Here is a 224,805-nt window from a genome sequence, read left to right as displayed (position 1 = left end):
CGACCGCCGCGAGCCCCGCCACCAGCCAGGTCCAGCCGGCCCTGCGCCGCCCCTCCAGGACGTGGACCGCGCCGATCGCACAAGCCACGACGCACGGGGCGACCAGGGTGTCGGCGAGGTGCCGGGCCCCCCAGTAGCCGAGCCCTCCCATCAGGGCCACGACCTGCCCGGCCAGGGCCGCGTACCGGGGTGTGCCCGCGATCCGCAGCAGCCGGTACACCAGCACCCCGAGCGTCGTCGTCAGCGCGAGCGACAGCAGCCACAGCCCCTTGAGCACGCCGAACGCGGCGATGAACGGGGCGGCCAGGAGCGGGTATCCGGGCCGGGTGTCGAAGATGCGCTCGTAGCGGGGGTGGTCGGGGAGCAGGCCGTGCGGGTTGGCCTTGAGACAGGCCGCGCGGTTCGGCGCGGGCTGGGCGTCGCAGTACGCGTCACGGGCCGCGAGCTGCGCCTCGGCCCGTTCCATGCCGAGCAGCTGCAGACTGGCGCGGGTGTAGCGGTAGCTGTCGTTGGAGAAGCCCCCACCGCCTTGCGTGACGCTGTGGAAGCCCGTCAGGACGAGGGCGATCAGGACCGGTGCGGCCCAGCGCCGCAGGAAGTTCGGCTGGTGCATGGGCCCTGTCTAGGGTCCGCCCGGGCCCCGGCGGACGAGCCGCGCCGCCGCTACCCGCGTATGGCGCATGCGCGACGGCCGGTGCCACGGTCACCCGTGACACCGGCCGTTGTCGGCTGCGTACGGCCGAAGTCGGCTGCGTACGACCGAGAAGCCCTACTTCACCGGCTCCGGCTCCGGAGCGTCCTCGGACTCCTCCGAACCCGCCGGGTCCACCGGAGTCTTCACGGAGTCGAGCAGCAGCTGCGCCACGTCGACGACCTGCAGCGACTCCTTCGCGGCCCCGTCGTTCTTCTTGCCGTTGACCGAGTCCGTCAGCATCACCAGACAGAACGGGCAGGCGGTCGACACGATGTCCGGGTTGAGGGACAGCGCCTCGTCCACGCGCTCGGTGTTGATGCGCTTGCCGATCCGCTCCTCCATCCACATCCTGGCGCCACCGGCGCCACAGCAGAAGCCGCGCTCCTTGTGGCGGTGCATCTCCTGCTGACGCAGGCCCGGGACGGCGTCCATGATCTGGCGCGGGGGCGTGTAGATCTTGTTGTGACGGCCCAGGTAGCAGGGGTCGTGGTAGGTGATCAGACCCTCGACCGGGGTGACCGGGATCAGCTTGCCCTCGTCGATGAGGTGCTGGAGCAGCTGGGTGTGGTGGATGACCTCGTAGTCGCCGCCGAGCTGCGGGTACTCGTTGCCGAGGGTGTTGAGGCAGTGCGGGCAGGTCGCGACGATCTTCTTCGCGGACTTGGGCTTCTTGGTCGCCTCGTCCTCGTCGTCCTCACCGAACGCCGCGTTCAGCGTGGCGACGTTCTCCATGCCGAGCTCCTGGAACAGCGGCTCGTTGCCGAGGCGCCGTGCCGAGTCACCGGTGCACTTCTCGTCGCCGCCCATGATCGCGAACTTGACGCCCGCCATGTGCAGGAGCTCCGCGAAGGCCTTGGTGGTCTTCTTGGCCCGGTCCTCCAGGGCGCCCGCGCAGCCGACCCAGTAGAGGTACTCGACCTCGGTGAGGTCTTCGATGTCCTTGCCGACGACCGGGATCTCGAAGTCGACTTCCTTCGTCCACTCCAGGCGCTGCTTCTTGGCGAGCCCCCAGGGGTTGCCCTTCTTCTCCAGGTTCTTGAGCATCGTGCCGGCCTCGCTGGGGAAGCTGGACTCGATCATCACCTGGTAGCGGCGCATGTCGACGATGTGGTCGACGTGCTCGATGTCGACCGGGCACTGCTCGACACAGGCGCCGCAGGTGGTGCAGGACCACAGGACGTCCGGGTCGATGACGCCGTTCTCTTCGAGGGTGCCGATCAACGGGCGCTCGGCTTCCGCGAGAGCGGCGGCCGGTACGTCGGCCAGCTGCTCGGCGCTCGCCTTCTCCTCGCCCTCCATGGACTTGCCGCCACCCGCGAGCAGGTACGGCGCCTTGGCGTGCGCGTGGTCCCGAAGGGACATGATCAGCAGCTTGGGGGAGAGCGGCTTTCCGGTGTTCCAGGCGGGGCACTGCGACTGGCAACGCCCGCACTCGGTGCAGGTGGAGAAGTCGAGGATGCCCTTCCAGGAGAACTGCTCGACCTGGGAGACGCCGAAGACGTCGTCTTCGCCCGGGTCCTCGAAGTCGATCTCCTTGCCGCCGGACGTCATCGGAAGCAGCGCGCCCAGCGAGGTCCCGCCGTCCGCGTTCCGCTTGAACCAGATGTTCGGGAAGGCGAGGAAGCGGTGCCAGGCGACACCCATGTCGGTCTTCAGCGCGACCGTGATCATCCAGATGAAGGAGGTCGCGATCTTCAGCCCGGCGAAGAAGTAGACGAGGTTCTGGAGCGTGGACAGGTCCATGCCCGAGAACCACGAGACGAACGGGTACGAGATGAAGAACGAGGCCTCGTAGCCGTCCACGTGGTGCAGGGCGCCTTCAAGGGCGTGCAGCGTGAAGATGCAGACGCCGACGATCAGGATGACCGTCTCGACGAAGTACGCCTGGCCGGTGTTGGAGCCGGCGAAGCGGGACTTGCGGCCCGCGCCGCCGGGCCGGTTCAGCTGCCGGATGACGATCAGGGTCAGGATGCCGAGCACCGTCATCGTGCCGATGAACTCGACGAACATGTTGTACGGCGCCCAGCTGCCGATGATCGGCAGTTCCCAGTCGGCCTTGAAGAGCTGGCCGGTGGCGTTGACGATCGTCAGGAGCAGCGAGAAGAAGCCCACGGCCACGAACCAGTGCGCCACACCGACGATGCCCCAGCGGTTCATCCTGGTGTGGCCCAGGAACTCCCTGGCCACGGTGACAGTGCGCTGTACGGGTTCGTCGGTGCGCGTCCCCGCGGGGACGTTCTGTCCGAGCCGCACGAAGCGGTAGATCTGCGCGATGGCTCGGGCGAACAGCGCGACGCCGACCACGATCAGGACCATCGAGACGATGATCGCGGCGAGTTGCATTGGGGGCTCCTCGGGCCTGCGAGGTGGGGCTTCCAGCGGGATTACTAAGCGGTAACTTATGCAGTCCGTCTGAGACTACCCACTACCGGCTCCGCAATGTAGCCGGGGGCGCGGTGATCTGTGTCGCTGAGGCTGGCCTCAGTCAGGCGTCCTTGACCCTGGCAACCATGCTGATCTCGGCGAAGAAGCCGGGCCGCCACCTGGACAGGGCCGTGCCGAGCCGGTCGCCGAAGTAGCGCGGCGCCTCGTAGTAGGGGTGGAACTCGGTGGACGCGTACCCGCAGCGCTCGGTCAGCATCAGCGAGAGCGACCGGTACGTGAAGTAGTGCAGATGCCCCTCGTCGTGCAGGTCGGCGGGCACCCCGTCGCCGCGCGTCAGGCCCTCGTCGACCGAGGCCGTCGAGGGGAAGCGGCCCCCGGCCAGCCGCAGCCGCCGCGTCCACTTGGCGATGTTCGGGGTGTCTACGTACACGAACCCGCCCGGCTTGAGCAGCGAGGCGATGTCCCGCATCGCGCCCATCGGGTCGATGAGGTGCTCGATCAGGGCGAGCATCACCACGGCGTCGTACTTGCCGCTCAGCTTCTCGGAGGGGCGCTCCGCGTCCGCGTACGCGACCTCGAAGCGCGGGTCGGTGAAGGCGCGGCGCAGTCCGGCGAGGCGGGGCGGGGAGATCTCGCTCAGCGTGTAGCTGCCGAACGGTACGCCGCCGGCCCTGAGGCTCTCCCCGATCTGCCCGTTGCCCGCGGCGAGCTCCAGGACGTCGGCGCCGGGCGGCAGCAGCCGGGCGAGGTTGGCGACCGCGTTGCCCGCACGGTGGCGGGGCCGGCGGACGTCGAGGGGGTACGCGGGCGGCGCGGGGGCGACCTCCTCGGCGGCGTACTTGTCCTCGTAGTGCTCCAGCAGTCGGTTGGGGATCATGGCCGCTCCTTCGGTGAAGGTGGGTGGATTGCCGGGTTCGGCAGGAATGTGGCAGCTGCTCAGAGCCGGTCGACGCCCCCGCCGCACCGGTTGCGCGTGTCGAGCACGTACGGCGCCTCGCGCGCGACGAGCTCGTAGTCGAAGACGTCGTGGTCCGTCGTGAGCACCACCGCGTCGGCCTCGCGCAGCTCCGCCGCCGTCAGCTCGACGCAGAGCACCTCGGCCGGCAGCTCGCGCGGGTCGGCGTACGGCTCGACGGCGCGCACCCGGGCGCCGCGCTCGCGCAGCACCTCGCAGACGGCGACGGCGGGGGATTCGCGTACGTCCCCGGTGTTCTTCTTGTACGCGAGCCCGAGGACGAGCACCCGCGCCCCGTCCAGCGGCCGGCGAAGGCCCGCCTCGACGCGGCGTACGACGTGCTCCGGCATGTGCTCGTTGATCTCCTGGGCCAGCGACACGAACCGCACGTCGTGCTGCAGCTGCCGGCGTACCTGCCAGGACAGATAGGAGGGGTCGACGGGCAGACAGTGCCCGCCGACGCCGGGGCCCGGATAGAAGGGCATGAAGCCGAACGGCTTCGTCGCCGCCGCCTCGACCGCCTCCCAGATGTCGACGCCGAGCGGCCGCGCGCACATCGCGAGCTCGTTGACGAGGGCGATGTTGACCTGCCGGAAGGTGTTCTCCAGGAGCTTGGTCAGCTCCGCGGTGCGCGGCGAGGAGACCGGCACGGTGCGCTGCACGATCCGGTCGTAGAACGCCTCGACCGCTTCGAGCGAGTCGTCGTCGATGCCGGAGACGACCTTCGGGGTGTTCTCCAGCTGCCAGCGCGGATTGCCCGGGTCGATGCGCTCCGGGCTGTAGCCGACGTGGAAGTCGGCCCCGGCGCGCAGCCCGCTGCCCCGCTCCAGGAGCGGCAGCAGGACGTCCTGGGTGGTGCCGGGATAGCTGGTCGACTCCAGGACGACCGTGGCGCCGGGGCGAAGCAGCGGGGCGATCGAGGTGCCGGCGCTCTCGATGTACGAGAGGTCCGGGGCCCCGTCGCGCAGCGGGGTCGGCACGGTGATCACGCAGACGTCGAACCCGGCGGCGTCCACGGCGTCCACGGTGAACCCGAGCCGGCCGGTGTCCAGCGCGGCGAGCAGCCGGTCGGCGGTGATGTCCTCGACGTACGAGTCCCCGGCGGTCAGCCGCTTGACCCGCTGTTCGTCGATGTCGAGCCCGACGACCGCGAACCCGGCCTCCACGGCGCGCACGGCGAGCGGCAGCCCGACGTATCCGAGGCCGACGACCACCACAGTGCGTACGGCACCTGCTGTTTCCATGCGCTGTCCTCAATTCGCGGCGATCCGACGAAGTGAATCGTGTTATTCGCCACATATTGGGACATAGCGAACTAGCTTATTGGTGGCTCGAGCCTGGTGCGCCCTATCCGCATCACCCCGATACCGCAACCGCAGCACCGCAACAGCAGCGAGAGAACGGGCAGCTCATGGATACGTACCTGGTCACCGGCGGTGCCGGATTCATCGGCTCGCACCTCACCGAGGCGCTGCTCGCCCAGGGCCACACCGTCGTCGTGCTCGACGACCTCTCCACCGGCGACAAGGCGAACCTCGCGGCCGTCTGGGCGCACCCGCGGCTGCGCTTCGTGCGCGGCTCGGTCCTCGACGACCGCCTCGTGGACGAACTGATGGGCCGCGTCGACGCGGTGGTCCATCTGGCGGCGGCCGTCGGGGTAAGGCTCATCGTCGAGCAGCCGCTCAAGTCCTTCACCACGAACGTCCGCGGCACCGAACACGTCATCGCGTCCGCCCACCGCCACGGCCGCCGCCTGCTGCTCGCCTCCACCTCGGAGATCTACGGCAAGAACACCGGACCGCTCACCGAGACCTCCGACCGCGTCCTCGGCGCGACCAGCGTGGCCCGCTGGTCGTACTCCACGGCCAAGGCGGTCGACGAGATCCTCGCCCTCGCGCACCACCGGGAACTGGGGCTCCCGGTGACGGTCGTACGCCTCTTCAACACGGTCGGCCCCCGGCAGAGCCCCGCCTACGGCATGGTCATCCCGCGCCTGGTCCGCCAGGCCGTCGCAGGCGAACCGCTCACCGTGCACGGCGACGGCAAGCAGCGCCGCTGCTTCGCACACGTCGCCGACGTCGTGGACGCGCTCCTGCGCCTCCTCGCCCACCCGGCGGCCAACGGCCAGATCTTCAACGTCGGCACCGCCGAGGAGACTTCGATCGCCGAACTCGCCGCCCGCGTGGTGGCGCGGGCGGGCAGCCGGTCGCCGGTCGTGCTCGTGCCGTACGACCAGGTCTACGGGACCGGCTTCGAGGACATGGAACGCCGGCTCCCGGACACGACGCGGCTGCGCGAGCTCACGGGGTGGGTGCCGCGCCGGAGTCTCGACGACATCCTCGACGCGACGATCGCGGAAGCCTCGCACGCGCTGCGCCCCGTCGAGCCGCTCGGCGTGCCCGGCCCGGCCACCGAAGTCCCGACTACCCCTTCAAGACTCCTCGGCTGACAGGACACCCCAGCCATGCTGTACGGAACCATCGCGGCCCTCTCCGCCCTCCTCCTCACCGCCGTACTCACCCGCTTCGTGCGGGCGTTCGCCCTGCGGACCGGCATGGTCGACCGGCCCGGCGGCCGCAAGGCGCACGCCCGGCCGACCCCGCACCTCGGCGGGGTCGCGGTCGCCGCGGGCACGCTGACCGTGGCCTGCACCGGGTACGCGCCGCTCGGCCCCGGCATCGCGACGCTGCTCGGCGCCGCGGGCGCGGTGGCGCTGCTCGGCCTGGTCGACGACCTGCGGCCGCTGGCGGCGGGGCCGCGGCTCCTGGTGGAGACGGTCGCGGCCGGCGTGGTGGTGTACGGCACGGACATCTCCCCTGCCGCCGGTGTCCTCGCGGTGGCGTGGATCGTCTTCATCACCAACGCCTTCAACCTGCTGGACAATTCGGATGGCGCGATGGGCACGGTCGCCGTCGTCACGGCCCTCGGCCTCGCCCTGTGCGCGGCCGCGGAGGGCCTGCCCGGTCTGGCCCTGCTCCTGACGGTCCTGGCCGCGTCCCTCGCCGGGTTCCTCACCCTCAACTGGCATCCGGCCCGCATCTTCCTCGGCGACTGCGGCTCCCTCTTCACGGGCTTCCTGCTCGCGTCGTCGGCCGTCCTGGTCCACACCGGCCATGACGCACTGCCCAGCGCGGTGGGCCTGTTCGCCCTCACGGTCGCCGCGACGGCCGACACCCTCCTGGTCCTCCTCTCCCGCCGCCGCGCGGGCCGCCCCGTCCTGCTCGGCGGCACCGACCACATCGCCCACCGCCTCCGCCGCCTGGGCTTCACGGTCCCGGGCGCGGCGGTGGTCCTTGGGGCGCTGGCACTGGTGGGGGCGCTGACCGGGGTGCTGGTGCACCGGGGGGCCGTCGGACCGCACGGTGGAACTCCCTTGGCGGGGGCGGTGGTTGTGGTGGTTTGGGCTCTGCTCAAGGTGCCGGTGTACAAGCGCTCCGGCGCTACTGCGGTGGTCAAGCGCCCGCTGACCGCCTCTCCCACCCTCACGGCCGGCCGTGCACGTACCTCTTCCGCTCTCCCTGCGGGCAGTCGTGCCGCAGGGCGGCACGGGTGGGCGCAGGCGAAGGTGCCGAGTGCGCTGAACGGCAACCCCCGCCCCACCCCGTTGCAGGGCGCCGCAAAGGCGGCAGCAAGGGTGGCGGGCCCCCGCAAGACCCGGGTAGCCATGCCCAAACTCGCCCTGCCCGGCGTACGCCGACGTACCCAGCCCACTTCACCCGCCCAGGCAAGGGGCTGACACATGACCACGACCACACCCGACCGACGCCCCCAACTCCCGCCGACAGGCGCAGGCGTGGCAGCCGCCACAGTCCTCTGCACAGGCGTGCCGATCGCCGCGGTGAGCCCCGAGGAAGCCGCCGCCGCAGTCATCCGCCTCGCCGCCGGCGGGCAACCCGCGGACGTCCACCTCTGCAACGCCTACACCTTGGCCCTGGCCGACAAGGACCGCGTCCTGAAAGCCAGACTCAGCCGCGCCACCCTCAACCTCCCGGACGGGCAAGGCGTGGTGTGGGCCAACCGCCTGGTCCACCGCGACCGCACCCTCCCCCGCGACCGCGTCTACGGCCCCGACCTGCTCCTCGACGTGTTCCGCACCGGCCAGGCGGTGGGCCTGCGCCACTACCTCCTCGGCTCCACGCGGGACGTACTGGACGGCCTCACCGCGGAACTCAAGGCCCGCTACCCCCGGGCGCAGATCGTCGGCACCGAAGCCCCGCCCTTCCGTGAACTCACCGCAGAGGAACGGCAGTCCCAGGCCCGGCGCATCGCGGCCAGCGGCGCCCAGATCGTCTGGGTCGGCCTCGGCACCCCCAAGCAGGACCACGAGGCGGCCCTCCTCGCCCGCGAGCACCCCGCCGTGTACGTGGCGGTAGGCGCGGCCTTCGACTTCATCTCCGGCAACAAGCCGCAGGCCCCGCTCTGGATGCAGCACAACGGTCTGGAATGGCTCTTCCGCATGTGCAGCGAGCCCCGCCGGATCGGGCGCCGGGTGCTGTGGGGCCATCCCCGCTTCGTACGCGCCGTACTGAGCAGCCAGGCCACCCCCACGAAAGGCAGCGCCGCATGACGCACCCGACCCTCCTGCACCGGGCCCGGGTCCTGGCCCAGCGCTTCGGCATCGACATCACGCGCCACCCCTCGGACCGCACCGGTGACCACCTCGTGCGGCTCCTCGACCGCTTCGAGATCGACACGGTTCTCGACGCGGGCGCGCACACCGGCGGCTACGGCACGCTCCTTCGCGGCAGCGGATTCACCGGCCGCATCGTCTCGTTCGAGCCGCTCACGGCGGCGCGCGCCCAGCTCCACCGCGCCGCCGAAGAGGACCCGTACTGGACCGTCCTGCCCTACGCCCTCGGTGACACCAGCGGCACCATCGAGCTGAACGTCGCGGGCAACGCGGGCGCCAGCAGCTCGGCGCTGCCCATGCTGCCCCGGCACCGGGCCGCGGCACCCGGGTCCGCGTACACCGGTCGCCAGAAGGCCGAGGTGCGGCGCCTCGACGAGCTGTGGGAGGAGATCACCGCCCCCGGCGAGCGGGTCTTCCTCAAGCTCGACGTACAGGGCTACGAGGGCCATGTGCTGCGCGGCGCGGGCGACTACCTGGACGAGGTAGTGGGCCTGCAGACCGAGACGTCCTTCGTGCCGCTCTACGAGGGCGGTCCGCTCTTCGACGAGGCGCTGGGCCACGCCCAGCGGGAGCTCGGGATGAGCGTGATGTCGATGGTGCCCGGCTTCACCGACCCGGACTCGGGCCAGATGCTCCAGTGCGACCTGGTGCTCTTCAAGCAGTCCGACGCGAGGGAAGCGGCCCTCGTATGAGGATCGCGGTGGTGCACAGCCGCTACGGCTCGGGCGCGCCCAGCGGGGAGAACCTGGTGGTCGCCGCCCAGGCCGAGGCGCTGCGCCGAGCGGGCCACGAGGTGCATGAGGTCACCGCCGCCACCGACGAACTCGCCGGGCAGCCCCTATACGCCCTGCGCAGTGCGGCCACGGTCGCCACCGGGCGCGGCCGTTCGCCGGGGCCCCGGCTGCGGGAGCTCGCGCCGGACGTCGTGCACGTGCACAACCTCTTCCCCAACTTCGGCCGCTCCTGGGTGCGTTCCTGGGCCGGACCGCTGGTCACGACCCTGCACAACTACCGCCCCCTGTGCGCGAACGCGCTCCTCTACCGCGACGGCGCCGTCTGCACCCGCTGCCCCGACGGCGACCGCTGGGCCGGTCTGCGCCACGGCTGCTACCGGGACTCGCGCGCCGCCACCCTGCCGCTCGCCCTGGCCGGCCGGGCGGGCCCGCCCGGCGACCCGCTGCTCGCCCGCGCCGACAAGGCAATCGTCCTGTCGGAGCTCAGCCGCACCACGTACGAACGGGCCGGCATCCCGGCCGCGCGCCTTCAGCTCATCCCCAACTTCGTACGCGCTGCCGCAAGTTCACCGGCGCCTCCCGGCCGGCGGTGGGTGTACGTCGGCAGGCTCAGCGCGGAGAAGGGCGTCCTGGAACTCCTGCGCCGCTGGCCGTCCGACCAGCCGCTCGACGTCATCGGCGGCGGCCCGCTGGCGGAGGCCTGCCGGGCCGAGGCTCCCGGGTCCGTACGTTTCCTCGGCGTGCTGTCGCCCGAGGACGTGGCCCAACTCCTGCCGCGTTACGCCGGGTTGGTCTTCCCGGGCCGCTGCTACGAGGGCATGCCCACGGTGTACGGCGAGGCGCTCGCGGCCGGGGTGCCGGTGCTGGCGTTCGAGGGCTCCTCGGTGCCGCTCGCGGTGCGGGCCGAGGGGACGGGCCTGGTCGTGCGCGAGGGCGAACCCCTCGGTCCGGTCCTTGCCGAGGCCACCGCCCGCTTCCCCGGCCTGCGGGGCCGCTGCCGCGAGGTGTACGCGCGGGCCTACGCCGAGAGCGTCTGGCTCGCCAGGATCGAACGGCTCTACACGGACCTGTGCGCCCGCCCGCTGACGGACCAGTCCACCCGCCCCGTGCCCGCGACACGACGGGCCGCCCGGCGGGAGGCGCGGGCATGAGCGCGGCCCGTCGCGTCGCGGTCGTCCTGCCCTACCTCACCGCGTACCGGCTGCCCTTCCTCGACCGGCTCCGCGCCGAACTCGCCGCACACTCAGTCGAGTTGACCGTCGCGCACGGCAACCCCACCGGGCTCTCCGCCGCCCGCCAGTCCGCGCTGTCGATGCCGGGCGCCGTCCCGCTCGGCCAGCGTGCCTTCCGGGTCGCGGGGCGTGAGCTGATCTGGCACGGCGGCCTCGGCGAGCTCGCCCGCCGCAGCGACGCCCTGGTGCTGCCGCAGTCCCTGCACCATCTGCGCCTGTACCCCCTGCTCGCCACGCGGCCGGAGCGGATCGGCCTGTGGGGCCACGGCAGGACCCATGTCTCCACCCACGGCCGGCCCGAGCAGTGGGCCAAGGCCGCGCTCACCCGCCGGGCCGGCTGGTTCTTCGCCTACACCGACGCGGGCCGCGCCTACGCGGAGGCGGCCGGACTGCCCCGGCAGCGCATCACCGTCGTGCGGAACTCGCTCGACACCGCCGCCCTGACCGCCGCCCGCGACGCCGTCACCGAGGACGAGGCGGCGCGGCTGCGGCGCCGGTACGGGCTCACCCAGGGGCGTACCGGGCTGTACGTCGGCGGGCTCGACGAGCTCAAGCGCATCCCGTTCCTGCTCGACGCGGCGGCCCGCATCGCCGCGCGCGTACCGGGCTTCAAACTGCTCGTCGCGGGTGATGGCGAGCAGCGCGGCCTTGTGGAGGCCTCGCCGTTCGCCGCGTACGCGGGCCACGTGGGCGTCGCGGAGAAGGCGCGGCTCGGCGCGGTGTCCGACGTGATGCTGGTCCCCGGCGCCGTGGGCCTGTGCGCGGTCGACTCCTTCGCCCTGCGCACCCCGCTCGTCACCACCGAATGGCCTTACCACGGGCCCGAGTTCGGCTACCTCACGCACGGCCGCAACGCCCTGGTCGCGCGGGACGAGACGTACGCCGACCAGGTCGCCGAACTCCTCACCCGGCCCCGTCTCCTTTCCGGTCTGCGCCGCGCCTGCCGGTGCGACGCGGGCCATTACACCGTCGAAGGCATGGCCACCAGATTCGCCGAAGGCATCGAAGGGCTGCTCACCCATGGCACTTGAGGAACGTACGAAGAAGATCCTGCGCAGGACCGGCATCGGAGCCGGAGCATTCCTGCTCGCGCTCGTCGGGGTCGGCTGGCTCCTTTACGCCAAGCTCGACAGCAACATCCGCACCGACGAGGCCACCGCCCGTGCCCTCGCCGCCGATCAGGGTTCGAGGCCGAATCCGGGCCCGCACGGGGGCAAGGCCAAGAACATCCTGCTGCTCGGCACGGACAGCCAGGCCGGCTGGGGCTCCACCCGCGCCGACACCGCGATCCTGCTGCACCTGTCCGGGGACCGCCGCAGCGCCTCGATGACGAGCATCCCGCGCGACTTGATGGTCAACATCCCCAGCTGTCTCCGTCCGGAGGACGAGTCCCGTACGAAGGCCGAGTTCGCCCAGTTCAACTGGGCGTACGAGCGCGCCGGGGCGGGCTGCACCATCCGTACCTTCGAAAAGCTCAGCGGCATCCGCGTCGACCACCACCTGGTCGTCGACTTCTCCGGCTTCGAGAGGATCGTGAACGCGGTCGGCGGGGTCGAGGTCGACGTCCCCGAGCCGATCAGCGAGCCCGAGTACCACATCACCCTCAAGCCGGGCCGTCAGCTCGTGAAGGGCAAGGATGCCCTGACGTTCGTCCGCACCCGGCAGGGCGTCAGTGACGAGAGCGACCTCCAACGCATCGAGCGCCAGAAGGACTTCATGCGCAACCTGGTCGCCAAGGTCACGGACACCGGCACCCTGACGAGCCCGACCCGCGTGTACCCCCTCCTGGACGCGGCGACTTCGTCCCTCACGGCCGACTCCGGGATGGACTCGCCCGCCGAGCTGTACTCGCTCCTCAAGAGCGCCCGGGCGATCCCGCCGAGCGCCATGAAGATCGTCACGCTGCCGTGCACCGAGCACCCCGACTACATCGGCCGCTACGAGATGGTCCCGAAGGAGGGCCTGGCGCTCTTCAAGGCGCTGCGCGAGGACACGCCACTTCCGGCACATCTGTACAACGCGTACGACAAGGACGGCCATCGGGAACGTCCGTATTTCGACAAGTCCTGAGCCCTCACTCCCGCAGCTGCCGCCCACGCCTGGAGCCCTTGTGTCACTGAGCCGTCGCCAATTCGTCGTCGCCACGGCCGTCACCGTTCCCGGTCTCGCCGCCGTGGGCGCGGCTCCGGCCGTCGACGGGCGGCCGGAGCCCGGCATCCGCATCCCGGTCACCGCCACGGACGACGGGGCCGCCCTGACCGCCAAGGCCGCGCGGGTCAGGCCGACGGAACGGCAGATCGCCTGGCAGCGCCTGGAGCGGACGGCCTTCGTGCACTTCGGCATGAACACCTTCACCGGGCTCGAACACGGCACGGGCGAGGAGGAGCCCGAGGCGTTCCTGCCCACGGCCCTCGACACGGACCAGTGGGCCCGCGCACTGCGCGACGGCGGGTTCAAGCTCGCGATCCTCACCGTCAAGCACCACGACGGGTTTCTGCTCTACCCGTCCCGCTACTCGCGGCACAGTGTCGCGTCGAGTCCCTGGCAGGACGGGCGCGGCAATGTGCTGCGGTCCTTCGCGGACTCCATGCGGCGGCACGGCATCAAGGTCGGGGTCTATCTCTCCCCGGCCGACGAGAACCAGCTCCTGACCGGGGTGTACGCCAACGGCAGTGCCAGAAGCGCCCGTACGATTCCCGGCCTCGTCGAGGACGACGACCGCACGCCCGCCCCCTCGCGCACCTTCACCATGGAGGCCACCGACTACGGGGAGGTGATGCTCAACCAGCTCTACGAAGTCCTCACCGAGTACGGCCCCATCCACGAGGTCTGGTTCGACGGAGCCGAGGCGCACCTGCCGCCGGACCGGACCGAGCGGTACGACTGGGACAGCTGGTTCGCCCTGATCCGCGCACTGGCCCCACAGGCCGTGATCGCCAGTACCGGTCCTGATGTGCGCTGGGTCGGCAACGAGAACGGCTTCGCCCGCGAGGACGAGTGGAGCGTCGTGCCCGCGAAGGACTCCGGGCAGGGACTCGCCGAAGTGACACCCACCCACCAGGTCCCCGACATGGGCAGCCGCAGTGCCCTGACGAAGGCCCGCGCGACGACCGCGCATCTTCAGTGGTGGCCGGCCGAGTGCGATGTCTCTCTGCGGAACGGCTGGTTCCATCGTGAGGGCCAAACCCTCAAGCCCGTGGACGAGTTGACCGACTGCTACTTCCGCTCCGTCGGCCGCAACGGGGTCCTGCTCGTCAATGTGCCGCCCGACCGGCGGGGCCTGTTCGCGGACACGGACGTGGCCCGGCTGCGCGAGTTCCAGGAGCGCCTGGCCCGGGAGATGCCCGTCGACCTGGCCCGGGGCGCCCGGGTCCGGGACGCCGGTACCCGCCTGGATCTGGCCCGCCCCGTCGAGGTCGACCGCATCCGCCTCGCCGAGGACATCCGGCACGGCCAGCAGATCGAGGCGGCCGTGGTGGAGGCGCGCACCTCGCGGGGCTGGACCGAGGTGGCCCGGACCGGCACCGTCGGGGCGAGCCGCATCCTGCTCCTGCCCAAGCCGGTGCGGGCGCGTTCGTGGCGCGTACGCGTGCTGCGCTCGCGGTCGCGGGTGCGGCTGTCCCGGTTCGGGCTGTACCGGTCCCGGGTCTAGGCCTGGGCGGCGGCGTAGCCGACGAAGGCCTGCCAGGCGCTTGGGTCCACCTGGAAGCTGGGGATCGTCGTGTCCTTGGAGTCGCGGACGTGGATGGTGGTGGGGCAGGTGGCGATCTCTATGCAGCTGTCGCCGTCGCCGCCGCTGTACGTCGACTTCCGCCAGTCGAGGGCGACTTCGACGCAGTCGTCGCCGGAGCCGCCGCTGTAGCTGCTCTTGAACCAGACCAGTTCGGTGGTGCTCATAGCGCTCCTCGGATGCTCTGCAGCAGGCCCTGCGAGTCTTCTGGGGTGAGAGCCTGTGTGCGCATCCTGGCATATCGCATCTGGAGCGTGCTGACGACTTTGGGTTCCGCGATGAACTGGCCGCTCTCCTGTCCCTCGCAGTACGCGAACCACTTGTTCTCGGGGGTCTCCAGCAGCCGAATGGGCCCGTCCCGGCCCGCATGATGCTCCTGCACCAGCGGCATCACCTGCAGCTCCACATTCCGCAGCTCGCCCAGCTCCAGCACGTGATCGATGAGCTCCAGCGTCACCTCCGTCCCGCCCGTACGGCGTCGGAACAGATGCTCTTCGAGGATGAAGCTGTACGCGGTGTTCTGCCGTTCCCGCAGCAGCTCCTGCCGCTCGGCACGGGCTGCCAGTTGCGCCTCGACCTGGTTGTCGTTGAGCGGCGGCAGCTGCTCGGTGAAGAGCGTGGTCGCGTACGCGGGGGTCTGAAGCAGCCCGGGTACCATCCGGCACTCGTACGTGCACAGGCTGATCGCCCGGGGCTCAAGTCCCGCCCACTTCTTGAACCATGAGGCCAGCCCCCGCTCCCGCGTCACGTTCCGGAACGCCTCACGGATGGCCCCCGTACCGCCGAGCGCCGCGTCCGCCGCGTCCGCGAACGCCTGGTCGGCGAGGCGCCGCCCGCGCTCGATGGACTCGACCGAGTGCTTGGACAGGTGGACTATGGCCCCGAGCTCCTCCCGGGTCATGCCGTGATGTTCGCGCATCGCCCTGACGACCGCGCCGAACGTGCGCATGCTGTCCGAGGACTCGGGTTCGTTCTCCCAGGCCACGGGCCACCTCCCGGAGTGCGGTGATCTCACTCAGGGTTACGGGACGGTCGCTGTACTGTCCAGGGCGCGCGTCCGTACTCCGCCCGGGAGTACGGACGTTGAACCTGGCGCGCCCCGCGCCGCGCTCGCCACCGTTGAGGCATGAACGCACGCACCGCCCAACTCGCCTTCGTACAACGCCTGTCGGCAACCCCGCGCGGCGCCCGCCTGGCCCGGCTGCTTGCCGTGGCGCAGTTCCACGACTGGGGCGTGCCCAGCGAAGACGCGGAGCTCGTCGTCGCCGAGCTCGCCGCGAACGCCGTGTTCCACGGTCGCGTACCGGGCCGTGACTTCGAGTTGGGCCTGTTCCTCGACGGCGACGTACTCCGGATCGAGGTCACCGACACCCGCCACGACCGGCGACCGCCCGCGAGCACATCCCCACGCCCGGCCCCGGACGGGGAGTCCGGGCGGGGCCTGCTCATCGTCGACGCCCTCGCCGAGCGGTGGGGTGTGTCGGACGGGCAGGTCCCGCGCAAGACGATCTGGGCCGAGCTGCGAGCTGCGCCACGGTCCCAGGGGCCGTATTTCGACAAGTCCTAGGCCTGATTCCGAGTCGTCCCAGGTGGCCGGGGCTGATCGTGTGAAGTTCCGGACGGCCGTTGAATACGGCCGATAACGATCAATGTCGTACTCATACTGTTCCGCTATGACCGACACGACAGTGGCCCGCACGATGGGCGATCTCCAGGAACTCGCCCACGGCACGGACCACGACTACGCCAAGGGCTCTCCGCACATCCGTCATCAAGGGCTCCGTGATCGGATCATCGATCAGCTGCAGGCCGTGGTCAGCGAGACCATCGACCGCAACGGGCAGTGCCGGCTGCTCGAACTGGGCGCGGGGCACGGCACGTTCACCGACCACCTGGTGGCGGCCGGCGCCCAGGTGACCGTGACCGAGATGAGCGAGCCGAGCGCGCGGGTCCTGCGCCAGCGCTTCCGGCACAACCCGGGCGTCACGGTGGTGCACGACCCGGACGGGACGAGCGTCAGCAAGGTCGGTGAGCTGGACGCCGCCGTCTGCATCTCCGTCCTGCACCACATTCCCGACTACCTGGCGACCGTGTCCGGTCTCGTCGAGCGCATCGTGCCCGGCGGATCGTTCCTGAGCGTCCAGGACCCGCTCTGGTACCCGCGCCGGACCCGCACGTCGATGCGGCTCGACAAGGGGGCGTACTACCTCTGGCGTCTCGGGCAGGGCAGTTTCCGGCGGGGTCTGGACACCCAACTGCGGCGGTTCCGCGGGGTGTTCGACGAGACGAAGGAAGCCGACATGGTCGAGTACCACGTCGTGCGTGACGGCGTGGACGAGGAGGCGCTGCGGACGCTCCTCGCCGCTTCCTTCGAGGACGTACGGGTGCAGCGCTACTGGTCCACCCAGAACGGCGGGCTGCAGGCCGTCGGCGAGCGGTTCTTCCCGTCGTCGACGTTCGGGATCGTCGCGAGGAAGCGGGGCTGACGGCTCGGTCCGGGTAGTCAGTCCTTCAGGGCGCGGGGCCAGCCCGGACTGCGGCCGATCCTGTTGATCAGGGGCTGGTACCGGGCCCAGGTCCTGGCCGGCCGGGGCGAGCCCCAGACCTGCTGGGCGAGCATCCGCAGCGGCTCGCGCAGGCCGGCCGCGACCTGCTGTTCGGTCTGGAGTTCCGGCATGTCGCACCACACGTGGAGCTTGGCGCCGAGGTTCCTGGACCGGGAGGCGGGCCGGAGGGTGCCGCCGTCCTGGAAGAGGTTCGGGTGCCACTTCTCGTACCCGAAGACCGTGTCGGGCTTGTTGCCGCCGAGGATGTAATACGTGGGCACCCAGCTCGCGTTGAGGATGCGGTGCCCGTTGTCGACGTGCTGCTGCGGTGTGAGCCCGTGGGTGTACCAGTACTCCAGGATCACGTTCGGGTCCACCTTGACCGCGCTGCCGCCGCCGACGCCGTCGCTCCACGCGCGCGTGGTCTTGCCCGCGGCCCGCACGAGGCGGTTCGCCCAGTTGATGAAGCCGAGGTAGGTGTCCTTGGCGTTGGCCTTGGGGCCGTAGTGCTTGCGGGCGTACGCGAGGATCTGGGGGTGGGCGTCGGCGTCGGCCCGGTATTCGTCGGCGCCGATGTGGAAGTAGGGGCCGGGGAACAGCTTCAGGTACTCGGTGTAGATCTCCCTGATCAGCTTGTACGCACCGGGCTTGCTGAGGTCGATCCGGTCCTGGTGCACCTCGCCGGTCCGGCTGACGAGCCGGAGGTCCGTGTGCTGGCCCAGGACGGCCCGCATGTGGCCCGGCGCCTCGAACTCCGGCACCACCGTGATCTTGTGGCGGGCGGCGAGTGCGATCAGGTCCTTCACCTGCCGCTTGGTGAGCTTGTCCGCGGCCACGAACTCCGGGTGCGAGGTGCTCTCGACGCGGAAGCCCTCGTTGTCGGACAGGTGCAGATGGAGGTAGTTGAGCTTGAGGTAGGACAGCTCCTTGATGTGGGCGGCCAGCCAGCGCGGGGCGAAGAACTTGCGGCCGTTGTCGACCATGAGGCCGCGCTCGGGGAACTTCGGCCAGTCGCGGGCCGTGCCCCGGGGTACGGCCCGCGACTGGTGGAGCAGTTGGAGGAGGGTGCGGGTGCCGTAGAACGCCCCGGTGTCGGTGCGTGCGCCGACGGTCGCGTGGCCGGTGACGCGGAGGGTGTAGCCCTCCCGGCCTAGCGTGCGGTCGCGGGAGCCCAGGGTCAGGAGGATGTCGCCTCTCCTCAAGTCCCTTGCGGTACCCATGAGTTGGGCGGGCTTGCGGCCGGTCAGGGCCGCCAGGTCCGCGGCGAACGTGCGCGATGTCCCGGCGAGCGCGGCGGCGTGCGCCCGGCTGCGGATGATGCGTGACCCGTTCCCGTACCGGAACGTGCCCTGCCCGCCCCGCCACTCCCGCAGCGCGGGGATGACGCGCGGTGCGGCGTTCCCGCGCGCGGCGGCCGGGCCCGCGGCGGCCGGGCCCGCGGCGGCCGGGCCCGCGGCGGCCGGCACCCGTGCGGCGCCGCTCCTGGCGGCGTCGTCGAGCGGCGCCTCGACCGGCCGGCAGGACGGGAGGCAGGCCACCAGGCACAGGGCGGACACGGCCAGGACGATGCGCCGGGGGAACGCGGAGTTCGAGGTCATGGGCTAGTCCTGGGTGAGGAGGAAGTTGGCGTACCGGGGCAGCGGGGTCGTGCCGGGTACGGCCGGTACGGGGCCGGTGCTGCTCAGGTGGGTCACCCGCCGGTAGCCGAAGTCGTGGGCCGTCGACCGGACCGCTTCGAGGGCCGCCGCGTCCAGGCACTCGACGACGAGCGCGGGGTGATGGGCGCGCAGCACGCGCTCCATGCCGCGCAGGACCTGGGCCTCCAGGCCCTCCACGTCGATCTTCACCAGGTCCACGGGCTCCGTGCCGAGCAGTCCGTCGCCGGTGACGACCTCCACGTCCACGCTGCGGTGGGCGCCCCTCGGGGGCAGCAGGGAGGCGGCGGTGACATCGGCGGGGATGGCGAGCCGGGTGCGGCCCGAGGTGTCCGAGAGGGCCTTGTCGCAGACCCGGACCCGTCTCTCCAGGCCGTTCACCTCGACATTGCGCACCAGCAGCCGGCGGGCGGCCGGATTGGGCTCGACGGCGACCGCGGTCAGGTCCGGGTTGGCCCGGCAGGCGAGCAGCGTGTAGATGCCGGAGTATGCGCCGATGTCCACGAAGCGCCTTGCCTTGCGGGCCAGTTCGAAGAAGACCGGGCAGGTGGTCTCCTCCCAGTGCCGCATATGGGTCCACACCACGCTGCGGGCCAGCGCGTCGTCCTCGCCGCACGCGTACCGGAAGGTGCTGCCGTCCGGGGCCCGGACCGGCCACACCCCCGACGGCTGGAGCCGGGCCCACACCGACGGGGGCAGCCAGTCCCGGTCGGCCGCGGCGCGCACCGCGCGCTGAGCGCCCGGGGTGCGCAGGATCAGATCGCGCAGGGCCGTGGTGGCACTCGGAGCGGTGCCGGTTCCGGTGGCGGTGACGGCGGCGGGGGTCATCGGGGTCCTTCCGGGGCGCGGGCGCCGGTGAGGGGGCGGGGTGCCGCGAAACCCGTCCACGGCCCGGCGGGTGGCGCGGCGGGCAGGAACGGGGCGAGCATGTGGCGCAGGGCGTGGGTCTCGGTCAGGTGGTCCAGGACCCAGCGGCGCATCCGTGCGGCCCGGTCGAGCAGCAGCCGTGGATCCTCGGTGAGCAACGCCCTTACGCAGTCGGCCGCTTCGGCCGGACTGTCCAGGAGATGGAGCCCGTCGTCGGGTCCCGGCAGCCAGTCGAGGTCCGGGTGCCGGGACGAGACGTGGACGCGTCCCGAGGCCATCGCGATGGGCAGCCGGTCGGAGAAGAAGCCGGGGTAGCCGCGGTAGCGGTTCCAGCCGACGGTGACGAGGGCGCGGCGCATCGCGGCCTGCTGCTCGAAGTAGGGGACGGGGCCACGGGCGTACGGGCCGCGCCAGCGCTTTCCGTACACCGAGAAGCCGGGCACCGTGGCCGCCAACCGCCGTACCAGCTCGGTGCGTTCGCGGTCGTCGCGGATGAGCTCGATGCCGCAGTACGTCATACGGGCGCCGAGCAGGGCGACCCCCTCGGGCCGGACCGGCTGGGCCTCGGGGGCAGCGAAGGCGAGCGGCACGGTGTTGGGGACGTAGTGCACGGGCCGGCCCGAGGCCTTGCGCAGCAGCTCGGCCTGCGGCCCGTGCGCGACGCTGAACACCGCCTCGGCCGACCGCATCCACGCCACGTTGCGCTCCCGCAGCGGCTTCCCGCGCCCGCCCCAGGCGTCGCCCTCCCACACCACGAGCGGTGGTGAGCCGAGGTTCCGCAGCAGTGGGGCGACCTCGTGTGCGGTCCACGGCAGGGGCTGCGGTGTGTGGACCAGGACGAGATCGGGGCGCAGGTGCGAGGAGAGGTGCGCGAGGCGGCCGGGTTCCGCGGCCGGTAGGACGCCGACGTGGCGCAGGACGCCTTCGCGGGCGAGCTCGGTGAAGCCGCGTACGAAAGCGTTGTCTTCCCCGTAGTCGCGGTCCTCGTTGCTGATCTGGAGGACGAGGGGCGGATCGGCCACGGGGGGCTCCTAGCGGGAAGGGGTGAGACCGCGGCGCCTGGCCACGGCGTAGAGCGGAAGCCGGGTGCGCAGCAGGAAGGCGCAGCCGGCCAGCGGGAGGGCCGTGACCAGGCCGGTGAGCAGCCCGGTGAGGGGGAGGTGGCCGGCCGATGCCCAGCGGCAGCCGACGAGGAGCGAGCCGCCGGCCAGGGCGTGCACGGCGTGCGCGTGCAGGACGTCCCGGACCGGGACGGTGTCGTGCCGCCGCCAGCGCAGCAGTTGGGCGGCGTGGGCGCACAGCGGCGCGGTGACCGCGGCGGCGGCGGCCAGGAGCAGGCTGCCCTGCAGGGCGGCGACGCCCAGGGTGACGGCGGCCGCGGCGGTCGCGCACAGCTGGGAGCGCAGCAGCGCCCGCCGGTCGTCGCGCGCCTGGTCGACGCTGTCGCCGACCGCCGCGAGCAGCGAGCAGGCGGCGCCGACGGCGAGGACCGGGACGAGCAGCGCGGCCTCGGTCCAGCCGGGGCCGAGCAGCAGGTTGAGGGCCGCCGGGCCGAGGCCCGCCGCCGCGCCGAAGCCGACCAGGCCGACGGCGGAGGCCGCGCACACCACGTCGTACACAGCCTGTGGAGAAGATCCGCGGTTCTCGGCGAGCATCGGGGTGGTGGTGCGGTTGATGCCCGTGGCGAGGAAGGTCAGGGGCAGCCCGGTGAACATGGAGGCCCGCGAGTAGTGGCCCGCGGCGGTGGGGCCGAGGCGGGCGCCGGTGACCCAGAGCGGGGCCGATGAGCTCATGTACTGGAAGAGGCTGTGGCCGCTGAAGAAGCCGGAGGAGCCGAGGAGTTCACGGACCGTGGGCCGTGGTCCGTCCGGCAGCCGCTGCCGGTGCAGCAGCCAGAGCGAGCCCGCAAGGACGGTCCCGGAGGCGAGGGGTGAGGCCACCGCGAGGCCGTAGGGACCGGATCCGGAGATCAGGAGCGTCGCCGAGACCGCGATTCCGGTGAACTGGCCGGTGATTTCGAGCAGGACCACGGCGACGACCAGGCCGCAGCGGCGCAGCGCGGCGGTCGCGGCTGCGGCGAGCGGTGCGCAGAGGAACTGCAGGGCGAGCAGCCGGAGCAGGGGTTCGGCCTCCGGCATGGCGTCGACCAGGCCGAGCGCGGATGCGGCGCCCTGTCCCGCGAGGAAGCACAGGACGCCGCTGACCAGGCCGATGCGCAGGGCGAGCGAGGTGAGCGGGCGGGTGAGCCGCTCGGCGGCGAGGAGCGTGGTGCCGATGCCGCTGTTGGACAGATAGCTGAGCACGCCGGCGACGGTGAGGGCCGTGGCGTACGCGCCGAAGGCGGCCGGGGTGACGAGGCGGCTGGTCAGGGCGGTGTAGCCGAGCTGGAGGACCACGGCGGCCACGGATCCGCCGTAGTTCCAGGCGACGCTGCGTACGGCGGAGCGGGCACGGGTCATGACCGAAGGTCTCTTGTACGTCGCCTCATACGCCGACCGGATCCCGGTCGAAGGCCCGCCACGGGTCGGCGGGCGGGGCGGGCAGGGGCACCAGGAAGCCGAGCATGTGGAGCAGGGCCTCGTGGTCGGTGAGGCGCTCGCGCACCCAGGCCCGGCCGCGCAAGGCGGCGGCGTGCAGCGCCTCCGGATCGGCGGTGAGCAGGTCCCGCACGGCGTGCACGGCCTCGGTGGGGGTGGCCGCGAGATGCAGACCGTGGTCGGGGCCGGGCAGCCAATCGAGGTCCGGCTGGCGGGAGTTGACCAGTGGGCGCCCTGCATGGAACGAGATGGGCATGCGGTCCGAGTAGAAGCCGGCGTAGTGGTGGAAGTGGTCCCAGCCGACGGCGATCCGGCCGTGGCGCAGGAACTCGGGCTGCCGCTCGTACGGCACCGGGCCGAGCGCGCCGCGGCCGCGCCAGCCGGTGCCGTGCACGGCGAGCCGGCAGCCCGGCAGGGAGCGCAGGCCGCGCACCACGCGGGCCCGGTCGAGGTTGCCGTCGACGCGCTCCAGGAAGCCGAGGCGCACATAGCGGTTGCCCATCAGCACGGCGTCGGCGCGCGCCGCGGCGGGCGGTGGTACCGGGGTGTCGTCGCACGGCAGGGGCAGCACGTTGGGCACGTACCGCACGGGCGCGTCCGTGTGCTGTCCGAGCAGCGCCCGCTGCGGGCCGAGGGCGACGCTGAACACCGTCGTGGCCTCGCCGAGCCAGGCCGCGGTGGGGGCCGGCAGCCGCTTGCGGCCGCCCCACGCGTCGCCCTCCCAGCACACCACGGGCGGATTGCCGAGCGAGGCCAGCAACTCCCGTACCAGCGCGGGCGTCCAGGGGAAGGCGCCGGGCGACTGCACGAACACCGCATCGGGCCGCAGGCCCCGCAGTGCGGCCCGGGTGCCTTCGAGGGCCGCCGGGAATCCGGCCGGGAGGAGGGAGACCGGCGAGAGCGCGGTGTGGCTGATCAGGCCTTCGGCGGCGAGCGTGCCGAAGGCCCGGACGAACCGTGAACTGTCGCTCAGGACCGGCTCGTTGGCGATCTGCAGGACCAGGGGCGCGGTCATCGCGGCAGCAGTGCCTGGGCGTCGCCGCGGGCGGGCGCGGGCACCGGGGCGGGTGCGTCGAGCTCGGCGGCGGTCATGATGCGGGCCAGCTCCGGCGTGCGCACGGTCGGCCGCCAGTCCAGCTCGCGGTCGGCCTTGGACGCGTCGCCGATCAGGTCGGGCACCTCGGACGGCCTCAAGTACCGCTCGTCGAAGCGGACATGGCGCTCCCAGTCGAGACCGACGTGCTCGAAGCAGAAGGTGAGGAAGTCGCGGACGCTGTAGCTGGTGCCGGTGGCCACCACGTAGTCGTCGGGGGTGTCGGTCTGCAGCATGCGCCACATCGCGTCCACGTACTCCGGCGCATAGCCCCAGTCGCGGCGCGCCTCCAGGTTGCCCAGGTGCAGGAACTCCTGCTCGCCGCGCGCGATCCGGGCCGCCGCGCGGGCGATCTTGCGGGTCACGAAGGTCTCGCCGCGGCGCGGGGACTCGTGGTTGAAGAGGATGCCGTTGACGGCGTGGATGCCGTACGCCTCACGGTAGTTGCGGGTGATCCAGTACGCGTAGACCTTGGCGGCGGCGTACGGGGAGCGCGGGTGGAACGGCGTCGACTCGGCCTGCGGGGGCGGGGTCGCGCCGAACATCTCGGAGCTGGACGCCTGGTAGAAGCGGCAGGGCAGGCCCGTCATCCGGATCGCCTCGAGGAGGCGGGTGGTGCCGAGGCCCGTCGTCGTACCCGTGAACTCGGGTTCGTCGAAGGAGACCCGGACATGGGACTGGGCGGCCAGGTGGTAGACCTCGTCGGGCTGGATCTGCTCCAGGAGCGTGGTGATGCGGGAGCCGTCGGCGAGGTCTCCGTAGTGGAGCTTGAGGCGGGCGTCCGGCTCGTGCGGGTCCTGGTAGAGGTGGTCGATGCGGGCCGTGGAGAAGGTGGAGGAGCGGCGCATCAGGCCGTGCACCGTGTAGCCCTTCTCCAGGAGGAGTTCGGCGAGATACGAGCCGTCCTGGCCGGTGATGCCGGTGATCAGCGCGGTACGGCGGGGCATGGCGTCTCCAGAATGGGGCGGGCGGGCAGGGGCAGGGACACGACGGGGGGATCGGGGCGGCGACCGGCGAAGACGGCCAACAGGCCGAGGAGCAGGGCCTGTTCGGGCCGGAGCGGATAGGTGATCGAGAAGGTGACCAGGCCGAGCACGAGGGCCCTCAGGAGCGTGCCGTCGGGGACGCGCGAGGCCCGGCGCCACACGCACCCGTAGAGGGCCACGAGGGCCGCCACGCCGAGCAGGCCCTGGTGCACCAGGACGTCCAGGAAGTGGTTGTGCATGGACACCTCGGTGAGGCCGCCGGGTACGAGACGCCGGGTGTCCCCGCCGAGGGGCACCCCGAGCATCCAGTCCCCGGGGCTGTGCAGCACGGGAAGCGCCGACAGCCAGTTGTCCACGCGCCAGGTGAAGGTCGTGGTGTCCTGGCTCGATGTGAGCAGGCTGTCCGCCACCGTGCTGGACTGGTTGAGCAGTCCTGCGAGCACCAGGAACGAGACGACGCCGGCGGCCTGGGCGAGGGTCGCGAGCCGGGAAGCGCCGGCGCGCCCGCGCCGGACGAGGAGGCAGGCGCACATCGCCGCGCAGGCGATCCAGCCCGAGCGGCTCTGCATCAGGATGACGATCACCACCATGGAGACCGCGAGCACCCGGGCGCGCATCGAGGCGCCGTACCGGTAGAGGAGCAGCACCGCGGCCTGGCCGATGACCAGTGACTCCATGGCGCTCAGCGGCCGGGCCTCGGTGAGCACTCCGTCGACGGCCACGTTCTGTCCGGCGCCGCCGATCCCCGTGTCCAGCCACCACAGCAGGACGGCCCCGCACAGCACGATGGCGTAGCAGGCCCAGAGGCGTACGAAGAAGGTGAGGGTCGCCCGGGTCGCGGGCAAGGTGGCCGCGAACAGTGCCACCGCGCAGAGCTGGAAGACCGGGCGGGCGTCGAGCCCGGTGCGCTGCAGCCCGACGACGGCGATCCCGCGGGCGGCCGAGACAACCAGCGTGCCGCCGAGGACGCACAGCGCCACGAGCGCGACCGGCGCGGGCAGCCGTAGCCGCCCCCCGCTGAGGAGTCGCGGGGCGGCGGCGCACAACAGGACCAGGGCGACCGCGTCCGCGGCCATCAGGTCGACACCGGTGGCGGACAGGCCCGCCGTGTCGGTGCTCAGGGACTCCCACAGGCGGGCCCCCGCGAACAGCACGATGCCCCACAACGGCCGCCTGCAGCAGCCCCACACCAGGAAGCCGAACGCGAGCAGGACCGTCGAGGCGAGGAGGAGGGCGGAGGGGGTCAGTTCCATCTGCCGACCCCCGCCCGCACCACGGTCCGCACATAGGGCGACACCATGTGCACCGGCGCCCACGGCCAGCCGTGCCGCAGGCAGTACGCCCACCAGGCCCGCGTGGGCAGTTCGCGCACCGAGGTGACCCGGCGCAGGGCCTCGCGCACGCCGATGCCGGGCTCGTGCGAACCGGTCAGGGGCGGATTGGTGTCGCAGGCCCCGACATGACGGGGCGCCACATAGGCGGGCACGCCCGCCTTGCGGGCCCGGAAGCCGTGGTCGTAGTCGCCCATGCCGTGCCGGAAGCGCCGGTCGATGTCGCCGACGCGCTCGCGCACCGCGCGGGGGATGAGGACGACGTTGCCGTTGTACGTGTCGCAGGGTTCGGGCCGGCCGGTGGGCTCGACCAGGTGCAGGGCGCGGCCGCGGCGGCCCGAGTAGGTGGTGTGTCCGTGGTCGCCCCGCGCGTGCACGGCGCCGACCACCACGGCGTCCTCGCCGACCTGTTCGGCGGTGACCAGGAGGTGGGCGAGCGCGTCGGTGGCGAGCTCCACGTCGTCGTTGAGCCACAGCTGGTGGGTGAAGTGCGGGCTGCCCGCGCCCCGGCTGTTGCGGCTGGCGATGCGCATGCCCTGGCCCCAGAAGACATCGGATCCGACGCTCATCAGGTGGACGCCCGGGTGGAGACGGCGTACCGCGTCCGGGGTGCCGTCGCTGCTGCCCGCGTCGACCAGGTAGATGTCCACGGCCGTCCCTTCGGGCAGCCCGGACTGCCGGTCGAGGGCTTCGATCGCCGACAGGGTTGTCTCGCACCGGTTGTGACTGGTCATCAGAACGGCAAGGCGCGATGGCTGCTGCGGTTGCACCACATGAGCTCCTCGGGTAGGGCGCTACCGGAAGAGTGCCGCATAAGTGGCTAATCTCATGGTTCGGACATACCGGGACGATCCGATGGGATGCACAGCGTGGAACTCCGGACCCTGAGCCCTGCCGAGCTGAGCCGCACCGCACGCGTGCACATCGCCGGACACCGCGGCCTCGTCGGCTCCGCGCTGGTGCGCCACTTCACCGAGCAGGGCTTCGGCGACCTGCTGCTGCGCTCCTCGGACGTCACCGATCTGCGGGAGAGGGACGCGGTACGCAGGCTGTACGCCGCCGAGCGCCCCCGGGTCGTCGTCCTCGCGGCGGCCCGGGTCGGCGGCATCGCCGCGAACGCCGCGCGCCCCGTCGACTTCCTCTCCGACAACCTCCGCATCCAGCTCAACGTCCTGGACGCGGCCCACGAGTTCGGCGTAGAGCGCCTGCTCTTCCTCGGCTCCAGCTGCATCTATCCCAAGCACGCCCCGCAGCCCATCCCCGAGTCGGCGCTGCTCACGGGTCCGCTGGAGCCCACCAACGACGCGTACGCCATCGCCAAGATCTCCGGGATCCTGCACATCCAGGCGCTGCGCAGGCAGTACGGACTGCCCTACATCTCCGCGATGCCGACCAACCTCTACGGCCCCGGCGACAACCTCGACCCGCGCACCTCGCACGTCGTCCCCGCGATGCTGCAGCGCACCCACGAGGCCCACAGCCGGCGCGCCTCCCGCATCACCCACTGGGGCAGCGGCACGCCACGCCGCGAATTCCTGCACGTCGACGACCTGGCCCGGGCCTGCCTGTTCCTCCTGGAGAACTACGACGGCGACGCCCCCGTCAACGTAGGCACCGGCTCGGACCTGGAGCTGCGCGAGCTCGCCGCGCTCATCGCCCGCACCGTCGGCTACCAGGGGAGCGTCGAGTGGGACGCCTCCCGTCCCGACGGCACCCCGCAGAAGCTCCTCGACACCGGCCTGATCAACGGCCTCGGCTGGAAGCCGGAGATCGCGCTGCCCGACGGCCTCGCGGAGACCTACGCCTGGCTGCGCAGCCAGTCCCGCCCCTGATCCACCGTCCCCACCTGTCGCATACGTCGCACATCTCGCAAGGAGCACGCACGTGGATCTCCACGGATTCCTGAAGGTGATCGCCAGACGCTGGCCGGTCGCGCTCGTCTGTCTGCTGCTCGGTGCCGCGGCAGGCTGGACGGCAACCGCACTGTCCACACCCGAGTACGAGGCCCGTGCCCAGCTCTTCGTCGCGGCCCGTTCGGGCGGCGACACCGTCCAGCTGAACCAGGGCCAGAGCTTCTTGCAGTCACGCGTCCAGTCGTACGTGGCGATCGTCGCCACCCGTCAGGTCACGGACCACGTCGCCCGCGAGCTGAAGCCGGGCCTGACCTCCGGCGAACTGGCCGGGCGCATCAAGGCCGAGGCCCCGCTGAACACCGTGCTCATCAACATCGTCGTGACCGACACCAAGCCCGGCCGGGCCGCCCGCGTGGCCAACGCCGTGGCGCTGCGCTTCTCGGACGTCGTCGAGCAGTTGGAGACCCCGCAGGGCTCGTCCCTCGCGCCGGTCTCGCTCGGCATCACCCAGCAGGCGGCCGTGCCCGGTGCGCCCGTCTCGCCCAAGCCGCTGCTCAACATGGCGGCGGGCATCCTCGGCGGGCTGCTCCTGGGCGCCGGCCTCGTCGTCCTCCTGGAGACCCTCGACACGACGCTCAAGAGCGCCGAGGCCCTCAGCGAGCTGACCGCGCTGCCCGTCCTGTGCTCCATCCCCTACGACAAGGCGGCCCCCGACCACCCGCTGACCACGGGCGACAGCGGACACTCGGCGCGCGCCGAGGCCTTCCGCCGACTGCGCACCAACCTTCAGTTCGCGCAGGTCGACGACCGCCCCAGGGTGATGGTCGTGACCAGCTCACTGCCCGGCGAGGGCAAGACCAACACCGCGGCCAACCTGGCGGTTTCGCTCGCCGAGGCCGGCGTCACCACCTGCCTCGTCGACGCGGACCTGCGCCGCCCGTGCGTCGCCCGCACCTTCGGGCTCGTCCAGGACGCGGGCCTGACCACCGTCCTGATCGGCCGGGCCTCGATCGCCGAGGTGATGCAGCAGGGCCCCAGCGGCCTCGCGGTCCTCACCAGCGGCGCGATCCCGCCCAACCCGACCGAGCTGCTCGCCTCCGACCGCATGGGCGACTTCCTGCGCGAACTCGCCTCCGCCTACGAGGCCGTGATCGTCGACACCGCGCCGCTCCTGCCGGTCGCGGACACGGTCGGCCTCGCCCCGCTCGCCCAGGGCGCGCTGCTCGTGGTACGCGCGTCGAGCACGTCGCGGGAGCAGGTGCGGACCGCTGCGAGCGCGCTGAGCACGGTGGGCGTACGCACCCTCGGCACGGTCTTCAGCATGGCGCCCGCGCCCAAGTCCAAGGGGTACGGGGCCTACGGCGGATACGGCGACCCGCGCCCCGAGGACGCCTCGGACGACACGTCCTCGCGCCGGATGCCGCCGCCGCGGCCGTCCCGGAGCCGGCCGCGTGACGGAGTCGCGCTGTCGTATCTGGCGGGGGAGAAGTGAGCGCGTCCGATGCGGTGTGGGCACGATGAGTTCCCCTTCCGATTTCCCTTCCGATTCCCGTTCTGATTCCCGTTCTGATTCCGGGTTCTCGGTGCTGTTCGTCTGCACGGGCAACGTCCACCGCTCCGTGCTCGCCGAGCGCCTGCTGGCCCTGCACGCCCCGTCGCTGACCGTGTCCAGCGCGGGCACCGAGGCGGGGTCCGTGCCCGGCATGGACACGGCCACCCGCTCGGTCCTCGCCGAACTGGGCGGCCAGGGCCGGGACTTCACCTCCCGGCGGCTGACGGCCGAGCTGGTGTCGCGGGCCGACCTGGTGCTCGGGCTCGCGCGGGAGCACCGGGAGGCGGCGGTGCGGCTGTGGCCCGCGGGGTTGCGGCGCAGCTTCACGCTCCGCGAGTTCGTACGGCTCTCCGGGGACCTCACGCCCGGGGGCGTGGCACGTGCTGCCTCGGCCCGGGGCACCCTTCCGGTGCCGCCCGCTGCCGCGGATGACGTCGCGGATCCGTGGGGGGCGGGGTATGACGCGTTGCGGGCTTGCGGGGCTTCGATCGACGGGGTGTTGAGGCAACTGATTCTTTCCCCTACCCGCCCCTTCCCGTAAGGCTGCCGCCGGCTTCAAAGATTGTCCTCAAACGCCGGACGGGCTGAATATTCAGCCCGTCCGGCGTTTGAGGACACCGCCCGAAGGGCGGAAGGCGTCGCAGACTTTCGGGAAGGGGTGGGGTGGGGACGAAAGAATGCCTCAACGCCCCACGGCCCGCACCCGACGCAGCGCCGAAACCGCTCCCCGCCCCGTACGGAACACCGCAGGCTGCAACCCCGAAAGCACAGTCTCGAACCGCGCCGGAGTCGTAAGCGTCGACACCCGGAGCCGACTCAGCCGCAGCGCATGCTGCAACCCGGGCGCGGTAAGCCGGTGATCGCACAGAAACCCCGTCCGGTACCCGAGCGAGGCAAGCCGCCGATCCGCGCGCGGATCGAAGTTCCCGTTCGGATAGGCGAACGAGGTCGGCGCCACCCCGAGGAACCCCGTCAGCAACCGGTGCGCGTCCTCGATCTCCCGCTCCACGGCCGCCCCCTCGCACCGGTCGAGGCACGGATGAGTCAACGTATGACTCCCGACGGCCACCCCACCGTCCACCAGCTCCCGCAACTCCTCGGCCGACAGCTGCTGCCGCCGGGGCCGGACCGGCAACTCGGCCAGCATGCGCCGCCGTTCCGCGTCCGGCACCTGCTTCACCGCATGCCCCAGCTCGTCGCTCAGCCCCTCCCACCAGAACGGCTCGTCCGTCCCGATCAGCCCCGCGACGACATACGCGACGGCAGGCACCCCGTACGCCCGCAGCAGCGGAAGCCCGTCCACGTACAGCGACCGGTCCCCGTCGTCGAAGGTGAGCAGCACACTGCGCGGCGGCAGCGGGCGCCCCTCGTGCACGGCCGCCTCGACCTGCCGCAGGGACACCGGCGAGGCGATCCGGGTGAGCCGTTCCAGCTGGGCCTCGAAGGCGCTCGCGTCCTCGATGCCGTGGTAGCAGAGCACCGCGAGCCGGGTGGCCGCGCGGGACCGGAACCAGGCCTGGGCGGGGGAGTGCTGCAGCGCCCGGTCGAGGCCCTGCCACTGCTCGTAGCGCTGGTACCAGGTGGCGAGGCTCATCGGGTGATCCCCTGCCCGGGGAAGGACGCGCCGTAGCCCTCGCCGGGGTGCCAGTGCCCGGCCGGGTCCTCGCGGAAGTGCAGGTAGGACCGCCCGTGCCGCTCCGACCACTCGCCGAGCGAGGTCAGCCAGTGGCTCGCGGTGGACATGACCACGGCCTGCTCGTTCAACGCCGGTACGACGGCGTCGAGTTCGGCGGTCTCATGCGCATGCCCCACATACGTGTCGAGCATCAGCAGGCCTACGCTGCCGGGTGCGAGCCGGCCCAGCTCCGTCACGGAATCCCCGACGACGCGATCGGTGACGTCCGCGTACGGACCTCGTACCAGCTCCCCGTACTGCGGATCGATGTCCACGGTGGTCAGCCGCCCGCTGCCGTTGCGCAGGAGCGCGGCGGCGAGCAGGCAGCTGGTGATCCCGCGATGCACCCCGGCCTCCACGACCCGCTCGGGCCGCAGGGCCCGCACCACGGCGTACGCGGCGGCCCGGCGCGCATAGCGGACCAGGTGGTCGCAGGTACGGCGACGGGGGCTCGCGGCGAGGGTGCGCCGCAGGTGTTCCCTGAGGTCGTGGTCGGCCTCGACCTCGTCGAGGTAACCGCGGAGCTCGCTCACCGGGTGGCCGGTGACGGTGGCGGCGAACCAGGCGAGCTGCTCCCGGTTCACGTCCTTCAGGTCGTACGTGAAGCAGGCGTTCTCGCGTGAACGCACCAGCCAACTGCCGGACTGCTTCAGCACCTTCGCGTTGTGCCGGGCGACGGTGGCGAGCCGCACGGGGAAGTTGGCCACGGGGGCGAGGGGGCTGGCCGCGATGCGCCGGGTCAGGGGGGTGGGTTGCATGCCTGGCAGGCTAGGAGACGGGGTGCGAATTGCGAGCAAACCGGGCATTCTGGGCATGGCTGTGTCGAGATTTCCTCCCCCGCCCCGCCCCTTCCCGAAAGTCCTCAAACGCCGGACGGGCTGATAAATCAGCCCGTCCGGCGTTTGAGGATAGAGGCCGCAGGCCGATCCGGGGTCCGGGGCGGAGCCCCCGAAGCCGTCCGCGGGGACTTCGCGTCCCCACCCACCCCGCGTCCCCACCCACCCCCAGCCGTCCGCAGGACTTTCGGGAAGGGGCGGGGTGGGGGAAATCAAAAGCCGCTGTGACGCATGGGACGCAAGGGGCCCACGGGGAAACCCCGAGCCCCACCACCCCCACCCCTGCCCGTAAGGCCAGAATAAAAGTTGAGTCGGGTCGACTCAGCTCTGTTGACCCGCGGCGAGCGGCATGGCACTCTTGAGCCAGTTCCACTCAAGTTCTCTGGAGGATCCAAAATGGCACGTGCGGTCGGCATCGACCTGGGCACGACTAACTCCGTCGTCAGCGTTCTCGAAGGCGGCGAGCCCACCGTCATCACCAACGCCGAAGGCGCCAGGACCACGCCGTCCGTCGTCGCCTTCGCCAAGAACGGCGAGGTGCTCGTCGGCGAGGTCGCCAAGCGCCAGGCAGTCACCAACGTCGACAGGACCATCCGCTCGGTCAAGCGCCACATGGGCACTGACTGGAAGGTGGCCATCGACGGCAAGGACTTCAACCCGCAGCAGATGAGCGCCTTCATCCTGCAGAAGCTGAAGCGTGACGCCGAGGCCTACCTGGGTGAGAAGGTCGTGGACGCGGTCATCACCGTGCCCGCCTACTTCAACGACTCCGAGCGCCAGGCGACGAAGGAGGCCGGCGAGATCGCGGGCCTGAACGTCCTGCGCATCGTCAACGAGCCCACCGCGGCCGCTCTCGCCTACGGGCTCGAGAAGGACGACCAGACGATCCTCGTCTTCGACCTCGGCGGCGGCACCTTCGACGTGTCCCTGCTGGAGATCGGCGACGGCGTCGTCGAGGTGAAGGCCACCAACGGCGACAACCACCTCGGTGGTGACGACTGGGACCAGCGCGTCGTCGACTACCTGGTCAAGCAGTTCAACAACGGCCACGGCGTGGACCTGTCCAAGGACAAGATGGCGCTCCAGCGCCTCCGTGAGGCCGCCGAGAAGGCCAAGATCGAGCTGTCCTCGTCCACCGAGACCTCGATCAACCTGCCCTACATCACGGCGTCCGCCGAGGGCCCGCTGCACCTGGACGAGAAGCTCACGCGCGCCCAGTTCCAGCAGCTGACGTCCGACCTTCTGGAGCGCTGCAAGACGCCGTTCCACAACGTCATCAAGGACGCGGGCATCGCGCTCTCCGAGATCGACCACGTCGTTCTCGTCGGTGGCTCGACCCGTATGCCGGCCGTCGCCGAGCTCGTCAAGGAGCTGACCGGTGGCCAGGACGCCAACAAGGGCGTGAACCCGGACGAGGTCGTCGCCATCGGCGCCGCCCTGCAGGCCGGTGTCCTCAAGGGCGAGGTCAAGGACGTCCTGCTCCTCGACGTCACCCCGCTGTCCCTCGGCATTGAGACCAAGGGCGGCATCATGACCAAGCTCATCGAGCGGAACACGACGATCCCGACCAAGCGGTCCGAGATCTTCACCACCGCCGAGGACAACCAGCCGTCCGTCCAGATCCAGGTCTACCAGGGCGAGCGCGAGATCGCGGCGTACAACAAGAAGCTCGGAATGTTCGAGCTCACCGGTCTGCCGCCGGCCCCGCGCGGTGTCCCGCAGATCGAGGTCGCCTTCGACATCGACGCCAACGGCATCATGCACGTGACGGCCAAGGACCTCGGCACCGGCAAGGAGCAGAAGATGACCGTCACCGGCGGCTCCTCGCTGCCGAAGGACGAGGTCGACCGCATGCGCCAGGAGGCCGAGCAGTACGCGGACGAGGACCAGCGCCGCAAGGAGGCGGCCGAGTCCCGCAACCAGGGCGAGCAGCTCGTCTACCAGACGGAGAAGTTCCTCACGGACAACGAGGACAAGGTCCCCGGCGACGTGAAGACCGAGGTCGAGGAAGCCATCGTCGAGCTGAAGGAAAAGCTCAAGGGCGAGGACTCCGCGGAGATCCGTACGGCCACCGAGAAGGTCCAGGCCGTCGCGCAGAAGCTCGGCCAGGCCATGTACGCCGACGCCCAGGCCGCGCAGGCCGCGGGCGGCGACGCCCCGCCGGCCGGTGACGCGGGCGCCGAGGCCAAGGCTGACGACGACGTGGTGGACGCCGAGATCGTCGACGACGAGAAGCCGAACTTCGACAAGGACAAGGGCGGCGCCGCATGACGGAGGAGACCCCGGGCTTCGAAGAGCAGCCCGACGTCCCCTCCGGCGACACCCCCGAGGCCGCTGAGCCGAAGGCCGCTTCCCCCTCCGACGAGGAGGGGGCGGCGGCCCCGGCCGGGGACGCAACAGCACAGGCAGCAGGTCTGACGGCCCAGCTGGACCAGGTCCGCACCGCGCTCAACGAGCGCACGGGCGACCTCCAGCGGCTGCAGGCCGAGTACCAGAACTACCGCCGCCGGGTGGAGCGGGACCGGATCACGGTCAAGGAGATCGCCGTCGCGAACCTCCTGACCGAACTCCTCCCGACCCTCGACGACATCGGCCGCGCGCGGGAACATGGCGAGCTGGTCGGCGGGTTCAAGTCGGTGGCGGAGTCGCTCGAGACGGTCGCCGCCAAGATGGGCCTGCAGCAGTTCGGCAAGGAGGGCGAGCCCTTCGACCCGACGATCCACGAGGCCCTGATGCACTCGTACGCGCCGGACGTCACCGAGACGACCTGCGTGGCGATCCTGCAGCCGGGGTACCGGATCGGCGAGCGCACCATCCGCCCCGCGCGGGTGGCCGTGGCCGAGCCGCAGCCCGGCGCGCAGACCGTCGCGGAGGGCAAGGAAGCCGCCGAGGCCGACGAGGCTTCGACGGATGACAAGGACAACGGTGGCCCCGACCAGGGCTGACGTATCCGGCACTCGGAAGGAGGGACGCCGGGGATGAGCACCAAGGACTTCATCGAGAAGGACTACTACAAGGTCCTCGGCGTCCCGAAGGACGCCACCGAGGCCGAGATCAAGAAGGCGTACAGGAAGCTCGCGCGCGAGTTCCACCCGGACGCCAACAAGGGGAACGCCAAGGCCGAGGAGCGGTTCAAGGAGATCTCCGAGGCGAATGACGTCCTCGGCGACCCGAAGAAGCGCAAGGAGTACGACGAGGCGCGTGCTCTGTTCGGCAACGGCGGCTTCCGGGCCGGTCCCGGCGGCGCCGGCGGCGGCACCTTCAACTTCGACCTGGGCGACCTCTTCGGAGGCGGCACCCAGGGCGGCGGCGCCGGCCAAGGCGGCCAGGGTGGCGCCGGCGGCTTCGGCGGCGGGCTCGGGGACGTCTTCGGCGGTCTGTTCAACCGGGGCGGTGCGGGCGCGGGCACGCGTACGCAGCCGCGTCGGGGCCAGGACATCGAGTCCGAGGTGACGCTCAGCTTCACCGAGGCAGTGGACGGCGCGACGGTTCCTCTGCGCATGTCCTCCCAGCAGCCCTGCAAGGCCTGCTCCGGCACCGGCGACAAGAACGGCACACCGCGCGTGTGCCCGACCTGCGTCGGCACGGGCCAGGTGTCGAGGGGCGGCGGCGGAGGGTTCTCCCTCACCGACCCGTGTGTGGACTGCAAGGGCCGGGGCCTCATCGCCCAGGACCCCTGCGAGGTCTGCAAGGGCTCGGGCCGCGCGAAGTCCTCGCGGACCATGCAGGTACGCATCCCGGCCGGGGTCTCGGACGGGCAGCGCATCCGGCTCCGCGGCAAGGGCGCACCAGGTGAACGGGGCGGTCCGGCAGGCGACTTGTACGTGGTCGTGCACGTCGACACCCACCCGGTCTTCGGCCGCAAGGGCGACAACCTCACGGTCACCGTCCCGGTGTCCTTCACCGAAGCCGCCCTCGGCGGCGAGGTGCGGGTCCCCACCCTGGGCGGCCCGCCGGTCACCCTGAAGCTGCCGCCCGGCACGCCGAACGGCCGCACCATGCGGGCCCGCGGCAAGGGCGCGGTCCGCAAGGACGGCACCCGCGGCGATCTGCTCGTGACGGTGGAGGTGGCGGTTCCGACTTCCCTCTCCGACTCGGCGAAGGAAGCACTGGAGTCCTACCGCAAGGCGACTGAGGACCACGATCCTCGGGAAGAACTGTTCCAGGCCGCGAAGGGAGCTTGAGATGGACGGCCGTCGACGAAATCCGTACCAACTGACCGATGAGACCCCGGTGTACGTGATCTCGATCGCGGCCCAGCTCTCCGGCCTGCACCCGCAGACGCTGCGCCAGTACGACCGCCTCGGCCTGGTCTCCCCGGACCGCACGGCCGGGCGCGGCCGCCGCTACTCGGCCCGCGACATCGAACTGCTCCGCCAGGTGCAGCAGTTGTCGCAGGACGAGGGCATCAACCTCGCCGGCATCAAGCGCATCATCGAGCTGGAGAACCAGGTCGCCGCGCTGCAGTCCCGCGTGGCGGAGCTCTCCTCCGCAGTGGAGGGGGCCGCCGCCGCCATGCAGCAACGTGAGGCCCAGGTCCACGCCTCGTACCGACGTGATCTGGTGCCGTACCAGGAAATGCAGCAGACGAGTGCGTTGGTGGTGTGGCGGCCCAAGCGGTCGTCGGACTAATCGGAGCAGCACACCGAGCGCTCAACTGTCCGAAGGGGCCGGGAGGTTACAGACCTCCCGGCCCCTTCTGCGATCACGTTGCCCTCACGTACCGGTGTAGGCGGGGTTGGACTCCTTGCCCCAGTCGTCGACGGTGACGACGTAGTACCTGGCATGGAACCAGCCCGGATCGTCGTATCCGTCGCTCCAGGCCGAGGTCTCACCGGCCAGGGTCCAGGTGTCGTCGTTCGGGCCGAGGCGGTAGACCCGGATGCTGCTCGCATTCGGATATCCGCCGCCGTCCCACGACAGGTGGTTCACGCCGTCGGTGTACCAGGCCGTGACGCCCGAGGGCGTCGGCGACTGGCCCGGATCCGGACGGGTGGCCGTCACGGTCTCCGAGTACGGAGAGACGCGTCCCTGTGCGTCCACGGCCCGCACCCGGTAGCTGACGGGGACGCCCTGCCGGGCTCCCGCATCGGTATAGGCCGGGCTCTCGGAGATACGGGGGTCGTCCGGGTCCTGCGGCCCGTCGGACACCTTCCAGATCTCGTAGTGGTCGACCGGGCCCGAAGAGGGCTGCCAGCGAAGGGTGTTGCCCCCGGTCGTGCCCGTCGCGGTGAGGCCGGTCGGAGTGCCCGGCCCGCTGTTGAGGCTGACGACCTGCTGCTCGGCGCTGTTCGGGGAGCCGTTGCCCGCCTGGTCGAAGGCACGGATCCGGTAGTGGTACGTCTCGCCGGTGGCCGGCGGGGCGTCCGTGAAGGTGGTGCCGGTGAAGGGGTCCGAGCCGCTGATCGTCGTCCAGTCGGCCGCATCACCGGTCCGGCGGTACACCTGGTAGCCGCCGAGATCCATCTCCTTGTTCGGGTCCCAGGCCAGGTGCGCCTTGCGTGAGTCGTTGTCGTACGTCGCCGTGAATCCGGTCGGTGCCAGTGGCGCGGTCGTGTCATCGGAGCCCGAAGTGCGGGGCACATAGCCGAACTTGACGTTCGCCGCCCCCGTCCAGTTGACGAAGTCGATGCGAAGAGAGTGCTTCCCGGCAGGGATGTCGAGGTCGACGGTCTTCGCCTGTGTCGCCGACACGTTCTTCCAGAGGTCGACCTTGCGGACGCCGTCCAGGTAGACGCGCAGGCCGTCCTGGGCCGCCACGGGGAACGAGAACGGGCCGCCGGAACCGAAGTCCCGGGTCACCGTCCAGCGCACGCCGAAGTAGTTGCTCGGCAGGCCGGCGGCCGGGGCGCCGGTGCCCCAGTCGTGGTCGACGGCCGCGTCACAGTCCGTCTGCTTCGGCGTACCGGAGAAGGTGGTGTTGGCGAAGAACTGCCGCTTGTAGACGGGCGAGGCGCAGTCCACCGCGGCGGCGGAGGTCGGAGCCGCGACGGTGAGGAGGCTGCCTGCGGTGGCTGCCACGACGGCGGTTGCGGCGAGGGCCCGGGCGGCGCTTCTGCCGCGGGCTGCGGGTCTGGCTGAAGTCATGGTCAGCCAGACCCGCGAGGGCCCCGGTTGGTTGTATCGATCACCCCAAGTAGGCGTGAATCACGCCCTGTTGGCGCATCCGCTAGCGGCTCGTCGCCTGCCAAAGCGTCACGATCAGTGCCGTGCAGGAGCTGAGCGCCGCCAGGGACGGCAGGGGCCAGCGGCTGCGTTCGAGGGCGTCGAGGCGTTCCTCGTGTTCGGCAAGGGCCTTGTCCGTCTGGTCGGCGCGTTGCAGGAGCAGGGCCAGGTCGCCGCGGGTGGTGGCGAAGCCGACGTCGACGGAGCGGCGCAGGCGTTCCAGTTCGAGGGCCACGCCCTCGGTCTGGGCGGGGCTCATCCACCTGCCCCCTTCCGCAGCCAGGACGGCAGCAGTCGCTCCACCTCGGGGAGCGCCATGGCCCGGCTGAGCGCGGCGGCCACCGCCACCACGCCCGCGAGGGCGGGGATCGAGTCGGCCGTGGCGTCGCCCGCGAGGAGCGGGATCAGGGCGAGCAGGGTCTGGACAGTCGTACGCACAGTGCGGCGCGTGGCATCGGTCATCGGCCGGCCCTCCTCAATCGGCTTGCGGGACGCGGAGCTTGTCCCAGCTGATCCGGCCGGGTATCCCGTCTGCCGCCGCCCCGACGTAGCCGAGCTTGCGCTGCCAGGCGGCGTACGAGGTCCGGTCGGCCTCGCCCCACTCGGGGCCGGGACCGACCGCGTACCGCCCGCAGCCCTCGGCGACCAGGCGGCGGCCGAGTGCCGTGATCAGTGCGCTGCGGCGGCTGGACGTGAAGAACTCGGTGCCGGGGAAGGGCGCGTAACGGGGCCTGGGGGAAGTGGTCCCGATGCGGGCGCCGATGCGCGTGCGCATCGTCGGCATCGAGAAGGACGGGTCGATCTTCCGGCGGGTCCACTCCTTGTGGCCGATGACGCGTGCGCCCGGCCAGCCATGGGATCGGCAGATGGCTGCCGACAACCGCTCCACCGCGTCGAGTTGAGCGGCCGGATACGGATCGTGCCCGTCCCCCAGGTTCTCGATCTCGAAGCCGTAGAAACGGGCGTTGCCGTCCACGGCGTCGGGGCCGGGGCGGGACGGGAGGGCGCGTGAGGTGCGTACCGCGTCGAGGACGGCGGTCGAGCCGCTGCCCGCGTGATTCGTACGGCCGTACCCGACCAGATGGACCGTGCCGTCCTTGGAGATCAGGCCGATGCACAGCGGACCGGGGAGGTCGGGAGTGCCGGTGCGGCACAGGGACAGGCTTTTCCGGCCCGCCGTGTGGTGCAGCATGACGCCGTGGACCGGGCCCCAACTCCCCTTGTGATTGCGGTTGTACGTCTTCCAGTTGCCGTGTTCCCTCATGCGGACGCCCTCGTCGCGCAGGGCGCGGGCGAGGGCGTCGGGGGTCAGGGGTGAGGACATGGTGCTCCTCCTCAAGGGGTGGTCAGCCCATGGGTGCGACGGTGACGAAGCGGTTGACGAAGGTGGCGGTGTTGGTGGCGGCGGCGGAGCGGTAGGCGCCGGTGACCGTGTAGGTGAGACCGGGGGTGAGGCCGGAGACCGGGTACTGGATGCTCGCCGAGACCAGGTTGGTGCCCTGGACCACCGCGGCCCGCGCATCATCGGCGGCGCTGACCACGGTGCTGCTCTGCTTCACGGCGGCCGACAGATAGGCCGTGCTCGCCGCGCTGTTGCTCATGCGGGCGCCGAGGGTGATGAGGACGGTGCCGGACGGCGGGGCGAGGAAGCCGACCGACAGGGGCTCGGTGGGGATCTCGACGTAGGTGGCCGAAGCGGTCGTGTTGGGCCGGTAGTTGTACCAGTGAGAGGGGTTGGGGAAGACGGGTGCCCACACCTTCGCGTTCGGGTGGTAGTAGAAGAGGCGTCCCGGGTTGTTCAGCCAGGCGACCATCCCGCCGACCGGGTCCTTCACCTTCGCCTCGCGGTCGGCGGCGTCGGTGAAGCGCAGGACGGTGCGGCCGTCGACGGCTTCGGCGAGGGACTGCAGGTGCAGCGGGACATTCGCGGCATCGGTGGGCTGGGGGTAGGGGAGATTGCCCATCGGGGTGAGCGCGACCATGGTGAACTCCTAGTCTTGAGAGGCGGGTTGGGACTTCAGCCCCAGAGCGGGGGCGGCAGGATCTCGCCGGGGATCATGCCGGTGTCGTCGGCGCTCGCCAGGGGGTTGTCGATCGGGGTCGGACCTTCCGGCAGCGCGTACTCGGGGACGTCCCCGTCCAGGTGCTCCGCCGGCTCGCTCATGCCGCCGCTCCCGTCGTCTCCAGAAGCGTGCGATAGCTGACCGCGCTCGTCGTGAGCGCTTCGAGCGTCGCGTATCCCGCAGTGACCGACAGGTAGGTGCGCTGCTTGCCGTACAGCGGATCGACCGGCCCGTCCGGGGTGAGTCCGGCATCGGCGGGCGCGCCGTTGTACGCGGTGCCGCGCAGGGTGAGGACCTGCTGCGGGGCGGCGCCGGCGGTGTGCGTGATGCGCAGGCCGACCACCCAGGCGAGGGTGTCCAGCTCGGCACCCGCAGAGTCCACCACCCTTACCACATCGCCGAGTTGGATCCGTGGATCGTGCAGCACGTCCACCTCGCCGAGGACCGGCACCGGATAGCGCCCGGCATTGAGCATCGCCTGGGACAGGGTGGACGACGCGGCCTGCGTCTGCACCCAGTCGGACGCGGGCGCCACGTACTGCTGCTTGCCGTAGAACTGCTGGCTGCTCGGGCTCAGCCACGCCCAGCGCCGCTGCTTCGGGTCGGCCGTGCGCTTCTGCGGGACGATCCGCACGGACGGCTTCCCGTCCTTGGTCACCGTCCACACGCTGGACGTACCGCGATTGGTGAACCGTACGACGTACAGCGGCCCCTCACGCCAGCAGCTGACCGTGACCGTCCCCTTCACGGAGCTGCCCCCGGTCGCCGCCGTGCCGAACCGCACCCGGTGCCCCTCGCTCGGCGCGGAGTCGTCGACGACGAGCAGTGGCCCGATGTCGTTCTCCTCCTCCGCGAGGGCGTACTTCACATCGACCGGGACATTGGGCTTGAGCTCCCGCACCGCGGTGTCGTCCACCGGATCGCCGGTGGCGGAGCGGATGCCGGTCCAGTCCTGGTACGGCTGCTCGCAGTAGTTGCGGCAGGCGTCGATCTCCTCGGTGACCGTGAGGGAGGCGATGTCTCTGCTGGTCGTGACGGTGAGATCGGGATCGGCCGGCACCTTGGCGAACCGCCCCGGACCGCGCCAGCGGAAGATGCCCTGCTCGTCGAATTCCGCCGTGGACATCGACGCCCGCGCGATCTCGGTGATCGCGTCCCACTGCGAGCCGCTGACCTTGGGGATGTCGTACAGCGGCAGTTCGGGGGTGTCGAGCACGGCACCCTTGGCCCACTCGCCCTGCTGCTCCCAGGCTTCTCGGGTGTAGGACTCCGAGTCCGCCCACACCCGGTCGGTGACCTGCAGGCACTCGACGGCCATGTCGGTCGTCAGGTCGATCCGGAACAGCTCGGCGCGCGGCTGCGCCGAGGCCGGCGCGCTGAAGGTGTACACACCGCCCCGGTGGTACGAGCCGTCCGGGCTGGTGAGCCGGGGCTGCACGGTCGGGTACACGGTGCCGCCGCTCGACGCGGTCTGCACCGTCATGCCCAGGTGCCAATTGCCCTTCAGCGACTGCAACTTGGGGAAGCCCCAGGTGACGGTGGTCGACGTGCCGTCCTTGGTGCCCGAACTGATGGCCACGACCCCGGTGGAGGTGTCGAAGCTCGCCTTGATCGAGCCGTACGCACCGCCGCTGCGGTCGAACAGCGCGGTCAGTTCGACCGTATTGCCGCGCGCGAGCGCGGTGTTGGCCCAGCATTCGACCTGGAAGGTCTTGCCCGGCAGCACGAAGCGCGAACGCGGCATCCAGCTCGCGGTGAGTCCCGCGGCCTTCGGCATCAGGGCGATCTCGAAGGGCGCACCGTCCCGGATCCAGTCGTACGTCGCCGGGTGCGGCAGCACTTCCGGCTGGCCGTACGTCGAGTTGAAGCCGCCGTGCAGGGAGGCGTACAGCACCGTGAACGGCGCCTCGTCCAGTTTGTCCGCCTCGGGTGCGCGCGGCGGCGGGCAGGTGTGGATGCCGCCCTGGCGGAGCAGCTCGTCCACGCACCAGGTGGCGGTGGCGACCGGGTACCCCCAGTAATAGCCGTGGTACGGCCGGGGCAGCGAGGCCGGGCCGCGCAGGCGTTCCGCGCCGTCCAGGGCCTGCACGGTCACGGTGTCGCTGCCGGAGGCGGCGGAGCGCGAGCGGACCGTGCCGCGGAACGCGGGGAGCGTCCGGGAGCCCGCGCCCGCCGTGTGGACGACCGACTGGCCGGGACGTACGACATCACCGGTCGTGCGGTCGGCCCAGGCGGAGTACAGGCGAGGGGCGTTCACCCCTGCTGCACCGCCGAGTTGGAGCTCCAGCTGGGCGGACGCGCTGCCCGAGAACGCCCGCATCGCCTCCGGCAGATCGGTCGCGTACGCCCGCTCGACCTTCCAGGACTGGACCTGCGGGCCCAACTCCTTGCCGCCGAGCCGGGTGGAGTGCGCGGGGACGCGCTCCGGGGAGGCGAGGGCTTCGTCGAGCGCGTCGTCAGAGGGCTGCACGGCGCACCTCCACCAGATCGATGCTGACATTGCGGTACGGGAGCCGGGTCGCCGGGACGTCGCCGTACGCGGTGACGGACATGGCCGGGCAGCCGTCGCCCAGCGCGTTCGCGACCGGGGTCTCGCCGATGGTGAAGCAGGCGCCCGCGAGCCCGAACTGCCCGGTGGCGCCCGGCTTCCCGACCGGGGTGGCGAAGGCGGCGCCCGCCGGGGCGGTGCCGGTGACCTGGGTGCCGACGGCCTGGCTAGTACTGAGGTACCCGCCCGACGCGTCCTTCCAGTCCAGCTGGGCTGTGGCGACGGCGGGGTCCCAGCCGGCCGGGAGCAGCCAGGACACCTTCATGCCGGGCGCGACGGGCCAGCCGGCCCAGGTGCCGTGGATCCAGCCGACGGCGGCGGCCACGTCCTGGCAGTCGGCGACCGTGTTGCCCTCGGCGGACGGGGCGAGGGTGATGGCGCCGTTCATGGTGAACCAGTGGTCGCCGCCACCGGGAGCCTGGGACTGGCCCGCCGCCTGATAGGGGTCGAGCAGGTTCACCGACGCCGGGTCGAGCACGGCGAGCGGGCCCCGGCCGGTGCCGATGCGGCGGGCGAGCTGGACGAGGTGCTGGGCGTCGGCGGGCTCCAGCCAGTCGAAGGCGAGCTTCATGCGACGGGTGGTGCGGGCGGGGGCGAAGGTGGTGATCCGCCCTTCAAGTGCCTTGAATTCACTGACGTTCAGCTCGGCGGTACGGTCCCAGCTCTTGGCTGCCTGCCGTATTTCGCGGAGCCGGCCGGGGGTGCCGATCCAGAGGTTCCTGGCCATGAACTCCTCCTGTTCTGTTGTCTGTTGGGCTCGGTGGCCGTGCGCGGAGAGTTGAGGCTCAGCGTCGGGCGAGGGCGCGCTGCCCCGCGAACACGGCGCGGGCGATGGTCTGCGAGTCGACGTCCACGTGGACGGGGCGCTCGGCGAGGCGCTCCATGGCCTCGGCGAGGCGGCGCAGGGTGGCCGCCTGGCTGCCGCCGCCCTTGCTGAGCATGCGCTCCAGCCTGGACAGCGGGATGACGGCCTCGTCCTCGCCGCCTTCGCCGATGAGCGCGAGCCGGCCGCCGCTGCGGGCCGTGACGACGCCGCCCTGTGCGAGGTGCGGCACGGGCACGTGCAGGCGGGGGAAGCCGAAGGACTTGCCGCCCCACCGGGGGACCCAGCTGGGGATCGAGATCTTCACCCCGGCCAGGACGTTGAACACCCCGTTGAGAGCCGTCGCGAGCCCCGTGATGGGCGCGAGGATGAGATTTCCGAGCCCCTTGACCAGCGGCTTGATGAAGTCGACCGCCCCACGGGTGCTGGACTGGATCGCCTTCCAGGCGACGGCCATGCCACGCCGCAGGGCTGCGGTGACCTTGTCCATGTTCACGAACTGGGCGATGAGGGGCGCCGCCAGGGTCATGAGCAGCCCGAACGGACTCGCCGACATGGCGAGGTTGAGTCCCTTCTGCGCGAGGGAGGCCCCCTTGAGCCCCTTCCCGAGTCCCTTCATGGACTTCCCGCCCTTGTCGGCGTTCTTACTGGCCTTGCCGACGGACTTCTCCACGGCGTCGGCCTGGCGCTTCACGTCGCGGAGGGCGTTCTTGGCCTTGTCGGCGGAGCCTCGGAGTTTGTCGAGGGAGCCTTTGAATTTGTCGGTGCTGCCGCGTGACTTGCCGAGTGCGGACTCAGCACCTTGAAGTTTGCCGCGCAGTTGTCCGACAGCTGACTCGGTGTGCCCCAGCTTGGTGCGGAGGCCGCCGACCGCGTTCCCGGTGGAACTGGTGCTTGAGCGGAACCGGTTGACCGCTCCGGATGCGCGGGTCAGTGCGGGAATGAGTGACACGAGATCTCCCCTTCGTTGGTGACGCGTCAGCCGATGGCGCTGACCAACCTGTTGATTCGCTGTTCCAGCCGGTTGATGTGGGTTGCGGCATCCGAGAAGCTCCCGAGGTTCGACGTACTCGCGCTGCGGGCCGCCGGCACGTTGTTGCTGACCCGGTTGCGCATGGCGCGCAGGGAGGACTCCACGTCCCGCACTCTGGGCTGGAGCAGACTGATGCGCTCATGGGCCCTGCCCGCCAACTCTCTGACCTGCGGGACCTGCAGGGATCGGAGACGGAAGACGTGGGGGGCGAGTTCGTCGAGCCTCAGCTTCAGCTGTTCCGGCGACCGCCTCTTGTACTTGTCGTACATTTCCTGGGCGTCGAAGAAGGTGTGTTCGGCATTGAAGAGTTTCAACCCGAAGGAAGCGCCGGTTACTTCACCGGAGGCCCCGGTGGCGACACCGGCGGCACCTACGACCTCGCCCTTCGCCCGGCCATGCTCGAATTTCTCCTGGAACTTCTGAATGGAACGCTGTGAGTCTTTGACCTCTTCCTTGAGTTCGGCGACGTCCTCTTGAATCTTCTTCAAGTCGATTGCCATGAGTTCTCACCTGCTTCTGGATCTATGCCTCGGGGTGTGTCATTCTTCCCTTGTCCCGAAAGCGCATGGAAGGGTGGGATTGCCCGTGGTGATTCAGGAGACGGTTTCTGGGCGCGGAAAAGCGGAATTCGACATTCCGGATATTCTCGCCGGCCAGGTGCTCTGTGCCGAGGTGTGGGGGCGCTGGCGGCTCAGCCACGGGTTTCACGTGCACGGAGAACTGAAAACCGCGGACTCGGAAAAGAGTGTGCCGATCGGCAGTCTCGCGACCGGAAAAGATAGAGCCCACATGCTCATTCCTGCCGACTATCGGCGGTTGAGCATTAGGGGCTGGTCGGGGCACGGGGCGGGATTCTGGAATTTTTCATTCTCGGACCCGTCGAAACTTCCTGAAATTCCTGCCCAAAGCGAAGGGCGAACTTCTCGAATATTTTCCCATCACGGTGGAGAGCTCTCCGTGGACCTTGAATTCACCGCGGGTGGCGGCGTGGTGCTCTTCGGCTTCGACGGAAAAGGTGAGGGCCAACGGCTGATGGACCACACCGATCGGTTCCGCGGCAAGGTGACCATTCCGCGGGCGGGGCTGGTTGCCGTCATGGGTGCCTATACGGACTTGTGGGGCAGCATGCCGCCGTGGCGGATGGTGCGTGGTGCAGGCTGAGCGCCTGTCTGCTCCCACTTCCGCGAGGTGGGCTTCGCGAGTTTCCGCTCAGGAAAAGAAAACGGCAAGTTCCTGTGCGTTGGGATTCGCGATTTCCACTGCGGACTCGCTCGCGGGCTGGTCCGATGCAGTCGAACTCGGTCGCGGAACGGGCTTCGGGAACTCCAGTGGGTCCGAATCCTCGTCCTGGTTGACCGTCGCGAACATCCAGTTCGCTTCTGCCAGTTGATCCACCGCATGCGCCAGCAGATAGTCGGTCACCGACCAGTCCGCGGCTTCTCCCTCGGCCTCCCGCGCCACCGCACCGTCCCGCGGCAGATGCCGGATCAGCACCGCCAGGCGGCGCGAGGTGAGCCGGCCGCGGTGCCAGTCCAGGAGGTCGACCCCGTAGTGGCGGAGCAGATCAGCCTCAAGTGCCTCAGCGTGTTCCTCCACGAACTCGCCGAGGCTCAGTCTTCCCCCAGGCCCAGCCCCGTCTCCTTGCCGTACGCCTCAAGGATCGCCGCGATGTCCTGCATCGTGACGTCGTACTGCTCGAAGCGCGCGAACTGCCTTTCCCCGAGCAGGAGTCGGAGGAGCCCGTCCACGTCGTTGTCGTCCAGGTCGCGCAGCTTGCGCGCGGTCGTGCGGGTCAGCTCGGTCGGCAGCTCGAAGCTGTCGGAGTCGAGCTCGAAGGTCCAGGCCTTGCCGAGCGCTTCGAGGCGCTGGGCGCGGGCGGCGTTCACGTTGAAGCCGGACATGCTTACCCCTTCGGGGAGTTGAGGCAGAAGGTGGGTCCGGCGAAGCCCGGCCGTGCTGGGGGCACGACCGGGCTTCGCGGGGATCGTATCCACTCGCGCGCAAGCGCAACCAGGGCTTGCGGGCGAGCAACATGCTTTCGAGCCAGCCGGCTTACGCGCCGGCCGACTTACGTGTACGAGGTCGCCAGGTCCTTGATCCGGAAGCTGGCCAGCGGAGCCGCGTCGTCCACCGCCAGCGCGGTGAAGGTGACACCCAGCTTGACCGCGCCGGCCCGGGTCAGCGAGATCTCCTCGGTCTCGGTGACCTGACCGCGCGGCACGACGAAGCGGTACTTGGCCGCACCGTCGGTGAACTCGATGCCGAGCGCCTTCTCGTCCGATACCGGGGTGTTGGCCAGGTCGTACTTGAATTCGCCGGCCGACGCACCCGCGGTCACCGCGCCACCGCCCATGAAGAAGGCCAGGGTCGCCTTGTTCATCTGCAGCATCTGGAACTTAACGGTGAGATCGCGGTCGGAGTAGATGAACCGCGCCGGGCTCACCGACTGCCAGGTGTCGACCGGGTCGATCTTGTCCTTCTTGTTGAACTTGATGCCGTCGGTGGTCGTGTAACCGAGGTCCGTCCACTTGGCCGGGTCCCACGCGACGGTCGCGTCGGCCGGGGCGGGGGTGCCGGGGGCGGCGATGAGGATGCGCCCGGTACCGGCGACGCGGATCTCCTGGCCGTTGTTGCCTGCCATGCGTACTCCTAAGGGGTGTGGGGTTCTGCGGTGTCGGTGCTGCGGAAATGACGAAGGCCCCGCCGGGACCGGCAGGGCCTGCAACTGCTTTGGTGGCTGCGTTGGTTCACGCGGGGCGGATCGAGATCCGTACGGTCGACAGATAGCGACTGCCGGCCGGACGGTTGTAGTCGGGCAGCCAGCGCGACCCGTCCACCTCGGCGACGTCATGGACGACCGCCCCGCCGTACGAGGTGCCGACCAGTTCGAGCACACACGCACGGGCGGCGAGGGAGATGCCGTGCGCGGTGCTCTTGTCGGGTCCGTACACCTCGAGGTCGAGCAGCGGATGGTCGAGACGCTGATCGTCGACCCACGCACCGCCGACGCGGGAGACGAGGACGGCCTTCTGCGTGCCGTCGAACCCGGCGGGCGGCCGGTTGTCGACTACCGAACCGGCAAGCTCTGCCCGGTTCTTGAGGAAGTCGACGACGAGCCGTTCGGCATCGGGAAAGGTCAGGATGGACACATGGACACTCCTAGCTCCTTGAGGGGTCTTGAGAGACCTTGAGGGGAATGCGGGCAACACAAAGCGGCAGGTCCGCCGCCCGCCGGAAGCTCTCCGTGGGCGCAGCTCTGCCGCTGCTCCAAGTGTGATCCAGGGGTCCGGATCTCGCAACTGAGTCTGTGGGGGCGGGCGTTGGGCCATGTCGCCGGGCATGTGAAGAGGGCCTCGCACCCGGTGCGAGGCCCTCTGCCGGCGCGTTCTCTACGCGGACGTACGTCGATGAACGGTGCGCTCGGCCGCGAACACGTCCTCAAGGCGGTACATCGCCCGCCGCCCCTGACGCCCGGCCGCCATGAGGTGGCCCAGCTGAACCCATTTCCTGATGGTGGCCGGCGAGACCTCCACCTCGGCGGCGGCGAGATCTCCGGTGATTAGCGGCGACGTACTCATGACGCGTCCTCCTCGCCATCCAGCACATGACGGCAGACCGGATTCACACACATCGCGAGCCCCCGCTCGGGAAAGGCCCGCAGCGAGACGGAGTCGCAGGCGGGGCAGCGCCCCGCGAGCCGCACAAGCTGCTCGGGCTCACCCAGCGCCCGCGCGGCCCGCCGGTCCATGCGACGGAGCTCGTCCTCCACATGGGCGGCCAGGTCTGGCAACTTGCCGACGCGGTCCAGGAGTTCCGCGATCCGCCGCAACCTGACGGGGACCGGCGCGGCGGCGATGCGACGGAGCCCGAGCCGGTCGCGCACTGCCTCCTCCAGCTCGATCACCCCGTCGGTGATGTCGCGCAGTGCGTCGGAAACGTAGACCCGCATCGGCGCGGACGACGAACCGCCGGAGCCGGAACCGGGACCGGAGCCGCGCACCTCGCGCAGGGTGCGGCCGGTGCTGGGCGCCAACTCGTCGAGGAGCTGGGGGAAGCGGCGGCACAGGGAGTCGAGCCAGACGGCAGCGGCAGTGCTCATCACGCGGCCTGCTTCCGGGAGTCGGGTGCCTTGCGTGCCTTGACCTCGCGGCCATTGCGCCACAGCCGTCCCCCGCTCACCCCGTCGAACCAGGTGTGCGAGGGGTCGACGATCGCCTCGCACTCCCGCCGGATCGGGCACTGATTGCAGGCGCGCAATACCTGCTCCGCCTCGGCGAGGTCTCGAGTGAAGACGTACTGCTGTGGGATCTCGGCGCAGGCGGCGTCCCGGCGCCAGTCGAGGCGCTCGTCGGCGGCGCCCGGCATGAGGCCGGATATGAGCGAGAACCCACTGTTCAGGGCGGATGTGGAGGTCAACGTTCGTTTGGGCATGTGCAACCCCTCCCCAGGTGTGCGAACATAAGTTCGAAGATTGCGGATGCGTGATGAGAGTCGCACTATGCGTGCGCGTGCGCAACTAAGAACGGAGTTGAGAGGGGTCGGAGGGTGGCCGGATCCAGTCGTTCCGGGTCGTTCCGGTTGTCGCATACGGGAGTTGGTGTGCGCGTCCGCAAGATCTTCACAACAACGTGCGAGCGCGCACACATTTGGGTGCGCGCGCGATCGGTACGCTGTCCCCGCGACGAGGGGAGACCGACGACATGGCGTCCAGTTCGCGGGCGAGCGCCCGCATCGAGCATGGCTACCGGGGCGAAAGTGGCCGGAATCGATCGGAGCGAACGGAACGGGCCGAAGGGCTTGAGGAGTTCGCGGACTGGATCGAGGGCCTGATGCGCGAGCGCGGCTACGACATCGACAGCCCGCGAGGCGGCGGAAAGTCGAAGCTCGCCGACGACGCCGGGGTGCACCGGGCCGCGGTGAGCCGTCTTATTCAGCGGCAGAGCATGCCCGATCTGGAGACAATGCGTCGCCTGGCATCGGTGCTCGGGGTCCCGCTGCGGGACATGCTGATCCGCTCGGGCCGGCTGTCCGAGGACGACCTGCCGATCGCGGTGACCCGTGGCGGCGCGGCCGCGGGCGCACCCCAGCTGCTCAGCCCCGAGGAGGCGGCCCGGAGAATGGGCGTTCCCCCTGAACTCCAGGCGGTCTTCGTGAAGGTCACGCGGGCCTTCCTGCCGGAGCGCGGATAGCGGACGGGGGCGTACGCAGCCCGGGGGGAGGGGCTCGTGAAGGGGTGCGGGGTATGGCGAAGGAAGAGTCGGAGGGCGAGTCCGGGGATACGTGCCGCGGCGCGGGCCACCCGGACGTCGAGTCGGACGAACTCGCTTATGTAGTGGGCGAGTTGCTGATCGAACTCGGTACGAAGATCCAGCGCGCCGGCGTGACCGGCGTACGCATAGTCACCGAGGACGAGGCCCAGGAGACCCAGCTGCGCTGGTTCCGGGAGGGCTGGGACGAACACGCACGCGCCGCCGACCCCGAACGTTCCGGCCCGCCTGGGCATCCGGACGTGGAATCCCCGGCGCCCCCTGAGCCCCCGGAGTCCCCTGCGGGACGGCTGCTGCAGTTCCGGACGCCGGGCACGCACCCGCTCCCCCTCGTGGGCACGGACAACGCGCGTGCCCGGGAGAGGGACCGCGACCTGATGCCGCACCGGCCACGGAGGCGGCGGGATGACGAGCCGGGTGCTGAGCGGTGACGTTTCCGCACACTCGTACGCGTGAACCGGCTCCGGGAAGGGAGCTGCGATACGGCCTACTCTGGGACTGTCGCGCTGAGCGAAGGAGGTCGTATGGCCATGGCACTACCGGTCCCGGGGCATGACAGCCCCCACGAGGTGCCCGACCGCTGGGGCGCGAGCACCGAGGAGACCTTCGAGCTGCTGAGTGCGGCGGCCCCCAAGGGCTGGCGCGTGGAGCTGATCGAAGGGGAGATCTTCGTGACACCACCGGCCAATGGCGAGCACGAGGAGATCGTGTCCGAGGTGAGCGGGCAGGTCCGAGACCACGACAAGGGGTATGGGCGCTACACGGGCGTCGGCCTCACTCTCCCGGGCGCCCCCGACGCAGGTCACGTAATCCCGGACCTGGTGATCGCCCCCAAAGGCAGCTTCCACGACCGGCAGGAGTGGCACGACCCGGCACCGGTCCTGCTGGTCGTCGAAGTCACCTCGGACTCGACCGCGAGCCGCGACCGTGTGCAGAAGCTCAGGGGATACGCCCGCGCCGGCATCCCGGTCTATCTGCTCATCGACCGCGAGGCCTGCGAGGCCGTCGTCTGCTGCGACCCTTTGGGCGACGACTACCAGCGCAAGACCATCCACAAGCTGGGGACCCCGGTGGAGCTGCCCGAGCCGCTCGGCTTCGACCTGGACACCGCGGAATTCTGAGTTCCTGGATCAAACTCCTGGTCAGACCTGGCAACCGCTTCGCTCCGTCGTACGTCTCGTTTCCTGGTACGAGTCGCAGCACAGCGACGCATGCACGGGTGCGCCAATGCGCGGAAGTACGGATGGGGGAGACGGCCTTGACCATGGTCGGCTTGTTCTGGATCACGGACCACGAGGTCTATGTGGGCTCACCGCCCGGCGCGGACGGCACCGGCCTGCGCCTGACCGACGACGCCGTACAGACCCTTGGCACCACTGCGCCGCGTACGTTCGCGTGGTGGGAGCTGCGCGCCATTGAGTTGAGCGATGTGCCGGTACGTACGACGAGCCGTCGCCTGTCCGTCGCGGTGGAGGGGGCGTTGTCAGTGGCCTTCGGCGGGATGGACGATCCGCCCCCGATGACGGTCCAGGTCGAATCCGCGTCTGGTGCCGAGGAGTTCACCCTGTACGCCGTCTCCGCGAGCGGCCACAGCGAGACCGAGCGGGACCTGTCCCAGGCCCTCCTGAACGCGTTCTTGGCTGGTGACTCAAGCCCCGGCCTGCTGATGGCCTGGCGGCGACGGCACGGCGAGGGCAACCCTCGCAGCGCCCAGCGGGAGGCGTTGCTGCGGGAGTGGATCGGCTAGCGCGATCCGCTAGCGCTTGAGGTGGGCGAGGAGTGCGGCGAGGCCCTGCGGGGTGCTGGTGAGGATGGTGTGGGGCTCGTCGCTCTCGCGGAGGTGGATCGTTTTGTCGGGGGTGGTGGCGACGTAGACGCATTCGCCCTGCGGGCCGCCGCTGAATGACGACTTCTGCCAGTCGAGTTCGGACATCGGGGCCTCCCTAGACGGTGTAGAGGAGGTGCTGGATCAGGGCCAGCGAGTCCTTCTCCGAATGCGCTTCCGGGGGCAACGATACGTCGATGGGGTGCAGAGCGCTCTCGGCGAGGTGCTCGAACAGTGCGCTGTATTGGGCAAGCTGCGCCTGGTCACTCAAGTACCGGGGCCCTGACGGCTGTTCGAGGACCACCGTGCTCAGTTGCGGAGTGCTGGGGACGAGGTGGACGAAGTTTCCGCTGAGTGCCGCGTGCGCCAGAGCGGTGAACGGATAGATCTGGATCGTCACGTTCGGCAGGCCGCCCAGTTCCAGCAGGCGCAGCAACTGTCCGCGCGCTACCTGCGCACCGCCGAACCGCATGTGCAGTGCGGCCTCGTGAATCACGGCGTGCACAGAGGGCGGGTTGTCGCGGGTGAGGACGTGCTGCCGTTCCATGCGGAACTTCAGGGCTTCCTCGATGTTCTCGAAGCCCAGCCTGGGGCTGGTGAACAGGGCGCGGGCGTAGTCATCGGTCTGGAAGAGCCCCGGGATGAGCAGTGCTTGGTGCATCCGCACTGCGACAGCGTCCGCCTCCAGCTCCGCCAGGCTGAGCGCGTCAGACTCCATGGGCTTCTTGTAGGCGCTCCACCAGCCCTTGCCGGTCGACTCGGACATGGCGACGAGCGCTTCAACGTAGGGCTTTTCTGTACATCCATAGATGCGGCAAAGCTCCAGAAGCCGTTCCGTCAGGATCGTCGTCTTCGCCGTCTCGATCTGGCTGAGCTGGACCCGCCCCATGCCGATGGCCTCTGCCGCCTGACCTGCCGTCAGTCCGGCTTGCTCACGCAGATTCCGCAGCTCGAAGCCGAGTCGACGCTGACGCTCGCTGATGGTTGTCCGCAGTCCCACTGTTCACTCCTGACCGGTTCGGTCAAAGTCTGCCCTGCTTAAGGGAGTTGGTCCATTGAATCCCAAGAAGAGGTTGTACACGTAAAACCTCATGCCCTACGGTGAGTGTGACTTCAGTAACGTACTGAAGTCGCCCAACTCCCCATGCCCATAAGCCGAAAGGCACCCGCGGCCCCCGCCAGGAGCACGCAGGCAGAGCCATCGCCGCCGGTGTGGATCCCCCCACCTCCTGACGGGAGCAGACCCCATGGACACGGACGACGACCCACCACGAATCGCACTCCGCCCGGCCCAACTCACGTACGACTACAGCCTCTTCGCGCCCGCAGACGCGACTGCCCCCAAGGTCTGCCGGGACTTCGTCCGAGCCGCACTCCTCACCCTCGGTCGCGACGCCCTCGTCATGCCCGCAACCCTCTGCACCTCGGAGCTCGTCACGAACGTCCACCTGCACACCAAGGGTGCGGCCATGCTCCGACTCCAGGTCAGACCCGTCCGCGTACGAGTCAGCGTCTTCGACGAGAGCCCGGATCCGCCGGATGCGCGTAAGGCGTCCGAAACCGACTGCTGGGGCCGGGGCCTCGCCCTGGTCGCCGCGATTGCCGACGGCTGGGGTGTCGCGGGGGAGCGGGCGGGGCGGTTCGCGAAGGGGGTGTGGTTCGAGTTGGGAGGGGCCGAACGATGAACGGCCCCGGTCGGCAGGGGAATGTCGACGGGGCCGCTCACGAACCCGGGGCCGGTCCCAGGGGGCGATGGCGCTCCGGGGAGACGGAGGGCCCATCGAACTGCGGAACGGTGACTCGGGCTGCCTTCACCCTGTGGCACACGAAGGCCCACCGCCAGCCTCATCTTTAGGCAGTGCGTCAACGAGGGGTGGGAGCAAAGGTGGGGGAGCGGGGCATGGGGGATGTTGCGGGCATCGGAATGCGCGATTGCTTCGGTGCTTGCGAGTCGGCTTCGGCGCGCTGTGTCGTCCCTGGTGACCCTTATGCCCGACTAGCTGGATTTGCTACGTCCTCCTGTCTGCCCTGCGCAGCAAGATGACGCTGGCGGTCGCCGCGTGAGCGCTGCATCGTGGCCAGTGACGTCGTTCGCACGTTTGCGGACGCTTCCTTGACCAGGAGCTGTTGACTTGACCAATCAACAATCAGATCCAGGGCCGTTAGCAACAGACGAGCATGGCCGCCCAATTGTGAAGCTGCTGGCTGCGGGGTGGAATGACGAACGCGTATCGCGAGAACTTTCCCTCAGCAAGCGCACCGTGCAGCGGCGCATCCAGCGGTTCATGGCCGAGCACGGCTGTTCCAGCCGCTTTGCGCTGGGCTACGTCCTCGGCATGCAGGCGGGGAGGGGATTGGTGCCGGAGGGTAGTGACCAGCAGGCCAGTGCTCGGGGGCTGCCGCTCACGGGCCGCTGATCGTCTCTGCCGGGGCCTTCGGAGCACCTGCCGCCCGGCGTCGGGCGCGAGGCCGCTCCTGTTTCCGCAGAGTGCTCCAACTGCTGATTCCCGCCACGGTGATCACCGCACCCATGCCGGCCAAGGCTGCCACCGCGTAGGGCACGGTCGTGTCCAGGGGTTCATCGCCGATGCGCAGGTAGGTGGCCGTCACGAAGGCGCTGGCCAGTGAAGCGAGCCCGATGGTGATCGCCGAGGTGTAGAGCGCTTCCGTGAGTTGTACGGCGACGAGGCGGCCCCGGCCGACCCCGATGGCGCGCAGGGGGAACCACTCACGTCTGCGGGCGTTGTCGTCCACCACGGTGAAGAGCGCTCCGAGCGCGGTGAGGGCCGCAGCGGCGGCGAGGCCGAGGAGGACCCAGGCGCCGGTGCCGTCGGCGATCTCGGAACCTTCATAGGCGTTCTCCAGGCGGTACGCGGGGGAGGAGGCCACTGTCCAGGCCTGGGCCTCGTCCCAGGCTTCCAGAGTCGGCTTCGTCCGTACGTACGCGGCGGAGATGAACGGACCGCTGTGGCCGAGGGACTGGAGGATCGGGTCGTCGGGTGGCAGCACCAGGAATGCGTCGACGGGGGTGTCCGTGTCCGAGAAGGGCCAGGAGACCGTGGCCTTGGGCAAGTTCAGCTGATGCTGAGTCGTACGGTCGGTGGAGCGTACGACGATGGTCTTTGCCGGGGGAGCTTCGTCGGGCATGCCGTCGCTGCGGTCGATGTGCACGGTCATGCGACCACCGGGGCATGACGACAGTTTGCTGCCGATCAAGTCGGCGAGCTGGGGGCAGGTGGCGATCAGGGCGGCACCCGCGGGGGCGTCTGCGGCCTGTTGCTTCGTACCCCACAGGCCGATCGCGGATACCGAGATGCCGATGCTCTTCGGGGTGGGGCGTGGGTTCAACGGTCCCGCCTCCAGGGTCGTCGCCCTGCTCAGGACGGTGTCCTGGCCGTCGCTTCTGGCCTCCTGGATCCAGGTGCTGTTGGGCAGCGCGATGATCTGGGACACCGGCTGCGAGGCTCCGACGACGAAGACCGCCACCCCGACCATGGCCGCGACACGGAAGAGGGTGGGGGCATCGGCGGCCAGGCGGCGCACGGCGAACAGCCGGACCAGGCCGGGTTCGCCCAGGCCCAGCAGGCGCGTCAGCCGTTGGCCCACCCAGGTGGCGGCGCCCGGCAGGCCGCAGTCGAGGAGCACGATCGCCACCCACAGGAAGGGATCCCGGGCCTGGTGCCGTGTCCAGGCGACCGCCAACAGGGCCAGGCCCAGCACGAACAGCGAGCCGACGAGAGGTCCGGAGGTCCTGGCCCGTGAGGCCAGTCGCAGCGGCGCCACGGTTCGCTTGCGCTGTCTGGTGGATGCGAGGGCAAGCCCTGCCGCGAGCAGGGTCACGAACAGCACCGCGGCTGCTGAGCCGGGCAAGGAGACGCGGGCATCGGCTCCGAACAACCACCGTCCGGTGATGGGCAGTTGAAGGCGGTACGGCTGGATGAACGGCCAGAGGACGGCCGCGCCGAGGGCGCCGACCGCGACCGGTAGCGCCACATCGCAGGCGGCGCTCAGGCGGGCCTGCGCGGGGGGCATGCCGATGAGTCGCAGGGCCGCATGACGGCGGCTGCGGATCTGCCGGCCGAACCGGCCGCCGGTGAGGATCAGCGCCATCCCTGGCAGGACGAGGAAGGCCGCACAGCCCATCGTCGGATACCAGCCGAAGCCGGACTCGGCGCCCGCGCCGTCCTCGAAGCCGATCACCGGCCGTGGATCGTTGCTGAGCAGTTCCTCGGGGGAGACCCCGACGTAGGCGAGGAGCTCCCCGGCTCCACCGACCGCCGCGCGCGGCAAGGTGTCGCCCCGGCCTCCGGGGAACCACTTGCGTACGGCGGAGGACCGGTCCATCAGGTCCGCGAGTGCGGGGCTCACGAGTACCTGGCCGGGCTCGGGCAGCGCACGCAGACCCGGTGGCAGGGGCGTGCGTTCACCGCTCGCACTGCCCTCGGAGGCCAGCCGGACGATGCGGACACGGCTGCCGCGTACGTGCTCCTCGACTTCGGTGTAGCCGAGGCCAGGATCCCCCGGTGCACCGAACACGGGCTGCTGCGCGGCGGTCCGTCGCGCTTCGTGCTGCTTGATCGAGGCGGCGGCGAAACTGCCGAGCAGACAGAGCGCGCTGAGCACGCCCACGCCGATCAGGAGCAGCCCTCTGCGCCGACCGCCACGGGAGAGGGAAGCCCGGATGGATACGGACAGCGCCGCCCTCATGCGGGCTCCTTCATGTGCCCGCCGACGAGGCGGATCGTGCGGTCGGTACGTGCCGCCAGATCCACGTCATGGGTGACCACCACCACGGACGCTCCTTGCTCCTTGGCCTGAGCGATCAACAAGTCGAATACGACCGCGGAGTTGTCCTCATCCAGCGCTCCGGTCGGCTCATCCGCGAAGACGACAGCGGGCTTGTGCACGACACTGCGGGCGATCGCCGCTCGCTGAAGCTCCCCGCCCGACACTTCTCCCACCGAGCGCCGGCTCAAGTGCCCGATGCCCAGTGCGGTGAGCTGATCGGTGGCCCGGCGTCTAGCCTCCTTCGCCGGGACGCCATTGAGACGAAGGGGCAGGGAGACGTTCTCGCACAGCGTCAACTCAGGTACGAGATCCCCGAATTGAAAGACGAATCCGAAATGCTCACGCCGTAACGAGTCACGTTCCTTCACGGAGAGCTCTTCCATGGTCCGACCGCGAAACAACACACTTCCGGAATCGGGAAGAAGAAGTCCGGACAGGCAGTGCAGCAGCGTCGTCTTCCCGGATCCGGAAGGGCCGACGATGCCGATGACTTCACCGGGGTGCAGCGCGAGATGCGCATCTGCCACGGCGACAGTTTCGCCGTGGCAGATGCGCAGGGCACGCGCCTGGAGAACAGGCGGCACAGGTATTCCTAACTGCTCAATCGGGCGGCGTCAGGTGAGATCGGAACGCCATTCGCTGCAGATGTCAGGATCGTCCTGGCGTTCCTTGCACACGTGCCAGTAGATGGTCCGGCCCTCGATGGTGACGGGCCGCTTGTGGTACTTGGTGTCCAAGTCCTGCGGGACCGACTTGCGGTGCTTGTCCGAGTGACTACTCGACCACGAGTAGTCGACGTAGCACCAGTCGCTGTCGTGGTTGTCCTTGTCAGCGATGTAGAAGGCGTTCTCGCTTCGATCCCAGTACGCCTTGCACTGCCCGCCTGACGCGCTGATGATCGGCGAGTCGGCCTGTGCCGTTCCGGTGGTCAGGCTGACTCCCAGCACTGCGACTCCCAGGCCGACTGCTATGCGGCCGGCCATACGTCTGCCTAACTGAATGCTTCGCGACATGCGATTCCTCTCTGTCTCTGATGGTGATCTACCAGGCGCAAGGCCAAGAACTGGTCACCTGACAACCGGTGCCTGCTCCGACGCGGCTCGGGGGGTCGTATCGGGGGAGATTCCGATCCGCGCCGGAGCTGCCTGCGAGACGGAACGTAATCAGTCCTGATGCGAATTCGGCAGGGCTGTATGGATAGTTGGCGTCTTGTCGCCATCAACGAGGGTCAAGTCACGTTGCTTTGAGTGACTAGTCTTGATTGCTATGCCCTCCGCTTGATGCAATGCCGCGAGATACGAATGGAGAGGGTGGCAGAGGTGTCGCGGATTGTGGCGTTCCCCTATCGCGGAGAACCTGGCCAGGGAAGATGCTCGGTGGCGGGGGAAGTGAGCTGGGGGTTGGAATGTGACTGGTGACCACGAACTGCATCAGCACGGCGTTGAGCGGCTGTGCGCAGCCGGGGAGCGGGTGTACGCCGAGGCGTTGAGGCTCGGGCGGTTGCCGCGGGTGGCTGCCGAGGGGGCGTCCTGCCTGGTTGATCTGGGGCTGTTGCATCCGGATGTGGACGACATGGAGTGGCTGGTGCCGACCGATGCGGGGTCGGTGGTGGCGGAGTTGCTCGGGGATGTGCAGGCGGATCTTGCGAGGGCCCAGCAAGGGGCGGTTGCGGTGGCTGCGGCTTTGGGGCGGTTCTCGGAAGTTGGGGGGAAGGGGGCGGTCGGGAATGCGATTCGGATTCTTGAGGGGCTGCCGCGCATCCGAGCGGTCTTGAGTGATGCCGCGGCTGACTGCAAGACGGAGCTGCTGACCGTGCAGCCCGAGGGCATCCGGCCTGAGGAGTCACTCAAGGATGCTCTGACCAGGGATCCGGACATGGCGCGGCGCGGTGTGCGGATGCGCAGTCTCTATACGCACTCGGCTCGACATGGCTTGGGACTGCAGGCATATCTGGGGCGGATGGGAGATGTTGCGGAGGCTCGTACGCTTGAGGAAGTGCCTGAGCGGATGGTGATGTTCGACCGGACGGTCGTGTTCATTCCCGCCAGCGTCGACCGCAGCGTGGCCCTGGAAATTCGGCACCCCGCACTGATCGAGTATCTGGCAACTGCCTTTGAGCGCTTCTGGCGGCTCGCTACTCCTATGGCGACAGCTCTGTCGCAGCAGACCAAAGTTGAGGGCATCAGCTTCCGGGACCACTCCATCGCGGCGCTGCTCGCGGAGGGCAACACGGACGCGGAGATCGCGGGTCGGCTCGGGATCAGTGTGCGTACGTGTCGGCACCATGTGAGCAAGTTGGCCGAGGCGTTGGGGAGTTCGACGCGAGCTCAGCTGGGGGTGCGGATCGTGCAGGCCGGGCTTGATGCTCCGCCTCGGCCGGTGGGGGCGTAAGTGGGGAGTTCGGTCGGTGAGTGAGTCGGTCGACCCCGCGGAGTTGTTGCGGCGGGTGCTCGGGGACCTTGACGCGGCGAGGTGTCGGGCCATGGAGTCGATGGACATGCTGGATCGGCTTGCGGTCGACGGGGTCCCGGTGTCGCGGACAAGCGATGTCGTGCGGGTCATCGAGGGGAAGGTCCGGATCAGAGAGGCCCTTCAAGCGGCGTCCGTCTCCTGCACGGGCGAGTTGGTGACCGTGCAACCGGACGGGATCCGCCCCGCGGACGTACTCCAGGAGGGGCTGGCCCGGGACCGTGAGATGGCCGGCCGTGGCGTGCGGATCCGTACCTTGTACACACATGTGGTTCGGCATGGGCTGGGAGTGCAGGCGTACTTCGAGCAGGTGGGCGGGGGAGCGGAGGCGCGGACGCTTGAGGAAGTTCCCGAGCGTCTGGTGATGTTCGACCGGACGGTTGCGTTCATTCCTGCCAGTGCGGATCGTTCGGCGGCCTTGGAGTTGAGGCACCCTGCGTTGATCGCGTACATCGGCCTTGTCTTCGAGCGGCTGTGGCGAACGGCAGTTCCGCTGGGGGAGACCTTGTCGCACCGGACCGCCGTCGAGGGGGTCAGTATGCGGGAGCACTCCGTCGCGTCGCTCCTGGCCGAGGGGCACACGGATGCCGAGATCGCGAAGCGGCTGGGCATCAGCGTCCGGACTTGTCGGCATCACGTCAGCAAACTGGCCGAGGCGCTGGGCAGCACGACGCGGACTCAGCTAGGGGTCCGAATCGCTCAGACGGGGCTCGGCAGACCGCCCGGGATCACTGCTCCTGGTCCAGAATCCCCGACTGGGCGATGAGGTAGCCGAGTTGGGCCCGGCTGCCGCTGCCCAGGGCGGCGGCGAGTTTGGCGATGTGGGCGCGGCAGGTGCGTACGTTCATGCCGAGGCGGCGGGCGATGGCCTCGTCGACGTGGCCCTCCACCAAGAGGTGGGCGATGGACCTTTGGACGCCGGTGATGCCCTCCGGCGTCGGTTCGTCGGGGATCGCGTCCTGCAAGGGGATCCCGCGTCGCCACAGCACCTCGAAGACCCTGGTGAGGTACTTGACCATGCCGGGGTGCCGCAGCTCCAGGGCGACGTCGTCGCGGTCGCCGGCCGGAATGAAGGCGACCTCGCCGTCGAAGATGAGCAGTCGGTCGATCAACTCCTCCACGGTGCGAATCTCGACATGGCCTTCGCCCAGCTGGTCCGCGTAGGCAAGGGTGCCGAAGCTGTGCCGGACCGTGTGTTGATAGAGCGTACGGAGGCTGACGCCCCGCTTGATGATGGGCTGACTCCGGGTGAGTGCCTCATGCAGACGGTGCTCGTTCCGGCCACCGCCGGGTTGAAGAGTGAGCACTTCGGTCTGGGTGGCGGCCGTCGCCTGGTCCAAGGCCGCATTTATTCGTTCGATGCCTTCGAGGACGGTGATCGCGTGAGTGGGAGCCGGGTCATGGGCTTTGATGGCCATGAAGGGTTCGAACGAATCCGTCAGGGCGATCGAGTTGCGGCGGTGCTCCTGGATTTCGCGTTCCAGTGGGTGAAGGTGTTGCGCAAGTGCCACGGCGGGCGGGACGGGGCGCAGCCATTCGCCGTCGTCCGGGTCAGGACGCAGGAGGGCGAAATCGACCAGGCAGGGGGCACAGTCGGCCTCGCTACGGGCGATGCGCCCGGCACGCAAGGCACTGCTGTACACGCGCTTGCCTTCTGCACACAGCGCCGTGATTTCGTGAGTATGCGCCGTCATTGGATCAATTGTGGCCATTTGTCCACCCCCCAGGGTCTTGAACATGCAGGAACATGATGCCCTGTGGCTGTGGCTTTGGCTGTGCTGAGTAAGCCATCGTCATTGTCGCGGGGGTGAGACTCTCAAGTGAGGACGACGCTGACTATGCGCAGGAGAATGCTTCGTACGGTACTCACTGCTGGTATTGCTGCAGCCACAGCCGTCGTTGCACTTGCCACTGGTGCTGTTGCCGCGGGCGGGGGCGACATTGCTTGGCCCAGCCCTCCTGTTGGAACGCAGGCTGTCGCTGATGATGACATCAGCTGGGTCAGCCCGGCCAGGGGTACGCGTGCCGTGGCCGAAGGTGACATCAGTTGGGTCAGCCCTGCGACGGGGGCGCGGGTCACGGCAGCGGATGCCGCCTCGTCCGGTGACATCAGCTGGGGCTGGGGCAGCTCGGCCGCGGACCGGGTGTGAAGCGATGAGCATCCCTGAAGACCCGAGATTCCGCCGCGAAATGGCCACAGCCTTCCGCTCAGGCTGGCACTTCATCGACCTCACGACCGCCATCCCCGCACCCGGCGACTCCCTGATGGTCACCCTCTTCGGCGAGCCCATCGTCGTGGCCCGCGACGACGAGGACGACGACATCCGGGCCTACCGGTGCCTGCGCCGGCCCCGGGGCGCCCCGCAGCCCGTTCGTTGTGCCGTGCGGTACGGAATGATCTTTGTGAATCTTGACCAACGCGACCACGAGCTGGTCGAGCCACTGGAAGCAGTGGCACCAGAAGCTATCTCCGCCACCCCCCGCAGTGCCTGACGCGATTCCCCCGTCGTTACAAATCGCTCAGGCGCTTCCCCCCGCAGCGGCGTCACCGTGCACCTGAACACGGTGGCGCCGCTGTGCGTTTCCCTCCGGGGGTGCGGCGGGATTCATGGGTGCCGCGATGTGTGGTTGCTGCCCGTTGTCGTCTGTGGCGCCGTCGTGGCTGGTCGCGCAGTTCCCCGCGCCCCTGGAGGGCGCCACCTTCGGGGCGGTCCCTCAAGGCGCCGACTTCAGCCCTTTCCACCCCAGCGCCCCGCTCACCACGATCTCGATCAGCACCCGGTCCGGGTTCGGTGACGGGACCCGTGCGTACCGCTCCGTGTAGCGGAGGCAGGCGTCCGCTATCAGGTCGGGCTCCGTGCGGACTCGTGCCCGGCCCTCCAGCGTCGCCCACCGCCGCCCGTCCACCTGGCAGACCGCCACCCGAGCCTCCCCGGCCGACACCAGGATGTTGCTGACCTTCCGGCTCGCCTTGTTCGTGATGATGCGGGCCAGCCCGGCCGAAGGGTCGTACGTCACCGCCACCGGGGCCACGTGCGGCGTGCCGTCCGGTCGCAGCGTCGTCAAGGTGCAGACGTGCCGCTCGCGCCAGAAGCTGAGATAGGCGGGATCGGGGTACTGGGGATCGAAGGCCATGCCCTGGAAGCTATCCCTCCACCCTCGCAGCGACTGCCTTGAGTGGAATAGACTCAACTTTGTGTACGTTGACTGAGTCAGGATCTACTCAGATCCAGCGCCGAACCGCGCCCTGACCTGGACAGGAGGAGAGAAAGCACGTGGATGCCGAGCTGACGAACCGGAGCCGTGACGCCATCAACGCGGCCACCAGCCGCGCCGTATCCGGAGGGCACCCGGATCTGACCCCCGCCCATCTGCTGCTCGCCCTGCTCGAAGGGCAGGACAACGAGAACATCACCGACCTGCTCGCGGCGGTCGACGCCGACCAGGTCGCCGTCCGGGCCGGCGCCGACCGCGTCCTCGCGGGCCTGCCCAGCGTGACCGGGTCCACCGTGGCGCCCCCGCAGCCCAACCGCGAGATGCTGGCCGTCATCGCGGATGCGGCGAAGCGCGCCAAGGAGCTGGGGGACGACTACCTTTCCACCGAGCATCTGCTCATCGGCATCGCCGCCAAGGGCGGCCAGGCCGGGGACGTACTGAAGCAGCAGGGCGCGAGTGAGAAGAAGCTGCAGGATGCCTTCGAGAAGAGCAGGGGAGGGCGACGCGTGACCACTCCGGACCCCGAGGGGTCGTACAAGGCCCTGGAGAAGTTCGGGACCGACTTCACGGCGGCGGCCAGGGAGGGCAAGCTCGACCCGGTCATCGGACGGGATCAGGAGATCCGCAGGGTCGTGCAGGTGCTGTCGCGGCGCACCAAGAACAACCCCGTGCTCATCGGTGAGCCGGGCGTCGGCAAGACCGCCGTCGTCGAAGGGCTCGCCCAGCGCATCGTCAAGGGCGACGTGCCCGAGAGCCTGCGCAACAAGCGGCTCGTCTCGCTCGACCTCGGGGCCATGGTCGCGGGTGCGAAGTACCGCGGTGAGTTCGAGGAGCGGCTGAAGACTGTTCTCTCCGAAATCAAGGAGAGTGACGGTCAAGTCATCACCTTCATCGACGAGTTGCACACCGTCGTAGGCGCGGGCGCGGGCGGCGACTCCGCCATGGACGCCGGCAACATGCTCAAGCCCATGCTCGCGCGCGGTGAGCTGCGCATGGTCGGCGCGACGACGCTCGACGAGTACCGGGAGCGGATCGAGAAGGACCCGGCCCTGGAGCGGCGCTTCCAGCAGGTGCTCGTCGCCGAGCCGAGCGTCGAGGACACCATCGCCATCCTGCGCGGGCTCAAGGGGCGCTACGAAGCCCATCACAAGGTGCAGATCGCGGACAGTGCGCTGGTGGCGGCGGCCTCCCTCTCCGATCGGTACATCACCTCGCGCTTCCTTCCCGACAAGGCCATCGACCTCGTGGACGAGGCCGCGTCCCGGCTGCGTATGGAGATCGATTCGTCGCCCGTCGAGATCGATGAACTCCAGCGGTCCGTCGACCGGTTGAAGATGGAAGAGCTCGCGCTCAGCAAGGAGACCGACCCGGCGAGCAAGCAGCGGCTCGAGAAGCTGCGGCGCGATCTCGCCGACAAGGAAGAGGAGTTGCGCGGGCTGACCGCGCGCTGGGAGAAGGAGAAGACCTCCCTCAACCGCGTCGGCGAGCTGAAGGAGAAGCTCGACGAGCTGCGTGGCACTGCCGAACGCGCCCAGCGGGACGGCGACTTCGACACCGCGTCCAAGCTGCTTTACGGCGAGATCCCCGGCCTGGAGCGCGAGCTCCAGGAGGCGACCGAGGCCGAGCAGGAAGTCGCCAAGGACACCATGGTCAAGGAGGAGGTCGGGCCCGACGACATCGCGGACGTGGTCGGCTCCTGGACCGGCATCCCCGCCGGGCGGCTCCTCGAAGGCGAGACACAGAAGCTGCTCAGGATGGAAGACGAGCTCGGGAAGCGACTCATCGGGCAGAGCGAGGCCGTACGGGCCGTGTCCGACGCCGTGCGTCGTACGCGCGCCGGGATCGCCGACCCCGACCGGCCCACCGGATCCTTCCTGTTCCTCGGCCCGACCGGCGTCGGCAAGACCGAACTGGCCAAGGCCCTCGCGGACTTCCTCTTCGACGACGAGCGCGCGATGGTGCGGATCGACATGAGTGAGTACGGCGAGAAGCACTCCGTGGCGAGGCTGGTCGGGGCGCCGCCCGGCTACGTCGGCTACGAGGAGGGCGGCCAGCTGACCGAAGCCGTACGGCGCCGTCCGTACAGCGTCGTGCTCCTTGATGAAGTGGAGAAGGCCCATCCCGAGGTCTTCGACGTCCTGCTGCAGGTCCTCGACGACGGGCGGCTGACGGACGGGCAGGGCCGGACGGTGGACTTCCGCAACGCCATCCTCATCCTGACCTCGAACCTCGGCAGCCAGTACCTGGTCGAGCCGACGACGAGCGAAGAGGTCAAGAAGCAGCAGGTGTTGGAGGTCGTACGCGCCTCCTTCAAGCCGGAATTCCTCAACCGGCTCGACGACCTCGTCGTCTTCTCCGCGCTGAACGAGGAGGAGCTGAGCCGGATCGCCAAGCTCCAGATCGGCCGCCTCGCCAAGCGCCTCGCCGAACGCCGCCTCACCCTCGACGTCACCCCGGCCGCCCTGGCCTGGCTGGCGCGGGAGGGCAACGATCCGGCCTATGGCGCGCGCCCGCTGCGCCGCCTGGTGCAGACCGCGATCGGCGACCGGCTCGCGAAGGAGATCCTCGCGGGCGAGGTCACGGACGGGGACACGGTGCGGGTCGATGTGGTCGGGCAGGACGGCGAGGACGGGCTGATCGTGGGGCCCGTCCGGTAGTTCCGGGCCCGGCCCCGCCTCCCGCCGGGGCTCACATGCTGGAGGCCGTGAGGTCTACGAGGGCGGTCCTGCCGTCCTCGTAGCTCACCTCGATGTCCACCATGTCCGCCCCTTCGGCCGACGGCTTCTCAGGGCCCTTCCCGTCTTCCTGCAGGTAGTCGATGTTCAGGCAGAGGTCGACCGCGTCGTCGTAGCACTTCCCGCCGCTCTGGAGCGGCTGACCGGGATAGCTCCGCTCCAGCCAGTCCCGTACGTCCTTGCGCGGCATCCGGAAGGTGCCGGCGGCCTGGTCGTCCATCCAGTCGGTGAACGTGCAGCGCCGGTCCGTGGCCTTCGCCGGCAGGGTCCCGTGGGCGTACTCCATGGCCTGGGAGCAGCTGATGGTGGACGTGGCGCGGAAGGGGTCGTCCTCCGCCACGTCTTCCGTCAGGTACGCGAACACGGCCCACGCCACCCACCCGACGAACCAGACGGCCACCACCAGGCACACGCCCCAGAGCCCCCACAGCACCCGCCGTCCCGCCTTGCCCGCCATGCCGCCACCCCCGTGTCGTCGCGTACGCCGTCGCCCGCGTCCTCGCGTACGGCCAGATCTTGTCAGCCCGCAGCGGATAGGCGGGCCGGGGGTTGCGGCTACCCGCCCGGCATGGTGGAGGATGGCGGAATCCGTACGAAGGGAAATACACGGTGAGCATCGACCCGTCCTCGATTCCGAACTTCGGGGGCCAGCCCGAACCGCAGCAGGCGGGACCGGCGGGCCCCGTCATCCCGGACCAGGACCTCGTGGTCCAGCTTCTGGACAAGATGGAGGTCAAGCACGTCGTCGACGACGAGGGTGACCTCGCGGCGCCGTGGGAGCACTTCCGCACGTACTTCATGTTCCGCGGCGAGGGGGAGCAGCAGGTCTTCTCGGTCCGTACGTTCTACGACCGGCCGCACGCCATCGAGTCCAAGCCGCAGATCCTGGACGCGATCGACGACTGGAACCGCCGCACCCTGTGGCCCAAGGTCTACACCCACACCCACGAGGAGGAGGGTGCCCCGACCACCGTCCGTCTCATCGGTGAGGCGCAGATGCTGATCGGCACCGGCGTCAGCCTCGACCACTTCGTGCAGTCGACGGCCAGCTGGGTGCAGGCCGCGGTCGAGTTCGACCGTTGGCTGGTCGAGCACCTCGGCCTGGTCGAGGACGTCGACTCGGCGGAGAAGCCCGCGGACGACGAGTAGGAACGCGGGTAACAACGCGTAACGCTCAGAGCGGCATACGGGCGACGACCAGCAGGTACGTCCCGTAGCCCACCGAAAGCCCGGCCAGCGCGCCCACCACCACGGTGGCGTGCCACGGCCGGGCTTTCGACGTCCTGGCCAGCGCCCGCGCGAGGGGGATCAGGAGCGGGAACGCGGGCAGCAGGAAGCGCGGCTTCGACTCGAAGAAGCCGGAGCCGCCGAGCGCGATCAGGAGCAGCAGGCCCGTGTAGACGACCAGGCCGAGCGGCGCCCGGTCCGCGAGAAGGAGGGCGAAGAGCAGCACCGCCACCCCGACGATGACCATCGTCATGGGGAAGACCACGCGGTCCCCGTCGAGCAGCACGTGCTTGGCGAACTTCAGCGAGCCGACCCCGAAGTCGAAGTGCGAGCCCCAGCCGTCCTGCACGGCGAAGTACCCGCCGAGCGGATCGCCCTTGCGGATCCCGACCCAGAGCACATAGCCGCCCCAGCCGAGCGGCGCGAGCAGCGCCCCCGCGACCAGTCGCCGTCGGCCCCGGCCGCGTACCAGCTGATACGCCGCCACCGTGCCCACCGCCGCGGCCACCGCGAAGCCGTTGGGCCGGGCCAGGCCCGCGAGCGCGGCCAGGGTGCCCGCCCACAGCCAGCGCTCGGTGAGCAGCGCGTACAGCGCCCACGCGGCGAACGCCGTGAGCACCGGCTCGGTGTACGCCATGGACAGCACGACCGAGTGCGGCAGCAGGCCCCAGAGCAGGACGAGGAGGGCTGCCGTGCGCGGGCCGTACAGGCGGGCGCCGATGAGATAGATCGCGTACGCGGCCGCCAACGCGGCGGTCCACGCCACGAGCAGTCCCGCGCCGGGCGCGGTCACCGGGAGCAGCGCGGACACCGTGCGCACCAGGCCCGGATAGAGCGGGAAGAAGGCCAGGTCGCTGTGGACGACGCCGGGTTCGAAGTACAGGGTCCGGCCGTAGCCGTGGGCGGCGATGCCCGTGTACCAGCGCGAGTCCCAGGACGTGCCGAGCAGCGCGAAGGTGTCCTGCCCGGTGCGGTGGGCGACCAGCGTGGCGGCGGCCAGACCGGTCAGCCGGGCCGCCGCGAACAGGCCGAGGGCGACCAGCGCGGTGGGCACGCGGGCCGCGAGGGCCAGGGGCGCGGTGAGGGTGCTCGGGTGGGTCACAACCGCACCATGCGGCCCCGGCGCCCGGTGTGCGAGCGCTGCGGGTCCGTGCGGGTACGGATCACCGGGCCCCGGCGCGCCGCCGTGACATGAGGGGGTGCGACCCCCTGCGTCAGCGCAGTCGGCGCAGGCGGGTGGCCGCCTCGCGCAGGACCTCCTCGCGCTTGCAGAAGGCGAAGCGGACCAGGCCCGCGCCGGCCTCCTGGTCGTCGTAGAACACGGAGTTGGGGATCGCGACGACGCCGACGCGCTCCGGCAGGGCGCGGCAGAAGGCGAGGGCGTCCTTCTCGCCGAGCGGGGTGATGTCGGTGGTGATGAAGTACGTGCCCTGCGGGCGGAACACCTCGAAGCCGGCGTCCGCGAGCCCGTCGGCGAGCAGGTCGCGCTTGGCGCGCAGGTCTTCGCGCAGGCCGGTGAAGTACGACTCGGGGAGGGCCAGGGCCTCGGCGATCGCGTACTGGAACGGTCCGGAGGAGACGTACGTCAGGAACTGCTTCGCCGAACGGACGGCCGTCACCAGCTCGGGTGTGGACGTGATCCAGCCGACCTTCCAGCCGGTGAACGAGAAGGTCTTGCCGGCCGAGGAGATGGTGACCGTGCGCTCGCGCATGCCGGGGAAGGAGGCGAGCGGGATGTGCTCGCCGTCGAAGACGAGGTGTTCGTAGACCTCGTCGGTGAGGACGAGCAGGTCGCGCTCGACGGCGAGGGCGGCGATCGCGGCGAGTTCGTCGCGGCTGAGGACCGTGCCGGTGGGGTTGTGCGGGGTGTTCAGGAGGAGCAGGCGGGCGCGGTCCGTGACGGCGTCGCGCAGCTCGTCCAGGTCGAGCCTGAAGCGGCCCTCGCGGGGGCGCAGGGTGACCGGTACGCGGGTGCCGCCCGCCATCGCGATGCTCGCCGCGTACGAGTCGTAGTAGGGCTCCAGGGCGACCACCTCGTCGCCCGGCTCCACGAGGGCGAGCAGGGACGCGGCGATCGCCTCGGTGGCGCCCGCGGTGACCAGGACCTCGCGGTCGGGGTCGTACGTCAGGCCGTAGCGGTCCTGTTGGTGCTGGGCGATGGCGGTACGCAGCTCGGGGATGCCGGGGCCCGGCGGGTACTGGTTGCCGCGCCCGTCCCGCAGGGCGCGCACCGCGGCCTCCCTGACCTCCTCGGGGCCGTCCGTGTCGGGGAAGCCCTGGCCGAGGTTGATCGCGCCGGTGCGGACGGCGAGCGCGGACATCTCCGCGAAGATCGTGGTGCCGAACTCGGCGAGGCGGCGGTTCAGGAGCGGGCGCGAGCGCGGCGTGGAGGTCATGGCGGCCATCCTGCGCCCAAGCTCTGGACTTGCTCAACTCCTGGTTGGCCTCCTGAGGGGTCGGGGATCACCCCTCTCAACAAGGTCATCAAGAGAACGAAGAGAACGAAGAGAACGAAGAGAACGGGGACTCTCATGACTTTCGCGATAGTTGTGGGGATTGTGCTGGTGGTAGTGATCGTGGGCTGGGCCCTCGCCGGCAGGTCCGCGGGGAGCGGGAGCTCCTACCACCACTCGCACCACCACCGGGGGACGAGCGGCGGCTGGGTCAGTGGTGGCGGCTGGGGCGACGGTGGCGGATCGTCCTGCGGCGGCGGCTCGTCCTGTGGGGGCGGCGGCGGCTGCGGTGGCGGTGGCGGCGGGGGCAGCTGAGCCTGGACCGAACTGCCGCGCCCGACCGGGCCGTTGAGCCCGAACCTCTGGACTTGCTCAACTCAGCTTTGGTTTACGACAGGTGAGGGCATCCCCCTCACACGCAAGAAGCGGGGGTCCGCTTCGGGGGAACGGAAGAAGGGAGATGGGCCATGGGAACCATTGGCATCGTCTTCGCCCTGATCGTGCTTTTCATCGTGGGGCTTCTGGTGGCGGGTGTACGGGCTACGTCCTTGCGCGGCAAGGGTCGTAACCGCGGCAGGGCGCGAGCCAGGTCGGGCAGCTGGTGGGCCGGTGGGGGCGGGGGATCCTCCACGTCCTGCGGCGGCGGCTCGTCCTGCGGGGGCGGCTCGTCCTGCGGCGGTGGATCCTCGTGCGGGGGCGGCGGCGGATGCGGCGGAGGCAGCTGACACGGGGCAGCTGGTCCGCGCCAGAAACACCGCCTGATGCGCCCGGCGGGAGGCAACTCCCGCCGGGCGCTTCGCCATTGCGGCAAGTGCTCCGGGCGTACGCCATGGTTGAAGTGTTGAGAACAGTTGAACTGTGGGGCCCTCGGGGGGATGGAAACCCCACGAAGTTGGGTAAAAACGCTGTGGCAGTGCTCCCGTTCATGATTCCCTCGTAGACGTCAACGCAGCCCTCGGACACCGACTCGTGGGCAGTAAGCCGGAGATCCCGCGATCCGATGCCCGATGCACCTTGCAGTGTTTTCCTTCCGGTGCTTCTCTCTCGGTGCGGACCGGCCCACCCCTCACTGCGTGCTTGCGGAGCCGACCCATGCTCACCACCCTCAAGACCACCTATACCGACACGCGTGCGTCCGATCTCGCCTGGGCGCTGGGGCGCGAGCCGTTGCCCGCCCTGGCTGTCCTCGATCTGGCACTCGCCGATGCAAAAGTGCAGCTCAGACTCCTCGGTGCCTCGCATCAGGTGCTCCTCGAACAGGAGCAGGGCACCTGCTCGGAGACCGTCGCCTGCATCCCGGGCAGCAGTACGCCCTTGCCATTGGGCGTTGCCAAACGCCTGGGCGACTGGGAGTACGAGTTCGCGGCCCGCGTCGAGACCCTCTCGGCGGGCTCCTTCGCGGGGCGGGCCCAGGAGTTGCTCGCGCTCGTCTCCGACCATCCGAACGGTCTGGCGGGGGTCTTCCCCGGCAGCCCGCACGCCTTCACCGCGATGCTGGCGCAGCGGCACGAAGGTCAAGTCCACTGGCGTACCTGGCATGCGTACCCCCAGGAGGGGCAACTCGTCGCCACCCGCACGCGGGTGGGCGCGAAGATGCCCGCGCCCCTATGAGCACCGATTTCTTACCCCTGCGCTCCCCCGGGGGAGCGGCAGTTGCACACGTGTGGGTGACAGGCTGCCGTCGGGCGGTGACGTAGCGTTCCCACCGTGATCGAGCCGTCCGCGCCCCTGTCTCCCGGTGTCCCCGCACCCCGGGAGCGGCGGGGCGCGGTCCGGCTGCCCGTCTCGCCGCGCGCCGGCCGGTTCTGCGTGCTCGCCGGCGTCTTCATCTGCGCCGCTTGCGGACTGGTGTACGAACTCGAACTGGTCGCCCTGGCCTCGTACTTGATCGGTGACTCCGTCACCCAGGCCTCGGTCGTGCTCTCCGTGATGGTCTTCGCGATGGGCATCGGCTCCCTCCTCGCCAAACGCCTGCGGCCCCGCGCCGCCGCCGGATTCGGGGCGGTCGAGGCGGCGCTCGCGCTGGTCGGCGGGTGCAGTGCGATGGCGCTGTACGCGGGTTTCGTGTGGGCGGGCGAGACACGGGCCCTGCTCGTCACGTTCTCGCTGGCCATCGGGGTGCTCATCGGGGCCGAGGTGCCCCTGTTGATGACCATGATCCAGCGCATCCGGCGCCAGGACGCGGGCGGCGCGGTGGCCGACCTGTTCGCCGCGGACTACGTGGGCGCGCTGGTCGGGGGCCTCGCCTTCCCGTTCCTTCTGCTGCCCCTGTTCGGGCAGTTGACGGGCGCGCTGCTCACCGGGGCCGTGAACGCCGTGGCGGGCGGCGCCCTCGTCCTGTGGCTGTTCCGGCACGACCTGAGCACGCGGGCGCGCTGGGTGCTGCTCGCCGCCAACCTCGCGGTGCTCGCGCTCCTCGCGACGGCGGCGGTCGCGGTCGACGACTTCGAGCGGGCCGCCCGGCACGCGGTGTACGGCAGGGACGTACGGGTCGCCGTGCAGACCGACGTCCAGGAAGTCGTCCTCACCGGTGCGCCCGGCGAGCCCCTGAACCTCTACCTCGACGGCCGGCTGCGGGTCTCCGGCCAGGACGAGCACCGCTACCACGAGGCGCTGGTCCACCCCGCGATGAACGGCCCGCACACCCGCGTCCTCATCCTCGGCGGCGGCGACGGGCTCGCGGCCCGCGAGGTGCTCCGGCACAAGGCGGTACGCCGCCTCGACATCGTCGAACTCGACGCCGGGGTCGTCCGCCTCGCCCGCGAGGACGCTGCACTCAGCGCGCTCAACCGGCACGCCTACCGTGACCCCCGGCTGCACGTCACCACGGCGGACGCCTTCGGCTGGCTGCGCGGCGCGCCCGCGGCGACGTACGACGTGGTCATCTCCGATCTGCCCGATCCGGGCATCACGGCCTCCACCAAGCTCTACTCCCAGGAGTTCTTCGGCCTGGCCGCCCGCGCGCTGCGGTCCGACGGACGTCTCGCGGTGCACGCCGGGGCGGTGAGCGGCCGCTCCCGCGTCTTCTGGACGGTCGACGCGAGCGTGCGGGCGGCGGGGCTGCGGACCGCGCCCTACAGCGCCCTTGGCCGCCTGGCCGGTTTCGCGGCCGGACCCGACCGCAGCTCCGCCGCCGTGCGGGCGCCGCGGGACTGGGGGTTCCTGCTGGCGGGGCGTACGCGGCCGGGGCTTGCGCTGGATTCCCATCCGGGGCGGCGGTCCTTGACCGGGGCGGCCCTGCAGGCCGGGGCGCGGGCGGTGGAGCGGACCCGGGTGACGGGGCTGCCTCCTTCGACGCTGGTGCATCCCAGGTACGCGGGGTAGGCGTCGCGGGGCAGAAATCAGCCCCTCCGGCGTCTGAGGAGCGGGGTCCGGGGCGGCCCCGTGGCGACGCGGTGGAGCGGCAAGCGGGATCCGGCCATCGAAGGGAGGGCAATCCCTGGGTACGCCGGTGCGGCAGCCACTACTCTCGGGAGGCATGGAGCTTGAGGTGTTCGTTCCCGTTGAGCCCGACTCGCTGCGGCAGGTCCTGGCGGACCCCGCCCGCGCGGCCCGTGCCGTCCCCGGGCTCCAGCGCGAGGTCGGCGAAGGGGCCGAGCCTCTCTCCGGTCGCCTGAAGGCGCGGATCGCGGGGCACACCATCACCTATCGCGGGGCCCTGCGGATCACCGAACGCCCCGGCGGGGAGTTCGCGGTGGAGGGCGATGCGACGGAGGTGCGGGGTGCCGGCGCCGTCAAACTCGCCCTGACCCTGCGGGTGTTGTCCGCCGAGGGTGGCAGCATGCTCACCTTTGCCGGTACGGCCACGGCGGACGGGCGGGTGGCGGAGCTGCCCTCGTCGGCGGTGGATTCGTCCGTGCGGCGGTTGCTGGGGCGGGTGGGGGAGGGGCTGGGGAAGGTCGCGGCTTCCGGTGCCGCTGCCGCTTCGGGTTCGGGTTCGGGTTCGGTGGAGCCCGAGGTGGTTGCCGAGCCGGCTCCCGAGCCGGAGCCGGTGGCCGACCCCGAGCCGGTCGCGCCTTCTGTCTTCGATACGGAGATTCCGCCTTCCGCGCTCGATGCCTTCGGGGAGGACGGGCCCGAGGTCGTCTTCGGGGAGCCGCCCGTGGAGGCTGCGCATGCGCGGCGGACGATGATCGGGCGGAGCGCGGAGGAGGTCGATCATGCGCCGCCGCGCGGGCGGTACGCGCCGGTGCCGGCGCCTTCGGCTCTCACCACGCAGGACACCTTGCGGTGGGCCGCGCCTGCTGCGGCTCTCGTTCTTGCCTCGGCGATCGTGGTGGGGCGGGTCTTGCGGCGTCGTAAGTGATTTCTTCCCCTCCCCGCCCCTTCCCGAAATCCTGCGGAGCTGTGTCCTCAAACGCCGGACGGGCTGATTTATCAGCCCGTCCGGCGTTTGAGGGGTGGGGGAATAGGGTCGGACGTGTGACCACACACGACCTCACCACGCTCACCGCCGGCAACGCCGAGCTCACCATCGACGGCGGCAATGGATGCCGCATCGCCGGACTGAGAATCGGCGGCAAAGAGGTGCTGCGGCAAGGGGATCACTTCGGCAGCTTCCCCATGGTCCCCTGGTGCGGGCGCACCGAGAACGGGCGGTTCCGGAACGGGGCCGTGGAGCATCAGCTCCCGGTCAACAACCCCCCGCACGCCATCCACGGCACCGTCCGCGACCAGCCCTGGCGCCGCGCGACCCTCGGCGCGGGCGAGGCGACGTTCACGTACGACCTGAAGGAGCCCTGGCCGTACGAGGCCCGGGTCACGCAGGTCTTCGAGCTGGCCGAGGACCGCCTCACCGTCCGGATCGGGATCGAGACGTACGCCGACTCCTTCCCGGCGCAGGCAGGCTGGCACCCCTGGTTCCTGCGCACCCTCAGCGAGGGCGGCGAGGAAGTGCGGATCGCCTTCGACGCGGAGTGGCAGGAGGAGCGGGGCAGCAATCACCTGCCGACCGGCAAGCGCATCGCCCCGAAGGAAGGCCCCTGGGACGACTGCTTCGGCATGCCCGACGGCGTGGACGTGACGCTGACCTGGCCCGGCGAGCTGGAGCTGAAGGTCACCTCCCGCGAACCCTGGGTCGTGATCTACGACGAGCAGCCCGAGGCGGTCTGCGTGGAGCCCCAGTCCGGCCCGCCGAACGGCCTGAACACCCTGCCGCGCCTGGTCACCCCCATCGAACCTCTGGAAGCCGCGATGACCTGGACGTGGCGAACCCCGTGACCGCCCGCAATTGAGAGCCAGTTTCCGAACCCCCGCCTGCGCCCCGACGCCCGATGCCGCACACCGATCGCACGCACCGAACGCCGCTGCGCCCGCGCTCCGCGCGGACGACGGGGGTTCGGAAACTGGCTCTAAGCTGGCGGGCATGAGCGACGACGTACGCAGCCGGCTGCTGCAGCAGATCAAGGACAAGGCCGTGGTCCACGGCAAGGTGACCCTCTCCTCCGGTCTGGAGGCCGACTACTACGTCGACCTGCGCCGCGTCACCCTGGACGGAGAGGCCGCACCGCTCGTCGGGCAGGTGCTCCTCGACCTGACCGCGGACCTCGACTTCGACGCCGTGGGCGGGCTGACCATGGGTGCCGACCCCGTCGCCGCCTCGATGCTGCACGCCTCCGCCGCCCGCGGAAAGCGCCTGGACGCCTTCGTCGTGCGCAAGGAGGCCAAGGCGCACGGCATGCAGCGCCGGGTGGAGGGGCCCGACATCAAGGGCCGCCGTGTCCTGGTCGTCGAGGACACCTCCACCACGGGTGGCTCCCCGCTGACCGCCGTCGAGGCCGTCCGGGAGGCCGGCGCCGAGGTCGTGGGCGTCGCCACGATCGTGGACCGTGCCACCGGTGCCGCCGAGAAGATCACTGAGGGTGCCGGGGTGCCGTACGTCTTCGCGTTCTCCAAGGACGAGCTGGGCCTCGACTGACGGTCGCCCCTCGTTGAGCGCGGTGCCGTTATCACGCACGGTGACCGGTAGGCGGACCCTCGGGACCTACGTCCCGAGATGTCCGCTGCCTGCCGACTGGAGCACTGGCCCAAGTCTGGAAGGATGGGGGCGACGATGTCGTCGCCCCCTCAGTGAGGCGGCCCTCAGGTCAGGGCCAAGCCACCCACACCGCGCACATCAAGGAGCGGACAGATGCCCATCGCAACCCCCGAGGTCTACAACGAGATGCTCGACCGGGCGAAGGCAGGCAAGTTTGCCTACCCGGCGATCAACGTGACCTCCTCGCAGACGCTGCACGCCGCCCTGCGCGGCCTCGCGGAGGCCGAGAGCGACGGCATCATCCAGATGTCCACCGGTGGCGCCGAGTTCCTGGGCGGCCAGCACTCCAAGGACATGGTGACCGGCGCCGTAGCCCTCGCCGAGTTCGCGCACATCGTGGCCAAGAAGTACGACATCACCGTCGCGCTGCACACGGACCACTGCCCCAAGGGCAAGCTGGACACCTACGTCCGCCCGCTCCTGGACATCTCCGCCGAGCGCGTCGCCAAGGGCGAGAACCCGCTCTTCCAGTCGCACATGTGGGACGGCTCCGCCGAGACCCTCGCCGACAACCTGGCCATCGGCCAGGAGCTGCTCGCCAAGGCCGCCGCCGCGAAGATCATCCTCGAGATCGAGATCACCCCGACCGGCGGTGAGGAGGACGGCGTCTCGCACGAGATCAACGACAACCTCTACACCACCGTCGACGACGCGATCCGCACCGCCGAGGCCATGGGCCTGGGCGAGAAGGGCCGCTACCTGCTCGCCGCCTCCTTCGGCAACGTGCACGGCGTCTACAAGCCGGGCAACGTCGTCCTCAAGCCCGAGCTGCTCAAGGAGCTGCAGGAGGGCGTCGGCGCGAAGTTCGGCAAGACCTCGCCGTTCGACTTCGTCTTCCACGGCGGCTCCGGCTCCACCCTCGAGGAGATCCACACCGCCCTCGAGTACGGCGTCGTGAAGCAGAACCTCGACACCGACATGCAGTACGCCTTCACGCGTCCGGTCGTGGACCACATGTTCAAGAACTACGACGGCGTTCTGAAGGTCGACGGCGAGGTCGGCACCAAGTCCCTGTACGACCCCCGCACCTGGGGCAAGGCCGCCGAGGCCGGCATGGCCGCGCGTGTGGTCGAGGCCTGTGGCGCGCTGCGTTCGACGGGCACGAAGATCAAGTAACCCCGCGTGCAGGGTTGTTGACCTGCACTGAGGGTTTGCACTGAGGTTTTTGAAGGGCCCGGGTTCTCCGCACGAGAACTCGGGCCCTTCGGCCTGTGCTGCGCTCCAAGCCTGGCCGGGGAGGGTGGGTTCAGTCCGACAGGTCGAGTGAAAGCCGGACGGCGCGAGAGACGGCTTCCATCTCCGCGTCAGGGATGATCCCGAGGTACTTGCCCGAGGTGAGGAACGAAACCGTCATCGTGTGGAGCTGCGTGCCGATGACGGTTGCGGCGACCGGTGCGGTGATCGGGGCGGAGAGCAACGTGTCCGGCGCGGTTCCGGACGTGTCGCAGACCGCCGTGACCACGGTGAGCGGGTATGCGGCCATGGCCGCATCCGCCTGCAGGACCAGAAAGGTGTGCGTGCGGCCGCGGGGTGTGACGGCGCTCCAGATCTGTCCTCGCCGCGGTGGAGGGGCTGAGCTCATTGCTCACCGCCGGGCAGTTCATCGAGCGCGTCGAACGCGAGGGCCTGCAGGTCCTCGACCATGCCTGTCTGGCGGGCCTGCCACTTCGCGAGCCGGTTGGCCGCGTCCCTGACGGCCTGGGCCTGGAGCGCCTTGGCCGTGTACGCGGAGACGTTCCCGCCGGCCTCCGCCTTGATCGCGGCCAGTATGTCGGTGGGCAACGATACGGTGATCCTCGTCGTAGCGGTCATACCTGTAAGCGTACTGATCTGCATACTCCGGTGCATACTCTTTCGGAGCACTGGACCGCATCGCCACCGCCCCCACCCCATGCCGCAGACTTGACCCCATGGCCATTCACAAGGATCTGCTCGGGGGACCGCCCCCGACCCACCTGCCCGACGACCCCGAGCCCCGCGAGCTCCTCGCGAACGGCACGGCGTCCGCCGATGTCGCCGCGAAGTACCCCGCGTCCTCGCTCGCCTGGGCCCAGCTCGCCGACGAGGCCTTCGAGCGCGGCAGCGTCGTCGAGTCGTACGCGTACGCCCGCACCGGCTACCACCGCGGCCTGGACTCCCTGCGCCGCTCCGGCTGGAAGGGCCACGGCCCCGTGCCGTGGGAGCACGAGCCGAACCGCGGCTTCCTGCGGGCCCTGCACGCCCTCGCCCGCGCCGCGCAGTCGATCGGCGAGCAGGAGGAGTACGAGCGCTGCGCCGGCTTCCTGCGGGACTCCTCCGAGACTGCGGCCCAGACCCTGGGCTAGGCCTCCCGGCTGACGTACGGGCTGACGTACGACAGGACCTGCCTCGTCACTGTGACCAGGCAGGTCTTGCCGTATCGGGGGACGATTGCGGAGGATGCCGGTGGGGACCGGGGCCCCCGTGCCGGCATCGGCAGGGGCGGACCGCTACCCGTAGCAGGACCAAGGAGACAGCGATGTCCCACGAGGCGGAGATCCACGATCAGGAGACCCCTGACAGCCCGCATCTCGACTTCGCAGGCACCACGCCGTACGAGGACTACGTACAGGCCGATGTCCTCACCCACCTTCAGCACCTCCGCTCGGACGACCCGGGCGAGATGGTCTTCCTGGTGACGACCCAGGTGATGGAGCTGTGGTTCACGGTGATCGTCCACGAGTGGGAGACCGCCTCGCGCGCGCTGCGCGAGGACGACATCCCGGTCGCGGTCGCCGCGCTCAAGCGGAGCGTCCGTGAGCTGGAGGCGCTGAACGCCTCCTGGAAGCCGCTCGGCCAGCTCACCCCCGGCCAGTTCAACTCCTACCGCGCGGCCCTCGGTGACGGCTCCGGATTCCAGTCCGCGATGTACCGCCGGATGGAGTTCCTGCTCGGCGACAAGTCCGCGTCCATGCTGGTTCCCCACCGGGGCGCGCCGCGCGTGTACGCCGAGTTGGAGAAGGCCCTTGCCGAGCCGAGCCTCTACGACGAGGTGCTCGCACTGCTCGCACGACGCGGGCACGAGGTGCCGGCGGCCGTCCTGGAGCGGGACCGCTCCCTGCGGTACGAGCCGTCGCCGGAGGTCGAGGCGGTGTGGACCTCGCTGTACGCGGCCGAGGATGCAGAGGGACCGGCCGCCGAACTCCTGCGCCTGGGCGAGGCGTTGACGGACGTCGGCGAGCTCGTGTGGCGATGGCGCAACGACCACCTGGTCGCCACCCGGCGCGCGATGGGCAGCAAGGCCGGGACCGGTGGTTCGGCCGGCGTCGCCTGGCTGGAGAAGCGGGCCCGCAAGAACGTCTTCCCCGAGCTGTGGACGGCGCGCAGCCATGTCTGAGTCGCTTGCCGCGCGGGCCGCGGCGCTGGACGCCGCCGATGAACTGGGCAAGCTGCGCGAGCAGTTCGTGCTCGACGAGGGTGTGGTGTACCTCGACGGGAACTCGCTGGGCGCGCTGCCGCGTGCCGTTCCCGGCCGGGTCGCGGAGGTCGTCGCCCACGAGTGGGGCGAGCTGCTGATCCGCTCCTGGACGGAGTCCGGCTGGTGGGAGGCGCCCGAGCGGATCGGGGACCGCATCGCGCCGCTGGTCGGGGCCGCGCCCGGGCAGATCGTGGTCGGGGACTCGACCAGCGTGAACGTCTTCAAGGCGGTCGTGGGCGCGGTACGGCTCGCGGGGGCCGGCCCGGGGGGTGCGGTCAGGGACGAGATTCTTGTCGACGCTTCTACGTTCCCGACGGACGGCTATATCGCGGAGTCGGCGGCGCGGATGACGGGCTGCCGGTTGCGGCCCGTCGACCCCGCGTCCGTGCCGGACGAGGTCGGGCCGCGGACCGCGGCGGTCCTGGTCAACCACGTCGACTACCGCAGCGGGCGGCTGCAGGACCTGCCGGGAATCACGGCTGCCGTGCGCGGCGCGGGTGCGCTGGCGGTGTGGGACCTGTGCCACAGCGCGGGGGCCCTGTCGGTGGGGCTCGACGCCCATGAGGTCGACCTCGCGGTCGGCTGCACGTACAAGTACCTGAACGGGGGGCCCGGTTCACCCGCGTACCTGTACGTGGCGGCGCGCCATCAGGCCGCCTTCGACTCGCCGCTGCCCGGGTGGAACTCGCATGCGGAGCCCTTCGGGATGCGGCCCGGCTTCGAGCCTGCTCAGGGGGCGCTGCGGGGGCGGGTCGGTACGCCGGACATCCTGTCCATGCTTGCCCTCGAGGCCTCGCTCGGGGTGTGGTCCGATGTGTCCGTGGACGCGGTCCGGGCGAAGTCCCTGGCGTTGACGGACTTCTTCCTGGAGTGCGTGCGGGCCCATGTCCCGGCCGGGCAGGTCGAGTTGCTGACCCCTTCGGATCATGCCGCTCGGGGCAGCCAGATCGCGCTGCGGTGCGCCGGGGCGTCGTCAGTCATGGCTTCGCTGATATCCCGTGGCGTGATCGGGGACTACCGGGCCCCCGACGTCCTCCGCTTCGGCTTCACGCCGCTGTATGTGGGCTTTGCGGAGGTTGAGCGGGCGGCTCGGGTGCTGGGGGATGTGCTGGGCTAGGTTTTTTGCTCTCAAGCGCCGGACGGGCTGATTCATCAGCCCGTCCGGCGCTTGAGGACACCGCCCGGAGGGCGGAAGGCTCCGCAGGATTTCGGGAAGGGGCGGGTAGGGGACAATTTCTGACCGCAACGACCCGCCCACAGAAAGGCACACCAGAACCATGCCGGACGAGGACGCCGCCGCCGAGGAAGCCTCGGCCTTCGGGCACCCCGCCGTCGAGCCCGACGCCACCGCCGCGTACGGCGAACACCCCGACCAGGTGGTCGACTTCTACCGGCCCCGCGCCACCGAGGGCCCCGCACCCCTGGTGATCCTCCTGCACGGCGGTGCATGGCGGTCCCCCTACGACCGCCACCACATCACCCCCTTCGCCGACTTCCTCGCCCGCCAGAACCTCGCCGTGGCCAACGTCGAGTACCGCAGGGGCAGTTCACTCCCGCACCAGGGCGCCGAGGGTCCCGTCGCCGGCCGCTGGCCCGAGACCTTCGACGACATCGCGGCAGCGATGGACGCGCTCCCGGACCTCGTACGCGAAGCCCTGCCGCAGGCGGACCCCACCCGGACCGTCGTCACCGGACACTCCGCCGGCGGCCACCTCGCCCTCTGGGCCGCCGCCCGCCACGTGCTCCCCGAGGACTCGCCCTGGCACCTGCCGCGCGCCCCCCGGCTCAGGGGCGTCGTCGCGCTCGCCCCCATCGCCGACTTCGCGACGGCGGACGAGCTGGAGGTCTGCTCCGGGGCGAGTGTCCAACTCCTCGGCGGGCGGGCGAAGTTCGAGGAGCGCCGGGCCTACGCCGACCCCTCCGCGCTGCTCCCCACCGGCATCGCCACGACCGTCGTCCACGGTCGCACCGACCTCGTCGTGCCCGCGGCCGTCGCCGAGGCCTACGCCGACGCGGCCGCGAAGGCCGGCGAGGTGGTGGGCCTGACCCTCCTCGAGAATGTCGGGCACTTCCCGCTCATCGACCCGGCCGCCGACGCCTGCGCCGTGGTGGCGGAGGAGATCGCCCAACTGGCCTGGTGAACGCCCGGGGTTGAGGACAGAAGTTGTCCTCAAGGGCTTCTACGTTGGTCTCATCAAGCCGGACGACCAGAGGACGGGACGACCGGACGATGCCTGCGAACAGGAGCCCCAAGCCATGACCTTCCTAGTCACCGGAGCCACCGGAACCGTCGGCCGTCAGATCGTCGAGCAGCTGCTGAGCAAGGGCGAGCGGGTGCGCGCCCTGACCCGCGACCCGGAGCGGGCGTCCTTCCCCGAGGGCGTCGAGGTCGTACGCGGCGACCTTGCCGACCCGGGCGGTCTGGCCCCCGCCTTCGAGGGGGTCACCGGGGTCCACCTGATCACCTTCGGCGGGGAGTTGTTCGCTCCGCTGACCACCGGCCCGCAGCTCGTCGAGCTCGCCGAGAAGGCGGGGGTGCGGCGGATCACCGTGCTGCACGGGGGCGGCCCCTCGCCGCTTGAGGACGCGGTCAAGGCGTCCGGGATCGACTGGACGGTCGTGATGCCGGTCGAGTTCATGTCCAACGCACTGGAGTGGGCGCCCGGCATCCGCGCCTCGGACGAGGTCCGCGAGCCCTTCGTGGACCGCCTCAGCGCGATGGTCCACGAGGCGGACATCGGGGCGGTGGCGGCGACCGCGCTCACGTCCTCCGGACACGGCGGGCAGGCGTACGTCGTCACGGGCCCCGAGGTGCTGTCCCTCCAGGACAAGGTGTCGGCGCTGGCGGCCGCGCGCGGGCGTGCCATCGACCTGGTCGAGCTGAGTGAGGCTCAGGCGCGGGAGCAGTGGGCTGCGCAGGGGGTGCCTGCGGACACGATCGAGTTCCTGGTGATGGTTTTCCGGGACACTCCTGCGGAGGGGCGGACGGTGAACTCCGTGGTGCAGCAGGTCACGGGTCGTCCTGCGCGGACGTTCGCGGAGTGGGCGGTTGCGCATGCGGATGGGTTCCGGGCGTAGGAGATTTTCCCTCCCCTCCCCGCCCCTTCCCGTAAGGCTGCCGCCAGCTTCAAAGATTGTCCTCAAACGCCGGACGGGCTGATGAATCAGCCCGTCCGGCGTTTGAAAGTCTCAAACCTCAACCACCAACGACCGCAACCCCCGAATCACGAACCCACCCTTCCAAGCCGGCTCGGCAGCAAGCCGGAGTCCCGGTGCCTGGTGCAGCAATTCGGAGAAGGACGCGGCGAGTTCGAGCCGGGCCAGGGGCGCCCCCAGGCAGTAATGGATGCCCGCGCCCAGCGACACATGCGGATTGTCCCGCCGCGACAGATCCAGCGACGACGCCCGGTCGAAGACCGCAGGATCCCGGTTCGCGGAACCGAAGAGCAGCGCCACCTCCGCCCCGCGCGGGATAGGCACCCCACCCACCTCGACATCCTCGAGCACCCACCGCTCGAACAGCTGCAAGGGTGTGTCGTACCGCAGCAACTCCTCCACAGCTGTGGACAACAGCGAGGGATCGGCCCGCAGGGCAGCCAACTGGTGCGGGTTCCGGAAGAGCGCCCACCACGCATTGCCCGTCGTGTTCACCGTCGCCTCGTGCCCCGCGTTGAGCAGCAGCACACAGGTCGAGATCATCTCCTGCTCGGAGAGCCGGTCCCCTTCGTCGTACGCGGCGATGAGCGCCGAGATCAGATCCCCGCCCGGCTCCTTGCGGCGGGCCGCGATCAACTCCCGTAGGTAGGAGGAGAATTCGAGCGAAGCCGTCACCGCCCGCCGAGCCGTATCCTCGCCCGGATTCAGCTCGTACATCCCGCAGATGTCGGCCGACCAGGGCCGCAGCAGCCCCCGGTCGCTCTCGGGAATCCCCAGCATCTGCGCGATCACGGCGACGGGCAGCGGCTCGGCGACGCGCGCGACCAGGTCCCCGCCCCCGTCCGCGACGAGCTCGCCGACCAGACGTGCCGCCAACTCGGATACGTACGGCCGAAGTTCCTCGACGGTCCGGGGCGTGAAGGCCTTCGAGACGAGGCGGCGAATACGGGTGTGCCGGGGCGCTTCGAGGTCCAGCAGGCCGTTGTCGTTGAGGACGTGGAAGGGCTCGTGGCCGGGCGGGGGCGGGGTGCGGCCGAATTCCTCGTGGGTGAAGCGGTGCAGATAGGTGCGGCCGAGCCGACGGTCCCGCAGCAGGGCCGACACATCGGCGTGGTGCGGGATCAGCCACTGCCCGCTGGGCTCGAACCAGATCGCCCGTCCCGTGGCGCGGAGTCGGGCGTAGGCGGGGTAGGGGTCGGCGGCGAAGTCCGGGTCTGTGGGGGCGAAGGCGGGGTGGGGCATGGGCGGGACGCTAGTCGGGGGTCCCGCCCGGGGCCAGGGTCAGCGGACGAACTGACCGAGCGCTTCGGCGTCGAGCACGATGCCGACCGGCTGGGGCAGGTGCGCCGTCTCACCGAACGGGTGGCCTCACCCCGGCGTCACCAACCGGGCCTCGTACGCGAACACCGCCGCCTGCGTCCGGTCCCGCAGTCCCAGCTTCACCAGGATCCGCGAGACATGCGTCTTGATCGTCGACTCGGCCACCACCAGGTGGGAGGCGATCTCCGCGTTGGACCGCCCCTGTGCGATCAGCACGAGCACCTCCGTCTCGCGCTCCGTGAGGTCGCCGATCTGGGCCTGGGCCGGTGCCTTCGTGACCGATGCCAGCTTGGAGAACTCGGCGATCAGGCGCTTGGTGACCGTGGGTGCGAGAAGGGCCTCGCCGCTCGCCACCACCCGTACGCCGTCCGCGAGTTGGCGGGCCGAGGCGTCCTTGAGCAGGAAGCCGGAGGCGCCGGCCCGCAGCGCCTCGTACACGTACTCGTCGAGGTCGAAGGTCGTCAGGACGAGCACCTTCGACGGGGCGTCCGAGGCCACGATCTCCCGGGTCGCCTCGATGCCGTTCAGCTCGGGCATGCGGATGTCCATCAGGACGACGTCCGGGCGCAGGGCCGCGACCTGGGCGATGGCCTCGCGGCCGTTGACCGCCTCGCCGCACACCTCGATCCCGGGCATCGCCCCGAGCAGCACCGAGAAGCCCTCGCGGACCATCATCTGGTCGTCGGCGATCAGTACGCGGATGGGGCTCGCGGGAGCGTCGGAAGAGGAAGAGGGAGAGGAAGGCGCGCTCATGCCTGGTCCCCCTGAGTCGTCGCGGACACGGGCAGGAACACCGCGACTTCGTAGCCGCCGTCGTCCAGCGGCTCGGCCGTCATCTCGCCGTTCAGCATCGTCACGCGCTCGCGCATGCCGGTGACGCCGTGACCCGCGCCTGGGGATGGCTTGACGAGGCCGGTGGGCGGGCCGTTGACGATCCGCAGGCCGAGCCCCCCGAGCACGTACGAGATCTCGACCTTCGCCGATGCCCCGGGCGCGTGCCGCAGCGTATTGCTGAGGGCTTCCTGCACGATCCGGTACGCCGACAGCTCGACGCCGGGCGGCAGTTCACGCACCGCCCCGGTCACGGTCTTGGTGACGCCGAGACCGGTGTCGCGGACATTGGCGAGCAGCCCGTCGAGGTCGGCGAGGGTGGGCTGCGGGGCGTCCGGCGCCTCGTAGTCCTCCGCCCGTACGACGCCGAGCACGCGGCGCAGTTCGGTGAGCGCGGCCACCGCGTTCTCGCGGATCGTGGCGAAGGCCTGGGCGAGCTCGGGGGGCGGGTTCTCGACGCGGTAGGGCGCGGCCTCGGCCTGGATGGCGACGACCGACATGTGGTGCGCGACGACGTCGTGCAGCTCGCGGGCGATGTTCGTACGTTCTTCGAGGAGGGTGCGCTTGGAGCGCTCGACGAGGGTGACTTCTTCCTTGGCGACGACTTCGCGCTGCGCGGAGGTCCAGCCCCGGACGGACACGGCGGCGAAGAGGGAGAGGGCGCCGAGGACGGCCATGGCGAGCGTCGGGCCCGGGTCCTCGGCCCGGCCCCAGGACAGCGCGACGGCGTACCCGATCGTCAGCACCCACATGTCGAGGGCCACCCGGGCCCGCGACCTGAGCGCCACCATGGTCATCACGACCAGGTGCGAGACGAACCCGCCGACCGCCCAGGGGTAGACCTGGTCGCCCGTGCCGCCCATGGCCACCAGGGTCATCAGGATCATCGACAGCCAGAAGGCGGCCACCGGCCGGAACATCGTGAGGATCACCGGCACGGCGAAGAAGAGGCCGAGGGCCATCGCAGTGCTGTCCGCCCCGTCACTGGCCGTGCCGAGCAGCCAGACGAACGCGGCGGCCAGGACCACCGCGACCTGCGGCGCCCAGCGGGCCCGCGAGCGCAGGGGGGCGGGTATGTGCCGCAGCACCCTGGAGTCGTCGGCCAGCGGCGGCAGCGGCCGGAACGCGAAGGCCCCGGTGAAGAGGTCCTCGCGCAGGGCGCGGAAGGTGCCACGGAGCAGACGGGCCTCGCTGCGGAGGCCCTCCGGGTCGGTCGGGGGCTGAGCTGTCTCGGTCACACATCGAAGGTAAGCGGACGGCGGTGCGGGGTCGTCACCTTCGTTGCTGATCCTTCGGGGTCCGTCGCAGGTACTACGCGCCGCTCACCTGGTCCTACGCGTCGACCACCTGGTCCTACGCGTCGACCGCCCGGACCTACGAGCTTCCTGCCCGGTGCTGCGCGCCGGCCCTACGCGTTCCCCGCCCGGTCGCCGAACAGTTCTTCCCGCCGGGTCCGCCACCGGTCCATCAGCCCGCTCAGCTCCGCCTCCAAGAAAGCGAAGAACTCCAGCGTCTCCGTCATCCTGAGCCCCGCGGCCGTGTCCGGACCGAGGCTCGCGACGCCCTCCTTGAGGGTGGCCTCCCAGCGCTTGAGGATCTGGTCGCGGTTGGTCAGCGCCTCGTACCAGGTGCTGGCGTGCACCCGGTAGCGGTCACGCCGGGAGCCCGGCTCGCGCTCGCGCGTGACCATGTGGACCTGCGCGAGATAGCGCACCGCGCCGGAGATCGCGGCCGGGCTGACCTGCAGCTGCTCGCTCAGTTCGGCCGAGGTCATGGCGCCGGTCTCCGAGGAGAGGAGGGCGCCGAAGACCCGGGAGGGCATCCGCTGCATGCCGGCCTCGGTGAGCTGTGCCGCGAAGCTCTCCACGAACCGGTCGACGCGCTCGTCCCGTTCACTGCCCCGCTTGTTGCTGCCGCCGGCCGTGCTGCCGGTCGTGCTGCCGGTCGTTCTGTCGGTCGTCATCTCCGGATCCTCTCCCCTTGCCCCCGTGCTGCCCCCGTGGCCCTGCCTTGCCGACGAGTTTATAGGCTTCCTTAACTTCACAAGTTTATGAAAGTAGCGTACGTTCTGAACCATGACGAAGGCAATCAGCGTGGCCGGACTGCACAAGGCGTTCGGCAAGACGCACGCACTGGACGGCCTCGACCTCACCGTGGAGACCGGCGAGGTCCACGGCTTCCTCGGCCCCAACGGCGCCGGGAAGTCCACCACCATCCGGGTCCTCCTCGGCCTCCTGCGCGCCGACTCCGGCGCCGCCCAGCTGCTCGGCAAGGACCCCTGGAACGACGCGGTCGAGCTGCACCGCAAGATCGCGTACGTCCCCGGTGATGTGACCCTGTGGCGCAACCTCAGCGGCGGCGAGGTCATCGACCTCTACGGCCGCCTTCGCGGGGGCCTGGACAAGGCGCGCCGCGCCGACCTCATCGACCGCTTCGAGCTCGACCCCACCAAGAAGGGGCGCACGTACTCCAAGGGCAACCGCCAGAAGGTCGCCCTCGTCGCCGCCTTCGCCTCGGACGTCGACCTGCTCATCCTCGACGAGCCCACCAGCGGCCTGGACCCCCTGATGGAGGAGGTCTTCCAGAGCTGCGTGGCCGAGGAGGTCGCGCGCGGCCGCACCGTGCTCCTGTCCAGCCACATCCTCAGCGAGGTGGAGGAGCTGTGCGACCGCGTCTCCATCATCCGCAAGGGCCGCACGGTCGAGACGGGCTCGCTCGCCGACCTGCGCCATCTGACCCGCACCAGCGTCACCGCCGAACTGGCGGGCGCGCCCAACGGGTTGCAGGGCCTGCCCGGCGTGCACGACCTCGACGTGCAGGGCCACCGGGTCAAGCTCCAGGTCGACAGCGACAAGCTCGACGCCGTCCTGCGCTCGCTCACCCAGTCCGGCGTACGGTCCCTGACCAGCACGCCGCCCACCCTGGAAGAGCTCTTCATGCGCCACTACCAGGACGACGTACGCACCGGCAGCGCAAGCAATTCAGGCAGTGAAGAGGCGATGGCGCGATGACCGCCGTACTCGACACCCCGAGGCGTCATGTCCCCTCCAGGGGCAACGCCCGCCCCCTCGCCGGTACCGGCGCCCTCCTCCGCCTCGCCCTGCGCCGCGACCGCGTGCTGCTCCCCCTGTGGGTGCTCCTCATCGGCGGCACCACCGCAAGCGCGGGCAGCTCGCTCGGCAAGATGTACGACACCGCGGCCAAGCGCGAGGACGTACTGCACTCGATGGCCACGAACGGCTCGCTCCGCGCCCTCTACGGACCGGCCTTCGACAGCTCCCTCGGTGGCATCGTCGCCTGGCGCTACCTCGTCTTCATGGCCGCGTTCGCCGCGATCCTCAGCCTGATCATCGTGGTCCGGCACACCCGCGAGGAGGAGGAGACCGGCCGCCAGGAGATGCTCTCGGCCGCCATGGTCGGCCGCCGCGCGCCCCTCACCGCGGCCCTCCTGGTCGCCCTGATCGCCAACACCGGGATCGCCCTGCTCACCACCATGGGCCTCGCCAAGGAAGGCGCGGGCGGCGCCCTCGCGATGGGCCTCGGCATCGGCGGCGTGGGCATGGTCTTCGCGACCATGGCGGCGATGGTCGCCCAGCTCACCGAGACCGCACGCCTGGCCAAGGGCCTCACCGCGGGCGCCGTCGGCGCGGCCTTCGCGCTGCGGGCCGCGGGCGACTCGGCGACCGCCGACGGCTCCCACCCGCTGACCTGGCTCTCGCCCATCGGCTGGGCGGAGAACCTGAAGCCCTTCGCGGGCGAGCGCTGGTGGGTGGTGCTCCTGTTCCTCGCCGCGATCGGCGTCCAGGCGGTCGTCGCGTACGTCCTCGCCGGCCGCCGCGACATCGGCATGAGCTTCCTGCCGGCCCGCCCCGGGCCCGCCGAGGGACGCCTGAAGACCGCGGGCGGCCTGGCCTGGCGGCTGCAGCGCGGCAGCCTGCTCGGCTGGAGCCTCGGCTTCCTGCTCTGCGGCGTGATGTTCGGCGCGATGACGGACGGAGCGGTCGACCTGGTCGGCGACAACGCGTCGACCAAGGAGATCCTCGCGCGCATGGGCGGCCAGGCCGGGGTCACCGACTCCTTCCTCGCCGCGATGGTCGGCATGCTCGCGATGGTCGCCGCGCTGTACGTCGTCCAGTCCGTGCTCCGCCTGGGCGGCGAGGAGACCGCCCAGCGCGCCGAGCCGATGCTCGCGAACGCGGTCGGCCGCATCCGCTGGGCCGCCGGTCACCTGGTCGTCGCCTTCGGCGGCGGCGCCCTGATCATGCTGATCGGCGGGCTCGGACTGGGCCTCGGCTACGGCAAGCAGGTCGGCTCCATCCTGGGCGCCTGTGCCGTCCCGATCGCGGCGATCTGGCTGCTCGGCTCGTTCGCGGTGCTGGTCTACGGCCTGTTCCCGAAGGCGGCGGTCGCGGGCTGGGCGTACGCGGGCTTGTCCCTGGGCCTCGGCTGGGTGGGCGCGGCGCTCAACCTGCCCACCCGCGTCCTCCAGCTCTCCCCGTTCGAGCACCTGCCGAAGATGCCGGGCAACGCGATGAACTGGACCCCGGTCCTGATCATGCTCGCGCTCGCTGTGGTGTTCGTCGCGGCCGGGCTCGCGGGCCTGCGCCGCAGGGACATCCAGACGGGCTGATTCTTCGAGCTCGGCCTCGATGAATCAGCCCGTCCGGCGCTTGAGGACATCAGTGACAGCTGTTGAAGCCGGCGGCAGCCTTACGGGAAGGGGCGGGGAGGGGAAAAAGAAAGCCCGTCCGGCCAGGACCGGGGGCCCGGGGGCAGCGCCCCCGCGACCTCGACCCGCCTAGCCCCGAGGCAACGTGAGCGCCCAAGCCCCGGACCGCACGGTCCAGGTCCGAGTCCGCACCGGCCCCCCGGTCACCGCATCCGCCCGATACCGAAAGTCCGGCCCCGACACCGTCACGGTCCGCGCCCGCGCCTGCAGAGGCGCCACATCCGCTCCCACCGACGAAGGCCGCACCTCCACCCGAGCGAACCCACCCCGCACCGCCGTCACCGACACCGCCTCGACCACCTGGTCCAGATCGACGAGCGTCACCCCGTCCGCCTCCACCCGCAGCCGCGCCGGCCGCGGCCCGGGAGCGGCATCGGAGACAGCGGGCCGTACGAGGGTGCGTACCAGCGACTGACAGGTGCGCAGCGGCGCGCCCCACCACGCCTCGCCCGAGGGCCGCTCGGCCGCCACGGGCGCCGCTTGCGGCAACGCCGGAATCCGCAGCCCGCCGAGCACCACCCCGTCGCTGTCGTCGACCAGCAGATCGAGCCTGCGCGGCGCCCCGTCAAGGACCGTCCGCGCGGCCGCCACCGCCCCCGCCGGAACCCCGAACCGCTGCGCGAGGGCCGACGAAGGGCCGACCGGCACGAAAGACAGGACGGAGGTCCCGAGATCGCGCTCGCGGTGCAGCGCGGACACCGCCCGCAGCAGGGCCCGGTCGTCACCCACCACCACCGGCCGCCGCGACCCCCTGCGGGCCAGTGCCCGCGCGAATTCCTCGGGCCCCTCGGGCAGACAGACCCGGACCGCGGCCCCGGCGCACAGCACGTCCTTGGCGATCCTCACGGACTCCCCGTCACTGCGGCGGGCGGATGGGTCGATCACCATCAGCAGCGCCTCTGCAGAGAGGGCGGCGGGCTCTGGAGCCGACACCTCGGTCCTTCCTCGGGTAGCATCTTTGTGCAAGAGCCCCTTGCGCTATTGCGCCAGGGGCTTCGTCTATGCCGGGGCACCGGTCCGACAGGGGCGGTCGACGAGGACCGCCGGGTGTACGTATCCGCGTACGCCCCTGACCTTGGACATGCCCCACCCGGAAGGGGTGTACGCCTGTGCCCGCACTTGTGCTGCTCGGTGCTCAGTGGGGTGACGAAGGCAAGGGAAAGGCCACCGACCTGCTCGGTGGCTCCGTTGACTATGTAGTGCGCTATCAGGGCGGCAACAACGCCGGCCACACGGTTGTCGTAGGCGACCAGAAGTACGCACTGCACCTTCTCCCCTCCGGAATTCTTTCCCCGGGGTGTACCCCGGTCATCGGGAACGGTGTCGTTGTCGACCCGGCGGTCCTGCTCTCCGAGCTGAGCGGGCTGAACGAGCGCGGCGTCGACACGTCGAAGCTCCTGATCAGCGGAAACGCTCACCTCATCACGCCGTACAACGTCACGCTCGACAAGGTGACGGAACGCTTCCTCGGGAAGCGCAAGATCGGGACGACGGGCCGTGGCATCGGCCCGACGTACGCCGACAAGATCAACCGGACCGGCATCCGCGTCCAGGACCTCTACGACGAGTCGATCCTGGAGCAGAAGGTCGAGGCGGCCCTGGAGGGCAAGAACCAGCTGCTCGCCAAGGTCTTCAACCGCCGCGCCATCGAGTCGGGCCCGATCATCGAGGAGATGCTCCAGCACGCGGAGGCGATCCGTCCCTTCGTCGCCGACACGACGCTGATCCTGAACAACGCCATCGACGAGGGCAAGGTCGTCCTCTTCGAGGGCGGCCAGGGCACGCTGCTCGACGTCGACCACGGCACGTACCCCTTCGTCACCTCGTCGAACCCGACCGCGGGCGGCGCCTGCACGGGCGCCGGCGTCGGCCCGACGAAGATCACGCGCGTGATCGGCATCCTGAAGGCCTACACGACGCGTGTGGGCGCGGGCCCGTTCCCGACGGAGCTCTTCGACGAGGACGGCGAGGCGCTGCGCCGCATCGGTGGCGAGCGCGGTGTCACCACCGGCCGTGACCGCCGCTGTGGTTGGTTCGACGCCGTGATCGCCCGCTACGCGACCCGCGTGAACGGCCTGACGGACTTCTTCCTCACCAAGCTCGACGTGCTCACCGGCTGGGAGCAGATCCCGGTCTGCGTCGCGTACGAGATCGACGGCAAGCGCGTCGAGGAACTCCCGTACTCCCAGAGCGACTTCCACCACGCGAAGCCGATCTACGAGTACCTGCCGGGCTGGTCCGAGGACATCACCAAGGCTCAGACCTTCGCGGACCTGCCGAAGAACGCGCAGGCGTACGTGAAGGCCCTGGAGGAGATGTCGGGCGCGCCGATCTCGGCGATCGGCGTCGGCCCCGGCCGGACCGAGACGATCGAGATCAACTCGTTCATCTAGGGCGCCGGTTAGCGTTCTTGCAGGTCAGCAGCTCGTACGTTGACGGGGTCCGCCCCGGTCGCCGGTGATCCGGTGGCCGGGGCGGACCCCGTTCGCGGTGGTGGGGGATCAGTCGCTCACCCGATGATGGCTCGCAGTACGAGGATCACGACGGCGGTGACCACGAACATGACGACCAGGCGGGCGTTGCCTCGGAGTGCGCGCCGGGATCTGGTGGCCGGGTTGGCGGGCGTCCGGCGCGGGGCGGGCGGCGGCGAAGCCGGCTGTGTGGGCGCCTGCCAGGCGCGAACCGGCGCGGGGGCCGGTGCCGGGTCGGCGACCGTCGGCGGGTGCGGCTGTGGTGCCGCGACCGGGGCGAAGTCCAGCAACTGCGCGGACTTGCGCCCCAGTTGACTGAGCACTTTGCCGGGCAGCCACGGTTCGTCGGGGTCCGTGCCGGTGCGGGCGACGACGTCCTGCAGGGCGGGCCGGTGTGCCGGATCCTTCCGCAGACACTGTTGTACGAGCCCGAGGAGGGACTCCGGGACGCCGACGAGGTCGGGCTCCTCCTCCGCCACCCGGAACATCAGCGCGTGCAGCCCGCTGTCCACGGTCCCGAAGGGGGAGCGTCCGGTGGCGGCGTACGCGAGGACCGAGCCCAGGCAGAAGATGTCGGAGGCAGGGGTGAGCCGCTGCCCCCGCACCTGCTCCGGCGACATGAAGCCGGGCGACCCGATCACCGCGCCCGTGCGCGTCAACGCGCCCTCGGCCAGGGTCTCCAGGGCCCGCGCGATGCCGAAGTCGATGACGCGCGGCCCGTCCACCGTCACCAGGACGTTCTGCGGCTTGAGGTCGCGGTGGATCAGTCGCGCCGCATGGATGTCGCTCAACGCCCGCGCCAGACCGCCCGCGAGGGAACGTACCGAATCCTCCGGCAGCGGCCCGAAGTCCCGCGCCACCACGTCATACAGCGAAGGTCCGGCGACGTACTGCGTCGCGACCCAGGGCACCCGCGCCTCGGTGTCGGCGTCGAGCACGGCCGCCGTCCACGCCCCGCCCACCCGCCGCGCGGCCGCGACCTCGTGCGCGAACCGCCGCCGGAACTCGGGGTCCTTGGCGTACTCGGCCTGCACGACCTTGACCGCGACGGTCCGGCCGACATCCGAACGGCCCAGATAGACCAGGCCCATGCCGCCCGCGCCGAGGCGGGCGATGAGGCGGTAGGGGCCTATGTGCGTCGGGTCTTCGGCGATCAGCTGGTCCACGGGAAGAAGCTAGTCCAAATTCGCCTTCCAGTGCAGGGCGTCCATCGTGGGCGCGGTCTCGCCGGCGACGGGCCGGAACGAGAGCTCCCGCCCGTCGTCGCCCTCGACTGCCTGGAAGCTCAGTGTGGGCGCGTACTGCGCGCAGCCCGTCGGCGACTTGCTGTCGACGAGTTCGGCGGGCGGGGTGCGCAGCAGGGACCACTCCTGGGAGAACGCCTGGGCCGTGTAGACGCATTTGCGCACGGTGCCGGCACCGTCCTTGCCGGTGGTCACGAAACGCACGCCGCGCTTGGTGGCCCCTTCGCCGAGTGTGAACTCGAAGCGGTACGTGCCGTCCTCGCCTCGGCCGTTCCAGGAGCCCCGATAGGCCTTGGCCAGCGGGCTCCTCGCGGCCGCCGACGCCTTGTCGAACATGACAGGGCCGTATGTCGAGCCCGGGGCCGATTCCGGGTCCGCCGCGTCCGACCACGCGAGCGCTCCACCCGTGCCGGAGGTGAGTGTGCCCGTGCTCTCCTCGCAGCGCCCCGACTCGGACTTGGGGCTCGCACTCTTCAGCTTGCTGTTGCCGAGTGTGATCGAGTCGGCCTGCACCGCAGTGATGGTGCTGTCCCAGACACACAGCCGTTCCTCGTTCAGCACGGCGTACTCGACGTTCCTCTTGTTGATCACCAGTCGCGCGGTCACCCCCTGGAGCGTGAGCCCGTCCTTGCGGTCGACGACCGCCTCCCAGGACCCGTGGAACGCACGCGGAGCGCTCAGCGCGGGGGTGTTGTCCCCTGAGCCCTTGTTGTCGTCCTGCCACGGACTGAGCGCGAGCAGTCCCGCTCCGGCGGCGATGAGGGCGGCGACGACGGCTGCCCCGGCCATGTCGGCCCGGCGACGGAGTCGGTTCGGCGCCGGACTTGGTGTGGGTGCGGGTGTGCGCGTGGGCGTGCGCGTCGGCCCGTCGTATCCGGGCCCGACGGTAGGCGCAGAGGCAAGCGCGACCTGCGGAGGCGTGGCGGGCGCTTGAGCGGGTGAGGGTAGGGGCGCGGTCCGGGTCGGCGGTGGGGTCGGTTCCGGGGTCGGTTCCGGGGTTGGTTCCGGTTCCGGTTTCGGGGTGGAGGCCGGGGCGGGCACGACGGCCGTGTGCGGTCGTAGTGGGTCGAAGTCCAGCAACTGGGCAGCGTGTCGCCCCAGTTGGCCGAGCAGCCTGCCCGGCAGCCATTCGCCGGCGCCTTCCGTGGTGGTGCGGGCGGCGATCTGTTCGGGCGTGGGGCGCCGGGCCGGGTCCTTCTCCAGGCATGCGCGTACGAGCCCGAGCAGCGCCTCCGGCACCCCGTCCAGGTCCGGTTCCTCCTCGGCGACCCGGAACAGCTGCGCGTGCAGCCCGTTGCCGGTCGCCCCGAAGGGCTGGCGCCCGGTGGCCGCGTACGCGAGGACCGAGCCCAGGCAGAACACGTCGGACGCGGCGGTGACTTCGAGGCCGCGCACCTGCTCCGGCGACATGAAGCCGGGGGAGCCGATCAGCATGCCGGTGCGGGTCAGGAGGCTGTCCCCGGTGATGCTGTCCAGGGCGCGTGCGATGCCGAAGTCGATGACGCGCGGGCCGTCGACGGTGACGAGGACGTTGGACGGCTTGAGGTCGCGGTGGACCAGGCCCACCTGGTGAATGGCCTCCAGGGCGAGCGCGAGGCGGTTGGCGAGGACCCGGACCGAGTGCTCGGGCAGCGGCCCGTGCTGCTCGGCGACGACGGTGTGCAGGTCCGGCCCGGGAACGTACTGCGTGACGACCCAGGGCGTCGCCGCGTCCGTGTCCGCGTCGAGCACACCCGCCGTCCAGGCCCCGCCCACCCGCCGCGCCGCGCCCACCTCGCGGGCGAACCGGGCGCGGAACTCGGGGTGTTGGGCGAAGTCGGCCTGGATGACCTTGACCGCGACGGTCCGCCCGCCTTCGGAGCGGGCCAGGTAGACACGGCCCATGCCGCCCTCGCCCAGGCGGGCGATCAGGCGGTAGGGACCTATGCGCGTCGGGTCTTCGGTGATCAGCTGGTCCACAGAAATCTCGCTATCCGAACGCCCGGGAATACAGGGTGAGTTGGTGGAGCACGATCATCCCCCCGGCTCAGGGCGAACGGAAGGTCGGGCCGCCGGGGCTACCGCCCTGCATCGTGCGAGTGGCCGCGGACCAGTCGGGAGCGCCCGGCGCAAGACCGCCCGCCGAGCCCTGCCCGCGGATCAGCAGCCCTCCGACCAGCGCCGCGACCAGCAGGCCGCCGGCCGACTGGTACAGGAACGCGGGGTCGTCGGCCCTCAGCTCGACCCACCCGCCCGCCGTGCCGAACAAGGCCAGACCGAGTGAAGCGCCCACCGCCTGGTGCGCGACGACCAGGCCGGCCCGGCCGCCGGAGTCGTGCGGGGCGGTGCCGTCGGTGGCGGTCGAGTAGAGGACCGTGCCGGCCATGCCCAGGCCGAGGCTGAGGCAGATCATGCTGGGGAAGGCGCCGGAGGCGGACTCCATGGCCAGCTGGATCAGCAGCACACCGACGGCCGCGACCAGCAGCCCCGGCACCAGCATGGCGCCGGGCCCGACGCGGGGCAGCAGCCGGGCGGTGACCAGGGAGCCGAGGAGGAAGAAGCCGGTCATCGCCACGAAGGCCGCGAGCGCGAGGCCGCCCCCGACGGACATCAGGAACTCGCCGAGCAGCGGCACCACGATCGCCAGGGCGAGCCCGGTGAAGAGCAGGGCGAGCATCGCGCCCAGACGGTTCCGGTTCCCGGTCTCGTACGGTGGCAGGATGCTGTCCGCTGACCTCGACTGGCGCCAGAAGAAGACCGTCATCATGATGATGCCGCAGGCGAGGGGGAAGAGCACTGCAGGAGTTCCCCAGTCGGGCATCAAGTCCCCGTCGATGGTGTGAGTTGCCGAGCCGACTATCCGGTGGAGGCCGTAGACGAGGGCCCCGACCCCGAGTGTGCCCAGCAGCGCGCCCAGTGCGTCGAAGCGGGCCGGCGTGCGGCCCGGCTGGTCGCGGACCAGGGCGGCCGTGCCGATGATGGCGATGAGGGCGAGCGCGACGGTGACGTACATGACGGCGCGCCACGTCATGGCCTGGGCGAGCGGCACCGCGAGGAACAGGCTGAGCGCGGAACCCCCGACACCGACCAGGGCGTAGATCCCGTAGGCCTTCCGGCGTTCGCCGGGCTCGGTGACGTTGGCGCCCACCAGGGCCAGGGACGCCGATGCCACCAGGGCCGCGAAGACGCCCTGCAGGATGTGGCCCCAGATCATCGGCTCGGCACTGCCGGCCGCGGCGCGGACCGCTGTGGCCACCGCGAAACCGCTCAGGCCGATGAGCAGCGTCGTCTTGCGGCCGACTAGGTCCGCGAGATGCCCGCCGACGAGCAACAGCGCGCCGAAGGCGAGGGCATGGCCGGTGAGCAGCCACCGCACGCCGAGGCTGTCGAACTGCGTGTCGGCGAGGATGTCGTGCAGCAGTACGGACGAGCTCGACGCGTCGAGCAGCACCACCAGTTGCGCGAGCGTCGCCATCGCCAGCGCCCACCAGCGCCTGCCGTGCGGGCTGCCGTCGGAGGGCCTGGGCACGGGAGGCCAGACGCCGGGCATCGGGACGCCCGGCGGCCCGTATCCCGGTGCGGGACTGAAGCCCGCCGGCGTCGTCGGCGCGTACGGGTTCTGGGCGTACGGGTTCCCGGCGGCGTACGCGGGTGGGGGAGTGGACGGTGCCAAGGGGTACGAGGTCGGCTCGGGCGGGGCGACCGGCTGCCCGGTCCGAGCTCGCGGGTCCGGCTGCGGGCCCCGCTGCTCCGGCGCGAAGTCCAGCAACTCCGCCGCCTTGCGGCCGAGTTGGGCAAGGACGGACCCCGGCAGCCACTCCTCCGCCCGGTCCGTCACCGTGCGCTCGATCACCTCGGCCGGAGTGGGCCGCTGCGTCGGATCTTTGCTGAGGCAGGCGCGTACGAGATCGAGGAGCGATTCCGGTACGCCGGTGAGGTCGGGCTCCTCCTCGGCGATGCGGAACAGGTGCGCGTTGAGGCCCGTGTCCGTGGCGCCGAAGAGGAGGCGGCCGGTGGCGGCGTAGACGAGGACGGCGCCCAGGCAGAACATGTCGTTCGCCGGGGTGAGTTCATGGCCGCGGACCTGCTCCGGCGACATGAAGCCGGGGGAGCCGATCAGCATGCCGGTGCGGGTCAGGAGGCTGTCGGCGCCGATGCTGTCCAGGGCGCGGGCGATGCCGAAGTCGATGACGCGCGGGCCGTCGACCGTCACCAGGACGTTCGAGGGCTTGAGGTCGCGGTGGATCAGGCCCGCCTCGTGCACCGCTCGGAGCGCTATGGCCAGGCGGTTGGCGAGGACGTGGACCGAGTCCTCGGGGAGCGGGCCGAAGTCCTTGCCGACCACGGTGGTGAGGTCGGGGCCGGGGATGTACTGGGTCGCCACCCAGGGCACGGCAGCCTCGGTGTCCGCGTCGAGGACGGCGGCCGTCCAGTCGCCGCCCACCCGCCGGGCGGCGGCGACCTCGCGGGTGAACCGCCTGCGGAATTCGGGGTGTTGGGCGTGCTCGGCCTGGACGACCTTCACCGCGACCGTACGTCCGAGATCGGACCGGCCCAGATAGACCAGTCCCATGCCGCCCTCGCCGAGGCGGGCGATCAGGCGGTAGGGGCCGATGTGTGTGGGGTCCTGCCCCGTCAGCTGTTCCACGGTGGCTGGGTCAGCCCTTCACGTTGGGGCTCAGGTGGTGGCAGAGCTTCACGAAGAGGTCGAGGTTGGGTATCACGTACGCTTTCGCCATCTCCGGGGCCGTCGACCTCCGCTGGTGGCCGTTGAACATGAAGGTGCCGGATTGGAAGCCGATTTCGATGATCTCCGGCCAGGTGGACGAGTACTTCTTGTCCGCGACGCCGCCCCGGTTGACCGTGTAGGGGCCGAAGTTCACCGACTCGCCCTGCTGGATGCGCGTGAGCGTCGACGCCAGCTGGGCCTGGGTGATGCGCTCCTGGATGTGGTCGCCCCACATGTACGGGTAGAGGAACCCGGGGCCGTTCACCACCGAGGTGATGCCGAGAGCCGTCTTTTCCGCCTTGAACAGGGGAGGCCTGCCGAACCCTATGGTCAGGGCGTTCCCCGCCGGGTCGATCAGAGTCGAGCAGGCCTCCGCGGCACCGCCGTTGATGGTGCGGCGGTACTGCAGGGCGCGCACGGTCCCCCAGTCGTACGCGCCCATGTAGCCGTCCCGCCCGGCCACGACCAGGCCGCCCGTGAAGAAGTACAGCCTGCAGTCCCGCGACTTCTTCCACCCGAAGCCCTGCTTCGTCGCGAGCGTGTCCCCCCAGGCGCCCAGGCCGCGTTGGGCGGCGAGTGCGGCGGCCGCTGCGGACGGCTGCTCCTTGCGGATGTGCTCGATCTCGTCCTTGGCCATGTGGTCATCCCCCGGATTAGGCAACGTCGACTCTAAGGTAGGACAACTATCCAAGAGTGGCGAGGGGTTCCGGTTACTTCCAGGGGCTGAGGGGAGTGAGCCCTAGGCGATCTTCGTGTCCCGCCCGACCTTCTCCCAGGTCGCCAAGTCGCCCCGGACCTGCTCCAGATGGGCCCCGATCGCGTCGATCGAGTCGTCGCCGAGGGCCAGTCGCAGCGGGGTCTCCGCCGCGTCCAGCGCCGCAAGGACCGCGGCCGCGGCCTTCGCAGGGTCGCCCGCCTGGGTGCCGTCGCCGGACTCGACCATCGTGCGGGTCGCGCCCACCGTGTCCGCGTAGTCGGCGATCTCGCTCGTGCTGGCGCTGTGGTTGCCGAACAGGCTCGTACGGAACGCGCCCGGCTCGACGATCAGCACCTTGATGCCCAGCGGCCGGACCTCGTCGGCCAGCGCCTCCGACAGGCCCTCCAGCGCGAACTTCGTGGCGCTGTAGCCCCCGAACCCGGCGAACGACAACTGCCCGCCCACACTGCTCAGCTGCACGATCGCGCCCGAGCGGCGGGCCCGCATGTGCGGCAGGACGGCGCGGGTCAGCGCGGCGGGGCCGAAGACGTGCACGTCGAAGAGCGAGCGCAGTTCGTCGTCCCCGGTCTCCTCGACCGAACCGACGTGCGTACGGCCCGCGTTGTTCACCAGTACGTCGATACGGCCGTGCCGCTCGGCGACGTCCGCGACCACGCGGTCGATCGCGGCGGTGTCCGTCACGTCGAGGGCGACGGCCTCGACCTGGCCGGGATGGGCGGCGACCAGATCGTCGAGAGAGCCCGTGCGGCGGGCCGCCGCGACGACCACGTCGCCCGCGCCGACCGCCGCCTCGGCGAAGGCCCGGCCGAAGCCGCTGTTCGCGCCGGTGATCAGCCATACCTTGTTCATTGCCAACTCCCGTTTTGCCTATGGACCGTTGAGACGTACTCGTCTGTGACTCATTCACTCGTTCGTCTCGGTGCTTGTGGCATCAGCCTGCCCGCGGTTGCCTCTGGCCGTCCAAGACCTGGCGTGATAACCAGAGGTTATGGACGTACACGGGCGGGACCTCCGCTACTTCACGACGGTCGCCGACGAGCTCCACTTCACGCGGGCGGCAGAGCGGCTGTATGTGTCCCAGCCCGCCCTGAGCAAGCAGATCCGCTCCCTGGAACGGCAGTTGGGCGCACCCCTCTTCGAGCGCGACCGGCAAGGAGTGCGGCTCACGCCGGCCGGGGAGGCACTGCTGCCGCACGCGCGGCGGGTGCTTGATGAGTGGGAGGCGGCCGAAGGCGCCCTGGAGCGCGCGAAGGCAGGGCAGCGGGCCACGCTGACCGTGGGGATGAGCACGAGTCCGGGGCGGGGCGGGCTGCTGCCCGCGATCCGGTCCCGTTTCACGGCGGAACACCCGGACGCGGAGGTGCGCCTGCGCCAGTTCGGCTGGCAGGACGCGACCGCGGGCCTCGCGGAGGGGGCCTGCGATGTGGCCTTCATGTGGCTGCCGGTACCGGACGCCTCGCGGTACCGGTGGGTGGTGGTCGCGACGGAGCCCAGGATGGTCGCGCTGCCGTCCTCGCATGCGCTGGCGGGGCGGGAGGTGGTGGAGTTCGCCGACCTCCTCGACGAGCCGTTCCTCGCGCTGCCGCGCAGTGCGGGCTCGCTGCGCGACTACTGGCTGGCGCTCGACGCCCGCGACGGCAGGCTTCCGCGTATCGGGGCGGAGATCGCCAACATCGACGAGACGTACGAGGCGCTGATCGACGGCCGGGGGGTGTGCCTGCTCGCCTCGGGCAACGCGCCGCTGCTCGCACGCGATGGTGTGGTGACGGTCCCCGTCAGCGGGGTCTCTCCGAGCCAACTCGCCCTGGCCTGGCGGGCTGAGGACCGTCGCGGGCTGGTGGCTGGGTATGTGCGGGCCGCGCAGGCCGTGTCGGGCTGATGTCTCTCTATGCCCCTCCCCGCCCCGTCCCCTTAAGGCTGCCGCCGGCATGAATCAGCCCGTCCGGCGTTTGAGGACACCGCCCGAAGGGCGGAAGGCTTCGCAGAATTACGGGAAGGGGTGGGGTGGGGTGAAATCTGGTAGCCGAAGCCCCGCCAACCGATCCGGATCCGCCAGGATGTTGATCTCCACGATCACCCCGTCCCGGATCGTGAACTCCGTGAGGGAGAAGGCCTTCCCGTCCGGCGCGGTGACCAGGCCCGCAGCCCCGTTGATCAGCACCACCTGCCCGAACTGCGCATAGCGCGCGAACAGAAGAGCCTGCTCGACCACCGCCTGCGCACCCCGAATCAGCTTGGACACCCCCGCAAGCCCCACTCCGCCGTCGGCCCGCAGCACCACATCCGGATCGAGCATCGAGACCAGCGCCTCGAAGTCCCCGTTCTGCGACGCCGCCAGCCAGGCATCGACGATGGCCCGCTTGCGGACGAGGTCCGTGTCGGGGGCGGGGGCAGCGCCCTGGACACGCGAGCGCGCCCGGCTCGCGAGCTTCCGTGCGGCCGCCGGATTGCGGTCGACGATCACCGCGACGTCTTCGAAGGAGACACCGAACATGTCGTGCAGCACGAAGGTCAGCCGCTCGGCCGGCGCGAGGGTTTCGAGGACGACCAGCAGCGCGAGGCCCACCGAGTCCGCGAGCATCACCTCGTGCTCGGGATCGATCACCTCGACCCGGCCGACGATCGGGTCGGGCACGTGGACCTGCCCGTCCGGACCTTCGAGCGGGGCCTCGCGGCGCGTCTTGCGGGTGCGCAGCATGTCGAGGCAGACCCGGCCCACGATCGTGGTGAACCAGCCGCCCAGGTTGGCGACTTGGGACGAGTCGGCCCGGTCGACCTTGAACCAGGCCTCCTGGATCGCGTCGTCCGCCTCGCTCAGCGAGCCGAGCATGCGATAGGCCACCGAGCGCAGATGGCTCCGGTGCTCCTGGAAGGCGCGGGCGAGGGCTTCGTCGTCCCGCTCGTCCCGCTCGTCCCGCTCGTCCCGCTCGTCCCGCTCATCCTGGTCGTGCGCCACGGGGTCGGCCATTGCTCGATGATCTATTCCTCGCCGCACAGCCGCAAGCCTTTAGGGGTGGCGCACGGTATGTGCCCATGCGTGAGCATCACGTCCTGCCCGCTGCCCCGGCTCATGTAGTCGAGGAAGCTGGACACGAGCGAGTCGGCGGGCGGATGGCCGAAGGTGTACGCGTACTCGATCTCCTGGAAGGGGTACGCGGCCGCGCCCGCCCCCTGCAGCGACGGGACGTGCCCGTCCAGGCGCAGGTGGTGCAGCCCCTTGGTGGGCGACCCGGTGCGCAGCTCGCTGTAGCCGAGGGCGCCGGGGAGGCGGGCCACGGTCGCAAGGACCTGGTCCGTGCTGTCGAGCTCGCAGCGGATCACCGGCGCGGACGGGTCGTCCTTGTGCGCGCAGTCGCGCGAGGAGTTGGCGGGCTCGTTGCGGCCGAGCACCTGGCGCTGGAAGACCTCGCGGGTACCGGAGTTGGCGTCGCGGCTGACCAGGGTGATGGGCAGCACGGGGCCGCCCAGCTCGCGCCAGTTGCGGATCTTGCCGCGGTAGATGCCGCGTACCTGGGCCAGGGAGAGGTTCTTCACCGGCACCCGGTCGTTCACGACGAGCGCGAACGCGGAGACGGCCGTGGCGGTCTCGCGCAGTTGCGGGTAGCCGCCCGGCTTGGGCCCGTCGGACAGGGCGATCAGCGCGGGCGAGCCGCCCTCGGCCTGCTTCCCCGCGTCGTCGAGGGCGCGCACGCCCGCCGTGCTGCCGTGCGCCTCGACCTGCACGGTGGAGCCGGGGCAGTCGTCCTGGTACTTGGCTGCCAGCTCCTCGGCGACCGGCGCGAAGGAGGTGGACCCGGTGACCGTGAGGGTGCCGGTGGCGCAGCCGATGGGCGGGGGATCGTCACCGCGTACGACGATGAGGGAGGCGAGGGTGACCACGCACGCGGTGAGCAGCACGGTGAGCAGCCGGGCCTGCCGGCTGAACAGCGGCGGCTTGTCGTCGATGGTCACGCTCTGCGTGACGTCGACGCCGCCCTCCTCCAGATCGCCGGACACCTGGATGGCGCTGCCCGCGCGGCCGCCGCCGAGGAGCACCAGGAGCTTGAAGTAGCGGCCGCGGTTGAGGGGGACCCGGGGCAGGTGGATGACGCCGTCGGCGTAGCGGACCGTGCCGGACCGGAAGTGGCTGAGGAGGTTGGCGCTGTCCGGCCGGGGCTGCGGGGCGTCGGGGGCCGGCGGCTGCTCGGCCGCGCCGGGCACGGTGACCGCGATGCCGCGCACGGTGCGGCCCGCGAACTCGACCTTCAGGCCGATGGGCCGGCCGTCCTCGTCCACGGTCGTGTAGGAGCCCGTGGCGATGGCTTCCCGGCCGTCGTTCTCGATGCGCAGGAGGACCAGGGTGGCATCGGCCATGTCGACCTCGTCGAACCGGCCGAAGCGTTTGGTGCCCGGCCCGACCTGGGGCGCGCTCCCGACGGCCGCGTCCAACTGGACGCGATAGCCGATCGATTTGCGCTGCGGCACCCGGCGCTCGTACCAGAGAACGGCAACGGTGGCGGCCACACCGAGCAGGGCGGTGACGATCGCGATGACGTTGTCGGCGCTGAACCATTCCAAGGCTGCCTCGCACGGATGACCGACTGATGGAGCGTCACCGTAGGCGGCGCGGAGCCGGTGCGAGGCCCGAGTCGGCTGATGTTCGCGCAGCGTTCAACACCTGGTCCGCCGCGCACGTCAACCACCGCGCCGTGCTCAGGACTTGGTGTAGTGCAGCGGCTCTCCCTTGGTGCCGATCAGCTCCCGCACGAGCGTGCCGTCGTCCGCCATCGTCACCCGGCTCACCGGCCCGGGCTTGCAGCTCTCCGTGGAGCCCTGGATGACGGTCGAGGGCCCGAGAACCAGGTCGGACGAGCCGGCCGACCTGAGGGGAGCCGTCCACTCGCAGTCGTAGGTGGGGCTCGCGCCAAACAGCGTCATCACGGTCTGGCCCTCCTCGCCCTGCACGAGCGTCATCACGCGCGTATTGGTGTCGCCGTCCGTCTCGAAGCTGGCGCTCCAGGTCCCCAGGAACTGCTCCGGTATCGCGTCCTCGTCGGCCGGGGGAGTGGTGGGCGGCTCCGAACTGGTCGGCGGCTCCGAGGTGGTGGGGCCGGAGGTCGGCGGATCGACCGGCGCGCTGGAGGTCGCCGCGGGCTTGTCGCCGCGGTTGTTCTTCTGGTTCGGGTCGTCGCCCTTCATCACGGCGTACACCGAGCCGCCCGCGCCGATCGCGACCAGCACGGCGACGACGAGCAGCAGGGCGGTGGCCCGGCCGCTGCGCCGGGGCTGCGGCGGCGGGCCGTACGGGGGTGTGTGCTGCTGGTCGTGCCAGCCGCCGGTGGTGAAGGCGGGGCCCGGGGGCTGCTGGGCGCCGGCGGGGCCGTGCCCGGGGTCGCCGCCCTGCGGGTGCCCGTATCCGCCGCTCTGGCCCTGCGGATAGCCGTAGGCGCTGCCGGGCTGGGCGTGCGGGTAGCCGTAGCCGGGGCCCGGTTGGGCATGCGGATAGCCGTACGCGGGTGGGTTCTGCGGCGCCGGAGCCGGAGTCGGCGGTGGGGTCGAGCCCGGGCCCGCGGCCATCGTGGGCAGGCGGTCGAGGGCGGGCGGGGTGTCGCTCGGGGTGCCGGGCGGCGGCGGGGTTCCGGTCCCGGCCCCGCTTCCGCCCTCGCGCTTGCCCTCGGCCTCGCCCGGAGTCGGGTCCGGTCCGGCCTCGGGGTCCTCCGAGTCAAGCAACTGCACGGCGTGCCGCCCCAGTTGGGCCACCAGCATGCCGGGCAGCCACGGCTCCAGGGCCCGCCCGTCCAGCACGGTCTCCCCGGCCCCGACCCGGCGCAGCAGCTCGTCGAGGGAGGGCCGTTCCGCCGGGTCCTTGGCCAGGCAGGCGCGCACCAAGTCCTGCAGGCTCTCCGGGAGTTCGTCGAGGTCGGGCTCCTCCTGGGCGATCCGGAACATCAGGGCGTGCACCCCGCTGCCGGCCGCGCCGAACGGCAGGGCGCCGGTGGCCGCGTACGAGAGCACCGAGCCCAGACAGAAGATGTCGCACGCCGGGGTGATGGCATCACCCCGCACCTGCTCGGGTGCCATGAAGCCGGGCGAGCCGACGAGTGCGCCGGTGCGGGTGAGGCCGCCGTCGGTCACGGTCTCCAGGGCGCGCGCGATGCCGAAGTCGATGACGCGCGGTCCGTCGATGGTCACCAGGACGTTCGACGGCTTGAGGTCGCGGTGGATCAGGCCCGCCGCGTGGATGTCCTTGAGCGCGTGGGTGAGTCCGGCGGCGAGGATGCGCACCGAACGCTCGGGCAGCGGGCCGTGCTCGTGCCCCACCACGGTCTGCAGCGAGGGCCCGGCCACATAACCCGTGGCCACCCACGGGATCGCCGCCTCCGTGTCGGCGTCGAGCACGGGCGCCGTCCACAGCCCGCCGACCCGCCGCGCCGCCTCGACCTCGCGCCTGAACCGGCCCCGGAACTCCTCCTGTTCGGCAAGTTCCTCGCGCACCAGCTTGACCGCGACGGTCCGCCCGCGGTCGGAGCGGGCCAGATACACCTGCCCCATCCCGCCCGCACCGAGCCGCCCGAGCAGGCGGTACACCCCGATCTGCTTCGGGTCCGTAGGCCCCAGCTTCTCCATCGGCCCCCGCCTTCCCCCCGTACAAGCACCAACAGAGCGAGGATAGTGCCGGGAATGCCCGGTCAGGCGTTAAGTCCTCTACGGTTCCGTAACGGCGGAGTGGCTCAGCCTGTCCACAGCCTGTGAAAGGCGCTCAAGTACCCGCACGGTCTCGGCGAATTGCTCCGCCCCGAGTTCTTCGGCCAGCCTGCGTGCGAGATCCGCGTGCCCGGGATCGATCTTCCGGATCGCGGCCCGCCCCTCGTCGGTGGGCGTGAGCAGCTTCGCCCGGCGGTGGGCCGGGTTGGGAACGTAGACCGCAAGTCCCTTGCCCACGAGCAGATCGGCGATGCGCTGCACGCTCTGCCGGGTGATCCCCATCGCGCGCGCGATCCCCGCGACGGGCAGCGGCTCGCGCAGTACGGCGCCGAGCACCTGCCACCAGGCGGCCGTGAGCCCTGACGGCCTCGCCAACTCCTCGGCGACCGCGAGGAATTGGCCGTTCAGCCGGAAGGCGCCGAGCGCCGTCCGGCTGAGCAGTTCCTGCTCGCGCTCCTGCTCCTTCTCCGTACGGCTCATCCCATGCCCGCCGCTTGAAGGGTCTCGTACGCCGCCGGGTCCGAGTCGTGGAACAGCCGGTACCAGGCGTCGAGCACCTCGCCCTGGAATGCGCCGAGCTCCCCGAGGACTTCCCGGGCGAACGCGACCGGCTCGGTCGGGCCGGCGGTGATCAGACCGCGGTCGTTCACCGCGTCCTCGTCCCTGTAGTGCTCGCCGCCCTTGTAGCCGGTGGCCGCCAGATAGAAGGAGATGGCGCTGGTGTGGCCGCGGTCGTCGAGCAGTCCTTCGCGGGCGAGCCCGGCGGTCGCGCCGCAGATCGCGGCGACCGGGACGTCCGCGTCGAGGAAGGCTCGGGCGGTGTGCGCGAAGGGTGCGAGCTCGTCGCCGGCGTCCCAGAGGTCGGCGCCGGTGAGGATCAGCATCGAGCTGTCCTCGGGGCGTACGTCGCTGAGCGCGAGGTCGGGCTGGATGCGCATGCCGCCGATGGTGGTGACGGGCTCCAGGGTCGGGCCGACGTACCGGATGTCGCATCCCGTGCGGGCCAGCCAGGCCGTGGTGTGGCCGGTCTCCCAGTCGGCGTAGGTGTTGTAGACGGCGACGTACACGGGCTTGTGCTCTGTCTTTGTCATGTAAGCATGCTGTCATGACGACAGCATGCTGTCAATGCCTGCATCCTCTCCTGCCGGGCCCGACAGAGTGTCGTGCGCCGACCCCGACAACCGAACAGGGCGCCGATGGCTTGTCCGCATCGCGGACATTTACCCTCGCCCCATGACCCCTCACGCAGATCCCGCGCAGGGCGCCGCAGTCAAGGCGGCCGACCGCGCCCATGTGTTCCATTCCTGGTCGGCGCAGGACCTGATCGACCCGCTCGCCGTCGCAGGCGCCGAGGGGTCGTACTTCTGGGACTACGAGGGCACCCGCTACCTGGACTTCACCAGCGGCCTGGTCTTCGCCAACATCGGCTACCAGCACCCGAAGGTGGTCGCCGCGATCCAGGAGGCGGCCGGCCGGATGACGGCCTTCGCCCCCGCGTACGCGGTGGAGGCGCGCTCCGAGGCCGCCCGGCTGATCGCCGAGCGGACGCCCGGGGACCTGGACAAGATCTTCTTCACCAACGGCGGCGCCGAGGCCATCGAGAACGCCGCCCGGATGGCCAGGCTGCACACGGGCCGCCCCAAGGTGATGAGCGCGTACCGCTCGTACCACGGCGGCACGGTCCAGGCGATCAACATCACCGGCGACCCGCGCCGCTGGGGCTCGGACACCGCCTCCGCGGGCGTCGTCCACTTCTGGGGGCCGTTCCTCTACCGCTCGCCGTTCTACGCGACGACCGAGGCGGAGGAGTGCGCGCGGGCCTTGCAGCACCTTGAGGACACGATCGCGTTCGAGGGGCCCTCGACGATCGCCGCGATCATCCTGGAGACGATTCCGGGTACGGCGGGTGTCATGGTCCCGCCGGCCGGTTACCTCGCCGGGGTCCGCGAGATCTGCGACCGGCACGGGATCGTCATGGTCGCGGACGAGGTCATGGTCGGCTTCGGCCGTACCGGCTCGTGGTTCGCCCTCGACCACTTCGACGTCGTGCCCGACCTGCTGACCTTCGCGAAGGGGGTCAACTCGGGTTACGTGCCGCTCGGCGGTGTCGCGATCTCGTCGGAGATCGCCGAGACCTTCGCCCGCAAGCCCTACCCCGGTGGTCTGACGTACTCCGGCCACCCGCTGGCCTGCGCGGCCGCGGTCGCCACGATCACGACCATGGCCGAGGAGGGCATCGTCGAGCACGCGGCCCACATCGGCGCGACCGTGCTCGGCCCGGGCCTGCGGGAACTGGCCTCCCGGCACCCCTCGGTGGGCGAGGTCCGCGGTCTGGGCGCGTTCTGGGCACTGGACCTGGTCCGCGACCCGTCGACCCGGGAGCCGCTGGTGCCGTACGCGGCTTCGGGGGCCGCGAACGCCCCCATGAACGAGTTCGCCGCGGCGTGCAAGAAGGGCGGGCTCTGGCCGCTGATCGCGATGAACCGCACGCATGTGGCTCCGCCGTGCACCGTCTCCGAGGCGGAGGCGAAGGAGGGCTTGTCCGTGCTGGACGAGGCTTTGTCCGTGGCGGACGGGTTCGTGGTTTAGGCCCTTTTCCTCCCCTCCCCGCCCCTTCCCGAAAGTCCTCAAGCGCCGGACGGGCTGACTTTGTCAGCCCGTCCGGCGCTTGAGGACACCGCCCGGAGGGCGGAAGGCTTCGCAGAATTTCGGGAAGGGGCGGGGTGGGGAAAAGAAATCACCCGGCGTGACGCCAAGCCGCCGAGTACACGGACGGATCCATCGACAACCGGCCGACCGCCTTCTCGACGGACTCCGTACTCGTGCCCTCGGCAGTAACCTCCGCACGAATCCGCACCCGCTCCCCCTCGAACTCGGAGAGATCCTCGGACTCGACCGACCGAAGCGTGCCCTCGGACGCCGCAAGCGACTGCACCAGCAATGCCCTTATCTGCGCCTCCCGGTCGGACGACACCACCGCCTCCACCCGGTAGGGCGTGGAAACCTCTTCCCCCGACCCGGGCGACCGGTCGATCCGATGCGACACCGAGCGCAGCACGGTATTCACCGCCACCACCATCACGGCCCCGGCCAGCGCGTACCAAAAGAGCCCCGCCCCCGCCAACGACCCACACGCGGCCGAACACCACAGCGTCGCCGCCGTGTTGATCCCCGACACATTGAGCCCGTCCCGCATGATCACCCCGGCGCCCAGGAAGCCGATCCCGGACACCACCTGGGCCGCGACCCGGCTGGGGTCACCGGACCCGAAGGCCGTGGAGAGCAGGACGAAGAGCGCGGCCCCGGCCGCGACCAAGGTGTTGGTCCGCAGCCCGGCCATCCGCTGCCGCCACTGCCGCTCCATCCCGATCATCGCGCCCGCGAGCATCCCCGAGGCCAGCGCCCCCGCGAAGTGCCCCGGCACGGCGTTGGAGAAGACGGCCGCGGCCAGATCAAACTTCAACTCCCCCATCACACGCCCCCGTTCGCGCCCGTGTCCACCCGCAGCCGCGCGTCCTCGTCGAGCCGGTACTCCTCGTTGTCGGCGTTGTAGGAGTAGAGCTCGGCGTACCGGCCCCAGTCCGTCGCCGTCTCCAGCTGCTGGTCGATCTGCTCGCTCGTGTAGTGGTGCGCGAGCAGGTCGCGGAAGAACCCGGCCCGCTGCTCCCCGCCGTCCGAGCGCAGCAGGGTGCTCGTGATCAGGTGGACCAGCGGCGCACGGTCGAGCGCCGCCTCGGCGAAGAGCTTCTTCGAGTCCTGTACGTCGGCCCCGGCGTAGGCCGTCCCGCGCTCGGTCAACGCCAGGTCGCCGCCCGCCACTTCGGCGAGCCCGAGCAGCTCCAGGCCGTCGACCTGCGACAGCAGATCGTCGACCTCAAGGCCCAAGTCGTCGGCCAGATCGGCCAGATCGAACCGCCCGCCCTCGTGCTGGGCCAGGATCTCCGCGAGTCCGGAGAGCCCGTCGACCGAGGCCTCGGGTAGCGGCGTGTTCGCCGGGGTCCGGCGTACCGGCGTCGGTTCGGAGAGCTTCGGACTGTCCTTCGTACGCCCGGTCATCACCTGGTAGATCGAGTCGACGATCCGCTCGAAGTCGGCGGACTGCCGGTCCCGCGGCCGGGCGAGCGAGACGTCGAAGGTCTCGCGGATGGTCCCGTACGGCCGCGAACCGAGCACCACCACCCGGTCGGCCATCAAGACGGCTTCCTCGATGTTGTGGGTGACGAGGACGATCGCCTTCGTCGGGAACTGCCCCGACTCCCACAGCTCCATCAGCTCACCGCGCAGGTTCTCGGCGGTCAGTACGTCGAGCGCCGAGAACGGCTCGTCCATCATCAGCACGTCCGGTTCGACGACCAGCGCCCGGGCGAAGCCCACGCGCTGCCGCATGCCGCCCGACAGCTCCTTCGGGTACGCCGACTCGAAGCCGTCGAGCCCGATCAGGTCGATGGCCTGCACGGCGGCCTCGGCCCGCTCCTTCGGCCCGACTCCCTTCGCTTCCAGGCCGAGTTCGACGTTCTGCTGCACGGTCAGCCACGGCAGCAGCGCGAAGGTCTGGAAGACCATCGAGGTGCCGGGGTTGGCGCCCTTGAGCTCCTCTCCCCGGTACGTCACCGAGCCCGAGCTCGCCGGAATCAGGCCGGCCAGACAGCGCAGGAGCGTCGACTTGCCGGAGCCCGACTTGCCGAGCAGGGCGACGATCTCGCCCTCGTGGATGGTGAGGTCGATGCCGCCGAGTACGGGCAGCTCGCCGTCGGCGCCCGCGTACGTCTTGGTGACGTTCTCGGCGGAGAGAAGCGCGTTGGTGTGCGTTGCGGTGCTCATGGGTCGGTCCCCTCCTCGGGGCGTACGCGGGTGAGTCGGGGAAGGTCAGAGGGTGTAGCGGGCTTCGGCGACCTTGTAGAGGCGGCGCCAGAACAGCCGGTTGAGGGTGACGACGTAGAGGCTCATCACCGCGACGCCCGCGATGAGCTTGGGGAAGTCGCCGTCGCCGGTGGCGTTCGCGATGTACGCGCCGAGGCCGGTCGCGGTGAGGGTGGAGCCGCCGAAGGTGACGACCTCGGCGACGATCGAGGCGTTCCAGGCGCCGCCCGAGGCGGTGATCCCGCCGGTGACGTACGACGGGAAGATGCCCGGGATGATCAGCCGCTTCCAGCGCTGCCAGCCGTGCACGCCCAGGTCGTCCATGGCCTCCTTGAGGTCGGAGGGGATGGCCATGGCGCCGGCGATGGTGTTGAAGAGGATGTACCACTGGGCGCCGAGCGCCATCAGCAGGACACAGCCGATGTTGATGTCGAGGCCGGTCTTCAGGAAGAACCACATGGCCAGCGGGAAGAGGAAGTTGGCCGGGAACGAGGCCAGGACCTGCACCACCGGCTGGGCGATCTTCGCGAGCTTCGGCGAGAAGCCGATCTTCACGCCGATCGGCACCCAGATGACGGTGGCGACGGCGCACAGCACGATCACCCTGATCAGGGTGATGAGGCCGAGCCACAGCGGCTCCAGGAAGATGCCGAACCCTTCCGCGCGCTGCAGATAGCGGAGCAGGTCGTACAGGCCCCAGGCGATGAGCGCGCCCGCGACGACGTTGAAGACGATGTCGCCGTTGCGGCGCCGCACGGGGTCGATGCTGAGCGGCTTGTCGTCCCGGCCGAGGACCCGGGCGGCCCGGCCGAGGGCTTCGCGCGGCGGGCGGGTCAACTTGCCCAGGAAGGCCGCCCAGTTGGAGCGGCGCAGAAAGTCCAGGACGAAGGATCGCTGCACGTCCGTCGACTCGGACTGCTCGTTCTTGAACTTCTCCGACCAGGCGGTCAGCGGTCGCCAGAACAAGAAGTTCACGCCGATCACCATCACGGCCATGGTGAGGATGGCCCAGCCGACCTTGCCGAGGTCTCCCTCGCCGATCGCGGTACCGGCGTACGAGCCGACGCCCGGCAGCACGTACTTCTCGTTGCCGATGCTGATGGCCTCGGAGGCGACGAGCATGAACCAGCCGCCGGCGAAGCTCATCATCCCGTTCCAGACGAGATCGATCATGCCGCTGGGCACCTCGATCTTCCAGAACCGCATCCACTTGGTGAACCCGAACGACCTGGAGACCTCGTCCAGTTCACGGGGAAGGCTGGTCAACGTCTGGTAGAAGCCGAAGGTCATGTTCCAGGCCTGCGAGGTGAAGATCGCGAAGATCGACGCGCATTCGAGGCCGAGGAGCGAGCCCGGGAAGAGGGCGATGAATCCGGTGACGGCGATGGTGAGGAAGCCGAGCACCGGGACGGACTGCAGGATGTCGAGCGCCGGGATGAGGATGCGCTCCAGCCTGCGGCTGCGGGCGGCGGCGTACGCGTACACGAAGGTGAACAGCACCGAGGCGGCCAGCGCGATGAACATCCGCAGCAGCGAGCGCGCCCCGTAGTACGGCAGCTGCGAAGGGCTGGTGTCGACGTCCGGCACGTGCGCCGGGTTGAAGCTGACGGTGGTGCCCTTGCCGACCTGCAGGATCAGGTATCCGAGCACGAGCACGGCGGCGGCCACCGCGAAGTCGACCCAGGACAGGCCTCGGGTGGGGCGGGTGGTGGTGAGTTTCATCGGGGGACCCCTTGCGCACGCCGAACCGCTATGGGCGGGTTCAGCGGACCACGTATGCGAACAAAAGTGGCGAATCCGCGCACGCGAGTCGTGTCGACGTCAGGCGTGCGGCGGGAGGCGGCCGGGACTGTGCGCTTCGTCGCTCACGACTGCCTCCTTCGGGTCCTTTGCGGCTTTTGGGGTCGTGGGTATGGTGCCAGCTAGTTGCGTAGCTACGCAAATATGGCGCCTGGATTATCAGCCCGTCCGGCGTTTGAGGACAGAGGCCGCAGGCCGATCCGGGGGCTAGGGGCGAAGCCCCAGGCTTCGCAGAATTTAGGGAAGGGGCGGGGAGGGGAACTATCCTGTTTGCGTGGACACGCAAGAACCAGACCGCACCGCGGCAGCCGTAGCCGTACTGAAAGCCGCCGCCGACCCCACCAGATTCACCATCCTCTGGACCCTCACCCAGGGCGAATGCCCAGTAGGCCAGCTCGCGGAGCGAACAGGCGCCCACGTAGCAGCCGTGTCCCAACACCTGGCAAGGCTGAGGACCGCCGGCCTCGTCACCTCGCGGCGCGAAGGCACCCGCATCTACTACCGCGCCACCGGCCACAACGTACGAGCCCTCCTCGAGCACGCCTTCCTCGCCGCAAGCGCCACAGAAGCGCAGCCCACCCCCGAGCCGGAAGCGCTCAAGGCCAAGCCCCGCCGCAGCCCGGCCAGGGCAAAGGCCCCCGCCCCCGCCAGAACCGCACGCGCGTAGGCTGACCAGCCGGGCCGGACCAGCCCGGACGAGACCCCGCGGCGAGGAAAGCGCGAGGGACACCAGGGGGAGGGAAGCCCACATGACCACCACCGGCAGCGGCAGCGCCGGCGCGGTGAACCGCAACACCCTGCGCCAGCAGATCGCCGACGCCCTGCGCGACGAGGTCCTGGCCGGCCGCCTGACCCCCGGCCAGGAGTTCACGGTCAAGGAGATCGCCGAGCAGTACGGAGTCTCCGCGACGCCCGTCCGCGAGGCCCTCGTCGACCTCTGCGCACACGGCCTGCTCGACTCCGACCAGCACCGCGGCTACAAGGTCCACGAGTACTCCGTCGACGACTATCGGGGCATGGTCGAGGCCCGCGCCATCATCGCGGAGGCCATCTTCCGCGGCATCGCGGAGCGCGGCATGAGCCACCTCACCGACGAGCTGGTCTCGGTACGCCGCCGCGCCGAGGAGGCCCAGCGGGCCGCGACCGCCGGTGACCTGGACATCCTCATCGGCTACGACATCCGGTTCTGGCGCGAGCTCGCCTCGCTCTTCGGCAACGCCTACCTGTCCGACTTCCTGCACCGCCTGCGCGTCCAGGCCTGGGTCTTCGCGGTCCCGTACCTGCGCCTCGCCGAGAACGCCGAGACGCTGGCGGGCCGCCTGTGGAACGGCCACAGCGAGCTCGTCGACGCGATCGCAAGACGCGACGCGGACGGGGCGTACGCCCTGGTCGGCGCGTACAACACGCACTCGCTCGCGCTCATCGAGCAGCTGGCCCGGTGAGCGCGGACCACCAGGGTGCGCACCAAAGGGTCGCGCACCAGAAGGCCGCGCCCGCGCCCGCCCGGCACTCCGTCCCGGCGCCCCGCACCGGCGGCGACATCGACCTCAGCGTCGTCGTCCCCGCCTACAACGAGGAATCCCGCCTCGCCCCCACCCTCGACGCCCTCCGCGCCCGCCTCACCGAACGCGGCGGCTCCTGGGAGCTGATCGTCGTCGACGACGGCTCGACCGACGACACCCACCGCATCGCCCTCGCGGCCGCCGCCGACGAGCCCCGCATCCACGTGATCCACGGCGAGCACAACCGCGGCAAGGGCCACGCCCTGCGCCGGGGCGTCCTCGCCTCGTACGGCCACCGGGTGCTGATAACGGACGCCGATCTCGCGACCCCCATCGAGGAGCTCGACCGCCTGGAGAAGGAACTGAGCGCCGAGCCGGCCGAGGCGCGGGGCGCCGCGATCGGCTCGCGCGCCCGGCCCGGCGCGACGATCGAGCGGCACCAGCACCGCCTCCGTGAACTCCTCGGCAGGGCGGGCAACTGCGCCATACGCGCCCTCGCCGTGCCCGGCATCCGCGACACCCAGTGCGGCTTCAAGCTGTTCGACGGCGACCGCGCCCGCGAGGCCTTCGCCGTGTCCCGCCTGGACGGCTGGACCATCGACGTCGAGATCCTGCAGTACCTGCGCCGGGCCGGCCTCACCGTCACGGAGGTCCCGGTCCGCTGGGCCCACCAGAGCGGTTCGAAGGTCCGCCCGCGCGACTACGCGAAGGTCCTCGGCGAGCTCACGCTCCTCAAGGCCCGCACGATCCACCCGACGACGCTCCTGGTCCCGCTGCTCTTCCTGGTCCTCGCGGTCTTCCTCTACCGGGACCGCTGGGCGGACCCGGGCGGCACGTACCTCTTCGACTCGGGGCAGGACCAGAACCAGTGGGAGTGGTTCTTCAAGGTCACCTCCGACAACGTCCTGCACCTGCGCAACCCGCTCTTCACGACCCTGCAGAACGCCCCGGACGGCGTGAACCTCATGGCCAACACGGTCATGCTCGGCCTCTCCGTCCCGCTGGCCCCCGTCACCGCGCTCTTCGGCCCGGCCCTCTCGCTGCTCCTGGTGATGACGCTCGGCCTCGCGGGCACGGCGACCGCCTGGTACTGGATGATCAGGCGCCAACTGTCGGTGAGTTGGCCCGCCGCGGCCGTCGGCGCGGCCCTCGCGGCCTTCGCGCCCCCGATGATCAGCCACGCCAACGCGCACCCCAACTTCGTGGTCCTGTTCATGATCCCGCTGATCATCGACAGGGCCCTGCGGCTGTGCGACCCGGACGGGCCGGTGGTCCGCAACGGCGTGCTGCTCGGCCTGTTCGCGACGTACCAGGTCCTCCTCGGCGAGGAGGCGCTGCTGCTCGCGGTCGTCGGCATGCTGCTGTTCGCGCTCGCCTACGCGGCGCTGCGTCCCCAGGTCGCCCGCACCGCCTGGCGAAGCCTCCTGCGCGGTCTGGGAGTCGCGGCCGCGGTGGCTCTCCCGCTCCTCGCCGTGCCGCTCTACTGGCAGTTCTTCGGCCCGCAGAGCTACAAGTCGGTCCTGCACGGCGACGGCGTGGGCAACAGCCCGCTCGCCCTGCTCTCCTTCGCCGACCGCTCCCTCGCGGGCGACCGGGACACCTCGGCCCGCCTCGCCATCAACTTCACGGAGCAGAACGCCTTCTACGGCTGGCCCCTGGTCGCCCTGGTCTTCGCGATCGTCGTACGCCTGTGGGAGCGGGCCCTGGTCAAGGCGCTGGCCTTCACGGCGGTGGTGGCGGCGCTGCTCTCCCTCGGCCCGAAGTTCCGCATCCCGATGACGGACGTGGAACTGACCGGCCCCTGGCGGCTCCTGGCCCACCAGCCGCTCTTCGAGTCGGTCATCGAGTCCCGGGTCGCGATGGTCTGCGCCCCGGCCCTCGGCATGCTCGTCGCCCTCGCCGTGGACCGCCTCGGCACGGCCCGCATCTCGCACCGCGTGGTGGGGTACGTGGCGGTCGCGGCGGCACTGCTCCCGATCGCCCCCACCCCCTTCAAGACGACGGACCGCGTACCCGTCCCGCGCTTCTACGCGGAGGGCATGTGGCGTTCGTACGTCGATGAAGCACGCGGCGAGACGGTCGTCCCGATCCCCGTCCCGAACGCGGCCAACGCCGAGGCCCTGCACTGGCAGACCAGCACCGACCTGGCCTTCAAGCTCCCCGGCGGCTACTTCAACGGCCCCTGGGGCCCGGACCGCATGGGCATCTACGGCCCCGTGCCCCGCAACACCTCGAACCTGCTGCGCGACGTCGCCGACAGCGGCAAGGCCCCCGGACTCTCCGACGCCTGGCGGGCGGAGGCCAAGAAGGACCTGGCGTACTGGAACGCGGGCGTCCTGGTCCTCACCCCCGTCCCGAACGAGGACGCCGTGCGCGCCACGGTCGAGGACCTGCTCGGCAAGAAGGGCAAGCGGGTGGGCGGCGCCTGGATCTGGGACGTGGGCGAGGGTGCCCCGTCACAGACCGGCAACGGAGATACGCACAAGGGCAGCTGAGCCGGGCACTTCCCCATTACGCTGCAGCCCTGCACCGACACGCAGACGTTGGGAGCTCTCTTGGCCTGTGACCTGTGGCTCGTCCCGTTGGTCGACGTCCTCTGCCACACCCCGGACAACCCCTTCGCACAAGAACTCGCGCTCTACGACAAGGCCCTGGGCGAGGCAGGCCTGCCGCCCGTCCCCGTCCACGCCTACATGCCGGGCCTGGCCGGCGAGGTGGGCCCGGTCGCGGGCTTCGACTACGACGCGCTGCATTTCCTGCGCAGGGCCTATCTCCTGCAGATCTGCGGCCTCGCGGTGACACCCGTCGACGAACTGGGCGGCGACTACGAGCAGCTCCTGGAGATGTTCGAGGCCACGGCCAAGCAGTCCCACCTGGTCTGGCACTACGACTACGCGGGCGCGTACGTCCCCGTGGACTTCCCCGCGCCCGTCACGAGCGAGGAACTGATGGACGGCGGCGGCCCGTTGGGCTCCGCCCAGGGTCTGCTCCGCGAGCTGGAGTACGTGGCCCCGTCGCTCGGCATAGACCCGGCCAACCCACCCCCCGCGCCGCAGCCTCCGGAGGACTTCACGGCGCTGGAGGAGCCCTCGCACTCGCTGCCGCGCGAGGACCACCCCTTCGCCCGCGAACGCCACGTCTGGCTGGGCCTGCACGCGGCCGCCACGCGCAGCCTGGGGCAGGGCTCGATGATTGTCTTCGGTTGACCAGCCGGGACTACGCAAAGTGACAAAAGGGCAACGGGCTGACAGGCGCCCGGGGCTACCAGGTGCGACCATGGGGGTCGTTGAACTCGAACCGAACTCGACTCGGGGAAGACGCCCCAGGGAGCAAGCAATGCTGTCCCGCCTAGCCGCACTGCTGATCACCGCGGCCTTCATCCTGGCCACGGCCCTCCTCGCACAACCGCCGACGACCACGACGACGACCGCGGGCTGCGACTACTCACGCGAGGACTGCGTGATCGAGGGCTGGATGTTCTAGCCGGTCTTTTCAGCCCGTCCGACCTCATCCAGCCCGTCCGACCTCATCCAGCCCGTCCGGCGTTTGAGGACAATCTGTTGAAGCCGGCGGCAGCCTTACGGGAAGGGGCGGGGAGGGGCAAAAAATCCCCCCGCCCCCACCGACCCGCACGCAACCCACCCACCCCGCGCAGCGCTACCGCGCTTCCGGCGGCCGCTGCCGAGGCATGTTCGGCCGGGCCCCGGGCGGCAACGGAAACCGCCCGGGCGGCGTCCCACCCTCGGACCGAGCCCCCGCGGAAACCGCAGACTGCATCACCAACGGCGCCGGCCCGGACCGGAACTCCACCATCCAGTCCGCGGTCTCGGACCGCACAAGCTCCGTCACATCCTCGGAGAACCGCCGCAGCACCCCCAGACACCGCTCGGCAGCCTCACTCGCCGTCCCCTCCGTGGGCCCGAGAACCTCCCGCACACTCTCCGACGCCCAGTCGAACTGCAGCACCTGCAACCGCCGCTGCACGGCCTGAGCCGTGGCCACATCCCTTATCCACCCGGACGTGAGCCCGAAGTACCGGTCGCACCCCACACACGCCACCGCGAGCAACAGGGCCAGATACCCCCACGGCGCGACCCCGTCGACCGACGAGGTCAGATCCAGCAGCGGCAGCACACCCCCGGCAACGGCCCCCACGGCGGAGCCGATCCGCAGCGCCCGGGCCCCGCGCCGCTTCCACCCCCGGTCGGCCAGATACCAGCCCGCGGTCCGCAGCGCCCCGTCCTCCACCCACCGGTAGAGCTCGTCCAGGCGCTCGGCCGGCTCGCCCCAGTCGCCGAGCGGGAACGGCCGCCCGGTGAGATCCTTCGCCGCGTCCGGACCCCCGCCGGCGGCGTCCTGCGCGGCGCCCTCGCCCGGCCCGCGCCCGGCGTTCTGCCCGCCCCCGCCCGGGTGCGGCACCTCTGGCTGCATCTCCGGCTGGCTCACCCGGCACTCCCTACGACTGGCGACGACTGGTCGACTGCCCGCGTGCGAAGTACCCCCTGGTACCCCTGTGACAGTTGTGCAGCATCTTCCTACCGCCCAATGGGTGGCCATGAGCCTGGTTTCATGGGTTTTCCGCCCGGAAGTGGGGCTTGATCAGGTATAGGCCGACCGTCGCAGTCACTCGAAAGAGTGCTGGAGCGATCCACCCCCTGACCACGTAGGCTCGTCCCAGGCGGAGAACCCCGCCGGATACACGTCGTACACGCGTCATAACTACGTCGAAAAGCCAGGAGCTGATCGTGATTCCCGGTGGTGGCCAGCCCAATATGCAGCAGCTGCTCCAGCAGGCCCAGAAGATGCAGCAGGACCTCGCCAAGGCGCAGGAGGAGCTTGCGCAGACCGAGGTCGACGGGCAGGCGGGCGGCGGCCTCGTGAAGGCCACGGTGAACGGCTCGGGCGAGCTGCGCGGCCTCGTCATCGACCCCAAGGCGGTCGACCCCGAGGACACCGAGACCCTCGCCGACCTGATCATGGCGGCGGTCCAGGCCGCCAATGAGAACGCGCAGACGCTGCAGCAGCAGAAGCTCGGCCCGCTCGCCCAGGGCCTCGGCGGCGCCGGCGGCAGCGGCATCCCCGGACTGCCGTTCTAGTACGGGCGCCCGGTCCGGTACGGGAACTAACCGGCGGGTACCAACTACGGTACGCACAAGGGAAATGACAGGAAGGCAATCCGTTGTACGAAGGCGTGGTCCAGGACCTCATCGACGAGTTGGGCAGGCTGCCCGGCGTCGGTCCCAAGAGCGCGCAGCGGATCGCCTTCCACATCCTGCAGGCCGAGCCGACCGACGTACGCCGGCTCGCGCACGCCCTGCTCGAAGTCAAGGACAAGGTCCGCTTCTGCGCGGTGTGCGGCAATGTCGCGCAGCAGGAGCAGTGCGCGGTCTGCCGTGACCCGCGCCGGGACGTGACCGTGATCTGTGTGGTCGAGGAGCCCAAGGACGTCGTGGCGATCGAGCGGACCCGCGAGTTCCGCGGTCGCTATCACGTGCTCGGCGGCGCGATCAGCCCGATCGAGGGCGTCGGACCGGACGACCTGCGCATACGGGAACTCCTGACCCGCCTCGCGGACGGCACGGTCACCGAGCTGATCCTCGCGACGGACCCCAATCTGGAGGGCGAGGCGACGGCGACGTACCTCGCGCGCATGATCAAGCCGATGGGCCTCAAGGTCACCCGCCTGGCCAGCGGACTCCCTGTCGGGGGAGATCTCGAGTACGCGGACGAGGTCACGCTGGGCCGTGCCTTCGAAGGGAGAAGACTCCTCGATGTCTGACACCACGCTGAACCCGCCACACCAGAGCACCGCCGCCGCCAGCACGGCCGGGCAGGATCCGGACGACTTCGCGGTCCAGATCGCCGACCAGATCGAGTCCTTCATCGTCTCGGTCACGGAAGTGGCAAAGGGCGACGAGCCCGACAGTGCGGTCCCCTTCCTCCTCCTGGAGGTCTCCCAACTCCTGCTCGCGGGCGGCCGGTTGGGCGCGCACGAGGACATCGTCCCGGACGAGCGGTACGAGCCGGACCTGGGCCCCGAGCCGGACGTGGACGAGCTGCGCGAGCGCCTCGCCGCCCTGCTCGACCCGATCGACGTCTACTCCGAGGTCTTCGACCCGTACGAGCCGCGCAAGGCCCCGGTGCCCTGCCGCATCTCGGACGACCTGACCGACGTGGTCACCGACCTGCGGCACGGCATGGCGCACTACCGCGCGGGCCGCACCACCGAGGCCCTGTGGTGGTGGCAGTTCTCCTACTTCTCCAACTGGGGCTCCACGGCGTCCGCTTCACTGCGCGCCCTGCAGTCCCTGGTCGCTCATGTCCGCCTGGACCAGCCCCTGCAGGAGCTGGACGGCCTGGACACCGACCAGGACCTGAGCGAGGACGCCCTCGCGGAGGAGGCCGGCAAGGTCATGGCCGAGGAGATCGCGGGGCCGTTGGGGTTGCGCCCCGTTCAGTAGCGCCGCCGTCGTGGCAGGGATGAGCTGTGCGTCGAGCTCTCCCTGCCCTTGCTCTGGCCCTTCTCTTCCCGCTTCTCCTTACGCTGCCGATCTCGGCCCCGGCTCATGCGAGTGAGGCCCCGAAGGTCCCTCGCGGATGCCCGTGGACACCGGCCAGGATCCTCTGCGTAAGCCTGACCCACCAGAAGATCTGGATCGCCCGCAAGGGCCGCGTCGAGTGGGGCCCGGCCCCGCTCCGCTCCGGCCGCCCCGCCCTCCCGACGCACACCGGCTGGTACCGCATCAACCGCCGCGTACGGGACGACTATTCACGCCTCTACCAGGCCCCCATGCCCTACTCCCAGTACTTCAGTGGCGGCCAGGCCCTGCACGGCGTCTATGGCTTCGTCCACACCGGCGCAGGCTCACACGGCTGCGTCAACCTCCTTTACAAGGACGCCAAGGAGCTTTGGCGCCGCATGCGCACCGGCGACCAGCTGTACATCTGGGGACGACGCCCCGCGCGGCTGGGCTGAATCAGCCCGCACCCCACGACGCACCCGCACCACCTCACCCACCGAACCACCACTGTGACCCCGCCCACTTAACGGACTGACCCGCTCCACCCGGGGCAGGGACCCCCCTGGAGCGGTCCGGGGCCCACCCCCGGCGATGATCACAAGGTGAGCGGGACATCTCACCATGCGATACGCCGGAGGCGGATCCCGGACCCTCGTTAGACTGAGCCGACCGCATCAAGAATTGAGCGAGGAGCGCACGTGGGCCTTGTCGTGCAGAAGTACGGAGGCTCCTCCGTAGCCGATGCCGAGGGCATCAAGCGGGTCGCCAAGCGCATCGTGGAAGCAAAGAAGAACGGCCACCAGGTGGTCGCCGTTGTTTCCGCGATGGGCGACACGACGGACGAGCTGATCGATCTCGCCGAGCAGGTATCACCGATCCCTGCCGGACGTGAGCTCGACATGCTGTTGACCTCCGGAGAGCGGATCTCCATGGCCCTGCTGGCCATGGCGATCAAAAACCTGGGCCACGAGGCCCAGTCGTTCACCGGGAGCCAGGCAGGTGTCATCACCGACTCGGTCCACAACAAAGCGCGCATCATCGATGTCACGCCGGGCCGGATCCGCACCTCGGTGGACGAGGGCAACATCGCCATCGTCGCCGGGTTCCAGGGCGTGAGCCAGGACAGCAAGGACATCACCACGCTCGGCCGCGGTGGCAGTGACACCACGGCCGTGGCGCTGGCCGCCGCGCTGGACGCCGACGTATGCGAGATCTACACCGACGTCGACGGCGTCTTCACCGCCGACCCCCGGGTCGTCAAGAAGGCCCAGAAGATCGACTGGATCTCCTTCGAGGACATGCTGGAGCTCGCCGCTTCCGGCTCGAAGGTCCTCCTTCACCGGTGTGTGGAGTACGCGCGCCGGTACAACATCCCGATCCACGTCCGCTCGTCCTTCTCGGGGCTGCGCGGCACCTGGGTCAGCAATGAACGACCCGAGCAGGGAGACCAGCAGGTGGAGCACGCCATCATCTCCGGAGTCGCCCACGACGTCTCCGAGGCCAAGGTCACGGTCGTCGGGGTGCCCGACAAGCCGGGCGAGGCCGCGTCGATCTTCCGGGCCGTCGCGTCCGCCGAGATCAACATCGACATGATCGTGCAGAACGTGTCGGCGGCCTCCACGGGCCTGACCGACATCTCCTTCACGCTCCCCAAGGCCGAGGGCAAGAAGGCCCTGTCGGCCCTGGAGAAGATCAAGCCGACGGTCGGGTACGACTCGCTGCGCTACGACGACCAGGTCGCCAAGATCTCCCTCGTCGGCGCCGGCATGAAGACCAACCCCGGTGTCACCGCGCAGTTCTTCGAGGCGCTCAGCGACGCGGGCGTGAACATCGAGCTGATCTCCACCTCGGAGATCCGTATCTCGGTCGTCACCCGCGCCGACGACGTCAACGAGGCCGTGCGCGCCGTGCACTCCTCCTTCGGCCTGGACAGCGACTCCGACGAGGCTGTCGTCTACGGAGGCACCGGCCGATGAACCCCTCCCGGTCCGCCCCGACGCTCGCCGTGGTCGGGGCGACCGGAGCCGTCGGCACGGTCATGCTCCAGATCCTGTCCCAGCACGCGGACATCTGGGGCGAGATCCGTCTGATCGCCTCCCCGCGCTCGGCCGGCCGCAAGCTGGTCGTACGCGGTGAGGAGGTCGAGGTCGTCGCGCTCACCGAGGAGGCCTTCGACGGGGTCGACGTCGCGATGTTCGACGTACCCGACGAGGTGTCCGCGCAGTGGGCGCCGATCGCCGCGGCCAAGGGCGCGGTGGTCGTGGACAATTCGGCCGCTTTCCGGATGGACTCGGACGTCCCGCTGGTCGTCCCCGAGGTCAATCCGCATGCCGCCCGGCTGCGCCCGCGCGGCATCATCGCCAATCCCAACTGCACCACCTTGTCCATGATTGTGGCGATCGGTGCGCTGCATGCCGAGTTCGGGCTGCGGGAGCTGGTCGTCTCCTCGTACCAGGCCGTGAGCGGCGCCGGGACCGCCGGTGTCGAGGTGCTGCGCGAGCAGTTGAAGCTCGTCGCCGGTACGGAACTGGGGACCACGCCGGGTGATGTGCGCCGGGCCGTGGGCGACAACACCGGGCCCTTCCCCGAGCCGATCGCCCTGAACGTGGTGCCCTGGGCCGGTTCGCTGATGGCGGACGGCTGGTCGTCCGAAGAGCTCAAGGTGCGCAATGAGTCCCGGAAGATCCTGGGTCTGCCGGATCTGCGGGTGAGCGTAACTTGTGTCCGGGTTCCGGTGGTTACGACCCATTCCCTCACGGTGCACGCACGCTTCGAGAACGAGGTCACGGTCGACCGCGCGCACGAGATCCTCTCCACCGCCCCCGGTGTCGTCCTCTTCGACAACCCGGCCGCCGGTGAATTCCCCACCCCCGCCGACGTGGTGGGCACCGACCCCACCTGGGTCGGCCGGGTGCGGCGCTCCCTCGACGATCCGGCCGCGCTCGAACTCTTCGTATGCGGGGACAATCTGCGCAAGGGGGCGGCCCTGAACACCGCGCAGATCGCCGAGTTGGTAGCTTCCGAGCTCCGCGCCTGAGGGCCTCGCCGCCGACCGGGCGCGAACGGGTTTGTAGGATCTGTGTGAAGCCTGTGACCAAGTTGATGGTCTAGGCCACTTGAACTGGAACGCCTCACCGTTCGACGATTCGCTCCCCGTCCCGTGCAACCGCGCGCGGGGTGGGGAGCGTCTTTGCGGTCGCCCTTCAAACGGTGGCCGTTCTCAAATGGGGCATAGGGGAAGTGCTGGTACGCATGAGGGCATGGGGAGCGACGTCGCAAGGTGCGCCTGGCACAAATGCGATGCCTGACGCGTACAACCCTGACGGGGGGAAGCGTGTCCAACAGGCGTGGCAGCAGAGGTTCTCGATTTCACGATGGTGCAAGCCCGCGGTGCAACAGCCGTGCGGCCGCCGCGCCGTCCCCGCTCACGCCTCGCGTCCGGTGCGGGCAACTCCAGTGGCATGCCGGTGATCGCGCCGATGCCTGCGACGCGGCGTACGGCCGCCATACCGTCCCAGCGCGACGGCGCTGACGACGCCATGGCCGCCGGCACCACAGTCGACCACCTCACCGAGACGTATCGCGCCCACTACCGGTCGCTGCTCGGTCTCGCCGCCCTGCTGCTCGACGACACCGCCTCGTGCGAGGACGTCGTGCAGGAGGCCTTCATCCGCGTGCACTCCGCGCGCAAGCGCGTGCGCGACCCGGAGAAGACCCTCGCGTATCTGCGCCAGACGGTGGTCAACCTCTCCCGCTCCGCGCTGCGTCGCCGCATCCTCGGCCTCAAGCTCCTCTCCAAGCCCATGCCCGACATGGCGAGCGCGGAGGAGGGGGCGTACGACCAACTCGAGCGGGACGCCCTGATCAAGGCGATGCGCGGACTGCAGCGCCGGCAGCGCGAGGTCCTCGTCCTGCGCTACTTCGCGGACATGACCGAGGCCCAGGTCGCCGAGACGCTCGGCATATCGCTCGGCTCGGTCAAGGCCTACGGCTCGCGCGGCATCGCGGCGCTGCGCGTCGCCATGGAGGCCCCGGCATGAGCAGGAACGAGTGGTTCGGGCAGGATGGCCGCGAACACGGACACGGGCAGGAACACGGTCATGACCGTGAGCAGTACGGTGCCGCCGGGCACAGGCCGCATAGTGGGCACGATCAGCATGGTGGGAACAACCCGTTGAAGGCGCAGAAGTCGCAGCAGCCGCAGGACGGCCCCGAGTCCGGCCCCGAGACCGGCGGCTTCGCCCCGGACGAGCTGGCGTTGCGCAGGATGCTGCGCGGCGCGGTCCAGGAGATCGAGCCCTCGGGCAACGCCCTCGACCACCTTCGCCAGGCGGTGCCCGCGCGCCGGGCCCGTAAGCGCCAGGCCGTCGTCGGGATGGCGGCCGCGGCCCTCTTCATCGGCACGGCGGTGCCGGCCCTCGTGCACGTCACCAACTCCGGGGGTTCCTCCGACGCCAACCCTTCGGTGGCCGGCCACGGCTCGGACGTGCCCGGTGCGACCGGCGGTGACCAGGGCTCGGGCGGCGGCCAACAGGAGGGCGGCAACGGCGGCAAGGGCAAGGACGACAAGGACGGCAAGGGCAAGGACGGCAAGAAGGACGAGGGCAAGGGCGAGGACGGCGAAGGCTCCGTCTCCGGCGCCTCCGGCGGCGCCGACCCCTCCACCAGCCAGGCCCCGGCCGCCACCGCCTGCGACGCCGGCCAGCTCAACAACGCCGTGGCGAGCGCGGGGGCGCCCGCCTCCGACGGCACGGTCTACGGCAGCTTCCGCGTCTCCAACACGTCCAGCACCGACTGCACGGTCAGCGGCCCGGGCAGCGTCGTCTTCGCGGCGCAGGGCGCGGCCGAGCAGTCCAAGATCAGGGTCACGGATCACACCACGGGCGACCCGGCGAGCAACCTGCCCGCCCCCTCCACCGAGCCCACGACGCTCGTCCTCAAGCCGGGGATGGCGTACGAGGTCCAGTTCGCCTGGATCCCCACGGACACCTGCCCCAGCACGGGCAACCCGTCACCCGACCCGACGCCGTCGGACGGCGGCGAGAACACGGGCAGCGGCTCGGACGGCCAGGGCGTCTCGACCCAACTGGGCGGCGAGGAGGGCACGGCCGACGGCAGCGTCTCGATCACCCACACCGCGGAGGCGGGCGCCCCGAGCGCGCAGACGACGATCAGCAACGCGTGCGCGGGAACGATCTACCGGACCGGGGCACTGGCGGCTTCGTAGGGGCGAAGGGTGCGCCCCGTCAGGGGCGCGGGGAACTGCGCGGCCGGCCACGACCCACCCGCAGCCGAATGCACTTCCTGCGGGAGCGATATCCAGCCCCTCCGGCGAGGAGCGGGGCCCGGGGCGGAGCCCCGAGACCTAGGACGAAGCAGAGGCCGAAGCCTCAATCTCCGCAAGCCCCAACGCCGCGTCCTTAGAGAACTCGACCTCTCGTCGGAACAACCGGAACCACATGAACACCACGAACCCCGCGAAGATGAACCACTCACCGGTGTAGCCAAGGTTCTGGAAGGCCTTGAGGTCGAGCCCACTACCCTGCGGAGCACTCGGCGGCACGGCCTTCAGGCCGGACTCGGCCTTGTCGACGGTCACCCAGGCCGGATACACGTCGTACGGCACCAGGTTCACAAGCGACGCCGCGCTGATCATGCCCAGCTGCCCCTCGGGCAGCCCGCCCGCGGAGTTCACCCCGTCGCTGCCCGCGCTCTCCGACGCCTGCAGCGCACCGGTCACCGTGACCTCGCCCTCGGCGGCAGCCGGGACCTTGCTGCGGTCCGCGTCGCCGGGCAGCCAGCCGCGTACGACGGGAAGCACCTTGCCCTCGTCGGTCTTCAGGAGGCCGAGTGCGTAGAAGCCGCGCTTGCCGTCCAAGTCCCGGTCGGGGACGAGGAGTTGCTTGTCCCAGCGGCCGGTCACCTCGGTGCGGCGGCCGGAGGTCTCCTTGTCGACCGGGAGCAGGTCGGCCAGCGGCCGCGCCTTCTCCCGGCTCGCCTGCTCGCTCTGCTTCTCGGCGGACCGGTGGGTCTCGACGCGGTCCTCGAAGCGGCCCAGCTGCCACGAACCCATGAAGATGCAGAACGGGATGGCGAGGACGATGAAGAGGTTGATGCCCCACCAGCGCGGGGTCAGCAGAAACCGGTACACGCTCCCACGGTACGGGGCGAGCCCCACGGACCCGCCCCGCACCCCCCTGGGGCCTGTCTGGGGTTCCCCGCCTGCGCCGCGACGCCCGGCACGCACCCCGGACCCGCACTCAGCCCAGGTGCCGGGCCGCGAAGTCGATCTCGAGCCTGACCTGCTTGATCCGCTCCTCCACCACCAGTGAGCCGTGCCCCGCGTCGTACCGGTACACCTCGTGCACCGCCTCGCGGGCGACCAGGCGGTCCACGTAGTTGTCGATCTGGCGGATCGGGCAGCGCGGGTCGTTCACCCCCGCCGAGATGTAGACGGGGACCTTCACCTCGTCGACGTACGTGATCGGTGAGGACGCCTCGAAGCGCTCCGGGACCTCCTCGGGCGTGCCGCCCATGAGCGTGCGGTCCATCGCCTTCAGGGCCTCCATCTCGTCGTGGTACGCCGTGACGTAGTCCGCGACCGGGACGGCGGCGAGGCCGAGCGCCCAGGAGGCCGGCTGGGTGCCGAGGCCGAGCAGGGTCAGATAGCCGCCCCAGGAGCCGCCCGCGAGGACCAGCTTCGCCGGGTCCGCGAGGCCGGAGCCGACCGCCCACTCACGGACCGCCGCGATGTCCTCCAGCTCGATCAGGCCGACCCGGAGCTTGAGCGCGTCCGTCCACTCGCGGCCATAGCCCGTCGAGCCCCGGTAGTTGACCCGGACCACCGCATAGCCGTGGTCGATCCAGGCCGCCGGGCCCGCCGCGAAGGCATCGCTGTCGTGCCAGGTCGGGCCGCCGTGGATCTCGAAGACCGTCGGGAACGGGCCCTCGCCCGCGGGCTTCTGCACCAGGGCGTGGATACGTCCGCCCGGTCCCTCCACCCACGCGTCCTGCACCGGCACCGAACCCGGCGACTTCATCCCGGGCGGGTCGAGCACGACCTCGCCCGTCGTCGAGCGCACCTGCGGCGGCTCGGCGGCCGACGACCACAGGTACTCCACCGTGCCGTCGGGCCGGGTCGTCGCCCCCGACACCGAGCCGGGCGGGGTGTCCACGCGGACCAGCTCGCGCGCCGTCAGGTCGTACCGGAACAGCTCGCTGCGCGCCTCGAAGCTGTGCGCGACGAGCAGCGCGGACCCGTCCGGATACCACTCGGCGCTCACATCGCCCGGCAGGTCGAGCGCGAGGTCGGTCTCGACCCCGCTCGCCACGTCCCACACCATCGGCTCCCAGCGGCCGCGCCGCTGATGCCCGACGAGCAGCCGCGCGTCCCCGTCCACCGGCGCGAACCCGAGCACCTCCAGGCCCAGCTCCTCGGCGCCGCCCTTGGTGTCGTCCAGCTCGGCGACCGTCGTGCCGTCCGGGCGGACCACGCGCAGCGAGGAGTGCATCGCGTCGCCGTGCTCGGTGTGCTCGAGCGCGATCAGCGCGCCGTCGTGCGACAGGTCGCCGACGCCCGCCGACTCGCGGTGCCGGTAGATCTCGACGGGCTTCGCGTCGCCCCGTACGAGATGAATGGTCGACCCCTCGTCGTCCGTGGAGCGGCCCACGACCGCGGTGGAGCCGTCCCGGCCGAGCGCGAGGCCCGCGGGGTACGACGCCTCGAGTCCGGTCACGGCCGGCTCGTCGGCCCCGCCCTCGAACGGCTGGCGCATCCACACGCCGAACTCGTCCCCGTCCTTGTCGTTGAACCACCAGATCCAGGTGCCGTCGGGGGTCAGGACGCCGTCCGTCGTGCCGTTCGGCCGGTCCGTGACCTGGCGCTGCTCGCCGCTCGCGCGGTCCCATGCGTACAGCTCGTACGTGCCCGTCGCATTGGACACGAACAGCGAGCGGTCCGGCGCGTCCTCCGCCCAGTCGGGCAGCGACACACGCGGCGCCCGGAAGCGCTTTTCCCAGTCCGGCATCTCAACAGTCATGCGACCCATAGTGCCCCGGCCCGCCGACAAACGGCCGACGAGGCTCCCCAGCCTGTGGATAACTTCGGCGCCGGGGCCGTTGTCAGTGCCGTCGGGCAGACTCGTTCGCATGACCGATTCGAGTGCACCTACCGTGCTGCGTAAGACAGTTGAGGCCTACTGGGCGGCGGCCCAGGCTCGCGACTGGACGGCCTTCGAGGCCACCTTGGCCGAGGATGTGGTGTACGACCTGCCGCAGACCCGCGAGCGGTGCACGGGCCGCGAGCGATTCGTCGAGTTCAACCGGGAGTATCCGGGCGACTGGAGTCTGAAGGTCGAGCGGATCGTCGCCGAAGCCGACCAGGTCGTCACCTGGATCCACTTCACGGTCGGCACGGAGGAGATGTACGGCATAGCCTTCTTCACCGGCGACGCGCAGGGCCGCATCACCTCCCAGACCGACTTCTGGCCCGAGCCGTACGAACCCCCGGCCGGGCGGGAGCACTTGGTGGAGCGCTACTGAGGCCGGCGCGTCACTGAGGGCGGGGCTGGGACGGCCGCCGCACCACCGCGGTCCCGCCGTCCAGGTCCACGGCTCTCCGGTGCGGCGGGGCCCCGTCCTCCTCGTCGTCGCGCATGATCAGCGCCGACTGCCGTTCCTTGAGCTCGTGTTGCTTGCCCGGTGACAGTGCGCCGTGCAGCTGCTCGAAGCCGGTGGCCGACACCTGACCGACCCGCGCGCCGTTGCGCCAGGGCAGCAGCCCCGCGCGCCCGGCCCGCAGCAGCACCTGGTCGACCAGGGCGATCAGCGTGAGCACGATGACCAGGCCCGGCAGCGTCAGCATGACTATGAACCCCATGCCCGCCAGTGTCCCGCACCGCCGCTGAACCGCACTGCCGGGCCCATGCCGAGGGCCCGGCCTTCCTCAGGCCGGGCCCCGGAGTGCGGCTGCCGTCAGCGGTTGCCCTGCCGGCGGGACTGCGCCTTCTGCTGCAGGCCTCTGGTCTTCGCAGAGATCGAGTTCAGCTCCGGCTTGGTCCCCTTGCTCCGAGCCTGCTCCGCCGAGAGCTTGGAATGCTGCGGGTCCTTGGGGTTTCCATGGTGGCCGTGGGCGTTCTTGGGCATGGTCCCATCTCCTCCTGCCTGGGAACGGCATACGGTTTCCACTGTCCCCCCGCGCCCCGCGATCGGCATCTCGGGCCGACCGGCACCACTTCCCTGACCTGCGGAAACGTCCTCCGTAAGACTTTCGTCATGGGCTGGACCCGCCGTTTCGCGTGCTTCGGCCCGTTCACTGGAGACATGAAGCGCGTACGGAAACTCCTCGTCGCCGGTGGCCTCGTGGCCGCCCTCGCGATCGCCGCCGGGCTCTACTGGTTCCAGCCCTGGAAGCTCTGGCAGGACGACACGGTCCGCGAGGCCTTCCCCGTAGCGGTGAGCACGCCGGGTTCGCCGGGTTCGCCGAGTGCGCGGAACCCGGAGCCCAAGACCCTCGCCACCGGCGACTTCATCAGCCACGAGCACGGCACCACCGGCAAGGCCCGGATCCTGCAGCTCGCCGACGGCACCCGCGTACTGCGCCTGACCGGCCTGGACACCAGCAACGGCCCCGACCTGAGGGTCTGGCTCACCGACGCCCCCGTACAGGAGGGCAAGGCGGGCTGGCACGTCTTCGACGACGGCAGGTACCAGAGCCTCGGCAAGCTCAAGGGCAACAAGGGAGACCAGAACTATCCGCTGCCCGCGGACCTGGACCTGCGGGACTACCGCAGCGTCACCATCTGGTGCGACCGCTTCGACGTGTCCTTCGGGGCAGCCGAACTCGCCGCCGCCTGAGCCGACTTGGCGACCTTCGCGACCTTGGCGATCTTGGCGACGGCACTCGTAGGGCTCACGTCCCGACGAGATTCACCTCGGTCGCCTTGATGCTCGCGTACACCGTCGTCCCCTCGCCGAGCCCGAGCTCGGCCGCGGCGGCCGGCGTGATCTCGGCGACCAGGTCGGGGGCCTTGTCGCAGCCGACCAGGACGCGCAGCCGACTGCCGAGCGCGGTGATCTCGCGGACGGTCCCGGAGTACACATTGCGCGGCGAACCCACGGGCAGCTCCCGGTGCAGCGACACCGCCTCCGGCGCGATGATCGCAAGCGCCTCGGTCCCGGCCGGAGCGGTCTCCGCGGCCACCAGGCGGGCCCCGCCGGGCAGGTCGAGCCCCTCGTCGGTGGCCGTACCGCTCCATGCGTTCCGCCCCAGCATCCGCGCCACCCACGGCGAACGCGGATGCCGCGACACCTCGGCGGGCGACGCGTCCTGCAGGGTGTGCCCGTCTTCGAGCACGAGGACGCGATCGGCCAGCGACACCGCCTCCACCGGGTCGTGCGTGACGATCAGGCAGACCCCGCCGAAGCCCGACAGATGGCTGCGCAGGGTGTGCCGCACATGGGCGCGGGTCGTCTGGTCGAGGGCCGCCAGGGGTTCGTCGAGCAGCAGCAGCCGCGGGCTCGGCGCCAACGCCCGTGCCAGCGCCACCCGTTGGGCCTGCCCGCCGGACAGCTGGCCGGGCTTGCGATGCGCGAGATGGCCGACGCCCAGCCGGTCCAGCCACTGCCGCGCGATGCGCCGGGCCTCGCCTCGCGGCACGCCCTGTGCCCTGAGTCCGTACGCGGTGTTGGACAGGGCGCTCAAATGCGGGAACAGCGCCCCGTCCTGCGGCACCCAGGCGACACCCCGCTTGTGCGGGGGAAGCGAGGTCACTTCTACGTCACCGAGCTCGAGGTCGGCGTGCGCGCGAGGCGTCAGTCCGAGGAGGGCGCGCAGCAGCGTCGTCTTCCCGGCGCCGTTGGGCCCGACGACGGCGATGGTGGTGCCCGGCTCGGCGTCCAGGGTGAGCTGGTTGAAGCCGGTGACGTCGGCGTGCAGCGGCCAGCGCCCGCCGGCCTTCGGAGCGACCTTCGGAGCGACCTTCGGAGCGACGAGGGTCTCGGGGGCTCCGGGGGCTCCGGGGGCGGGCCCGCCCGGCGGCTCCTCCGGCACCTCGGCCGCGCGGGTGGACCTGCGGTCGCCGGAGCCACCGGTCCACCGGCCGCGCAGCGCGACCAGGACGGCCATGGCGATGGCAAGGAGCAGCAGGGACACGGAGGTTGCGGCCTCGGGCTGGTCCTGGAGGAGCAGATAGACCTGCAGCGGCAGCGTCTGCGTGGTGCCCGGCAGATTGCCCGCGAAGGTGATGGTCGCCCCGAACTCGCCGAGCGCCCGCGCCCAGGTCAGCGCCGCCCCGGCCGCGAGACCGGGAGCCACCATCGGCAGCGTGACGGTGAAGAACACCCGTACCGGAGACGCCCCGAGCGAGGCCGCGGTCTCCTCGTACGAAGGACGCAGACCCGCGAGCGCCCCCTCCAGGCTGATCACCAGGAACGGCATCGCGACGAAGGTTGCGGCGACGACCGCGCCCGAGGTGTTGAACGGCAGCACGATGCCGAAGGTGTCCTCCAGCCAGGGCCCGAGCACCCCGCGCCGCCCGAAGCCGAGCAGCAGCGCCACACCGCCCACCGTGGGCGGAAGGACCATCGGCAGCAGGACCAGGGACCGTACGAGCGACTTGCCCGGGAAGTCGACGCGCGCGAGCAGCCAGGCCAGCGGCACGCCGAGGACCAGGGACAGGCCGAGCGCCCAGAAGGACACGTACAGCGAGAGCTTGAGCGCCTCGATGACACCGGGGCTGGTCAGATGGGAGCCGAGCTCACCCCACGACGTACGCACCAGAATGCCGATCAGCGGCATCAGCAGGAACGCGATCGCGAGGAGGGCCGGCACGGCCAGTGCCACGGGGGTGCGCGGTCCGGATGACCGGGTGCGGAGGCTTCTCATCGCGAGGTCCTGAGCGTCGTCGAGGTGCGCGTCGTCGAGGTGCGCGTCGTCGAGATGGGCGTTGTCGAGGTGAACACGTACGAGGGTGGCGCGGACCGGCCGGCGGCCGGCCCGCGCACTGCCTCACGCCTTCTGGAAGCCCGCGTCCAGCAGGATCTTCTGCGCCTCGGGAGTGGACAGCCACTTCACGAACTCGGCGGCGGCGTCCGTGTTCTTGGACTCCTTGAGCGTGGCGGCCGGGTAGGACGCGATGGCGTTCTGGGCGTCCGGGATGTCGATGCCCTCGGCCTTGCCGTCGGCGGCCGTGATGTCGGTCTTGTAGACGATGCCCGCGTCGGCCTCGCCGAGCTCGACCTTGCTCAGCACGGCGCGCACGTTCGGCTCCTGCGAGACCGGCTTGACCGTGACCTTCTGGCCGTCGAGGACCTGCTGGCTGTAGCGGCCGACCGGCACCTCGGGGGCGGCGAGCACGACCTTCAGATCGCTCTTGGCGAGGTCCTTCAGGTCCTTGAGGTTCTTCGGGTTGCCCTTGCCCGCGGCGATGACCAGGCGGTTCTTGGCGATGACGGTCGAGCTGCCGGTGTCGGCCTTCAGCCTGTCCATCGTCTTGGTGTCGGCGGTGACCAGGGCGTCGGCCGGGGAACCCTGCTTGACCTGCGCGGCGAGCTCCTGCGAGCCGGCGAAGGAGAACTTGACCGTGGTGCCGGGGTGGTCCTTCTCGTACGCGGCCCCGGCGGTCTTGAACACATCGGTGAGGGAGGCGGCGGCGAGCACGGTCAGCTCGGTCTTCTGCCCGTCCTTCTTGGCGCCGCCCGTGTCCTTCGTGTCGTCGCTCTTGCCGCAGGCGGCCAGCGGGACGAGCAGGGCGGCGGTGACGAGCGCGGCGGCGGCGCGGCGCGTGGTGATGACGTTCTGCAGAGGCTGCACGGACTTCATGGACTTCACGGTCTTCAGGGACTTCATGGAGTGGGACTCCTAGGGCGTCGGGCGGCTGCGGAGGCGGCCCGGTGAGCGAATGGGAACGGCACCGGGGGACGGCGGCGCCGTGGGCGAAGGCTTCGACCGAGGCCTGGACGGAGGCTTTGGCGGAGGCCTGTACGGAGCTTCGTCAGGCGCGATCGATGTGCACGCTGGTCGACTTCACGCGGGCGGTGGCCTGCATGCCGACTTCGAGGCCGAGCTCCTCGACGGCCTCCCGGGTCAGCAGGGAGACCAGCCGGTGCGGGCCTGCCTGGATCTCGACCTGGGCCGCCACGTCGCCGAGCTTCACGGCGGTGACGATGCCCGGGAAGGCGTTGCGGGCCGAGGTGTAGGAGGCGTCCTCCTCACCGATGCCGCCCTGGGCGACCTCGACGGAGAACGCGGCCAGGTCCCGGCCGTCGATCAGCCGTCGGCCGGCCTCGTCGCGGTGTGTGGCGACCCGGCCGGCGTCGGCCCAGCGGCGAGCGGTGTCGGGACTGACGCCCAGCAGACGCGCGGCCTGGCCGATTGTGTAGGACTGCATATGCGACAAGGTAAGGGCCCTTGGCTCGCATATACAACTCTTCTAGTGGAATGACCATGGCAGCTGCCGCTTTGGCTGGAGGAACAGCCAAAGGGGTGGGCGGGTCATGGCTCGATGTCGACCCTGTCCTTGTGCGTGAGCCGCCCCGCCGTGAAGCACAGGCGGTACGCCGGGGTGAAGTCGTGCGGGTCCGTGCGGTAGGAGCGGCACGAGTCGGCGCCGCGCGGGTTCGCGGGGGCCCGGCCGGCGAGGTGGCCGTCCTCCAGCTCGTACCGGGGGAGCCGGGGCTCGACGGCGGAGAGGGGCTCGCCGAGACGCAGGCGGTCGTAGGCGGGCCGGTCGAGGGCCGAGTTGTACGAGGTGTGGAGGTTGAAGCCGAGCATCAGCAGGCCCAGGACCACGACCGCCGCCACCGGCACCCAGATCGCCGCGAGCATTCCGCGGCGTACCTTCTGCCGGGCCAGGGCGAGTTCACGGCGTGCGACGGTCGCGCGCGGGGGTGTCGGTTCGGGGCCGGGGGTGGTCGGGAGGCTCGCGCGCACCTCGAAGCCCTCGCGGCCTCCACCGGCGAGCCCCAATTGCTCCTCGTGATCCTCGTCGCCGCACTCGGCGCGTTCACCGGCGACCACATCTCGTACGCCATCGGCCGCAGGTCGGGCAGCAGGATCTTCGCGCGGCTCAAGCCGGGCAGCAGGACCCGCAAGGCGTACGAGCGGGTGGGCAAGGTCCTCGAAGAGCGCGGCGGGCTCGTCCTGGTGGTCGCCCGCTACATCCCCGGCGGCCGCACCGCCGCCACCCTCACCACCGGGGCCACCGGCTTTCCGCGCCGCTCCTTCACCCGCTACGACGCGATCGCCGCGTCGACTTGGGCCGTCTACTCGACCTGCCTCGGCCATCTCGGCGGTGCCGCCTTCGAGAGCGAGCCGCTGTTCGGTGTCGCCCTCGGCCTCGGCCTGGCATTCTCGATCACTGTGCTGCACGAGGCCGTCCGATACGTCCGCGGCCGCCGCGCGCCCCAGGGGGCCTGACCAGTTTGCGAGCGTACTGACGATGACCAAGGGAACCGATGCCGAACTGGCCGTGGCGGCGGCCCGGGCCGGAGCCGCTGTCGTACGAGAGATGTACGGGGAGCGACTGGCCCGATTCGACAAGGGCGCGGGCGACTTCGCGACAACGGCGGACCTCGCGGCGGAGCAGGCGATATGCGACATCCTCCGTACCGCTCGCCCCGATGACGCGGTGACCGGCGAGGAGAGCGGACAGTCGGGCGCGAGCGACGCCGCCCGCAGATGGCTGGTCGACCCCCTGTGCGGCACGCTCAACTACGCCGCACGCACCATGTTGGTCGGGGTGAACGTGGCCCTGCGAACGGGCACCGAGATCACCGCGGCCGCCTCCGCCGACCCCTTCGCGGAAGAGGTCTTCTGGACGGACGGCGAACGTGCCTTCCTACGTGGCGGCACCGGCACCGGCGACGGCACCGGCGACGGCACCGGCACCGGCGACGGCACCGGCGACGGCGATGGCTCGGACGAGGAGCTGACCCCGTCCCCGGACACCCGCCTCGTCGACGTCAACCTCGATCCCCCCTTCCCGAACGCGCCCGCCTTCCAGGCGACCCGCCTCCTCGCCGACCCGGGCTTCATCGCGGGGTTCCGGCCGCGCGTCGTCTCCACCTCGCTGGCCGTGGCCTGGGTCGCGGCGGGCCGGCGTGCCGCCTACGTCACTGACGGAGACCTCCGCGACAGCGTGCACTTCGCGGCAGGCATCGCCCTGTGCCGGGCCGCCGGCTGCACGGTGACCGGCATCCACGGCCAGCCCTTGCACACCGGCGCGGGCGGCCTCCTGGTCGCGTCCGACCCCCAGACGCACGCCGAGCTCCTGTCCCTGATCAACAACCAGTAGGGCCGGGCCACTTCACCGTCCGGGCCACCCGGTCCTGGGCTTCACCGAGCCCCGACCATCCCCGCCTCATACGCCAACACCGCTGCCTGGACCCGGTTCTTGACCTCGAGCCGGGCCATGGCGGAGCTCACGTACGCCTTCACCGTGCTCTCCACCAGATGCAGCCGCCTGCCGATCTCGGCGTTCGAGAGCCCCGCGCCCACCAGCGCCAGCACCTCGCGCTTCCTGGGCGCCAACGCCGCGATGCGCTACTTGGCGGCCATTTCACGGCTGATGCGCCCGCCCCGCACCTGGGCGATGACCTGATGCGCGACCTGCGGTGAAAGGAAGGACGCGCCGCCGTGCACCGCCCGCACGGCGGCCATCAGCTCATACGGATCACCGGACTTGAGCAGAAACCCGCTCGCGCCGTTGTCCAGGGCCTCGGCGATGTACTCGTCCTCCGAGAACGTCGTCAGCATCACCACCGAGGCCTCCGGCACGGCCCGCCGCAGCTCGGCCACGGCGCCGAGCCCGCCGAGCACCCGCATCCGGATGTCGAGCAGCACCACGTCGGGCCGGTGCAGCCGGGCCAGCTCGACGGCCTCGCGCCCGTGCCCCGCCTCGGCCACGACCTCCATGTCCGGCGCGGCCCCCAGGATCGTCCGGACACCGGCCCGCACGACGGCCTCGTCATCGGCGAGCAGCACACGCACGACCTCGCTCACCGGACCGGCACCCCGCGGCTCCTCATCCATGCGGCCAGGCTACGTTCCGGGCCGCGCCGCACCCGCTCGGCCCTTGGCCGCGGGCCGCACCCCAGGGCCCTTCCCCCGCAGTCGGCACGCCCCCGTGAACACTCCGGCCAGGTGGTCGCCGAGCGCGGCCAGGGCCGTGTCGGGACGCAGGCCGTCCGGGTCGGTGCACAGGTGGGCGGCCAGTTCGTCGGCGTACGCGGCGATCCTGGCGGCGCTGACCGCGGCGTCCGTCGCGGCGGGCACCTCGCCGCACTCCTTGGCATTGGTGACGGCCGTGGCGATCAGTCCCCGCAGCCGGCGCAGCGCGCCCGCCCTGACCTCGCCGAGGTGGGCGTCGTCGACCGCACGTCCGGTGAAGGCGAGGGCGATGTGGCATTCCTGGCGGCGCTGTTCGTCCAGCGGCAGAGTCTCGGCGAGGCCGTCGAGCAGGATGTGCTCGATGCGGGTGCCGGCCTTCTCTGTGGTCCTACGACGATCCGGGGCCGACCCTCGCGCCGATCTCCCGGGCCGTGGGGGCTTCACCGTGCTCAGCGATCCGCACCCGGATCACTCGCAGGATGCGCACCTGCCGATCGCTGAGCTCATCCCCACCCATGACGCCTAGCTCCCGGCCCGTTCGCGTGCCTGCCGCCGCAGTTCCACCCTGGCGGCGGGCGACCGCCCCACCGAGCTCTCCCAGAAGGGATGCGCGTCGATCACCCGGGTCAGCAGCTGCAGGCGGCGCCTGAGCGCGGCGGTTTCCAAGGGCTGCTCAGCGAGCTCGACGTAGGTGCGGTGCCAGACGCGCTGCGCCTGCACCAGATCGCGTGGGAAGGACATGGACGGCATGGGCCGGATTCAAGCACGTGTTCGATTTTAGATGCACGTCTGACACGTCTGACACCATCCCGGTGACCTGGGAACCGGCTGGCAGTGGGGCGTCGTCGACATTGCGAGTTGGCCTGAGCTCAACCGCGAGAGGGAGACAACCATGCGCGCCGGCACATGCGTGAAGTGTGGAGCGACCGACGTCCGGGTGGCGACGCCACACGGCGGAAGACCATTCGTCGGCGGCAAGCTCTCCACGCTCGGCTCCGGCCTCGATATGGACCTCTACGCGTGCATGGAGTGCGGCTACATGGAGCACTACGTCACAGAGAAGGGACTGCGCACGCTCGACAAGCACGGCACCCGGGTTCCACCGCGCCACTGACTCAACTCTTGAACGACGCCTTGCGCCCCATCAGTTGAACGGAGCGGCTCAGGTCACGTGGCCTGAGCCCCTCCGACCTGAGTGCGAGTGCCCTCTGTCGGATTCGAACCGACGGCCTACGCATTACGAGTTGTCACATCTTGATCCGTGGACGGCGTCCGCAAGGACTCCGAGCTCGATTGCACGCTCGCGGTAGTGCTCGGCTTCACCGCGGGGCATGCGCTACGGAACACGGGCGTGGCTCATGCCCCATCTGCTGGAAGTCCCAGAGGAGTTGAGCATCCGCCCACGTCTGCGTAGAGATCACTTGCTCTCGCCTCCCGCGTTCGCCGAGTCGGGCACCTTGAAGTCGTAGCTCCAGGAGAAGCGCGGGGCCGCGTGGACCCCGATAGCTCACTAGGGGATCAGGGCTGCCACCCCATCAAGGATCCGCTCCAGGCCGAAGTCCAGTGGGTCCCCGCCTTGCGGAGCGAAGGCGCCCGCCGCGACGGCGGCGGTCAGGGCGGGAAAGCGCTCTTGGTGCCGCTCCAGGACCTCGGCTGTCAGGTGCGCCCACTCTTCGTTCGCCGCCTCGTCGTGGTCGACGTACTGCTGGGCGATATTGCGAATATGGCCTACGAGCAGCAGGAACGTGTCATGCTGCCGGGCGGCCGACAATCCCGTTCCGGCCAGTGCGGCCAAGGCCGCGTCCAGCCAGCCGAGTTGATGAGGTCCCATGATCTGGCGGCGGATGCCGGTCGCCGTCAGGATCCACGGGTGGCGGCGGTACGTCGCCAGGCACTGCCGGGCCCACTCGGTCAGCTGCGGGCGCCAGCCGCCGGAGATGTGCGCGACGGGGACCGGTGGGCCGATCGCGAGGTCGACCATCAGGTCGAGGAGTTCCGCCTTACCGGGGACGTACCGGTAGAGCGCCATCGCGGTGACGCCGAATTCCTTGGCCACCCGCGCCAGCGAGACCGCGTCCAGGCCCTCCCTGTCGGCGATCCCGATCGCCGCCTCCGCGATCCGGCCCGCGGTGAGCGAGGGTTTCGGGCCCCGGCTCGGCAGCTCCTGCTCACCCCAGAGCAGCGCGAAGCTCCCCTTCACGCCGGCCTGCTTCCCGACCTTCTTCGCGGCCACCCGCGCCTCCTCCGCCGATTCCCGTTGACACCTCACCCTAACTGTTTATAACGTATAGCCAACCGCTTACGACATATACAGTTTCGTTGGAACGGAACCCCAGGGAGTCCTCATGCTCGCCACCATCGTCGCCACCTCCGCAGTCACCCTCCTCTCCGCACCGGTGGCCGGCATCCTCGGCCACCGCGCCCTCAAGCGTTCCCGCAATGCCTCCCTCATGAAGATCGACACCCGGAACGGCATCGACGAGCAGGGCTTCGTCCGCATCGGCGGCATCGAGCAGTGGATCTCAATCCGCGGCGAGGATCTGGCCAACCCGGTCATCCTGGAACTGCACGGCGGCCCCGGAGCCTCGACCGCGATCTTCGGACCGCGCACCAGATCCTGGGAGAAGCACTTCACGCTCGTCCGCTGGGACATGCGCGGCGCCCTCAAGACCCTCGGCCACAACGGTCCGCAAGAGCAGGGCGAGATGACCTTCGACCGGATCTACGCGGACGCGGTCGAGGTCACCGACCACATACGCACCCGCCTCGGCGTCGACAAGGTCGTCCTGCTCGGCCAGTCCTACGGCAGCGCCTTCGGCCTGCGGCTCGCCCGCGAGTTCCCCGAGCGCTACTCCGCATACGTCGGCACCGACCAGAACATCCACGACGCCGGCCGCGACGACTCCGTACACCAGGCCCTGCTCACCCGGCTGCGGGCGGCCGGAAAGCGTAAGGACCTGGCGGCAGTTGAGGCACTTCACCCCGATGGCCAGCAGTGGACAGCCCGTGAGCGGGCGATGCACGCCAAGCTGCTGGCCACCAGCGACCCGCTGACCCTGGACACGATGAAGAAGGTCGTCATGGGGTCCCTGTGGCTCTCGCCGCTGCACTCGCTGCGCGAGCTGGGGCACTTCGTCAAGGGCATGAGCTTCTCGGAACAGGTCACCACAGGCACGTCAGGCTTCGACGACTGGGCGGACGGCACGAAGTTCGATCTCCCGTTCTTCCTCTTCCAGGGCGAGAAGGACGTCCTTACGTCGCCGGAGCTCGCCCGCCGCTTCTTTGACGACGTCCAGGCGCCGGTCAAGGGCTTCGCCCTGATCGAGGACTGCAGCCACTTCGCGGCATTCCGACGCCCGGAGCAGTTCCTGGAACTGCTGCTGGCCCATGTGCGGCCGGTGGTCGTCAGCGAGTCGGCTGTTGCATCGGGAGCCTGACCGGGGGTGGCCGGTCGACGCCCAGCTGTCCAGGCCGGACCGAGCCAGGGCATCCGAGCAGGTTCGGCCCCCTGAAGAGCGACACCATCTGCCGACGATCCGTCTCCAAGTCGGCGTGGCTGTCCGGGTACGGCGTCGTCACCACGGCGAGGTTTCCGTAGTTGCTCAGCCGCCCAGGGGGCAAGGCCATCCGAACTGATGGGACAACCGCTCGATCAGAGCCGTCGCACGGGCCTTGCCCCGCTCGTAGTCGAACTCATCGGGGAACTCAAGATGATCGGGACCTGTAGGCGTGGGGCGTGCAGTTGCCGACAGGCCGTGGGGAGTGGATTTCCTTGATCCGCTCCCCGTTCGCTCCCCAGAGCCCCCGGAACGCAAATCAGGCCCGGTTCTCCGGGAAGGAGAACTGGGCCTGACCTGGTGTTTCAGCTGTCGGGGTGGCGGGATTTGAACCCACGACCTCTTCGTCCCGAATTAGGTCCGATCGTGATCGGTACCTGGCGTGTTCGCTGTTTTGCCTGATCAGGGCGTTGGGATGGGTTGGTCTGGGGTGGTCTCGCGAGGTTCCTGGCGGAAGATCATCTCCCAGATTTCTCCCAAGCGGTCAGCGCGCCGGACGGGTCGCCGGGGGAGTTCGGCGGTTGCCCGAGCACATTTGCTACCGAGCCAGCGCAAGCCTGGATGTGCATTCTGAGCTGCGGAAACGCTCTGTTCCTGATCGCTCGCGTGCCTAGACTTCTCGGCCTGCACGACACGCTGGAGTGCCTGGAGGGGGACCGTGACCGACCTGAAGCTGTTCCACATCGAGGGCGAGGGCGCCCGGGAGCTCCGCGGTGAGCAGGTGCCGGTGGAGCGCCACCTGCAGAAGCTCGTCGAACGGAACATGGAGACACTGCTCGGGGTGCGCTTCCTGGCGTCGGAGTTCTCGACCGGGGACCAGCACGGTGGTCGCATCGACTCGCTCGGCCTCGACGAGGCCGGCTCGCCGGTGATCGTGGAGTACAAGAGGGCTCGCGATCAGAACGTCATGAACCAGGCGCTGTTCTATCTGTCCTGGCTCCTGGACCATCGCGGGGATTTCCACATGCTTGTGGATGAAGTATTGGGGTCGGAGACGGCGACTGCCATCGACTGGAGTCGGCCGCGCATGATCTGCGTTGCTTCCGACTTCACGCGCTACGACGCCCATGCGGTACGGACGCTGGGGCACGCCACGGACCTCGTCCGCTACCGCGTCTACCGCCACGACCTGCTCACCTTGGAGCTGATTGCCTCGTCCTACGGGCGTCGCACCGGCAGCCGGCGCTCCTCAGCGGGACGTCGTCACCTCTCCGTGGCGCCGGATCCTGCTTCGGCCGACAACGAGGGCGGGGCATCTGATCACCTGCGGGCCGTGCCGGAGCGGATGCGCGAGCTGTTCGCTGACCTGGACGCGACTCTGATCGGCCTCGGCGAGGTGCGGAGCGAGGTCCTGCAGACCTGTGTCGCCTACCGGAGACTGCGTGGCTTCGCCTGGGTGCGGGTGCAGGAGAAGACCCTTGTGGTGACGCTGAATGTGGATCCGAGGTTGGTGGATCTGCGGTCGGGGTTCACGCGGGATGTGCGAGAGCTCGGGCATCACGGAGGTGGTCACTTGGAAGTCCGCATCCGTTCGCATGCCGATCTTCAAGAGGCTGCGCCTCTCTTGCGGCAGAGTCTTGAGGCTGCCTGATTGCGACGCGGCAAGGGTTCGAGTGATGGCCCACCGGGATGCGGGTCCAGAAGGGGGCGTTGACGGCGAACGAGGGCCTGGCTGCGGTGAATTCCGGCGTCAGGCGATCGTCCCTTGATGGACCGTAAGGAATCTGTCACCAGTCCAGCGGCGACAACCGGCCCCGCCGCCCCGTTGAATGCCCAGGAGTCAGATGGATCGCAGAGATCGAATGTTTCAGGGGGCAAGGAATGGTGCGAGTGCGCAAACCGGCGATTCTCGGTGTGGCTGTGGTGGCCATCCTGGTCGTCGGCGTGGGGCTGTTCTGGTTCAAGCCGTGGACCCTGTGGACGGACGAGACCGTCCGTGAGGAGATCCCCGTGGCCGCGCCCGGACCTGCCAAGAGCCAGTCGCCAGGCAGTAGTTCAACGCCGGCCGAGCCGGCGGGGCCGCAGGCGGTGGCCACGGGCAAGTTCATCAGCCACGAACACAGCACCGCGGGCACGGTGAAGATCCTGCGCCTGGCCGATGGTTCGCACACCCTGCGTCTTGAGGGCCTGGACACCAGTAACGGCCCGGACCTGCACGTCTGGATCACCGACGCCCCCGTCAAGGAGGGCAAGGCGGGCTGGGGCGTATTCGACGACGGCAAGTACAAGAGCCTCGGCAAGCTCAAAGGCAACAAGGGTGACCAGAACTACGCCCTGCCCGGCGACCTCGACGTGAACGAGTACAGCAGCGTCAGTATCTGGTGCGAACGCTTCAGCGTGTCCTTCGGGGCGGCCGCGCTCAGCCGCGCCTGACGACTGTTCGCCGCGGGCTCTGCAGGTGTGGCGGGCCGGCACAGTGGCGGCCCGCCACACCTGTCGCAGCTCAGAGTGCGTTCACGCGAGGGTGTCGAGTGCGGTGAGGATGTCGGCCGGTTCGGCGCGGGTCGTGTAGTCCGCGTTGACGAAGGCCCAGCGGATGGTGCCCTCGCGGTCGATGACGTACGTGGCGGGCAAGGGGAGGGTTCGGGCGTGGCCTGCGTTGGAGTGCTGCAGGTCGATGCCGAAGCTGTCGTAGACGGCCGCCAGGTCGTCGGGCAGATCGAAGGCGAGTCCGAACTGCTTGGCGGTGTCGGAGCCGAGGTCGCTCAGGACGTCGAAGGCGAGGCCGTGCTTCTCGGTGAGGGACAGTGACTCGTCGGGGATCTGCGGGGAGACGGCGACAAGGTGGGCGCCGCGGGCGGTGATGTCGTCGTGGTGCTGCTGCAGGGAGCGCAGAGCGATGTTGCAGTAGGGGCACCAGGCGCCGCGGTAGAAGGTCAGCACCACCGGGCCCTCGGCGAGCAGCTCGTCCAGGGCGACGTCCCGTCCGGTGGCTGAAGGAAGCGTGAAGGACGGGGCCTTGGCGCCCACGCTGAGTGCGCGGTCCGCCTGGCCGGAGTCGGCCAAGTCCTGGGCCGCCCGCCCCATGACGGCGCGGATGTCCGCGGGGATCTGCTCCTGGCGACTGTCATAGAAGGCACGCAGTTCGGCGTTGACGCTGCTCATTGGGGTCTTCCCTCCGGCAAGGTTCGGTAAGTCCAATTTCTTGGAACGACCGTTTCAAGATAGACGTTCGCGTGCACTCCAGGCCAGCGCTTCAGGGGAGTATCTTGGAACTCTCATTTCAGGATGGCGGGCGAAGGTAGGTGAACGCGGGGCATGCCGGACATCAAGCACTTCGACCCGGACGCGACCCTGGACACGGTGGTGCGGCTGTTCTGGCGGCAGGGCGCGGCCACGACTGGCATCCAGGACATCGTGAACGCGACCGGTCTCAACCGCTCCAGCCTGTACGCCACCTTCGGCGGTAAGCAGCAGCTGTACCTTGCCGCGCTGGAGCGCTATGTCGACGAGCGCTCCCGGCCGACGCTCGGCCCGCTCGCTGAGGATGAGCGCGGGCTGCCGGCCGTGACGGAGTTCTTCACCAAGCTGATCGAGGCGCGCTGTACGGGCGAGTACGCCCAGTGGGGCTGCATGGTCTCCAATGCACATGCGGGCGTTGAGAACGGTGACCCCGATGTGCGCGCCATCCTCGACCGGCAGCATCAACGGTTGCGCGAGGCGTTGCGTGCGGCGCTGCACACAGCACACGAGCTGCGGCAGCTTCCCTCCGGAGCCGACCCGGATTCCGCGGCTGATGTCCTGGCCCTGCTGGCCCACGGCGTGAATCTCCGCTCCCGAGCCGGGGCGGATGCCCGCGAGCTGCGCAGGAGTGTCACTGCGGCGATCGATGCGCTGACGGGCCAGACAGAGCGCTGACTCCGGTCAAGCAACGCGGACCGAGGGGAGTAGCAGGTCCCCGCCGGGCAGGATTGCTGTTATGCCCAGCCTCCGGAGCGCCACAGCTGTAGCTGCCTTGCTGTTCGCCACCACGCTGACGGGGTGCGGCTCCGGTACGTCGACGACCGCCGGCGCCCCGGCCCCGGACAAGCTGGCCGACCTGACCCAGGTCCGGGACGCTTGCATGACTGAGACCGCCGACTCGCTCAAGACCTTCACCAACAAGCTGACGGCGGATCAGTTCTACGAGTTGTCGGCCGACGGCAAGGCGCTCCGCGTCATCACCCCCGTACCCAGGGAGAACGCTGTCACCAGGTCCGAGGCGCTGTCCGCCACCAAGTGCGTGTTCCGTGAGGCCCACGCGCCCCAGATCGTGGCCGACCGACTCGGCGTACCCGCCGACGGTGAGCAGAACGCCGCGTGGACGGGCTTCACTGCGACATGGGAATCGGACAACGAACTCGGTTACCGGGCGCGTGTGATGGTCACTCGCTGACTGCGGCGCAGGATGGTCCTGTACGGGGAGTTGGGCGACGGGAGCTTCACGGCCCTACGCGACGCGACGTATGAGGTGATGGCGGCCGGAGGAAACGGCTGTGCCGACCAGAAGGAAGTCCTCAGTCCAGCTGCTCGCATGTGCCTGCCTCCGCGCGCCCGGCGGCTCGAAGCGGGCACTGTGGTTGCTTCCGGTGTCCTCCGGGCCGGTCGGTCCGAGAGCAGCCGCAAAGCCGGGTGGTCGTAATGCCTCTACGCCGTGAAGAATCCTGCGAGCGCGCGGCCGATCTGGTCAGGGGCGTTCTCCGTGGGGATGTGGTGCGCATCCGGGATGCGTACGAGGGTGGTGTGCGGCATCTCCGAGGTGAACTTCTCGGCGTATTCCACCTTCTGGAAGGTGTCGTCCTCGCCCCACATCAGCAGCTTGGGCGTGGTGGATCGCTGCAGGGCGGGAACGAGGTCGAGGGTGTAGCGGTTGTCGGCTGCGCCCGCCATGGCCATCCAGGAGCGGCGGACCCGCCCATGGGTCCATGGATCCAGGTAGTCCGCGATCAATGGCTCGGTGGCGGCACCGGCCAGGGCCGTTGTCACGGCCTGTCGGCGGGCGGTGAGAACTTCGTCGGCGGTGGTGGCCGCGACGACCTCCCGGTCGCGGAAGCGGGCCACGCCAGGCACGGGCCAGGAGTCGTAGGTGACCGAGTTGAGCAGGGCCAGCCGCGGGACCTCCAGGCGGTTGTGGGCGAGGAGGTGCTGGGCGATGCCGCCGCCGATGTCGTGGCCGGCCACAGAGATCGGTCCGGAGAGCTCCAGCGCGGATGCGAACCGTGTCACCCAGTGCGCGAGGGCCGGGACCGTGGCCGTTTCCAGGGTGAGTTCGCCGCCCGAGCGCCCCAGCCCGGGGAGGTCGACTGCGATCGGCCGTAGCCCCGCGTCGGCGAGGTGGTCCAGTACCGGGAGCCAGACCCTGCTCCAGTACGTTCCGTGCAGCAGCAGCACGGGCTGGCCGTCCTGCGGCCCGGCGGTCAGGTAGCTGGCCGTTTCGCCGTCGACCTGGACTGTGCGCCTGACCACTGTCGTCTCGGTGGTGGTTTCAATCATGGGACCACTGTGACCGGAGTCGATCTCCCTGCCGAGAGTCCTAAAAGACACCTAGGAGTACATTCTTGCCATGAGCCTTCACCGGGTGGTGGCCCTGCTCAATCCGCCGCAGTCGCCTTTCGAGCTCGGCTGCGCCGCCGAGGTCTTCGGCACCGTCCCGCAGGACGTACCGGCCCGGTACAGCTTCCGGATCTGTGCCGAGCGCCCCGGACCGCTGCGGACCACCATCGGTTACCCGATGCTCGTAGACGCGGGTCTGTCGGCTCTGGAGGAGGCGGACACCGTGGTCGTCCCCGGCTGGCAGCCGCCCAGCGCGCCGGTGCCGCCGACCGTCATCGCGGCGCTCCAGGCCGCCCACCGGCGCGGGGCCAGGATCGTCGCCATCTGCACGGGGGCGTTTGTCCTCGCGCAGTCCGGACTGCTCGACGGCCGCCGCGCCGCCACCCACTGGCGCCACGCGCCCCAACTCGCCGCCGCCTTCCCCCAGGTGGAGGTGGACCCGGACGTGCTCTACGTCGACCACGGCGACGTGGCCACCAGCGCCGGAACCGGTGCGGGCATCGACCTGTGTCTTCACCTGGTGCGTTCCGACCACGGCGCCGCCTACGCCGCCCAGATCGCCCGGAACATGGTCCTGCCCCCACACCGGGAGGGCAGCCAACTCCAGTACGCCGCAGCGCCCGCCCCGGCGAGGACGGACGAATCGCTGGCGCCACTGCTGGAGTGGGCCACGTCCCACCTCGACTCTCCGCTGACCCTCGACCGGCTCGCCGAACGAGCCGGGCTGTCCACCCGGACCCTCGCCCGGCGCTTCACCGAACAACTCGGCGTCAGCCCGGGGCAGTGGCTGTTGCGCCAACGCCTCGACGCAGCACGGGTATTGCTGGAGCAGACCGACCTGCCGGTCGAAGCCATCGCCACCCGCGTCGGGCTCACCTCGGCGGTCAACCTGCGCCGCCGCTTCAGGGCGCATCTGGGCACCACACCCGGCGCCTACCGGCGCACCTTCAGCCAAACTCGGGCGGCTGCCTGACGGACGGCGCCTCAGCGCAAGGCGTCGAGCGCGGCGATGACGGCGGTGATTGATCTCTGCTGGCTGGCTGGCTTGGGCTCGGACTAGGGCAATTGCGGCCACTGAGCCGCATGTATGTTTTCCATCAAAATCGAGCCCATTGGGACATACGTCACAGCCGTACCCTCGGCCGTCTCTCTAAGCTCACCGGACCCCACCGACGAGACGTGTCACGGAAGGCCCCATGCCATGAGTTCCACTACGAGCTGGATCTTGCTCGTCGTGTGCACCGTGCTGATCCTCCCGTCGAGCCTTGCACTGGCGGCCGGCTGGATCCCGGCCGTCATCCGGCACCGGCCGGGCCCTGTACGGGTCCTCGGTGCTGCGGGGATCTCCATGTACGGGGCCGCGCTGTGTGAGCTGGCGCCTCGGATTGCCCAGGCTGCTCGGGAGACCGTCACCGCGGGTGCGTATGCGGCGGTGGTGCTGGCCGGGGTGACGGTCGTGCTGGTCATGGCGTACGACATGGTGCTCGGACGCCCGAAGCCTCTGGAGAAGCGTCCGGCGCGGTAAGAGGCCGGCAGCGGCCTCGGGCTCGGCTCGTGGGCTGCGAAGGCAAGATGCTGCTGGTGCCACTCCGCATCCCCGCTTGGTCTGCGGCCGTTCGTCATCGATGCAGCGGTAACGAACCATGAGCAGCGAGTGACGGGCTGTGCAAAGATGCTGTATGGAGTCTCGGCGGTAGGAGGCTCCTGGAGCGCCGGGAAGCCTGGTCGGCACCAGTACGACGTGTCGAACAGGAGCCGCTCATGTTCGCTGCCGATCTTGCGTATGTGTGCCAGACCGTAGAGCTCGAGTGCGATGCGGTGGTCGCTGCGCGCATGGTGGCCGCAAGTCCCGAACCCTTCCTCGTACTTGTTGAATCCTCCGGTGAACCGCGGGCTGTGCTGCAGGCCCAGGAGCTACTGCACCACCTGCTGCCCGGTTCGCTGGCCGCACAGCCCGGACTGATCTCGCTGTCCGGCCCCTTCGCCCAGGCCCAGCTGAGCCGGGCGCTCTCCGGCCGCAGGGTGGGCGACTTGCTGCCGATGCCCGAGCCGCCCCCGACCGTCACTCCCAGGGACAGGCTGTCCACGGTGCTCCTGCGGCTGAGGCAGGCGAACAGCCCGGTTGTGGTGGTCATTGATCCCGCAGGCACCCCGGTCCGAGGGATCATCACCGCACAGCGACTGCTGCGGCGCCTCCTGGACCCCGCCGTGGCGAGCGCGAGTTGCGGCGATGACCTGCACGACGCGGCAGCGCACGTGCTCACCGCCTCACGACTGCTCGTCGCTGTGTCGGCCCGGTCCCTTGCGGCCGTCGAAGAGACCCTGACCCTCCTCGAGTTCCGGCTCCTGGTGCTCCTCAGCATGCACGGCACCCTCGGGCCCCGGCACCTGGCTGAACTCCTCGGCGTCGACGAGCAGATGGCGCTCCGCGCGGTGACCGACCTCCAGGCCGGCGACCTGCTCGCGCAGAGCGGGAATGGGGGACGAGACGATCTACGTCTGGTCCTGTCACCCCGCGGGCAGGACGTGGTCAACGACGTGATGCAACGACGCACGGCGGAGATCACTCAAATCCTGGAGGACATGCCGCACGAGGATCGCACGGCCCTCGCCCCGGCCCTGCAGTCCTTCGCGAGAGCTGCAGGCGAGCCGGCGTTCGGCTCGCCGCCGACGGTGTTTTGAGGGTGGCTCGGGCCGCCGCTGCCGCGGTCGTCGTCGGTACCCGGCATCATCACGGAGGTGCAGAGCTGTCCGGACTGCCGAATACGCCTGCCTCTGTTTTGGCCTGAAGGGCTGCCATGACCTGTGCGCGGAGTTGATCCGGGCGGAGCGCGAGGGCGGTGGGAATGGCCGTGTTCCACCGTCCGGCAGCCTGGTCCACGGCCTCGGCAAAGGCACGGCCTATACGCCGCCGGGCGAACCATATGCCGATCGCCACCAGCGGACGTAGGGGCAGGCAGGCGTGTACCGACAGAGTGCAGCGAAGCTCCCAGCTCCCGCCTGTGCGGTGTGGCGCGACGCGCACCGCAGCTCTACCGAGACGGTGTTCCACCGACATCTCCAGCGGGACGGTCGAAGCAGACTCACAGGACACCGCACGCCACCAGGTGTCGAGGCGCAGGTGCGCCCGGCTGGACGTGCGCATCAGCCGGGCACTTGTGCTCCGGCCGGACGTCTCGACTCGCACCTCGACGTCCTCCGGCTTGGCCGCGCTGCGCAGTGCGGCCTCCACGAAGACGCTCATCTCCTCATGCTTCAGGTGCTGTTGAACCCGAATGCGCGAGGCGCCGTCCCACTCCTTGACGACCATCCGCTCCTGCGGGGCAGCGAGGTCTTCGCCATGCGCCTCATAGACCGCGCCCGACTTGAGATGGGTCCCCTCGGCCAGCCTCACATCGGGTACCGGCCGCCCGCCCGGTAGCAGAACCTGCGCACCGTCCACATAGGTGTCCTGTGCCAGGGCGTTCAGTGTCGCGACGGACTGCTCGAACCACGGACGTGGCACGGGCAGCACGTGCACGGAGTGTGAGAAGCGGGCCATGGTGCCAGCATGACGAACCTGCCGCGTCCGGGAATCTGCCTGTCCCGGCAGACAGCCCGGGGTTCACATTGCCGAATGCGGGCAACCGGCCGCGCACCAGCCGGTGCGCTAATTGCTGAACACAGGTACCTCACAACCGTGGCCCTTGGCGGAGCGCAGCGCGAACTGCTTGAACGCCCCGGCGGGGAGGTCTGCGTCGCTGCCCGGCAGGGACTGGGCGGTGAAGAAGGCCGGGCCACCCTGCTTGGGGCAGTCCGCGCTCGCCCAGGACAGGCCGTCGATGCTTCCTGCTGGATGCTTGGCGAAGCGCGCGGAGTCGGCGATACCGAGGTCGGCGTGCCCGTGCTGGACGAAGGGGCCGTAGTACGCGGTAAGGCGGTCCGACGGGTGGCCCGTCCTGTCCTTGAGTACACAGTTCTCGATGGGGGCGAGCGGATCGGCAGCCGTCTCCAGCGCGGGGGCGGGCACGTCGCGGCAGGTGCCCGTGGCTGTGCCGGCCGGCTTCGGCGTGTCCGAGCGTTTGATGAGTTCGCCCGGCACGCGCTCGACCCGCTCGCCGGGCGCGGCGTCGCATCCGGCCTGGTCCGCGGCGTTCGCGGCGGCCTGGGTCACCACGCGGGCGAGGCGGGCCCGCTGTCCGGCGGAATCGTTGTCGTACGGACCCGACCAGGTCTCCAGGTGCACCACCAGGGCGTCGTCCGGCTTCTTGCCGCAGGGCATCACGACGGTGGCCTTGGGCAGTTCGCTCTGTACGTTCAAGATGCCCCGCCAGCCGTTGCCGATGGGGGTGACGGTCTCCCTCTCGTCGATGACCGCCAGGTCCGTCAGGAGCTGGCGGCTGCCTCGGCCCTGCGAGACGGTGAGGCTGAGCTGGGTGTTGTTGTGGTCCTCCAGCTCGGGCGAGTAGACGGTGCAGGTCCGGGCGTCCCGTGCGGTGAGGCTCCAGGCTTCGTCGGAGGTGAGTCTGCCGTCCCAGTCGAGGAGTTGGGGCAGCTCGTCCTGGGGCAGGATCCCGTCGCAGGCGCGGGACAGGGCCCTGCCGTCGCGCCAGTCGTCGTACGCTCCGGAGAAGTAGAGGGTCGCTCCCGTCGCGGCGAGAACCAGGGCCAGGATCATCATGGCGAGACGGACGGGCCGCCCCCGCAGGACACCCGGGGTGGCGGCCATCAGTACTCACCCCGCAGGGCGCCCAGAGCCGAGCCGCGGTGCACCAGGTAGCTCTCCTCGGCCTGCTGCTTGATGTCGCGCTCCGTCATGTCGGAGATGCCCGCGCCCTGCCGGTTGCGCTCGGCCACCCACTGGTCGACGAGGTCCTTGGTGCCCGCGCTGCCCTTGGCCTTCTCGGCCTCGGTTCCTTCCTTGCCCTGCAGGTCGGCCTCGGCCTTGACGTCCTTGGACCAGTCGTAGGTCGTCTGGTCGAGCATGCGCTGGGCGCCGTCGCCGACGTACGGGATCGCGGTCAGCGGCAGTCCGGCTTGGTGGTAGCGCTGCTTGGCGACGTCGTCGGCCCACTGCTTCTTCTCGTCGCGCTGGTCGAGGTAGGCGTCGGAGCCGATGGCGTTGTACGCGCCGAGCACGTTGGACGCCTCGCGGGCCGGGACGTTCCAGTTCTCGTTGTTCGCGCCGGGGTTCTGCGACGCCTTGTCCATCTGGTCGGCGGCGTAGAAGCGTTCGCTCTCGTAGACCTGGGCGTAGGCCGCGGGGTCCTCCGAGACGCCGCGCAGTACCCGGATGACGCTGCCTTCCTTGTTGGTGATGTGGGCGTCGTCGCCGGTGCCGGTGATGCTGCCCCGGCCGCGCTCGTCGTCGTAACCGTCCTTGCTGCCCGCGATGATGTCGTGGGTGTCGGGCGTGTAGTCGGACAGGGCGCGGGCCAGCGGCTGGCGCATGTTCTCGGGGATCTCGTCGCCCTTGGTGTCGCTGTCCAGGCGCGCGATCGTGTCCTGCATGACGCGGGCCTGGCCCTCCGTGTGACCGCTGAAGTCGGTCCGCTCCTCGCCGGGCTCCACACCGGTGGTGGCGGCTTCCAGCAGATTGCCCAGACCGGCACGGGAGTTGGTGGAGTCCTCGTCGTACCGGTCCATGACGGCGCCGTCGGTGGCTCCGGTGCCGTTCTGGACGCTCTCGGTGACGTGCACGTTGGGCCAGTGCCGGTCGTCGAGCAGGTACTTCAGATTGTCCTTGCTGCCGCTCTGCGCCGGGTCGAGGTACTTGGTGGCGGTGTCGGGGTCACCGCTCATGATGCCCAGCATGTCGTCGACCGGGTCGACGATCTCCTGCTTCTCGGCGTCGTCACCAGGGGCGATGTCCTGGTGCTCGTCCCAGATGTCCGGCTTCTTCTTCTCCGCCGCGATGAGGTCGTCGGTCAGCCCGGTCGTCATGTGCGGCGGGAAGCTGCTGCTGTCGCCCTCCTTCAGGAGGGTCGTCAGGAGCTGGTAGTTGTACGGCTTGCGCCCGTCGTCGTCGAGGCGCTGGGTGCCGAGCTCGCGCATGTCCTTGCGCCACTGCTCGGAGAATTCCTTGTCCTTGTTGGCCGTGCCGATGTTGTTGGCCAGCGCGGACTGGATGTCGCCGTACTTCGACTTGTTCGCGCTGTCGCCCTGGCTGTCGCGCTGCAGGTCCTCGGCCAGGCGCAGGGTGCCCTCGGGCCCGAGGCTGTCGATGGTCATGCGGCTGAACTCGGGGTCCTTGTTGTTGTGGACCATCAGCCGGTGCAGTTCGTCGAGTTCGGACGGGGAGAGCTTCTCGCCCTTCTCGTATTTCTTGAGGAGCGTGGAGGCGCGCTGCGACTCGTCCTGGTCGACGGACTTGACCGTCTTGTCGTTGAAGCCCTCGTCCAGCTGTCCGGTGTTCCGTTTCAGCGCCATGGCGGCGGACTGGTCGGCGTTGGTCGCCGACGTGAGGATCAGCAGGATGCTGCCCTCCCACAGTTTGACGGTGACCTCGTTGTCGGTCGGCAGCAGTCCGCCTCCGCGGCGCTCGTCACCGGCCTTGTCGGGGTCCTTCAGACTGACCTGGCCGGTCTCGCTGATGAGGACGCCGTTCTTCTTGGCGTCCTCGGTCAGTTGGTGCAGGTCGGCCTTGCACTTCTTCAGTTCTTCGTAGGCGTCCTCGAGGACGGCCCGCAGGCCCTTGGCCTCGATGCCCGCGTCCGTGAACTCCTTGTTGGCATCCGCCACTTGGGCCCGCGCGACGGCCGAGGTGACATCGAAGCTGGACCAGCCCGCCTCGTCGAAGGGCTTGAGTACCTGCTGGTCGTACGCCTCGTCCATGCGCTCGTAGCGGCGCCGGTATTCGTCCCACTGGTCGGCCGCTCCCTTGATAGCGGCGACATCGAGGTGGAAGAGCTCGGTGTAACTGATCATCGTGGAGGTCCCGTTCAGTTGAAGTCGGCGAGCGAGCGCTGGAGGGTGCTCATCTCTTGGTCGTTCGCCGACTCCGTGGTCGTGTAGCTGTTCGCCGTGGTCGTGCAGCGGTCGCCGATGGCTGCACAGGTGTTGGACAGCTTCTTTGCCTGCTTGTCCCAGGTCTCCATCGTCTTCATCAGCTCAAGGCCCAGCTGGCCGCCCCAGAAGTCGGCCCCCAGCGCGGCCGTGGCCGCGATCATCTGCTCGTCGTCGCCGACGCGTCCGTTGCTCTGCACCAGGCTGCCCAGCTGATAGGCACCCTGCCCGGCCCGGTTCAGCGCAGCCGGGTCGTCCACGCCGGACAGGCCGCCGCCTGCTTGCACGCCGACACCCGGGCCGCCGCTCGGCCCGCCGCCGGCGGACATCGCCTGAATGCCGTTGCTGGGCGGCGGCCCGGGGTTGGTGCCGGGTGCGGGGTCCAGGTCACGGACGTCGGTCCGCCCGTCCGGGGCAGGCATCTCGTGCGAGGTGCGCGGGTCGTTGCCGGTCAGCGGGGTGGTGGGCGCCTGGATGCGAGGGTCTGTGCCGGTGAGGGGAGTGGTGGGTGCCTGGATGCGGGGGTCCGGGGCTGTGTCGGTCGCCGACATCGGCTGCAGGCCGCCATGCGCGGCGGGGCCTGGGCTGGTGCCCGGGGACGGGTCCAGATCGCGCACATCCGGACGCGCGTCCGGCGGGGGCACGTCCAACCGGTGGCTGGTGCGCGGATCCGGGCCGGTGTTCGGCGCGGATATCGGCGCTACGGAATCAGATTCGGAACTCACTGCATCCCCCGTACCTACGCGTGCCCCTGCCTGGGCAGCGTGCCTCTGCAAACCTGCGGCTACTTGTAGCCGGACCCTAACTGGTCGTGTCTGGCTCGATCCAGGAGGGCTGCCCAGAACTAATACAACCTTGTCGCCATAAAACCAGCGCCCGGCCGCTCACCCTGACCGGATCTCCTCAAGGGAGCTACAGAATGCGGCACTTGACCGGCCCGTGATTCTGGACGGACCAGATGTGCAGTCGCGCAGAGTACGGGTGGATGCGACTGTTCCACCATGCCGGGTTCCGGCAATCTAAGTACCCCTCGGATGCCCGCAAAGGACCTGTCAATGTCGCGTAAAGAACGTGTAGGGTCCGCCCTGGTGTGCCGGGAAGTCTGGTCGGCGGTCTTGAGGCAGTGGCCTCGGGATCAGGGTGTCTTTGCCGATCGGGGGCGTACGTCATGGTGCTGGTTGCTGTCTTCGGGGTGGCACTACTGATCGCGGTGCTGCTGTCCGGGCTCGCCGCGCGGACCGTGCTCTCCACGTCCCTGCTCTTCCTCGTCGGCGGCGCGATCGTCAGTGACGGATTCCTCGGCCTGATTCACATCACGCCAGACAGCGAGATCGTGTCGGTGACGGCCGATCTGGCGCTGTTCGCAGTGCTGTTCACCGACGGCATGCACGTGCACTTCGGCAAGCTGAAGGCCAACTGGAAGAACCCGGCCCGAGCCCTTGGGCTCGGCATGCCGCTGGCCTTCATCTTCATGGCCCTGGTCACGCACTACGTGGTGGGCCTGGACTGGACGACGTCGTTCCTGGTGGGTGCGGTGCTCGCGCCGACCGACCCGGTGTTCGCCTCGGCCATCGTGGGTCGCAAGGAAGTCCCCTCCAAGCTGCGGCAGTTGCTGAACGTGGAGTCCGGCATCAACGACGGGCTCGCCTTGCCGATCGTGCTGATCTTCATCGCCATGGCCGGGCCGACGTCCGGGCACGCCGAGGCGTCCGCAGGCAAGATCGGACTGGAGCTGGGCATGGGCCTCGCCTTCGGGATTCTGCTGCCGCTGTTCGTGAACGGGCTCGTACGCTTCCGTCACCTGGGCGCCGAGCCGAAGCTGCAGCCGCTGCTTCCGCTGGCGATCGGCGTGATCCTCTACGGCCTCTGCCACCTCACCCACGCCAACCCCTACCTGGCGGCGTTCTCCGCCGGCGCGGTTCTCACCGCGGTCTCGCCGGAGTCGAAGGCGGCCTTCGAGCCGCTGGGCGAAATGTTGGCTGAGCTGGCCAAGTTCGCTGCGCTCCTTGTCTTCGGAGCGTTGCTGACGCCGCAGCTCTTCGGGGATCTGTCGATCGGCGGGTACGTCGCCGTGGTCCTGGCGATCGTTCTGATCCGTCCGGCCTCACTGCTGCTCTCGCTCATCGGCACCCGCGCTCATTTCACCCGGCAGGAGAAGCTGGTCGCTGCCTGGTTCGGGCCCAAGGGCTTCGCCTCGGTGGTCTACGGACTGCTGGTGCTGCAGTCCGGGATCCCACAGGGCGAGGAGGCGTTCACCCTGATCGCCGTGTGCATCGCGGTGTCGATCATCGCGCACAGCAGCACCGACGTCCCGATCGCCCGCCTCTTCCACGTCGATGAACTCGCAGGCATCCCGGGTGGGCACGGCGGCACCGACGTCGAACACCGCGGCGGCCCTGCCACCGGACCCGGTGCGCAGACCGAACCACGCAAGGAGAACGGTCATGCGCGCGCGTGATCTCGCAGAGCCCTACCCGTCGGTGTCGACGGACGACGACGCCGTGGACGCGCTGCGGCTACTTGCCGAACGGAAGCTGCCGGCCCTGCTGGTGGTGGACCGCGACGGGCAGCCGTGGGCCATCGTTCCCGGCTCTCAGCTGGTACGGCAGCTGGTGCCCGACTACGTCCAGCAAGACCCGCTGCTCGCTTCCGTCATCACCGACCGCAGCCTCGACGAAGTCCACGAGGCGGTGGTCGGCCAGTCGGTGGCCGAGTGGCTGCCGAGGCGTCGCTTCACGCCGCCGTTCGTCGGCCCCGATGCGAGCGCCATGAACGTCGCTGCGCTCATGGCCCGCACCCACACGCCTCTGGTCGCCGTCATCGAACGTGACGGCGACCAGGTCCGCCTCCTGGGCGCCATCACCGCGGCCCGCCTGGTGGAACAACTCATCGGAGCATCGTGAACGACTGGCACAGCTGGGCCGCACTCGTCGTCTTCGTCGGCGCGTACGCCCTGATCATCAGCGAGAAGATCCACCGCGTCGCCGCGGCCCTCGGGGGCGCGGCGCTGATGCTCGCGATCGGCGCGACCGACGACAAAGCGGCCTTCTACTCCGAACACTCCGGCATCGACTGGAACGTCATCTTCCTGCTGCTCGGCATGATGATGATCGTCGGTGTGCTGAAGAAGACCGGCATGTTCGAGTACCTGGCCATCTGGTCGGTCAAGCGAGCGCGGGCCAAACCCTTCCGCGTGATGGTGATGCTGATCGTCATCACCGCGTGCGCCTCGGCGCTGCTCGACAACGTCACCACCGTGCTGCTGATCGCCCCGGTCACCTTCCTGGTGTGCGAGCGCCTCGCGCTGCCGGTGGCGCCGTTCCTGATCGCCGAGGTCCTGGCTTCCAACATCGGGGGCATGTCCACCCTGGTCGGGGACCCGCCGAACATCATCATCGCCAGCCGGGCCGGCCTGACCTTCAACGACTTCCTGGTCCATCTCGCCCCGCTGTCCGCCCTGTTGATCGTGGTGCTGATCGCGCTGTGCCGCTTCCTGTTCCGCAAGTCGTTCACCTATGACGAGTCACGGGCCGAGGAGGTCATGGCCCTGGAGGAACGCGAGGCCATCCGCAACCCGCGCCTGCTCGTTCAGGGCCTGGTCGTCCTCGTCCTGGTCGTCACGGGCTTCGTCCTGCACCCCGTGCTCCATTTCGAACCGAGCGTGGTGGCCCTGCTGGGTGCCGGCCTGCTGGTGGCGGTCTCCACGGTGGAGACCGGCGAGGTCCTCGGCGAGGTCGAGTGGCCCACGCTCGCGTTCTTCGCGGGGCTGTTCATCATGATCGGCGGCCTGATCGAGACTGGTGTCATCGGCGAGGTCTCCAAGACCCTGGCCGACGCGATCGGAAGCAATGAGCTGGGCGGCTCGATGCTGATGCTCGGCGCCTCGGCCGGACTGTCCGGGATCGTCGACAACATCCCCTACGTCGCCACCATGGCGCCCATCACCAGCGATCTGGTCGAGGCGATGGGGAACGGTTCTGGCAGCCACGTCATGTGGTGGGCCCTGGCCATCGGGGCGGACCTGGGCGGGAATGCCACCGCGATCGGTGCCTCCGCGAACGTCGTTGTCCTGGGCATTGCCGAGCGCAACCGGCAGCCCATCAGCTTCTGGCAGTTCACCAAGTACGGCCTCGTCGTCACCGCGGTCACGGTTGCGGTCTCGGTCGGTTACGTCTGGCTGCGCTACTTCGCCCTGGCATGAGCGACGGAACCGGGAGTCCGGCATGAGCGAGGAACGCCAAGCAAGGCACGACCCGTCCGAGCAACCCCTGGAGACGGAGGAACTGCTCGAGTCGTACGGGCCGCTGCTCGCCGAGACAGCCCGCACGGCCGACGGCTGACCCGGGACGAACTGCAGGCGCGACGAGCCGCCGGAGAGCTGGCCGCCGAGGCCGGGCAGGGCCTGCGTGCACTGGTCGCGCAACACCTGGCGGCGGCCCGGGCATCCTGGCTGCGCACCACTGCGGCCTCCACCGACAGCGTCCTGGTTCCTACCGCCACGTCTATGGAACGACCACTGGGCCCTGGGATGCGTGAGGGACAGCCTCGGAAGTAGCGCATCAAAGATTGGCCATCGCGGAGGCGCCGAGAAATACGCCGCCCAAGGCGCCCCCAGCGATAGCGGAGCCGAGCGGCACCGCCGTCTTGCGGGGTGCCCGGCGCATCACGATCAGGATGTACAACCTTGGTCAGAACCGGTCGTAGTAGATAGTCCCTCGGCGTACAAGGTCACTCCCGTCATAGATCGACAGATAGTAGGAGAGGGTTTGGCTTTCGGGGAAATCGTAGTCGCAGGTTTTACTGGTGTTGGTGCCAGCTGTGTTGGAGCAGGTGTATGAAGTCCCGCCACTCGTGAACGAAAGCTCAGGGTGGGCCCCGTCCCCAGCTGTGTCTGTCAGGATGAACTTGTCGCCGTACGGCTGATAGCAGACCTTCCCGCCCGCGATGCTCGCACAACCGTCGAGGCTTATGTTGAGGCTGTGCTTGCGAAGAGCCTCATTGATGGGCTGATAGAAGGTGGCCCCGCCATCAGTGCAGTCGCCACTGGCGCCCGAGAGTACCCCCAGAGCCATACTTCCGGAGAAGAGCGGGCCGCCGCTATCACCACCTTCGGCGCAGATGTTCGTATGAATAAGACCAGTAACTATCCCCCACTCATCTCCGTAATTTACTGTTGCATTGAGGCCAATTATCTGGCCAGAACGCAGGCCGGTCGTGGCACCGCTCCTCTTTACGTACTGGGCGATTTCAGGGTCGCCGGAGCTCACAATATTTTGAGAGCTATTGTTGTATAGATTAACTTTGCCGGGATGGGGGACTGAACTATCGGAATACTCTGCCACTGCGTAGTCGTCACCGGGAAAGCTAGACTCTACCGTGGGTCCGATTTTCAGGTCCGAGCTCGTAACTAATGGATCGCCGACGTGCACGCAATGCCCCGCAGTGACCAGGTAGTATTTTTCGCCGCTGCGGACGTTAAATCCGAGTGAACATGATCCGGCTGGATGGTGGATGGTATCTCCACCCATAATTAGAGGGCGGAATTTACCGGAAACTCGCTGGATCCTCACCCGCGAGGTATGGGAGTGTGCCACCTTCGATAGGGTCCGAACTTCGCTCTCCGAAACTCTCGAATCGACGCTGATCACCAACATGTCAGCGTCAGAGTCGATGTACCACGACGTGCCGGTAACGTCAGCATTAAGTACTGCCGCACTCGCCCCTTTCGCGGCCTCTTCGGTAGTGTGTTCGGCGGCTGTAACTGGCATGCCAAGCGCAGAAAATGAGAGCCCACAGACGAGAGAGCACACAACCGCCACTCGGCGGCACCATTCAATCCAACCGCTCGACGCATTCAGTCCCACAAAACCCCTCCCCATTGGCGGAGTACCCAGCTTTCACAAAAGACTCCACATGCCGATGAAAGTGCCTATCGAGAACGAACTAGGCGGAGTCACTCACCAAGCGTTTGCCATGTATACCCAGGCGCCGACACAGGAAGCAACTAGTACGCAAGCAATTCCTGTCCTACGGACGCACTTCCTTCTCTGGCTCCGTCGGGATATCGCATTCTGAGCCAACCTGTCTGGATCGATAGGTGCGTGCGGCCACGAATCCATGGCGGCTCTAATGAGGCTATCCATGCGCACTGAGGTAATCCTCTCCGCGTGAGCTAGCGAACTGACACGATCGATCTGATCGCGTCAATTACGCCTAGCAGGGCACGAACATGTACATCACGTCAGGCGTCCAATGCGCGAAAGGCGTACTTACCGTCAGGCTTCGGCGCGTACGCGTAACGCGTTATCGAGGCCAGACTCATTCGGTGCCCCCCATGCGCCCCCAAGCGCCGTCCGCGCCGTACCAATATTTAGCCCAAGGCCGAGAATGAAGAAAGCAGCCACCCCACTGAGTTGCTGCTATTGGACAAAGATCCCACTTAGTCCATACGTGGTACACATTCCAGTACTCATCAGGTTTTGGATGGCCGAAATCCTCAATTAGATCGCACCCCACGTACAAGTAGGTCACCCAAGCCTCGTCACCCCAGCAGCCAGATGCCGAGTAGGTGACGGCATTGAGGCCGTCGCCACACCATGTGACATCTGTCTGGCCTTTCAGCTGCGAGTTGCCGTACCAGTACGAATGCTCCCAGCAGCCGGAAGCGAGAGGGGACACCTCTCCGGAAGTCTTTCTTTCTGGCGTAGGGGGAACCGTGCTCGCGGATAGCTTCGGTGTTCTCTCCTGATACTTTCCGGGATCCACATACTTCTCGAGCCCGCGGGCTCTAACTTCACTCAGTGGCAGTGCCCGGGCTAAGCCATCGTGCCTCTCAAGGGGCGGACTGTCGGACTCGCCAGCATCTGACGACTGTACTGGTGCAGGTCCACTTCCTCCGCCATCGCTGCTTGATCCTGTGGCGGCAGCGGCAGTCCCTGCCAAGCTTAGTGCAAGGACCACACCAGCCAGAGAGAGAAGTCTCTTCCTGGGTCGGTTCACGAGGTCACCTCACGTTCAGATTGAGCGAATGAATATTGGTGATTCCTTGAGCGCAGCGCATGCTGCTCTCCGTAAGTCGGGCGGACCAACTTTGAGGGCGAATGTGCTTTGCGGCCTCCCATAGCGTCCGCCTCCGTCGGGCTGGGCGAATGTTGAGCGTGAATCGGAAATCAGTTCATGGCGAGACTTTCGGTCATGAATGCGTAGAGGGTGAATCAAGCGCGTAGGCGTGCCATAATGACAAGGCGCAGACATGTGCGGCATGAGTGTGTTTAGCCAGGATTATCCGCGATTATGAGTGGACCGTTAGCGGGAGGTCTCATGAAGAAGTTGACGTTGCGGCATGCCTTATTGGCGCTAGTTGCACTTCTCGGATTACTCGCCATTATTATGATTATTGGCGCTATTTCCTATGACTCTGGCCCGGGAGAGAGCCCGCGGCGGACGGTACCTGGGCCCACCCCGTCGCGGACCAACAGGCCCATGGTGCCCTAGACGCGCTCCTGCTGTCAGGAGTGATGCTTGATCAATTCCCGTGACGGAACTGGATTGTGAGGTGATGGGTCGGCCCGAGGCTTCGTCGAGGTGCTCTGGTTCCGTAGCTGCCGCAGACCATCAGGCGTGGACTGCGCATGATCTAGTACGCAGCAACCTCATCGAGGATTTGGCGCCGGCGCTTCACCGGGTTCGGGTTCAGCAGAAGCGAGCGGGGACATTTGGGGACCTTCACGTAGTTGCAGAGATCGGGTTTGACATTCCGAAGACCGCACCGGAGTCACCGTCATATCGGGAGACAAAGAACCCAACTTTACGATCTTCTGGCCAGTCGCGATTGAACGTTGAGTAAGTGTTATTCCCTCCATTGTTCCAGCCGTAGCCATAAGCATGGTCCTTTGGTGGTTCCCCGCTGATACCCCATTGGACTCGCACAGAGTACCCATCAGGCGCAGTGTCGTAGAGCGTGAAGACTTCCCCGGTGGGGTTAAAGCACGCCTTAGCCCCAGTGATCGACCTACAGGTCTCCGCGGCGTGGGCAGGTGCGGCGCCCGAGGATACAAGGAGCGCCATGGCTGCAAAGGCCGATGAGAGGAGTGCCGCTCTCTTTGGCAGTGGTCTGAGGTTCACTACAGATACCTCTTGCTTCGCTCGCTGAACGTAACTAACGAATGGCCACCCACTTCACACGATTTATTTGATCCAGGCAAATATATTTCAGGACACTGCAGGGGTACCCGCTAGTTGGCTTGATTCGATACAGTCGATGATCAAATTCATTCGGAATTGGTTGGTCCGCATGGTTCGCGAAAGTCGGGTCACCACGTCACTCTCGCGGCGTATCAAGGAGGATGATTTGGCGGGGTCTAGGGCGGACCTAGCGTCCGGCCAGGCATAGCTGCAGGTCCACCCCTCGACCTGGAGGAGTCATCCCAGCCAGCCCCTTAATGGCATCGCAATGCGCAATGGCTGAATGTCAAATTCCGATTTCGATTGGGGTCGTGGACTGGCCTGGATAAGTGATCGAAAATCACTAGTAATAGATCATGGCCGAATCCATATGATGATCTTGCGGCAAGCGGCTCGCCGTGGCTTGAATAGATCTACCGTTCCCTATTCCTTCTGCCGGAGCCGACCTGGGAACCAACGGGTTAGGGCCTGTTCCGGCGGATCGGGTAGCGTCACCGTTCCGGCTCGTTGGCATGTCCATGGGGCAGGGGGATCTCACAAGTGAAGAATGGGCCGACTGAAGCCGCATCTGCCGAAGCCCCGGCAGCGTGGCGGCCGTTGGGGCAGCCATCGCAGGATCATCAACGGGATCCTGTACCGGAACCGAACCGGGGTGTCGTGGCGGGATCTGCCTGCGCGTTTCGGTAAGTGGAAGACCGTGTACGAGCGGCATCGGCGCTGGTCAGCGGATGTCACATGGGGCCGGCTCTTCGCGGCCGTCCTGGCCGACGCCGACGCGGAAGGCCGCATCGACTGGTCGATGGTAAGCGTGGACTCCACTTCCTGCCGGGCTCACCAACACGCCGCCGGAGCACGCAGGAAGCCTCCGCGACTGCCGGGGAGAGACGCACGCCCCGGCAGCACCGCCCCGATGAGGGACTCGGACGCTCCCGGGGCGGCCTGACCTGCAAAATCCACCTCGCTGGTGAGGGCGGAAGACGCCCACTAGCCCCGCAGTTGATCCCGGTCATGGAGCGCGTCCGTGTCGCGCGCCTCCATGGTGGGCGTCCCCGGACGCGGCCTGACCATATTGGTGGCGACGCGGTGTACTCCTCCCGCCGCAACCACTGCTACCTGCGACGACGCCAGATCAAGCACACGATCCCCGAACCGAAGAATCAGCGGGCCAACCGCCAAGCCTGCGGCAGCCCACCGCGCGCAAGACCGAGCCCAACAGGCTGCCGAACGGCCGCCGGCGCACAGGCTCATCCGACCTCGCTGATTCCCATGGGCGGTCTCTAACCACACCTAGTACGCCTCGTCGGCACGCCGTTCATGATCCGCCGGACAGGCCCTAAGTGAGCTGTGTTCGTGTCAGTACGGCATCAAGGGGGCGTTAAAGACTGCCGGAGACCGGCAATGACTCGCGCCCGACGAGGTGAGACTCTGCACTTGCCCACGGGGGAAGAAGTGCCAGGGCATTGCGGGGGATTCAGGGAATGAGCGAGGAGGCGGAAGCGATGGCTTGGTTTCTTGGTCTCGGCATCGCGGGGGTCGTCCTCCTTGCTCTTTCCCTGGTGCTGGACGGGGTGCTCGAAGGTTTCCTGGACGGGGTGCTCGACGGGCTGTTCGACGGCTGGCTGTCGCTGCCGGTGATCGCCGGATTCGTTTCCATGCTCGGGTTCGGCGGGGCGCTGACTCTGGGCACGACCGGCCTGGGAGCCGGACTCGCCAGTGCTGTGGGTGCGGGCGCCGGGGCCGCAACGGGCTGGCTGGTGTGGCAGGCCAGCCGGGCGCTGATGCGCGACGACGGCGCGGTGACTCCGCGCGGCACCGATCTTGTCGGGTCGGCGGGCAGCGTCGTCACCGCGATCCCGGCCGATGGATATGGCGAGGTACTGCTCCAACTTGCCGGGCAGCCCATGAAGTTGGCCGCACGCAGCACGGTGCCGGTGGCGCGAGGCACTGAAGTGTGGGTGGAGCAGGCGTTGTCCCCCACCTCGGTCGCGGTCCGTCCCGTCCAGCGCTGACCGGCCTCGACCGCCAACCGGCTGGCCGGGCTCGCGCATTTACGTATACGAATCGCCGACCCCCGGGGAGGCAGAGGGGAATTCGCCATGAGTTCAGTGGCCTTCGCAGTGGTGGGAGTCGTCGTACTCCTGGTGCTGCTCGCACTTGTCGTCGTCACCCGCTACAAGGTCGCCGGGCCGAGCGAGGCGTTCATCGTCACCGGCCGGCGCGGCAAGAGGTCCACCGATCCCGAGACGGGACGGGTCTTCACCGACAACAGTGGCCAGAAGGTCGTGGTCGGCGGCGGGGTCTTCGTCGTGCCCTTCCTGCAGCAGAAGTTCACCCTCGACCTGTCGTCCCGGCACATCCCGATCGCCGTGCGCGGCGCGGTCACCCTGCGCGGAGTGAAGTCGAACCTCGAAGGTGTGGCGATCGTCAAGGTCGGCGGCACCGAGGACTCCATCCGGGCCGCCGCCCAGCGATTCCTGATGCAGCAGGACGGCATCGTCGGCTTCACCCAGGAGGTCCTGTCCGGCGCGCTGCGCGCGATCGTGGGCCGGATGTCGGTCGAGGACATCATCCGCGATCGCGCCGCGTTCGCCGGGCAGGTCGCCGAGGAGGCCGAGGCATCCCTGTCCGGTCAGGGACTGGTCCTGGATGCCTTCCAGATCCAGGACATCACAACCGAGGGCTCCTACCTCGAAGACCTCGGACGCCCGGAGGCAGCCCGCGCCAAGCAGGAGGCCGACATCGCCGAGGCAGTCGCTCGGCGTGCTTCGGAGCAGGCCCGACTCAAGGCGGCCGAAGAGATCGCGATTGCCGAGCGGACCTTCGCCCTGAAGCAGGCCGAGATCCGCGCGGAGACCGACGAGGCCGCTGCCCGAGCGAACGCGGCAGGCCCGCTCGCCGATGCCGCCCGCAACCAGGAAGTCCTTGCCGAGCAGGAGAAGGTCGCCGAGCGGCAGGCCGCGCTGACCGACCGCGAGTTGGACACCAAGGTCCGCAAGCCCGCCGACGCCGCCCGCTATCAGGCTGAGCAGGAGGCCGAGGCCCGCCGGATCGCCTTGGTCAAGCAGGCCGAGGCGGACGCCCAGCGCTCCCGCCTCACCGGCGAGGGCGAGAAGGCCCACCGCGCGGCCCTCGCGGACGCGGTACGCATCGAGGGCGAGGCCATGGCCGCCTCCATCGCGGCCAAGGGTTCGGCAGAGGCCGAGGCGATGCAGAAGAAGGCCGACGCCTTCGCCCAGTACGGCGACGCGGCCGTGCTGCAGATGCTCGTCGAGGTGCTGCCGCAGGTCGTTGCCAAGGCGTCCGAACCGCTCAGCGCCATCGACAAGATGACCGTGATCTCCACGGACGGGGCGAGCCAGCTCTCGCGCACGGTCACCGACAACGTCGCCCAGGGCATGGAACTCCTCAGCTCCACCACCGGAGTCGACCTCGCCGAGCTGCTGAAGAACATCACCGGCGGCAAGGGCACCGCCCCGGCCACGGTGCCGGCGCCGACCACCGCGCCGACGACGGCGAACGGAAAGATCGAGATCGCCGACTGAGCCACTGTGCGTGGGAGAGCCCCGGCCGGACGTGTGAACCGGCCGGGGCCACGCACGGCGCCTCGGCTCTCGGCTCGGTCACCGATGACCCGGACCCTGCGTGCGCGTGACGATCTCTCCTGCGAGTGATCCCTCGTCAAGGGCAGGGACATCCGCCATGGATGCCCCTACGGTGACCGTGTGGCTGACCACTTGCGCCGTTCGCCGCGACCGTGGAGTTCGCCCGGCAGGGGCTTGCCCGCCCCTGTCGTCGAGGACCGCTCGTGGTCCCGGGAGGCGAGGAGCGACGTCTGCTGGAGCGCTCTGCTCGTTGCGGCACTGCTCCTCCTCGACTGGGGCACGCACGGCCTCACGCTGGCACGGGCCAGTGTGTGGGTGGGGCTCGGGGGGCTGCTCTTCGTGGTGCTCGTGCCGCCGCGGCTGACCGCTGGGGAAGGGTGGCTGTCCGTGCGCGGGCTGCTTTTCACCCGGTGGGTGCGGACGGACCTGCTGGTAGGGGTGGAGCTGTCCGGCGGAGTCGCGCAGCGGGTGCTGCTGAGGGACGTGTACGGCGGGCGAGTGCACTTCGACCCACGGGCACTGGAGGCCAACCCGGTGCTGCGGCACTGGGTGGATCAGGGAGTACGCAGCTCCAGGGCGGACGGAATACTCCGGTGCGATACCTCGGCGCTGGAGGCTTTGGGCCGCAGGGCGGACAGGGAGAACCTCCGAGCCATACTCCATACCTCAGGACTTGAGTGGTGAGGGTGTCCGCCGGTTCAGCGTGGTTCGTGCGGTCCGGAGTCGTGTGCCGGGCCGAGGTCATGCACACGGGTTAGGGTGCCGCCAGGTGCGCCGGGAAGTCTGGTCGGCAAGCGAACCGACCTGCCCCGGAGCGTGCGATGTCACCCTGGCCCTTTCACCGTCGTCACCGGCCGGACGGCGGCCACGTAGTGGTGCGTCTGGGCGGCGACATCGACAAGGGCAACGCGGAAGGAACCGCTCAGCACCTGCTGGCCGCACTCTCCGTCCACCCAGATGTTCTCGAGGCGGACCTGCGCGACGTACGCCACCTCAGTGCTGACGGCTGCCTCGCGTTCTTCACGGTGCTGCGCACCCTGCGGTCCACCCCCACGCGGTTGATCGTCACCCACGCCGGTCCGCAGGTTCGGGCGATGCTGTTCCAGGTCGGCCTGGTCCGTGCACTGCGAGGTGCGCACAACCTCTCGGAGGAGCCGTAGAGCCTCCTGGACATCGGTCAGGTGGCGCCAAGCAGCTCGTGGAGCAGATGCGAGGCAGTGATCACCCCGAGGAGGTGGGTGCCGTCCTTCGCCCGCTCCGCCACCGCCACCAGCGGACTGCGGACTTGGGCCATCAACGCGGCCACCTCCAGCGCGGTGTCGTCCGGATCGGCGACCGGCGGCGGCCCGGCGGTCTTCGACAGACAGTCGCCCACGGTACGTCCGGCCAGCGCCTGGCATAGCTTGTCGGCGTGCTTCTCGTCCACGACCGCGGCCAGGGTCGGATCCTCGACCACATAGGCGGGGACCAGCACCTTCACCATCTGGGAGGCGGGCAGGATCGCCCTCGGCTCACCTCGCTCGTCCACGACGAGTAGTCCCGGCAGCTTGTGCTCGGCCATCAGCCGGGCCGCTGCCATCGCGTCGCTGTCGACGCTCACCGCTTCGTAGGCCACCGCCAGATCACGTGCGCGCACGGCCGGCACCTCCTTCGTTCAGTCCGCTACCTGCATCCTGACGCCAGCGTCTTCCTCGCGCGGGAGTTGGGCCAGCACATTGACTCGACTCATACGTCACCGCCGCGGGCAGCAGGCTGGATCGGGTGCCGACCCTGTCACTTCCTCCTGGCGCGGTACACCTCGATGTTCCGGTTGACGAAGAGGTGGACGTAGCCGCAGCGCCAGCAGATGAGACCGGTGGCCGACTCGTCCGCCCAGGCCAGCTTCAGGAACTCCATGCCGAAGCTGTTGAGCTGCACATAGCGCTTGCGGAACCGGTCGCTGCCGCAGATCAGGCAGGAGATCCAGTTACCGTTCAGTGCGGCGTGCACGGGTTTGGCCATGACTCCTCCTGCGGGGCTCCTTCGCCCGGACCGCCCGCCTGGCCGCGATCACGCCGGCCTCGGAGCGCATGTGGGGCGGGACGATCCACTTGGGTCTGTTGAACAGGACGACGGTCAGGTCGCAGGCGAACCCGCCGAGCAGGGCCACCGCCGCGACGAGGCCGACAATCGGCCAGGCTCCGGTCAACTCCACGTCGTACAGCCCCAGGAAGAACAGCAGCGCGGCTCCCCACAGCGTCACCACCGTGGCCCCCAGAGCACGGACTCTGCCTCGGCGTACCTCCTTGCCGAAGGGCAGGCAGGTGAAGGCGAGCATGAAGAACTCCACCCGGTCCGCGTTCCGCCAGAGCTGGACGACCTTCCAGGTCATGAAGGGCACTCCGGTGATCCACCAGAGCGCCAGGACGTACGCCACTGGACCGTCACCCCCCGCCTTCGCCCGCCGTGCGAGCCGCATGCCGTGCCGTCGGATTGGCCAGCAGCTGCCGCGGATCGGCGGCGCGCGCGATGGCCGTCTCGACAGCGGCGATGCGGTCGGCGAGCAGGCCAAGGGCGGCGACGGCCCGCACGACGGGGTCTTCGTCGGGGCCGCCCAGGGTGCGGTGGCGTACGTACGCGGCCTTGATCTCGGCCCAGCGGGCGGCCTGTTCGGCGGTGAGAGTGCCGCGCAGTTCGGCGAGCTTGAGGAGGCTGGCCTCCGCATCGGTGGTGAGGGTCTGGGCCTCGGCCGTGTAGTGGTCATCGATGACGGCAGCCAGTTCCGCGCCGTTCATGGCCGGGGAGATCCGGGCCGCGATCTTGTTCATGTTGCGGTACGAGCCTTGGAGGCGGAACGGCGGCTCGGTACGGGCCGCATCGCCCTGTGCGGCAGAGGCGATGTACATCTCATTGACCGCGAGGACGGTGGCGCGAGCAGTGAGCAGGTGCCGCAACACAGCCAGAATCGCGTCGACTTCGGCCGGGGCATACGGGTGGGTGAGCCGGTCGCGTCGGGCGGTCGGCTCGTCGGAGGCGAGGCGTACGAGGAGTTCCAGGTCGGCGCGGTCGCGGCCGGCCAGTGGGGCGAGGTGCGGGTTGGAGGTGAGGGCGTTCTCGATGAAGCTGAGGGCGAAGGCGTCCTCCTTGCCGGTCAGGACGTCGCCCAGGTTCCATACGTCGGCGCGGTTGGCGAGCATGTCGGGGATGCGGAAGCGGGTGCCGGACTCGGTGTAGGGGTTGCCGGCCATGCACACCGCGAACCGCTTGCCGCGCAGGTCACGGCCGTTCAGGGTGCGGGTCGCGTCGCACAGCGGGATGAACTTCTGCAGCAGTTCGGGTGAGACGTGCTGGATGTCGTCCAGGTACAGCAGGGTGTTGTTGCCCGCGGCGAGCGCGAAGGCGATCTTCTCCAGTTCCCGGCGGGCGGCGGCGTTCGTCGCCTCGGCGGGGTCCAGAGAGGTGACGGTGTGGCCGAGGGCGGGCCCGTCGACCTTGACCAGGAGCATCCCGAGGCGGTCGGCGACGTACTCCATGAGCGTTGTCTTGCCGTATCCCGGCGGGGAGATGAGTAGCAGCAGGCCACTGCTGTCGGTGCGCTTGGCGTCGCCCGCCGCGCCGATCTGCTTGGCGAGACTGTCGCCGACCAGGGGCAGGTAGACCTCGTCGACGAGCCGGTTGCGTACGAACGACGACATGACGCGCGGGCGGTGGGCATCCACGTCCAGCCGGGTGCGCTCGGCGGCCACCAGCGCACCCCGCTGCTGCTGGAAGGCGCGGAATCCGGGCACGGCAGAGGTGCTGAACTCGCTTGTACGGGTGAGGAAATCATCGAGGCGCAGGGGCAGGGCCCGCCCAGTGATGCGGGGGTGCGTGCCGAGCAGGCCGGTGACGGCGGCTGCGGTCTCGCCGTCCGCGTCGTACCACTGCAGGGCCGGGCACAGCTCGACCGCGACGGCCTCGGCGAGATCCCCGCCGTCGATGTTCTCGCCCGAGGAGGAGGCGTAGGAGGACAGCCAGCCCTCGACGAGCTGCTGCCGTGCGGCCAGGTCTTCCAGGGCGTCCAGGTCTTCGTCGTACGCCGAAGTACCCACCGCACGGCGGAACTTGTCCAGGAAGGTGCGGGCGGCAGAGGATACGGCGAACCCGGATGGGCCGCTGCTCAGCTCCTCGAAGAGGTACGCACCGGCCTCGGCGCCTCCCGCGACGGCCGCCAGCTCTGCCTCGAAGGCGCCGATTGCGGGGGCGAGGCCGAAGGTGTCCCGGGCGCGGGCGAGCGACATCGCACGCCGGGTCCATGCTGTCCGCTCCTCCTCGGTGGTGCCGTGCGCCCAGAACAGGGCGGCCGCGGCTCGTGCCCAGGGCGCGTGGCGCAGCAGGCCCGCACCGTCGTGCAGTCGCAGCACTGCGGTGAGGATCGCAGTCGCGTCGTGGTCGTGCACGCCGCGTTCGTAGCCTTCGTCGTACGCCGCCTCGGCAGCCTGCCGTACGAGTGCGGGCAGGTCTGCTTCGGCCAGGGCCTCGGTACCGTGCTCGGCGAGCAGGCGCGCGGCCAGGTACTCGGCGCGGTACACGTCCGCGGACTCGGAGGGCAGGTGCCGGTCCCAGTAGGGGTGGGTGGCGGCGAAGGCGGGGTCGGTGACGGGGGAGCGGTAGTCGGTGCCGGTCAGGGCGAACGCGAGGCCGTCCTCGTGCGGGACGAGTGTCAGCTCTGGGGCCTGCCGGTTGACGACGAACCGGTGCCGGCCGAGGCGGAGCGTCGCCCCGCCGTCCGCGAACAGCTCGGTGCGGTCGCGCAGCGCACGACCGGCCTCCTGGCGGGCGGACTTGAGGCGGCCCGCCAGCTCCTCGGCCCGTACCTGATCGCCGAGTTCACGCAGTTCTTCCGTGGTGCGGCGGACCTTGGCGACCATCGGGTCGGAGGCGAAGTACGCGTTGACCGCGTCCGGCGATTCGAGCATGGCCGCGCGGCGCGTGACCGTCTCCAGGACGCGGGCCGCCGAGTCGGCCAGCTGCTGGGTGCGGCGGCCGCGGGCGTCCTGGAGGGTCTGCTTGCGCGCGGTGAAGGTGTCGTAGATCTCGGTGCGATTGTCCGCGAGCTCGGCGAGGTAGTCGTCGTGCTCGGCGAAACGGGACTCCAGCGTCTCCAACTGGGCGAGCAGGGCGCTCAGTTGGTCGTCACAGGCTTCCGGGGTGCCGGATGCGGCGAGTGCGCCGGTGACCGACTGGCCGAGCAGGGCGAGTTCGGCGGCGAACTCCGCCCGGCCTTCCTGGTCGAGGAGTTCCCTGCGGCGTGCGGTGAGGGCGGCCCGGGTGCGGTTGACGCCGCCCAGGACCTCGGCGATCCGCTCCAGGACGGTGGTGCGTACGGTCGCGTCCCCGATGTCGAGGCCGGTGACGACCTCGGCGAGCGTACGCAGGCCGGTGGTCACCGCGTCGAGCCGGTCGCCGGCCGGTGCCGCCTCGGCGACCGTGGAGATCTCCTCGGCGGTGGCGGTCAGCCGCTCGATCTCCTGGTGGTAGTCGACGAAGGCGTCCTCGCGCTGTAGGAAGGCGATGGCCCGCTGCGCCGCGCCGTCGATGTCGGCGGCGACGTCTTCGGCCAGGGTGTCGATGCGGTCGGTGTCCGCGTACCGCAGCTCCTTCAGCGTCACCAAGTGGCCTTGTGCCTGGCGCAATTCGGTGATGCGCGAGACCCATTCCTCGGCGGTGGCGGGTGCCTCGCCCCGGATGCGGCGTACCAGACGCGCGATCTGCGCAGCCGACTCCGCGAGGGCCTCGGCGGCCTGCCGCGTCAGCACCTTGACGGTCTCGAACTCGGTGAGCACCTGCTCGGCGGTGGTCCGCAGCTCGTCGAGCGGGGTGCGCAGATCACCGGTCTCGGCATCCCCGAGCCAGTGGTGGGCGTCGGCGGCGCGGACACACGAGGCGGCCAGCGTCTCGTACACGCCGCTGGTCTCCGTGGTCTCGATCGCTTGGCGGGCGATGGAGAGACAGTCGGAGATTCCGCGCACCAGGTCGGCGTTGCCGAGCCGGGACAGCGGGCCGCTGCCCACGGGCGCGGTGTGGGTGTCGGCGACGTACGGCGTCTGCCAGAGCTGCAGCGGATGGATCTGCGCGGGCTCGTCGCCGCTGCCCCGCAGCACGGTCATCGCGCCGTCGTCGAAGAGCGCGTACCCGTGACAGGAAAGGGGGTTGGCGACCTCCTTGCGGATCAGGTTGTACGGCAGCAGCAGGCTGCGGCCCTCGCTCCGGGCGTGGTACGCGTACAGCACGTCCTCGCCGTTCGGGGAGCGTACGGTCCGCTCGAACTCCAGCGACGCCTTCTCGGAGGTGTCCGTGTCGAAGGTCTTCACCGCGCCGGTGGCCAGGTAGTAGCCGCCGGGAAAGACGATGCCCTGGTCCTCGGGCAGCCGACGGCAGGACCGGCCGATGCCGTCGAGGCGGACGACGCCCTGCGTGACGGTGTTGAAGACCAGGTGGCGGTAGGTGTCCTCCTTGTACGGGCGGACACGCAGCAGGACCAGGACGCCCACGCGGGCATACGCCATCTCCGCATCCGCGAGGGACTGCAGCGGCTCGGCGACGGGCTCGGAGTGAATGCCGTCGCCTGTCTCCGTGTCGTTCTCCGCCTTGAGGGTGAGGGTGCCGCCCACCGTGGAGACGTAGACCGCGCCGTCGTCGATGGTGACGTGTGGGTGGCGGCCCAGGACGTGGTCGTCACGGGTGGCCTCGGTCCACTCGAAGTCGTGCGGCGCGGGAAAGACGTGGTCGCGCTCGCCCCGCGCGTCCAGGAACCGCACGCCGTCACGGGTGACGGCCCAGCGCAGTACGCGTATGTCGTCAAGCTGCTCACCCGCCTGGAACACGGCCAGCAACTTGCCGTCGACATGGTGTAGTTGGAGCAGTTGTGAGCCCTGGAAGTAGCGGTGCAGGGCGGTGAACTCACGGACGAACGCGGGGTCGTCGAGGAGACCGGGGACGGCGTCGTCGGGCAGCCGGTTCAGGTCACGGTCGTACAGGGCGAAGACATCCCCGACGGCGGTCGTCGCTCCCGGCACGAGCGGTGTGCGCGCCCCGGTGAGCAGTCGGCGGCCGACCGCGACGGCATCGCGCAGCACACGGGCGGAGTCGGTGCGCAGCTGCGCGGTGCCGGTGAGGGTCAGCTCGGTCGAGCCGAACTCGGCGGTCCGGGCCGCGTTGAGGGCCTCGGCGCGCCGGGCCAGTTCGGTGGCCTGCGCGGTCAGACGGTCGCGCAGCACCTCGTACGTGCCGGCGTCCATGCCCTTCGCCTGCGTCGCCTCCATGCCGGTCTCCATGTGTTGCGACTCCCTCGTGTCCCGATGCCTGGTGATTCATCTGCCGGCGCCTGTTGATTCAGGTGCCGGAGCCGCCGCCCCCCGTGCGGCAGCTCCGGCACCTCTGACCGCTCCCCTGTGGGCGGTCAGGCTCGGGAGGCGCCGTTGTGTGAGGCGTGCGCCGGGCCGGAGAGCTCGCTGAGCGGCAGGTCGGCGAGGCCCAACTGGCCCGCCTTCTCCAGGAGTTCTTTCAGCGGTCCGGCCTGAGCTCCACCGCCGGACTTCATCAGCTTCATCAGCAGCGCCGACACGGTCAGGTTCTGCACATCCGCCGTGGACACCGACCCGAGGATCTTGGTCAGGTCCTCGGTGAAGGACGCAGAGCCGTTCAGCCAGGGACCGGCGAGTGCCTGCGCGGTCTGCGAGTGCTGTACGAACCCGTCAATGCCCTTGCCGAGTGCGATCGAGCCAACCAGACGGTCGAAGAAGACCGAGTCCCCGCCGACGATGCTGATGTCGGCGTTCTCCAGGCCGGTCGCGAGGACCGTGGCCTGCGCCTCCGCGACCTGCCGCTGTACCTCGATGCCGGCCAGGCGGATGTCTTTCTCGGCCTGCAGGCGAAGGCGGTACTCCTCGTGCCCACGGGACGCGTCGTCCAGGGCGGCCATGGCCACGGCCTTCTGGTTCAGGCCCTCGGCCTCTGCTTTCAGCTTTTCGCCGATCGCGGTGGCCTCCGCGAGCGCCTTGGCCCGGGAGCCCTCTGCCTCGGCGCGCAGCCGGGCCTCGGTTGCTTCGGCTTCCGCGCGGCCCGTCTTCTCGATCGCGTCGGCCTCCTTCTCGCGGACCTGCACGGCGGCCAGTCCCTCGGCGGCGGCCTCGGCCTGGATGCCCTCCGCCAGACGCGTCTTGGCGCGGGCGTCCAGGTCGGCGGCCTTGACCCGGGCCTCGGCGAGGGTGATCTCCTCGGCGGCCCGGTGGACGGCGGCGGTCTCCGCGGCCTCGGCGGCCTTGATGTCCTTGACCAGGTTCTCCTGCGCCTCGGCCTCGGCGGCGATGACGACGGCCTGCCGCTGCCGTTCGGCCTCCTCCACGGCGCGCAGCCGCTTGATGGACTCCTCCTGCTCGGCGACCGTACGGTCCACCGCGACCCGCTCCCGCACGACTTCGGCGATGTCCCGCTTCTCGGTCTCGACCTCCTTGTTGGCGGCGATCCGGGTCAGCTCCGTCTCCCGCTCACGGGCGATCACTTCGAGCATGCGGTCCTTCTCGATCCGCTCGTTCTCGATGGCGATGACCCGCTCGCGGTTCTTGGCGGCGACGGCCACCTCGCGGGCCTGGTTCTCGCGCTGCACGCCGAGCTGCTCCTCGGTGCGCAGGAACGCGCCCTGCGCGCGCAGCCGCTCCTCCTCGACGACCTTCGCGGTCTCCGCCTCCTCGCGGGCCCGTACGGTCTCGATCTCGCGGCGCTGCTTGATCTCCGCGTCCGCCTGGCGGCGCTCCAGTTCCAGGATCGTCTCGCGGGCGTCCACGTCCTGGCGGGTGATCTCCTTCTGCTCGTGGCGCTGGTACTCGTTGGTGCGTACGTGCTCGATCGCCGTCAGCTCGGTGATCTTGCGGATGCCCTGGGCGTCGAGGACGTTGGCCGGGTCGAGCTGGGTGAGGGGCGTCTGCTCCAGGTAGTCGATCGCCGCGTCCTCGAGGTGGTAGCCGTTGAGGTCGACGCCGATCAACTCGATGATCTGGTAACGCAGTTCCTCGCGCTTGGTGTAGAGGTCGGTGAAGTCCATCTGCTTGCCGACGGTCTTGAGCGCCTCGGAGAACTTCGCGTGGAACAGCTCCTGGAGCGTGGCCCGGTCGCTCGCCCGCGCGGTGCCGACCGCCTGGGCGACCTTGATGACATCCTGCGCGGTCTTGTTGACGCGTACGAAGAACGAGATCCGGATGTCCGCGCGGATGTTGTCCCGGCAGATCAGCCCTTCCTTGCCGGCCCGGGTGATCTCGATGGCCTTCACCGAGATGTCCATGATCTCGGCCTTGTGCAGTACGGGCAGGACGACCTGCCCGGTGAAGGTGACGTCCACCTTGCGGAGCTTGGAGACGATCAGGGCCTTGCCCTGCTCGACCTTGCGGAACAGGCGGCTGAGCGCGAACAGAACGGCGGCGACGACGAGCAGGACAGCGGCAGCGGACAGGCCGATGCCCACGGTGGTGGCATCCATGAGAAATCCCCGTGTGAGAGATGAGAGAAGAGCGGAGGCGTGCAGCGAAGAGCGGGAGAGCTGCGGTGAGTTCAGGCGGCGCGACGGGATCGGGCGGCGTGGGGTCGTCGGTCCGCCCCGGGTTCATCAGGGAACAGCTTCGCCAGCGGACGCATCAGCGCACGGGTCGCCTTCCAGGCCAGGAACAGCGACACGGCAGGCAGCAGCGCGGCGAGCGCACGCATGAGGAGCAGCGGCCCCTCGGTATAGGCGATCAGCAGGGAGCCCAGGAGCGTGGCCGACCAACTGATGACGACCAGGCACGACGCCGCGACAGCGACCGGCACCCTGCCGAGAGCCATCGCATCGGTGTCCACATCACCGTCGAAGACACGGCACGTGGTGGCGCCGAACAGCACGAGCAGCCAGAACCCGGCCATGGCGACCACCGGAATGGTGAACAGGACCGTGGGGTACCTGACGGCGGCATCAAAGAACTCGCCCATCGGTCACCCCCGTATGTGTGCGCGCTTGCCGGTCCCCGGCACCAGAACGGCCCTCAGTGCCGCTCCAGGTGGATGATCGCAGCAGCGTAAGCCCCGGCGCATTGCCGTCAACCGGCAGTCTTTATGCGTCTTTGATGCCGGAGGCACCCCACCGAAGCCACCGTGCCATCCTTGTTCGCCGCACATCAGGAACACGTCACCAGTGCGTCAGGATCCGAGGAGGGGCATGACAGGGGCGGAAATACCGGAGGAGCATCTGGCGGGGTATGCCCAGTGTCTGTCGGACGCCTGTGCCACCGGCCGCCGCCTGAGCCGCGACGAACTCGAAGCGCTCCGATCCCGTGGAGAGCAAGCAGCGGACGCGGGTTTTGGACTGCGTGCCCTCGTGCGTGCCCACCTGGCCGCTGCCCAGGAGGTCCGTCCGCGGCTGACCGCGGCGGACGCGGAGCACCTGCTCGCGGCCGTCGAGCAGGCCGTGGACGCCTTCGCCGAAGGCCACGAACGTGCCCAACGCCTCGCGATCCGCCAAGAGGAAGCAGCGCGGCGGGAGTTCATCGACGACCTCCTCTACGGCCGCAGCGACCTGGGCCGCCTGGCCGAACGCGCCGAACGCTTCGGCCTGCTCCTCTCCCATGCCCACGCGGTCGCCGTGGCCCAGGGCCCCGAACCGTATGCCGACGGCTACCCCGTCACCCGCCAGATCGAGTCCTCGCTCACCGCCCGCTTCGGCAACCGGAGCATCCTGCTCACGACCAAGGACGGCCGCCTGATCTGCATCGCCCCCGGCGACCAATCAGACGTACTGACCTACTTCGCCAAGCAGGCATACGCCGCCACCGACGGCGGCCGCGTCGGCATCGGCCGCGCCCACCCGGGGGCCGGCGGCGTCGTCCACTCCTACGAAGAGGCCCTCGGCGCCCTCGACCTCGCCGAGCGCATGGAACTGGACGGCCCGATCCTGCACGCCGCCGACCTGCTGGTCTACCCGGTCCTCACCCGCGACCGCCAGGCCATGACCGACCTTGTGGTCAGCGCCCTCGGGCCCCTGCGGCAGGCGCGCGGCGGCGCCCAGCCGCTCATCGACACCCTGACCGCCTACTTCGACACCGGCTGCGTAGCCGCCGAAGCCGCCCGCCGACTGGCGCTGAGCGTGAGGGCGATGACGTACCGCCTCGAACGCATCCACACCCTGACCGGCTACGACCCGAGCGACCCCACGCACCGGTACACGCTGCAGACGGCGGTGATCGGGGCGCGTCTGCTGGACTGGCCGGACAAGGAGCTGTGAGAGCAAGGGATCCCGTTGGGTCCGAACGGGCGCCAATGGCACTCAGCGAGCGCCATACGCTGCCGGAAGCTGGCAGTGACCGCCTCGCCGCAGGCACCTACGCTCCGTCCCATGCGCGGACACGACGACCACGAGCCGGTATTCATCCGTAGCCGCTGGGGCACCAGTCGCTACGTCTTCAACCACCGTAATCCGCTTGGCCTCGCCCTCATCGTGATCACTACGATCGCGGCGATCATCGCCATGTTCGTCTTGAACAGCCGCTAGCCAGGCTGCCACCGCGCATGCGCCATAGCCCCGATCGCCATCAGAAGCCGAACGTGATGATGGGCCCGTAGAGCGAAGTCGCTGGCAGGTGGCTACGTCAGCGACCTTCGTACTGCGTCAACCAGCGACGTCGCACGCACGTCGTCGGAACCGCTGATGATGTGGTTCATCGCGTAGCCGAACGCGAGCCCGTGTTCAGGGTCGGCGAAGCCGAGTGAGCCGCCTCGGCCCGTGTGACCGAAGGAGCTGGGGCCGATCATGGGGTTGGCCTCGGTGGGCAGCATGAAGCCCGAACTGAAGCGGCTCGGCGTCACCATCACCTGGTCCGTTCCGGCGGACTGTTCCTTGGTCGCCGATGCGAGGGTCTCCGGCTCGAGCAGGCGTACGCCATCCACCTTGCCGATCAGTGCGGCGTACATGCGGGCCAGGCTGTGTGCGGTACCGATGCCGTTGGAGGCCGGGAGTTCCGCGGCTTGTACCTCGGGGGAGTTGAAGTCGATGTTGGCCGGGTCGGTGACCTGGAATGCCCTGTTGCTGAAGGAGTTCGGGTCGCGCCAGGCAACGACCTGTTCGCGGAGTTCCTCGGGAACCTCCGCCTCGGGAACGGTGGTGAGGTCGACCTCGGGCTGCCGGTAGGACATGCGGCTGACGCGTTCGCGCTCGCTTGCAGGCAGCCCGATGAAGAAGTCCAACCCCAAGGGGGCGACGATCTCGGCTGTGACATAGCGGCCCGGCGTGCGGCCAGAGACCCGGCGGATCACCTCGCCGACCAGCCAGCCGAAGGTCCGGCCGTGATAGCCGTGGGCGGTGCCCGGTGTCCACTGGGGACGTTGAGCTGCCAGTGCCGCTGCCATCGGGTGCCAGGCCAGCGCATCGGCCAGGGGCACGGGTTCGTCCAGCGCGACCAGGCCGGCTTGGTGGGACAGCAGCCAGCGCACAGGGATGTCTGCCTTGCCGTTCGCGGCGAACTCCGGCCAGTACTTGGCCACCGGCGCGTCCAAGTCCAGTGCGCCTCGCTGGGCCAGCAGATGCACCGCAGTAGCGGTGACCCCCTTGGTCGCCGAGTAGACCAGTTGCAACGTGTCGCGTGTCCACGGCTGCCCGGTGTCGGGGTCGGCTATCCCACCCCACAGGTCCACTACCGGCCGGCCGTTCTGGTAGACGCACACTGCGGCGCCGATGTCCCCCTGCTGATCGAAGTTCGCCGCGAACGCCTCGCGCACTGGCTCGAACCCGGCTGCGACCTCACCGTTGATCGTCGTCATGCGGCCCATCCTGGCACTTCAGCAACTTGGTCCGAGAGGGCTCTCTTGGAGCGGGCGGCCTTGTGCTGATCAGGCTGCGTCGGGCACTGCGTGAAGGCGCTCGCGGAATTCGCGGACGGACGGAACGGACTTGTGCGGTGTGAGCTGTTCCGAGAACTCCTTGAGCCGGTCCAGTGCCCGTACGGAGCTGACCTTGTCTTCGAGGAGCGCGGCGCCGTAGTTGGCGGCGTCGAGGGCTCCGTCCAGGTCGTGGCCGGCGAGCCGGGCTTCGGCCAGGCGGCTGGACCGTACGGCCTTGTCACGGGGTGTGGCCTGCTCGACGGAGGTCTCCAGTGAGCTCGTCGCGCGTTCCAACTGGCCAGCACGCAGCAGCACTTTACCCTCGGTCGACTTCAGCTGTGCTTCGCCGAACCAGCCGAGCCAGTCCGGGTTCTCCTCCACGGTGTGGCGCTCCCAGAGGGAAGTGGCACGGTTGAGCGCCGTACCGGCCCTTTGGTGATCTCCGTCGCGGGAGTGTGCTTCGGCTTTGTGTAGGTAGAGGAAGGACTGGGTGAGGGGCGACAGCGTGCGAGGGGCATTGGCGAGGGCGGTCGAGATGAGGTCGACTCGCTCGGCGGTCCGTCCGGCTTCGGAGACGTGGACGCCCATCTCTGCAAGGACGAACGCGCCGAAGGCGTCGTCCCCCGCGGTACGGGCGGAGCGCATGGCCCCGATGTAGTACCGCTGCCCTGCGGACCGCAGCCCTGCGTCGTAAGCCATCCAGCCGGTCAGATGCGATACGCGGGCCGCGAGCGCGTAGAGGCGGATACGGATCTTGTCCGTGTAGCGGCCGGCACTCAGCAGGCCGCTGATCAGAGCAAGGTCACCGCGTGCCTGCTCCAGGAGCCGGGCGCCGCCGAGTTGGTCATCGAGGGTGCGGAGGGTGCTGATGCGCTGCTCGATCGTCGAGACCATCGTGTCGGTGACGCGATCTCCGTTGAGGGCGGATGCGAAGGCGGAGGGCGCCTCTGCCCAGCTCGCTGCCAACCCCGTCAGGGCGACGCCGGTGATGGTGAGAAACCCCCGACGGTCCATGCGGCCACTCCCCACCAGATCAGCCAGAGCCTCGACGGTACCGGCCTCCGTCCAGGGGGCGGTGAGCCCGGTGACCTCCCAGACCGGGAGCCATCGAGGCCATCCCTCGGCCTGAGCGTGTTCGTACGGGATGCGCAGCAGATCGGCGAGGACACGTTGCGCGTCGGCGTCCGGCTCCTGGCCCTGCTCCCACTTCCACATGGTGGTGCGGTTGGTCGCCAGCGGGAGGCCCATTTCCTTGCCACGCGCCTGCATGAGCCTGGCGAGCTCGGCTTTTCCCCAGCCGCGCGACTGGCGGACGAAGGTCAGTGGGTGGACTGCTAACGGCTCACCAGGCACGTCATCGCTCCTGTGTCATCCCGCCGTGCCGTAGTTCGGCGGCTACTTGGCGTGTACGCGTATGGAGGGGCGTCCCCAAGAGGAACCCCCCAGAAACGTTCCGGGCTTGCGCACCACGGCCGTTGACTGAGTATCAGCCGCTCAAGAGCACACGCACTGGACTTCTCGGGCCGGCTCCCCAGTTCGGCGGCTCCGTCCCTCTGTCCTCCCTCGGGGATGGAGCCGCTCTCCAGGTCTTTGGAGGCGTCCGTCATGCCCACACTCGTCACTCGTTTCGTTCTTGCGGGTACGCGCGGAGAGGTATCTGCCGCGCGGCGCAAGGTCATTGACCAGGTGCGTGCGTGGGGTGTCCCTCTCGACGACGAGGCATCCGACGGCGTCCGTCTGGTCGCCTCCGAGCTCATCACCAACGCGGTGGTCCACGGGGAAGGGCCCATCACGGTCACCCTGTACCACCGCCCAGGCAGCTTGGTAATCGACGTCCTCGACGCCAATCGGGTGCCTCCGCAGGCGAGTTATATCGAGCTTGAGGATGAGAGCGGGCGCGGCCTGGCGCTGGTCGATGTCCTCGCCGCACGATCAGGCTGGGAACCCGCCGACCGCGGGAAGCACGTATGGGCAGAGCTCGCGCTCCCGAAGTCGGCACCCGCCGTCCGAGCCGCCGTCCTGCGCCGGTTCTTCAAGGTGTGGCACGAGACCGATGTCAGAGCCGCGCGCAAGGCTCTCGTCCAGGCGGTCGCGTAATGAGCCGGCACACGTTACGGCCGACGCCTCTGCCTGACCCCGACGTCGTGTTCCGGCCCACCCGCCGAGACATCGACCCGGCCACGGGCGAGCCGACTGCGTATGCCCTTTGGGATCGCCATGCGTGGCAGCCACACGGCGAATGCTGGCTCTGGTGCGGGCGCGACGACGTCGAGGTGACGTGGATCGGCCCTGTGCAGTCCAGCGGAATGCACGCCGCGGTCTTCGCCTGCCGCGCCTGCCTGTACGAGCTGGACCAGCGCGTCCTGCAGGCCAACATGCGCAAGGACTCAAGCACCTTGCCCACCGCAGCCCGCCGAGCTGCTCGCTGACAGCCGCCCTCGCGTACTCCGTATCCCTCACGGCCGTGAGGGCGGCCCCGACTTCCCGCCGGATATCCGGCGGGGGAACAGAAGAGGAAGGAGCACGAGGTGGCAGAGAACACGACATCGCCTCCGGCCCAGAGTGGCCTTCTGGTGGCGGTAGAAGAGCTGACCGCCGTCCACGACCGGTACGACAGCCTGCGGTCCGACAACCAGGGCAGCTCCGGCGATTCACCGTGGCCGGGCGGTGACGGCAACCTGACCGACACCGAATAGCACCAGGCGGCGGGGGCCGCTCGGTCTGCTAAGGCGGCCCCCGCCGCAGCCCGTGCCACGCGCTCGTACTCATGAGGAGGCAGTGATGGAACACCAGTTGATCAACGCCATCGAGGCAGCACTCGGGTGGAAGGGAGTGGACACGCTCGGCAAAGGCTTCGTGCGGGGACGCATGGACGACCCCACCTTCGTCTCCCGCATCCTGACCCCGAACCGCCTGCTCGACATCGCCATGCGCAGGAGCCTGAACCGCCCGCAGTTCCGGTGCTTCCAGAAGGGCGACGAAGTCCACCCGGCCATCTACTACACCGACACGGTCAGCCCTCGGGGCCAGAGCGTCCCCATGGTCAACATGCGCAGTCTGGGCAGGCTGCTGAGGGAGGGAGCGACGCTCATCCTCGACCAGGCCAACGTCTTCGACCCGACGATGGAGGTCGCCTGCCGGGCGCTGCAGTGGTGGTCCCGCGAGCGCGTGCAGGTCAACGCGTACCTGACGACGAACGACGCCTCGGGCTTCCCGCTGCACTGGGACGATCACGACGTGCTGATCGTCCAGCTCGCCGGCGAGAAGGAGTGGGAAGTACGCGGCACCTCCCGCACCGCGCCCATGTACCGCGACGCCGACCCCAACTCCACCCCGTCCGAAGAGATCGTCTGGGCTGGGGTGATGGAGACCGGCGACGTGATGCACATCCCCCGGGGCCACTGGCACCAGGCGACCCGCAACGGCCACGGATCGGGCAACAGCCTGCACGTCACGTTCGGGATCACGCAGCGCACGGGCGCGAGCTGGATGGCCTGGCTGGCCGACTGGTGCCGCGAGCGCGAGATCTTCCGGCACGACCTGGACCGCGTGCAGGGGACCGATACCGAGGCGCTGGCCACTGCGGCCAGCCAGCTGATCGGGGAGCGGACTCCTGCCGACTTTCTGGCGGCGTACGAGCAGGCGACAACGCTTCCCCGGCACGTGCCGTTCCTCGACGTCCTCGGCCCGCTCGACGCCGTCGTGTGCACCACCCACTTCCCGCCGCAGATCCACGAGAACGGCGAGACGGTCGACGTCCTCGCCTCGGGGAAGAAGATCACCCTCGCAGCTAAGGCCGTGCCGGCACTGCGTCTGCTGCTGAGCGGCAAGCCGGTCCCCCTGCAGCAAGCAGCAGCAGTTGTCGGGACGGACGTTGTGGAGGTCGCCGAGATCCTGGTGAAGGAGGAGATATGCGCGACGCTGACCCCCGAACTGTCCTCGGGCTACACCGGTCTCGTCACGAACGCCGCCTCCTGACCAGAGCACTGGACCTCGGTGTCACCGCGATCGACACCAGCACGAACTACCTCGGCTTCCACTCGCACGAAGTTCTGGCGCGGATGGCCGGCGACCTACTGCCGAAGTTCAGGCTGTCCACGAAGGTCGGGTACTTCCCGGCACCGGACAGGGCGGAGCACTCCCTGAAGCCCCGGCGGCTGTACGGGGCCGTGGAGCAGGCGGCCCGGGTTCTCGGGCGCGAGCCGGATGTGGTGTTCCTGCACAACCCGGAACACTCGCTCCACGAAGGCCCCGCTCACGGCCGGGAAGCCTTGGCCCAGGCATGCGCCGCCCTGGAGGAGGCTGCATCGAACGGGCTGTGTGGAGCCTGGGGCGTCGCGTCCTGGAACCCGTCACCGCTACGGGACCTGATCGACGCGACCACACCGAGGCCATCCGTCCTCATGGTCCGCGCCGGCCTGCTGGTCGGCATCAGGACGCTCGACGCGGCGGATACGGTCGCCGCGGCATGGGGCCTGGACCAAGGTGCGGTGTGGGGCATGAGCCCCTTCGGAGGCAGCACGAACGCCCCGGTGTGGGACCGGATCGACCCCCGCGTCTTCCTCCGGGACAGCAACGGACTCTCCCGCATACAGGCTGCCTTCCGGGCCGCCTACGAGCTCCCCAAGGTCGGCGCGCTTGCCGTGGGAACCGACGACCCCGCCCACCTGGGCGACCTGATCGGCGCGCTGTCCCGCCAGGTCGATGGGCGGGCAATCGACAACTACCGGAACCTCCTTCGGGACCGGATGCCTGGTCAGCCCGCCTGAAGCTCCGCCACGATCTGCTCCGCCACACGCCGAGCAGGCTTGAGCCGAGGGTCCTCCGGATGCGCATCCGGCCCCAGGATCTTCGAGCACACGAACAGAGTCATCAACTTGCCGTCCCGGCTCTCGAAGTCGTGCCTGCGCTCGTGCCAGACGAGATCGGCCAGAGCCGGAACGGCAAGCGAACTACCCCACAGCGAAGCCGAGTCCAGCCCGCGCGGCGCGTTGCCCCAGTCCTCCCAGTCGAAGAGGCAGAACGTCGGTGCGGTCATGTTCGCCCAGTTCAGATCGGCGTGGGCCGGCACCCAGCGCTCGACGGTCGTGTCGAAATCGTCGGAGAACGCGCCGCGGAGGGACTCGGTGACGAGAGCCTGGGTGATGGTCTCGGTGTCCGGCGTAGCGATGCGGCTGGTGTCCTGGGCCATGAGTGCATCGAGCGAGGCGTTGAATCCCTGCCACCATGCATCCGGCAGATCTGGGTCTTCGCTCAGTACGGCGGTGCCGATCGGAGGCCCCGGCAGGATCCCGGTCTCGTCGGCTCGCCACATCACTGGTTCGTCCGCATCCCGCCAGACCACACAGCCCTGCCAAGCAGGCTGGGTGATCCCATCGAGAAGCGCGGCGCACTCGGTGCCGTTCCAACCCTGGGGGCCGATCTTGTCGAGCCCGCGCCTCTCGATGCGCACCCAGGTGTCGCGGTCCGTCCGTGCCCCGACGGAGCGGCGCTTGCGTACCGCGGTGCTGCGATCCAGGCGAGTCTGGAGTGACCGCTCAACGCGGTCCAGGACCTCATCAACGGGTTCAACCCGCAGGTCAACGGCACGAGTTGGTGCTGCCGAGAGCGTCATACGGGCGACCGTAGCACCGGGACGACCGGCTCTACGCCCACCTCGGCAACATAGTGGCGCGGGGCGTCTGGGGATGCTGGTCGGCCCGACAGCCTATGGCCGGGCCGACCAGCCATGTGGCTTCCTACCAGGCTGCTGTCGATGAACGCGGAGCCGTTGCTGTGATCAGCGGCTTGGTGCACGGGGTGTCGACGGTGTCGGCATCTGCCGTGCGGAGGCCGGGCGGGTGGCCTTGGCCTGGGTGGCTCCCGCAGCCGGAGTTGCGTAGACCGGGAGGTCCGCGGTGCGGCGCAGCCGCCAGAGGAGGACTTCGCTGATGGAGCTGGCGGTGTCCAGCTCCCTCAGTGCGGCGGCTTCGGCGAGCAGAGCGTGTGGGTCGTGGCCTGCATGTTCGGCGTCGGCGAGGGTCCCGGCCAAGGCGTCCCAGCCGGGTTCGGCCAGCACCGTGTCGGCAAGCTCGGGCAGGGCAGCGCGCACGGTGGCCTCGTGCTGGCGGCGTAGGGACGGTGCGATGTGGCGGCCCCGTTCGCGCAGCACGATGAGGGGTTCGCGGGCGGCTTGCTGGTAGGCGGCCCGCAGGTGCTCGGCGGCCCGGCGGGCGGCTTCGGCCTGCTGGGCGTGGTCTCGCTGGGCGTGCCAGTGCGCGGCGGCGATGGCTAGGAAGGCCAGCATGTCCAGGACCATCGCGGTGCCCGCCCCGTCCTCGCCCCGGCCGAGCGCGGGCCCGCTCCTGACCAGATCGCGCGCTGCCCGGCGAAGGTCCTGCGCGTGGCGGAACTCGGCTCGGGTGTGGGAACGGGAGGCCCGCTCGAATGCCGAGGCTGCTTCCCGCAGTTCGCGTCGGGTGTGGAGAGCAGAGGTCTTGGCGAGCGCGTCGAGGGCCTCGCCGGTCGCGGCGATCTGGGCCGCTGCCGCGCCCTCGTCGCCTTGGTCGATGACGAGCAGGGCTGCCCATGCCGCCTGCGCGGTGGTACGCCGCGCGGCTGCCGGGGGCGACAGCTTCATGGGGCTGGAGCGGACAGCCCCTGAGTCGTCTGGCGCCGTCGAGCTAGCGGCGAAGCGTTCCTGAATGCGGGGCAGAGACAGGTCGGGGGCGAGGGTGGATCCGGCGTAGTAGACCGGCTTCCCATCCTTGTTGCGGTCGTCGGGTAGCGCGACCTTGTAGCCCTGCAGGTCACCGGAGGGCAGGACGCGGGTGCGCACCAGGAGCCCGGCGTTCTTGAGACGGTCGACAAACTCGTCGGTCGAAGTGGCGCCGGCCGCCGCCCGGCGCACCTCTTCGCGCAGCTCCTCGCGGGCGGTGCGCTCTCGGCCTTGGCGTTCGGCCTTGTGGCGCTCGGCGCTGGTAGCCCGCTTCGCTGCGGTGCCGTCACCGGACTGGACGCGATGGAGGTCGTACTCGGCCTCGATGAGGCGGGCTTCGGCCTGGGCGCGCTGGCCGGAGCGGTGATGGTCTGGGCGGCGGCCGTCTTCGCGTATGAGGGTGGCGATGATGTGGATGTGGTCGGCGGCGTGCCGGACCGCCGCCCAGCGGCAGCCCGCGCCGTCGCCGGGGTCGATGCCGGTGGCCGCGACCATGCGGCGGGCAATCTCGCCCCATTGTTCGTCACTGAGGACCGGGTCGTCGGGGGCGGCGCGCACTGAGCAGTGCCAGACGTGCTTGTCCGGGCGCTGGTCGGCGTCGAGGAGGTGCAGCGGTTCGTCGAGGACCTGCTCGAGATCCTTCTCCGTCGCCTGTGGGTTGCGGCCGGGGTCGGGTGCCATGTCGTCGAAGGACGCGACCAGGTGCGGGTCGACGTGCTCCTCGTGGGTGCCCTTGCCGTACAGGTAGTGGATGAGGCCGATGGTGCGGCTGCCCTGTTTGTGGATGCGAGGTATCAAGCGGTCTGGTCCTTGTGGCGGTTGAGCATGTGGTCGATGAGGTCCTGGAGGGCATCGCGGGTGTGCAGTACGTCTGCGATGGCCTGGTCGAGGTTCGGGTCCCGGCCACCGGAGTTGAGGGCGTGGGCGACCTGGTTGAGGTTGCTGCCGGCCCAGCCGAAATGGCGCTTGAGCACGAACAGCGCACTGAGGACGTCGCGGTCGTCGGCGATGGCGGCGGCGGACCGGAACCGGTCACGGGCGGCGGCCAGGCCGGCCTTGGCGAGGAATCCGGCAAGGCTGATCTCGTCGTGCTTCGCGGCAGCGTCGATCATGGCGTGCTCATGGGTGTGAAGTCGGACGCTGTAGGCGGCGCTCTGCGTCTTGCCGCGCGGACGTGACTTGCGCTTCTTGGCGTCGGCCCCGGCTGCCGGCTGCGATCCGCCCTCGGTCGCAGCCTTCCCGTCCGGCGCCCCCTGGCGCTGGTCGGGCCCCGCCGCCCCCGGGGCGGGGTCCGGTTCGGGCGCACCCCCTGCGGGGGAGTGTCTGAACCTCCAACTTGCTCCGCCTGGGGCAGGTATGGAGCCTTCACTGCCCACGGGGTCGGTGGAGGCAGGGTCGTGCTGGTCGTGCATGGAGTCGTCTCCGTATTTTGTCGGGCGATGGGGAGTGGTGGTGCAGGTTCGTGGCCGCTCTGGGGCATGCACGATGGGTGGGCGGCACAGCGGATACCGGTCCGGGGAGAGCTGCCGAGCCCGCTGGTGATCCCTCGTACCGGTCGAGGACAAGGAGCCATGGGCGTACCGGAAGTACTTCCGGTACGCCCATCAGCCGTTGGGCCTCGTGCCGTTACTCGATGCCCTCGTCTGAGTCCCGTGTAGTGGCCCGCTCCTGCGCCAAGATGTCGCGCGCCTGCGCGATCAGTTCGTTGGCGGTCTTGCGCTCGAGCTTCGCGATCTCCGCGCGATAGGTCCGGTGAGGAACAGAGCCGGCCCCTGTGCGCTCCAGGATCGTGCGCCCGACGGCCAGAACTTCGTCGAGGGTCATGTCCGGTGGCCGGCCTGTGCGCTTGGGCGTAGGCGCCGCATGTTCCGGAACGGCTTCGGAGGGCTTCAGACCAGTGGGGCTTGGTGCGGAACCGTGCTCCTCCAGGACAGGGAGCTCATCCGGTGCGTAGCCACTCGCGGGGTGGGACCGGTTGTGGGAAAGCGGACCGGTTCCGGAAGTCGAGTCGCCTGCGGGGACTGCTCCGCTCGTGTGCTTGTGGCTGTCGAATGGCTGGTCCAACCGCGGCTCGCCCTGGCCAGCCTGGGACCAGGGCGACTTGAGCTCCGTCGTGAGCAGCTCGGCCGCATGCCGACGGGCGGCGAGCCGCTCCAGGAGCTGCTCGCGCTGACGGGCATCCGTGCCGACCTGGGCACGGTCGATGGCCGTGGACAGACGGCGCAAGCGACGCCTGCTGAGCCAGCTCCCGCCCCTGTCGATCGGAGCGGCGAGTTGGGCGGCCAGTGTGACCGCCTCGGTCATGGCACGGTCGCGTCCGATCTGCTCGGCATCACGATCGCGCTCGGCGAGACCGAGCCGGGAGAGGACCCGCTGACCGATCTCTCTCATGATCCGGGCAGGCAGGCTGCGGGACTTGGCGTCCGCCATGCGGCCGCGCAGCTCGACCCCCATGGCCTCGTGCCAGAGCAACGCGGCTAGGACCGGTCCGAAGACGGCACGGACGGTGCCGCCCAGGAGTCCCGATTCGGAGTAGGCGGGGATGATCTGAACGCCTGTGATCAGCCAGACCAGGACTCCGGGCACCCCTGGTGCCCGTTTCTCGCTGTGCAGGTTGCGCCGCGCAAGCCCCGCGCAGGCGACCAGGGACACCTCGCCGGCGGCGAAGAGGATCGACCGTTCGGTCGTGCTGTTCATGCCGAGGTGGTGCTCGGCGAACCGCCAGCTGGTGTCGGCACTGAAGGCGGTATTGAGCGCGGCGGCGACGAAGCCGAACCCCACAGAAGCCACGCCGCCTGAGCGCTTGGCGCCATCCGGTCGAGGACGACGGCGAAACAGCAGGCCGATGAGCAGCCCGATGGCGACCAGTGCCAGCCCTGCGAGGACGGGATACAGGGGGTTCCCTGAGAGGAAGGACGGCAGCATCAGGCGCGGCCCCAACAGGACAGGTAGGTCACGACGTTAGAGGAATCGGTGGCAGGCATAGGTGGTCTCCAGAGGGCCCTCCGGGCATGCGGATCCGGCGCATGCCCGGAGGGCGGTGAAGGTGGATGGTTAGTGGGTTCGGCCAGGCAGCAGGGGGCGAGTGCCGACTACCGCCGCGGACCGGAGGCAGGCGATCCCGAGGGGAACCCGGTCGGCCGCGGTGGGAGCGCGGGAGCCATCTGGAACCCTGCGCGGCGTGCGGGATCGCGCCGGTGGTCCTCACCGTCGAGGACCACCGGATAGGCCATCTCGACGAGGCGGGATGCGCTGCGCTCACCGATCGCGGCCCGCAGCTCGGCAGGCGTGAGGTCGGTGGTGAACACCGTGGGAAGCCGCTCGCTGTACCGGTAGTTGATCAGCCGGTACGTCATCTTCCGTGCCCACTCCGACGGGTTGTCCGCCCCGAGGTCATCGATGATGAGCAGAGGGCACCGCGCCAGACGCCAGAACTCCGCTTCGGAGTCGACACGAGGGCGCGGGCTCAAGGCGCTGTACATGTCGGCGGCCGTGATGAGCTGCCATCTGAGGCGCACGCCGGTGGTGAGCAACCCTCGGACGGTGCCGTACGCCTGACGGGTCTTGCCCCTCCCGACGGGCCCGAGGATCAGCAAGGACGGGCCGTGGTCGATGCCGGGAGCACCCCCTGGCCCTGTCCGGCCGAGTCGGGCGATCTCCTGGATCCACGCTTGCACCGTGGGGTGGTCGGCGACCGCGTTCTTGTAGAGGTCGGGGATGCGGGCCTCAGCCAGTTCGAGAGCGGCGAGGTGCTCCGGAGGGTCCTCGGGGAGCGGGGCGTTGGGGTCGATCCCCCGCTTGGCGAGCATCGCATTGAGCTTGAGCACTGCGGCGTGCACCGGCTGCGGCTCACGGGAAGCTGCGGTCACAGGCCACTCCCGTACGCGGCCGCGATCTCGGCCGAGCTGGCCCAAGTTCGCCCGTGGGCAGGGGATATGGACTGGCCTGCATTCATGGCCTCGTTGACCGCGCTGGGCAGCACGCTGGGACTCAGCCCCTTGGCGCGCAGGCGCTCCAGCCCTCTGCGGATGTGCGCCGCGTCGATGCGCTCGCCGAGCAGCTGGTTGATCTCCCGGCCCAGATGCCTGAGCAACTTCTCCGGCGGCTGGTGCGCACAGGCGGCGACGTATTCGGCGAGCAGCTCCTTGGCCGAGACCGAGACCGCTGCAGAGGCAGGGGAGGGCGCGGGGGCGCTCGCGCCCCCCAATGATCCCTTTCCTAGATCCATGGTCCTAGATCCAAGATCCGGAACAGGAGTGTGCACTGAAGGCTCACTGAATCCGTCCTGACCTGCAGCTTCGCGAATCCGCAGCCGGATGCGCGGATGATCGGAGCCCTCACTGAACCCGTCGTGAAGGCTCACTGCCGTTTCGCTGAGAGCCACTTGGGACCCAGCAGCGGCCGCGGCGGGACGGCTCCCGTCGTGGCGAGGACAGGCTGGGCAGCGACTGCCGCTCGGCCGGTTGATCTTCTGGTGCCGGCTCCAGCCGACGACGTGCAGGTATCGCTTGCCGTCCTCGCCTTCGTACCGGCAGATCAGCTCAGCCGTGTCGAGCTGGTTGAGGTCGTCCTCAACGTCCAGCGGGCTGTGCTCAGGACGCAGGGACCACAGCACGCCGGCGATGACCGCCGGCTGGTCGCGGAAGCGACCGTGGTCGTCTGCCTGGGTGAGCAGCCCGAAGAAGGTCCGCTCGGCATGGACGCTGACGGCGGCCAGCGACTCCGAGGCGAACGCCTCAGGCTTGATGGTGCGTATCCGCGCCATACCTATCGCCCCGCCTTCACGTTGAAGGCCGGGGGCTGAGGCGTGGTGTTCGACGACGGGGATGCGTGTAGCGCCGTGATGGCCCTACTGTGGGGCATAGACGTTCCTCACTCGGTGGCGTGCAACCGCCACCGCTTCGTTCAGATGCGGGCGATATCGGTAGTAGGGACTCAGGGCCCTCGGCGTTGGCGCGCCGGGGGCCCCTCTGTTTGGGCACGACAACAAAGCCACACCCACCCCGGATAAGTCCAGGGGTTGCTCAAGAAGAAAAGAAAAGTCGCCTCTCCGCCCCGATCCATATTGGGGACCTCGTCGACAGTAGCGACGAGAACCGATTAGGCAAGTCAAAGCCCCTCTTGGGTTCCAAACTCAGGAACCTTGCCTCCTGCGAGCAGGCATGCCATCCCAGTTTGCTGGCATCGATGGTGAATTCGTGTTCCGCGAGAGGGACAGCGGATTGGTTCCGCGATCGAGTCGAGGGGGTCAAAATCTGACCCCCCGTTCTCGGTCTGTGTATTCGGCGTTGAATAGGGGGCCGGTATCTATAGCATGCGATCTCCGATTACCGAAATCGGCGATCCAGAGCTACAACTGACGCATGCCGATGCACCTGCCACAGACACGGGCCGCAGGGAGATGGACCGCTCCCGGTCCTCCTCTGCCGGCCTGCCTCGCCGAGGCCATGTAACGGTCCTCGCTGCCGACTCGGCCTGGGTGCGCCAACACCCGCGAGCGGCAGCCCACTCCACCTCGCCCGCATCTGAACCTCGCACCGGCACGCCGCGGAGTCACCCCGCCGTGCCAGAGAAGGAACCCCTTTGCGCCGACCCGCGATACCGCATGCCAGCAACCAGAACCCGCGATCGGGTAGCAGTCCATTGCCGCGTCTCCACGGCCCCGCGGAGGTAGCCGAAGCACTCGGCTGCTCCACCTGGTGGGTCAAGGACCGCGCCCGCCGACGCCTCATTCCGCACACCCGCGTCGGCCGCGCCTACCGGTTCACCGCCGAGCACCTCGCCGAGATCATCCGGCTCCAGGAGACGGGCCCGACGAATGTAGCCCCGAGCGCGCCCCCTGCCCGGACGCCCGCGCCCCGGCCTGCCGCCCGCCGGCGAGAAGAACCTGCCGTGACGCCGATACCGCGTCTACGGGCCAGGCCGCCGCGCCGTGCCCGGCAGAGCAACTACGACACCGCTGCGTAGACACCGGAAGAGGGGGAGGGCCACATGGGATACGCAGAGAAGCGCGCCACTTACTGGCGAGCCCGCTACAAGCTGGCCGACGGCAAGTACCCCACGCTCACCGATGCCACCGGTGCCGTGATCAAGTTCGCCACCAAGCGCGAGGCGAAGCAGGCCGCGGACGAGGAAGAGGCCAAGGTACGGCGTGGCGTCTGGCGTGCTCCGGACCTCGGCCAGGAGACCTTCGGCGAGTACGCGAGTCGCTGGTACGAGGCCCAGGACCTGGCCGCGTCCACCATGCAGAACTACAAGCGCCACATCGAGGAGCACCTGCTCCCCGACTTCGAGGACAAGGCGCTCGCCGGCATCCTGCGCACCGACGTCGACGCGTGGGCGAAGAAGGAGCGGGCCGCGTACGCGGCCTCCAGCGTCAAGACCTGGCGCTCCACGCTCCACCTGATTCTCGAAGACGCGGTCGACGAGGGCCTGATCACTGCGAACCCGGCCACCAGACGCCGAGGCCGGGGCAGGCGCGCCGGCCGCTCCCGCGACCGTGGCCCGGAGAAGGTCATCACCGACGCACTCGGCATCCTGCTGGCCGCTGAGCGGGCTTCCTTGCTCTCCGGTCGCGACGACGAGTTCGTCGCGACGGTCCACAAGGGCTATACCGGCATACGCTGGGGCGAACTAGTGGGCCTGGAGACCGAGTTCGTCCGCCCGGAAGCCTTCCGCATTGAGTGGCAGCTGTACGAACTCGACACCGGGGAGTTCGTCCGCTGCCCGCCCAAGGACGACAGCTACCGCACCATCGACTCGACGGACTGGCTCTCGTCCCTGGTCTTCGACCACATCGCCCGTACTAAGCCGCAGCCCTGCCCGTGCCACGGCAAGACCTACGTGTACCGCGGGCTCGGCGCAGCCCGAACCGGCGGCCACCAGGGCGCCAAGCTCGTTGACGTGGCACGCCGTGCCGACGTCTCGACGGGCACGGTGTCCAACGTCCTCAATCGCCCCGAGCGCGTCACTGAAGCCACGCGGGCCAAGGTGGAGCACGCCATCGCTGACCTCGGCTTCATACGTGGCGGCACGACATCCGAGCACGCGTCCCACTGGCGCCGAAACAGCTTCTCCACATGGCTGTTCACGCCCGCAGTCTCCGGCTGGTATCCGAAGAAGGCACCCCAGGAAGCCCGCCCTGTCCCGATCCTCGGCGAGCCGTATCCCGGCCTCCCGATCCGCGGTCGCAACTCCCAAGGCCGCGCCGACTCTTGCTGGCTCCCGATCGCCAAGGGCCTGACCCCACACGGCTTGCGGCATACCCACCGTGCCCAGATGGAAGACCTCGGCACAGAGAAGGTCCTCATGGACGAGCGTATGGGCCACCTCGACGGCTCGGTCTCGGCCCGGTACGCCCACGTAACTCCTGGCATGCGGCGACGTCTCATAGCGGGCCTTACCCAGCAGTGGGAGTCAGCACTCGACGCCCGCCTTTCGATGGGTCCTCGTTCGCCGGTGGCCGTACTCGACAGGTTGCTTCGGGCCCGCTGAAGCATTCAACCCATGATCAGCGTCGGGCGCAGTGAACTTGCTGTGCCCGACGTGCTGCTTGCCCCTGTGGAACCAACGGGGTCCCGCGGGAGCTGCGTTGAGAGGACTGGTATGCGCGGCCTCATATTTGAGGACAGTGCGGCTTTTGGACCTTGCGGCCACATTTTGTGTCTAGATCGAAAACCCTGGCGCAGGGCAGCCGTTGGCAGAGCATGAATCCTCAGAGTCAGCCGCATGATGCTTGGTATCCCGATCCTCGCGGCCAGCGAGTAGCACCCAGTCGACCCAGGTTGGTTCTGTACCCCAGGCAACTCGCGTCGCTTGGTGACCGTTTGTCGCTCGTAGTGTCAGGGCGAGAGCTCGCTGGGCTAGCCGAGGCCCCAGACGCCGCGATCCTCCTCCGGAGCGGACGAGGGTATCTCCCCAGCAGTGAGGAAAACCGTCGCTTGGCAGAGATGCTCCGTAGCCGACCCTGGGACTTCGGTGCTGTAGGCGATCCCTTGGCGTTGGGTGCAGACGCTGTGCTTCCTCGTGGTGATGGAGGCATTGAGGTTATCGGCCTGGAATGCCTGCACGGGTTTCAGCGGCTCGTAGTCCTGGCCCACGTTGCTCGTGAAGTGTCTGCTGGGCACCTCGACCAGGCTGATGTGCGGCTGGAGATTGTTACAGGAGCAGACCGGGAGCGGATCCGGCGGCTCAGCGCCGAGACATGGGACTACACCAACGCCGTCCACCCACAGGATCGCCTCTCACGTTGCGCCCATCTCGCCCGAATCTCCGTGGAGTTCAGGAAGGAAGGGGGGTTCTTCGACCCTCGGCGAGGGATCGTCTCAGGCCCGCATCCCTGCGGATACACCATGGAGGATGTCACTCGTGCTCTCGCCTGCACAGTCAGCTCTCCCTGGCCTTCTCTGATCCACCGTGTGAGCACCGATGAAGGTCTGCATGCGCTGTGGTCGGACGCAGACGGTGCCGACTACAGCGCTCTCTTCCATCAGGACGTGCATGCATTCAGTGTCCAGCGCGCGGTGGAGGCACGAGACGTTGCTCATCGGGTCTTGAAGCGACTGAGAGGGGCTTCGCCGACCGGACACGATCGCTTGCTCCTGTACGCCCCTGAATTCGTGACCTGGGCCGCATGCCGCAAGCTGCCACTGGATCAGTTGCATCGCTGCGAGAGGGGCGGAACCGACTGGCACGACCTGGTACATCGGACATTCGCCGACGACGTCGAGGAAACGGCGCGTGATCTCGTGGCGAGGTACCGGCGTGTACGCGAGGACAGCAAGAAGTTCATCGTTGAGGCCAAGCAGATCGACGTGTGGTTGGACATCCTCGACCCAGCGCGGACTTGCTAGGCGAGACAGGGTGCCCCTGCGGCCTCCGGGTCCTGCACGTCATCAAGCCCTGACCGTCCTCATCGGCGCTGACGCACGATCCAACGGGCTCTGGGCTATGGCACCGTGAGTTCCATTCGCGACAGTCGATCGTCCGCCGCGACCGCGTGGATCTCGGCGATACGAGCGCCCGCGAATCGGAAGGTCAGGACCAGCCTCAGTTCGCCGTGCGGGGCCAGCACCATGCCCGGCTCGCCGTCGAGCATGATCGCCCGGGCGATCTGTGCTTTTCCGCAGAACGCTTCGGCGAGGACTCGGCCGCCGTCGAGGGCGGTCCCCGCACCCAGCAGACGCGCGGCCTCGTCCGTTCGGTAGGTCACGTCCGGATCGAGCATCGCAAGGAGGGCCTCGAACTCGCCGTCCTGTGCGGCCTGCAGGAACACCTCGACGGCGCGGTACCGCCGCATACGGTCGTCGCTGTCCGGCCCGGAGTTGCCTCGCACCCGTCGGCGCGCCCTGCTGGCGATCCGCTGCGTCGTCTCGGGGCTGCGGTCGACGATCGGGGCGATGTCGCTGAACGGTACGGCGAACAGGTCGTGCAGGACGAAGGCGATCCGTTCGGCCGGGGAGAGTTTGTCCAGGACGACCAGCAGCGCCAAGCCGACAGAGTCCGCCTGCAGAGCCTCCTCCACGGGGTCGGTGTGCCGCCGAAGCGGCGCCCTGGGGCCTGTGCCGTGTTCGTCGAGGGAGTCCTCGCGGCGTGACGCGCGGGACCTGAGCATGTCCAGACACACCCGGCTCACCACGGTGGTCAGCCAGCCGGCCAGGTTCGCTACGCCTGCGGTGTCGGCTCTGGCGGCCTTGAGCCAGGTCTCCTGGACGGCGTCCTCTGCCTCGCTGAGCGACCCCAACATCCGGTAGGCCACCGCCCGTAGGTGGCTCCGATGCTCCTCGAAGTGCTTCGCGAGCAATTCGTTGCCATCCACGTGTCTGGGTTCCTCGCCGCCGGCCGTCAGAGATACGAGAACCGATTCCGACATGAAGCCTGGGGGCTGTCAACCATGAACGTTGCGCTGTGGATCGTCGCCGGAGTGCTGGCGGCCGTGCTCTTCGCCAGCAGCGCCAAGCTGGTGATCCCGAAAGAGAAGATCCTGGCCGCGGGAGGCTACGCCGCCTGGGCCGAGGACTTCAGTCCGGCCGCGCTGAAGGCACTTGGGGTGGTGGACCTCATGGGCGCGGTGGGGCTGATCCTGCCCGCCGTGCTCGGCATCGCGCCGGCCCTGGTTCCGGTGGCCGCGACCGGCGTGGCCCTGCTGTTCGTTGGAGCGATCGTCGTCCGGGTCCGTCGCGGTCTGTGGGCGACGGCCGTCGCCGAGGTGCTCTACCTCGCCCTGGCCGTCTTTGTGGCCTGGGGCCGCTTCGGCCCCGAGTCCTTCGCCTGACCGTCGACACCTTCGGCGCACCACCGCCACCAGCGCGAGTACACGATCAACGTCTCCTGCCGGCCCAGCCCCTCATGACCACAGACCACTCACACCGAGCAAACCGAGAAACCAAGGAGCGCACACCATGACCAACCAGCATGCGAACCAGGCCACCGAGGCACCCGTGGCCGTCAAGGCGCGGATGAAGAGCCCGGCGATGGTTCTCCCCGGCGTCGTACAGAACATCCACCAGCTCATGGAGAGCGCCCGCGCGGGTGGCGTGCCCGACGCGACCCTGGAGCTGGTGCATCTGCGCGTGAGCCAGATCAACGGATGCGGATATTGCGTGGACGCCGGTGCGGCGCAGGCGCGCAAGGCCGGTATGAGCGAGGAGCGGATATCCGCGGTCGCGGCCTGGCGCGAGGCGCCGTACTACACGGCGAGCGAGCGGGCTGCGCTCTCCCTGGCGGAGTACGCGACCAGGATCGCCGACAAGAGCGAGCCGGTGCCGGACGACGTGTGGGAAGAGGCGATCCGGTACTTCGACGAGAAGCAGATGGCCTCGCTCGTCATGTGGATCGCCATCACCAACCTCTTTAACCGCATCAACGTCCCGGTACGACAGCCCGCGGGCAAGCTCGCCGGCTGAACTCGCGGCCTGCCGTCCGTTGAGCCGTGGGTCTTGGTAGCCGGGGTCCCCTGGCTACCAAGACCCTGGCGGAGGTCTGGGCACCGGCGAACGCAGAGGGCTATGGAGCCCCGGGGCTGCGGAGGCTCCTGATGCGTCCTGCCTGAGCAACGATGTGCACATCACGGGGCGAGGGCGGAGCGCGCACGCGAACTTCTGGGTCGTGGAGCCGTTGCAGGCCATGTTGCTGCTGTTCTGACGGCCCGCGGCGTCGAGACACATCTCCTTGTCCTTGCCGAGGGTGTCCTCCACGACGAAGGCGCCGTTGCGCTCGACCCAGAGCTGGTTGTTGGCGCAGTGGGTGATCTGCGTCACCCAGGTAACGCGTGACTCGGCGGCCAGTTCGCGAACGCACAAAGGGCTGCAAGCGTGCGCGAAGACGTCAGTCGTGCAACGTCGGCCGACCCCTGGGAGAGCCCGGCCAAGATCTTCTCCCAGATTTCTCCCAAACGATCGCCAGAGACGCAGAAAGGGCCTGATCCGGATTCCGGATCAGGCCCTTGACCTGGTACTTCAGCTGTCGGGGTGGCGGGATTTGAACCCACGACCTCTTCGTCCCGAACGAAGCGCGCTGCCAAGCTGCGCTACACCCCGATGTCGCTGTCGTGTTTGACCACGTCGCGGCGACATCGATTACTTTAGCGGACCGTCGCCCGGAGACGAAATCCGGTTTCCGCGACCCCCCAGGTCGGGCCGGATCCGGTCGAGCCCGACGATCGCCAGGGCCAGGGCGTAGAAGAGCAGCCCGAAGACCACGCCATTGCCCAGAACCCCGAGATAGCCGTGCTGGTCGACGTCGAGGAAGGGGTACGGATAGCGGGCCGTGGACCCCGGCGACATGATCGCGCCGCGTACGAGCGCGAAGCAGAAGTAGGCCAGCGGGTAGAGCATCCACCAGCCCGCGTGGCCGAGCCGCAGGCCGCCGGGGCGGACCAGGAGGAGCCAGACCAGGGCGGCGCCGAGCGGGGTCACCGAGTGGAGGAGGTCGTTGGAGACGACGCGCCAGCCGGTGAGGGTGACCTCCCCGGTCATGGAGAAGCCGCTGGAGGAGTTGGCCAGGACCAGGTGGTAGACGAGCCCGGTGATCGCGATGAACAGGGTCGCGCCGGCCGTCATCCACGCGGGCAGCGGCGGCCGGCCCTGCCAGGCCCGCCAGGCGGAGGCGCCGAAGACGATCGCGAGCAGCAGATTGCTCTGGATCGTGAAGTAGCTGAGCACCTGGAGTGGACTGCCCAGGATCAGGTCGATCACGGTCCCGGCAACCGCGGCCAGGGCGACCAGGGCCTGCGCGATCGCGACGAGCGGACGGCGGACCGGCGGTACGACGGCCTCTGCGGGGACATGTCCGGAAAACGGCGCGATCATGCCCACACGGTAGACGCCGCCCCTGTCAGCCGCGCGTCAGGCCTGCACGACCCGGGCCTTCACGACCCGGACCCCGGGCCCCCACTATCGACGCCCCACTACCGACGACACCCCAGCCTCAGTCCCGGCGCCCCACCAGCGTCAGCAGCGTCGCCTCCGGCGGGCACGCGAAACGTACCGGCGTATAGCGGCTCGTCCCGCAGCCCGCCGAGACGTGCAGGTACGACGTCTGCTCGCCCGCCGAGTGCGTGGAGAGCCCCTTCACCCGCTGCGTGTCCAGGTCGCAGTTGGTGACGAGGGCGCCGTAGAAGGGGATGCAGAGCTGCCCGCCGTGGGTGTGCCCGGCGAGGACCAGCTCGTAGCCGTCCGAGGTGAAGGCGTCGAGGGTGCGGAGGTACGGGGCGTGCACGATGCCGAGGGAGAAGTCGGCTCCCGGCACCGGACCGCCCGCCACGCGCGCGTACCGGTCCCGCTTGATGTGCGGGTCGTCCAGGCCGGTCAGCCCGATCTCCATCCCGTCGATCTTCAGCGAGCCGCGGCTGTTGCTGAGCCCCACCCAGCCCGCCGCGTCGAAGCCGTCGCGCAGCCCCTCCCACGGGTTGTGGACGGCGCCGACGACCGGCGGGTTGCCGTTGAGGCCGTGCTTGCCGCGGGCCTTCTCGAAGAGATAGCGGGCGGGGTTGCGGAGCGTGGGCCCGTAGTAGTCGTTCGAGCCGAAGACGTACGTCCCCGGGAACTCCATCAGCGGGCCGAGCGCGTCCAGAACCTCCGGCACGGCCTCCGGGTCGGACAGGTTGTCCCCGGTGTTGACCACGAAGTCGGGGCGCAGCCCGGCAAGGGACTGCAGCCAGCGGGCCTTCTTGCGCTGCCCGCCCACCATGTGGATGTCCGAGACCTGGAGGACACGGAGGGGCCGCATTCCGGGCGGCAGCACGGGAACCGTGATCCGCCGGAGCCGGAAGGACCGGACCTCGAACCCGGCCGCGTACACCACACCGGCGGCGCCCGCCGCGGCAATGGACAGGGGAACTCCGTATCGCGCGCGCATGGCCCCATCGTTGCAGACCCCCGCCGCCCGCCCCAACGCGGGGAAAACTCCCACGCGGACAGCCCCGCCCACCTGCGACACTGGACCCCATGAGCCTCAAGTCCAAGCTGCAGGAAGACCTCAACGTCTCGATCAAGGCGCGTGACGAGCTCCGCTCCTCGACGCTGCGCATGACCCTGGCCGCGATCCAGAAGGAGGAGGTCGCGGGCAAGGAGAAGCGCGAGCTCTCCGACGACGAGGTCCAGAAGGTGATCACCCGCGAGGGGAAGAAGCGCCGCGAGGCGGCCGAGGCCTTCGAGAAGGGCGGTCGCGCCGAGTCGGCCGAGCGGGAGAAGGCGGAGGGCGAGATCCTCGCCGAGTACCTGCCGAAGCAGCTCGGCGACGACGAGCTGAAGGCGATCGTCGCCCAGGCCGTCGAGGAGGCGAAGGCCGCGGGCGCCGAGGGCCCCCGCGCCATGGGCCAGGTCATGAAGATCGTGAACCCGAAGGTCGCCGGCCTCGCTGAGGGCGGCCGGGTCGCGGCCGTGGTCAAGCAGTTGCTCGCAGGCTGACAGCTACAGCTACAGCTGCAGACATTCGACGCCGTACGTAGGTGAGGGCGCCCCCTGATTCAGGGGGCGCCCTCACCTACGTATCGGACAGGAATCCAGCGGCCGTACCGGACAGGCGGCTAACGACCCTGCGGCCAGCCGCCGTTCCCTCCGCCGTTGCCATTGCCGCCGTCGTTGCCGCCGATGGTGCCGGGCGGCAGTGAGATGCCGGGCCACGGCTCCTCGGTCCCGCCGTCGCCGCCGCCGTTGTCGTTGCCGCCGGGACGGCCGGGCTTGCCGTCCTCGTCGCGGTCGTCGTCGGGCTTGTCCTTGTCCTTGTCCTTGGCATCCGGGATGTGGACGATGTTGAAGGGGGGCGCGGGCTTGCCGGCCAGGGCGCCGGTCATGGCGTCCCGCCAGATCGGGCCCGGGACCTCACCGCCGTAGACCTTCGGGTGGAAGCGGCCACCGATGGTGATGTTCTCCATCTCGACGTTCTGCATGGCACTGCCGACCCAGACGGCGCCCGCCATGTTCGGCGTGTAGCCGACGAACCAGGCGTTCTTGCGGGAGTCGGTGGTACCGGTCTTGCCCGCGTTCGCTCGGCCGTCGCCGAGGCCGGCCTGCTTGCCGGTACCGGAGTCGACCACGCCGCGCAGCAGCGTGTTGATGGTGTCCGCGGTCTGCGTCGACATCGCCTGAGCGCAGGTCGACTTGGGCACCTCGAGGCTGTTGCCCTTCGGGTCCCGGATCGCGGCGATGGCCACGGGCGAGCAGTACGTGCCCCGGTTGGCGAAGGTCGCGTACGCGGATGCCATGGTCAGCGGGGTGATGGCGTTGGAGCCGAGGGTGAGCGCCGAGGGCGACTCGGGGAGCTTCTCGCCGTCACCCTGGTTCACATGGAGCTTCTGGGTCATGTCGAGGACCGGGCACATGCCGATGTCGGCGATCATCTGCACGAAGTACGTGTTGACCGATTGGTTCATCGCGTCCTTCAGCGCATACGGGCCGACCTCCTTCTCGTCCTCGTTCTCCAGCTTCTCGTTGCGCAGGTTCTTGTACGTGGTGTCGCAGCCCTGGATCGGGCTGGGATACGGCATTTCGTACGGCGCCGGGTACGACTGGGTCGGCGGCGTGCCACCCTCTATGGCCGCGGCCGCCACGAACGGCTTGAACGTCGAACCGGTCGGGAAGCCGAGCCCGCCGCTCATGCGCTTCTCGACGGAGTAGTTGATCTCCGTCTCGTTCTTCTTGTAGCCGTACGGCTTCGACTGGCCCATCGCCAGGATCTTGCCGCTGCCCGGCTCGACGATCGTGGCCGCGCCGGCCACCAGGTCGTCCTTGTACACGTGCCTCTTGAGCGAGGCCTGCACCGACTCCTGGGCCTGCGGGTCCAGCGTCGTCTGGATCTTCAGGCCGCCACGGTCCCAGACCTTCCGCCGCTCCTCGCGGGTGTCGCCGAACGCCGGATCGTTGAGGAAGACGTTCTCGACGTACTGGCAGAAGAACGAGGCGCCCTTCACCGCCGTGATGCAGCCTTCCTGGGGCTTGCTGACGTTGAGGGCGATGGGCTTCGCCTTGGCCTTGTCGGCCTCTTCCTGCGAGACGTCGTGCACGTCGGCCATGCGCTGCAGCACGGTGTTGCGCCGCTTGGTGGCCTCCTGCGAGTCATTGACCGGGTCGTACCGGCTCGGTGACTGCACGATGCCGGCGAGGAGCGCGGCCTCCTCCAGCTTCAGGTCCTTGGCGGGCTTGGAGAAGTAACGCTTGGACGCGGACTCGACGCCGTAGGCCTGCTGGCCGAAGAACGTGATGTTCAGGTAGTTCTCGAGGATCTTCTTCTTGCCCAGCTTGTCCTCGAGCTGGATCGCGTACTTCAGCTCGCGGATCTTCCGGCCGAGGGTCTGCTGGGTGGCCTCGGCGACCTTCTCGCGGTCGTCCATCGCCTCTTCGACGAAGACGTTCTTCACGTACTGCTGCGTCAGGGTGGACGCGCCCTGCGAGACGCCGCCCGACCGCGCGTTCTGATTGAGCGCGCGCAGGATGCCCTTGAGGTCGACCGCGCCGTGCTCGTAGAAGCGCGAGTCCTCGATCGCGACGATCGCCTTCTGCATGTACGGCGAGATGTCCTTGAGGTCCACCAGCGTGCGGTCGCGCGAGAAGACGGTGGCGATCTCGCCGCCGTCGGCGTCCAGGATGGTGGAGCGCTGGCTCAGCGGTGGCTGCTGCAGCTGGTCCGGGATCTCGTCGAACCCCTCGACCGATCCCTTCGCCGCGAGGCCGAGCGCACCTGCCGCGGGCAGGGCGATACCGGCCAGCACGGCTCCGGAGAGCACGCTGACGCCGAGGAACTTGGCTGCCTGCTGAAGTGGAGACAGACCGCCGCCCGAGAGCTTGTTACCCATACGCGCAGCCTACGTTCTGATTCGCCGGACAGGCGTATATGCCTTGGCCTAAGCTGCTCTCAACTGTCACAGCAGTGCGGTTCCGCATCAAGACCCCGGTCAGAGTCTGCCGTTCCCGAATCCGGCGGACCTGTGTCCGAATCCGCCTCTTGCGTCACCTGACGCCCGTTGTGACTCAACTGAACTGTCCCGGTTTGCCGGGTTTCTCACGCATGTCGCCAGGTCACTCCGTCGGGTGATCTGCCGCTTACGCATAGTCCGTTCGGGCCATTCAAGATTGGGCCCGAAGGGGGTGTTGCGCTGTGCCCACCTTCCGTAACGTCCTCAACTGGCAGCGGTGAATATGCCGCTACCGCCGTGGGGGAGCCTCGATTCGGGAGAGGACGGCGCCGGTATGGGCTGGGTAACCGACTGGAGTGCGCAGGCGGCCTGCCGCACTACCGATCCGGATGAACTGTTCGTTCAAGGAGCAGCGCAGAACCGGGCGAAGGCGGTGTGCACCGGATGTCCGGTGCGTACCGAGTGCTTGGCCGATGCGTTGGACAATCGCGTCGAATTCGGCGTATGGGGCGGCATGACCGAGCGGGAACGGCGCGCACTGCTGCGCCGGCGTCCCACGGTCACGTCCTGGCGCCGACTGCTGGAGACCGCACGCACCGAGTACGAGCGTGGTGCGGGCATCCTGCCGCTGGACGTCGACGAGTTCGACGAGCAGGAGAACTACGAGAGCTACGCCGCAGTGGGATAGCCACGGGACAGCCACGAGAGCGGGTCCGCACGGGCCCGGCCTCAGGCTCAGGCAGCTCCGGCCGGACGGTCAACCGGCCGCGAGCCGGTCTCCGATGTCCCGCAGGCCCTTGAGGTCATGCACATCACCGGGCAACGCGGCCACCTCGGCCACGGCCACCTCCGGGTGGAGCGCGGTGAAGCGGTCACGTGTCCGCTGCTCGCGCGCAAGCAGCTGCATGCGCTCGGCGTGCAGCCGCAGCAAACCGGCGGTCACGTCGGTGGCGAGCCGGGGTTCGGAAGAGTCGTGCCCTGAAGCCTCAGAACCGTCATGCCCTGAAGTCTCAGAAGATTCGGGGGAGTTACGAACTCCTACCTTCCCGGTCTCCTGATCCACAATGCGGCGCTCGTCAAGATTTTCCGCAGCGGCGAGCGCCCGCTCGGCCGACAGCCGGGCGGCGCCGCTGCCGTGCACCCGGTTGAGCACCAGGCCCGCCAGTGGCATCTGCTCGGCGGCGAGCCGCTCCACGAAGTAGGCCGCCTCCCGCAGCGCGTCCCGCTCCGGGGCCGCCACCACCAAGAAGGCCGTGCCGGGCGCCTGCAGCAGCCGGTACGTCGCGTCCGCACGGGTGCGGAAGCCGCCGAACATCGTGTCCATCGCCGCCACGAACGTCTGCACGTCGCGCAGGAATTGACCCCCGAGCAGCTTCCCGAGCGTCCCCGTCATCATCGACATGCCGACGTTCAGGAACTTCATCCCGGCCCGCCCGCCGACCTTCGCCGGCGCCATCAGGACCCGGATGAACTTGCCGTCCAGGAACGACCCCAGATTCTTCGGGGCATCCAGGAAGTCGAGCGCCGACCGCGACGGCGGCGTATCGACGACGATCAGATCCCACTCGTCCCGGGCCCGCAGCTGGCCCAGCTTCTCCATCGCCATGTACTCCTGCGTGCCCGCGAAGCCCGCCGAGAGCGACTGGTAGAAGGGGTTCGACAGGATCGCGGCGGCCCGCTCGGCATCCGCGTGCGCCTCGACGATCTCGTCGAAGGTGCGCTTCATGTCGAGCATCATGGCGTGCAGTTCGCCGTCGCCGCTGACCTCCTTCACCCGGCGCGGGGTGTTGTCGAGGGAGTCGATGCCCATGGACTGGGCGAGTCGGCGCGCGGGGTCGATCGTCAGGACCACGACCTTGCGGCCGCGCTCCGCCGCCCGCAGGCCGAGCGCCGCGGCCGTCGTGGTCTTGCCGACGCCACCGGAACCGCAGCACACGATGATCCGGGTCTTCGGGTCGTCGATCAGCGGGTCGATGTCCAGGACGGGGGCCGCATCCAACGTCATCGGACTCCCTGCTTCGTCATCGGACGGCCTGCTTCCGTAGCTCTGCGGCCAGACGGTAGAGACCGGACAGATCGATCCCGTCCGGCAACAGCTCCAACTCATGGACCGGAAGCCCGAGTTCCGCGAGCTCGGCCCGTTGCCCGCGCTCCAGCGCGACCCGCTCCGCGTACTCCTCGGCCTGCGCGAGCAGCGGATCCACCAGCTGCTCGGCGAGCCCGCCCTTGCGCGCCCCGCCGAGTCCGGCCCGGGAGAGCTCCTTGGCGATGTCCGTACGCCGTACGTCCCCGGGCGCGGCGCCGTCAAGGACCGTCGGCCGCACCATGTTCACCAGGATCCGCCCCACCGGAAGCCCCGCCGCGCGCAGCTCCGCGATGCCGTCGAGGGTCTCCTGGACCGGCATCTCCTCGAGCAGGGTCACCAAGTGCACCGCCGTCTCGGGGGACTTGAGGACGCGCATCACGGCCTGCGCCTGATTGTGGATCGGGCCGATCTTCGCGAGCCCGGCGACCTCGTCGTTCACGTTGAGGAAGCGGGTGATCCGGCCCGTGGGCGGGGCGTCCATGACGACGTAGTCGTACGCGTACCGCCCCTTCTTGTCCTTCCGCCGCACGGCCTCGCACGCCTTGCCGGTCAGCAGTACGTCCCTGACGCCGGGCGCGATGGTCGTCGCGAAGTCGATCGCGCCGAGCTTGCGCAGTGCACGGCCCGCGCTGCCGAGCCGGTAGAACATCTGGAGGTAGTCGAGCAGCGCCAGCTCCGCGTCGATGGCGAGGGCGAAGACCTCCCCGCCCCCCGGCGCGACCGCGATCTTCCGCTCCTCGTACGGCAACGCCTCCGTCTCGAAGAGCTGCGCGATGCCCTGCCTGCCCTCGACCTCGACGAGGAGGGTCCGCTTGCCCTCCGTCGCGAGGGCGAGCGCGAGGGCCGCGGCGACCGTGGTCTTTCCGGTCCCGCCCTTGCCGCTGACGACCTGGAGCCTGCTCACGTCTTCGAGCCTAATTCCTCGGTGCGGGCTCCGGGGGTGGTGGGTGGGATCACTGGGGGGTTTGGGCCGTGAGGTGCGTTACGCCTCCGTGCGAGGCGGTACGTACCGGAGACCGGGGCGGTGCGCACCAGGCACTACAGTCGCCGTATGACCAAGTGGGAATACTCGACCGTGCCCCTTCTCGTGCACGCGACCAAGCAGATTCTGGACACCTGGGGCGAGGACGGCTGGGAGCTCGTCCAGGTCGTTCCCGGACCCAACAACCCCGAGCAGCTCGTGGCCTACCTGAAGCGCGAGAAGCAGGCATGAGCGGGGCCGTCGAGGCGCGTCTCGCCGAGCTGGGCATCAAGCTGCCCGAGGTCGTGCCGCCGCTCGCCGTGTACCAGCCGGCCGTGCAGACCGGTGTGTACGTCTACACCGCGGGCCAGCTCCCGATGGTGGAGGGCAAGCTTCCGGTCACCGGCAAGGTCGGCGCCGAAGTCACCGCCGAGGAGGCCAAGGACCTGGCCCGCACCTGCGCCCTGAACGCGCTGGCCGCGGTCAAGTCGGTCGCCGGTGACCTGGACCGGGTCGCCCGTGTCGTCAAGGTCGTCGGCTTCGTCGCCTCGGCCCCGGACTTCACCGGCCAGCCCGGCGTCCTGAACGGCGCGAGCGAACTCCTCGGCGAGGTCCTCGGCGACAAGGGCGTCCACGCCCGCAGCGCGGTGGGCGTGTCCGTACTCCCGCTGGACGCTCCGGTCGAGGTCGAGATCCAGGTGGAACTGACCGAGGCCTGATCATCGAGGCCTGATGTATCAGCCCGTCCGGCGTTTGAGGACAGTCTTTTGAAGCCGGCGGCAGCCTTTCGGGAAGGGGCGGGGCGGGGAGAAATCCGGCGCCACACCCCCACCGGAGCCGGACAAGTTGCCTCTCGAACATCAGAGCCGCACCGGATAGCCTCCGCCCATGGCAAATGGGCAGTGGTACCCCCCGGAGTGGCCCGACCGCATTCGCGCGCTCGCGGACGGCACACTGACCCCCGCAACCCCGAAGCGGGCGGCAACCGTGCTGCTCCTGCGGGACGACTCGCAGGGCCCCGCGGTCCACATGCTGCGCAGACGCGCCTCCATGGCCTTCGCCGGAGGCGCGTACGCATATCCGGGCGGCGGCGTGGACCCCCGCGACGACGAGCGGCACGTCGACTGGGCGGGCCCCGAGCTGAGCGTGTGGGCCGAGCGCCTGGGCGTGCCGGAGACCGAGGCCCAGGCGATCGTGTGCGCCGCGGTGCGCGAGACGTACGAGGAAGCGGGCGTGCTGCTCGCGGGCCCGACCCCCGACTCCGTCGTCTCCGACACCACCGGCGACGACTGGGAGGCGGATCGCGCCGCCATCCTGGCCCGTGACCTCTCGTTCGCCGAGTTCCTCGACCGGCGGGGCCTGGTCCTGCGCAGCGACCTGCTCGGCGCCTGGGCGCGCTGGATCACGCCGGAGTTCGAGCCGCGACGCTACGACACCTGGTTCTTCGTGGCCGCGCTCCCGGCCGGGCAGCGCACCCGCGATGTCTCGACCGAGGCCGACAAGACCGTGTGGATCCGGCCGCAGGAGGCACTTGCCGGGTACGGCCGGGGCGAGCTCCTGATGATGCCGCCGACGGTCGCGACCCTGCGCCAGCTGATCCCGCACCCCACCGCGAACGCCGCGCTTGCGGCTGCCGCCCAGGGCGAACTGCCCGCGGTCCTGGCTCAAGCGCGCCTGGAAGAGGGTGAGTTGGTGCTGTCCTGGCCGGGCCACGAGGAGTTCACCAAGCACATCCCGACCGCGCCCGCGGCTGGGGGCACCTCCGCATGACCGACGCCGCAGCCCTGCCTGGCCAGCCCAGGGGCGGGGTCCTCTCCGGCCCCGCCACCGCCCGCGCGGTCAACGTCCTCGCGCCCAACGCCAACTTCATGACCCTGGACGGCACCAACACCTGGATCGTCGCCGAGCCCGACTCGGACCTGGCGGTCGTCATCGACCCCGGCCCGCTGGACGAGGGCCACCTCCACCAGGTCATCACCACCGCCGAGAAGGCCGGCAAGCGCATCGCCCTGACCCTCCTCACCCATGGCCACCCGGACCATGCGGAGGGCGCGGGCCGCTTCGCCGAGCTCACGAAGACCAAGGTCCGGGCCCTCGACCCGGCACTGCGCCTCGGCGACGAGGGCCTGACCGCGGGCGAGGCGATCGAGGTCGGCGGCCTCGAACTCCGCGTCGTACCGACCCCCGGTCACACGGCCGACTCGCTCTGCTTCCATCTCCCCGCGGACCAGGCGGTGTTGACGGGCGACACGATCCTGGGCCGTGGCACGACGGTGGTGGCCCACCCCGACGGCCGCCTCGGCGACTATCTCGATACGCTCCGCCGCCTGCGTTCCCTCACGGTGGACGACGGCGTCCACACGGTCCTGCCCGGCCACGGCCCGGTCCTCGACGACGCCCAGGGCGCGGTCGAGTTCTACCTGGCCCACCGGGCCCACCGCCTCGCCCAGGTGGAGACGGCAGTCGAGAACGGCTACGTGACGGCGTCGCAGGTCGTGGCCCATGTGTACGCGGACGTCGACCGCACCCTGTGGCCGGCGGCCGAGCTGTCGGTGCTGGCGCAGCTGGAGTACCTGCGGGAGCACGGCTTGATCGAGGGCTGATCAATCAAGTTCGGCCGCGCTGAATCAGCCCGTCCGCATCTCTTCAGCCCGTCCGGCGTTTGAGGACGAGGCCGAAGGCCGATATCGGGGCGGGGGTCCGGGGGCGGCAGCCCCCGAGTTGCCGTCAGGCTTTCGGGAAGGGGCGGGGCGGGGAGAAAAACGAGAACGGGGCCCACCTGAACACCAGGCGGACCCCGTCCACGTACAGCCAGAAGCGCCTAGCGCGAGCGCTTCGCCAACCGCTCCACATCGAGCAGGATCACCGCACGGGCCTCGAGCCGAAGCCACCCACGCCCGGCAAAGTCGGCAAGAGCCTTGTTCACGGTCTCGCGGGACGCACCCACGAGCTGCGCAAGCTCTTCCTGCGTCAGGTCGTGCACCACGTGAATGCCCTCCTCCGACTGCACACCGAAGCGGCGCGACAGATCGAGGAGCGCACGGGCGACACGGCCCGGAACGTCCGAGAAGACCAGGTCGGACATCTGGTCGTTGGTCTTGCGCAGCCGCCGCGCGACGGCGCGCAGCAGGGCCGCGGCAACCTCCGGGCGGGCGTTCAGCCAGGGCTGCAGGTCGCCGTGGCCGAGGCCGAGCAGCTTGACCTCGGTCAGCGCCGAAGCGGTGGCGGTGCGCGGGCCCGGGTCGAACAGCGACAGCTCGCCGATCAGCTCTCCGGGGCCGAGGACGGCGAGCATGTTCTCGCGGCCGTCCGGCGAGGTGCGGTGCAGCTTCACCTTGCCCTCGGTGACCACGTACAGGCGGTCTCCGGGGTCGCCCTCGTGGAACAGGGCTTCGCCGCGTGCGAGGGTCACCTCACTCATGGAGGCGCGCAGCTCCGCCGCCTGCTCGTCATCGAGCGCCGCGAAGAGCGGGGCGCGCCGCAGAACGTCGTCCACGAGTTCTCTCCTATGTCGACCTGCTCAGGGGACCGTCGATCCCCATTTTGCCGGACGCGTCAAACAGTGTGATCAGTCACAGCAAGTGTGCCGGACTGTTGACGCGTGCTTCGCCTCAGGGGGTCCGATCGGGGGCCGGTAAGTGGGTTCCGGGGCGGATGTCAGTGTCGGGCTTTAGGCTGGCCGAGTGTCCAATACGCCGGTGAGAGCACAGGCCAAGGGGGCTGGCGAGGGTGTCTGAGCACCGGAATTCCGCCGTGGGCGAACATGCGGCCAACGGTTCGAAAAAAGCCGCAAAAGGGGCAAAGGGAAAGCCTGTGACTGCATCGGCACAAGCGTCCGCGACAAGCGGGAAGACGGCCAAGAAGGCGACGAAGAAGGCGGCAGCGCCGAAGACGGCCAAGAACAAGAAGGCGACACCGGCTGCCAAAACCGCCAAGGCCACAGCCAGAACCGCCAAAACCGCTGCCGAGCCCGCCAAGCCCGCAGCCAGAACCGCCAAGCCCGCAGCCAAGACGGCAGCCAAGCCCGCCCTGAAGCCCGTGAAGATCGCTCAGCCCGAATCCCGGACCGCCCTGGTCCGTCGCGCGCGCCGGATCAACCGCGAGCTTGCCGACGTATATCCGTACGCCCACCCCGAGCTGGACTTCGAGAACCCCTTCCAGCTCCTGGTCGCCACGGTCCTCTCCGCCCAGACCACCGACCTGCGGGTCAACCAGACGACGCCGCGCCTCTTCGCCGCGTACCCGACCCCCGAGGACCTGGCCGCGGCCAACCCGGAGGAGGTCGAGGAGCTGATCCGCCCGACCGGCTTCTTCCGGGCCAAGACCAAGTCGATCATGGGCCTGGCCAAGGCCCTGCGGGACGAGCACGGCGGCGAGGTGCCGGGCCGCCTGGCCGACCTGGTGAAGCTCCCCGGCGTGGGCCGCAAGACGGCGAACGTCGTCCTGGGCAACGCCTTCGGCGTCCCCGGCATCACGGTGGACACCCACTTCGGCCGCCTGGTCCGCCGCTGGAAGTGGACCGAGGAGGAGGACCCGGAAAAGGTCGAGGCGCTGATCTGCGACATCTTCCCGAAGAGCGACTGGACGATGCTGTCGCACCGGATCATCTTCCACGGCCGCCGCATCTGCCACGCCCGCAAGCCCGCCTGCGGCGCCTGCCCGATCGCCGCCCTCTGCCCGTCGTACGGCGAGGGCGAGACCGACCCCGAGAAGGCGCAGAAGCTCCTGAAGTACGAGAAGGGCGGCCTCCCGGGCCAACGCCTGAAGCCACCACCGGGGTACCCGGGCACCCCGGCACCACCACTGGCGGGCTGAGCCGCCCACCCGCCTCCACCGTGTGGGCACTCGCTCCGCAGGGCGGAACGGGTGGGCACAACCCCGGTGCCGCACGCCGCGAAACCAGGGACCGGAACGATCTGAGCGCCCCAGGGCGTTAAAGCCGAGACGAATAAACGGGGTGCCTATGACGAGACCGAGCAGCGAGACAGAAACACACCACGGGCCGGTGGCCGTAACCACCGAGGGCCTGCCCGCCTGGCTGACCCCGGTGGCCCGCGCAGCGGAAACCGTCGAGCCGAGCCAGCTCAGCCGCTTCCTGCCCCCCGAAAGCGGCGCCGGCCGCCAGTCCGCCGTACTCGTCCTCTTCGGCGAGGGCGCCGAGGGCCCGGAGCTGCTCCTGATGGAGCGCGCCAGCTCCCTCAGAAGCCACGCGGGCCAGCCCTCCTTCCCGGGCGGCGCCCTCGACCCCGAGGACGGCGACCCGCACACCACGGGCCCGCTGCACGCCGCGCTGCGCGAGGCCGAGGAGGAGACGGGCCTCGACCCGGCCGGGGTCCAGATCTTCGGCGTGCTGCCCAAGCTGTACATCCCGGTGAGCGGCTTCGTCGTCACGCCCGTCCTCGGCTGGTGGCGCGAGCCCAGCGCGGTCGGCGCGGTCGATCCCGCCGAGACGGCCCGGGTGTTCACGGTTCCCGTGGCACATCTCACGGATCCCGAGTACCGGGTGACTTCCGTCCATCCAAGGGGTCACAAAGGTCCCGCGTTCCTCGTGGGATCCGCGCTGGTCTGGGGTTTCACGGCCGGCGTCATCGACCGGATCCTGCACTTCGCGGGCTGGGAGCGGCCGTGGGACCGCTCGAAGGAGGTCCCCCTCGACTGGCACGCATGACAGGCTTGCACTCGTACGGTGCAATCCGGGGCCCCCGCCCCGGGGTGCTGCGACAGGACGGGCGACCAGTGAGGCGAGACGAGGCGTGATTCGAGGCGTGATTCGGTGAACGTGCTGGACATCCTGTTGCTCGTCGCCGCCGTGTGGTTTGCGATCGTGGGCTACCGCCAGGGCTTCGTCGTCGGCATCCTCTCGGTGATCGGCTTCCTGGGCGGCGGCCTCATCGCGGTCTACGCCCTGCCCGTCATCTGGAACGCCGTCACCGACGACGACAACCAACTGAGCACCACCGCCGCCGTCATCGCCGTCGTCGTGGTCATCGTCTGCGCCTCCGTGGGCCAGGCCTTCACCACCCACCTGGGCAACAAGCTGCGCCGCTACATCACTTGGTCACCGGCCCGCGCCCTGGACGCGACGGGCGGCGCGCTGGTCAACGTACTGGCGATGCTCCTGGTGGCCTGGATGATCGGCTCCCTCCTCGCGGGCGCCACGCTGCCCACGCTCAGCAGGGAAGTGCGCCAGTCCAAGGTGCTGCTCGGAGTCGACCGGGTGCTGCCGGGGCAGGCCGACACCTGGTTCAAGGACTTCTCCTCGGTCCTCGCGCAGAACGGCTTCCCGCAGGTCTTCAGCCCGTTCGCCAACGAGCCGATCACCGAGGTCAAGCCGCCCGACCCGAAGCTGGTGAACAGCCCGGTGCCGGCGCAGGCCAAGGGCTCGATCGTGAAGGTCCGGGGCACGGCCACGAGCTGCAACAAGGTGCTCGAGGGCACCGGCTTCGTCTTCGCCGAGCGCCGCGTGATGACCAACGCGCATGTCGTGGGCGGCGTTTCCGAGCCCACCGTCCAGATCGGCGGCGAGGGCAGGCCGTACGACGCGAAGGTCGTCCTCTACGACTGGGAGCGCGACATCGCCGTACTCGACGTACCGAATCTGAAGGCGAAGCCGCTGCAGTTCACCGACCGGGACGCCACGAGCGGCGACAGCGCGATCGTCGCGGGCTTCCCCGAGGACGGCGGCTACGACGTCCGCTCGGCGCGCGTCCGCGGCCGGATCAACGCGAACGGCCCCGACATCTACCACCGGGGCACGGTCCGCCGAGACGTCTACTCTCTCTTCACGACGGTCCGCCAGGGCAACTCGGGCGGCCCGCTGCTGACCCCGGACGGCAAGGTCTACGGCGTGGTCTTCGCGAAGTCCCTGGACGACCCCGATACGGGCTACGCCCTGACGGCGGACGAGGTCCGCGAGGACGTCCGCCGAGGCCGCACGGCCAACCAGCAGGTGGACAGCGAGGGCTGCGCGCTCTAGCGGTGGCTAGGTGGGGGAAATGGGGCTCTGAAAAGCCGCATTCCGGACGCAAATCTGCCCGTTTTCCCCCACTTGGCACGGGCCACACTCCCCGCGTCCGCCTCCGGCCCGGCAGCTCCCGCCGCCCCGCGTCCGCTCCGGCTCCGCGCCCGCGTCCGCTCCGGCCCCGCGTCCGCTCCGGCCCCGCGTCCGCTCCGGCCCCGCGTCCGCTCCGGCCCCGCTCCGCGTCCGCTCCCGGCCCGGCCGCTCCGGCCGCCCGACCCGGCGAAGGCCCGACCCCGCGAGCCCTCAGTCCCGCGTATGCCGCAGCCGGGCCGAGACCCAGCGGGCCCTGCGGCGGAGAATGCGGGGAATGCCCAGACGGGGATCGTGGCCCGAATGCTGCGGCGGGCCACCCCTCTGGTGCGGGTTCAGCGCGAAGGCCGAGCGGCGGTTGCGTGCTGCGTCACTGTAGTCGTGCGTCCAGCCCATACCCCGACGTGTGCCCGTGCCTCATGGTCGGTAATCGCCCCCACGGCTCCCAATTGGCCTATGCGGCGGGCAAGTGGCCGTTCGAGGCACAGGCGTTCCCGTACGTGCCGTCGGCCGTTCCCGTACGCCTTCCGGAAGCCTGCCCGACCACGCCTTCCAGAAGCCTGCCCGACCGGTCGAAAGGGCTACCGATCCGGCTCGGGATCCTTCAGCCAGTTGACCAGCTCGGTCGAGAAGGCCGTCGGGTCCTCCTCGTGCGGAAAGTGGCCGAGCCCGTCGAACAGCCGCCACCGGTAAGGCGCTTCGACGTATTCGCCCGAACCCGCCGCACTCCGCGTCCGCAGGACCGGATCGAGCGAGCCGTGCAGGTGGAGGGTCGGCACCCGGACAGGACGCTTCATGCGCCGGTTGAACTGGATGCCGTCAGGGCGGGCCATCGAGCGCACCATCCACCGGTACGGCTCGATCGAACAGTGCGCCGTCGACGGAATGCACATCGCCCGCTGGTACGTCGCCACCGCCTCGTCGTCCGGCAGGCGCGGCCCCGACCAGTCGCGGATCAGCTCGCCCACCAACGCCCCGTCGTCCGCGACCAGTTGCCGCTCCGGCACCCAGGGACGCTGGAAGCCCCAGATGTACGAGGCCGCCGCGGTCTGCTTGAAGTCGGCCAGCATCGCCGAGCGCCAGCGCCGCGGATGCGGCATCGAGGAGACCGCGAGGCGGCGCACCAGCTTGGGCCGCATCACGGCCGCCGTCCAGGCCAGGTACCCGCCCAGGTCGTGCCCCACGAGCGCGGCGTCGGGCTCGCCGAGGGAACGTACGACTCCGGTGATGTCCAGCGCCAGATTGGCCGGATCGTAACCACGGGGAGTGCGATCGCTGCCGCCCACGCCCCGCAGGTCCATCGCCACCGCGCGGAAGCCGGCGTCGGCGAGCGCGGTCAGCTGGTGCCGCCAGGTCCACCAGAACTGCGGGAAGCCGTGCAGCAGCAGGACGAGGGGCCCGTCGCCCATCTCGGCGATGTGGAAGCGCGCACCGTTGGCCGCGACGTCCCGGTGCGTCCAGGGACCTTCGATGCGTACGGCGGAGGGCGACGCGGGCGTGCTCGTGGCCGAAGATGTGGCGGGGTCCGTCATGAAGACGAGCGTGCCACAGCGTCCGCCACGTCGGCCGCGGCGGGCAGTTCCTTACTGGCGGCGGGGGTGACCGCACGCGGATGCGGCTTGACGTTCCCCAGTACGGCAGCCGACTCCTTGGCCGAGGCGGCGACCTTCTGCGGGCCCTTCTCCTTGCCGGCCTTCTTGTAGGAGATGACGCCGAGCAGCGCGAGCAGTCCGGCGAGCAGCACATTGGCCGCGAAGGAGAGCAGGAAGCACCACGCCAGGTTCCAGCCACCACTCCAGGTGTGGATGCCGTAGGCGAGGGCGAAGCTCAGCATCGGCAGCGAGAAGATCAGCACGGCGACGGCCGCGATGAACGCCCCGCTGCCGATCCCGACCCGCTTGACGTCCTGTCGCAACTGCGCCTTGGCCAGCGCGATCTCGTCGTGCACCAGCGCGGACATCTCGGTGGTGGCCGAGGCGAACAGCTGGCCGAGGCTGCGGTCGGAGCCGTCGGCTGCGCTCATCGCGATCTCCCTTTTCTCTTCTTCGTAGGTCTTTCGTAGGTCTGGTGGGTCAGATCATGCCGGACTGTCGTCCTTGCCGCTGCCCCCGGTGGGCACTTCGCCGCTGCCGCCGGCACCGGTCTGGGCCTTCCGGCGGTGTTCCGCGGCCTTCTTCTCGTAGATCTCGGCCATCCGCTGGTGGTAGGCCGGGTTGTCCTGCTCGTAGATGTCGGGGATGCCGTCGAGGTCGTCGTCGCGCTCCTCGTCCTCGACGAGCTTGCGGTACTTGGCGTTGCGCAGCTTCAGGAGCACACCCGCGAGTACGGCCGCGATCAACGAGCCCACGAGCACGGCGGCCTTGATCTCGTCGGTGAGGTGCGCATTGCCCTTGAAAGCGAGCTCGCCGATGAGCAGCGACACCGTGAAGCCGATTCCGGCCAGTGAGGCGACCGCGAAGACATCGGGCCAGGCGAGGTCGTCGCTCAGCTCCGCCTTGGTGAAGCGGGCCGCGAGCCAGGTGCCGCCGAAGATGCCGATGGTCTTGCCGACGACCAGGCCGAGGACGACGCCGAGGGTCTCCGGCTTGGTGAAGACATCACCGAGTACGTTCCCGCTGACCGCCACGCCCGCCGACATGAGGGCGAACAGGGGCACGGCCAGGCCCGCCGAGATCGGCCGCACGAGGTGCTCGATGTGCTCGCCGGGGGAGTGCTCCTCGCCGTCCTTCTTGTGGCAGCGGAGCATCAGGCCCATCGCGACACCGGCGATGGTGGCGTGCACGCCGCTGTTGTACATCAGGCCCCAGATCACCAGGGCGAGCGGGATGTAGATGTACCAGCCGCGTACGCCCTTGCGCAGGAGCAGCCAGAAGACGACGAGGCCGACGACGGCGCCGCCGAGGGCGGCGAAGTTGAGCTTCTCGGTGAAGAAGACCGCGATGATCATGATCGCGAAGAGGTCGTCGACGACGGCGAGCGTGAGCAGGAAGGCCCGCAGCGCGGACGGCAGCGAGGTGCCGAGCACCGCGAGGACGGCGAGCGCGAAGGCGATGTCGGTGGCGGTCGGGACCGCCCAGCCGTCCAGCGCGCCGTTGCCGGTCACGTTGACCACGACGTACACGAGGGCCGGCACGACCATGCCGCAGATCGCGGCGACGACCGGCAGGATCGCGGCCTTGGCGTCGCGCAGATCGCCCGCGACCAGTTCGCGCTTGAGCTCGATGCCGGCGACGAAGAAGAAGATCGCGAGCAGCCCGTCGGCCGCCCAGTGCTGGAGGTTGAGCTTCAGGCCGAGCGACTCGGGGCCGACGTAGAACTTCTGGACCGTGGAGTAGCTGTCGCTCAGCGGGGTGTTCGCCCAGATCAGCGCGGCAACGGCGGCGATGAGCAGCAGGACGCCACCGACGGTCTCGGCACGCAGCGCATTGGCCACGAAGGTCCGCTCGGGGAGCGAGAGCCGTCCGAGGAGTTTGCGGTTGCTGGCTCCGCTGTTGCTGCTTCCGTTGTTGCTGGGAGTGGGCGCGGCCACGGTGAAGGACCTCCGGTCGGTGGGCAGGACAGAGCGACTGCCGACCAGACTTCCCGGCGCACCATGAGGGCTTCAGTTGGAGCCTTTGTTGTCGCGATGTTGACGCGGCAACCAACCTTACCTGTGGTGCACAAGGGTGTATCCGGCGATCTTCACCTTAAGTGCAAAAAGGGCACCCGGCGCGCTGCCGGGTGCCCTTTGAGGCGTACGTGACCTGCGTACGCGGTGATCAGTGCGCGATCAGTCCGCGAGGCCGGTCCGCGATCAGTCCTCGGAGCCCGCCGACGGCAGCTTCGTCTGGATGAGGTCCATCACCGAGGAGTCGGTGAGCGTGGTGACGTCGCCCAGCTCGCGGTTCTCGGCCACGTCCCGCAGGAGGCGCCGCATGATCTTGCCGGAACGGGTCTTGGGCAGCTCGGCCACCGGGAGGATCCGCTTGGGCTTGGCGATCGGGCCGAGGGTGGCACCCACGTGGTTGCGGAGCTCGGCGACCAGGCCCTCGTCGTCGGCGTTCGCCGTGCCGCGCAGGATGACGAAGGCGACGATGGCCTGTCCGGTCGTCTCGTCCGCCGCGCCGACCACGGCCGCCTCGGCGACCGACGGGTGCGAGACGAGCGCGGACTCGACCTCGGTGGTCGAGATGTTGTGCCCGGACACCAGCATCACGTCGTCGACCCGGCCGAGCAGCCAGATGTCGCCGTCGTCGTCCTTCTTGGCGCCGTCACCGGCGAAGTACTTGCCCTCGAAGCGCGACCAGTAGGTGTCGATGAAGCGCTGGTCGTCGCCCCAGATGGTGCGCAGCATGGACGGCCACGGCTCGGTCAGGACGAGGTATCCGCCACCGCCGTTGGGCACTTCCTGTGCCTCGTCGTCGACGACCGTCGCCGAGATGCCGGGGAGCGCGCGCTGGGCGGAGCCCGGCTTGGTCTCGGTCACGCCCGGCAGCGGCGAGATCATCATGGCGCCGGTCTCGGTCTGCCACCAGGTGTCCACGATCGGGCAGTTGTCGCCGCCGATGTGCTTGCGGTACCAGATCCAGGCCTCGGGGTTGATCGGCTCACCGACCGACCCGAGTACCCGCAGGCTCGACAGGTCGAACTTCGCGGGGATGTCGTCGCCCCACTTCATGAACGTACGGATCGCGGTGGGAGCCGTGTAGAGGATCGTGACGCCGTACTTCTGCACGATCTCCCAGAACCGCCCCTGGTGCGGGGTGTCCGGGGTGCCCTCGTACATGACCTGCGTCGCGCCGTTGGCGAGCGGGCCGTACGCGATGTACGAGTGGCCGGTGACCCAGCCGACGTCCGCCGTGCACCAGTAGACGTCCGTCTCCGGCTTGAGGTCGAAGACCGCGTGATGGGTGTACGCGGCCTGGGTGAGGTAGCCGCCGGAGGTGTGCAGGATGCCCTTCGGCTTACCCGTGGTGCCCGAGGTGTAGAGGATGAAGAGCGGGTGCTCGGCGTCGAAGGCCTCGGGGGTGTGCTCGGCGGACTGCCGGCCGGTGATGTCGTGCCACCACACGTCGCGGCCCTCGGTCCAGGCGACGTCCTGGCCGGTGCGGCGGACGACGAGGACGTGCTCGATGCTGTCCACGCGCGCGACGGCGTCATCGACGGCGGGCTTGAGGGCGGCGGGCTTGCCGCGCCGGTAGCCGCCGTCGGCGGTGATGACGACCTTCGCGTCCGCGTCCTCGATGCGCTTGGCGATCGCGTCCGCGGAGAAGCCGCCGAAGACGACCGAGTGCGTGGCGCCGACGCGGGCGCAGGCCAGCATCGCCACGACCGTCTCGGGGATCATCGGCATGTAGACGGCGACCCGGTCACCGGCCTGGACGCCCAGCTCGGTCAGGGCGTTGGCCGCCTTGGAGACCTCGTCCTTGAGCTCGGCGTAGGTGATCGCACGGCTGTCGCCGGGCTCGCCCTCGAAGTGGATGGCCACGCGGTCGCCGTTGCCGGCCTCGACATGGCGGTCGACGCAGTTGTACGCCACGTTCAGCTTGCCGTCGGCGAACCACTTGGCGAACGGCGGGTTCGACCAGTCCAGGGTCTCGGTCGGCTCGGTGGCCCAGCTCAGCCGCTTGGCCTGCTCGGCCCAGAAGCCGAGCCGGTCAGCCTTGGCCTGCTCGTACGCGTCCGCCGTGACGTTGGCGTTCGCGGCCAGCTCGGCCGGCGGCGCGAAACGACGCTCCTCCTTCAAGAGGTTGGCCAGGCTTTCGTTGCTCACGGCATCTGCCTTTCCCACGGTGTCCGTTGTGTCCCAGGCCACAGCTCATCAGACGGACCCTGTCGATGACAAGGGTCTACGGCTAATTGGTTTAGACCTGTGCGAGGTGTGGCTCCGGGTTGCGGAGCCACACGCTCTCACGGACGGGAAGGGGAGCCGGTTCAGATGGCCGGAACCTGGCTGGCCCGCACCTCACCGGCCGACTCCGTGGCCGCCACCCGGTCGAAGAGCCGATCGGCGTCGGCGAGCAGATAGGCCTGGGCCTCGCCCACGTGGAAGTACATGCCGTTCAGCTCGAGGGTGCCGTCGGCGAGCCGGCGCTTGACCGACTCGTGGGCGCGCAGATGCTCCAACTGCTGGACCACATTGGTCAGGCACAGCTGCTCGACGGCGTCGGCGGGCATCCGCCCGGAGATGCGCGCCCAGGCGTGGTCCTTGCTCGCCATCCGCTCCAGGCTCGGCCGGCCGTGCCGCAGCCAGCGTCGCAGCGGGGTCTGGGCGCCTCCCTCGGGCGGCGAGTTGAGCAGTGCCTGCATCGCGCCGCAGCCGGAGTGCCCGCAGACGGTGATCGAGTCGACCTCCAGGACGTCCACGGCGTACTCGATCGCGGCCGCCACCGAGTCGTCCCCGCTCTCCGCGCCCGGCAGCGGCACGAGATTGCCCACGTTCCGCACGACGAACAGGTCGCCGGGGCCGCTGGACGTGATCATCGAGGTGACCAGGCGGGAGTCGGCGCAGGTGAGGAAGAGCTGTGAGGGACGCTGTCCCTCACGGGCCAGCCGGGCCAGTTCGCCGCGCACATGAGGTGCGGTGTCGCGCTGGAACGCGCTGATCCCGCTTGCCAGTTGATGCCCGCGACGGGGTTCGGCCGCGACGGTGCTCGGACGGTCGCAGTGGTGGTTGCGCCAGGGTGTCCAGGGGCGGCAGCAGGTGTGCTCGGCCGACACGGATCCGGCGATGGGGGCACCGGCACGGCCGGTCAGGGTGACCTTGCCGCCGTGCGCGGTCTGGGAGTCCTGCCAGTTCTGCAGCGTTTCGTACGCGGCGTGGTCCATGAACGAGCCGTCCAGCTCGACCACGGTGTCGGCCGTGTGGGGCACCAGATGCAGCGTGCGCGTCAGGCGGGGCACCGCGAGGAAGGTCAACTGGCCGCGCACGCGCACATGGTGGACGCCGTGCGCCTCGTCGTGGGTGATCCGGGTGCGGGCGAGCCGGTGCAGCGCCACGGCGACCGCCACGGCGACGCCGATCGCCACGCCCTCCAGGACGCCGACCAGCACGACACCGAGGGTGGTGACCGTGTAGACCAGCACCTCACGGTGGCGGGTGACCGTACGGATGTGGTTGAGACTCACCATCTGGATGCCGACGGCCATCACCAGGGCGGCGAGCGAGGCCAGCGGGATCAGCTCCAGTACGGGCACCATCGCCAGCGCGGCCAGGACCACCCAGACCCCGTGCAGCATCGTGGAGTTGCGGCTGACCGCGCCCGCCCGCACATTGGCCGCGCTGCGCACCGCGACCCCGGCGACGGGGAGCCCGCCGAGCACTCCGGAGACCACGTTGGCCGCGCCCTGCCCGAGCAGCTCACGATCGAGCCGGGCGCGGCGCACCTCGGTGGGCAGCTCGGCCCGCCCGGCGACCAGCTTGTCCACGGCGACCGCGCCGAGCAGCGACTGGACGCTGCAGACCAGCGTGATGGTCAGGACTGCGGCGACGAGCCCGAGCACCGGACCTTCGGGCAGCCCCGCCAGGGCGTGGCTCTTCCAGGAGGGCAGATCGACCTCGGGCAGGCTCAGCCCGGCCAGCGCGGTGGTCAGCGTGGCACCGGCCACGGCGACCAGGGCGGCCGGCACCTGCCGCGCAACTCGGCCCGCCCGCCCGGGAATTCGGGGCCAGGCCACCAGCAGGGTGAGGGTCAGGGCGCTCATCGCCAGGGCGGCCGGATGCAGATTGGCCAGCTGGGCGGGCAGCTCTCTCACGTTGTCGAGCACGGAGCTGTGCGGGGTGCCGCCGAGCACGATGTGCAGCTGGGCCACGGCGATGGTGGCGCCGATCCCGGCCAGCATGCCGTGCACGATCGCCGGGCTGACCGCGAGTGCCGAGCGGGCAACGCGCAAGAAGGACAAGGCGAGTTGAGCGACACCGGCGAGCACGGTGAGGGCGCATGTGGTCCGCCAGCCGTACTTCTGGATGAGGTCGGCGGTGACCACGGTGAGCCCGGCGGCGGGCCCGCTCACCTGCAGTGGTGCCCCGCCGAACCGGCCGGCGACGAGACCGCCGACGGCGGCGGCGACGAGGCCCGCCTGGAGGGGCGCGCCGGTGGCGAGGGCGATGCCGAGGGACAGCGGCAGGGCGATCAGGAACACGGAGACCGAGGCGGACAGATCCGCCTTGTTGATCCGCGTGTGAATGCGAGTGGGGACGCAGGCAGACATGGTTTCCCGTCTCCTCCGGGGCTACGCGGTCGCTTGGGGTCCCCCGGCCATGTCGGGGGAGGGCGCGGCCGTGGGTCACGGCGTACTGCGGCGGGATTTATCAACGCTCGGTAAACGAATCGTAATGCAGAGTAAAGGTCGGGGCGGGATTATCGGTGCAAATGGTGCAATCTTTCACCCTCCCGAGTGAATAAGCTTTTCGTCCGGCTTGTCGTACCTGCCCATCTTCGCTACCGCATGCGACCTTGGCGGCCAAATCGACCCATAACGTCACGAATGCTAAGGAAGCGGGTGGGCTCAATGGCCGCCACCAAGAGGTTCGCCGCGGGCATTGCAGCCACCGCGGCCCTCACCGTCGCACTGGCCGGCTGCTCCAGCGGCGACTCCGGCAGCGCGGGTGCCCCCGGCGCGAAGAAGGCCCAGCCGGCCCCGGCGCCCAAGAGCGCGGTCCGCCTGATCGGCGACGGCTCCACCGCCTTCACCGGCGTACAGCCGCACCAGACCCGGCCGCAGAAGCTCAAGCCCGGTGAGAAGCCCCCGCAGTTCGTGGTCTTCTCCTGGGACGGCGCGGGCGAGGACAGCCAGCAGCTCTTCTCGCACTTCCGCAAGGTCGCCAAGGCCAACAACGCCTCGATGACGTACTTCCTGAGCGGCGTCTACATGCTCCCCGAGGGCAAGAAGGACCTCTACAACCCGCCGCAGCACTCGGCCGGCCGCTCGGACATCGGCTTCAACGACGCCAAGGGAATCCGCGACACCGTCGAGCAGCTGCGCGGCGCCTGGCTCGAGGGCAGCGAGATCGGCACCCACTTCAACGGCCACTTCTGCGGCAAGGGCGGCGGCGTCGGCGAGTGGACGGTCGATGAGTGGAAGAGCGAGATCGCCCAGGCCAAGTCCTTCGTGAAGGGCTGGAAGACCAACACCGGGGCCAAGAAGGCGGCGCCACTGCCCTTCGACTACGACAAGGAGCTGGTCGGCGCCCGCACGCCCTGCCTGGAAGGGCAGAAGAACTTCATGCGCGCGGCTCGCGAACTGGGCTTCCGCTACGACACCAGCGGCGTCAACAACCAGCTGTGGCCCAAGAAGAAGGAGGGCCTGTGGGACCTCTCCATGCAGCTGGTCCCGGTCCCCGGCCGCAAGTTCGAGACGCTGACCATGGACTACAACTTCATGGTCAACCAGTCGGGCACCACCTCACAGGGTGACCCCGACAAGCACGAGTACTGGGGCGACCAGATGCGCGACGGTCTGCTGCAGGGCTTCGACCGCGCGTACAACGGCAACCGCGCCCCGCTGATCATCGGCAACCACTTCGAGTCCTGGAACGGCGGCACGTACATGCGCGCCATCGAGGAGACCATCGAGCGGGTCTGCACCAAGCGCGACGTCCGCTGCGTCTCCTTCCGCCAGCTCGCCGACTGGCTCGACGCCCAGGACCCGCAGGTCCTGGAGAAGATGCACGGGCTCGGCGTCGGCAAGGCCCCGAAGGAGGGCTGGGCGGCCTACCTCTCCGCCCAGCCGGCCCCGGCGCCGAAGGGCGTCCCGGGCGCCCCGGCCGTGAAGCCGGGGCAGGACGGCTCGGTCAAGCACTGACCTCCGTCAGTTCTCGCAGTACGAAGACGGGGTCGACCTGGTCCGCCAGGTCGGCGCCCGTCTTCGCGTTTCCCCAACTCGCCGCGTTCTTGCGGTGGAAGTGCACCATCTGCTGCGTGTAGCGCTCCCAGTCCCGCCGCTCGTACGTCGCGTCGGCGGCGGCCCGCATCGCGCCGAGAGCCTCGCGGTTCGGGCTCTCCAGGAGCTCGAACCGGGGCGGCCGGCCCTTCTCCATGGCGCGCACCCAGTCCGAGTGGCCCACCGTCACGAGAAGGTCGTCGCCGACCTCCTCGCGCAGGAAGTCCAGATCGTCCTGGCCCTGCACCTTGTTGCCGATCACCTTGAGGCAGACGCCGAAGTCACGCGCGTACTCCTTGTACTGGCGGTAGACGGAGACGCCCTTGCGGGTCGGCTCGGCCACCAGGAAGGTCATGTCGAAGCGCGTGAACATGCCGGAGGCGAAGGAGTCCGAGCCGGCCGTCATGTCGACGACGACGAACTCCTCGCGGCCGTCCACGAGATGGTTCAGGCACAGCTCGACCGCGCCGACCTTGGAGTGGTAGCAGGCGACGCCCAGGTCGGACTCGGTGAAGGGGCCCGTGGCCATCAAACGGACGGCGCCGCCGTCGAGTTCCACGGGCCGTGCGCAGGCGTCGTATACCGGGTTGTCCTCGCACACGCGCAACAGGCGTGAACCGGCCCCCGGAGGCGTCGTTTTGATCATCGTCTCGGACGAGGCGATGCGTGGATTCGAGCCGCGCAAGTAGTCCTTGATCAGCGGGAGCCGCGCTCCCATCGCGGGCAGCGCGGCGGCCTGTGCCTCGTCGAGGCCGAGGGCGGCGCCCAGGTGCTGGTTGATGTCGGCGTCGACGGCGATGACCGGGGAACCGGTGGTGGCGAGGTGGCGGATGAAGAGCGAGGACAGCGTGGTCTTGCCGCTGCCGCCCTTCCCGACGAAAGCGATCTTCATGTTCACCAAGCGTAGTGGGGTGATCGCTCTGTGCGGTTGCCGGGCGTGAAGAAGACCACTCCTTCGTGGGGTGTGGGCGTGAGGTGCGTAGGGTCGTACCCATGAGTAGTGACCCCCTTGTCGTGCTCGGCTCGCTGCCGGGCGTGGCCGAATCCGTGGAGTCCGTGCGCAAGGCCGTGGACCGGGTCTACGGCCACCGTGTGATGCGGCGGCGCAGCCATGCGGTCACGTCCGAAGCGGCGCTGCGCGGTGCGCGTGGTTCGGCGGCGCTGGCCGGCGCGGACTGGGCGCTCGAAGAGGTGCGCAGGCGCAGTGACTTCAGCGTGGGCGACGAGGACCGCACGGTGGGTGCCGCACTGCGGCTGACCGCCGAGGCGGGGCAGTTGCTCTCCATCTGGCGGCAGTCGCCGCTGCGGGTGCTCGCGCGGCTGCATCTGGTGGCGGCCGGGGTCCAGGGCGACACGGTCGGGCGGCCGCGGCTCGGGGCCGAGCCGGTCGACGAACCGCTGGTCGAACTGCCGTTGCCGAGTGCCGAGGAAGTGGCGGGGCGGCTCGAGGGGCTGTCGCAGATGATCATCGCGGGGAGCTCTGCGCCCGCCCTGGTGACGGCCTCCGTGGTCCATGGCGAGCTGCTCGCGCTGCGCCCCTTCGGCTCGTACAACGGGCTTGTCGCGCGGGCGGCCGAGCGGATCGTGCTCATCGGCAGCGGTCTCGACCCGAAGTCCATCTGCCCGGCGGAGGCGGGTCACGGCGAGCTCGGGCGGGCCGCGTACGTGGCGGCGCTCGACGGCTATGCGTCCGGTACGCCGGAGGGGATGGCGGCGTGGATCGCGCATTGCGGCGAGGCGGTCGTGCTGGGGGTCAGGGAGTCGACCGCGGTGTGCGAGGCGCTGCAGCGCGGGGCGGCGTAGAACACGTCCCAAGTGGCCGGATGAGGCTGCGAAAAGAGCCTGAACAAGGTTGCGGCGGTACCAATTACTTCTGGTACCGCCGCTGGCATGTTCGTCCAGTTACCAAGCGTCCTCGAAATATTGCCCATCAGGTCGGGGTGCTTTGCCCGTTGCCTGGTGCGGCTGGCCCGTAATCGACGGGTCGACGTCGCGTGGGTGCTTGACGTTCATGCTCGGTCCGTGGGGCCTGTCATGCGTTCTACTAGGTGATCCTCTCGGATGTCCCTGGTCTCGCGGGCCGTTGACTCCTTTGTACTCCTGTCATGGAGGAAGCGAAAGCCCTGGCCGTACTTCTTTACTTTTAGGTTCAAACAGGTGCGAAACGGGCACGGCGTCGGCTGGCGTACCAGACCAGTCCGGCGGTGGCCGCGGCGGCGCCCACGGCGGCCGCGGCGACCAGTGCGGGGCGCGACGGCGCGGACAGCGAGGGCACTCGCTGCTTCAGCCGGACCGGCCGGTGGAAGTCGAGAATCGGCCAGTCCCGCGCGAGCGCCTCGCGGCGCAGGGTGCGGTCGGGATTGACCGCATAGGGGTGCCCGACGGTCTCCAGCATCGGGAGATCGGTGGCGGAGTCGCTGTACGCGTAGCACCGCTCGAGGTCGTATCCCTCGGACTTGGCGAGCTCGCGGATCGCCTCGGCCTTCGTCGGTCCGTACGCGTAGTACTCCACCTCACCGGTGAAGCAGCCGTCGTCGCCGACGACCATGCGGGTCGCCACCACCCGGTCCGCGCCCAGGAGTTCACCGACCGGCTCGACCACCTCCGCGCCCGAGGTGGAGACGATGACGACGTCCCGGCCGGCGGTGTGGTGGTCCTCGATGAGGGAGGCGGCCTCGTCGTAGATGATCGGGTCGATCAGCTCGTGCAGGGTCTCGGCGACGATCTCTCTGACCTGCTCGACGTTCCAGCCTTTGCAGAGCGCGGAGAGGTACTCGCGCATCCGCTCCATCTGATCGTGGTCGGCGCCGCCGACGAGAAAAATGAACTGGATGTACGCGGTGCGCAGCACGGCCCGGCGGTTGATCAGTCCTCCTTGGTAGAAGGACTTGGAGAACGTGAGCGTGCTCGACTTCGCAATGACCGTCTTGTCCAGGTCAAAGAAGGCGGCTGTGCGCGGCAAGGAGTGGCTTTCCACGTGCCTGAGCATAGGCGCCTGCTCATTCGGCCTAAGCTGGGGCGCGTGGGTTTGCCTCAGAAGGCTCTCGGGTACACCATGGAAGTCACGGATCGTTCGCGACCGTGCTAACCCGGTCTGGCTCCTCCCCCCCCGAGTCGGACCGTGGGGACGACCCCCGCTCTCCCCCCCCGGCGGGGGTCGTCGCATGTCCGGGCCCGTTTGGGCCCTTCTTTTTTGCCCCCGATACGGCGCTCCGTGCGGCTCTCGCGCGATCTTCCCGTCGTCCTCGCCATCCCAAGATTCGTCACGGTGAGTAGTCGTGACGCTGCTCTGCGGAAGTCTTCTGAAGTCGTGTCCGGTCACCGGGATGGGTGACGGCGATATTCACAACCGGCGAGTTGTCCACAGCATTTGAGCAAGATCCACACGATTTTCGGACGCCCTTCATCGTGATTCGAGCCGCGAAGTTCCGGGGCTCGTTCACAACCGCGTTCAAGGCCGCGTTGCGCATCGTGCGTTGAGTGGCGTGTTCCGGTCGTGTTCTCAGCCGTTCTTCGGTCGCTCTTCGGCCGTTGCCCGGCCGGTCTTCGGTCCCTTCGTGGCGTTTCGCGGTGCGGCATTCACGGCGTTCGCATCGTTCACGGCGAGAAGGGGTGGCGGGGGAATGGCTGGATCCATCACGTACGACCGGCCGGCGGGCGGCTCGGGCGCATCGGACAGCGGGGGATCGGACGGTGCGGGGCGGCAGCAGCCGGGGCCGCTGATCGTCACTGAGGACGTGGAGCTGCTCGACGACCTGCTGCGGCTGTGCGCCGCGGCGGGCGCGCGGCCGGAGGTCCATCACACGGTGCCGGACCGCGGGGGCGGCTGGGAGACGGCGCCCCTGGTGCTCGTCGGGGACGACGCGGCGGCCCGGGTGCGCGGGGCCGTGCGACGGCGCGGGGTCTGTCTGGTCGGGCACGACCAGGACGACCCGCGGGTGTGGCGGCGGGCGGTGGAGATCGGGGCCGACCATGTGCTGCGGCTGCCCGATGCCGAGCAGTGGCTCGTGGACCACATCGCCGATGTGGCGGAGGGCTTCGGGCGGCCGGCGCTGACCGTCGGGGTGCTCGGCGGGCGCGGTGGGGCCGGGGCCTCGACCCTGGCGTGCGCGCTGGCGGTGAATGCGGCCGAGGCGGGGCGGCGGACGATGCTCGTGGACGCCGATCCGCTGGGCGGCGGGCTCGATGTGCTGCTCGGCGGCGAGAGCGCGGACGGACTGCGCTGGCCGGCGTTCGCACGGTCGCGGGGGCGGCTCGGCTGCGGGGCGCTCGAGGAGTCGCTGCCCGAGCTGCACGCCATGCGGGTACTGAGCTGGGACCGCGGCGACTCGGTGGTGGTGCCGCCGGAGGCGATGCGGGCCGTGCTCGCCGCCGCGCGCAGGCGGGGCGGGGTCGTGGTGGTGGATCTGCCGCGCCGGGTCGACGAAGGGGTCGCCGAGGCGCTGGCCCAGATCGACCTCGGCCTTCTCGTGGTCCCGGCGGAGCTGCGCGCGGTGGCCGCGGCGGGCCGGGTCTCCGCTGCCGCGGAGATGGTGCTGCGGGATCTGCGGGCCGTGGTCCGCGGGCCGTTCGGTGCGGGGCTGGACGGGGAGGAGGTGGCGCGGCTCCTGGAGCTGCCGCTTGCCGGGGAACTGCCCTTCGAGGCCGGCCTTCCGGCGGCTCAGGGGCCGCCGGGCAGGGGTGGGCGGGGTCCCTTGGCCCGGTTCTGCTCGGAGTTCTGGGCGCGGGCCCTGTCTCTGTCGGAGGGCGGGGCATGAGGGTCGGTGCCGGTGAGGGAGCCGGCGGCGGATCTGGCGGCGGTGGCCGTGGCGGCTTCGGTGGACGCGGGGCTCGGTCGGGCCGGCTGGTCGCGGCAGGTGCCCGGACCGGCGACCTGGCGAGCGGTGCGGTGGTCGGTGCGCGGCTGCTCGACGGCGTACGGCAGTGGCTGGCCGCGAGCGGCTGCGAGCCGACACCGGCCCGGGTGGCGCAGGCCCTGCGGGAGCAAGGGCGGGTGCTCGGCGACACCGAACTGCTCGGGGTGGTCCGGGACTTGCGGTCCGAGCTGGTCGGGGCGGGGTCGCTGGAGCCGCTGCTCGCCGACCCCGAGGTGACGGATGTGCTGGTGCAGGCGCCCGACCGGGTGTGGGTGGACCGGGGGCACGGCCTCGAGCTGACCCCGGTGACCTTCCCGGACGCGGCGGCCGTGCGGCGCCTGGCCCAGCGGCTCGCGGCGGTCGCGGGGCGGCGCCTCGACGATGCGCGGCCCTGGGTGGACGCGCGGTTGCCGGACGGGACGCGGCTGCACGCGGTGCTGCCTCCGGTGGCGGTGGGCTCGACCTGTCTGTCGCTGCGGGTGGTGCGGCCCAGGGCCTTCTCGCTGGCGGAGTTGGTCGCCGCGGGCACGGTGCCGCCGGGCGGGGACCGGGTGCTCAGGGCACTCATCGAGGCCCGGCTCTCGTTCGTCATCAGCGGCGGCACGGGCTCGGGCAAGACCACCCTGCTGTCGGCGCTGCTCGGCATGGTCGGGCCGGGGGAGCGGATCGTACTGGCCGAGGATTCGGCCGAGTTGAGGCCCGAGCATCCCCATGTGGTGCGGCTGGAGACGCGGCCCGCCAATCAGGAGGGTGCGGGGCTCGTGACCCTGCAGGACCTGGTGCGCCAGGCGCTGCGGATGCGGCCCGACCGGTTGGTCGTCGGTGAGGTGCGCGGTGCGGAGGTGGTGCATCTGCTCGCCGCTCTCAATACCGGGCACGAGGGGGGCTGCGGGACGGTCCATGCCAATACCGCGGCGGACGTACCGGCCCGCCTCGAGGCGCTTGGCACGGCTGCCGGGCTCGAACGGACGGCTCTGCACAGCCAGTTGGCGGCCGCACTGTCCGTGGTGCTCCATCTCGTACGGGATCGGGGCGGGCGGCGGCGGATCGCCGAGGTGCACGTCCTTGAGCGGGATGCGGCGGGGCTGGTGGTCGCCGTGCCGGCGCTTCGGTGGGGGGCCGAGGCCTTTGCGTACGAGCGGGGCTGGGAGCGGTTGCGGGGGTTGCTCGGGGGTGTGGGGTGACGGCTGTGCGGCTCAGGGGTGTTCGGGAGGTGGGTTTGGTCATGGGGTTCGTGGGTTCGCTCGTGGGAGGTGAGTGGTGATGTCGGGGGAAGGGGCGGTGACTTCGGCCGCCGCAACGGCGGCTTCTGGGGCTCCGGCGTACGCCGCCGCCGTGTGTGCGGGGGCCGCGGCCTGGCTGACGGTGGAGCGGGACCGGGGTGTACGGCGGGCCCGGCTTGTGTGTGCGGGTGAGGGTGCGGAGCCCGGTGGGGTGGCTCCGTGGCAGCGGCTCGTCGGGTGGGTTCGGGCCCGTGTGCGGCGTGAATGGTGGTGCTTGGCCGTCGGGTTGGCGGTCGCCGTGCTCGGGGAGTCGGTGGTGCCGCTCGTCCTGGGGGCGCTGGGCGTGCCCTTGGTGGGGCGGCTGCTGCGGGCCCGGGAGCGGCGCCGGGCGCGTGCGGCGCGGGTCGATGCGGTCATCGCGCTGTGCGCCGCGCTCGCCGGTGAGGTGCGGGCGGGGCGGCAGCCGGGTGCGGCGCTGCTTGCTGCCGCACGGTCCGCGGAGGGGGCGGTTGGGCTCGGCGGGGGCGCGGCCGGGGTGCTCGCGGCCGCGCGGTTCGGCGGGGACGTACCGGGTGCGCTGCGTGCTGCGGCGCGGGAGCCCGGTGCGGAAGGCCTCCTCGGTCTCGCGGCGTGCTGGTGCGTCGCGGTGGATCGCGGGGCGGGGCTCGCGTCGGGGCTCGGGCGGCTGACGGAGGCGCTGCGGGCCGAGCGTGAGCAACGGGCCGACCTGCGGGCCCAGATGGCCACACCACGATCGACCGCGGTGCTGCTCGCCGTGCTGCCCGTGGTGGGGCTCCTGATGGGCACGGGGATCGGGGCGGAGCCGCTGCGGGTCCTGCTGCACACGCCTGCCGGGCTCGCGTGCCTGCTGGTGGGCGGGGTCCTGGAGGGAGTGGGCGTGTGGTGGGCGGTGCGGATTCTGCGCGGGGCGGTGAGGTGATGAGCGCGGAGGTTGTCCACAGGCTGGGGGTGGC

Annotated in this window: 219 protein-coding genes, 1 tRNA gene and 5 pseudogenes (2 of these 225 running past the window's edge); 108 read left to right on the top strand and 117 right to left on the bottom strand. The window is 69.7% G+C overall.

Annotation, left to right across the window (positions count from 1 at the left end):
• The 4 genes from OG430_RS24110 to OG430_RS24095 form a co-directional block, all read right to left on the bottom strand.
• On the bottom strand, window positions 1-613 hold the 5' portion of the coding sequence (locus OG430_RS24110; protein WP_327354665.1) for a hypothetical protein. 599 nt of this gene lie to the left of the window's left edge; only the first 613 of its 1,212 coding nucleotides appear in the window; it begins with the start codon at window positions 611-613; the stop codon falls past the left edge of the window.
• Between the two features lie 156 nt (window positions 614-769).
• Window positions 770-3,037 (bottom strand): (Fe-S)-binding protein, encoded by a 2,268-nt coding sequence (locus OG430_RS24105; RefSeq protein ID WP_327354664.1) that lies wholly within the window; start codon window positions 3,035-3,037, stop codon window positions 770-772.
• 142 nt (window positions 3,038-3,179) lie between these two features.
• Window positions 3,180-3,956, bottom strand: a complete 777-nt coding sequence (locus OG430_RS24100) for a class I SAM-dependent methyltransferase (RefSeq protein WP_327354663.1) — start codon at window positions 3,954-3,956, stop codon at window positions 3,180-3,182.
• Between the two features lie 59 nt (window positions 3,957-4,015).
• Window positions 4,016-5,278, bottom strand: a complete 1,263-nt coding sequence (locus OG430_RS24095) for a nucleotide sugar dehydrogenase (protein ID WP_327354662.1) — start codon at window positions 5,276-5,278, stop codon at window positions 4,016-4,018.
• Between the two features lie 167 nt (window positions 5,279-5,445).
• Between OG430_RS24095 and OG430_RS24090 the strand changes: the two genes are divergently transcribed.
• Genes OG430_RS24090 through OG430_RS24055 form a run of 8 tightly spaced genes read left to right on the top strand, consistent with a single transcriptional unit; the run spans window position 5,446 to window position 14,282 of the window.
• The gene (locus OG430_RS24090; RefSeq protein ID WP_327354661.1) at window positions 5,446-6,483 is read left to right on the top strand and encodes an NAD-dependent epimerase/dehydratase family protein; all 1,038 of its coding nucleotides are present in this window, start codon (window positions 5,446-5,448) and stop codon (window positions 6,481-6,483) included.
• A gap of 15 nt (window positions 6,484-6,498) precedes the next feature.
• Window positions 6,499-7,770 (top strand): MraY family glycosyltransferase, encoded by a 1,272-nt coding sequence (locus OG430_RS24085; protein WP_327354659.1) that lies wholly within the window; start codon window positions 6,499-6,501, stop codon window positions 7,768-7,770.
• 3 nt (window positions 7,771-7,773) lie between these two features.
• A complete protein-coding gene (locus OG430_RS24080; RefSeq protein WP_327354657.1) occupies window positions 7,774-8,601 on the top strand; it encodes a WecB/TagA/CpsF family glycosyltransferase in 828 nt (275 codons plus the stop codon).
• Window positions 8,598-9,356 carry an FkbM family methyltransferase gene (locus OG430_RS24075; RefSeq protein ID WP_327354656.1) on the top strand — a complete coding sequence of 253 codons (759 nt, stop codon included), beginning with the start codon at window positions 8,598-8,600 and terminating at the stop codon, window positions 9,354-9,356. The genes OG430_RS24080 and OG430_RS24075 overlap by 4 nt, the downstream gene beginning before the upstream one ends.
• Window positions 9,353-10,549 (top strand): glycosyltransferase family 4 protein, encoded by a 1,197-nt coding sequence (locus OG430_RS24070; protein ID WP_327354655.1) that lies wholly within the window; start codon window positions 9,353-9,355, stop codon window positions 10,547-10,549. The genes OG430_RS24075 and OG430_RS24070 overlap by 4 nt, the downstream gene beginning before the upstream one ends.
• Window positions 10,546-11,661 carry a glycosyltransferase family 4 protein gene (locus OG430_RS24065; protein WP_327354654.1) on the top strand — a complete coding sequence of 372 codons (1,116 nt, stop codon included), beginning with the start codon at window positions 10,546-10,548 and terminating at the stop codon, window positions 11,659-11,661. The genes OG430_RS24070 and OG430_RS24065 overlap by 4 nt, the downstream gene beginning before the upstream one ends.
• Complete coding sequence (locus OG430_RS24060) at window positions 11,651-12,700, top strand: LCP family protein (RefSeq protein WP_327354653.1); 1,050 nt, start codon at window positions 11,651-11,653, stop codon at window positions 12,698-12,700. The genes OG430_RS24065 and OG430_RS24060 overlap by 11 nt, the downstream gene beginning before the upstream one ends.
• A 40-nt stretch (window positions 12,701-12,740) precedes the next feature.
• Window positions 12,741-14,282 (top strand): alpha-L-fucosidase, encoded by a 1,542-nt coding sequence (locus tag OG430_RS24055; protein WP_327354652.1) that lies wholly within the window; start codon window positions 12,741-12,743, stop codon window positions 14,280-14,282.
• Here OG430_RS24055 and OG430_RS24050 read toward each other — a convergent pair.
• On the bottom strand, window positions 14,279-14,527 hold the full coding sequence (locus OG430_RS24050; protein WP_327354651.1) for a DUF397 domain-containing protein: 249 nt from the start codon (window positions 14,525-14,527) through the stop codon (window positions 14,279-14,281). The two genes, OG430_RS24055 and OG430_RS24050, sit on opposite strands and share 4 nt — an antisense overlap.
• The gene (locus tag OG430_RS24045; protein WP_327359202.1) at window positions 14,524-15,309 is read right to left on the bottom strand and encodes a helix-turn-helix domain-containing protein; all 786 of its coding nucleotides are present in this window, start codon (window positions 15,307-15,309) and stop codon (window positions 14,524-14,526) included. Before OG430_RS24045 ends, OG430_RS24050 begins: the two co-directional genes overlap by 4 nt.
• 177 nt (window positions 15,310-15,486) lie before the next feature.
• Between OG430_RS24045 and OG430_RS24040 the strand changes: the two genes are divergently transcribed.
• Both OG430_RS24040 and OG430_RS24035 read left to right on the top strand, forming a co-directional pair.
• Window positions 15,487-15,927 carry an ATP-binding protein gene (locus tag OG430_RS24040; RefSeq protein WP_327354650.1) on the top strand — a complete coding sequence of 147 codons (441 nt, stop codon included), beginning with the start codon at window positions 15,487-15,489 and terminating at the stop codon, window positions 15,925-15,927.
• 106 nt (window positions 15,928-16,033) lie between these two features.
• Entirely contained in the window at window positions 16,034-16,846 is an 813-nt protein-coding gene (locus tag OG430_RS24035; protein ID WP_327354649.1) for a class I SAM-dependent methyltransferase, read from the top strand.
• Window positions 16,847-16,863: 17 nt separating this feature from the next.
• Here the strand turns inward: OG430_RS24035 and OG430_RS24030 are convergent, their stop codons facing one another.
• From OG430_RS24030 to OG430_RS23995, 8 genes are read right to left on the bottom strand one after another with little or no spacing between them, the layout of a single operon-like run.
• Window positions 16,864-18,504: a family 20 glycosylhydrolase gene (locus OG430_RS24030; RefSeq protein WP_327354648.1), complete on the bottom strand. Its 1,641-nt coding sequence runs from the start codon at window positions 18,502-18,504 to the stop codon at window positions 16,864-16,866.
• Between the two features lie 3 nt (window positions 18,505-18,507).
• On the bottom strand, window positions 18,508-19,389 hold the full coding sequence (locus OG430_RS24025; RefSeq protein ID WP_327354647.1) for an FkbM family methyltransferase: 882 nt from the start codon (window positions 19,387-19,389) through the stop codon (window positions 18,508-18,510).
• Window positions 19,386-20,450, bottom strand: coding sequence for a glycosyltransferase family protein (locus OG430_RS24020; RefSeq protein WP_327354646.1), 1,065 nt, complete (start codon window positions 20,448-20,450; stop codon window positions 19,386-19,388). Before OG430_RS24020 ends, OG430_RS24025 begins: the two co-directional genes overlap by 4 nt.
• Before the next feature lie 9 nt (window positions 20,451-20,459).
• Window positions 20,460-21,887, bottom strand: coding sequence for an oligosaccharide flippase family protein (locus OG430_RS24015; protein WP_327354644.1), 1,428 nt, complete (start codon window positions 21,885-21,887; stop codon window positions 20,460-20,462).
• A 25-nt stretch (window positions 21,888-21,912) separates the two neighbouring features.
• The gene (locus tag OG430_RS24010; RefSeq protein ID WP_327354643.1) at window positions 21,913-22,980 is read right to left on the bottom strand and encodes a glycosyltransferase; all 1,068 of its coding nucleotides are present in this window, start codon (window positions 22,978-22,980) and stop codon (window positions 21,913-21,915) included.
• Entirely contained in the window at window positions 22,977-24,005 is a 1,029-nt protein-coding gene (gmd, locus tag OG430_RS24005; RefSeq protein ID WP_327354642.1) for a GDP-mannose 4,6-dehydratase, read from the bottom strand. Before gmd ends, OG430_RS24010 begins: the two co-directional genes overlap by 4 nt.
• Window positions 23,984-25,297, bottom strand: a complete 1,314-nt coding sequence (locus OG430_RS24000; protein ID WP_327354641.1) for an O-antigen ligase family protein — start codon at window positions 25,295-25,297, stop codon at window positions 23,984-23,986. The genes gmd and OG430_RS24000 overlap by 22 nt, the downstream gene beginning before the upstream one ends.
• The gene (locus OG430_RS23995) at window positions 25,288-26,109 is read right to left on the bottom strand and encodes a glycosyltransferase family 2 protein (RefSeq protein ID WP_442816542.1); all 822 of its coding nucleotides are present in this window, start codon (window positions 26,107-26,109) and stop codon (window positions 25,288-25,290) included. The genes OG430_RS24000 and OG430_RS23995 overlap by 10 nt, the downstream gene beginning before the upstream one ends.
• Before the next feature lie 126 nt (window positions 26,110-26,235).
• On the opposite strand from OG430_RS23995, the gene OG430_RS23990 reads away from it, so the two are divergent.
• The 3 genes from OG430_RS23990 (at window position 26,236) to OG430_RS23980 (ending at window position 29,321) form a co-directional block, all read left to right on the top strand.
• Window positions 26,236-27,207, top strand: a complete 972-nt coding sequence (locus tag OG430_RS23990) for a GDP-L-fucose synthase family protein (RefSeq protein WP_327354640.1) — start codon at window positions 26,236-26,238, stop codon at window positions 27,205-27,207.
• A gap of 52 nt (window positions 27,208-27,259) precedes the next feature.
• A complete protein-coding gene (locus tag OG430_RS23985; RefSeq protein ID WP_327354639.1) occupies window positions 27,260-28,720 on the top strand; it encodes a polysaccharide biosynthesis tyrosine autokinase in 1,461 nt (486 codons plus the stop codon).
• 91 nt (window positions 28,721-28,811) lie between these two features.
• Window positions 28,812-29,321: an arsenate reductase/protein-tyrosine-phosphatase family protein gene (locus OG430_RS23980; protein WP_327354638.1), complete on the top strand. Its 510-nt coding sequence runs from the start codon at window positions 28,812-28,814 to the stop codon at window positions 29,319-29,321.
• A gap of 141 nt (window positions 29,322-29,462) precedes the next feature.
• On the opposite strand, the gene OG430_RS23975 is transcribed toward OG430_RS23980, so the two are convergent.
• Complete coding sequence (locus OG430_RS23975; protein WP_327354637.1) at window positions 29,463-30,374, bottom strand: polysaccharide deacetylase family protein; 912 nt, start codon at window positions 30,372-30,374, stop codon at window positions 29,463-29,465.
• Window positions 30,371-31,213, bottom strand: coding sequence for a class I SAM-dependent methyltransferase (locus tag OG430_RS23970; protein ID WP_327354636.1), 843 nt, complete (start codon window positions 31,211-31,213; stop codon window positions 30,371-30,373). Before OG430_RS23970 ends, OG430_RS23975 begins: the two co-directional genes overlap by 4 nt.
• A gap of 474 nt (window positions 31,214-31,687) precedes the next feature.
• Between OG430_RS23970 and dnaK the strand changes: the two genes are divergently transcribed.
• From dnaK to OG430_RS23950, 4 genes are read left to right on the top strand one after another with little or no spacing between them, the layout of a single operon-like run.
• Window positions 31,688-33,562, top strand: a complete 1,875-nt coding sequence (gene dnaK / locus OG430_RS23965; protein WP_327354635.1) for a molecular chaperone DnaK — start codon at window positions 31,688-31,690, stop codon at window positions 33,560-33,562.
• Entirely contained in the window at window positions 33,559-34,236 is a 678-nt protein-coding gene (gene grpE, locus OG430_RS23960) for a nucleotide exchange factor GrpE (RefSeq protein ID WP_327354634.1), read from the top strand. The genes dnaK and grpE overlap by 4 nt, the downstream gene beginning before the upstream one ends.
• A 33-nt stretch (window positions 34,237-34,269) precedes the next feature.
• The gene (dnaJ, locus tag OG430_RS23955) at window positions 34,270-35,475 is read left to right on the top strand and encodes a molecular chaperone DnaJ (protein ID WP_327354633.1); all 1,206 of its coding nucleotides are present in this window, start codon (window positions 34,270-34,272) and stop codon (window positions 35,473-35,475) included.
• A 1-nt stretch (window position 35,476) separates the two neighbouring features.
• Complete coding sequence (locus tag OG430_RS23950; RefSeq protein WP_327354632.1) at window positions 35,477-35,923, top strand: heat shock protein transcriptional repressor HspR; 447 nt, start codon at window positions 35,477-35,479, stop codon at window positions 35,921-35,923.
• An 84-nt stretch (window positions 35,924-36,007) separates the two neighbouring features.
• Here the strand turns inward: OG430_RS23950 and OG430_RS23945 are convergent, their stop codons facing one another.
• From OG430_RS23945 to OG430_RS23900, 10 genes are all read right to left on the bottom strand, one after another.
• The gene (locus tag OG430_RS23945) at window positions 36,008-37,378 is read right to left on the bottom strand and encodes a fibronectin type III domain-containing protein (protein WP_327354631.1); all 1,371 of its coding nucleotides are present in this window, start codon (window positions 37,376-37,378) and stop codon (window positions 36,008-36,010) included.
• An 82-nt stretch (window positions 37,379-37,460) separates the two neighbouring features.
• Window positions 37,461-37,715 carry a hypothetical protein gene (locus OG430_RS23940; RefSeq protein WP_327354630.1) on the bottom strand — a complete coding sequence of 85 codons (255 nt, stop codon included), beginning with the start codon at window positions 37,713-37,715 and terminating at the stop codon, window positions 37,461-37,463.
• Window positions 37,712-37,918: a hypothetical protein gene (locus OG430_RS23935; protein ID WP_327354629.1), complete on the bottom strand. Its 207-nt coding sequence runs from the start codon at window positions 37,916-37,918 to the stop codon at window positions 37,712-37,714. Before OG430_RS23935 ends, OG430_RS23940 begins: the two co-directional genes overlap by 4 nt.
• 13 nt (window positions 37,919-37,931) lie before the next feature.
• On the bottom strand, window positions 37,932-38,780 hold the full coding sequence (locus OG430_RS23930; protein WP_327354628.1) for a peptidoglycan-binding protein: 849 nt from the start codon (window positions 38,778-38,780) through the stop codon (window positions 37,932-37,934).
• Between the two features lie 22 nt (window positions 38,781-38,802).
• The gene (locus tag OG430_RS23925) at window positions 38,803-39,438 is read right to left on the bottom strand and encodes a hypothetical protein (RefSeq protein WP_327354627.1); all 636 of its coding nucleotides are present in this window, start codon (window positions 39,436-39,438) and stop codon (window positions 38,803-38,805) included.
• A 35-nt stretch (window positions 39,439-39,473) separates the two neighbouring features.
• Window positions 39,474-39,620 (bottom strand): hypothetical protein, encoded by a 147-nt coding sequence (locus tag OG430_RS23920; protein WP_327354626.1) that lies wholly within the window; start codon window positions 39,618-39,620, stop codon window positions 39,474-39,476.
• Window positions 39,617-41,989: a hypothetical protein gene (locus tag OG430_RS23915; RefSeq protein WP_327354625.1), complete on the bottom strand. Its 2,373-nt coding sequence runs from the start codon at window positions 41,987-41,989 to the stop codon at window positions 39,617-39,619. The genes OG430_RS23920 and OG430_RS23915 overlap by 4 nt, the downstream gene beginning before the upstream one ends.
• On the bottom strand, window positions 41,976-42,794 hold the full coding sequence (locus OG430_RS23910) for a hypothetical protein (RefSeq protein ID WP_327354624.1): 819 nt from the start codon (window positions 42,792-42,794) through the stop codon (window positions 41,976-41,978). Before OG430_RS23910 ends, OG430_RS23915 begins: the two co-directional genes overlap by 14 nt.
• A gap of 58 nt (window positions 42,795-42,852) precedes the next feature.
• Window positions 42,853-43,842 carry a hypothetical protein gene (locus OG430_RS23905; RefSeq protein ID WP_327354623.1) on the bottom strand — a complete coding sequence of 330 codons (990 nt, stop codon included), beginning with the start codon at window positions 43,840-43,842 and terminating at the stop codon, window positions 42,853-42,855.
• Window positions 43,843-43,868: 26 nt separating this feature from the next.
• A complete protein-coding gene (locus OG430_RS23900; protein ID WP_327354622.1) occupies window positions 43,869-44,423 on the bottom strand; it encodes a hypothetical protein in 555 nt (184 codons plus the stop codon).
• An 85-nt stretch (window positions 44,424-44,508) separates the two neighbouring features.
• On the opposite strand from OG430_RS23900, the gene OG430_RS23895 reads away from it, so the two are divergent.
• On the top strand, window positions 44,509-45,084 hold the full coding sequence (locus OG430_RS23895) for a hypothetical protein (RefSeq protein ID WP_327354621.1): 576 nt from the start codon (window positions 44,509-44,511) through the stop codon (window positions 45,082-45,084).
• Between the two features lie 48 nt (window positions 45,085-45,132).
• On the opposite strand, the gene OG430_RS23890 is transcribed toward OG430_RS23895, so the two are convergent.
• From OG430_RS23890 to OG430_RS23860, 7 genes are all read right to left on the bottom strand, one after another.
• Complete coding sequence (locus OG430_RS23890) at window positions 45,133-45,519, bottom strand: hypothetical protein (RefSeq protein ID WP_327354620.1); 387 nt, start codon at window positions 45,517-45,519, stop codon at window positions 45,133-45,135.
• A gap of 14 nt (window positions 45,520-45,533) precedes the next feature.
• On the bottom strand, window positions 45,534-45,824 hold the full coding sequence (locus OG430_RS23885; RefSeq protein WP_327354619.1) for a hypothetical protein: 291 nt from the start codon (window positions 45,822-45,824) through the stop codon (window positions 45,534-45,536).
• Between the two features lie 167 nt (window positions 45,825-45,991).
• Window positions 45,992-46,564, bottom strand: a complete 573-nt coding sequence (locus OG430_RS23880) for a phage tail tube protein (RefSeq protein ID WP_327354618.1) — start codon at window positions 46,562-46,564, stop codon at window positions 45,992-45,994.
• Between the two features lie 106 nt (window positions 46,565-46,670).
• A complete protein-coding gene (locus tag OG430_RS23875) occupies window positions 46,671-47,072 on the bottom strand; it encodes a hypothetical protein (RefSeq protein ID WP_327354617.1) in 402 nt (133 codons plus the stop codon).
• Between the two features lie 240 nt (window positions 47,073-47,312).
• On the bottom strand, window positions 47,313-47,501 hold the full coding sequence (locus OG430_RS23870) for a hypothetical protein (RefSeq protein WP_327354616.1): 189 nt from the start codon (window positions 47,499-47,501) through the stop codon (window positions 47,313-47,315).
• Window positions 47,498-48,022 (bottom strand): hypothetical protein, encoded by a 525-nt coding sequence (locus OG430_RS23865; protein ID WP_327354615.1) that lies wholly within the window; start codon window positions 48,020-48,022, stop codon window positions 47,498-47,500. The genes OG430_RS23870 and OG430_RS23865 overlap by 4 nt, the downstream gene beginning before the upstream one ends.
• Window positions 48,022-48,354 carry a WhiB family transcriptional regulator gene (locus tag OG430_RS23860; RefSeq protein WP_327354614.1) on the bottom strand — a complete coding sequence of 111 codons (333 nt, stop codon included), beginning with the start codon at window positions 48,352-48,354 and terminating at the stop codon, window positions 48,022-48,024. Before OG430_RS23860 ends, OG430_RS23865 begins: the two co-directional genes overlap by 1 nt.
• A gap of 398 nt (window positions 48,355-48,752) precedes the next feature.
• Between OG430_RS23860 and OG430_RS23855 the strand changes: the two genes are divergently transcribed.
• The 4 genes from OG430_RS23855 (at window position 48,753) to OG430_RS23840 (ending at window position 50,937) form a co-directional block, all read left to right on the top strand.
• On the top strand, window positions 48,753-49,112 hold the full coding sequence (locus OG430_RS23855) for a transcriptional regulator (protein WP_327359200.1): 360 nt from the start codon (window positions 48,753-48,755) through the stop codon (window positions 49,110-49,112).
• Between the two features lie 53 nt (window positions 49,113-49,165).
• A complete protein-coding gene (locus OG430_RS23850) occupies window positions 49,166-49,621 on the top strand; it encodes a hypothetical protein (protein WP_327354613.1) in 456 nt (151 codons plus the stop codon).
• A gap of 99 nt (window positions 49,622-49,720) precedes the next feature.
• The gene (locus OG430_RS23845) at window positions 49,721-50,311 is read left to right on the top strand and encodes a Uma2 family endonuclease (protein WP_327354612.1); all 591 of its coding nucleotides are present in this window, start codon (window positions 49,721-49,723) and stop codon (window positions 50,309-50,311) included.
• Window positions 50,312-50,448: 137 nt separating this feature from the next.
• Window positions 50,449-50,937 (top strand): hypothetical protein, encoded by a 489-nt coding sequence (locus tag OG430_RS23840; protein WP_327354611.1) that lies wholly within the window; start codon window positions 50,449-50,451, stop codon window positions 50,935-50,937.
• 9 nt (window positions 50,938-50,946) lie between these two features.
• Here OG430_RS23840 and OG430_RS23835 read toward each other — a convergent pair whose 3' ends face one another.
• Together OG430_RS23835 and OG430_RS23830 are read right to left on the bottom strand one after the other, a co-directional pair.
• A complete protein-coding gene (locus OG430_RS23835) occupies window positions 50,947-51,123 on the bottom strand; it encodes a DUF397 domain-containing protein (RefSeq protein WP_327354610.1) in 177 nt (58 codons plus the stop codon).
• Between the two features lie 10 nt (window positions 51,124-51,133).
• Window positions 51,134-52,015 (bottom strand): helix-turn-helix domain-containing protein, encoded by an 882-nt coding sequence (locus OG430_RS23830; protein ID WP_327354609.1) that lies wholly within the window; start codon window positions 52,013-52,015, stop codon window positions 51,134-51,136.
• A gap of 247 nt (window positions 52,016-52,262) precedes the next feature.
• On the opposite strand from OG430_RS23830, the gene OG430_RS23825 reads away from it, so the two are divergent.
• Entirely contained in the window at window positions 52,263-52,700 is a 438-nt protein-coding gene (locus OG430_RS23825; RefSeq protein ID WP_327354608.1) for an ATP-binding protein, read from the top strand.
• Between the two features lie 447 nt (window positions 52,701-53,147).
• Window positions 53,148-53,432, top strand: a complete 285-nt coding sequence (locus tag OG430_RS23820; protein ID WP_327354607.1) for a helix-turn-helix domain-containing protein — start codon at window positions 53,148-53,150, stop codon at window positions 53,430-53,432.
• Here the strand turns inward: OG430_RS23820 and OG430_RS23815 are convergent.
• Genes OG430_RS23815 through OG430_RS23805 form a run of 3 tightly spaced genes read right to left on the bottom strand, consistent with a single transcriptional unit; the run spans window position 53,419 to window position 56,750 of the window.
• Entirely contained in the window at window positions 53,419-55,722 is a 2,304-nt protein-coding gene (locus OG430_RS23815; protein WP_327354606.1) for a hypothetical protein, read from the bottom strand. The two genes, OG430_RS23820 and OG430_RS23815, sit on opposite strands and share 14 nt — an antisense overlap.
• Window positions 55,719-56,393, bottom strand: coding sequence for an ABC transporter ATP-binding protein (locus tag OG430_RS23810; RefSeq protein WP_327359199.1), 675 nt, complete (start codon window positions 56,391-56,393; stop codon window positions 55,719-55,721). Before OG430_RS23810 ends, OG430_RS23815 begins: the two co-directional genes overlap by 4 nt.
• A 24-nt stretch (window positions 56,394-56,417) precedes the next feature.
• Window positions 56,418-56,750 (bottom strand): hypothetical protein, encoded by a 333-nt coding sequence (locus OG430_RS23805; RefSeq protein ID WP_327354605.1) that lies wholly within the window; start codon window positions 56,748-56,750, stop codon window positions 56,418-56,420.
• A 460-nt stretch (window positions 56,751-57,210) separates the two neighbouring features.
• On the opposite strand from OG430_RS23805, the gene OG430_RS23800 reads away from it, so the two are divergent.
• Window positions 57,211-58,194 (top strand): helix-turn-helix transcriptional regulator, encoded by a 984-nt coding sequence (locus OG430_RS23800; protein WP_327354604.1) that lies wholly within the window; start codon window positions 57,211-57,213, stop codon window positions 58,192-58,194.
• A gap of 16 nt (window positions 58,195-58,210) precedes the next feature.
• On the top strand, window positions 58,211-59,038 hold the full coding sequence (locus OG430_RS23795; RefSeq protein ID WP_327354603.1) for a helix-turn-helix transcriptional regulator: 828 nt from the start codon (window positions 58,211-58,213) through the stop codon (window positions 59,036-59,038).
• On the opposite strand, the gene OG430_RS23790 is transcribed toward OG430_RS23795, so the two are convergent.
• Window positions 59,001-59,966 (bottom strand): helix-turn-helix transcriptional regulator, encoded by a 966-nt coding sequence (locus OG430_RS23790; RefSeq protein WP_442816541.1) that lies wholly within the window; start codon window positions 59,964-59,966, stop codon window positions 59,001-59,003. The two genes, OG430_RS23795 and OG430_RS23790, sit on opposite strands and share 38 nt — an antisense overlap.
• A gap of 333 nt (window positions 59,967-60,299) precedes the next feature.
• On the opposite strand from OG430_RS23790, the gene OG430_RS23785 reads away from it, so the two are divergent.
• Complete coding sequence (locus tag OG430_RS23785) at window positions 60,300-60,422, top strand: hypothetical protein (protein ID WP_327354601.1); 123 nt, start codon at window positions 60,300-60,302, stop codon at window positions 60,420-60,422.
• 4 nt (window positions 60,423-60,426) lie between these two features.
• Entirely contained in the window at window positions 60,427-60,765 is a 339-nt protein-coding gene (locus tag OG430_RS23780) for a hypothetical protein (RefSeq protein WP_327354600.1), read from the top strand.
• Window positions 60,766-60,987: 222 nt separating this feature from the next.
• Here the strand turns inward: OG430_RS23780 and OG430_RS23775 are convergent, their stop codons facing one another.
• On the bottom strand, window positions 60,988-61,407 hold the full coding sequence (locus OG430_RS23775; protein WP_327354599.1) for a pyridoxamine 5'-phosphate oxidase family protein: 420 nt from the start codon (window positions 61,405-61,407) through the stop codon (window positions 60,988-60,990).
• 140 nt (window positions 61,408-61,547) lie between these two features.
• Between OG430_RS23775 and clpB the strand changes: the two genes are divergently transcribed.
• A complete protein-coding gene (gene clpB / locus OG430_RS23770) occupies window positions 61,548-64,145 on the top strand; it encodes an ATP-dependent chaperone ClpB (RefSeq protein WP_327354598.1) in 2,598 nt (865 codons plus the stop codon).
• A 31-nt stretch (window positions 64,146-64,176) separates the two neighbouring features.
• Here clpB and OG430_RS23765 read toward each other — a convergent pair whose 3' ends face one another.
• A complete protein-coding gene (locus OG430_RS23765; RefSeq protein WP_327354597.1) occupies window positions 64,177-64,680 on the bottom strand; it encodes a hypothetical protein in 504 nt (167 codons plus the stop codon).
• Window positions 64,681-64,832: 152 nt separating this feature from the next.
• Here OG430_RS23765 and OG430_RS23760 point away from each other — a divergent pair, with 152 nt between their 5' ends.
• Complete coding sequence (locus OG430_RS23760; protein WP_327354596.1) at window positions 64,833-65,372, top strand: YbjN domain-containing protein; 540 nt, start codon at window positions 64,833-64,835, stop codon at window positions 65,370-65,372.
• Window positions 65,373-65,397: 25 nt separating this feature from the next.
• Here the strand turns inward: OG430_RS23760 and OG430_RS23755 are convergent, their stop codons facing one another.
• Window positions 65,398-66,552, bottom strand: a complete 1,155-nt coding sequence (locus tag OG430_RS23755) for a hypothetical protein (protein WP_442816540.1) — start codon at window positions 66,550-66,552, stop codon at window positions 65,398-65,400.
• Between the two features lie 112 nt (window positions 66,553-66,664).
• Window positions 66,665-67,855, bottom strand: coding sequence for a pyridoxal phosphate-dependent aminotransferase (locus OG430_RS23750; RefSeq protein ID WP_327354595.1), 1,191 nt, complete (start codon window positions 67,853-67,855; stop codon window positions 66,665-66,667).
• A gap of 126 nt (window positions 67,856-67,981) precedes the next feature.
• Between OG430_RS23750 and OG430_RS23745 the strand changes: the two genes are divergently transcribed.
• From OG430_RS23745 to fbaA, 7 genes are all read left to right on the top strand, one after another.
• On the top strand, window positions 67,982-68,218 hold the full coding sequence (locus tag OG430_RS23745; protein WP_327354594.1) for a hypothetical protein: 237 nt from the start codon (window positions 67,982-67,984) through the stop codon (window positions 68,216-68,218).
• 777 nt (window positions 68,219-68,995) lie between these two features.
• A complete protein-coding gene (locus tag OG430_RS23740; RefSeq protein ID WP_327354593.1) occupies window positions 68,996-69,514 on the top strand; it encodes a DUF2617 family protein in 519 nt (172 codons plus the stop codon).
• Between the two features lie 96 nt (window positions 69,515-69,610).
• Window positions 69,611-71,227, top strand: coding sequence for a polyamine aminopropyltransferase (locus OG430_RS23735; protein ID WP_442816539.1), 1,617 nt, complete (start codon window positions 69,611-69,613; stop codon window positions 71,225-71,227).
• Between the two features lie 154 nt (window positions 71,228-71,381).
• The gene (locus OG430_RS23730; RefSeq protein ID WP_327354592.1) at window positions 71,382-72,209 is read left to right on the top strand and encodes an SRPBCC domain-containing protein; all 828 of its coding nucleotides are present in this window, start codon (window positions 71,382-71,384) and stop codon (window positions 72,207-72,209) included.
• 116 nt (window positions 72,210-72,325) lie between these two features.
• Complete coding sequence (locus OG430_RS23725) at window positions 72,326-73,123, top strand: aldose epimerase family protein (protein ID WP_327354591.1); 798 nt, start codon at window positions 72,326-72,328, stop codon at window positions 73,121-73,123.
• Between the two features lie 145 nt (window positions 73,124-73,268).
• Window positions 73,269-73,820 carry an orotate phosphoribosyltransferase gene (gene pyrE, locus OG430_RS23720; protein WP_327354590.1) on the top strand — a complete coding sequence of 184 codons (552 nt, stop codon included), beginning with the start codon at window positions 73,269-73,271 and terminating at the stop codon, window positions 73,818-73,820.
• 213 nt (window positions 73,821-74,033) lie between these two features.
• Window positions 74,034-75,056, top strand: coding sequence for a class II fructose-bisphosphate aldolase (fbaA, locus tag OG430_RS23715; protein ID WP_327354589.1), 1,023 nt, complete (start codon window positions 74,034-74,036; stop codon window positions 75,054-75,056).
• A gap of 130 nt (window positions 75,057-75,186) precedes the next feature.
• Here fbaA and OG430_RS23710 read toward each other — a convergent pair whose 3' ends face one another.
• Both OG430_RS23710 and OG430_RS23705 read right to left on the bottom strand, forming a co-directional pair.
• Window positions 75,187-75,423: a hypothetical protein gene (locus OG430_RS23710; protein ID WP_327354588.1), complete on the bottom strand. Its 237-nt coding sequence runs from the start codon at window positions 75,421-75,423 to the stop codon at window positions 75,187-75,189.
• Window positions 75,424-75,518: 95 nt separating this feature from the next.
• Complete coding sequence (locus OG430_RS23705; RefSeq protein WP_327354587.1) at window positions 75,519-75,752, bottom strand: hypothetical protein; 234 nt, start codon at window positions 75,750-75,752, stop codon at window positions 75,519-75,521.
• Window positions 75,753-75,850: 98 nt separating this feature from the next.
• Between OG430_RS23705 and OG430_RS23700 the strand changes: the two genes are divergently transcribed.
• The 5 genes from OG430_RS23700 (at window position 75,851) to OG430_RS23680 (ending at window position 80,454) form a co-directional block, all read left to right on the top strand.
• A complete protein-coding gene (locus OG430_RS23700; protein ID WP_327354586.1) occupies window positions 75,851-76,264 on the top strand; it encodes a DUF3151 domain-containing protein in 414 nt (137 codons plus the stop codon).
• A 173-nt stretch (window positions 76,265-76,437) separates the two neighbouring features.
• Window positions 76,438-77,295 (top strand): tryptophan 2,3-dioxygenase family protein, encoded by an 858-nt coding sequence (locus OG430_RS23695; protein ID WP_327354585.1) that lies wholly within the window; start codon window positions 76,438-76,440, stop codon window positions 77,293-77,295.
• Window positions 77,288-78,493 (top strand): kynureninase, encoded by a 1,206-nt coding sequence (kynU, locus tag OG430_RS23690; protein WP_327354583.1) that lies wholly within the window; start codon window positions 77,288-77,290, stop codon window positions 78,491-78,493. Before OG430_RS23695 ends, kynU begins: the two co-directional genes overlap by 8 nt.
• Window positions 78,494-78,653: 160 nt before the next feature.
• On the top strand, window positions 78,654-79,517 hold the full coding sequence (locus OG430_RS23685) for an alpha/beta hydrolase (protein WP_327354581.1): 864 nt from the start codon (window positions 78,654-78,656) through the stop codon (window positions 79,515-79,517).
• A 115-nt stretch (window positions 79,518-79,632) separates the two neighbouring features.
• Entirely contained in the window at window positions 79,633-80,454 is an 822-nt protein-coding gene (locus OG430_RS23680) for an NAD(P)H-binding protein (protein WP_327354580.1), read from the top strand.
• Window positions 80,455-80,565: 111 nt separating this feature from the next.
• Here the strand turns inward: OG430_RS23680 and OG430_RS23675 are convergent, their stop codons facing one another.
• From OG430_RS23675 to OG430_RS23660, 4 genes are all read right to left on the bottom strand, one after another.
• A complete protein-coding gene (locus tag OG430_RS23675) occupies window positions 80,566-81,774 on the bottom strand; it encodes a cytochrome P450 (protein ID WP_327354579.1) in 1,209 nt (402 codons plus the stop codon).
• 126 nt (window positions 81,775-81,900) lie between these two features.
• Window positions 81,901-82,605: a response regulator transcription factor gene (locus OG430_RS23670; protein ID WP_327354578.1), complete on the bottom strand. Its 705-nt coding sequence runs from the start codon at window positions 82,603-82,605 to the stop codon at window positions 81,901-81,903.
• On the bottom strand, window positions 82,602-83,921 hold the full coding sequence (locus tag OG430_RS23665) for a sensor histidine kinase (RefSeq protein ID WP_327354577.1): 1,320 nt from the start codon (window positions 83,919-83,921) through the stop codon (window positions 82,602-82,604). The genes OG430_RS23670 and OG430_RS23665 overlap by 4 nt, the downstream gene beginning before the upstream one ends.
• Window positions 83,922-84,091: 170 nt before the next feature.
• Window positions 84,092-84,646: a GbsR/MarR family transcriptional regulator gene (locus OG430_RS23660; RefSeq protein ID WP_327354576.1), complete on the bottom strand. Its 555-nt coding sequence runs from the start codon at window positions 84,644-84,646 to the stop codon at window positions 84,092-84,094.
• 112 nt (window positions 84,647-84,758) lie between these two features.
• Here OG430_RS23660 and OG430_RS23655 point away from each other — a divergent pair, with 112 nt between their 5' ends.
• Window positions 84,759-85,694, top strand: a complete 936-nt coding sequence (locus tag OG430_RS23655; RefSeq protein WP_327354575.1) for an ABC transporter ATP-binding protein — start codon at window positions 84,759-84,761, stop codon at window positions 85,692-85,694.
• Window positions 85,691-87,313, top strand: coding sequence for an ABC transporter permease (locus OG430_RS23650; protein WP_327354574.1), 1,623 nt, complete (start codon window positions 85,691-85,693; stop codon window positions 87,311-87,313). Before OG430_RS23655 ends, OG430_RS23650 begins: the two co-directional genes overlap by 4 nt.
• 168 nt (window positions 87,314-87,481) lie before the next feature.
• Here OG430_RS23650 and OG430_RS23645 read toward each other — a convergent pair whose 3' ends face one another.
• The gene (locus OG430_RS23645; RefSeq protein ID WP_327359196.1) at window positions 87,482-88,300 is read right to left on the bottom strand and encodes a diacylglycerol kinase; all 819 of its coding nucleotides are present in this window, start codon (window positions 88,298-88,300) and stop codon (window positions 87,482-87,484) included.
• A 221-nt stretch (window positions 88,301-88,521) separates the two neighbouring features.
• Between OG430_RS23645 and OG430_RS23640 the strand changes: the two genes are divergently transcribed.
• Window positions 88,522-89,805 (top strand): adenylosuccinate synthase, encoded by a 1,284-nt coding sequence (locus OG430_RS23640; protein ID WP_327354573.1) that lies wholly within the window; start codon window positions 88,522-88,524, stop codon window positions 89,803-89,805.
• Between the two features lie 212 nt (window positions 89,806-90,017).
• Here OG430_RS23640 and OG430_RS23635 read toward each other — a convergent pair.
• The 5 genes and pseudogenes from OG430_RS23635 to OG430_RS23615 form a co-directional block, all read right to left on the bottom strand.
• Window positions 90,018-91,049 (bottom strand): annotated as a pseudogene (locus OG430_RS23635) (serine/threonine-protein kinase); the annotation flags it as partial.
• 9 nt (window positions 91,050-91,058) lie between these two features.
• A complete protein-coding gene (locus OG430_RS23630; protein ID WP_327354572.1) occupies window positions 91,059-93,086 on the bottom strand; it encodes a serine/threonine-protein kinase in 2,028 nt (675 codons plus the stop codon).
• A 67-nt stretch (window positions 93,087-93,153) separates the two neighbouring features.
• Complete coding sequence (locus tag OG430_RS23625) at window positions 93,154-95,754, bottom strand: bifunctional serine/threonine protein kinase/MFS transporter (protein ID WP_327354571.1); 2,601 nt, start codon at window positions 95,752-95,754, stop codon at window positions 93,154-93,156.
• Window positions 95,755-95,764: 10 nt separating this feature from the next.
• Entirely contained in the window at window positions 95,765-96,472 is a 708-nt protein-coding gene (locus OG430_RS23620) for a DUF6585 family protein (protein ID WP_327354570.1), read from the bottom strand.
• Between the two features lie 102 nt (window positions 96,473-96,574).
• Window positions 96,575-97,402, bottom strand: coding sequence for an oxidoreductase (locus OG430_RS23615; protein WP_327354569.1), 828 nt, complete (start codon window positions 97,400-97,402; stop codon window positions 96,575-96,577).
• A 139-nt stretch (window positions 97,403-97,541) separates the two neighbouring features.
• Between OG430_RS23615 and OG430_RS23610 the strand changes: the two genes are divergently transcribed.
• A complete protein-coding gene (locus OG430_RS23610; protein WP_327354568.1) occupies window positions 97,542-98,432 on the top strand; it encodes a LysR family transcriptional regulator in 891 nt (296 codons plus the stop codon).
• 108 nt (window positions 98,433-98,540) lie between these two features.
• On the opposite strand, the gene OG430_RS23605 is transcribed toward OG430_RS23610, so the two are convergent.
• The 5 genes from OG430_RS23605 to OG430_RS23585 form a co-directional block, all read right to left on the bottom strand.
• Complete coding sequence (locus OG430_RS23605; protein ID WP_327354567.1) at window positions 98,541-99,521, bottom strand: sigma-70 family RNA polymerase sigma factor; 981 nt, start codon at window positions 99,519-99,521, stop codon at window positions 98,541-98,543.
• Window positions 99,522-99,532: 11 nt separating this feature from the next.
• Window positions 99,533-101,110, bottom strand: coding sequence for a substrate-binding domain-containing protein (locus tag OG430_RS23600; RefSeq protein WP_327354566.1), 1,578 nt, complete (start codon window positions 101,108-101,110; stop codon window positions 99,533-99,535).
• Between the two features lie 135 nt (window positions 101,111-101,245).
• Entirely contained in the window at window positions 101,246-103,159 is a 1,914-nt protein-coding gene (locus tag OG430_RS23595) for a serine/threonine-protein kinase (protein WP_327354565.1), read from the bottom strand.
• Window positions 103,160-103,237: 78 nt separating this feature from the next.
• Complete coding sequence (locus OG430_RS23590) at window positions 103,238-103,717, bottom strand: MarR family winged helix-turn-helix transcriptional regulator (RefSeq protein WP_327354564.1); 480 nt, start codon at window positions 103,715-103,717, stop codon at window positions 103,238-103,240.
• Window positions 103,714-104,328: a DJ-1/PfpI family protein gene (locus tag OG430_RS23585; RefSeq protein ID WP_327354563.1), complete on the bottom strand. Its 615-nt coding sequence runs from the start codon at window positions 104,326-104,328 to the stop codon at window positions 103,714-103,716. Before OG430_RS23585 ends, OG430_RS23590 begins: the two co-directional genes overlap by 4 nt.
• A gap of 142 nt (window positions 104,329-104,470) precedes the next feature.
• Between OG430_RS23585 and OG430_RS23580 the strand changes: the two genes are divergently transcribed.
• A complete protein-coding gene (locus tag OG430_RS23580) occupies window positions 104,471-105,826 on the top strand; it encodes an aspartate aminotransferase family protein (protein WP_327354562.1) in 1,356 nt (451 codons plus the stop codon).
• Window positions 105,827-105,974: 148 nt separating this feature from the next.
• On the opposite strand, the gene OG430_RS23575 is transcribed toward OG430_RS23580, so the two are convergent.
• Genes OG430_RS23575 through OG430_RS23565 form a run of 3 tightly spaced genes read right to left on the bottom strand, consistent with a single transcriptional unit; the run spans window position 105,975 to window position 109,819 of the window.
• Window positions 105,975-106,709: an MgtC/SapB family protein gene (locus OG430_RS23575; protein WP_327354561.1), complete on the bottom strand. Its 735-nt coding sequence runs from the start codon at window positions 106,707-106,709 to the stop codon at window positions 105,975-105,977.
• Entirely contained in the window at window positions 106,709-108,058 is a 1,350-nt protein-coding gene (locus tag OG430_RS23570) for an ABC transporter ATP-binding protein (RefSeq protein WP_327354560.1), read from the bottom strand. Before OG430_RS23570 ends, OG430_RS23575 begins: the two co-directional genes overlap by 1 nt.
• Window positions 108,059-108,103: 45 nt before the next feature.
• Window positions 108,104-109,819 carry an ABC transporter permease gene (locus OG430_RS23565; RefSeq protein ID WP_327354559.1) on the bottom strand — a complete coding sequence of 572 codons (1,716 nt, stop codon included), beginning with the start codon at window positions 109,817-109,819 and terminating at the stop codon, window positions 108,104-108,106.
• Window positions 109,820-110,171: 352 nt separating this feature from the next.
• On the opposite strand from OG430_RS23565, the gene OG430_RS23560 reads away from it, so the two are divergent.
• The 5 genes from OG430_RS23560 to OG430_RS23540 all read left to right on the top strand — a co-directional run bounded on the left by OG430_RS23560 (window position 110,172) and on the right by OG430_RS23540 (window position 114,882).
• Complete coding sequence (locus OG430_RS23560; protein ID WP_327354558.1) at window positions 110,172-110,564, top strand: ArsR/SmtB family transcription factor; 393 nt, start codon at window positions 110,172-110,174, stop codon at window positions 110,562-110,564.
• Window positions 110,565-110,646: 82 nt separating this feature from the next.
• Window positions 110,647-111,339 (top strand): GntR family transcriptional regulator, encoded by a 693-nt coding sequence (locus OG430_RS23555; RefSeq protein WP_327354557.1) that lies wholly within the window; start codon window positions 110,647-110,649, stop codon window positions 111,337-111,339.
• A 98-nt stretch (window positions 111,340-111,437) separates the two neighbouring features.
• On the top strand, window positions 111,438-113,894 hold the full coding sequence (locus OG430_RS23550) for a dolichyl-phosphate beta-glucosyltransferase (RefSeq protein ID WP_327359195.1): 2,457 nt from the start codon (window positions 111,438-111,440) through the stop codon (window positions 113,892-113,894).
• Between the two features lie 60 nt (window positions 113,895-113,954).
• On the top strand, window positions 113,955-114,605 hold the full coding sequence (locus OG430_RS23545; protein WP_327354556.1) for a hypothetical protein: 651 nt from the start codon (window positions 113,955-113,957) through the stop codon (window positions 114,603-114,605).
• A 130-nt stretch (window positions 114,606-114,735) separates the two neighbouring features.
• A complete protein-coding gene (locus tag OG430_RS23540; RefSeq protein ID WP_327354555.1) occupies window positions 114,736-114,882 on the top strand; it encodes a hypothetical protein in 147 nt (48 codons plus the stop codon).
• Window positions 114,883-115,056: 174 nt separating this feature from the next.
• Here the strand turns inward: OG430_RS23540 and OG430_RS23535 are convergent, their stop codons facing one another.
• A complete protein-coding gene (locus OG430_RS23535) occupies window positions 115,057-115,830 on the bottom strand; it encodes an SLATT domain-containing protein (RefSeq protein WP_327359194.1) in 774 nt (257 codons plus the stop codon).
• Between the two features lie 314 nt (window positions 115,831-116,144).
• Here OG430_RS23535 and OG430_RS23530 point away from each other — a divergent pair, with 314 nt between their 5' ends.
• From OG430_RS23530 to OG430_RS23495, 8 genes are all read left to right on the top strand, one after another.
• Window positions 116,145-116,495 carry a YbaB/EbfC family nucleoid-associated protein gene (locus OG430_RS23530; protein ID WP_327354554.1) on the top strand — a complete coding sequence of 117 codons (351 nt, stop codon included), beginning with the start codon at window positions 116,145-116,147 and terminating at the stop codon, window positions 116,493-116,495.
• A gap of 83 nt (window positions 116,496-116,578) precedes the next feature.
• On the top strand, window positions 116,579-117,178 hold the full coding sequence (recR, locus tag OG430_RS23525) for a recombination mediator RecR (RefSeq protein WP_327354553.1): 600 nt from the start codon (window positions 116,579-116,581) through the stop codon (window positions 117,176-117,178).
• On the top strand, window positions 117,171-117,860 hold the full coding sequence (locus OG430_RS23520; RefSeq protein ID WP_327354552.1) for a DUF5063 domain-containing protein: 690 nt from the start codon (window positions 117,171-117,173) through the stop codon (window positions 117,858-117,860). Before recR ends, OG430_RS23520 begins: the two co-directional genes overlap by 8 nt.
• 26 nt (window positions 117,861-117,886) lie before the next feature.
• Entirely contained in the window at window positions 117,887-118,375 is a 489-nt protein-coding gene (locus OG430_RS23515; RefSeq protein ID WP_327354551.1) for a L,D-transpeptidase, read from the top strand.
• Between the two features lie 243 nt (window positions 118,376-118,618).
• Window positions 118,619-119,896, top strand: a complete 1,278-nt coding sequence (locus OG430_RS23510) for an aspartate kinase (protein WP_327354550.1) — start codon at window positions 118,619-118,621, stop codon at window positions 119,894-119,896.
• Window positions 119,893-120,957: an aspartate-semialdehyde dehydrogenase gene (locus OG430_RS23505; protein WP_327354549.1), complete on the top strand. Its 1,065-nt coding sequence runs from the start codon at window positions 119,893-119,895 to the stop codon at window positions 120,955-120,957. Before OG430_RS23510 ends, OG430_RS23505 begins: the two co-directional genes overlap by 4 nt.
• 337 nt (window positions 120,958-121,294) lie before the next feature.
• On the top strand, window positions 121,295-121,960 hold the full coding sequence (locus tag OG430_RS23500; protein ID WP_327354548.1) for a SigE family RNA polymerase sigma factor: 666 nt from the start codon (window positions 121,295-121,297) through the stop codon (window positions 121,958-121,960).
• A complete protein-coding gene (locus tag OG430_RS23495; protein WP_327354547.1) occupies window positions 121,957-123,147 on the top strand; it encodes a hypothetical protein in 1,191 nt (396 codons plus the stop codon). The genes OG430_RS23500 and OG430_RS23495 overlap by 4 nt, the downstream gene beginning before the upstream one ends.
• Before the next feature lie 138 nt (window positions 123,148-123,285).
• Here OG430_RS23495 and OG430_RS23490 read toward each other — a convergent pair whose 3' ends face one another.
• Both OG430_RS23490 and OG430_RS23485 read right to left on the bottom strand, forming a co-directional pair.
• Window positions 123,286-124,071, bottom strand: coding sequence for an SURF1 family protein (locus OG430_RS23490; protein ID WP_327354546.1), 786 nt, complete (start codon window positions 124,069-124,071; stop codon window positions 123,286-123,288).
• Between the two features lie 109 nt (window positions 124,072-124,180).
• Window positions 124,181-125,959, bottom strand: coding sequence for a S9 family peptidase (locus OG430_RS23485; RefSeq protein WP_327354545.1), 1,779 nt, complete (start codon window positions 125,957-125,959; stop codon window positions 124,181-124,183).
• A gap of 109 nt (window positions 125,960-126,068) precedes the next feature.
• Here OG430_RS23485 and OG430_RS23480 point away from each other — a divergent pair, with 109 nt between their 5' ends.
• The gene (locus tag OG430_RS23480) at window positions 126,069-126,461 is read left to right on the top strand and encodes a nuclear transport factor 2 family protein (protein ID WP_327354544.1); all 393 of its coding nucleotides are present in this window, start codon (window positions 126,069-126,071) and stop codon (window positions 126,459-126,461) included.
• Window positions 126,462-126,471: 10 nt separating this feature from the next.
• On the opposite strand, the gene OG430_RS23475 is transcribed toward OG430_RS23480, so the two are convergent.
• Together OG430_RS23475 and OG430_RS23470 are read right to left on the bottom strand one after the other, a co-directional pair.
• Window positions 126,472-126,798: a DUF6191 domain-containing protein gene (locus OG430_RS23475; RefSeq protein WP_327354543.1), complete on the bottom strand. Its 327-nt coding sequence runs from the start codon at window positions 126,796-126,798 to the stop codon at window positions 126,472-126,474.
• A gap of 95 nt (window positions 126,799-126,893) precedes the next feature.
• Entirely contained in the window at window positions 126,894-127,064 is a 171-nt protein-coding gene (locus tag OG430_RS23470) for a hypothetical protein (protein WP_327354542.1), read from the bottom strand.
• 177 nt (window positions 127,065-127,241) lie between these two features.
• Between OG430_RS23470 and OG430_RS23465 the strand changes: the two genes are divergently transcribed.
• Window positions 127,242-127,775 carry a DM13 domain-containing protein gene (locus tag OG430_RS23465; protein ID WP_327354541.1) on the top strand — a complete coding sequence of 178 codons (534 nt, stop codon included), beginning with the start codon at window positions 127,242-127,244 and terminating at the stop codon, window positions 127,773-127,775.
• A gap of 55 nt (window positions 127,776-127,830) precedes the next feature.
• Here OG430_RS23465 and OG430_RS23460 read toward each other — a convergent pair whose 3' ends face one another.
• From OG430_RS23460 to OG430_RS23445, 4 genes are all read right to left on the bottom strand, one after another.
• Window positions 127,831-129,804, bottom strand: a complete 1,974-nt coding sequence (locus tag OG430_RS23460; RefSeq protein ID WP_327354540.1) for an ABC transporter permease — start codon at window positions 129,802-129,804, stop codon at window positions 127,831-127,833.
• 123 nt (window positions 129,805-129,927) lie between these two features.
• On the bottom strand, window positions 129,928-130,740 hold the full coding sequence (gene modA, locus OG430_RS23455; RefSeq protein ID WP_327359193.1) for a molybdate ABC transporter substrate-binding protein: 813 nt from the start codon (window positions 130,738-130,740) through the stop codon (window positions 129,928-129,930).
• A gap of 172 nt (window positions 130,741-130,912) precedes the next feature.
• Window positions 130,913-131,308, bottom strand: a complete 396-nt coding sequence (locus OG430_RS23450; RefSeq protein ID WP_327354539.1) for a TOBE domain-containing protein — start codon at window positions 131,306-131,308, stop codon at window positions 130,913-130,915.
• 104 nt (window positions 131,309-131,412) lie between these two features.
• Window positions 131,413-131,886, bottom strand: coding sequence for a hypothetical protein (locus tag OG430_RS23445; RefSeq protein WP_327354538.1), 474 nt, complete (start codon window positions 131,884-131,886; stop codon window positions 131,413-131,415).
• 9 nt (window positions 131,887-131,895) lie between these two features.
• On the opposite strand from OG430_RS23445, the gene OG430_RS23440 reads away from it, so the two are divergent.
• Window positions 131,896-132,336 carry a DedA family protein gene (locus tag OG430_RS23440; RefSeq protein WP_327359192.1) on the top strand — a complete coding sequence of 147 codons (441 nt, stop codon included), beginning with the start codon at window positions 131,896-131,898 and terminating at the stop codon, window positions 132,334-132,336.
• 22 nt (window positions 132,337-132,358) lie between these two features.
• Window positions 132,359-133,213 carry an inositol monophosphatase family protein gene (locus OG430_RS23435; RefSeq protein WP_327354537.1) on the top strand — a complete coding sequence of 285 codons (855 nt, stop codon included), beginning with the start codon at window positions 132,359-132,361 and terminating at the stop codon, window positions 133,211-133,213.
• A gap of 41 nt (window positions 133,214-133,254) precedes the next feature.
• On the opposite strand, the pseudogene OG430_RS23430 reads toward OG430_RS23435, so the two are convergent.
• From OG430_RS23430 to OG430_RS23415, 4 genes and pseudogenes are all read right to left on the bottom strand, one after another.
• Window positions 133,255-133,950 (bottom strand): annotated as a pseudogene (locus OG430_RS23430) (response regulator).
• Between the two features lie 9 nt (window positions 133,951-133,959).
• The gene (locus tag OG430_RS23425; protein WP_327354536.1) at window positions 133,960-134,472 is read right to left on the bottom strand and encodes a TetR family transcriptional regulator C-terminal domain-containing protein; all 513 of its coding nucleotides are present in this window, start codon (window positions 134,470-134,472) and stop codon (window positions 133,960-133,962) included.
• Entirely contained in the window at window positions 134,417-134,545 is a 129-nt protein-coding gene (locus tag OG430_RS23420) for a hypothetical protein (protein WP_327354535.1), read from the bottom strand. The genes OG430_RS23425 and OG430_RS23420 overlap by 56 nt, the downstream gene beginning before the upstream one ends.
• A gap of 5 nt (window positions 134,546-134,550) precedes the next feature.
• Window positions 134,551-134,769: a hypothetical protein gene (locus OG430_RS23415; protein WP_327354534.1), complete on the bottom strand. Its 219-nt coding sequence runs from the start codon at window positions 134,767-134,769 to the stop codon at window positions 134,551-134,553.
• A 196-nt stretch (window positions 134,770-134,965) separates the two neighbouring features.
• Here OG430_RS23415 and OG430_RS23410 point away from each other — a divergent pair, with 196 nt between their 5' ends.
• Window positions 134,966-135,142, top strand: coding sequence for a hypothetical protein (locus OG430_RS23410; protein ID WP_327354533.1), 177 nt, complete (start codon window positions 134,966-134,968; stop codon window positions 135,140-135,142).
• A 150-nt stretch (window positions 135,143-135,292) separates the two neighbouring features.
• On the opposite strand, the pseudogene OG430_RS23405 reads toward OG430_RS23410, so the two are convergent.
• The 3 genes and pseudogenes from OG430_RS23405 to OG430_RS23395 all read right to left on the bottom strand — a co-directional run.
• Window positions 135,293-135,449 (bottom strand): annotated as a pseudogene (locus OG430_RS23405) (YdcF family protein); the annotation flags it as partial.
• Window positions 135,446-135,535: pseudogene (locus tag OG430_RS23400) on the bottom strand (GntR family transcriptional regulator); the annotation flags it as partial. The pseudogenes OG430_RS23405 and OG430_RS23400, both read right to left, overlap by 4 nt.
• 3 nt (window positions 135,536-135,538) lie before the next feature.
• Window positions 135,539-136,261 (bottom strand): TetR/AcrR family transcriptional regulator, encoded by a 723-nt coding sequence (locus OG430_RS23395; protein ID WP_327354532.1) that lies wholly within the window; start codon window positions 136,259-136,261, stop codon window positions 135,539-135,541.
• A gap of 112 nt (window positions 136,262-136,373) precedes the next feature.
• Here OG430_RS23395 and OG430_RS23390 point away from each other — a divergent pair, with 112 nt between their 5' ends.
• The 3 genes from OG430_RS23390 (at window position 136,374) to OG430_RS23380 (ending at window position 139,958) form a co-directional block, all read left to right on the top strand.
• Window positions 136,374-137,465: an alpha/beta fold hydrolase gene (locus tag OG430_RS23390; protein WP_327354531.1), complete on the top strand. Its 1,092-nt coding sequence runs from the start codon at window positions 136,374-136,376 to the stop codon at window positions 137,463-137,465.
• A gap of 778 nt (window positions 137,466-138,243) precedes the next feature.
• The gene (locus OG430_RS23385) at window positions 138,244-139,176 is read left to right on the top strand and encodes a DUF5655 domain-containing protein (RefSeq protein ID WP_327354530.1); all 933 of its coding nucleotides are present in this window, start codon (window positions 138,244-138,246) and stop codon (window positions 139,174-139,176) included.
• Window positions 139,177-139,406: 230 nt separating this feature from the next.
• Complete coding sequence (locus OG430_RS23380) at window positions 139,407-139,958, top strand: DM13 domain-containing protein (RefSeq protein ID WP_327354529.1); 552 nt, start codon at window positions 139,407-139,409, stop codon at window positions 139,956-139,958.
• A gap of 81 nt (window positions 139,959-140,039) precedes the next feature.
• On the opposite strand, the gene OG430_RS23375 is transcribed toward OG430_RS23380, so the two are convergent.
• Window positions 140,040-140,690 (bottom strand): peroxiredoxin-like family protein, encoded by a 651-nt coding sequence (locus tag OG430_RS23375; RefSeq protein WP_327354528.1) that lies wholly within the window; start codon window positions 140,688-140,690, stop codon window positions 140,040-140,042.
• Between the two features lie 153 nt (window positions 140,691-140,843).
• Between OG430_RS23375 and OG430_RS23370 the strand changes: the two genes are divergently transcribed.
• Window positions 140,844-141,443 carry a TetR/AcrR family transcriptional regulator gene (locus tag OG430_RS23370; protein ID WP_327354527.1) on the top strand — a complete coding sequence of 200 codons (600 nt, stop codon included), beginning with the start codon at window positions 140,844-140,846 and terminating at the stop codon, window positions 141,441-141,443.
• 61 nt (window positions 141,444-141,504) lie between these two features.
• Window positions 141,505-141,960, top strand: coding sequence for a hypothetical protein (locus tag OG430_RS23365; protein WP_327354526.1), 456 nt, complete (start codon window positions 141,505-141,507; stop codon window positions 141,958-141,960).
• A gap of 251 nt (window positions 141,961-142,211) precedes the next feature.
• On the opposite strand, the gene OG430_RS23360 is transcribed toward OG430_RS23365, so the two are convergent.
• Complete coding sequence (locus OG430_RS23360; protein ID WP_327354525.1) at window positions 142,212-143,057, bottom strand: alpha/beta fold hydrolase; 846 nt, start codon at window positions 143,055-143,057, stop codon at window positions 142,212-142,214.
• 70 nt (window positions 143,058-143,127) lie between these two features.
• Between OG430_RS23360 and OG430_RS23355 the strand changes: the two genes are divergently transcribed.
• From OG430_RS23355 to OG430_RS23345, 3 genes are all read left to right on the top strand, one after another.
• Window positions 143,128-144,090, top strand: a complete 963-nt coding sequence (locus OG430_RS23355) for a GlxA family transcriptional regulator (protein WP_327354524.1) — start codon at window positions 143,128-143,130, stop codon at window positions 144,088-144,090.
• Window positions 144,091-144,318: 228 nt separating this feature from the next.
• Entirely contained in the window at window positions 144,319-144,642 is a 324-nt protein-coding gene (locus OG430_RS23350) for a hypothetical protein (RefSeq protein WP_327354523.1), read from the top strand.
• Between the two features lie 236 nt (window positions 144,643-144,878).
• Window positions 144,879-145,799: a CBS domain-containing protein gene (locus OG430_RS23345; RefSeq protein WP_327354522.1), complete on the top strand. Its 921-nt coding sequence runs from the start codon at window positions 144,879-144,881 to the stop codon at window positions 145,797-145,799.
• Window positions 145,800-145,848: 49 nt separating this feature from the next.
• On the opposite strand, the gene OG430_RS23340 is transcribed toward OG430_RS23345, so the two are convergent.
• The 4 genes from OG430_RS23340 to OG430_RS23325 all read right to left on the bottom strand — a co-directional run bounded on the left by OG430_RS23340 (window position 145,849) and on the right by OG430_RS23325 (window position 150,826).
• Window positions 145,849-146,631 (bottom strand): hypothetical protein, encoded by a 783-nt coding sequence (locus OG430_RS23340; protein ID WP_327354521.1) that lies wholly within the window; start codon window positions 146,629-146,631, stop codon window positions 145,849-145,851.
• A gap of 135 nt (window positions 146,632-146,766) precedes the next feature.
• On the bottom strand, window positions 146,767-147,825 hold the full coding sequence (locus OG430_RS23335; protein ID WP_327354520.1) for a hypothetical protein: 1,059 nt from the start codon (window positions 147,823-147,825) through the stop codon (window positions 146,767-146,769).
• Window positions 147,825-150,023: a hypothetical protein gene (locus OG430_RS23330; protein ID WP_327354519.1), complete on the bottom strand. Its 2,199-nt coding sequence runs from the start codon at window positions 150,021-150,023 to the stop codon at window positions 147,825-147,827. The genes OG430_RS23335 and OG430_RS23330 overlap by 1 nt, the downstream gene beginning before the upstream one ends.
• Before the next feature lie 14 nt (window positions 150,024-150,037).
• The gene (locus tag OG430_RS23325; protein WP_327354518.1) at window positions 150,038-150,826 is read right to left on the bottom strand and encodes a hypothetical protein; all 789 of its coding nucleotides are present in this window, start codon (window positions 150,824-150,826) and stop codon (window positions 150,038-150,040) included.
• Between the two features lie 443 nt (window positions 150,827-151,269).
• On the opposite strand from OG430_RS23325, the gene OG430_RS23320 reads away from it, so the two are divergent.
• The 3 genes from OG430_RS23320 to OG430_RS23310 are packed head-to-tail and all read left to right on the top strand — an operon-like array spanning window position 151,270 to window position 154,302.
• Window positions 151,270-152,559 carry a cation:proton antiporter gene (locus tag OG430_RS23320; protein ID WP_327354517.1) on the top strand — a complete coding sequence of 430 codons (1,290 nt, stop codon included), beginning with the start codon at window positions 151,270-151,272 and terminating at the stop codon, window positions 152,557-152,559.
• Entirely contained in the window at window positions 152,546-153,004 is a 459-nt protein-coding gene (locus tag OG430_RS23315; protein WP_327354516.1) for a CBS domain-containing protein, read from the top strand. The genes OG430_RS23320 and OG430_RS23315 overlap by 14 nt, the downstream gene beginning before the upstream one ends.
• Window positions 153,001-154,302: an ArsB/NhaD family transporter gene (locus OG430_RS23310; protein ID WP_327354515.1), complete on the top strand. Its 1,302-nt coding sequence runs from the start codon at window positions 153,001-153,003 to the stop codon at window positions 154,300-154,302. The genes OG430_RS23315 and OG430_RS23310 overlap by 4 nt, the downstream gene beginning before the upstream one ends.
• 487 nt (window positions 154,303-154,789) lie before the next feature.
• Here OG430_RS23310 and OG430_RS23305 read toward each other — a convergent pair whose 3' ends face one another.
• Window positions 154,790-155,869, bottom strand: a complete 1,080-nt coding sequence (locus tag OG430_RS23305) for a S1 family peptidase (RefSeq protein ID WP_327359191.1) — start codon at window positions 155,867-155,869, stop codon at window positions 154,790-154,792.
• Window positions 155,870-158,803: 2,934 nt separating this feature from the next.
• On the opposite strand from OG430_RS23305, the pseudogene OG430_RS23300 reads away from it, so the two are divergent.
• From OG430_RS23300 to OG430_RS23280, 5 genes and pseudogenes are all read left to right on the top strand, one after another.
• Window positions 158,804-159,473: pseudogene (locus tag OG430_RS23300) on the top strand (IS5 family transposase); the annotation flags it as partial.
• A 311-nt stretch (window positions 159,474-159,784) separates the two neighbouring features.
• Window positions 159,785-160,294 (top strand): hypothetical protein, encoded by a 510-nt coding sequence (locus OG430_RS23295; protein ID WP_327354514.1) that lies wholly within the window; start codon window positions 159,785-159,787, stop codon window positions 160,292-160,294.
• An 87-nt stretch (window positions 160,295-160,381) separates the two neighbouring features.
• Window positions 160,382-161,827, top strand: a complete 1,446-nt coding sequence (locus OG430_RS23290) for a flotillin family protein (protein WP_327354513.1) — start codon at window positions 160,382-160,384, stop codon at window positions 161,825-161,827.
• A gap of 180 nt (window positions 161,828-162,007) precedes the next feature.
• Window positions 162,008-162,571 (top strand): hypothetical protein, encoded by a 564-nt coding sequence (locus OG430_RS23285; protein ID WP_327354512.1) that lies wholly within the window; start codon window positions 162,008-162,010, stop codon window positions 162,569-162,571.
• 137 nt (window positions 162,572-162,708) lie between these two features.
• Complete coding sequence (locus OG430_RS23280; protein WP_327354511.1) at window positions 162,709-163,047, top strand: STAS domain-containing protein; 339 nt, start codon at window positions 162,709-162,711, stop codon at window positions 163,045-163,047.
• Window positions 163,048-163,064: 17 nt separating this feature from the next.
• Here OG430_RS23280 and OG430_RS23275 read toward each other — a convergent pair whose 3' ends face one another.
• The 6 genes from OG430_RS23275 to OG430_RS23250 all read right to left on the bottom strand — a co-directional run bounded on the left by OG430_RS23275 (window position 163,065) and on the right by OG430_RS23250 (window position 171,865).
• The gene (locus OG430_RS23275) at window positions 163,065-163,523 is read right to left on the bottom strand and encodes a CBS domain-containing protein (protein WP_327354510.1); all 459 of its coding nucleotides are present in this window, start codon (window positions 163,521-163,523) and stop codon (window positions 163,065-163,067) included.
• A 137-nt stretch (window positions 163,524-163,660) separates the two neighbouring features.
• The gene (locus tag OG430_RS23270; RefSeq protein ID WP_327354509.1) at window positions 163,661-163,888 is read right to left on the bottom strand and encodes a hypothetical protein; all 228 of its coding nucleotides are present in this window, start codon (window positions 163,886-163,888) and stop codon (window positions 163,661-163,663) included.
• Window positions 163,854-164,303 (bottom strand): hypothetical protein, encoded by a 450-nt coding sequence (locus OG430_RS23265; protein WP_327354508.1) that lies wholly within the window; start codon window positions 164,301-164,303, stop codon window positions 163,854-163,856. Before OG430_RS23265 ends, OG430_RS23270 begins: the two co-directional genes overlap by 35 nt.
• 7 nt (window positions 164,304-164,310) lie before the next feature.
• Window positions 164,311-169,182, bottom strand: coding sequence for a DNA repair ATPase (locus OG430_RS23260; RefSeq protein WP_327354507.1), 4,872 nt, complete (start codon window positions 169,180-169,182; stop codon window positions 164,311-164,313).
• Between the two features lie 125 nt (window positions 169,183-169,307).
• Window positions 169,308-171,380 (bottom strand): SPFH domain-containing protein, encoded by a 2,073-nt coding sequence (locus tag OG430_RS23255; protein WP_327354506.1) that lies wholly within the window; start codon window positions 171,378-171,380, stop codon window positions 169,308-169,310.
• 71 nt (window positions 171,381-171,451) lie between these two features.
• Entirely contained in the window at window positions 171,452-171,865 is a 414-nt protein-coding gene (locus tag OG430_RS23250; protein ID WP_327354505.1) for a hypothetical protein, read from the bottom strand.
• 226 nt (window positions 171,866-172,091) lie between these two features.
• On the opposite strand from OG430_RS23250, the gene OG430_RS23245 reads away from it, so the two are divergent.
• Together OG430_RS23245 and OG430_RS23240 are read left to right on the top strand one after the other, a co-directional pair.
• Entirely contained in the window at window positions 172,092-173,153 is a 1,062-nt protein-coding gene (locus OG430_RS23245) for a PucR family transcriptional regulator (RefSeq protein ID WP_327354504.1), read from the top strand.
• Between the two features lie 111 nt (window positions 173,154-173,264).
• Window positions 173,265-173,420 carry a hypothetical protein gene (locus OG430_RS23240; RefSeq protein ID WP_327354503.1) on the top strand — a complete coding sequence of 52 codons (156 nt, stop codon included), beginning with the start codon at window positions 173,265-173,267 and terminating at the stop codon, window positions 173,418-173,420.
• A gap of 92 nt (window positions 173,421-173,512) precedes the next feature.
• Here the strand turns inward: OG430_RS23240 and OG430_RS23235 are convergent, their stop codons facing one another.
• Together OG430_RS23235 and OG430_RS23230 are read right to left on the bottom strand one after the other, a co-directional pair.
• Window positions 173,513-174,685 (bottom strand): serine hydrolase domain-containing protein, encoded by a 1,173-nt coding sequence (locus tag OG430_RS23235; protein WP_327354502.1) that lies wholly within the window; start codon window positions 174,683-174,685, stop codon window positions 173,513-173,515.
• Window positions 174,686-174,754: 69 nt separating this feature from the next.
• The gene (locus tag OG430_RS23230; RefSeq protein ID WP_327354501.1) at window positions 174,755-176,098 is read right to left on the bottom strand and encodes a transcriptional regulator; all 1,344 of its coding nucleotides are present in this window, start codon (window positions 176,096-176,098) and stop codon (window positions 174,755-174,757) included.
• A 252-nt stretch (window positions 176,099-176,350) separates the two neighbouring features.
• Here OG430_RS23230 and OG430_RS23225 point away from each other — a divergent pair, with 252 nt between their 5' ends.
• From OG430_RS23225 to OG430_RS23205, 5 genes are all read left to right on the top strand, one after another.
• Window positions 176,351-176,842 (top strand): ATP-binding protein, encoded by a 492-nt coding sequence (locus OG430_RS23225; RefSeq protein WP_327354500.1) that lies wholly within the window; start codon window positions 176,351-176,353, stop codon window positions 176,840-176,842.
• A gap of 194 nt (window positions 176,843-177,036) precedes the next feature.
• Window positions 177,037-177,174 (top strand): hypothetical protein, encoded by a 138-nt coding sequence (locus OG430_RS23220; protein WP_327354499.1) that lies wholly within the window; start codon window positions 177,037-177,039, stop codon window positions 177,172-177,174.
• A 99-nt stretch (window positions 177,175-177,273) separates the two neighbouring features.
• Window positions 177,274-177,441, top strand: coding sequence for a hypothetical protein (locus OG430_RS23215; protein ID WP_327354498.1), 168 nt, complete (start codon window positions 177,274-177,276; stop codon window positions 177,439-177,441).
• A gap of 85 nt (window positions 177,442-177,526) precedes the next feature.
• Window positions 177,527-178,723, top strand: a complete 1,197-nt coding sequence (locus OG430_RS23210; protein WP_327354497.1) for a JmjC domain-containing protein — start codon at window positions 177,527-177,529, stop codon at window positions 178,721-178,723.
• Window positions 178,657-179,514, top strand: coding sequence for an aldo/keto reductase (locus tag OG430_RS23205; RefSeq protein ID WP_327354496.1), 858 nt, complete (start codon window positions 178,657-178,659; stop codon window positions 179,512-179,514). The genes OG430_RS23210 and OG430_RS23205 overlap by 67 nt, the downstream gene beginning before the upstream one ends.
• Here OG430_RS23205 and OG430_RS23200 read toward each other — a convergent pair.
• The 6 genes from OG430_RS23200 to OG430_RS23175 form a co-directional block, all read right to left on the bottom strand.
• A complete protein-coding gene (locus OG430_RS23200; protein ID WP_327354495.1) occupies window positions 179,502-180,359 on the bottom strand; it encodes a hypothetical protein in 858 nt (285 codons plus the stop codon). The genes OG430_RS23205 and OG430_RS23200 overlap by 13 nt on opposite strands.
• 165 nt (window positions 180,360-180,524) lie before the next feature.
• Window positions 180,525-182,240, bottom strand: a complete 1,716-nt coding sequence (locus OG430_RS23195; protein WP_327354494.1) for a relaxase/mobilization nuclease domain-containing protein — start codon at window positions 182,238-182,240, stop codon at window positions 180,525-180,527.
• Window positions 182,237-182,854 (bottom strand): mobilization protein, encoded by a 618-nt coding sequence (locus tag OG430_RS23190; RefSeq protein WP_327354493.1) that lies wholly within the window; start codon window positions 182,852-182,854, stop codon window positions 182,237-182,239. The genes OG430_RS23195 and OG430_RS23190 overlap by 4 nt, the downstream gene beginning before the upstream one ends.
• A 214-nt stretch (window positions 182,855-183,068) precedes the next feature.
• Window positions 183,069-184,232, bottom strand: a complete 1,164-nt coding sequence (locus OG430_RS23185; protein WP_327354492.1) for a hypothetical protein — start codon at window positions 184,230-184,232, stop codon at window positions 183,069-183,071.
• A gap of 302 nt (window positions 184,233-184,534) precedes the next feature.
• Complete coding sequence (locus OG430_RS23180) at window positions 184,535-185,311, bottom strand: ATP-binding protein (protein WP_327354491.1); 777 nt, start codon at window positions 185,309-185,311, stop codon at window positions 184,535-184,537.
• Entirely contained in the window at window positions 185,308-186,207 is a 900-nt protein-coding gene (locus OG430_RS23175; protein WP_327354490.1) for a hypothetical protein, read from the bottom strand. The genes OG430_RS23180 and OG430_RS23175 overlap by 4 nt, the downstream gene beginning before the upstream one ends.
• 878 nt (window positions 186,208-187,085) lie before the next feature.
• On the opposite strand from OG430_RS23175, the gene OG430_RS23170 reads away from it, so the two are divergent.
• The 3 genes from OG430_RS23170 (at window position 187,086) to OG430_RS23160 (ending at window position 190,294) form a co-directional block, all read left to right on the top strand.
• Window positions 187,086-187,409 carry a helix-turn-helix domain-containing protein gene (locus OG430_RS23170; protein WP_327354489.1) on the top strand — a complete coding sequence of 108 codons (324 nt, stop codon included), beginning with the start codon at window positions 187,086-187,088 and terminating at the stop codon, window positions 187,407-187,409.
• A gap of 24 nt (window positions 187,410-187,433) precedes the next feature.
• Entirely contained in the window at window positions 187,434-188,936 is a 1,503-nt protein-coding gene (locus OG430_RS23165; protein ID WP_327354488.1) for a LacI family DNA-binding transcriptional regulator, read from the top strand.
• Window positions 188,937-189,859: 923 nt separating this feature from the next.
• Window positions 189,860-190,294, top strand: a complete 435-nt coding sequence (locus tag OG430_RS23160; protein WP_327354487.1) for a hypothetical protein — start codon at window positions 189,860-189,862, stop codon at window positions 190,292-190,294.
• A gap of 95 nt (window positions 190,295-190,389) precedes the next feature.
• Here OG430_RS23160 and OG430_RS23155 read toward each other — a convergent pair whose 3' ends face one another.
• A complete protein-coding gene (locus tag OG430_RS23155) occupies window positions 190,390-191,259 on the bottom strand; it encodes a sigma-70 family RNA polymerase sigma factor (RefSeq protein ID WP_327354486.1) in 870 nt (289 codons plus the stop codon).
• 75 nt (window positions 191,260-191,334) lie between these two features.
• On the opposite strand from OG430_RS23155, the gene OG430_RS23150 reads away from it, so the two are divergent.
• Together OG430_RS23150 and OG430_RS23145 are read left to right on the top strand one after the other, a co-directional pair.
• Entirely contained in the window at window positions 191,335-191,715 is a 381-nt protein-coding gene (locus tag OG430_RS23150) for a DoxX family protein (RefSeq protein ID WP_327354485.1), read from the top strand.
• 127 nt (window positions 191,716-191,842) lie between these two features.
• A complete protein-coding gene (locus tag OG430_RS23145; RefSeq protein ID WP_327354484.1) occupies window positions 191,843-192,346 on the top strand; it encodes a carboxymuconolactone decarboxylase family protein in 504 nt (167 codons plus the stop codon).
• A gap of 54 nt (window positions 192,347-192,400) precedes the next feature.
• Here OG430_RS23145 and OG430_RS23140 read toward each other — a convergent pair whose 3' ends face one another.
• The 4 genes from OG430_RS23140 to OG430_RS23125 all read right to left on the bottom strand — a co-directional run bounded on the left by OG430_RS23140 (window position 192,401) and on the right by OG430_RS23125 (window position 194,798).
• The gene (locus OG430_RS23140; protein ID WP_327354483.1) at window positions 192,401-192,700 is read right to left on the bottom strand and encodes a hypothetical protein; all 300 of its coding nucleotides are present in this window, start codon (window positions 192,698-192,700) and stop codon (window positions 192,401-192,403) included.
• Between the two features lie 205 nt (window positions 192,701-192,905).
• Window positions 192,906-192,979, bottom strand: a tRNA-Pro gene (locus OG430_RS23135).
• A gap of 39 nt (window positions 192,980-193,018) precedes the next feature.
• The gene (locus OG430_RS23130) at window positions 193,019-193,750 is read right to left on the bottom strand and encodes a Pr6Pr family membrane protein (protein WP_327354482.1); all 732 of its coding nucleotides are present in this window, start codon (window positions 193,748-193,750) and stop codon (window positions 193,019-193,021) included.
• A gap of 118 nt (window positions 193,751-193,868) precedes the next feature.
• Entirely contained in the window at window positions 193,869-194,798 is a 930-nt protein-coding gene (locus OG430_RS23125) for a metallophosphoesterase (RefSeq protein WP_327354481.1), read from the bottom strand.
• 89 nt (window positions 194,799-194,887) lie between these two features.
• On the opposite strand from OG430_RS23125, the gene OG430_RS23120 reads away from it, so the two are divergent.
• Window positions 194,888-195,349 carry a GatB/YqeY domain-containing protein gene (locus tag OG430_RS23120; RefSeq protein ID WP_327354480.1) on the top strand — a complete coding sequence of 154 codons (462 nt, stop codon included), beginning with the start codon at window positions 194,888-194,890 and terminating at the stop codon, window positions 195,347-195,349.
• A gap of 119 nt (window positions 195,350-195,468) precedes the next feature.
• On the opposite strand, the gene OG430_RS23115 is transcribed toward OG430_RS23120, so the two are convergent.
• Window positions 195,469-197,733, bottom strand: coding sequence for a transglycosylase domain-containing protein (locus tag OG430_RS23115; RefSeq protein ID WP_327354479.1), 2,265 nt, complete (start codon window positions 197,731-197,733; stop codon window positions 195,469-195,471).
• 394 nt (window positions 197,734-198,127) lie between these two features.
• Between OG430_RS23115 and OG430_RS23110 the strand changes: the two genes are divergently transcribed.
• Window positions 198,128-198,481 carry a WhiB family transcriptional regulator gene (locus tag OG430_RS23110; protein ID WP_327354478.1) on the top strand — a complete coding sequence of 118 codons (354 nt, stop codon included), beginning with the start codon at window positions 198,128-198,130 and terminating at the stop codon, window positions 198,479-198,481.
• A 69-nt stretch (window positions 198,482-198,550) separates the two neighbouring features.
• Here the strand turns inward: OG430_RS23110 and OG430_RS23105 are convergent, their stop codons facing one another.
• Window positions 198,551-199,798 carry an ArsA family ATPase gene (locus OG430_RS23105; RefSeq protein WP_327354477.1) on the bottom strand — a complete coding sequence of 416 codons (1,248 nt, stop codon included), beginning with the start codon at window positions 199,796-199,798 and terminating at the stop codon, window positions 198,551-198,553.
• A 16-nt stretch (window positions 199,799-199,814) separates the two neighbouring features.
• Window positions 199,815-200,783 (bottom strand): ArsA family ATPase, encoded by a 969-nt coding sequence (locus OG430_RS23100; protein ID WP_327354476.1) that lies wholly within the window; start codon window positions 200,781-200,783, stop codon window positions 199,815-199,817.
• Window positions 200,784-200,930: 147 nt separating this feature from the next.
• On the opposite strand from OG430_RS23100, the gene OG430_RS23095 reads away from it, so the two are divergent.
• From OG430_RS23095 to OG430_RS23080, 4 genes are all read left to right on the top strand, one after another.
• On the top strand, window positions 200,931-201,092 hold the full coding sequence (locus OG430_RS23095) for a DUF4177 domain-containing protein (protein WP_019355547.1): 162 nt from the start codon (window positions 200,931-200,933) through the stop codon (window positions 201,090-201,092).
• Window positions 201,089-201,559 carry a RidA family protein gene (locus OG430_RS23090; protein ID WP_327354475.1) on the top strand — a complete coding sequence of 157 codons (471 nt, stop codon included), beginning with the start codon at window positions 201,089-201,091 and terminating at the stop codon, window positions 201,557-201,559. The genes OG430_RS23095 and OG430_RS23090 overlap by 4 nt, the downstream gene beginning before the upstream one ends.
• A gap of 169 nt (window positions 201,560-201,728) precedes the next feature.
• Complete coding sequence (locus OG430_RS23085) at window positions 201,729-202,610, top strand: NUDIX hydrolase (protein WP_327354474.1); 882 nt, start codon at window positions 201,729-201,731, stop codon at window positions 202,608-202,610.
• Complete coding sequence (locus tag OG430_RS23080; RefSeq protein ID WP_327354473.1) at window positions 202,607-203,443, top strand: MBL fold metallo-hydrolase; 837 nt, start codon at window positions 202,607-202,609, stop codon at window positions 203,441-203,443. The genes OG430_RS23085 and OG430_RS23080 overlap by 4 nt, the downstream gene beginning before the upstream one ends.
• 218 nt (window positions 203,444-203,661) lie before the next feature.
• Here the strand turns inward: OG430_RS23080 and OG430_RS23075 are convergent, their stop codons facing one another.
• The gene (locus OG430_RS23075; protein WP_327354472.1) at window positions 203,662-204,336 is read right to left on the bottom strand and encodes a Crp/Fnr family transcriptional regulator; all 675 of its coding nucleotides are present in this window, start codon (window positions 204,334-204,336) and stop codon (window positions 203,662-203,664) included.
• Between the two features lie 224 nt (window positions 204,337-204,560).
• Here OG430_RS23075 and nth point away from each other — a divergent pair, with 224 nt between their 5' ends.
• The 3 genes from nth to OG430_RS23060 all read left to right on the top strand — a co-directional run bounded on the left by nth (window position 204,561) and on the right by OG430_RS23060 (window position 207,816).
• Window positions 204,561-205,655 carry an endonuclease III gene (gene nth / locus OG430_RS23070; RefSeq protein ID WP_442816730.1) on the top strand — a complete coding sequence of 365 codons (1,095 nt, stop codon included), beginning with the start codon at window positions 204,561-204,563 and terminating at the stop codon, window positions 205,653-205,655.
• A gap of 148 nt (window positions 205,656-205,803) precedes the next feature.
• On the top strand, window positions 205,804-206,508 hold the full coding sequence (locus tag OG430_RS23065) for an NUDIX hydrolase (protein WP_327354470.1): 705 nt from the start codon (window positions 205,804-205,806) through the stop codon (window positions 206,506-206,508).
• A 105-nt stretch (window positions 206,509-206,613) separates the two neighbouring features.
• Entirely contained in the window at window positions 206,614-207,816 is a 1,203-nt protein-coding gene (locus tag OG430_RS23060) for a MarP family serine protease (RefSeq protein WP_327354469.1), read from the top strand.
• 288 nt (window positions 207,817-208,104) lie between these two features.
• On the opposite strand, the gene OG430_RS23055 is transcribed toward OG430_RS23060, so the two are convergent.
• The 6 genes from OG430_RS23055 to OG430_RS23030 all read right to left on the bottom strand — a co-directional run bounded on the left by OG430_RS23055 (window position 208,105) and on the right by OG430_RS23030 (window position 216,081).
• On the bottom strand, window positions 208,105-208,287 hold the full coding sequence (locus tag OG430_RS23055; RefSeq protein ID WP_327354468.1) for a hypothetical protein: 183 nt from the start codon (window positions 208,285-208,287) through the stop codon (window positions 208,105-208,107).
• A 185-nt stretch (window positions 208,288-208,472) separates the two neighbouring features.
• The gene (locus OG430_RS23050) at window positions 208,473-209,423 is read right to left on the bottom strand and encodes an alpha/beta fold hydrolase (protein ID WP_327354467.1); all 951 of its coding nucleotides are present in this window, start codon (window positions 209,421-209,423) and stop codon (window positions 208,473-208,475) included.
• A complete protein-coding gene (locus OG430_RS23045) occupies window positions 209,420-209,914 on the bottom strand; it encodes a phage holin family protein (protein ID WP_327354466.1) in 495 nt (164 codons plus the stop codon). The genes OG430_RS23050 and OG430_RS23045 overlap by 4 nt, the downstream gene beginning before the upstream one ends.
• A gap of 54 nt (window positions 209,915-209,968) precedes the next feature.
• Window positions 209,969-211,420: a Na+/H+ antiporter NhaA gene (gene nhaA, locus OG430_RS23040; protein WP_327354465.1), complete on the bottom strand. Its 1,452-nt coding sequence runs from the start codon at window positions 211,418-211,420 to the stop codon at window positions 209,969-209,971.
• A 264-nt stretch (window positions 211,421-211,684) separates the two neighbouring features.
• Window positions 211,685-213,685, bottom strand: coding sequence for an acetate--CoA ligase (gene acs / locus OG430_RS23035; protein ID WP_327354464.1), 2,001 nt, complete (start codon window positions 213,683-213,685; stop codon window positions 211,685-211,687).
• 119 nt (window positions 213,686-213,804) lie between these two features.
• Complete coding sequence (locus tag OG430_RS23030; RefSeq protein WP_327354463.1) at window positions 213,805-216,081, bottom strand: bifunctional SulP family inorganic anion transporter/carbonic anhydrase; 2,277 nt, start codon at window positions 216,079-216,081, stop codon at window positions 213,805-213,807.
• Between the two features lie 300 nt (window positions 216,082-216,381).
• Between OG430_RS23030 and OG430_RS23025 the strand changes: the two genes are divergently transcribed.
• Window positions 216,382-217,674, top strand: coding sequence for a hypothetical protein (locus OG430_RS23025; RefSeq protein ID WP_327354462.1), 1,293 nt, complete (start codon window positions 216,382-216,384; stop codon window positions 217,672-217,674).
• On the opposite strand, the gene OG430_RS23020 is transcribed toward OG430_RS23025, so the two are convergent.
• Window positions 217,664-218,644 carry an ATP-binding protein gene (locus OG430_RS23020; RefSeq protein ID WP_327354461.1) on the bottom strand — a complete coding sequence of 327 codons (981 nt, stop codon included), beginning with the start codon at window positions 218,642-218,644 and terminating at the stop codon, window positions 217,664-217,666. The genes OG430_RS23025 and OG430_RS23020 overlap by 11 nt on opposite strands.
• Before the next feature lie 101 nt (window positions 218,645-218,745).
• Here OG430_RS23020 and OG430_RS23015 point away from each other — a divergent pair, with 101 nt between their 5' ends.
• Entirely contained in the window at window positions 218,746-219,555 is an 810-nt protein-coding gene (locus tag OG430_RS23015) for an oxidoreductase (RefSeq protein WP_327354460.1), read from the top strand.
• A 346-nt stretch (window positions 219,556-219,901) separates the two neighbouring features.
• On the opposite strand, the gene OG430_RS23010 is transcribed toward OG430_RS23015, so the two are convergent.
• Window positions 219,902-220,741, bottom strand: coding sequence for an HAD family hydrolase (locus OG430_RS23010; protein WP_327354459.1), 840 nt, complete (start codon window positions 220,739-220,741; stop codon window positions 219,902-219,904).
• Between the two features lie 634 nt (window positions 220,742-221,375).
• Between OG430_RS23010 and ssd the strand changes: the two genes are divergently transcribed.
• From ssd to OG430_RS22990, 4 genes are all read left to right on the top strand, one after another.
• Complete coding sequence (gene ssd, locus OG430_RS23005) at window positions 221,376-222,509, top strand: septum site-determining protein Ssd (RefSeq protein WP_327354458.1); 1,134 nt, start codon at window positions 221,376-221,378, stop codon at window positions 222,507-222,509.
• Window positions 222,506-223,792: a TadA family conjugal transfer-associated ATPase gene (locus tag OG430_RS23000; protein ID WP_327354457.1), complete on the top strand. Its 1,287-nt coding sequence runs from the start codon at window positions 222,506-222,508 to the stop codon at window positions 223,790-223,792. The genes ssd and OG430_RS23000 overlap by 4 nt, the downstream gene beginning before the upstream one ends.
• 79 nt (window positions 223,793-223,871) lie before the next feature.
• Window positions 223,872-224,771: a type II secretion system F family protein gene (locus OG430_RS22995; RefSeq protein ID WP_327354456.1), complete on the top strand. Its 900-nt coding sequence runs from the start codon at window positions 223,872-223,874 to the stop codon at window positions 224,769-224,771.
• Window positions 224,771-224,805, top strand: partial view of a type II secretion system F family protein gene (locus OG430_RS22990; RefSeq protein WP_327354455.1) — the beginning only. The gene runs 733 nt beyond the window's last position; 35 of the gene's 768 nt are visible here — the first part of the coding sequence; it begins with the start codon at window positions 224,771-224,773; its stop codon lies beyond the right edge, outside the window. Before OG430_RS22995 ends, OG430_RS22990 begins: the two co-directional genes overlap by 1 nt.

Origin of the sequence: Streptomyces sp. NBC_01304 (assembly GCF_035975855.1) — a bacterium.
Classification (GTDB): Bacteria; Actinomycetota; Actinomycetes; order Streptomycetales; family Streptomycetaceae; genus Streptomyces.
Note: the sequence above shows the minus strand (reverse complement) of the source record. Positions and strands in the feature narration are given on the sequence as shown.

Bases quoted from the DNA above. Each gene is read 5' to 3' on its own strand.
- OG430_RS24105 (WP_327354664.1), bottom strand. From the start codon at position 3,037: ATGCAACTCGCCGCGATCATCGTCTCGATGGTCCTGATCGTGGTCGGC.
- OG430_RS24100 (WP_327354663.1), bottom strand. From the start codon at position 3,956: ATGATCCCCAACCGACTGCTGGAGCACTACGAGGACAAGTACGCCGCC.
- OG430_RS24095 (WP_327354662.1), bottom strand. From the start codon at position 5,278: ATGGAAACAGCAGGTGCCGTACGCACTGTGGTGGTCGTCGGCCTCGGA.
- OG430_RS24090 (WP_327354661.1), top strand. From the start codon at position 5,446: ATGGATACGTACCTGGTCACCGGCGGTGCCGGATTCATCGGCTCGCAC.
- OG430_RS24085 (WP_327354659.1), top strand. From the start codon at position 6,499: ATGCTGTACGGAACCATCGCGGCCCTCTCCGCCCTCCTCCTCACCGCC.
- OG430_RS24080 (WP_327354657.1), top strand. From the start codon at position 7,774: ATGACCACGACCACACCCGACCGACGCCCCCAACTCCCGCCGACAGGC.
- OG430_RS24075 (WP_327354656.1), top strand. From the start codon at position 8,598: ATGACGCACCCGACCCTCCTGCACCGGGCCCGGGTCCTGGCCCAGCGC.
- OG430_RS24070 (WP_327354655.1), top strand. From the start codon at position 9,353: ATGAGGATCGCGGTGGTGCACAGCCGCTACGGCTCGGGCGCGCCCAGC.
- OG430_RS24065 (WP_327354654.1), top strand. From the start codon at position 10,546: ATGAGCGCGGCCCGTCGCGTCGCGGTCGTCCTGCCCTACCTCACCGCG.
- OG430_RS24060 (WP_327354653.1), top strand. From the start codon at position 11,651: ATGGCACTTGAGGAACGTACGAAGAAGATCCTGCGCAGGACCGGCATC.
- OG430_RS24050 (WP_327354651.1), bottom strand. From the start codon at position 14,527: ATGAGCACCACCGAACTGGTCTGGTTCAAGAGCAGCTACAGCGGCGGC.
- OG430_RS24045 (WP_327359202.1), bottom strand. From the start codon at position 15,309: ATGCGCACGTTCGGCGCGGTCGTCAGGGCGATGCGCGAACATCACGGC.
- OG430_RS24040 (WP_327354650.1), top strand. From the start codon at position 15,487: ATGAACGCACGCACCGCCCAACTCGCCTTCGTACAACGCCTGTCGGCA.
- OG430_RS24035 (WP_327354649.1), top strand. From the start codon at position 16,034: ATGACCGACACGACAGTGGCCCGCACGATGGGCGATCTCCAGGAACTC.
- OG430_RS24030 (WP_327354648.1), bottom strand. From the start codon at position 18,504: ATGACCTCGAACTCCGCGTTCCCCCGGCGCATCGTCCTGGCCGTGTCC.
- OG430_RS24025 (WP_327354647.1), bottom strand. From the start codon at position 19,389: ATGACCCCCGCCGCCGTCACCGCCACCGGAACCGGCACCGCTCCGAGT.
- OG430_RS24015 (WP_327354644.1), bottom strand. From the start codon at position 21,887: ATGACCCGTGCCCGCTCCGCCGTACGCAGCGTCGCCTGGAACTACGGC.
- OG430_RS24010 (WP_327354643.1), bottom strand. From the start codon at position 22,980: ATGACCGCGCCCCTGGTCCTGCAGATCGCCAACGAGCCGGTCCTGAGC.
- gmd (WP_327354642.1), bottom strand. From the start codon at position 24,005: ATGCCCCGCCGTACCGCGCTGATCACCGGCATCACCGGCCAGGACGGC.
- OG430_RS24000 (WP_327354641.1), bottom strand. From the start codon at position 25,297: ATGGAACTGACCCCCTCCGCCCTCCTCCTCGCCTCGACGGTCCTGCTC.
- OG430_RS23995 (WP_442816542.1), bottom strand. From the start codon at position 26,109: ATGACCAGTCACAACCGGTGCGAGACAACCCTGTCGGCGATCGAAGCC.
- OG430_RS23990 (WP_327354640.1), top strand. From the start codon at position 26,236: ATGCACAGCGTGGAACTCCGGACCCTGAGCCCTGCCGAGCTGAGCCGC.
- OG430_RS23975 (WP_327354637.1), bottom strand. From the start codon at position 30,374: ATGAGCCTCGCCACCTGGTACCAGCGCTACGAGCAGTGGCAGGGCCTC.
- OG430_RS23970 (WP_327354636.1), bottom strand. From the start codon at position 31,213: ATGCAACCCACCCCCCTGACCCGGCGCATCGCGGCCAGCCCCCTCGCC.
- dnaK (WP_327354635.1), top strand. From the start codon at position 31,688: ATGGCACGTGCGGTCGGCATCGACCTGGGCACGACTAACTCCGTCGTC.
- grpE (WP_327354634.1), top strand. From the start codon at position 33,559: ATGACGGAGGAGACCCCGGGCTTCGAAGAGCAGCCCGACGTCCCCTCC.
- dnaJ (WP_327354633.1), top strand. From the start codon at position 34,270: ATGAGCACCAAGGACTTCATCGAGAAGGACTACTACAAGGTCCTCGGC.
- OG430_RS23950 (WP_327354632.1), top strand. From the start codon at position 35,477: ATGGACGGCCGTCGACGAAATCCGTACCAACTGACCGATGAGACCCCG.
- OG430_RS23945 (WP_327354631.1), bottom strand. From the start codon at position 37,378: ATGACTTCAGCCAGACCCGCAGCCCGCGGCAGAAGCGCCGCCCGGGCC.
- OG430_RS23940 (WP_327354630.1), bottom strand. From the start codon at position 37,715: ATGAGCCCCGCCCAGACCGAGGGCGTGGCCCTCGAACTGGAACGCCTG.
- OG430_RS23935 (WP_327354629.1), bottom strand. From the start codon at position 37,918: ATGACCGATGCCACGCGCCGCACTGTGCGTACGACTGTCCAGACCCTG.
- OG430_RS23930 (WP_327354628.1), bottom strand. From the start codon at position 38,780: ATGTCCTCACCCCTGACCCCCGACGCCCTCGCCCGCGCCCTGCGCGAC.
- OG430_RS23925 (WP_327354627.1), bottom strand. From the start codon at position 39,438: ATGGTCGCGCTCACCCCGATGGGCAATCTCCCCTACCCCCAGCCCACC.
- OG430_RS23920 (WP_327354626.1), bottom strand. From the start codon at position 39,620: ATGAGCGAGCCGGCGGAGCACCTGGACGGGGACGTCCCCGAGTACGCG.
- OG430_RS23910 (WP_327354624.1), bottom strand. From the start codon at position 42,794: ATGGCCAGGAACCTCTGGATCGGCACCCCCGGCCGGCTCCGCGAAATA.
- OG430_RS23900 (WP_327354622.1), bottom strand. From the start codon at position 44,423: ATGGCAATCGACTTGAAGAAGATTCAAGAGGACGTCGCCGAACTCAAG.
- OG430_RS23885 (WP_327354619.1), bottom strand. From the start codon at position 45,824: ATGTCCGGCTTCAACGTGAACGCCGCCCGCGCCCAGCGCCTCGAAGCG.
- OG430_RS23880 (WP_327354618.1), bottom strand. From the start codon at position 46,564: ATGGCAGGCAACAACGGCCAGGAGATCCGCGTCGCCGGTACCGGGCGC.
- OG430_RS23870 (WP_327354616.1), bottom strand. From the start codon at position 47,501: ATGAGTACGTCGCCGCTAATCACCGGAGATCTCGCCGCCGCCGAGGTG.
- OG430_RS23865 (WP_327354615.1), bottom strand. From the start codon at position 48,022: ATGAGCACTGCCGCTGCCGTCTGGCTCGACTCCCTGTGCCGCCGCTTC.
- OG430_RS23860 (WP_327354614.1), bottom strand. From the start codon at position 48,354: ATGCCCAAACGAACGTTGACCTCCACATCCGCCCTGAACAGTGGGTTC.
- OG430_RS23855 (WP_327359200.1), top strand. From the start codon at position 48,753: ATGCGCGAGCGCGGCTACGACATCGACAGCCCGCGAGGCGGCGGAAAG.
- OG430_RS23850 (WP_327354613.1), top strand. From the start codon at position 49,166: ATGGCGAAGGAAGAGTCGGAGGGCGAGTCCGGGGATACGTGCCGCGGC.
- OG430_RS23845 (WP_327354612.1), top strand. From the start codon at position 49,721: ATGGCACTACCGGTCCCGGGGCATGACAGCCCCCACGAGGTGCCCGAC.
- OG430_RS23835 (WP_327354610.1), bottom strand. From the start codon at position 51,123: ATGTCCGAACTCGACTGGCAGAAGTCGTCATTCAGCGGCGGCCCGCAG.
- OG430_RS23825 (WP_327354608.1), top strand. From the start codon at position 52,263: ATGGACACGGACGACGACCCACCACGAATCGCACTCCGCCCGGCCCAA.
- OG430_RS23815 (WP_327354606.1), bottom strand. From the start codon at position 55,722: ATGAGGGCGGCGCTGTCCGTATCCATCCGGGCTTCCCTCTCCCGTGGC.
- OG430_RS23790 (WP_442816541.1), bottom strand. From the start codon at position 59,966: ATGACGGCGCATACTCACGAAATCACGGCGCTGTGTGCAGAAGGCAAG.
- OG430_RS23780 (WP_327354600.1), top strand. From the start codon at position 60,427: ATGAGCATCCCTGAAGACCCGAGATTCCGCCGCGAAATGGCCACAGCC.
- OG430_RS23775 (WP_327354599.1), bottom strand. From the start codon at position 61,407: ATGGCCTTCGATCCCCAGTACCCCGATCCCGCCTATCTCAGCTTCTGG.
- OG430_RS23765 (WP_327354597.1), bottom strand. From the start codon at position 64,680: ATGGCGGGCAAGGCGGGACGGCGGGTGCTGTGGGGGCTCTGGGGCGTG.
- OG430_RS23750 (WP_327354595.1), bottom strand. From the start codon at position 67,855: ATGGCCGCCATGACCTCCACGCCGCGCTCGCGCCCGCTCCTGAACCGC.
- OG430_RS23745 (WP_327354594.1), top strand. From the start codon at position 67,982: ATGACTTTCGCGATAGTTGTGGGGATTGTGCTGGTGGTAGTGATCGTG.
- OG430_RS23740 (WP_327354593.1), top strand. From the start codon at position 68,996: ATGCTCACCACCCTCAAGACCACCTATACCGACACGCGTGCGTCCGAT.
- OG430_RS23730 (WP_327354592.1), top strand. From the start codon at position 71,382: ATGGAGCTTGAGGTGTTCGTTCCCGTTGAGCCCGACTCGCTGCGGCAG.
- pyrE (WP_327354590.1), top strand. From the start codon at position 73,269: ATGAGCGACGACGTACGCAGCCGGCTGCTGCAGCAGATCAAGGACAAG.
- fbaA (WP_327354589.1), top strand. From the start codon at position 74,034: ATGCCCATCGCAACCCCCGAGGTCTACAACGAGATGCTCGACCGGGCG.
- OG430_RS23710 (WP_327354588.1), bottom strand. From the start codon at position 75,423: ATGGCCGCATACCCGCTCACCGTGGTCACGGCGGTCTGCGACACGTCC.
- OG430_RS23705 (WP_327354587.1), bottom strand. From the start codon at position 75,752: ATGACCGCTACGACGAGGATCACCGTATCGTTGCCCACCGACATACTG.
- OG430_RS23700 (WP_327354586.1), top strand. From the start codon at position 75,851: ATGGCCATTCACAAGGATCTGCTCGGGGGACCGCCCCCGACCCACCTG.
- OG430_RS23695 (WP_327354585.1), top strand. From the start codon at position 76,438: ATGTCCCACGAGGCGGAGATCCACGATCAGGAGACCCCTGACAGCCCG.
- kynU (WP_327354583.1), top strand. From the start codon at position 77,288: ATGTCTGAGTCGCTTGCCGCGCGGGCCGCGGCGCTGGACGCCGCCGAT.
- OG430_RS23685 (WP_327354581.1), top strand. From the start codon at position 78,654: ATGCCGGACGAGGACGCCGCCGCCGAGGAAGCCTCGGCCTTCGGGCAC.
- OG430_RS23680 (WP_327354580.1), top strand. From the start codon at position 79,633: ATGACCTTCCTAGTCACCGGAGCCACCGGAACCGTCGGCCGTCAGATC.
- OG430_RS23675 (WP_327354579.1), bottom strand. From the start codon at position 81,774: ATGCCCCACCCCGCCTTCGCCCCCACAGACCCGGACTTCGCCGCCGAC.
- OG430_RS23670 (WP_327354578.1), bottom strand. From the start codon at position 82,605: ATGAGCGCGCCTTCCTCTCCCTCTTCCTCTTCCGACGCTCCCGCGAGC.
- OG430_RS23660 (WP_327354576.1), bottom strand. From the start codon at position 84,646: ATGACGACCGACAGAACGACCGGCAGCACGACCGGCAGCACGGCCGGC.
- OG430_RS23655 (WP_327354575.1), top strand. From the start codon at position 84,759: ATGACGAAGGCAATCAGCGTGGCCGGACTGCACAAGGCGTTCGGCAAG.
- OG430_RS23650 (WP_327354574.1), top strand. From the start codon at position 85,691: ATGACCGCCGTACTCGACACCCCGAGGCGTCATGTCCCCTCCAGGGGC.
- OG430_RS23645 (WP_327359196.1), bottom strand. From the start codon at position 88,300: ATGGTGATCGACCCATCCGCCCGCCGCAGTGACGGGGAGTCCGTGAGG.
- OG430_RS23620 (WP_327354570.1), bottom strand. From the start codon at position 96,472: ATGGCCAAGGACGAGATCGAGCACATCCGCAAGGAGCAGCCGTCCGCA.
- OG430_RS23615 (WP_327354569.1), bottom strand. From the start codon at position 97,402: ATGAACAAGGTATGGCTGATCACCGGCGCGAACAGCGGCTTCGGCCGG.
- OG430_RS23610 (WP_327354568.1), top strand. From the start codon at position 97,542: ATGGACGTACACGGGCGGGACCTCCGCTACTTCACGACGGTCGCCGAC.
- OG430_RS23605 (WP_327354567.1), bottom strand. From the start codon at position 99,521: ATGGCCGACCCCGTGGCGCACGACCAGGATGAGCGGGACGAGCGGGAC.
- OG430_RS23595 (WP_327354565.1), bottom strand. From the start codon at position 103,159: ATGGAGAAGCTGGGGCCTACGGACCCGAAGCAGATCGGGGTGTACCGC.
- OG430_RS23590 (WP_327354564.1), bottom strand. From the start codon at position 103,717: ATGAGCCGTACGGAGAAGGAGCAGGAGCGCGAGCAGGAACTGCTCAGC.
- OG430_RS23585 (WP_327354563.1), bottom strand. From the start codon at position 104,328: ATGACAAAGACAGAGCACAAGCCCGTGTACGTCGCCGTCTACAACACC.
- OG430_RS23580 (WP_327354562.1), top strand. From the start codon at position 104,471: ATGACCCCTCACGCAGATCCCGCGCAGGGCGCCGCAGTCAAGGCGGCC.
- OG430_RS23575 (WP_327354561.1), bottom strand. From the start codon at position 106,709: ATGGGGGAGTTGAAGTTTGATCTGGCCGCGGCCGTCTTCTCCAACGCC.
- OG430_RS23570 (WP_327354560.1), bottom strand. From the start codon at position 108,058: ATGAGCACCGCAACGCACACCAACGCGCTTCTCTCCGCCGAGAACGTC.
- OG430_RS23565 (WP_327354559.1), bottom strand. From the start codon at position 109,819: ATGAAACTCACCACCACCCGCCCCACCCGAGGCCTGTCCTGGGTCGAC.
- OG430_RS23555 (WP_327354557.1), top strand. From the start codon at position 110,647: ATGACCACCACCGGCAGCGGCAGCGCCGGCGCGGTGAACCGCAACACC.
- OG430_RS23540 (WP_327354555.1), top strand. From the start codon at position 114,736: ATGCTGTCCCGCCTAGCCGCACTGCTGATCACCGCGGCCTTCATCCTG.
- OG430_RS23535 (WP_327359194.1), bottom strand. From the start codon at position 115,830: ATGCAGCCAGAGGTGCCGCACCCGGGCGGGGGCGGGCAGAACGCCGGG.
- OG430_RS23520 (WP_327354552.1), top strand. From the start codon at position 117,171: ATGTCTGACACCACGCTGAACCCGCCACACCAGAGCACCGCCGCCGCC.
- OG430_RS23505 (WP_327354549.1), top strand. From the start codon at position 119,893: ATGAACCCCTCCCGGTCCGCCCCGACGCTCGCCGTGGTCGGGGCGACC.
- OG430_RS23500 (WP_327354548.1), top strand. From the start codon at position 121,295: ATGGTGCAAGCCCGCGGTGCAACAGCCGTGCGGCCGCCGCGCCGTCCC.
- OG430_RS23495 (WP_327354547.1), top strand. From the start codon at position 121,957: ATGAGCAGGAACGAGTGGTTCGGGCAGGATGGCCGCGAACACGGACAC.
- OG430_RS23485 (WP_327354545.1), bottom strand. From the start codon at position 125,959: ATGACTGTTGAGATGCCGGACTGGGAAAAGCGCTTCCGGGCGCCGCGT.
- OG430_RS23480 (WP_327354544.1), top strand. From the start codon at position 126,069: ATGACCGATTCGAGTGCACCTACCGTGCTGCGTAAGACAGTTGAGGCC.
- OG430_RS23475 (WP_327354543.1), bottom strand. From the start codon at position 126,798: ATGGGGTTCATAGTCATGCTGACGCTGCCGGGCCTGGTCATCGTGCTC.
- OG430_RS23470 (WP_327354542.1), bottom strand. From the start codon at position 127,064: ATGCCCAAGAACGCCCACGGCCACCATGGAAACCCCAAGGACCCGCAG.
- OG430_RS23465 (WP_327354541.1), top strand. From the start codon at position 127,242: ATGAAGCGCGTACGGAAACTCCTCGTCGCCGGTGGCCTCGTGGCCGCC.
- OG430_RS23460 (WP_327354540.1), bottom strand. From the start codon at position 129,804: ATGAGAAGCCTCCGCACCCGGTCATCCGGACCGCGCACCCCCGTGGCA.
- modA (WP_327359193.1), bottom strand. From the start codon at position 130,740: ATGAAGTCCGTGCAGCCTCTGCAGAACGTCATCACCACGCGCCGCGCC.
- OG430_RS23450 (WP_327354539.1), bottom strand. From the start codon at position 131,308: ATGCAGTCCTACACAATCGGCCAGGCCGCGCGTCTGCTGGGCGTCAGT.
- OG430_RS23435 (WP_327354537.1), top strand. From the start codon at position 132,359: ATGACCAAGGGAACCGATGCCGAACTGGCCGTGGCGGCGGCCCGGGCC.
- OG430_RS23420 (WP_327354535.1), bottom strand. From the start codon at position 134,545: ATGGGTGGGGATGAGCTCAGCGATCGGCAGGTGCGCATCCTGCGAGTG.
- OG430_RS23415 (WP_327354534.1), bottom strand. From the start codon at position 134,769: ATGTCCTTCCCACGCGATCTGGTGCAGGCGCAGCGCGTCTGGCACCGC.
- OG430_RS23390 (WP_327354531.1), top strand. From the start codon at position 136,374: ATGCTCGCCACCATCGTCGCCACCTCCGCAGTCACCCTCCTCTCCGCA.
- OG430_RS23380 (WP_327354529.1), top strand. From the start codon at position 139,407: ATGGTGCGAGTGCGCAAACCGGCGATTCTCGGTGTGGCTGTGGTGGCC.
- OG430_RS23375 (WP_327354528.1), bottom strand. From the start codon at position 140,690: ATGAGCAGCGTCAACGCCGAACTGCGTGCCTTCTATGACAGTCGCCAG.
- OG430_RS23370 (WP_327354527.1), top strand. From the start codon at position 140,844: ATGCCGGACATCAAGCACTTCGACCCGGACGCGACCCTGGACACGGTG.
- OG430_RS23365 (WP_327354526.1), top strand. From the start codon at position 141,505: ATGCCCAGCCTCCGGAGCGCCACAGCTGTAGCTGCCTTGCTGTTCGCC.
- OG430_RS23360 (WP_327354525.1), bottom strand. From the start codon at position 143,057: ATGATTGAAACCACCACCGAGACGACAGTGGTCAGGCGCACAGTCCAG.
- OG430_RS23355 (WP_327354524.1), top strand. From the start codon at position 143,128: ATGAGCCTTCACCGGGTGGTGGCCCTGCTCAATCCGCCGCAGTCGCCT.
- OG430_RS23350 (WP_327354523.1), top strand. From the start codon at position 144,319: ATGAGTTCCACTACGAGCTGGATCTTGCTCGTCGTGTGCACCGTGCTG.
- OG430_RS23345 (WP_327354522.1), top strand. From the start codon at position 144,879: ATGTTCGCTGCCGATCTTGCGTATGTGTGCCAGACCGTAGAGCTCGAG.
- OG430_RS23335 (WP_327354520.1), bottom strand. From the start codon at position 147,825: ATGGCCGCCACCCCGGGTGTCCTGCGGGGGCGGCCCGTCCGTCTCGCC.
- OG430_RS23330 (WP_327354519.1), bottom strand. From the start codon at position 150,023: ATGATCAGTTACACCGAGCTCTTCCACCTCGATGTCGCCGCTATCAAG.
- OG430_RS23320 (WP_327354517.1), top strand. From the start codon at position 151,270: ATGGTGCTGGTTGCTGTCTTCGGGGTGGCACTACTGATCGCGGTGCTG.
- OG430_RS23315 (WP_327354516.1), top strand. From the start codon at position 152,546: ATGCGCGCGCGTGATCTCGCAGAGCCCTACCCGTCGGTGTCGACGGAC.
- OG430_RS23305 (WP_327359191.1), bottom strand. From the start codon at position 155,869: ATGCCAGTTACAGCCGCCGAACACACTACCGAAGAGGCCGCGAAAGGG.
- OG430_RS23295 (WP_327354514.1), top strand. From the start codon at position 159,785: ATGGCTTGGTTTCTTGGTCTCGGCATCGCGGGGGTCGTCCTCCTTGCT.
- OG430_RS23290 (WP_327354513.1), top strand. From the start codon at position 160,382: ATGAGTTCAGTGGCCTTCGCAGTGGTGGGAGTCGTCGTACTCCTGGTG.
- OG430_RS23280 (WP_327354511.1), top strand. From the start codon at position 162,709: ATGTCACCCTGGCCCTTTCACCGTCGTCACCGGCCGGACGGCGGCCAC.
- OG430_RS23270 (WP_327354509.1), bottom strand. From the start codon at position 163,888: ATGGCCAAACCCGTGCACGCCGCACTGAACGGTAACTGGATCTCCTGC.
- OG430_RS23260 (WP_327354507.1), bottom strand. From the start codon at position 169,182: ATGGAGACCGGCATGGAGGCGACGCAGGCGAAGGGCATGGACGCCGGC.
- OG430_RS23255 (WP_327354506.1), bottom strand. From the start codon at position 171,380: ATGGATGCCACCACCGTGGGCATCGGCCTGTCCGCTGCCGCTGTCCTG.
- OG430_RS23250 (WP_327354505.1), bottom strand. From the start codon at position 171,865: ATGGGCGAGTTCTTTGATGCCGCCGTCAGGTACCCCACGGTCCTGTTC.
- OG430_RS23245 (WP_327354504.1), top strand. From the start codon at position 172,092: ATGACAGGGGCGGAAATACCGGAGGAGCATCTGGCGGGGTATGCCCAG.
- OG430_RS23240 (WP_327354503.1), top strand. From the start codon at position 173,265: ATGCGCGGACACGACGACCACGAGCCGGTATTCATCCGTAGCCGCTGG.
- OG430_RS23235 (WP_327354502.1), bottom strand. From the start codon at position 174,685: ATGACGACGATCAACGGTGAGGTCGCAGCCGGGTTCGAGCCAGTGCGC.
- OG430_RS23225 (WP_327354500.1), top strand. From the start codon at position 176,351: ATGCCCACACTCGTCACTCGTTTCGTTCTTGCGGGTACGCGCGGAGAG.
- OG430_RS23210 (WP_327354497.1), top strand. From the start codon at position 177,527: ATGGAACACCAGTTGATCAACGCCATCGAGGCAGCACTCGGGTGGAAG.
- OG430_RS23205 (WP_327354496.1), top strand. From the start codon at position 178,657: ATGCGCGACGCTGACCCCCGAACTGTCCTCGGGCTACACCGGTCTCGT.
- OG430_RS23200 (WP_327354495.1), bottom strand. From the start codon at position 180,359: ATGACGCTCTCGGCAGCACCAACTCGTGCCGTTGACCTGCGGGTTGAA.
- OG430_RS23190 (WP_327354493.1), bottom strand. From the start codon at position 182,854: ATGCACGACCAGCACGACCCTGCCTCCACCGACCCCGTGGGCAGTGAA.
- OG430_RS23175 (WP_327354490.1), bottom strand. From the start codon at position 186,207: ATGGCGCGGATACGCACCATCAAGCCTGAGGCGTTCGCCTCGGAGTCG.
- OG430_RS23165 (WP_327354488.1), top strand. From the start codon at position 187,434: ATGGGATACGCAGAGAAGCGCGCCACTTACTGGCGAGCCCGCTACAAG.
- OG430_RS23150 (WP_327354485.1), top strand. From the start codon at position 191,335: ATGAACGTTGCGCTGTGGATCGTCGCCGGAGTGCTGGCGGCCGTGCTC.
- OG430_RS23145 (WP_327354484.1), top strand. From the start codon at position 191,843: ATGACCAACCAGCATGCGAACCAGGCCACCGAGGCACCCGTGGCCGTC.
- OG430_RS23130 (WP_327354482.1), bottom strand. From the start codon at position 193,750: ATGATCGCGCCGTTTTCCGGACATGTCCCCGCAGAGGCCGTCGTACCG.
- OG430_RS23125 (WP_327354481.1), bottom strand. From the start codon at position 194,798: ATGCGCGCGCGATACGGAGTTCCCCTGTCCATTGCCGCGGCGGGCGCC.
- OG430_RS23120 (WP_327354480.1), top strand. From the start codon at position 194,888: ATGAGCCTCAAGTCCAAGCTGCAGGAAGACCTCAACGTCTCGATCAAG.
- OG430_RS23115 (WP_327354479.1), bottom strand. From the start codon at position 197,733: ATGGGTAACAAGCTCTCGGGCGGCGGTCTGTCTCCACTTCAGCAGGCA.
- OG430_RS23110 (WP_327354478.1), top strand. From the start codon at position 198,128: ATGGGCTGGGTAACCGACTGGAGTGCGCAGGCGGCCTGCCGCACTACC.
- OG430_RS23105 (WP_327354477.1), bottom strand. From the start codon at position 199,798: ATGACGTTGGATGCGGCCCCCGTCCTGGACATCGACCCGCTGATCGAC.
- OG430_RS23095 (WP_019355547.1), top strand. From the start codon at position 200,931: ATGACCAAGTGGGAATACTCGACCGTGCCCCTTCTCGTGCACGCGACC.
- OG430_RS23090 (WP_327354475.1), top strand. From the start codon at position 201,089: ATGAGCGGGGCCGTCGAGGCGCGTCTCGCCGAGCTGGGCATCAAGCTG.
- OG430_RS23085 (WP_327354474.1), top strand. From the start codon at position 201,729: ATGGCAAATGGGCAGTGGTACCCCCCGGAGTGGCCCGACCGCATTCGC.
- OG430_RS23080 (WP_327354473.1), top strand. From the start codon at position 202,607: ATGACCGACGCCGCAGCCCTGCCTGGCCAGCCCAGGGGCGGGGTCCTC.
- OG430_RS23065 (WP_327354470.1), top strand. From the start codon at position 205,804: ATGACGAGACCGAGCAGCGAGACAGAAACACACCACGGGCCGGTGGCC.
- OG430_RS23055 (WP_327354468.1), bottom strand. From the start codon at position 208,287: ATGGGCTGGACGCACGACTACAGTGACGCAGCACGCAACCGCCGCTCG.
- OG430_RS23050 (WP_327354467.1), bottom strand. From the start codon at position 209,423: ATGACGGACCCCGCCACATCTTCGGCCACGAGCACGCCCGCGTCGCCC.
- OG430_RS23045 (WP_327354466.1), bottom strand. From the start codon at position 209,914: ATGAGCGCAGCCGACGGCTCCGACCGCAGCCTCGGCCAGCTGTTCGCC.
- OG430_RS23030 (WP_327354463.1), bottom strand. From the start codon at position 216,081: ATGTCTGCCTGCGTCCCCACTCGCATTCACACGCGGATCAACAAGGCG.
- OG430_RS23025 (WP_327354462.1), top strand. From the start codon at position 216,382: ATGGCCGCCACCAAGAGGTTCGCCGCGGGCATTGCAGCCACCGCGGCC.
- OG430_RS23020 (WP_327354461.1), bottom strand. From the start codon at position 218,644: ATGAAGATCGCTTTCGTCGGGAAGGGCGGCAGCGGCAAGACCACGCTG.
- OG430_RS23015 (WP_327354460.1), top strand. From the start codon at position 218,746: ATGAGTAGTGACCCCCTTGTCGTGCTCGGCTCGCTGCCGGGCGTGGCC.
- OG430_RS23010 (WP_327354459.1), bottom strand. From the start codon at position 220,741: ATGCTCAGGCACGTGGAAAGCCACTCCTTGCCGCGCACAGCCGCCTTC.
- ssd (WP_327354458.1), top strand. From the start codon at position 221,376: ATGGCTGGATCCATCACGTACGACCGGCCGGCGGGCGGCTCGGGCGCA.
- OG430_RS23000 (WP_327354457.1), top strand. From the start codon at position 222,506: ATGAGGGTCGGTGCCGGTGAGGGAGCCGGCGGCGGATCTGGCGGCGGT.
- OG430_RS22995 (WP_327354456.1), top strand. From the start codon at position 223,872: ATGTCGGGGGAAGGGGCGGTGACTTCGGCCGCCGCAACGGCGGCTTCT.